The sequence below is a fragment of the Hahella chejuensis KCTC 2396 genome (genome assembly GCF_000012985.1).
Taxonomy (GTDB): domain Bacteria; phylum Pseudomonadota; class Gammaproteobacteria; order Pseudomonadales; family Oleiphilaceae; genus Hahella; species Hahella chejuensis.
The window spans coordinates 2,780,248-3,010,933 of the sequence record NC_007645.1; the positions used below are offsets into that span (position 1 = coordinate 2,780,248).

At 51.7% G+C, this 230,686-nt stretch carries 208 protein-coding genes, 1 tRNA gene, 2 pseudogenes and 2 CRISPR repeat arrays (2 of these 213 running past the window's edge); of the genes and pseudogenes, 128 read left to right on the top strand and 83 right to left on the bottom strand.

The features are described 5' to 3' along the window. Window positions 1-261, top strand: partial view of a bifunctional 2-methylcitrate synthase/citrate synthase gene (gene prpC / locus HCH_RS12255; protein ID WP_011396566.1) — the end only. It extends 867 nt beyond the left edge of the window; only the last 261 of its 1,128 coding nucleotides appear in the window; the start codon falls outside the window, past its left edge; it ends in the stop codon at window positions 259-261. Between the two features lie 30 nt (window positions 262-291). Beyond that, window positions 292-1,776 carry a 2-methylcitrate dehydratase gene (gene prpD / locus HCH_RS12260; RefSeq protein WP_011396567.1) on the top strand — a complete coding sequence of 495 codons (1,485 nt, stop codon included), beginning with the start codon at window positions 292-294 and terminating at the stop codon, window positions 1,774-1,776. 97 nt (window positions 1,777-1,873) lie between these two features. Here the strand turns inward: prpD and tviB are convergent, their stop codons facing one another. Beyond that, entirely contained in the window at window positions 1,874-3,151 is a 1,278-nt protein-coding gene (gene tviB, locus HCH_RS12265; protein WP_011396568.1) for a Vi polysaccharide biosynthesis UDP-N-acetylglucosamine C-6 dehydrogenase TviB, read from the bottom strand. Window positions 3,152-3,559: 408 nt separating this feature from the next. On the opposite strand from tviB, the gene HCH_RS12270 reads away from it, so the two are divergent. The 9 genes from HCH_RS12270 to HCH_RS12310 all read left to right on the top strand — a co-directional run bounded on the left by HCH_RS12270 (window position 3,560) and on the right by HCH_RS12310 (window position 17,225). After that, a complete protein-coding gene (locus HCH_RS12270; protein ID WP_011396569.1) occupies window positions 3,560-4,969 on the top strand; it encodes a TIGR03013 family XrtA/PEP-CTERM system glycosyltransferase in 1,410 nt (469 codons plus the stop codon). A gap of 136 nt (window positions 4,970-5,105) precedes the next feature. Further along, entirely contained in the window at window positions 5,106-5,744 is a 639-nt protein-coding gene (locus HCH_RS12275) for an XrtA/PEP-CTERM system exopolysaccharide export protein (protein WP_011396570.1), read from the top strand. Window positions 5,745-5,815: 71 nt separating this feature from the next. Beyond that, complete coding sequence (locus tag HCH_RS12280; RefSeq protein ID WP_011396571.1) at window positions 5,816-7,333, top strand: XrtA system polysaccharide chain length determinant; 1,518 nt, start codon at window positions 5,816-5,818, stop codon at window positions 7,331-7,333. Then, on the top strand, window positions 7,330-8,160 hold the full coding sequence (locus tag HCH_RS12285) for an XrtA-associated tyrosine autokinase (protein ID WP_011396572.1): 831 nt from the start codon (window positions 7,330-7,332) through the stop codon (window positions 8,158-8,160). Before HCH_RS12280 ends, HCH_RS12285 begins: the two co-directional genes overlap by 4 nt. Window positions 8,161-8,217: 57 nt before the next feature. After that, entirely contained in the window at window positions 8,218-9,504 is a 1,287-nt protein-coding gene (locus tag HCH_RS12290; RefSeq protein WP_011396573.1) for a hypothetical protein, read from the top strand. Window positions 9,505-9,512: 8 nt separating this feature from the next. Then, window positions 9,513-10,379 (top strand): XrtA system polysaccharide deacetylase, encoded by an 867-nt coding sequence (locus HCH_RS12295; protein WP_202945303.1) that lies wholly within the window; start codon window positions 9,513-9,515, stop codon window positions 10,377-10,379. A gap of 8 nt (window positions 10,380-10,387) precedes the next feature. Continuing rightward, a complete protein-coding gene (locus HCH_RS12300; RefSeq protein WP_011396575.1) occupies window positions 10,388-11,761 on the top strand; it encodes a FemAB family XrtA/PEP-CTERM system-associated protein in 1,374 nt (457 codons plus the stop codon). Window positions 11,762-11,849: 88 nt separating this feature from the next. After that, window positions 11,850-16,097 (top strand): non-ribosomal peptide synthetase, encoded by a 4,248-nt coding sequence (locus HCH_RS12305; RefSeq protein ID WP_158304954.1) that lies wholly within the window; start codon window positions 11,850-11,852, stop codon window positions 16,095-16,097. Window positions 16,098-16,127: 30 nt separating this feature from the next. Beyond that, window positions 16,128-17,225: a glycosyltransferase family 4 protein gene (locus HCH_RS12310; RefSeq protein ID WP_011396578.1), complete on the top strand. Its 1,098-nt coding sequence runs from the start codon at window positions 16,128-16,130 to the stop codon at window positions 17,223-17,225. 77 nt (window positions 17,226-17,302) lie between these two features. Here the strand turns inward: HCH_RS12310 and HCH_RS12315 are convergent, their stop codons facing one another. Further along, entirely contained in the window at window positions 17,303-18,397 is a 1,095-nt protein-coding gene (locus HCH_RS12315; protein WP_202945304.1) for an ATP-grasp domain-containing protein, read from the bottom strand. A 266-nt stretch (window positions 18,398-18,663) separates the two neighbouring features. Here HCH_RS12315 and HCH_RS12320 point away from each other — a divergent pair, with 266 nt between their 5' ends. Genes HCH_RS12320 through HCH_RS32295 form a run of 5 tightly spaced genes read left to right on the top strand, consistent with a single transcriptional unit; the run spans window position 18,664 to window position 24,110 of the window. Further along, a complete protein-coding gene (locus HCH_RS12320) occupies window positions 18,664-19,215 on the top strand; it encodes a hypothetical protein (protein WP_148212553.1) in 552 nt (183 codons plus the stop codon). Continuing rightward, window positions 19,215-20,540 (top strand): O-antigen ligase family protein, encoded by a 1,326-nt coding sequence (locus tag HCH_RS12325; protein ID WP_011396581.1) that lies wholly within the window; start codon window positions 19,215-19,217, stop codon window positions 20,538-20,540. Before HCH_RS12320 ends, HCH_RS12325 begins: the two co-directional genes overlap by 1 nt. Next, a complete protein-coding gene (locus tag HCH_RS12330) occupies window positions 20,537-21,793 on the top strand; it encodes a glycosyltransferase family 4 protein (protein ID WP_011396582.1) in 1,257 nt (418 codons plus the stop codon). Before HCH_RS12325 ends, HCH_RS12330 begins: the two co-directional genes overlap by 4 nt. A 7-nt stretch (window positions 21,794-21,800) precedes the next feature. Next, on the top strand, window positions 21,801-23,258 hold the full coding sequence (locus tag HCH_RS12335; RefSeq protein WP_011396583.1) for a lipopolysaccharide biosynthesis protein: 1,458 nt from the start codon (window positions 21,801-21,803) through the stop codon (window positions 23,256-23,258). A 3-nt stretch (window positions 23,259-23,261) separates the two neighbouring features. Then, complete coding sequence (locus tag HCH_RS32295; RefSeq protein WP_011396584.1) at window positions 23,262-24,110, top strand: sulfotransferase family protein; 849 nt, start codon at window positions 23,262-23,264, stop codon at window positions 24,108-24,110. Between the two features lie 50 nt (window positions 24,111-24,160). Here the strand turns inward: HCH_RS32295 and HCH_RS12345 are convergent, their stop codons facing one another. Further along, window positions 24,161-25,450 (bottom strand): polysaccharide pyruvyl transferase family protein, encoded by a 1,290-nt coding sequence (locus tag HCH_RS12345; RefSeq protein ID WP_011396585.1) that lies wholly within the window; start codon window positions 25,448-25,450, stop codon window positions 24,161-24,163. Window positions 25,451-25,496: 46 nt separating this feature from the next. Further along, on the bottom strand, window positions 25,497-27,479 hold the full coding sequence (locus tag HCH_RS12350) for an acyltransferase family protein (protein WP_011396586.1): 1,983 nt from the start codon (window positions 27,477-27,479) through the stop codon (window positions 25,497-25,499). A gap of 369 nt (window positions 27,480-27,848) precedes the next feature. On the opposite strand from HCH_RS12350, the gene HCH_RS12355 reads away from it, so the two are divergent. Together HCH_RS12355 and HCH_RS12360 are read left to right on the top strand one after the other, a co-directional pair. Further along, the gene (locus HCH_RS12355; protein ID WP_202945305.1) at window positions 27,849-29,015 is read left to right on the top strand and encodes a glycosyltransferase family 4 protein; all 1,167 of its coding nucleotides are present in this window, start codon (window positions 27,849-27,851) and stop codon (window positions 29,013-29,015) included. Window positions 29,016-29,020: 5 nt separating this feature from the next. Further along, on the top strand, window positions 29,021-30,394 hold the full coding sequence (locus HCH_RS12360; RefSeq protein WP_148212554.1) for a phenylacetate--CoA ligase family protein: 1,374 nt from the start codon (window positions 29,021-29,023) through the stop codon (window positions 30,392-30,394). Window positions 30,395-30,510: 116 nt separating this feature from the next. Here the strand turns inward: HCH_RS12360 and HCH_RS34750 are convergent, their stop codons facing one another. Next, window positions 30,511-31,116, bottom strand: coding sequence for an acyltransferase (locus HCH_RS34750; protein WP_011396589.1), 606 nt, complete (start codon window positions 31,114-31,116; stop codon window positions 30,511-30,513). Window positions 31,117-31,322: 206 nt separating this feature from the next. On the opposite strand from HCH_RS34750, the gene HCH_RS12370 reads away from it, so the two are divergent. Then, window positions 31,323-32,231: a hypothetical protein gene (locus tag HCH_RS12370; RefSeq protein ID WP_041598607.1), complete on the top strand. Its 909-nt coding sequence runs from the start codon at window positions 31,323-31,325 to the stop codon at window positions 32,229-32,231. 45 nt (window positions 32,232-32,276) lie between these two features. On the opposite strand, the gene HCH_RS12375 is transcribed toward HCH_RS12370, so the two are convergent. From HCH_RS12375 to xrtA, 5 genes are read right to left on the bottom strand one after another with little or no spacing between them, the layout of a single operon-like run. Next, window positions 32,277-33,410, bottom strand: coding sequence for a glycosyltransferase family 4 protein (locus tag HCH_RS12375; protein ID WP_041598608.1), 1,134 nt, complete (start codon window positions 33,408-33,410; stop codon window positions 32,277-32,279). Continuing rightward, complete coding sequence (cysC, locus tag HCH_RS12380; RefSeq protein ID WP_011396592.1) at window positions 33,403-34,026, bottom strand: adenylyl-sulfate kinase; 624 nt, start codon at window positions 34,024-34,026, stop codon at window positions 33,403-33,405. The genes HCH_RS12375 and cysC overlap by 8 nt, the downstream gene beginning before the upstream one ends. After that, complete coding sequence (locus HCH_RS12385; protein WP_041598609.1) at window positions 34,019-35,158, bottom strand: glycosyltransferase family 4 protein; 1,140 nt, start codon at window positions 35,156-35,158, stop codon at window positions 34,019-34,021. The genes cysC and HCH_RS12385 overlap by 8 nt, the downstream gene beginning before the upstream one ends. An 8-nt stretch (window positions 35,159-35,166) precedes the next feature. Continuing rightward, window positions 35,167-36,195 carry a polysaccharide deacetylase family protein gene (locus HCH_RS12390; protein WP_011396594.1) on the bottom strand — a complete coding sequence of 343 codons (1,029 nt, stop codon included), beginning with the start codon at window positions 36,193-36,195 and terminating at the stop codon, window positions 35,167-35,169. A gap of 40 nt (window positions 36,196-36,235) precedes the next feature. Further along, the gene (gene xrtA, locus HCH_RS12395; RefSeq protein WP_041598610.1) at window positions 36,236-37,744 is read right to left on the bottom strand and encodes an exosortase A; all 1,509 of its coding nucleotides are present in this window, start codon (window positions 37,742-37,744) and stop codon (window positions 36,236-36,238) included. Between the two features lie 238 nt (window positions 37,745-37,982). Here xrtA and HCH_RS12400 point away from each other — a divergent pair, with 238 nt between their 5' ends. From HCH_RS12400 to HCH_RS12415, 4 genes are all read left to right on the top strand, one after another. Then, the gene (locus tag HCH_RS12400; RefSeq protein ID WP_011396596.1) at window positions 37,983-38,717 is read left to right on the top strand and encodes a PEP-CTERM sorting domain-containing protein; all 735 of its coding nucleotides are present in this window, start codon (window positions 37,983-37,985) and stop codon (window positions 38,715-38,717) included. A gap of 335 nt (window positions 38,718-39,052) precedes the next feature. Further along, window positions 39,053-40,792, top strand: a complete 1,740-nt coding sequence (locus HCH_RS12405) for an SLC13 family permease (protein WP_011396597.1) — start codon at window positions 39,053-39,055, stop codon at window positions 40,790-40,792. A 162-nt stretch (window positions 40,793-40,954) separates the two neighbouring features. Next, window positions 40,955-42,079 (top strand): glycosyltransferase family 2 protein, encoded by a 1,125-nt coding sequence (locus tag HCH_RS12410; RefSeq protein ID WP_041598611.1) that lies wholly within the window; start codon window positions 40,955-40,957, stop codon window positions 42,077-42,079. 9 nt (window positions 42,080-42,088) lie between these two features. Next, window positions 42,089-43,264: a DegT/DnrJ/EryC1/StrS family aminotransferase gene (locus tag HCH_RS12415; RefSeq protein ID WP_011396600.1), complete on the top strand. Its 1,176-nt coding sequence runs from the start codon at window positions 42,089-42,091 to the stop codon at window positions 43,262-43,264. A gap of 94 nt (window positions 43,265-43,358) precedes the next feature. Here the strand turns inward: HCH_RS12415 and HCH_RS12420 are convergent, their stop codons facing one another. From HCH_RS12420 to prsK, 3 genes are all read right to left on the bottom strand, one after another. Next, on the bottom strand, window positions 43,359-45,974 hold the full coding sequence (locus HCH_RS12420) for a tetratricopeptide repeat protein (protein ID WP_158304955.1): 2,616 nt from the start codon (window positions 45,972-45,974) through the stop codon (window positions 43,359-43,361). Window positions 45,975-46,060: 86 nt separating this feature from the next. Then, window positions 46,061-47,392 (bottom strand): PEP-CTERM-box response regulator transcription factor, encoded by a 1,332-nt coding sequence (gene prsR, locus HCH_RS12425; protein ID WP_011396602.1) that lies wholly within the window; start codon window positions 47,390-47,392, stop codon window positions 46,061-46,063. Window positions 47,393-47,521: 129 nt separating this feature from the next. Then, a complete protein-coding gene (gene prsK, locus HCH_RS12430) occupies window positions 47,522-49,624 on the bottom strand; it encodes an XrtA/PEP-CTERM system histidine kinase PrsK (protein WP_049780938.1) in 2,103 nt (700 codons plus the stop codon). 57 nt (window positions 49,625-49,681) lie between these two features. Here prsK and HCH_RS12435 point away from each other — a divergent pair, with 57 nt between their 5' ends. Then, on the top strand, window positions 49,682-49,879 hold the full coding sequence (locus tag HCH_RS12435; protein WP_041598612.1) for a hypothetical protein: 198 nt from the start codon (window positions 49,682-49,684) through the stop codon (window positions 49,877-49,879). A gap of 135 nt (window positions 49,880-50,014) precedes the next feature. Here HCH_RS12435 and HCH_RS12440 read toward each other — a convergent pair whose 3' ends face one another. The 4 genes from HCH_RS12440 to HCH_RS12455 all read right to left on the bottom strand — a co-directional run bounded on the left by HCH_RS12440 (window position 50,015) and on the right by HCH_RS12455 (window position 54,165). Beyond that, window positions 50,015-50,974: an SDR family oxidoreductase gene (locus tag HCH_RS12440; protein ID WP_011396605.1), complete on the bottom strand. Its 960-nt coding sequence runs from the start codon at window positions 50,972-50,974 to the stop codon at window positions 50,015-50,017. Then, on the bottom strand, window positions 50,974-51,789 hold the full coding sequence (locus HCH_RS12445; protein ID WP_011396606.1) for a lysophospholipid acyltransferase family protein: 816 nt from the start codon (window positions 51,787-51,789) through the stop codon (window positions 50,974-50,976). The genes HCH_RS12440 and HCH_RS12445 overlap by 1 nt, the downstream gene beginning before the upstream one ends. Window positions 51,790-52,166: 377 nt before the next feature. Next, the gene (locus tag HCH_RS12450; RefSeq protein ID WP_011396607.1) at window positions 52,167-53,021 is read right to left on the bottom strand and encodes a YiiX/YebB-like N1pC/P60 family cysteine hydrolase; all 855 of its coding nucleotides are present in this window, start codon (window positions 53,019-53,021) and stop codon (window positions 52,167-52,169) included. A 106-nt stretch (window positions 53,022-53,127) separates the two neighbouring features. Continuing rightward, window positions 53,128-54,165 (bottom strand): hypothetical protein, encoded by a 1,038-nt coding sequence (locus HCH_RS12455; protein WP_011396608.1) that lies wholly within the window; start codon window positions 54,163-54,165, stop codon window positions 53,128-53,130. 173 nt (window positions 54,166-54,338) lie between these two features. Here HCH_RS12455 and HCH_RS12460 point away from each other — a divergent pair, with 173 nt between their 5' ends. After that, window positions 54,339-54,752 carry a phasin family protein gene (locus tag HCH_RS12460; RefSeq protein ID WP_011396609.1) on the top strand — a complete coding sequence of 138 codons (414 nt, stop codon included), beginning with the start codon at window positions 54,339-54,341 and terminating at the stop codon, window positions 54,750-54,752. A gap of 35 nt (window positions 54,753-54,787) precedes the next feature. Here the strand turns inward: HCH_RS12460 and HCH_RS12465 are convergent, their stop codons facing one another. Beyond that, on the bottom strand, window positions 54,788-55,408 hold the full coding sequence (locus HCH_RS12465) for a TetR/AcrR family transcriptional regulator (RefSeq protein ID WP_011396610.1): 621 nt from the start codon (window positions 55,406-55,408) through the stop codon (window positions 54,788-54,790). Between the two features lie 141 nt (window positions 55,409-55,549). Beyond that, the gene (gene xthA / locus HCH_RS12470; protein ID WP_011396611.1) at window positions 55,550-56,362 is read right to left on the bottom strand and encodes an exodeoxyribonuclease III; all 813 of its coding nucleotides are present in this window, start codon (window positions 56,360-56,362) and stop codon (window positions 55,550-55,552) included. Between the two features lie 201 nt (window positions 56,363-56,563). Between xthA and HCH_RS12475 the strand changes: the two genes are divergently transcribed. Beyond that, entirely contained in the window at window positions 56,564-57,520 is a 957-nt protein-coding gene (locus HCH_RS12475; RefSeq protein WP_011396612.1) for a DUF523 and DUF1722 domain-containing protein, read from the top strand. A 50-nt stretch (window positions 57,521-57,570) separates the two neighbouring features. Here HCH_RS12475 and HCH_RS12480 read toward each other — a convergent pair whose 3' ends face one another. Then, on the bottom strand, window positions 57,571-58,971 hold the full coding sequence (locus tag HCH_RS12480; RefSeq protein WP_202945306.1) for an HD domain-containing protein: 1,401 nt from the start codon (window positions 58,969-58,971) through the stop codon (window positions 57,571-57,573). Window positions 58,972-59,242: 271 nt separating this feature from the next. Here HCH_RS12480 and HCH_RS12485 point away from each other — a divergent pair, with 271 nt between their 5' ends. The 4 genes from HCH_RS12485 (at window position 59,243) to sixA (ending at window position 62,713) form a co-directional block, all read left to right on the top strand. Next, window positions 59,243-60,421 (top strand): SpoIIE family protein phosphatase, encoded by a 1,179-nt coding sequence (locus HCH_RS12485; protein ID WP_011396614.1) that lies wholly within the window; start codon window positions 59,243-59,245, stop codon window positions 60,419-60,421. A gap of 3 nt (window positions 60,422-60,424) precedes the next feature. Continuing rightward, window positions 60,425-60,934, top strand: coding sequence for an STAS domain-containing protein (locus HCH_RS12490; RefSeq protein ID WP_011396615.1), 510 nt, complete (start codon window positions 60,425-60,427; stop codon window positions 60,932-60,934). Window positions 60,935-61,208: 274 nt separating this feature from the next. Next, complete coding sequence (locus HCH_RS12495; protein WP_011396616.1) at window positions 61,209-62,240, top strand: NAD(P)H-dependent glycerol-3-phosphate dehydrogenase; 1,032 nt, start codon at window positions 61,209-61,211, stop codon at window positions 62,238-62,240. A gap of 11 nt (window positions 62,241-62,251) precedes the next feature. Beyond that, the gene (sixA, locus tag HCH_RS12500) at window positions 62,252-62,713 is read left to right on the top strand and encodes a phosphohistidine phosphatase SixA (protein WP_011396617.1); all 462 of its coding nucleotides are present in this window, start codon (window positions 62,252-62,254) and stop codon (window positions 62,711-62,713) included. Here the strand turns inward: sixA and HCH_RS12505 are convergent. Further along, window positions 62,710-63,870 (bottom strand): aminotransferase class V-fold PLP-dependent enzyme, encoded by a 1,161-nt coding sequence (locus HCH_RS12505; protein ID WP_011396618.1) that lies wholly within the window; start codon window positions 63,868-63,870, stop codon window positions 62,710-62,712. The two genes, sixA and HCH_RS12505, sit on opposite strands and share 4 nt — an antisense overlap. Before the next feature lie 258 nt (window positions 63,871-64,128). Between HCH_RS12505 and HCH_RS12510 the strand changes: the two genes are divergently transcribed. Then, window positions 64,129-64,551 (top strand): CBS domain-containing protein, encoded by a 423-nt coding sequence (locus tag HCH_RS12510; protein WP_011396619.1) that lies wholly within the window; start codon window positions 64,129-64,131, stop codon window positions 64,549-64,551. 109 nt (window positions 64,552-64,660) lie between these two features. Next, window positions 64,661-65,260: an exopolysaccharide biosynthesis protein gene (locus tag HCH_RS12515; RefSeq protein ID WP_011396620.1), complete on the top strand. Its 600-nt coding sequence runs from the start codon at window positions 64,661-64,663 to the stop codon at window positions 65,258-65,260. Window positions 65,261-65,525: 265 nt separating this feature from the next. Here HCH_RS12515 and HCH_RS12520 read toward each other — a convergent pair whose 3' ends face one another. Next, the gene (locus HCH_RS12520; RefSeq protein WP_011396621.1) at window positions 65,526-65,855 is read right to left on the bottom strand and encodes a four-helix bundle copper-binding protein; all 330 of its coding nucleotides are present in this window, start codon (window positions 65,853-65,855) and stop codon (window positions 65,526-65,528) included. 178 nt (window positions 65,856-66,033) lie between these two features. On the opposite strand from HCH_RS12520, the gene HCH_RS34220 reads away from it, so the two are divergent. Together HCH_RS34220 and HCH_RS12525 are read left to right on the top strand one after the other, a co-directional pair. After that, window positions 66,034-66,174 carry a hypothetical protein gene (locus HCH_RS34220; protein WP_011396622.1) on the top strand — a complete coding sequence of 47 codons (141 nt, stop codon included), beginning with the start codon at window positions 66,034-66,036 and terminating at the stop codon, window positions 66,172-66,174. Between the two features lie 60 nt (window positions 66,175-66,234). After that, entirely contained in the window at window positions 66,235-66,474 is a 240-nt protein-coding gene (locus HCH_RS12525) for a ChaB family protein (RefSeq protein ID WP_011396623.1), read from the top strand. Between the two features lie 20 nt (window positions 66,475-66,494). On the opposite strand, the pseudogene HCH_RS34365 reads toward HCH_RS12525, so the two are convergent. Beyond that, a pseudogene (locus tag HCH_RS34365) lies at window positions 66,495-66,665 on the bottom strand (IS3 family transposase); the annotation flags it as partial. Between the two features lie 225 nt (window positions 66,666-66,890). Between HCH_RS34365 and HCH_RS12530 the strand changes: the two are divergent. The 6 genes from HCH_RS12530 (at window position 66,891) to HCH_RS12555 (ending at window position 91,261) form a co-directional block, all read left to right on the top strand. Further along, complete coding sequence (locus HCH_RS12530) at window positions 66,891-67,463, top strand: DUF1285 domain-containing protein (RefSeq protein ID WP_011396624.1); 573 nt, start codon at window positions 66,891-66,893, stop codon at window positions 67,461-67,463. Between the two features lie 315 nt (window positions 67,464-67,778). Beyond that, window positions 67,779-68,528, top strand: coding sequence for a rhodanese-like domain-containing protein (locus HCH_RS12535; protein WP_041598615.1), 750 nt, complete (start codon window positions 67,779-67,781; stop codon window positions 68,526-68,528). A gap of 22 nt (window positions 68,529-68,550) precedes the next feature. Then, window positions 68,551-69,459 carry a transglutaminase-like domain-containing protein gene (locus HCH_RS12540; protein ID WP_011396626.1) on the top strand — a complete coding sequence of 303 codons (909 nt, stop codon included), beginning with the start codon at window positions 68,551-68,553 and terminating at the stop codon, window positions 69,457-69,459. Window positions 69,460-69,554: 95 nt separating this feature from the next. Continuing rightward, a complete protein-coding gene (locus HCH_RS12545) occupies window positions 69,555-80,363 on the top strand; it encodes a LamG-like jellyroll fold domain-containing protein (protein ID WP_158304956.1) in 10,809 nt (3,602 codons plus the stop codon). Between the two features lie 3,421 nt (window positions 80,364-83,784). After that, window positions 83,785-84,651, top strand: a complete 867-nt coding sequence (locus HCH_RS35205) for an RHS repeat domain-containing protein (protein WP_420794876.1) — start codon at window positions 83,785-83,787, stop codon at window positions 84,649-84,651. A gap of 385 nt (window positions 84,652-85,036) precedes the next feature. Further along, complete coding sequence (locus tag HCH_RS12555; protein WP_011396629.1) at window positions 85,037-91,261, top strand: putative Ig domain-containing protein; 6,225 nt, start codon at window positions 85,037-85,039, stop codon at window positions 91,259-91,261. A gap of 103 nt (window positions 91,262-91,364) precedes the next feature. Here HCH_RS12555 and HCH_RS12560 read toward each other — a convergent pair whose 3' ends face one another. The 5 genes from HCH_RS12560 to HCH_RS12580 all read right to left on the bottom strand — a co-directional run bounded on the left by HCH_RS12560 (window position 91,365) and on the right by HCH_RS12580 (window position 99,612). Beyond that, window positions 91,365-93,386, bottom strand: coding sequence for a diguanylate cyclase domain-containing protein (locus tag HCH_RS12560; RefSeq protein ID WP_011396630.1), 2,022 nt, complete (start codon window positions 93,384-93,386; stop codon window positions 91,365-91,367). A gap of 113 nt (window positions 93,387-93,499) precedes the next feature. Continuing rightward, window positions 93,500-96,205, bottom strand: a complete 2,706-nt coding sequence (locus HCH_RS12565) for a bpX6 domain-containing protein (protein WP_011396631.1) — start codon at window positions 96,203-96,205, stop codon at window positions 93,500-93,502. Beyond that, the gene (locus tag HCH_RS12570; RefSeq protein WP_011396632.1) at window positions 96,202-98,073 is read right to left on the bottom strand and encodes a hypothetical protein; all 1,872 of its coding nucleotides are present in this window, start codon (window positions 98,071-98,073) and stop codon (window positions 96,202-96,204) included. Before HCH_RS12570 ends, HCH_RS12565 begins: the two co-directional genes overlap by 4 nt. After that, window positions 98,063-98,482 carry a hypothetical protein gene (locus HCH_RS32300; protein WP_011396633.1) on the bottom strand — a complete coding sequence of 140 codons (420 nt, stop codon included), beginning with the start codon at window positions 98,480-98,482 and terminating at the stop codon, window positions 98,063-98,065. Before HCH_RS32300 ends, HCH_RS12570 begins: the two co-directional genes overlap by 11 nt. Further along, entirely contained in the window at window positions 98,479-99,612 is a 1,134-nt protein-coding gene (locus HCH_RS12580; RefSeq protein WP_011396634.1) for an AAA family ATPase, read from the bottom strand. The genes HCH_RS32300 and HCH_RS12580 overlap by 4 nt, the downstream gene beginning before the upstream one ends. Window positions 99,613-99,811: 199 nt before the next feature. Here HCH_RS12580 and HCH_RS12585 point away from each other — a divergent pair, with 199 nt between their 5' ends. The 5 genes from HCH_RS12585 to HCH_RS12605 all read left to right on the top strand — a co-directional run bounded on the left by HCH_RS12585 (window position 99,812) and on the right by HCH_RS12605 (window position 105,944). Next, complete coding sequence (locus HCH_RS12585; RefSeq protein ID WP_011396635.1) at window positions 99,812-100,561, top strand: PP2C family protein-serine/threonine phosphatase; 750 nt, start codon at window positions 99,812-99,814, stop codon at window positions 100,559-100,561. Window positions 100,562-100,694: 133 nt separating this feature from the next. Continuing rightward, entirely contained in the window at window positions 100,695-103,643 is a 2,949-nt protein-coding gene (locus HCH_RS12590) for a protein kinase domain-containing protein (protein ID WP_011396636.1), read from the top strand. 25 nt (window positions 103,644-103,668) lie between these two features. Then, the gene (locus tag HCH_RS32305) at window positions 103,669-104,373 is read left to right on the top strand and encodes a glycine zipper domain-containing protein (protein WP_011396637.1); all 705 of its coding nucleotides are present in this window, start codon (window positions 103,669-103,671) and stop codon (window positions 104,371-104,373) included. Window positions 104,374-104,400: 27 nt separating this feature from the next. Continuing rightward, window positions 104,401-104,952: a hypothetical protein gene (locus HCH_RS12600; protein WP_011396638.1), complete on the top strand. Its 552-nt coding sequence runs from the start codon at window positions 104,401-104,403 to the stop codon at window positions 104,950-104,952. Then, a complete protein-coding gene (locus HCH_RS12605; RefSeq protein ID WP_011396639.1) occupies window positions 104,949-105,944 on the top strand; it encodes a S41 family peptidase in 996 nt (331 codons plus the stop codon). The genes HCH_RS12600 and HCH_RS12605 overlap by 4 nt, the downstream gene beginning before the upstream one ends. Before the next feature lie 3 nt (window positions 105,945-105,947). Here HCH_RS12605 and HCH_RS12610 read toward each other — a convergent pair whose 3' ends face one another. Beyond that, complete coding sequence (locus HCH_RS12610) at window positions 105,948-107,468, bottom strand: pyridoxal phosphate-dependent aminotransferase (protein ID WP_011396640.1); 1,521 nt, start codon at window positions 107,466-107,468, stop codon at window positions 105,948-105,950. A gap of 300 nt (window positions 107,469-107,768) precedes the next feature. On the opposite strand from HCH_RS12610, the pseudogene thrS reads away from it, so the two are divergent. Further along, window positions 107,769-109,019: pseudogene (thrS, locus tag HCH_RS12620) on the top strand (threonine--tRNA ligase); the annotation flags it as partial. 61 nt (window positions 109,020-109,080) lie between these two features. Here thrS and HCH_RS32310 read toward each other — a convergent pair. Further along, on the bottom strand, window positions 109,081-110,799 hold the full coding sequence (locus HCH_RS32310) for a discoidin domain-containing protein (protein ID WP_011396643.1): 1,719 nt from the start codon (window positions 110,797-110,799) through the stop codon (window positions 109,081-109,083). A 317-nt stretch (window positions 110,800-111,116) separates the two neighbouring features. Further along, window positions 111,117-111,584 (bottom strand): Lrp/AsnC family transcriptional regulator, encoded by a 468-nt coding sequence (locus HCH_RS12630; protein WP_011396644.1) that lies wholly within the window; start codon window positions 111,582-111,584, stop codon window positions 111,117-111,119. A 138-nt stretch (window positions 111,585-111,722) separates the two neighbouring features. Between HCH_RS12630 and HCH_RS12635 the strand changes: the two genes are divergently transcribed. Continuing rightward, window positions 111,723-112,682: a DMT family transporter gene (locus tag HCH_RS12635; protein ID WP_011396645.1), complete on the top strand. Its 960-nt coding sequence runs from the start codon at window positions 111,723-111,725 to the stop codon at window positions 112,680-112,682. A gap of 72 nt (window positions 112,683-112,754) precedes the next feature. Next, entirely contained in the window at window positions 112,755-113,939 is a 1,185-nt protein-coding gene (locus tag HCH_RS12640) for an aromatic amino acid transaminase (protein ID WP_011396646.1), read from the top strand. Between the two features lie 136 nt (window positions 113,940-114,075). Here HCH_RS12640 and zigA read toward each other — a convergent pair whose 3' ends face one another. Beyond that, window positions 114,076-115,293, bottom strand: a complete 1,218-nt coding sequence (zigA, locus tag HCH_RS12645) for a zinc metallochaperone GTPase ZigA (RefSeq protein ID WP_011396647.1) — start codon at window positions 115,291-115,293, stop codon at window positions 114,076-114,078. Between the two features lie 222 nt (window positions 115,294-115,515). On the opposite strand from zigA, the gene HCH_RS12650 reads away from it, so the two are divergent. Next, window positions 115,516-116,382, top strand: a complete 867-nt coding sequence (locus HCH_RS12650) for a substrate-binding periplasmic protein (protein WP_148212557.1) — start codon at window positions 115,516-115,518, stop codon at window positions 116,380-116,382. 214 nt (window positions 116,383-116,596) lie between these two features. After that, the gene (locus HCH_RS12655; protein ID WP_011396649.1) at window positions 116,597-117,847 is read left to right on the top strand and encodes a polyamine ABC transporter substrate-binding protein; all 1,251 of its coding nucleotides are present in this window, start codon (window positions 116,597-116,599) and stop codon (window positions 117,845-117,847) included. Between the two features lie 15 nt (window positions 117,848-117,862). Here HCH_RS12655 and HCH_RS12660 read toward each other — a convergent pair whose 3' ends face one another. Beyond that, window positions 117,863-118,969, bottom strand: a complete 1,107-nt coding sequence (locus tag HCH_RS12660) for a prohibitin family protein (protein WP_049780940.1) — start codon at window positions 118,967-118,969, stop codon at window positions 117,863-117,865. Window positions 118,970-119,079: 110 nt separating this feature from the next. Further along, complete coding sequence (locus HCH_RS12665) at window positions 119,080-120,756, bottom strand: cyclic peptide export ABC transporter (RefSeq protein WP_011396651.1); 1,677 nt, start codon at window positions 120,754-120,756, stop codon at window positions 119,080-119,082. Between the two features lie 480 nt (window positions 120,757-121,236). Here HCH_RS12665 and HCH_RS12670 point away from each other — a divergent pair, with 480 nt between their 5' ends. From HCH_RS12670 to cas2, 12 genes are all read left to right on the top strand, one after another. Then, the gene (locus tag HCH_RS12670; RefSeq protein ID WP_011396653.1) at window positions 121,237-122,136 is read left to right on the top strand and encodes a cupin-like domain-containing protein; all 900 of its coding nucleotides are present in this window, start codon (window positions 121,237-121,239) and stop codon (window positions 122,134-122,136) included. Window positions 122,137-122,247: 111 nt separating this feature from the next. Continuing rightward, window positions 122,248-123,162, top strand: coding sequence for a cupin-like domain-containing protein (locus HCH_RS32315; protein WP_011396654.1), 915 nt, complete (start codon window positions 122,248-122,250; stop codon window positions 123,160-123,162). 21 nt (window positions 123,163-123,183) lie between these two features. After that, window positions 123,184-124,968, top strand: a complete 1,785-nt coding sequence (locus HCH_RS12680; protein ID WP_011396655.1) for a carbamoyltransferase family protein — start codon at window positions 123,184-123,186, stop codon at window positions 124,966-124,968. A 299-nt stretch (window positions 124,969-125,267) separates the two neighbouring features. Then, a CRISPR array of direct repeats spans window positions 125,268-127,416; the repeat unit is 32 nt; unit sequence GTCGCCTCCCACGCGGAGGCGTGGATTGAAAC. A 334-nt stretch (window positions 127,417-127,750) separates the two neighbouring features. Continuing rightward, the gene (locus HCH_RS12690; protein WP_011396658.1) at window positions 127,751-128,518 is read left to right on the top strand and encodes a hypothetical protein; all 768 of its coding nucleotides are present in this window, start codon (window positions 127,751-127,753) and stop codon (window positions 128,516-128,518) included. 227 nt (window positions 128,519-128,745) lie between these two features. Continuing rightward, on the top strand, window positions 128,746-129,213 hold the full coding sequence (locus HCH_RS12695) for a hypothetical protein (protein ID WP_011396659.1): 468 nt from the start codon (window positions 128,746-128,748) through the stop codon (window positions 129,211-129,213). A gap of 332 nt (window positions 129,214-129,545) precedes the next feature. After that, window positions 129,546-131,771, top strand: coding sequence for a CRISPR-associated endonuclease Cas3'' (locus HCH_RS12700; RefSeq protein WP_202945307.1), 2,226 nt, complete (start codon window positions 129,546-129,548; stop codon window positions 131,769-131,771). 38 nt (window positions 131,772-131,809) lie between these two features. Next, on the top strand, window positions 131,810-132,478 hold the full coding sequence (gene cas5c, locus HCH_RS12705) for a type I-C CRISPR-associated protein Cas5c (protein ID WP_011396661.1): 669 nt from the start codon (window positions 131,810-131,812) through the stop codon (window positions 132,476-132,478). After that, window positions 132,475-134,253: a type I-C CRISPR-associated protein Cas8c/Csd1 gene (cas8c, locus tag HCH_RS12710; RefSeq protein ID WP_011396662.1), complete on the top strand. Its 1,779-nt coding sequence runs from the start codon at window positions 132,475-132,477 to the stop codon at window positions 134,251-134,253. The genes cas5c and cas8c overlap by 4 nt, the downstream gene beginning before the upstream one ends. Beyond that, on the top strand, window positions 134,250-135,143 hold the full coding sequence (cas7c, locus tag HCH_RS12715; RefSeq protein ID WP_011396663.1) for a type I-C CRISPR-associated protein Cas7/Csd2: 894 nt from the start codon (window positions 134,250-134,252) through the stop codon (window positions 135,141-135,143). The genes cas8c and cas7c overlap by 4 nt, the downstream gene beginning before the upstream one ends. Before the next feature lie 9 nt (window positions 135,144-135,152). Next, on the top strand, window positions 135,153-135,767 hold the full coding sequence (gene cas4 / locus HCH_RS12720; RefSeq protein WP_011396664.1) for a CRISPR-associated protein Cas4: 615 nt from the start codon (window positions 135,153-135,155) through the stop codon (window positions 135,765-135,767). Further along, window positions 135,764-136,780 carry a type I-C CRISPR-associated endonuclease Cas1c gene (gene cas1c / locus HCH_RS12725; protein WP_011396665.1) on the top strand — a complete coding sequence of 339 codons (1,017 nt, stop codon included), beginning with the start codon at window positions 135,764-135,766 and terminating at the stop codon, window positions 136,778-136,780. The genes cas4 and cas1c overlap by 4 nt, the downstream gene beginning before the upstream one ends. A 4-nt stretch (window positions 136,781-136,784) precedes the next feature. Next, window positions 136,785-137,078 carry a CRISPR-associated endonuclease Cas2 gene (gene cas2, locus HCH_RS12730; protein WP_011396666.1) on the top strand — a complete coding sequence of 98 codons (294 nt, stop codon included), beginning with the start codon at window positions 136,785-136,787 and terminating at the stop codon, window positions 137,076-137,078. Between the two features lie 175 nt (window positions 137,079-137,253). Further along, a CRISPR array of direct repeats spans window positions 137,254-140,924; the repeat unit is 32 nt; unit sequence GTCGCCTCCCATGCGGAGGCGTGGATTGAAAC. Between the two features lie 421 nt (window positions 140,925-141,345). Here the strand turns inward: cas2 and HCH_RS34225 are convergent. Next, on the bottom strand, window positions 141,346-141,576 hold the full coding sequence (locus tag HCH_RS34225; RefSeq protein ID WP_158304957.1) for a hypothetical protein: 231 nt from the start codon (window positions 141,574-141,576) through the stop codon (window positions 141,346-141,348). Between the two features lie 366 nt (window positions 141,577-141,942). On the opposite strand from HCH_RS34225, the gene HCH_RS12735 reads away from it, so the two are divergent. Next, on the top strand, window positions 141,943-142,689 hold the full coding sequence (locus tag HCH_RS12735; RefSeq protein ID WP_011396671.1) for a class I SAM-dependent methyltransferase: 747 nt from the start codon (window positions 141,943-141,945) through the stop codon (window positions 142,687-142,689). Here the strand turns inward: HCH_RS12735 and HCH_RS12740 are convergent. The 4 genes from HCH_RS12740 to HCH_RS12755 all read right to left on the bottom strand — a co-directional run bounded on the left by HCH_RS12740 (window position 142,686) and on the right by HCH_RS12755 (window position 146,116). Next, window positions 142,686-143,165, bottom strand: coding sequence for a YbhB/YbcL family Raf kinase inhibitor-like protein (locus HCH_RS12740; RefSeq protein WP_011396672.1), 480 nt, complete (start codon window positions 143,163-143,165; stop codon window positions 142,686-142,688). The two genes, HCH_RS12735 and HCH_RS12740, sit on opposite strands and share 4 nt — an antisense overlap. Window positions 143,166-143,205: 40 nt before the next feature. Further along, window positions 143,206-143,943 (bottom strand): dienelactone hydrolase family protein, encoded by a 738-nt coding sequence (locus HCH_RS12745; protein ID WP_011396673.1) that lies wholly within the window; start codon window positions 143,941-143,943, stop codon window positions 143,206-143,208. A 127-nt stretch (window positions 143,944-144,070) separates the two neighbouring features. Then, window positions 144,071-145,282: a chromate efflux transporter gene (gene chrA / locus HCH_RS12750; RefSeq protein WP_011396674.1), complete on the bottom strand. Its 1,212-nt coding sequence runs from the start codon at window positions 145,280-145,282 to the stop codon at window positions 144,071-144,073. 93 nt (window positions 145,283-145,375) lie between these two features. Continuing rightward, window positions 145,376-146,116 (bottom strand): hypothetical protein, encoded by a 741-nt coding sequence (locus HCH_RS12755; RefSeq protein ID WP_011396675.1) that lies wholly within the window; start codon window positions 146,114-146,116, stop codon window positions 145,376-145,378. Window positions 146,117-146,386: 270 nt separating this feature from the next. Between HCH_RS12755 and HCH_RS12760 the strand changes: the two genes are divergently transcribed. The 8 genes from HCH_RS12760 (at window position 146,387) to HCH_RS33780 (ending at window position 151,199) form a co-directional block, all read left to right on the top strand. Continuing rightward, on the top strand, window positions 146,387-146,752 hold the full coding sequence (locus tag HCH_RS12760; RefSeq protein ID WP_011396676.1) for a hypothetical protein: 366 nt from the start codon (window positions 146,387-146,389) through the stop codon (window positions 146,750-146,752). A gap of 29 nt (window positions 146,753-146,781) precedes the next feature. Next, complete coding sequence (locus HCH_RS12765; protein ID WP_011396677.1) at window positions 146,782-147,324, top strand: hypothetical protein; 543 nt, start codon at window positions 146,782-146,784, stop codon at window positions 147,322-147,324. Between the two features lie 136 nt (window positions 147,325-147,460). After that, a complete protein-coding gene (locus HCH_RS12770; RefSeq protein ID WP_011396678.1) occupies window positions 147,461-147,739 on the top strand; it encodes a hypothetical protein in 279 nt (92 codons plus the stop codon). A 64-nt stretch (window positions 147,740-147,803) separates the two neighbouring features. Further along, window positions 147,804-148,331: a hypothetical protein gene (locus HCH_RS12775; RefSeq protein ID WP_041598620.1), complete on the top strand. Its 528-nt coding sequence runs from the start codon at window positions 147,804-147,806 to the stop codon at window positions 148,329-148,331. 88 nt (window positions 148,332-148,419) lie between these two features. Next, a complete protein-coding gene (locus tag HCH_RS12780) occupies window positions 148,420-149,094 on the top strand; it encodes a hypothetical protein (RefSeq protein ID WP_011396679.1) in 675 nt (224 codons plus the stop codon). A 568-nt stretch (window positions 149,095-149,662) separates the two neighbouring features. Further along, on the top strand, window positions 149,663-150,172 hold the full coding sequence (locus HCH_RS12785; protein WP_148212558.1) for a hypothetical protein: 510 nt from the start codon (window positions 149,663-149,665) through the stop codon (window positions 150,170-150,172). A gap of 98 nt (window positions 150,173-150,270) precedes the next feature. Then, window positions 150,271-150,687: a DUF7684 family protein gene (locus HCH_RS12790; RefSeq protein ID WP_041598622.1), complete on the top strand. Its 417-nt coding sequence runs from the start codon at window positions 150,271-150,273 to the stop codon at window positions 150,685-150,687. A gap of 146 nt (window positions 150,688-150,833) precedes the next feature. Next, a complete protein-coding gene (locus tag HCH_RS33780) occupies window positions 150,834-151,199 on the top strand; it encodes a hypothetical protein (protein ID WP_148212559.1) in 366 nt (121 codons plus the stop codon). Here HCH_RS33780 and HCH_RS12795 read toward each other — a convergent pair. Beyond that, the gene (locus HCH_RS12795; protein WP_148212560.1) at window positions 151,196-151,783 is read right to left on the bottom strand and encodes an IS630 family transposase; all 588 of its coding nucleotides are present in this window, start codon (window positions 151,781-151,783) and stop codon (window positions 151,196-151,198) included. The genes HCH_RS33780 and HCH_RS12795 overlap by 4 nt on opposite strands. 22 nt (window positions 151,784-151,805) lie before the next feature. Next, on the bottom strand, window positions 151,806-152,132 hold the full coding sequence (locus HCH_RS12800) for a helix-turn-helix domain-containing protein (protein ID WP_011396684.1): 327 nt from the start codon (window positions 152,130-152,132) through the stop codon (window positions 151,806-151,808). 183 nt (window positions 152,133-152,315) lie between these two features. Here HCH_RS12800 and HCH_RS12805 point away from each other — a divergent pair, with 183 nt between their 5' ends. From HCH_RS12805 to HCH_RS12810, 3 genes are all read left to right on the top strand, one after another. After that, window positions 152,316-152,684, top strand: coding sequence for a hypothetical protein (locus HCH_RS12805; protein ID WP_148212561.1), 369 nt, complete (start codon window positions 152,316-152,318; stop codon window positions 152,682-152,684). A gap of 1,006 nt (window positions 152,685-153,690) precedes the next feature. Then, on the top strand, window positions 153,691-153,921 hold the full coding sequence (locus tag HCH_RS34615) for a hypothetical protein (protein WP_011396686.1): 231 nt from the start codon (window positions 153,691-153,693) through the stop codon (window positions 153,919-153,921). A gap of 252 nt (window positions 153,922-154,173) precedes the next feature. After that, entirely contained in the window at window positions 154,174-154,656 is a 483-nt protein-coding gene (locus HCH_RS12810; protein ID WP_011396687.1) for a hypothetical protein, read from the top strand. 54 nt (window positions 154,657-154,710) lie between these two features. Here the strand turns inward: HCH_RS12810 and HCH_RS12815 are convergent, their stop codons facing one another. The 10 genes from HCH_RS12815 to moeZ form a co-directional block, all read right to left on the bottom strand. Further along, window positions 154,711-156,624, bottom strand: coding sequence for a TonB-dependent receptor (locus HCH_RS12815; RefSeq protein WP_011396688.1), 1,914 nt, complete (start codon window positions 156,622-156,624; stop codon window positions 154,711-154,713). 39 nt (window positions 156,625-156,663) lie between these two features. Then, window positions 156,664-157,155 carry a copper uptake system-associated protein gene (locus tag HCH_RS12820; RefSeq protein ID WP_011396689.1) on the bottom strand — a complete coding sequence of 164 codons (492 nt, stop codon included), beginning with the start codon at window positions 157,153-157,155 and terminating at the stop codon, window positions 156,664-156,666. Between the two features lie 138 nt (window positions 157,156-157,293). Further along, window positions 157,294-158,457: a hypothetical protein gene (locus HCH_RS12825; RefSeq protein ID WP_011396690.1), complete on the bottom strand. Its 1,164-nt coding sequence runs from the start codon at window positions 158,455-158,457 to the stop codon at window positions 157,294-157,296. Continuing rightward, complete coding sequence (locus HCH_RS12830) at window positions 158,454-159,650, bottom strand: MFS transporter (protein ID WP_011396691.1); 1,197 nt, start codon at window positions 159,648-159,650, stop codon at window positions 158,454-158,456. The genes HCH_RS12825 and HCH_RS12830 overlap by 4 nt, the downstream gene beginning before the upstream one ends. Continuing rightward, a complete protein-coding gene (locus HCH_RS12835; protein WP_011396692.1) occupies window positions 159,647-160,882 on the bottom strand; it encodes an acyl-CoA dehydrogenase family protein in 1,236 nt (411 codons plus the stop codon). Before HCH_RS12835 ends, HCH_RS12830 begins: the two co-directional genes overlap by 4 nt. Window positions 160,883-160,902: 20 nt before the next feature. After that, window positions 160,903-162,552 carry a class I adenylate-forming enzyme family protein gene (locus tag HCH_RS12840; RefSeq protein WP_041598625.1) on the bottom strand — a complete coding sequence of 550 codons (1,650 nt, stop codon included), beginning with the start codon at window positions 162,550-162,552 and terminating at the stop codon, window positions 160,903-160,905. Continuing rightward, a complete protein-coding gene (locus tag HCH_RS12845; RefSeq protein WP_011396694.1) occupies window positions 162,549-164,468 on the bottom strand; it encodes a CoA transferase in 1,920 nt (639 codons plus the stop codon). The genes HCH_RS12840 and HCH_RS12845 overlap by 4 nt, the downstream gene beginning before the upstream one ends. A 5-nt stretch (window positions 164,469-164,473) precedes the next feature. After that, window positions 164,474-164,764, bottom strand: a complete 291-nt coding sequence (locus tag HCH_RS12850; RefSeq protein WP_011396695.1) for a MoaD/ThiS family protein — start codon at window positions 164,762-164,764, stop codon at window positions 164,474-164,476. Next, on the bottom strand, window positions 164,700-165,218 hold the full coding sequence (locus tag HCH_RS12855) for a Mov34/MPN/PAD-1 family protein (RefSeq protein ID WP_011396696.1): 519 nt from the start codon (window positions 165,216-165,218) through the stop codon (window positions 164,700-164,702). Before HCH_RS12855 ends, HCH_RS12850 begins: the two co-directional genes overlap by 65 nt. An 18-nt stretch (window positions 165,219-165,236) precedes the next feature. After that, window positions 165,237-166,409, bottom strand: a complete 1,173-nt coding sequence (gene moeZ, locus HCH_RS12860; protein ID WP_011396697.1) for an adenylyltransferase/sulfurtransferase MoeZ — start codon at window positions 166,407-166,409, stop codon at window positions 165,237-165,239. A gap of 518 nt (window positions 166,410-166,927) precedes the next feature. Here moeZ and HCH_RS12865 point away from each other — a divergent pair. Further along, the gene (locus HCH_RS12865) at window positions 166,928-168,022 is read left to right on the top strand and encodes a site-specific integrase (RefSeq protein WP_011396698.1); all 1,095 of its coding nucleotides are present in this window, start codon (window positions 166,928-166,930) and stop codon (window positions 168,020-168,022) included. Here the strand turns inward: HCH_RS12865 and HCH_RS12870 are convergent. From HCH_RS12870 to HCH_RS34240, 19 genes are all read right to left on the bottom strand, one after another. Further along, on the bottom strand, window positions 167,952-168,251 hold the full coding sequence (locus tag HCH_RS12870; protein ID WP_083769763.1) for a pyocin activator PrtN family protein: 300 nt from the start codon (window positions 168,249-168,251) through the stop codon (window positions 167,952-167,954). The two genes, HCH_RS12865 and HCH_RS12870, sit on opposite strands and share 71 nt — an antisense overlap. Then, a complete protein-coding gene (locus tag HCH_RS12875; protein WP_041598626.1) occupies window positions 168,248-168,529 on the bottom strand; it encodes a hypothetical protein in 282 nt (93 codons plus the stop codon). The genes HCH_RS12870 and HCH_RS12875 overlap by 4 nt, the downstream gene beginning before the upstream one ends. After that, window positions 168,526-168,768 carry a hypothetical protein gene (locus HCH_RS12880; RefSeq protein ID WP_011396699.1) on the bottom strand — a complete coding sequence of 81 codons (243 nt, stop codon included), beginning with the start codon at window positions 168,766-168,768 and terminating at the stop codon, window positions 168,526-168,528. Before HCH_RS12880 ends, HCH_RS12875 begins: the two co-directional genes overlap by 4 nt. A gap of 3 nt (window positions 168,769-168,771) precedes the next feature. Then, complete coding sequence (locus HCH_RS12885) at window positions 168,772-169,377, bottom strand: hypothetical protein (RefSeq protein WP_011396700.1); 606 nt, start codon at window positions 169,375-169,377, stop codon at window positions 168,772-168,774. Further along, window positions 169,374-171,041: a DNA cytosine methyltransferase gene (locus HCH_RS12890; RefSeq protein ID WP_011396701.1), complete on the bottom strand. Its 1,668-nt coding sequence runs from the start codon at window positions 171,039-171,041 to the stop codon at window positions 169,374-169,376. Before HCH_RS12890 ends, HCH_RS12885 begins: the two co-directional genes overlap by 4 nt. Window positions 171,042-171,286: 245 nt before the next feature. After that, the gene (locus HCH_RS12895; RefSeq protein WP_011396703.1) at window positions 171,287-171,688 is read right to left on the bottom strand and encodes a hypothetical protein; all 402 of its coding nucleotides are present in this window, start codon (window positions 171,686-171,688) and stop codon (window positions 171,287-171,289) included. A 10-nt stretch (window positions 171,689-171,698) separates the two neighbouring features. Then, on the bottom strand, window positions 171,699-172,142 hold the full coding sequence (locus tag HCH_RS12900) for a hypothetical protein (RefSeq protein WP_011396704.1): 444 nt from the start codon (window positions 172,140-172,142) through the stop codon (window positions 171,699-171,701). Window positions 172,143-172,155: 13 nt separating this feature from the next. Continuing rightward, a complete protein-coding gene (locus HCH_RS12905) occupies window positions 172,156-172,800 on the bottom strand; it encodes a 3'-5' exonuclease (RefSeq protein WP_083769764.1) in 645 nt (214 codons plus the stop codon). Next, window positions 172,797-172,994, bottom strand: coding sequence for a DUF7706 family protein (locus HCH_RS12910; protein WP_011396706.1), 198 nt, complete (start codon window positions 172,992-172,994; stop codon window positions 172,797-172,799). The genes HCH_RS12905 and HCH_RS12910 overlap by 4 nt, the downstream gene beginning before the upstream one ends. A 45-nt stretch (window positions 172,995-173,039) precedes the next feature. Beyond that, on the bottom strand, window positions 173,040-173,885 hold the full coding sequence (locus HCH_RS12915) for a YfdQ family protein (RefSeq protein WP_011396707.1): 846 nt from the start codon (window positions 173,883-173,885) through the stop codon (window positions 173,040-173,042). A 3-nt stretch (window positions 173,886-173,888) separates the two neighbouring features. Beyond that, on the bottom strand, window positions 173,889-174,221 hold the full coding sequence (locus HCH_RS12920) for a hypothetical protein (protein WP_011396708.1): 333 nt from the start codon (window positions 174,219-174,221) through the stop codon (window positions 173,889-173,891). Window positions 174,222-174,276: 55 nt separating this feature from the next. Beyond that, the gene (locus tag HCH_RS12925) at window positions 174,277-174,552 is read right to left on the bottom strand and encodes a hypothetical protein (RefSeq protein WP_011396709.1); all 276 of its coding nucleotides are present in this window, start codon (window positions 174,550-174,552) and stop codon (window positions 174,277-174,279) included. Further along, a complete protein-coding gene (locus tag HCH_RS34230) occupies window positions 174,549-174,719 on the bottom strand; it encodes a hypothetical protein (protein WP_011396710.1) in 171 nt (56 codons plus the stop codon). Before HCH_RS34230 ends, HCH_RS12925 begins: the two co-directional genes overlap by 4 nt. Further along, complete coding sequence (locus tag HCH_RS12930; protein WP_011396711.1) at window positions 174,716-175,042, bottom strand: hypothetical protein; 327 nt, start codon at window positions 175,040-175,042, stop codon at window positions 174,716-174,718. The genes HCH_RS34230 and HCH_RS12930 overlap by 4 nt, the downstream gene beginning before the upstream one ends. 10 nt (window positions 175,043-175,052) lie before the next feature. Next, complete coding sequence (locus HCH_RS12935; protein WP_011396712.1) at window positions 175,053-175,397, bottom strand: hypothetical protein; 345 nt, start codon at window positions 175,395-175,397, stop codon at window positions 175,053-175,055. Window positions 175,398-175,487: 90 nt separating this feature from the next. After that, window positions 175,488-175,829 carry a phage antirepressor KilAC domain-containing protein gene (locus tag HCH_RS12940; RefSeq protein WP_011396713.1) on the bottom strand — a complete coding sequence of 114 codons (342 nt, stop codon included), beginning with the start codon at window positions 175,827-175,829 and terminating at the stop codon, window positions 175,488-175,490. 3 nt (window positions 175,830-175,832) lie between these two features. Next, window positions 175,833-176,282 carry a helix-turn-helix transcriptional regulator gene (locus HCH_RS12945; protein WP_011396714.1) on the bottom strand — a complete coding sequence of 150 codons (450 nt, stop codon included), beginning with the start codon at window positions 176,280-176,282 and terminating at the stop codon, window positions 175,833-175,835. A gap of 82 nt (window positions 176,283-176,364) precedes the next feature. Next, window positions 176,365-176,523: a hypothetical protein gene (locus HCH_RS34235; RefSeq protein WP_011396715.1), complete on the bottom strand. Its 159-nt coding sequence runs from the start codon at window positions 176,521-176,523 to the stop codon at window positions 176,365-176,367. A gap of 39 nt (window positions 176,524-176,562) precedes the next feature. Next, complete coding sequence (locus HCH_RS34240) at window positions 176,563-176,724, bottom strand: hypothetical protein (protein ID WP_011396716.1); 162 nt, start codon at window positions 176,722-176,724, stop codon at window positions 176,563-176,565. Between the two features lie 138 nt (window positions 176,725-176,862). Between HCH_RS34240 and HCH_RS12950 the strand changes: the two genes are divergently transcribed. Then, window positions 176,863-177,285 (top strand): helix-turn-helix domain-containing protein, encoded by a 423-nt coding sequence (locus HCH_RS12950; RefSeq protein ID WP_011396717.1) that lies wholly within the window; start codon window positions 176,863-176,865, stop codon window positions 177,283-177,285. A gap of 44 nt (window positions 177,286-177,329) precedes the next feature. Here the strand turns inward: HCH_RS12950 and HCH_RS12955 are convergent, their stop codons facing one another. From HCH_RS12955 to HCH_RS12970, 4 genes are all read right to left on the bottom strand, one after another. Next, a complete protein-coding gene (locus tag HCH_RS12955; RefSeq protein WP_041598627.1) occupies window positions 177,330-177,599 on the bottom strand; it encodes a hypothetical protein in 270 nt (89 codons plus the stop codon). Further along, window positions 177,596-178,138 carry a hypothetical protein gene (locus HCH_RS12960; protein ID WP_011396719.1) on the bottom strand — a complete coding sequence of 181 codons (543 nt, stop codon included), beginning with the start codon at window positions 178,136-178,138 and terminating at the stop codon, window positions 177,596-177,598. The genes HCH_RS12955 and HCH_RS12960 overlap by 4 nt, the downstream gene beginning before the upstream one ends. Window positions 178,139-178,303: 165 nt before the next feature. Next, window positions 178,304-178,717 carry a response regulator gene (locus HCH_RS12965; protein ID WP_238384996.1) on the bottom strand — a complete coding sequence of 138 codons (414 nt, stop codon included), beginning with the start codon at window positions 178,715-178,717 and terminating at the stop codon, window positions 178,304-178,306. Window positions 178,718-178,861: 144 nt separating this feature from the next. Further along, window positions 178,862-179,545: a S24 family peptidase gene (locus HCH_RS12970; RefSeq protein ID WP_041598628.1), complete on the bottom strand. Its 684-nt coding sequence runs from the start codon at window positions 179,543-179,545 to the stop codon at window positions 178,862-178,864. Between the two features lie 1,065 nt (window positions 179,546-180,610). Between HCH_RS12970 and HCH_RS12980 the strand changes: the two genes are divergently transcribed. The 37 genes from HCH_RS12980 to HCH_RS33790 all read left to right on the top strand — a co-directional run bounded on the left by HCH_RS12980 (window position 180,611) and on the right by HCH_RS33790 (window position 210,030). Next, window positions 180,611-180,685 (top strand) — tRNA-Met (locus tag HCH_RS12980). A gap of 15 nt (window positions 180,686-180,700) precedes the next feature. Beyond that, a complete protein-coding gene (locus HCH_RS12985) occupies window positions 180,701-181,063 on the top strand; it encodes a hypothetical protein (protein WP_011396723.1) in 363 nt (120 codons plus the stop codon). Between the two features lie 135 nt (window positions 181,064-181,198). Next, window positions 181,199-181,348: a hypothetical protein gene (locus HCH_RS34245; protein ID WP_158304958.1), complete on the top strand. Its 150-nt coding sequence runs from the start codon at window positions 181,199-181,201 to the stop codon at window positions 181,346-181,348. A 123-nt stretch (window positions 181,349-181,471) separates the two neighbouring features. Beyond that, window positions 181,472-183,943: a DUF5906 domain-containing protein gene (locus HCH_RS32320; protein WP_011396725.1), complete on the top strand. Its 2,472-nt coding sequence runs from the start codon at window positions 181,472-181,474 to the stop codon at window positions 183,941-183,943. A 380-nt stretch (window positions 183,944-184,323) separates the two neighbouring features. Further along, window positions 184,324-184,710: an antiterminator Q family protein gene (locus HCH_RS12995; RefSeq protein ID WP_011396727.1), complete on the top strand. Its 387-nt coding sequence runs from the start codon at window positions 184,324-184,326 to the stop codon at window positions 184,708-184,710. A 266-nt stretch (window positions 184,711-184,976) separates the two neighbouring features. Beyond that, on the top strand, window positions 184,977-185,483 hold the full coding sequence (locus HCH_RS13000) for a hypothetical protein (RefSeq protein WP_011396728.1): 507 nt from the start codon (window positions 184,977-184,979) through the stop codon (window positions 185,481-185,483). 3 nt (window positions 185,484-185,486) lie between these two features. Further along, window positions 185,487-186,182 carry a phage protein gene (locus HCH_RS32325; protein WP_011396729.1) on the top strand — a complete coding sequence of 232 codons (696 nt, stop codon included), beginning with the start codon at window positions 185,487-185,489 and terminating at the stop codon, window positions 186,180-186,182. Between the two features lie 230 nt (window positions 186,183-186,412). Then, window positions 186,413-186,832, top strand: coding sequence for an N-acetylmuramoyl-L-alanine amidase (locus HCH_RS13010; protein ID WP_011396730.1), 420 nt, complete (start codon window positions 186,413-186,415; stop codon window positions 186,830-186,832). 6 nt (window positions 186,833-186,838) lie between these two features. Continuing rightward, window positions 186,839-187,168 (top strand): hypothetical protein, encoded by a 330-nt coding sequence (locus tag HCH_RS13015; protein WP_011396731.1) that lies wholly within the window; start codon window positions 186,839-186,841, stop codon window positions 187,166-187,168. Beyond that, a complete protein-coding gene (locus HCH_RS13020) occupies window positions 187,165-187,539 on the top strand; it encodes a hypothetical protein (protein ID WP_011396732.1) in 375 nt (124 codons plus the stop codon). Before HCH_RS13015 ends, HCH_RS13020 begins: the two co-directional genes overlap by 4 nt. Continuing rightward, window positions 187,481-187,693: an Rz1-like lysis system protein LysC gene (gene lysC, locus HCH_RS34760; protein ID WP_238384997.1), complete on the top strand. Its 213-nt coding sequence runs from the start codon at window positions 187,481-187,483 to the stop codon at window positions 187,691-187,693. Before HCH_RS13020 ends, lysC begins: the two co-directional genes overlap by 59 nt. Continuing rightward, on the top strand, window positions 187,693-189,057 hold the full coding sequence (locus tag HCH_RS13025; protein WP_011396734.1) for a hypothetical protein: 1,365 nt from the start codon (window positions 187,693-187,695) through the stop codon (window positions 189,055-189,057). The genes lysC and HCH_RS13025 overlap by 1 nt, the downstream gene beginning before the upstream one ends. Next, on the top strand, window positions 189,057-190,217 hold the full coding sequence (locus HCH_RS13030) for a hypothetical protein (protein ID WP_011396735.1): 1,161 nt from the start codon (window positions 189,057-189,059) through the stop codon (window positions 190,215-190,217). Before HCH_RS13025 ends, HCH_RS13030 begins: the two co-directional genes overlap by 1 nt. Then, window positions 190,214-190,567, top strand: coding sequence for a hypothetical protein (locus HCH_RS13035; RefSeq protein WP_041598633.1), 354 nt, complete (start codon window positions 190,214-190,216; stop codon window positions 190,565-190,567). Before HCH_RS13030 ends, HCH_RS13035 begins: the two co-directional genes overlap by 4 nt. A 117-nt stretch (window positions 190,568-190,684) precedes the next feature. Then, complete coding sequence (locus HCH_RS13040; protein WP_011396736.1) at window positions 190,685-191,209, top strand: terminase small subunit; 525 nt, start codon at window positions 190,685-190,687, stop codon at window positions 191,207-191,209. Beyond that, entirely contained in the window at window positions 191,184-193,118 is a 1,935-nt protein-coding gene (locus HCH_RS13045) for a phage terminase large subunit family protein (protein ID WP_083769765.1), read from the top strand. Before HCH_RS13040 ends, HCH_RS13045 begins: the two co-directional genes overlap by 26 nt. After that, entirely contained in the window at window positions 193,118-193,327 is a 210-nt protein-coding gene (gene gpW, locus HCH_RS13050; RefSeq protein ID WP_041598634.1) for a gpW family head-tail joining protein, read from the top strand. The genes HCH_RS13045 and gpW overlap by 1 nt, the downstream gene beginning before the upstream one ends. After that, the gene (locus tag HCH_RS13055) at window positions 193,324-194,892 is read left to right on the top strand and encodes a phage portal protein (protein ID WP_011396738.1); all 1,569 of its coding nucleotides are present in this window, start codon (window positions 193,324-193,326) and stop codon (window positions 194,890-194,892) included. Before gpW ends, HCH_RS13055 begins: the two co-directional genes overlap by 4 nt. A gap of 40 nt (window positions 194,893-194,932) precedes the next feature. Further along, entirely contained in the window at window positions 194,933-196,216 is a 1,284-nt protein-coding gene (locus HCH_RS13060) for a S49 family peptidase (protein ID WP_011396739.1), read from the top strand. A gap of 39 nt (window positions 196,217-196,255) precedes the next feature. Next, the gene (locus HCH_RS33120; protein ID WP_011396740.1) at window positions 196,256-196,618 is read left to right on the top strand and encodes a head decoration protein; all 363 of its coding nucleotides are present in this window, start codon (window positions 196,256-196,258) and stop codon (window positions 196,616-196,618) included. A gap of 55 nt (window positions 196,619-196,673) precedes the next feature. Next, the gene (locus tag HCH_RS13070) at window positions 196,674-197,681 is read left to right on the top strand and encodes a major capsid protein (protein WP_011396741.1); all 1,008 of its coding nucleotides are present in this window, start codon (window positions 196,674-196,676) and stop codon (window positions 197,679-197,681) included. Window positions 197,682-197,743: 62 nt separating this feature from the next. Next, a complete protein-coding gene (locus HCH_RS13075) occupies window positions 197,744-197,935 on the top strand; it encodes a hypothetical protein (protein ID WP_011396742.1) in 192 nt (63 codons plus the stop codon). Beyond that, entirely contained in the window at window positions 197,935-198,228 is a 294-nt protein-coding gene (locus HCH_RS13080; RefSeq protein ID WP_011396743.1) for a hypothetical protein, read from the top strand. The genes HCH_RS13075 and HCH_RS13080 overlap by 1 nt, the downstream gene beginning before the upstream one ends. After that, the gene (locus HCH_RS13085) at window positions 198,225-198,809 is read left to right on the top strand and encodes a phage tail protein (RefSeq protein WP_011396744.1); all 585 of its coding nucleotides are present in this window, start codon (window positions 198,225-198,227) and stop codon (window positions 198,807-198,809) included. Before HCH_RS13080 ends, HCH_RS13085 begins: the two co-directional genes overlap by 4 nt. Then, window positions 198,806-199,252 (top strand): bacteriocin immunity protein, encoded by a 447-nt coding sequence (locus HCH_RS13090; RefSeq protein ID WP_011396745.1) that lies wholly within the window; start codon window positions 198,806-198,808, stop codon window positions 199,250-199,252. The genes HCH_RS13085 and HCH_RS13090 overlap by 4 nt, the downstream gene beginning before the upstream one ends. A 14-nt stretch (window positions 199,253-199,266) precedes the next feature. Beyond that, window positions 199,267-200,010, top strand: coding sequence for a hypothetical protein (locus HCH_RS13095; RefSeq protein ID WP_011396746.1), 744 nt, complete (start codon window positions 199,267-199,269; stop codon window positions 200,008-200,010). Window positions 200,011-200,025: 15 nt separating this feature from the next. Then, window positions 200,026-200,343: a hypothetical protein gene (locus tag HCH_RS13100; protein WP_011396747.1), complete on the top strand. Its 318-nt coding sequence runs from the start codon at window positions 200,026-200,028 to the stop codon at window positions 200,341-200,343. A gap of 109 nt (window positions 200,344-200,452) precedes the next feature. Then, window positions 200,453-202,804 (top strand): hypothetical protein, encoded by a 2,352-nt coding sequence (locus HCH_RS13105; protein ID WP_011396748.1) that lies wholly within the window; start codon window positions 200,453-200,455, stop codon window positions 202,802-202,804. After that, complete coding sequence (locus HCH_RS13110; protein ID WP_011396749.1) at window positions 202,801-203,331, top strand: hypothetical protein; 531 nt, start codon at window positions 202,801-202,803, stop codon at window positions 203,329-203,331. Before HCH_RS13105 ends, HCH_RS13110 begins: the two co-directional genes overlap by 4 nt. Next, a complete protein-coding gene (locus tag HCH_RS13115) occupies window positions 203,332-205,845 on the top strand; it encodes a LamG-like jellyroll fold domain-containing protein (protein ID WP_011396750.1) in 2,514 nt (837 codons plus the stop codon). Between the two features lie 2 nt (window positions 205,846-205,847). Beyond that, entirely contained in the window at window positions 205,848-206,270 is a 423-nt protein-coding gene (locus HCH_RS13120) for a hypothetical protein (RefSeq protein WP_011396751.1), read from the top strand. Then, the gene (locus HCH_RS13125; protein ID WP_011396752.1) at window positions 206,270-207,316 is read left to right on the top strand and encodes a hypothetical protein; all 1,047 of its coding nucleotides are present in this window, start codon (window positions 206,270-206,272) and stop codon (window positions 207,314-207,316) included. The genes HCH_RS13120 and HCH_RS13125 overlap by 1 nt, the downstream gene beginning before the upstream one ends. 7 nt (window positions 207,317-207,323) lie before the next feature. After that, entirely contained in the window at window positions 207,324-207,767 is a 444-nt protein-coding gene (locus HCH_RS13130; protein WP_011396753.1) for a hypothetical protein, read from the top strand. A gap of 455 nt (window positions 207,768-208,222) precedes the next feature. Next, window positions 208,223-208,663 (top strand): hypothetical protein, encoded by a 441-nt coding sequence (locus tag HCH_RS13135; RefSeq protein WP_011396754.1) that lies wholly within the window; start codon window positions 208,223-208,225, stop codon window positions 208,661-208,663. A 68-nt stretch (window positions 208,664-208,731) separates the two neighbouring features. Further along, window positions 208,732-209,388 carry a hypothetical protein gene (locus HCH_RS13140; protein WP_011396755.1) on the top strand — a complete coding sequence of 219 codons (657 nt, stop codon included), beginning with the start codon at window positions 208,732-208,734 and terminating at the stop codon, window positions 209,386-209,388. 152 nt (window positions 209,389-209,540) lie between these two features. Beyond that, a complete protein-coding gene (locus HCH_RS13145; protein WP_011396756.1) occupies window positions 209,541-209,780 on the top strand; it encodes a hypothetical protein in 240 nt (79 codons plus the stop codon). Between the two features lie 61 nt (window positions 209,781-209,841). Next, window positions 209,842-210,030: a hypothetical protein gene (locus HCH_RS33790; protein WP_011396757.1), complete on the top strand. Its 189-nt coding sequence runs from the start codon at window positions 209,842-209,844 to the stop codon at window positions 210,028-210,030. Window positions 210,031-210,071: 41 nt separating this feature from the next. Here HCH_RS33790 and HCH_RS13150 read toward each other — a convergent pair whose 3' ends face one another. Continuing rightward, window positions 210,072-210,686, bottom strand: a complete 615-nt coding sequence (locus HCH_RS13150) for a YitT family protein (RefSeq protein ID WP_011396758.1) — start codon at window positions 210,684-210,686, stop codon at window positions 210,072-210,074. A gap of 187 nt (window positions 210,687-210,873) precedes the next feature. On the opposite strand from HCH_RS13150, the gene HCH_RS13155 reads away from it, so the two are divergent. The 4 genes from HCH_RS13155 to HCH_RS13170 all read left to right on the top strand — a co-directional run bounded on the left by HCH_RS13155 (window position 210,874) and on the right by HCH_RS13170 (window position 214,380). Further along, entirely contained in the window at window positions 210,874-211,566 is a 693-nt protein-coding gene (locus HCH_RS13155; RefSeq protein ID WP_011396759.1) for a Yip1 family protein, read from the top strand. A gap of 143 nt (window positions 211,567-211,709) precedes the next feature. Next, window positions 211,710-212,084, top strand: a complete 375-nt coding sequence (locus HCH_RS13160) for a hypothetical protein (protein ID WP_011396760.1) — start codon at window positions 211,710-211,712, stop codon at window positions 212,082-212,084. 374 nt (window positions 212,085-212,458) lie between these two features. Beyond that, window positions 212,459-213,079: a hypothetical protein gene (locus tag HCH_RS13165; protein ID WP_011396761.1), complete on the top strand. Its 621-nt coding sequence runs from the start codon at window positions 212,459-212,461 to the stop codon at window positions 213,077-213,079. A 104-nt stretch (window positions 213,080-213,183) separates the two neighbouring features. After that, window positions 213,184-214,380 (top strand): hypothetical protein, encoded by a 1,197-nt coding sequence (locus HCH_RS13170; RefSeq protein WP_011396762.1) that lies wholly within the window; start codon window positions 213,184-213,186, stop codon window positions 214,378-214,380. A gap of 296 nt (window positions 214,381-214,676) precedes the next feature. Here the strand turns inward: HCH_RS13170 and HCH_RS13175 are convergent, their stop codons facing one another. Further along, on the bottom strand, window positions 214,677-216,176 hold the full coding sequence (locus HCH_RS13175; RefSeq protein ID WP_041598635.1) for a M12 family metallo-peptidase: 1,500 nt from the start codon (window positions 216,174-216,176) through the stop codon (window positions 214,677-214,679). 281 nt (window positions 216,177-216,457) lie between these two features. Here HCH_RS13175 and HCH_RS33125 point away from each other — a divergent pair, with 281 nt between their 5' ends. Then, window positions 216,458-216,814 (top strand): hypothetical protein, encoded by a 357-nt coding sequence (locus HCH_RS33125; RefSeq protein WP_083769766.1) that lies wholly within the window; start codon window positions 216,458-216,460, stop codon window positions 216,812-216,814. On the opposite strand, the gene HCH_RS13185 is transcribed toward HCH_RS33125, so the two are convergent. Together HCH_RS13185 and HCH_RS13190 are read right to left on the bottom strand one after the other, a co-directional pair. Next, on the bottom strand, window positions 216,738-217,637 hold the full coding sequence (locus HCH_RS13185) for a phytanoyl-CoA dioxygenase family protein (protein ID WP_011396765.1): 900 nt from the start codon (window positions 217,635-217,637) through the stop codon (window positions 216,738-216,740). The two genes, HCH_RS33125 and HCH_RS13185, sit on opposite strands and share 77 nt — an antisense overlap. Before the next feature lie 46 nt (window positions 217,638-217,683). Then, complete coding sequence (locus HCH_RS13190; RefSeq protein ID WP_011396766.1) at window positions 217,684-218,748, bottom strand: substrate-binding domain-containing protein; 1,065 nt, start codon at window positions 218,746-218,748, stop codon at window positions 217,684-217,686. A 454-nt stretch (window positions 218,749-219,202) separates the two neighbouring features. On the opposite strand from HCH_RS13190, the gene HCH_RS13195 reads away from it, so the two are divergent. Next, on the top strand, window positions 219,203-219,970 hold the full coding sequence (locus HCH_RS13195) for a substrate-binding periplasmic protein (protein WP_011396767.1): 768 nt from the start codon (window positions 219,203-219,205) through the stop codon (window positions 219,968-219,970). A 36-nt stretch (window positions 219,971-220,006) separates the two neighbouring features. Beyond that, the gene (locus tag HCH_RS13200) at window positions 220,007-220,249 is read left to right on the top strand and encodes a hypothetical protein (RefSeq protein WP_011396768.1); all 243 of its coding nucleotides are present in this window, start codon (window positions 220,007-220,009) and stop codon (window positions 220,247-220,249) included. A gap of 65 nt (window positions 220,250-220,314) precedes the next feature. Here the strand turns inward: HCH_RS13200 and HCH_RS13205 are convergent, their stop codons facing one another. After that, window positions 220,315-221,472 (bottom strand): multidrug effflux MFS transporter, encoded by a 1,158-nt coding sequence (locus tag HCH_RS13205; protein ID WP_011396769.1) that lies wholly within the window; start codon window positions 221,470-221,472, stop codon window positions 220,315-220,317. 95 nt (window positions 221,473-221,567) lie between these two features. Here HCH_RS13205 and HCH_RS13210 point away from each other — a divergent pair, with 95 nt between their 5' ends. Continuing rightward, window positions 221,568-222,341, top strand: coding sequence for an AraC family transcriptional regulator (locus HCH_RS13210; RefSeq protein ID WP_011396770.1), 774 nt, complete (start codon window positions 221,568-221,570; stop codon window positions 222,339-222,341). 4 nt (window positions 222,342-222,345) lie between these two features. Here HCH_RS13210 and HCH_RS13215 read toward each other — a convergent pair whose 3' ends face one another. Both HCH_RS13215 and HCH_RS13220 read right to left on the bottom strand, forming a co-directional pair. Beyond that, window positions 222,346-222,921 (bottom strand): TetR/AcrR family transcriptional regulator, encoded by a 576-nt coding sequence (locus HCH_RS13215; protein ID WP_011396771.1) that lies wholly within the window; start codon window positions 222,919-222,921, stop codon window positions 222,346-222,348. A 2-nt stretch (window positions 222,922-222,923) separates the two neighbouring features. Further along, on the bottom strand, window positions 222,924-223,451 hold the full coding sequence (locus tag HCH_RS13220) for a DUF2867 domain-containing protein (protein ID WP_011396772.1): 528 nt from the start codon (window positions 223,449-223,451) through the stop codon (window positions 222,924-222,926). Window positions 223,452-224,074: 623 nt separating this feature from the next. Between HCH_RS13220 and HCH_RS32335 the strand changes: the two genes are divergently transcribed. The 5 genes from HCH_RS32335 to HCH_RS13245 all read left to right on the top strand — a co-directional run bounded on the left by HCH_RS32335 (window position 224,075) and on the right by HCH_RS13245 (window position 227,511). Further along, window positions 224,075-224,557, top strand: coding sequence for a DUF6714 family protein (locus tag HCH_RS32335; RefSeq protein ID WP_049780943.1), 483 nt, complete (start codon window positions 224,075-224,077; stop codon window positions 224,555-224,557). Between the two features lie 136 nt (window positions 224,558-224,693). Then, complete coding sequence (locus HCH_RS13230) at window positions 224,694-225,221, top strand: DUF1772 domain-containing protein (RefSeq protein WP_011396776.1); 528 nt, start codon at window positions 224,694-224,696, stop codon at window positions 225,219-225,221. Window positions 225,222-225,260: 39 nt separating this feature from the next. Then, the gene (locus tag HCH_RS13235; RefSeq protein ID WP_011396777.1) at window positions 225,261-225,905 is read left to right on the top strand and encodes a hypothetical protein; all 645 of its coding nucleotides are present in this window, start codon (window positions 225,261-225,263) and stop codon (window positions 225,903-225,905) included. Between the two features lie 255 nt (window positions 225,906-226,160). Continuing rightward, the gene (locus tag HCH_RS13240) at window positions 226,161-226,766 is read left to right on the top strand and encodes a YdeI/OmpD-associated family protein (RefSeq protein WP_011396778.1); all 606 of its coding nucleotides are present in this window, start codon (window positions 226,161-226,163) and stop codon (window positions 226,764-226,766) included. 214 nt (window positions 226,767-226,980) lie between these two features. Then, a complete protein-coding gene (locus tag HCH_RS13245) occupies window positions 226,981-227,511 on the top strand; it encodes a GNAT family N-acetyltransferase (protein ID WP_011396779.1) in 531 nt (176 codons plus the stop codon). Between the two features lie 6 nt (window positions 227,512-227,517). On the opposite strand, the gene HCH_RS13250 is transcribed toward HCH_RS13245, so the two are convergent. After that, entirely contained in the window at window positions 227,518-228,339 is an 822-nt protein-coding gene (locus tag HCH_RS13250; protein WP_202945308.1) for a metal ABC transporter permease, read from the bottom strand. Next, window positions 228,314-229,048, bottom strand: a complete 735-nt coding sequence (locus HCH_RS13255; RefSeq protein ID WP_011396781.1) for an ATP-binding cassette domain-containing protein — start codon at window positions 229,046-229,048, stop codon at window positions 228,314-228,316. Before HCH_RS13255 ends, HCH_RS13250 begins: the two co-directional genes overlap by 26 nt. A 390-nt stretch (window positions 229,049-229,438) precedes the next feature. Here HCH_RS13255 and HCH_RS13260 point away from each other — a divergent pair, with 390 nt between their 5' ends. Together HCH_RS13260 and HCH_RS13265 are read left to right on the top strand one after the other, a co-directional pair. Continuing rightward, window positions 229,439-230,398 (top strand): zinc ABC transporter substrate-binding protein, encoded by a 960-nt coding sequence (locus HCH_RS13260; RefSeq protein WP_011396783.1) that lies wholly within the window; start codon window positions 229,439-229,441, stop codon window positions 230,396-230,398. Window positions 230,399-230,550: 152 nt separating this feature from the next. Beyond that, a protein-coding gene (locus HCH_RS13265) for a hypothetical protein (protein ID WP_011396784.1) crosses the window boundary here: on the top strand, window positions 230,551-230,686 show its start. The gene runs 1,166 nt beyond the window's last position; the window shows 136 of its 1,302 coding nt (coding positions 1-136); its start codon is at window positions 230,551-230,553; its stop codon lies beyond the right edge, outside the window.

The window sequence follows — 230,686 nt, forward strand, 5'->3', positions numbered from 1 at the left end:
TATCCTGTTTCCGCGCGTTGTGAAGAAGTCATGTGGCGTGAGAAGAAACTGTTCTGCAATGCGGACTTTTTCCATGCTTCCGCCTACCACTTCATGGGCATTCCCACTGAGCTGTTTACGCCGATTTTTGTTATGTCGCGCCTGACAGGTTGGGCTGCGCATGTCAAAGAGCAACGTGAGAACAATCGCATCATTCGGCCTTCGGCGGATTATACCGGTCCGGAATCCGCGGAATGGACCCCGATTGAGCAGCGTCATTAATACGAATAACCAAGTTGAGGAAGAAAGAGAATGGGTGCGAATGTAGATCTGAATGATCGTCCTGATTATGACAAGGTCATTCAGGATATTGCCGACTATGTGCTGAATTTCAAAATCGAATCCCAGGAAGCGCTGGATACCGCAAGAAACTGCCTGATGGACACCCTTGGATGCGGTCTGTTGGCGCTGAGATTTCCGGAGTGCACCAAGCACTTGGGGCCGATTGTGGAAGGTACGGTGGTGCCCAATGGCGCCCGTGTTCCTGGCACTCAATTCCGTTTGGACCCCGTAAAGGCGGCTTGGGATATTGGTTGTATCATTCGTTGGTTGGATTACAACGATACCTGGCTGGCGGCGGAGTGGGGGCATCCCTCCGATAACCTGGGCGGCATCTTGGCGGTGGCGGACTATTTGTCTCAGAAGCGCGTCGCTGCAGGGAAAGAGCCTCTGACAATGCGTGATGTCCTGGAAGCCATGATTATGGCTCATGAAATCCAGGGCGTCATTGCTCTTGATAACAGCTTCAACCGCGTAGGGCTGTGCCACGTGTTATTGGTGCGCATTGCTTCCACCGCTGTGGTGACCAAGCTGAAAGGCGGAGATAGAGAGCAAATTATGGCGGCGGTTTCGCAAGCTTGGGTAGATGGCTCTTCCTTGCGTACATACCGTCATGCGCCGAATGCCGGCTCCCGCAAGTCATGGGCCGCGGGCGACGCGACGTCGCGGGCGGTGCGTCTGGCTGATATCAGCATGCGAGGGGAAATGGGCATCCCTGGCGTTCTGACAGCGCCGCAGTGGGGCTTTTATGACGTTTCCTTCAGCAAGACCGTAGCGGACCAGAAAGTAAAAGCGCCTGAAGATCGCGTATTCAAGTTCCAGAGAGATTACGGTTCATACGTGATGGAAAACGTGCTGTTCAAGATCTCTTTCCCTGCGGAATTCCATTCCCAAACAGCGGCGGAGGCGGCGGTTACATTGCACCCTCAGGTTAAGGACCGTTTGCAGGATATCGATAAAATCGTCATTACGACTCACGAGTCCGCTATTCGCATCATCTCCAAAGTTGGGCCTCTGGCGAACGCGGCGGATCGTGACCACTGTCTGCAGTACATGACAGCGGTGCCCCTGGCGTTCGGTAATCTGGTGGCGGAGCATTATGAGGATGATTTCCATGCGGCGAACCCGATTATCGATGAGCTGCGCAACAAAATGGAAATCGTAGAGGATAAGCGCTACAGCCAGGAGTATCACGAGCCGGACAAGCGTTCCATCGCCAATGCGTTGCAGGTGTTCTTTAAAGACGGAACTTCCACGGATAAGGTTGAAGTGGAATATCCGATTGGGCACCGCCGTCGTCGCGAGGAAGGTATTCCTTTATTGGAGAAAAAATTCCGCGCCAATCTGGCGACGCGTTTTCCTGGTAAACGTTGCGAGGATATCTTCGCCTTGTGTAAGGATCAGCAAAAACTGGAGGCGACTCCCGTTAACGAATTCATGGATCTATTCGTTATCTAGTTCTTGTGAATATGCGCCGCCCGGGTTAGAAGAGGGCGGCGTCAAAATAAAAAAGCGCGAGAATCCGCGCTTTTTTGTGTGCTGGTTTCAGCTAGCCCTACAGGCGCCCGTCCACCGCGTCTTTCGGCAGTACGTATTTGACGTCGAAGAGGACATGGTTGTCTTTGCCGAGTTTGCGGATATTTTCTATACCCATGTCTTTAAATTGCTTGTGCGCCACAGTGAGAATGATGGCGTCGTAATGATTTTCTTTTAATTCTGGAATGACGCGAATGCCATATTCGTGTTCCGCCTCCGCGGGGCTGGCCCATGGGTCGTAGACATCCACGTTGGCGTTATATGACTTAAACGCGCTGATAACGTCGACTACGCGAGTGTTGCGGATGTCTGGGCAGTTCTCTTTGAAGGTCAATCCCAATACCAGGATATTGGCTTCCGCCACATGTTGTTTGCGTTGCGTCATCATGCGGATGACGCGCTCCGCTACATGCTGGCCCATGCCGTCGTTAATGCGACGGCCGGATAGTATGATTTCGGGGTGGTGGCCGACCGCCTGGGCTTTGTAGGTCAGGTAGTAAGGATCGACGCCAATGCAATGACCTCCTACCAAACCGGGACGGAAGGGGAGAAAGTTCCACTTGGTGCCGGCGGCTTCCAATACTTCTAAAGTGTCGATGCCAAGCTTTTCGAAAATCAATGACAGCTCATTGATCAGCGCAATATTGACGTCGCGCTGCGTGTTCTCGATGACCTTGGCCGCTTCCGCCACTTTGATGCTGCTTGCTTTGTGGGTGCCGGCGATAATAATGGATGCGTAGAGTTCGTCTATGTACTGTGCAACCTCGGGAGTAGAGCCGGAGGTAACCTTCAAGATGTTAATGACCCTGTGCTCTTTATCCCCGGGGTTGATGCGCTCGGGGCTGTAGCCGGCGAAAAAGTCCTGGTTGAACGTCAATCCAGAAACTTCTTCAAGTATGGGAACGCAGACTTCTTCTGTTGCGCCAGGATAAACGGTGGATTCGTAAATGACGACGTCATCTTTTTTCAGCACTTTGCCGATTGCGCGGCTGGCTGATTGTAATGGTCTTAGATCGGGTGTTTTGAAGTCGTCGATAGGGGTTGGGACGGTGACAATGTAAACATTACAGGATTGTATATCTTCAAGTTTGCTGCTGTAGGAAAGTTTGTTTGCTTCAGCAAGCAGTTCGGGTTCCACTTCCAATGTGCTGTCTTTACCGGATTTCAGCTCCTCAATACGGGCGGCGTTGATGTCAAAGCCTACGGTGGAGAACTTCTTGCCGAACTCGACGGCCAGTGGCAGGCCAACATAACCCAGGCCCACAACTGCAATTTTTGCGTTCCTCAAATCTGTCATTGGAAACCCTTTAAGCGAGATAGTAGTAGTATTTTATTTAATAAATCGAACTATAATGAGCGTCCGTCGTTAGACGGTCTCCCCGGAAGCCCTTGGCGGTTCCGGGGAAACTCAGGAAACAGCCCGCGCATTCGTTATCGGATCATGCGCTTAAGGCTAAATCATTCAAGACTTCGTTTGAGCTGATTCGCGCATATCGACCATGGCGACAATATCAAGCGAACTCTTGAGAAATTTAGCCGAAGCGCGTCGCCGCGCAAGTATATCGGAAAATACGCGCCAAGATATTTGAATTTAGTTTAACAATACTCTTTTGTATTTGCTTAACTTAAGTTGTCCGAAAAAATTTGATAGCATGAGCGGCCCTCAAGTCTAGGCTGCAAGTCCGTGTTGGTAAGGAGAAAAGGCTTGGCCCACGTACGTATATTCCGGCATTACATACATTTGCCCTACATTATTATGGGCGTCGCGGACCTGGTGGTCTTAGGCGCAGTATTTTACTGTGGCGTTTTCTTTCGTTATTTCGGCGAAATCAATTTTTTCCTCGATAACTATCAGGTCGCTATTCCCGAGGCGCTGACCTTTGCGTTGGTTAACCTTATCATCATGATCGCAATGGGGGTCTATCCCGCCAAAACCCAAGAGGGTATGTCCGGCATGATGTTGAGAACGATATTTTCGATTCTCATGTCCGCCGCAGGTTTGTCCTTTTTATTTTACGTAACTGAATCCTGGTTATGGTATTTCGGCAAGGGCGTTTTGGCGCTTTCCTCGGTCCTGGCGATTTTTATCCTGGGCATCTCCCGCAGTCTGTTCCTGTTTTTCGCTAATGAACAAAGCTTCAAGCGCAATGTTTTAGTGCTCGGCGCAGGAAACCGCGCGAGCAATCTTTACGAGGACTTAAAGGAGCCCCTGGATCGCCGAGGCGTTGAGTTAATGGGGTTTGTGCCGGGGCTGGACGAAGAGCTCAAGGTGCCTGAGCCGAAAGTGTTGAGAATTCCTGGAACTCTGAAGGATTATATTTTGAATCATCCGGTCGATGAGATTGTTATCGCCCTGGATGACCGCAGAAAGAAGCTGCCGCTGGATGACTTGCTTGAATGCAAGATGGAAGGCGTGCATATCGTGGACGCCCCTACGTTTCTGGAGCGCGAAGGCCGTAAGGTGGCGCTTGATCTGATTCAGCCAAGCTGGATGATCTTTGCTGATGGATTCGGGGCGGTTTCCACTCGCAGCATCACCAAGCGCGGCTTTGATATTTTATCCAGCCTGAGCCTGTTGCTCGTGACTTGGCCTATTATGTTACTGACGGTGCTCGCTATTAAGCTTGAGGAAGGCTGGTCTGCTCCAGTGTTGTATAAGCAAGAGCGGGTTGGGCTAAACGGTCGTCCGTTCCCAGTCATGAAGTTTCGTAGCATGAGGGTTGATGCGGAGAAGCATGGCGCCGTCTGGGCGCAGAAAAACGACACTCGCGTGACCCGTGTTGGCGGTTTTATTCGTAAAGTGCGTATCGACGAGCTGCCGCAAATTTTTAATGTTTTGTTAGGAGATATGGCTGTGGTTGGGCCGCGTCCAGAGAGGCCCATTTTTGTGGAAAAGCTTTCGGAAAAGATTCCTTACTATAACGAAAGGCATAGAGTGAAGCCCGGTATCACCGGTTGGGCGCAACTCTGTTTCGCTTACGCCGATAGTGAGGAGGACACCAAGGAGAAGCTGCGGTATGATTTATACTACATTAAGAATCAGAGTCTACTGCTTGATTTAATTGTATTAATTCAGACCGTTGAGGTTATTTTGTTTAAGAAAGGCTCCCGGTAAGCGGGCGCTCGGGTTTTTAACATTGGCATCATTGTTTTGAAGTATTTAGCAGGGCGTAATGTTGGAAAACTATCCGGAAAACCCTGGCTGCTGAAGAGCCGCATTGGATTCAACTGCTGATTAACTTGGGATACTAATGATGAATATTAACGCCTTGAAAATATGCGTTCTGGCATTACTGGCTGTGCTGTTCAGCGCCTGCAGCACGGTTAAGCCTTCCGATAATGCTCTGGTTAGCGCCGCTCTGAAAGATCGGCCTAAGATGCTGGAGTCGTATATTCTGGGGCCTGGCGATGTGGTTAACATTAATGTTTGGCGTAACCCTGAGCTATCAGGAAGCGTGCCAATTAGGCCGGATGGCAAATTGTCTACGACGCTGGTTGGCGATATCGTAGCGTCCGGAAAAACTCCGGCTCAGTTGGCTGAGGAAATCAAGCAAAAGCTGTCGGTATATATCCGTGAGCCTCAAGTCAGCGTTGTCGTCACTGGAATGCAGAGCTATGAGTTTTCCAGTCGCGTACGTGTGACCGGCGCGGTGAAGTCGCCCATTTCCATTCCTTATCGTCATGGAATGACCGTCATGGATGTTGTGCTGACGGCTGGCGGGCTGAATGATTTCGCAAATGGAGACAGCAGCGTGCTGTATAGACAGTACCAAGGGAAGAGCGTGATCATTCCTGTAAAATTAAATGAAATCTTTCAGGAAGGCGACGTGACCACCAACTACGAGTTGAACCCTGGGGATATAATTACTGTTCCTGAGAAGGTGTTGTAATACGACGCGGTTGGGGGCGAAATTGAGTTTGAGACTGAACTTTTCTCTTATGACTATGCTGGTGCAATGATATGGCGGTTCCAATAGATCAGCTACCAAAAGAAGCCTTCAGGGAGATTCGTTCCCGGAAATGGCTGTCGTTCTTTGTTTTTCTTGCTGTCAGCTTCGGAACGCTTGTCGTGGGCGCATTTTGGCCGCAGCAGTTTACTTCGCGCGGAGTTATTTATGTGGACGATCAGAATATAATTCGACCACTGATGGAAGGCTCTGCTCTGACCACCAAAGTCAAAGATCACGTGGCTTCTGTAGAAGAAGTTATGCTATCGAGAAGAGTTCTAACGCGGCTCGCCGAAATGGAAGAAATTTGGGGGACGGTTAAAAGCGAAGCGGCGAAAGAAGGGATTATCAGCAAAATAAGGAATAATGTCGCTGTTAAGAAAACGGGCGCTCCCAACTTTATTGAGATTGAATATAAAGACTCAACTGCCCAAAGAGTGTTTGATGTAACTCGGGAGTTGAGTCAGCTATTTATAGATGAGACTGAAAGTAGCAAGCGGGAAGAAAGCCGCAACGCATACGAGTTCGTTGACAAGCAGGTTAAGGCTTATCAAACCCAACTGCAGGCCTCTGAAGAACGGCTGAAAAATTTCTTACAAGAAAACGTCGATGGTACGGCGGACACGGTTGGCTCCAGAATTTCCTCGCTTGAGCGTCAGCTTGAAGAGGCTGAGTTGGGAATTAAGGAGGCTATTGCGCAAAGGGACGCGTTACAGTCTCAACTGTCTGGTCAATCCAAAATCGTACGCAGGGAAGTTGCTGGAGACGCCTACGAGACGCGGATCGAGGAGCTGAATAAGAAGTTGGATTCTCTTAGGTTAATATACCTGGACAGCTATCCTGATATCATTGCGCTTAAGCAGCAAATCGCGGAGCTGGAAAGGCAGCGTACAGAGGCTCTGTCCAGTGGAAGCGCGTCTGGTTCGCGCTCTGAATCCTCTTTTAACCCAATTTATCAAGAGTTGCAGAGTGAGCTGTCCAAAGCTCTGGCGAATATTGACACGCTGCGAACTAGACAGGCCTCCCTCACCGCATTGTTGGAGAGAGAGCGTACCCGTATGCAGCGTATTCAGGAGAATGAAGCAAAAATCTCTGAGCTTACTCGGGATTATGAAGTCAACAAGAGCATATATGACGATTTGCTTAAAAGACGTGAGAAAGCGCGTGTATCAATGAGGCTCGACGTTGAAGGGCATGGTCTTAGCTATAAGATCCATGAGGCCCCTGCGTATCCCTTGAAACCATCTGGCTTTACATTCCGGCACTTTGCAGTTGCTGGCCTGTTTTTAGGCATGTTGGCTCCTTTTGGTTTGGCTATTGCGTTTTGCCAAGTTGATCCGAGAGTGCGTACAGGATCTATTTTGCAGGAAAATACGGGTATCCCTGTGTTGGCGACCATCCCCTATATTTCCACTCCACTGGAACGGAGAATTGACCGACGCCGTACGAAAGTCATTTTATTCTTGGCTGTGTTGAGTATTGGCGTTTATTTATTGTACGGGTGGATGCGTTATACGGGAGTCGTCTTGTGAGTGATAAGCAAGAGAACACCAAAAATATCTATGATATCGACAAGGGCGTGGCTCGAACCCAGGATCAGTCTCAGAGTACATCTGCGGACAGAGTCTTAGTCCCGAGCTCTCTGGAAATCAAATCAGGTAGCGTAGAGCGCTATGTGATTAGCAAGCAAATCGCCAAAATGAGAGAGCCCTCTCTTTTGTCAGTGGATGACCTGAATCAAAAGAGGATAATTCATCCAGAGTCCCCTGACCGCGCTATTATCGACAAGTTTAGAGAGCTTCGTACGCGTCTGTTGGAAATCAGTAAGGGAAATAACTTTACCTTGGCTGTTACAGGCGTAACTGAAGGATGTGGGGCTTCTTTTGCGGCTGTAAACTTAGCTGCCGCATTTGCGCTGGATAGCAGTAAGACGGCTTTGATTATAGATTGCAATTTGAGGGAGCCCTCGCTTCATAATATTCTCGATCTCATGCCTGACCTGGGCGTTACGGACTTTATCGAGGACCCCGATATGGATATAGCATCAGTTATATATCCAACGGGCATTAAAAGATTGCGCCTGATTCCAGCGGGTAGCAGGAGGGAATCTTCTGGGGAGTTTTTTACTTCTTTTCGTATGAGGCAGTTTCTGCACTCGCTAAGAAAGCGATATCCTGATCGCTTTATTATTCTGGACACACCTTCAATTGCAGTGTCGCCAGATGCGCGGATTATTTCCGAGCTGTGTGATTTGACATTGGTTGTCGTACCTCATGGAAGGGTTACAGAAAGTCAGATTGTATCCGCTGTGTCGTCGATTCCTTCGCAGAAATGCGCTGGAGTCCTAGTAAATGGCTAATTTTAGTTCAAAAAATCTGTCTTATTTCATGTAACCACCATAAGGATCTGTCCCTTCATGGATTACCTTATTCCATTTAAAAAAAAGCCGACGCTCTTCGCTCTGGTTGGCGTAAATCTATTGTGTGCGCCATTGGCCTTACGTGCAGATCCGCTGGAGGTTCGCCTCAGCGCTACGCATGAGTATTCAGATAATGTTACGAAGACGAAAGAAAAGAAAGATGACACCCTAACCAAAGTGGGCATCAACTTAGGCCAAACTCTTTCAAAAGGAGCGTATGCAAGCTCATTATCGGCGGACTTCGGTTTTGAGCACTATTGGGGAGACACCTTTGGCGATGAAGTCACCACAGAGGTTACTTATAGTGGAAAGTATAATTTCTCCCCCGCATTATCATGGTCTCTCAAGGACGAGCTTACCGAAGATGTACTAAATAGCAGTACGCCAACTACTCCGGATTCAAGGGTGCGTAAGAATGTCCTTACTACCGGTCCAAGTTATCGAGTCGCGATGACCTCCGAGGACGATCTGGTTTTAGGGGCGAATTACAAACAGATTGACTTTGAAAGCAATACTGCCGTTGACAGTAAAAGGCAATCGGCTACGGCTGATTATATGCACCGCTTTGCCAGTGCTTTGACATTTACTTGGAGTAACAGTGGTGAATGGGCAAAGTTAGATAATGAGACGGATCTTGAAACATTGGAGTCAGAGTTACGCTTTAGCAAGAAATATAATGACCTTACTACCAGTTTAGGGGTCGGTTTTACTAAGCTAAAAAGTGAGCGGGCTAACGTTACCAATGAGTCAGAGGATGTTACAGGCTCATTTAATGCAAATTACCAGGCTTCAGCGGCTTTAGGGCTTTTCTATTCTTACAAGCGTACATTGACTGACAGTGCTTCAGAAACGGTGTTTCAGCTTTTCGAACGACCTATTTCGTTTGGTTCCAGTGATAGCGTTCTCTTGCAAGAGCATGTTGCTGGAGCAAGTTACACTCCAAATGTCAGAGATACTTTTCAGTTAACAGGTGTTAGCAGCACTGAGGAAAACGAGGGTGCTAGTACTAAAGATAAAGAGCACTCTTTGTCTATTAGTTGGTCACATAACGTCAACTCCACTTGGAGTTGGTTTGCTTCATCAGAGTATACGAATAAAGAGGTTGGCGTCCGTAATGCGGACGAAGACTCGTACGATCATACGCTGAGGCTTAATCATAAATGGTTTAAGAACTTCAGCTCTCGTTACTACGCTGAGTATGAAGTTAAAGATTCTTCTGATGGAGCAAATGAGTACGATGCGCTGACCGTTGGAATCGGCGTGGACTACGTCCCCAATTTTTAATCATATAGGTGGTTGTCTTGCAGAACGCCTTAACTATAGATGTAGAGGATTATTTCCACGTTGCGGCGCTAGCGGAATCAATTAGCGTTGATGAGTGGTCGAATCGAGAGTGTCGCGTGGAAAAGAACACGCGAAATTTACTTGAGTTATTTGACAAGAAAGGTGTGAAAGGCACTTTTTTTGTTTTGGGGTGGGTGGCGGAAAGATATCCTCATATTGTCACTGATATTCATCAGGCGGGCCACGAAGTGGCCTCACACGGCTACAGCCACCAATTGGTTTACTCGCAGACTCCAGAAGTATTCAGGGAAGAAACCGCCAAATCCAAAGATATTCTGGAAAATATCATTCAGCAGCCAGTAGAGGGATATCGGGCGGCGAGTTATTCAATAACCGCCAAGTCCAAGTGGGCGCTGGATATTTTGTGTGACTTGGGGTTTAAGTGGGATTCAAGTATTTTTCCGGTAAGGCACGATCGGTATGGGATGCCAAATACGCCGGAAGATCCCTACATACTGCAAGCGCCAAATGGCAAGCAGATTGTTGAGTTTCCCTTAACTACTTGCCCGATTGGTAAATATAGACTGCCTATTGCTGGCGGCGGCTACTTCAGGTTGTTTCCTTATTGGCTTACGCGTTGGGGACTAGGGCGGGTAAATAGTTTGGGACGAAGTTTTATCTTTTACTTGCATCCATGGGAAATTGATCCGAAACAGCCGCGAGTCAAGGCCAGTATGTTGTCTACGTTTAGGCACTACAATAACCTGGATGTGTGCTTTTCCAGGTTGGAGGCGTTGCTGGATGACTTTTCTTTTACTACGGTTTCAGAAGTACTTAAGGCCCAGTCTATCGACTCAGTTCCAGTTGCGGTTTAACGCCTGTTATGAATGATACATATAACTTAGACAGCCTGAAGTCGAGAGAAGATCAACTTAAGGCGCGCAAAGGCGAGCTGTCGCGTTTAATTGGCGAAGCTAAGAAAAATGGCTCCGATGCGAATGAACTCATTGTTGAAATGGGGGCAATATCAGCCGAATTTAAAGAAGTAGCGGCTCATATCAAGACGCTTAAAAAAGCGCAACGCCAGCAGGGTGACTGGTCGAATGATGAAATGCTTACGGATGGCCAGCAAGATAAGGCTAAGCAGGCAGAGAAGCTACAACAGGTTATTGAAGAGGTTTCCTCTGCGCCACAGATCCTAAGTCTTGCAACAAAAGCATTTCGCGTCGTGGAAATAGACGCTGAACCGGGCTTGCGTGCATCTTGGGATGATTACGTTGACCAGCATCCGCAGTCTTCCCCGTATCACAAGATATGGGTGAAATCGTTCGTTGAGTCAGTGTACGGTCACCCATGCCGCTTTATTTGTGCGCTTGACGAGACAGACAGGATCGTCGGTGTTCTGCCGCTTACTCAATTGAACAGTCGTCTATTTGGAAATTTTATTGTCTCTGCACCGTATTTTAACTATGGCGGTATTCTCGCGGACAGCAGGCAAGTCGCTCAAATACTGCTCGCTGATGCTGTGCGCTGGCGTGACCAAGTTGGAGCAGGGCATATTGAATTACGGCATTTGACGCCATCCAGCCTGAGGTTGCCGCAACGAACAGAAAAGCTGACATTCTGGCTTGCGTTACCACAGCAGGAAGATGATTTGTGGTTGAGCTTTAAACCAAAGGTTCGAGCACAGATTAAGCGGCCGCAAAAGGAAGGCGCTGAAGTTACCATTGGTGGCGCCGAGTTACTAGACGACTTTTATGCGGTGTTCTCAAGGAATATGAGAGATCTTGGTACGCCGGTTTATGGCAGAAACTTTTTTTATGGTTTCCTTAGTTCATACGGAGAATCTGCTAGAGTTGTCATAGGCAGGTTAAACAAGACTGTAGTCGCATGCGCAATTGTTATTGGACATGGGCGACGCATGGAAATTCCCTGGGCTTCTACGCTTCAGGAGGCTAATAGCTCTGGAATTAATATGCTGATGTACTGGGAAATACTTAAGTTCAGTATTCATCAGAAGTATCAAATATTTGATTTTGGGCGCTGCACTGAAGGCAGTGGCACCTATAAGTTTAAACAGCAGTGGGGGGCGACTCCCGTCAGGTTGCATTGGGACTATTGCCTGGCGGAAGGTAGGGACGCGCCCAAATTGAACCCGGATAATCCAAAGTTCAAGTTGGTTATAGCAGTTTGGAAGAGGCTTCCTGTTTGGCTCACTAATATGGTGGGCCCTTTGCTGGTCAAGTACTTGCCATAGGCGGTTGAGAAACTTTTACCGCGTCGAACCTAAACTGCAGAGTAAAGTAATGAGTAGCACTCTTGGGAATAGAGGGCGGAGGCGAGAGTTGTTCGCTATCGCCAAGCAAGAAGAGTGGGGGTTGCCGGAGGCTCTAATTGCTGCAGCCCAGCGCTTTCCTGACTGTCATGCAGTCAAATCGGAAGATGGTCAATTCACTTATCTAGAGTTATTAAGTCAGTCTATATCCGTGGCTGAGCGGCTCAATATCTTGGGCGTAAAGCCTGGCGATAGGGTGGCTGTATGCGTTAACAGAGACCATCATCTTCCTGCTTTGCTCCTGGGTGTTGGAATGTCGGGCGCCGCTTATGTCCCTGTGGACCCAGCTTTTCCTGCCGAGAGAATTGCAATTATCCTTGAAGATGCGGATGTGTCAGCCGCGATTTATGAGCCTTCTACGCTTTCTTTGGTTGAAAGTACGCAAAACCTTCTTTTGCTTGATAGGTTTGAGTTGGATGCAGTGGGCGTTACGTTGCGTTCTTTCGATGCGCTCAGAGATGAGTATGTGCGCCTTTCCGAACGCAGGACCAATACGGCGGAGTTACTGGCTTATATCATTTTTACTTCAGGATCTACTGGAAGGCCTAAAGGCGTCCCAATTACGCATCGTGCGGCGATAAACTTTTTATATGGCGTTGATGAAAAGATAGGAACGCAAGAGGGTGACCGGTTTCTTGGTCTAACCACTATTTCTTTTGACATCTCCGTGCTAGAGCTGTTTCTACCAATAGTTTTGGGGGGGTGCGTATATGTTTGTAAAAAAGGGGATGCGCTTTCTCCAGATCGACTGGCTGCAATTATCGAAGATAATGGCATCAACGTCTTACAGGCCACGCCAGCTACTTGGCGGTTGATGCTGGAGCTAGGCTGGAAGCCGAATCAATATCAGAAAATCTTATGTGGAGGCGAAGCCTTTCCATCGGACTTGGCTGCCAAGCTGCTCTGTAGTGCTGGTGAAGTATGGAATATGTATGGGCCAACTGAAGCCACTGTTTGGGTAACTAGTCATAAGGTTGGCGCAGAAGATATTGAGGCTGGCTTCATTCCTTTAGGCGAGCCATACGCTAATATTGAACTCCGTGTGGTCAATGAGGCTTTGCAGTCGGTTGGCGCTGGCGGTTCTGGAGAGCTTTTAATCGGCGGAGAGTGCCTGTCGCCCGGTTACTTTAGGCGTCCTGAATTAAATTCTGATCGATTTATATCGCTGGTTGAAAATGGTCAAACCAAAACGTTCTATCGTACGGGAGACCTTGTCGAGCAGAGGCAAGATGGGAGTTTGCGTTATCTGGACCGTCTCGATAACCAAGTAAAGATACGCGGCTTTCGGATTGAGCTGGGAGAAGTTGAAGCAGTATTGCGGCAGGTTCCAGGCATCGCAGACGCAGCTGTTGTCGCTGTTTCTAATGCGGCGGGTGATAACGTTCTGGTAGGTTGTGTTCGGTTTGTCGGTGAGAAACTGGCCTTTCCTGCAATTGAGAATGATCTACGGAAAGTTCTGCCGTTTTATATGGCGCCAGGATTGTGGCGGGCCTATGAATGTTTTCCGCAGACACCAAATAAAAAGATAGATAAAAAGGCGCTAAAAAAAGATGTTGAAGCCAGTCTTGAGTCGACTGACGACACTGAGTCAGGCTTCGCTACAGATACGGAGCTGAGGCTTGCGAAAGTGTGGGGGGGGGTATTAGGTAGTGCGCCTAAAACCCCCTATGATCATTTTAATGAATTGGGAGGGCATTCCCTGGCCTCTGCTCGCCTCTCGGTAGAGATCCAAAAAGAGTTTGGCAAATTCGTAAGCATTAATCTTTTGATTGCCCATCCGCTCTTTATGGAGCAGTGTGACCTGATAACCTCTTTTTCCGAAGAAAGGAGTCTATCGGACGCACCTGCAAAAAATGATAGAAGCTTGACCGATGGGCAGAAGCGAATTTGGTTTATATGCCAGCTGGCGGGCTCCAGTAGTGTCTTCAACGAGTCTGAAGCTTTTATGCTGGAGGGGGGTTGTGAGCTTGACCTGTTAAAAGTGGCTATAGACGCTTTAATGAAAGCCACTCCAGCGATACGGCTACATTTAAACGCTGAAGATTTAAGCTGGGAGTTGCGAGAAGAGCCTGAAACGCCGCTGGAGGTTAGAGATCTGTATCTGGATTCCGGCTCCCTTGATAGCTATCTCCATCAGGAAGCGAAAAGAGAGTTTGATTTTGGCGAGGAGTTGTTAGTCCGCTTCGTAGCCTATGAAGCGGATGGAAAGTTGATCGCCCTGCAAATGATTACTCATCATATTTTGCTGGATGGTATCTCTCAATTGTTGGTATGGAACCGTTTATTCGATTTGTACGAGCAATTGATGGAAGGTGCGGATTTGAGAGCGCAGACTTCGCTAGGTTGGGACAGTGTCAATTTAGTGAGAGAAAGCGATGGCTTGCGAGAATGTGCGGATTTCTGGGGTCAAAATCTAAAAGGGCCGTTGCCTGCCTTAAATCTTCCAACGGACTATCCGCGCCCAGACTACTTTGATTTTAAAGGGCGACAATACTCAGCTTTTCTTGGCGAAGATATCACTGGACGTTTGCTCAGCGTTGCTCACTTAGTCCGTACCAGACCATTTGTCATATTGGTTTGCGCTTATGCGGCATGGTTGAGAAGAGTATCAGATAGCGAAGACCTAGTATTGGGCACTGCTACAAGCGGTAGAGACTCCAAAGAGGGCCTTCAAGACTCTATAGGTATGTTCTTTAATACGATACCGCTTAGGTTGAATAGAGAGGAAAAGAACCTTTTTGAGCAAATTAAGTATGTAGAGCAAACTTTAAACCAAGCGCTTCTGCATGGAGGGTTGTCATTCGATAAAATAGTGTCCGCGGCGCACGCTGACCGGGATCCATCCAGGCCGACCTTAGCGCAGGCCTATATTACCTTTAATGATTTTTCTAGGCGAAAAAAAACAGTAAAAAGCATTGGAAAGCTACGGCCGATTCATGTCGATGCCGGCTACACACAAGGAGAGATATTTCTATTTGTGGACTTCGATGGAAGTGACCTTACGTTCAGGTTCCAAACCAGCTCAGCGCTTTTCACTGAGCAAACCTCAAGAGCCATGATGTCTGACTTCACTCGTACTCTTACTAACCTGATAGAGAGTCTGGAAGTGGGTAAGTCTAAACTGGAGTTAGAAGGACAGGCTGGGTATTGGATTAATAAGGCTTCTCCGAAAGAAGGTTATGACCCAGATAAGATGGCGACTGACCTTATGGTGAACGAAGCTCTATTGGAAAAGGTCATTGGTGTATGGAAAGATGTTTTAGGACTAAGCAGTCTTGATGTGGACGCTAACTTTTTTGAAGTTGGCGGCCACTCTATAAAAGCCTTGCAGATTTTTGACCAGTTACACCGACAGTGTGGAATAAACGCACCGCTAGCACTGCTATTTAAAGCGCCAACGCCAAGATCTTTAGCAAAAGAATTGGGATGTATTTTGGCGGCCAATGATAATGTTCAAGAGACTGATGAAGACACATCTTCACAAGAAGGGGGCGACTCTCACTGGCGTAATATTGTTTCGCTGTCGCCAGGGGGAGCGAAAACGCCACTTATATGCGTTCACCCTATTGGTGGAAATGTGCTGGCCTACAAAGCTTTGATTGATTTTGAGGGGTTGAACCGGCCTGTATATGGAATCCAGTCCACGGGATTGGATGGCGTGAGTAAACCCTTCGAATCCATTCTGGAGATGGCTGCGCATTATGCGGTCCAGGTCGAGCGAACGCTTGCTAAAAAGCACGTTTGTCTCTTAGGAGGCTCTATGGGGGGAACTATCGCCATAGAGTTGGCCAATGAACTTTTGGCTAAAGGTTTTAAAGTTGATTGGGTAATCTTACTTGATACGATAGGTCCCTTTGCAAAAAGTGAACGTGAAAGTGCGGAGATAGATAGACGAGGCATTTGGGAAAAAGTGGTGCAAAGCTTTTCTGCTCGCTCCAAGTATTATCTTCAGGTGGCTAGAGTGAGTTTTTATCGCTCCTTTGGTCTTCGTTTACCCCAAACATTGAGAGTTTTCGAAGTCCGTAGGGCTAATAGAATTGCAATGGAGAGGCATCGTGAGCGGACCTATGGCGGCAGCGTTATATTGTTGCGTTTGCCAATAGAAAAAGCGGGGGCCTACAGTTTTCCATGGTTGGGTTGGGAGAAGCATCTGACGGGTAGAGTTGAAGTGGAGACGGTCGATGCGGAGCACGCGCAGTTTCTAGAGTCTGATGAAGCAAAACGGGTGCTTGCCGGTTTTCTTCGTGAACAAGAGTAGAGTGTCGAGAGGGGTGGTTATAACTAGTTTATGAAGAAGGTATTGCATTTAATCGACACCACTGGTCCTGGCGGTGCAGAGACTGTTTTTATCCAATTATTAAGGAACTTGTCCAAAGACAAATATCAACACCACGTTATTCTGCGTGGAGAGGGATGGGTTGCGGATCAAGTTCGTGAGTCTGGCCTGGAACCTGTATTCATTGACTCTAAGGGGAGCTTTAATCTTGGCTATGCTTGGGCGCTGGTGCAATTTGTCCGATCAAAGAAGATAGATGTGATTCATGCTCACTTAATGGGCTCCAATGTATATGGCGCTCTTGTCGCCATGCTAACGCGCAAGCCGATGATAGCCACATTTCATGGTGGTGTGGACGTAGCAAGACAGGAAAGATTGCTACGCATCAAGTTTAAGCTAATAAGTCTTGGAGCGGACTCAATCGTTTGTGTATCTAGAAAGCTGGAAGAGGAGTTAAAGCAAAGAGGGGAGCTTGAGAGTTGTAAGTTAAAGCTTATCTACAATGGCGTTGACCCTGGGCTCTTTTCGAGGCGAAGTGGGACATTAAAGAGTGAGCTTGGTTTATCTGACGACGCCATTGTTGTGCTTTCTGTGGGTAATATACGCCCTGCAAAAGGCTATGAATATCTGGTGGACGCAGCGGCCAAAATGAAGACTGCCCAAGAGTACCACTTTGTTGTTGTAGGGGATCAGAAAAAGAGCCTCTATGCGGAATTATTGAAACGAGTTGAAACTCATGGTGGATTGCCTAATCTACACTTTCTTGGCTTTCGTTCAGATGTAAAGGAAATATTGGGGCAAGCGGATGTCTTTCTTTTAACCTCCATTAGTGAGGGGTTTTCTATCGCAACGGTCGAAGCCATGATGGCGGGTGTGACGGTGGTGGCGACGCGTAGTGGAGGGCCGGAAGAGATCGTCGAAGACGAGATTACGGGCCAGTTGATTCCCGTTGGGGATCCAGAAGCTGTTAAAACGGCCTTATTCAAACTTAGGGATAGAGCGTATGCTGAGAGGTTGCGCCAGGCGGCGCTAGACTCAGCAAGAGAGAGGTTTTCACTGGTAAACATGGTGCAAGCCTACGAAGGCCTATACGACAATCTCACTGTATAGTCCCCTAGCTTAAAGGGGGGGGCATGCTCAGTCCTCTGTAAGATTCACTGGTGCGTTCTGAGTGTTTCGACGAGGCTCTAGCTGCGTAAATCGCGCAGGTATTTTTTTAGTTCGAATATAAATGGCTTGAAGTCGGATAGTCTGTTGACTTCATGCTTGGTTTTGCCATTTGGAAGAAAGAAGCGAAGTAATTCAACCAACTTTCGCCCTGCTGAATATTGATGAGCCGGGGACTTCAATACTAGGTACAAGCGATCTAGGTCGCCCAGTAACCAGCGCATTTTTTGTCCGACCACGAATGAGTTGACAGGAGTTGTTTCGCCGTTAACAAAGGATGTTAGAAGTAGATAAGGAAAATCTACGCCTGAGTCGATAGCGAGTTGGAGTGAGCCCCAGAATCGAGGGTTGATTTCCATCAGGTACGGTGTGCCGTCATCTGCTACCTTGAATTCCACCATAGCTACTCCGTTCCAATTTGCGTGGTGGAGTAGAGTGTCAGAAATTTGCTTCATGCGAGTGTCGACCTCTTTTGATTCGCACAGCACGCTGACGCCTCCCGATGGCGGTTTTTCTCTGAGTCTGCGGTGGGAAAAGTGGCAAACAGGACTCCCTTGGGAATAAAGGGCGAATAAACCCTGTCCCTCTCCTTTGATATATGACTGAATCATGAAGGGATAGTCACGGAAATAGCGCCTTTTAAGAGCCTCCTCAGCCTCTGCCCGGGAGTGAGCGATGATCACGGTAGTGCTGATGATTTCTCGGTCTGTAAGAATGCGCGATTTAAAAGGCTTTAATACGATAGGGTATTCAGTAATGTCGGATAACGCCTTCTGCGCCTGCTCTATACTTTCAATATACTGAGTATGTGGAGTTGGCAGTCCCAGAGACTGGGCGAGTTGAAACAGGCGATTTTTGTTAGCCAAATGCTCTATCGACTCTGCTTTGGAAAATGGCAGAATTAAGCCTTTTGGCAGCTTATCCCTGTTCTCCAGGATGACATAGGTTGAGGCTTCCGTAACGGGCAGAAGGAAGTTGATCTGCTTCTCGGATACTATTTTCAATATATCGTCAAAGAAGTTGGATGGCTTGGTGTAAGGGGATGCGTATACCCCCTTGTCAAGAGAGAAACGGGAAGCTCCCGCCAGCGTTTCGAGGCTTTCGTCTGCGGTCATGACCCAAATGCCTTGAGCGCCCAAAGAGCGAGTAGCGGCGAGAGCTGAGCGTTGATTGGCGTCTAGTACTAGGGCGCGAATGTTGGTCATTGTGAATCAGTCACTTAGAAATTGAGTAGGGTTTCGTTGCTGAAATGCCAGTGATAGTAATTGTGTATGTGTTGAACTGTCAAAAGTTGTCCACTGCGGTTTGAATAGCTTCGCGCAGTCTCTATAATCGCGCTCCTAGAGCTAAATGCGCCAAGCGTTAGAATAAGGTGATTCATTTGGGTAAGCTAAAAAAAATATTGAAGTTTATGACTGAATATCTTTGTATGGTGGTGGGATTATATAAAAGATACTCAATTCTTCCCTTAGGATTTTCTCCAAAACGAGTAATTTTTATCTGTAAAGGGAATGTATGCCGTAGCGTATATGCAGAAGCTTATTTGAAAAACGTCTTATCAAAAGATGACTCTTCTGGCAAGGTTGAAATTATAAGCTGTGGTCTAGCTACTGACGGAAACACTCCTGCCAATCCGACCGCTAAAGATGTGGCTGCCGGCAGAAGGCTGGATCTTCAAGGCCACAAAAGCACCCGGATACAAGATGTGGCGCTGAGAGAAAGTGATTTACTGGTGGTGATGGAGCCTTACATGGTGAAAGCTCTACAGCCCTACCAAAAAAACGGAAGTGGAACTCACATTCTGATTCTAGGGATGCTAGGGGAAAATAAAACTCCCAACATTCCAGATCCATACGGTAAGGAAGTGGCTGTTTTTAACGAGGTCTTCGACACTATTGAGTTGAAGCTCGATATCCTGCAGAAAAGCCTGTAATGAATTTCCCTCAACTTGAAAGCCCGGGTGGCGCTTTCCCTAAAAAGAAAGCAGAGACTTCCATAGACTCGGATATGGAAAGGCTTTACTCAATGGATTTGAAGTACTATTACCACACTATTCGTGCGGAAGGGATTGCCTTTATTGGTATTTGCGGATATCTATTTTTTGAGTATGTCCGCCCTCAGTCTATATATAACTGGTTAGATGTCCTTCCTTGGGTTCCTGTGTGTCTCCTAACTGCTATCATGGGGATTCTTTTTTTTGAGAAAAAGAAAATAAAAACGGCGCACCCTCTAAATAAATTGATGGTTGCATATTTTCTTGTTGTATTGTTGTCATCGGCTTTTTCTCAATACTCTTCTGTTTCTTTTGATAACTTATGGAAGTTTAGTGATTGGTTTATTATATATTTTCTTATTGTTAAAATAGTCAATACGCCAAAAAGATTTTTTATATTCTTTCTGTCGTTTCTTATATACTCACTGAAAATGTCGCAACACGGTTTTATAAGTTGGGCTTCCAGAGGGTTTGGCTTTGCAAGTTGGGGAGTTACTGGCGCTCCTGGCTGGTTCCATAATAGCGGTGAAGTAGGTATACAGATGGCAATCTACGTCCCACTTGCCGTTGCATTTGTTATGGCGTTGAAGAGCTATTGGAATAAAATCTGGAAGTACATATTCTTTTTTATGCCCTTTAGTGGAACTGGGACCATTATTGCCTCATCTTCCCGTGGTGCATTGGTTGGTTTAGCCGCTAGCGGGCTAATGGCTTTAAGTAAAACAAAGTATCTCATTCGGACACTGCTGGCAGTTACGATTATAGGTAGTATTATCTGGTATTTCGTTCCTGATGAGTCAAAGGCAAGGTTTCAGTCTTCTGGCGAAGACAAAACTTCTTTGCACCGAATGGAGCGCTGGCAGCACGGTTGGGAGACATTGAATAACTATCCCCTTTTGGGAGTTGGTCATGATGCATGGACAACTTTCTACCCAAGAAACTTTACCCCTGAAGAAAAGGGAAGCAAGCTAGTCCATAATATATTTGTTCAATGCGGAAGCGAGCTAGGATACTCAGGCCTTTTCGTCTTGTTTTTACTGCTTTTTGTTTCCTTTAAAACAAATAGGACTGTCAGGAAGCAAGCAGAGAAGTACGATGATAAATTTTATTACTATCTAAGCTATGGTATGGATTTAGGTTTGATCGGTTTGCTGATAAGCGCCTCGTTTGTGACGGTCCTTTACTATCCTTTTCTTTGGATTCATTTTGCCCTCACGACAACAATGCATAACTCATGGAATGTTAAGGTGAAATTAAAACAATGAGCACAACTGATGTTAACCATTCTCGCGCTTCAGGAGGAAAAAATATCCTTTTAGTTGACCAGGGAGTATCATTTGGCGGTGCTTTAGTAGTCTTGGTTTCCATCGCGAAGAATTTAAAAGCGGGGTATAACCCAACAATTGTGTCGGCAATTGAGGGGGATGTATCTAAATGGATTGATATTGGTGGTGATTTTGATGTTTTGTCACTCCGGCCCGCATATACTTATGTGGACAGGTTTAACGCGTATGAAAAAATACGCCGAGTCAGGTGGGGAGTTGTTAGAAAGTTAATAGTATATTTCCTCTCTCTTTATGAGTTGGTTGTGAATCTAAGATATGTCTTGGATCTGTGTAAGATAATAAAAAAGAGAAAAATAGATGTTGTACATGTTAATAATAGCATTTATGTCTTGATGGCGGCTGCAATCACCGGCACCCCGTGTGTTTGGCATATTCATGGAGTGGTTGAAGAAAGAAGATCATTTTTGCACAGGATTTTTGAGTCAAGCGTCGCATGCTATTTGGCCATTTCTAATTATGTTAGCGATTCGGCGGCTAAGCATGGATACCCTAAAAGTAAACTGGTTACTGTTTGGAATCCGGTTAGTGACCAGTTTGTTAGGGACGAGGGAAAACATGATAAAGAAAAAAACTCGGGTCTACGCGACCAGTATGGCTTAGTTAGCAATTCTTTTTTAATAGCTGTATTCGGCCGAATTATAGCGTGGAAAGGGCAGCTGGAAGCGGTTAAAGCGTTTGCTGAGGCTGAGCTGGGTAAAGATGTATACTTAGTCTTGGTGGGAGGCTCAACAGAGGGCTTTGGTAATGTCTATATTGAAGAAATAAAGAAACAGGCGGAGTTGCTTGGTGTTGAGAAAAATATAATTTGGGCCGGATTTATTCGTGATGTGCATGAGGTATACAGGGATGTAGACTTGGTTCTTCACTCGTCAATAGAGCCGGAGCCTTTTGGACTTGTAGTTACAGAGGCGATGGCGTCTGACGTACCTATTATTGCTTCTAAATTAGGGGCTCCAAAGGAATTGATCAACAATGGTGTCACAGGGCTCTTGGTTGATCCTAGAAACCCAAAAGAGTTTTCTATGGCGATTAAGAAGGTGGTGATGGATGCTGCATTCAGGGAGCTTGTAACCCAGAACGCAAAGGCGAGCGTCAAAGAACACTTTCTTCCAACACAATACGCTGATCGTATATGCGAAATATATGAGTCAACTATTTCACCTGAGAAATAAGTAACAGATGTCATCTTCTAAAGTTAAGAAGTTGTTTAGCGACTCCTTGATATATGGTGTTGCAATAATTGCTCGCTCTTTATCTAGCATTATCTTACTGCCACTATATACAAGATATTTATCCACAGAAGGGTATGGAGTTATAGAACTTCTATCGATGATGGTGGATTTTACGGCTATATTTTTCGGCGCAAGGGTTGGGCAGTCGTTTCTTAGGTACTATGGGCTTGCTAATAACGAAAAAGAGAAAAGTGAAGTATTTTCAACTTCTTTTTCGCTGTTGAGCTTTACACATTTGGTTGGCGCCCTTTTGCTTATATTGTTTTCTTCTTCAATTGGAATGTTGCTATTTGGTGGGCAGGAGTATAAAGCAGTTTTAATTGTCTTCTCTTTGAATTTGCTTTTTGGAGGTATGTCTGAAATACCTCTTGCTTGGTTGCGCGCCAACGGTAAGGCAGCGAGCGTCTTATTCTTTTCCTTGACTAAACTAGTATTGCAAATCTCTCTTTGTGTTGGGTTTCTGGTATATCTCGAATGGGGCGTCATGGGGGCTGCGCTAGCTTCCGTTTTGGCGCAAGGAACTATTGCGATTCTTCTAATGATATATTGCGTTAAGAGTAACAAAATTATCCTATCGAAGGAGATCGCAAAGAAGCTGGTAGGGTTCAGTTGGCCAATTATACTCGCTGCAGTCAGTATGTTTTTTATTACATATGGCGATAGGTTCTTCATAAGAACCTATTTAACTTTATCCGATGTTGGTATATATGCGTTAGCCTACAAATTTGGCTTCATTTTGTATGCAATTGGTTGGCAGCCGTTTCAGTCGATGTGGGAGGCGGAGCGGTATCGAATATATAGAGAAGAAAGCCAACATTATTTATTTCCTGCAATATTTAGCTTTATGTCGGTACTTTTGGTGTTTATGGCTTTTGGTTTGTCTGTATGGATAGGTTACTTTCTGCAAATTATGTCTGATAAGGAGTTCTGGCCTGCTGCTGAGTATGTGCCTATTATCATTCTAGGCTATGTTTTTCTGTCTTGGACCGGATATTGTAACTTGGGAATATTTACTTCAGGCAATACCAAGGTGTTTGGCGTTAGTTCTATGTTTACTGCATTATTTTGCTTAGTGGCCTATTGGTTTTCGATTCCACAGTATGGCTTGATGGGGGCAGCTGTAGTTACAGCTCTTGCTTTTTTTGTTCGCTTCTTTGTTATACATAGGTTGGCGAAAGCGAGATTTGATATGAAACTAAATTGGTACCCTGCAATAAGCTCATTGTGTTTGGCTTCTGCTCTTTTTGGAGTTAATGAGGCTGGAGTGATTAAAATTGATAATTTATTTTTATCCAACATGATCATTTGCCTTTTCTTTTTGGTAATGCTTTTTGTTCTGAAAATTGTGAAAGTCTCGGATTTAAAAACTGTATATTCAACTTTGGCGAAGAAAGCGGGCGCGTAAGTTATGGTTAAAGCAAATTTGTTCCTAATTGGCGCTATGAAATCGGGATCTACTACCCTGCACGACTATTTGGCGCAACACCCTCAAATATTTATGTCAGAGGAAAAGGAGCCAGGTTTTTTTGTGCCTGAGCTTTGGGGACAGCGTGATGATGGCGAATATCCTGCATTATTCGCGGAGGCGCGAGAAGAAAAGTATATCGGAGAGTCGAGTACGCATTATACAAAGCTTCCCAGATTTAAAGGAGTTGTAGAAAGAATAAAAGAATATAATCCTGATTCCAAGTTTATATACATAATGCGAAATCCTATTGAGAGAACCATTAGCCACTACTTTCACTCGATAAGAAACTTAAAAGGGGCTGGTGAGACTAGAGATATTTTTTCGGCGATTAAGGAAGATCCAAACTATATAGCTTATTCGGATTATGCATATCAACTGGAGCCGTATTATGCTGCCTTTGGTAAAGGTAATATCTATACGGTTGTTTTTGAAGAGTTTAAGGAAGACGTTCATGCCGGATTAAGGGATCTATACCAATGGCTTGACGTCGATATGATGGCTCCAAAGGAAAACCTGGTTTCTAATAAGGCCCCGGAAGTTTATGTGAGGGCTAAAGGCAAAGGGTATCTAAACAGATTAAGGCATAGCGAAATGTGGGATAAGGTATCTCCCTTGATACCTAAGGCTCTTAAAAAGTTTGGGAATCAACTGTCGGAAGAAATTAGCGCTGAAAAGCTATCAGATCAGGAGCGTGCTGACGTTTATAGAGAACTGACACCTATCTTTAAAGAGAGGCTTTTGAAGCTGAAGGAAATTACTGGTCGGGATTATTCTACTTGGTCATTATGATATGTTTTGCACTAACACAAATAGGTTGCTCTGTGTTAGTGCATTCATTGCTATTTTCTTTTAAGAAGCCTGATAAGTTTAATTAGTATAGGATTTTTACTGTTGACAAGCCAAAAATACAAAGAGTTAATTAGCAGGAATGGTATGGCTAGTGCGTAACTAGCTATAGTTGCTCTTTTTCTTGGGGCGTTTTTGATAATATCTTTTATGATGTCAGCATTCTTCAAAGCTTCACTATTTAGGCTGGACAACGAGGATTTGAGCTTCTCAGAGTTCAGAGTAGGAAGCTTTGAAATAGTTGTTTCGACTTTTTCTAATGAATCTAAGGCGCTTATTGGTATTACTTGGTCGCCCACGCCTAACTCAGTCATTACTCTCGCTATCTTATCGGCATAATTTACGGCTATAAATTGAGTGCCAGCAAGTCCTGATAGAATTAGCGCATGTAGTCTCATCGAAATTATATAATTAAGCTGAGCAAGCTTCTCAATAATCTCCTCAGGGTGTTCTAATGGTGCGTTCATCACAACCCTTTCTTTGTTGGGAAGAAGCTCGTATAGTTTATCCATGATAGCTTGGTCTGAATAAGGAAGCCCAAACTTAAACTCGTCATCAATTTCCAATTTACTACCGCTTGCGTCTGTGGCGTAGGGAATGAAGGGAAACAAGTGTATATCGCAATTCAATTCCTCAGATTGCTTGGTTATGTATTGTGCGAGTACTTCTAATCTTTCACGCGTCAGGGCTCTATCGTCTCTCTGTGTTGAGCGCAAGCAAACTCCAATACCTGACTTTGTCGGCTCGATAGGACGATCTTTGTATAGCGCAAATACAACGTCAGCCGTCACGTTAATTTTTTCAGATGGTGTATTGAACGACTTTATAACTTCGTAGGCGGAGTTATCTCTAACCAGTATTTTGTCTGCGAGTTTTAAAGTATGGCGAGTGTAGTTCTCTGTTAAAAAAGACATGCCATGTCGGTCAGCTCCGACACCTAAGAACACTATGGGGATTCTAAATATCTTTGCTAATGGAAGTAGCATTAAATACTCCAACGCACCGCAGATTAGCTCCCCACCACCAATAACAACAAGATCTGCATTCTTGTACTCTTGAAGTAAGTTGATCCACTTTGAAGGGGAGTGAACTGTATACAGGTGCATGTAGTTCGTAACAAACTTTTCTCTACTTCTGTTGTCAGAGCAAAGAGTGGTGTAACTCAGGCTTTGGTCTGGATTTGCTCGCTGTAATATTTTTTGTATGGCGATAACGATCGCATCATCGCCAACATTTTCTCTTGAGGCATGAGCATGAAGTACGTGAAAATTCTTCTTTTCCATATTTTTTCTCATGGGTGCTAAAATTTAACAGGGCTGGCTAGGTTCATTAATTAATTCTTTCTAGTATTGAAAGTGGTTGAATGAATATGTGAGCAATTTCTTCAGACATTGTACGAGTTATGTGATTCCCGTCTCTATAAATGGGTTTTTCGTCTTTTGCTATAGCACAGTTTGTCTCACTGCAAAAAACTGATTGTACGGATATAAGTCTGGCTAGATTGCTGTCTTCTGCTTCTTTGAATATCTCTCTTACCAGCTTTTGGCGCTCATTATATTCATTGACATTGGGTTCTATGTTTACGTTTTGATTAAGTAGTTTTGAGCGAGCCATATGTTCGGGGACGTCAAATCCAACTTCTGGCACCTGTTCCACAACGTAAACGGTTAATCCAAGTTCCTTTAGTTGACTTAGAGTCTTTAAAAATGATTCTTTGAAAATGACTTTATTGAGTTCAAGGGATGTTTGGATTGTGTCAGAAGTCCGAAGGTATACAGGTGAGCCATGCTCATGTTCGTAACGAAGACCGTTTGCGTATAAGCTCCAACGCGAAGCAAGTATGACTGTCTTAAGATGAGGCATCTCGCTGATATAATTGAAAATTGCGTCGTTGATTTGGGGGCATTCAGAAAACCCTTCGGCTGCTTGATAGGCGTCAAGCAGGGGAATGCATCCGCCTCTGCCAACAAACTCTCCTTTGAGAGACAGTTTGGTTAAAGCTTTATCTAGCGCGGGCATTAAAGCTTCTCCGTGAGAGTCTCCCCACATTAAGACTGATGTCTGCTTATTGTTGTCGCCCCCTAGACTGCATTGATGAGAGTATGGGCCAAAGGCTTTTTCATCTTTGAGGCACTCCGATAAGTTTGGCTTATCATTGGCGGCTTCGGCTATGAATGAAATATTCTCATTAATACGGAACGGAAGTCCTTGGGAGGCTATGGTAATAAATGAAATGGCGCTAAACAGACATAGAGTCATGACGCTTGAGATTAGAATGTTTTTTCGATTTCCAAGAATTGTCTTCTTTCTAAATGGAGTTTCGATATATTTCCAGTTTAGGTATGAAAGTGCAAATGTTGTTATAAAATATATGCCAAAATGAAAATGGGTGATTGGGGTCATTACGTAAAGTTTTAGAAAGACTATAACTGGCCAATGAAATAGATATAGGGAATACGAGAGCTTTCCAATGAAGTTAATCGGGGATAATGACAGTAAGTTAGACACGTAGACATCTTTGTATTGCCCTGCATAAATAATCAAAGCGGTGCCGATGCAGGGGGCCAGTGCGGCGTAACCGGGGAACGGCGTTGCCGGAGTATAAGCGAAAATGCTGAAGGCTATTAAGCTAAATCCCGTCAGTGATAGCGCATTTGCGATAAGCCGAGAAAAATTTGCTCTGGGAATAAACACTAGGATAGCTCCTATCATTAATTCCCAAATGCGTATGGGGGTGAAGAAAAAGGATGACTCTGGGTGACTCTTTGTTAGATATACGCTAAGTACAAGAGAGCATAGGGAAATTGCTGCTAGTAGAGTAAGTATTTTTCTTCGACCGAGGCTGCATATGGCCATTAAAAAAGGGGGAAAGAAAATATAGAATTGTTCCTCTACAGCAAGAGACCAAGTGTGCAGCAATGCGTTGGTTTCTGCGGGAGCTGCAAAGTAGCCTATTTCAGTCATTAGATAGAGGTTTGAAGAAAAAAGCGTAGCTGATAAGGCGTTTTTACCCAAGTTCTCATATTCATTGGGTAATAAAATCAGGTATCCTGCCAACAAGGTTAAAGCAATAACTGTAAATAACGCTGGAAAGATTCGTCTAACTCTGCGCTCATAAAAAGTAAGTATGGAAAACTCCCCTTTCTCCATTTCGGCATAGATTATGCTTGTTATGAGGAAGCCTGAAATGACAAAAAATATATCTACACCAACGTACCCGCCAGAAAATCCTTGTACTGAACTGTGGAATAGAATTACGGGAACAACGGCAAGCGCCCGAAGGCCATCAATGTCTGGTCTATAGCGAAGCACAGTAACCTCTGGAAAGGGGTGAGAAGGTTGAAGGTGAAAAATGGCGCTATTTTACACCGTTATCTACGATTTTTTAACTGTTGTGCTATGGTTCAGCTATCTTACTTGTGTGTAGTGAGCTGCTATGTGGAGAGACTAATTTTACCGTGGTAGGTCTTAAGGACTAGGTCTTTGTAATTCTAAAAACTAGAATTCCAAGTGTTACAGTGATTTAAAATAGGTGCTTTATCATTCGGATAGAGAGCTGTGAATATTTAATGTAGGAATAATATGGGGAACAGGTTGTCTTCAGAAAAACCAAGATTGCTATGGCTGTCTCATTTCATACCGTATCCACCGAAAGGCGGAGCGTTACAGCGAAGCTTTAATTTGTTGAAGGAAGCAAGTCGATATTTTGATATTGACTTATTTTCACTGGTTCAAAAGTTTCCGGTCGAAGAGAACTTTGGAAGCCTCGAAAAGGGGCTTGAAATCTGCAGGAAAGAGCTTTCAAAGTATACTAGTTCAATTGAGTTCTTTCCTATCAACGCAGAGAAAAAAGGCCCAAATAAAGCGTTAACTGCGATAAAGGCTGGCTTATCTTTATCGCCTTATATTGAGTATTGGCTGAGCTCCGACGAGCTATCAACTAGGTTGCTGGAAGTTGGCTCCGGCGGGAAGTATGCATTGGTTCACTGTGATACTGTCGGAATTGCACGCTATGCAAGTAAGTTAGTTTCCGCTAAAAAGATTTTAAATCACCATAATATCGAGTCTCATATGCAATATCGCAGAGCGAAAGGAGAAAGTAATATAGCCAAGAAGCTATATTTTCTTCTTGACGCGATGAAGATTTCATATTTGGAAAAGCGATATTGCCATGAGTTTGATCTAAATATCGTTTGCTCAGATTTGGATGGAGAAAGGCTCTCTAAGAGGTTGCACGTCAATACGCATGTGGTTCCTAACGGCGTGGATACAGAATACTTCGTGTCGTCAGATGGAGAAAGTGAGGTCAAGGATTCTCTTATTTTTGCGGGAGGAATGACTTGGTATCCTAATTATCAGGCCATGGAGTTCTTTATTAAGGAAGTTTGGCCCATATTAAAGGTTAAAAGGCCTACTGCAAGTATCACCATTGTTGGTAGGGGAGGGGAGAAACTGCGTCCAGTAGTTGGCGCCGACTCGACAATTAGCTTAACCGGCTTTGTCGATGATGTAAGGCCGTATATAGAGAGGGCAAGCGTCTACATATGCCCGATCTTTGTTGGTGGTGGCACAAAATTGAAGGTTCTTGATGCGTTATCTATGAGTAAAGCCATGGTGGCCCACCCTATCGCCTGCGAAGGGATTGAGGTCGAGCAGGGTAAGAATGTTGAACTCGCGCAAACTCCAGAAGCCATGGCTGATAAGATATTGTATTTGCTCGACAATCCTGAGGTTAGAGGGAGACTTGGCAGAGCAGGCAGAGAGCTTATCGAAAATTGCTATTCTTTCAGGGCGGTGGGTGATGATATGGCTGAAAGATACATAGGTTTACTGGGTGAGAGAGGGTAGTTTTGGTGGATAGAATTTATCAGATTATGCCCCCGTTTTTGCAGAACCTGGCGTTAAGTTTGTATGGGGTTCGACTAAGAGCAAATAGGTATGGAGGAGCCTACTCTGGTTACAAGAAAGAGTTAGACGGCTATATGGACGGTATGGGAGATGCGGATAGGGTTAAGGAGTTTCAGTGTTCCAGCATAAGGCAGATAATGGGTTATGCTAGGAAGAATGTTCCTTACTATGCTGAGCAATACAGAGAACTCCCAAGTGAGAGTAAAATATCGCTTGAGAGTTTTTCATCAATAGTTCCAGTTCTCGACAAAGCGACACTAAAGAGTAGGAGTTCTGAATTTGTCTCTCGAGCGAGAAATGAAAGAGTTGTAGTTATAAATACAAGCGGCTCGACAGGATCTCCTTTGAGCATTGCATGTACGAAATCCTCGCTGCAGAAAAATTATGCACATTTTGAGTACTTCTTAAACTCAAATGGCATAACCAGCTTTGATCGTAGCGCAACTTTTGCTGGACGAAAAATCTTAAACCCCAACTCTGGAGCGCCTTTCTGCCGTAAAAATTTTGCGATGAATACTTTGCTGTGTTCATCTTACCATTTGAGCGAAAAAAATATTGTCAGCTATATAAACGAGTTAAATGCTTGGGCTCCACTATATATTGACTCGTACCCCTCCGCCGTCTATGACCTGGTTTGCTTGGCCAAAGCAAATGGATTAGCTTTTGGCAAGAGTCCCAAATGTATAGTGACGTCTAGTGAAACATTGTTCTCGTATCAGAGGCGGGAAATTGAAGATTTTTTTGGCTGCAAGGTGTATGACCAATACGGCCAAGCAGAAATGGCCGGAACATTAGCACAATACAACTCTGAGTCTCTATATACGGCCAATCCCTTTTATGGCCTGGTGGAAGTTCTTGATGATGAGGGGGAGCAGGTTAAGCCTGGCGAGTCAGGAGCATTAGTGCTTACGGGTTTTATAAATTCCTACATGCCTTTGATAAGATACAAGATAGGCGACAATGTAACAGTAGCAAATTCTGAAGGTGCGTTTATAGGAAATCACGCTTTAAAGATCAGTGAGATAATTGGTAGAGAGGATGATGTTGTCGTAACTCCCGAGGGTAAAAAGGTCGGTAGGCTGGACCCTGCATTTAAAGGTGTGGTCGGTATTGGTGGGTGCCAGATTGTACAGCACGCCCTTGATAGAATTGAGCTTAGGGTTGTGCCTCAAGGGGAAGCTACGGATAACGGCGTTGCTGAGTTAATTCGGAATCTGAAAGAACGATTAGGGGAGTCTATTGCATTTCAGGTAACAAAAGTCCAAGAGCTGGAAAAAACGAAAAGTGGCAAGGTAAAGGGAGTAATATCAAAGCTTTGACTCGTTAATCGTGTGCATCTGATTAGGTCTGCGGCGTACCTGCCGGTTAAGGCCGCTTTCATAGTTAATTAGGATGGCGGCCATGTTTGAAAAATGGTCTTTAAGGCTTGCAAGTTTTACTTGCCTGGCGACTCTTCCTGTCGGACAAGTACTTGGGCGGGGTTACCGGCGGCGATGCAGCCGGCGGGAATGTCGTTTCTAACAACGCTTCCTGCACCAATCACGCTGCCGTTGCCAATGGTGACGCCTGGCAAAATGATAGTGTTTGCGCCAACCCATACATGATTGCCGATCACAATTGGTTTAGGTGTTCCTTTGGAATCAAGGCGCTCGTGGGGGGCGGTTAAGCAAATGTTATGTCCGCTGCAGTCCATAATTTGGCAGTTTGCTGCTATGAGACATCCTTCCCCTATTTCTATTGATTGATAGGCATGTAAGCAAGATCCGTGAATTCTCGTGTCTTTTCCTATACTTATGGTTGCGCCAGGCATATCGGCCATAAGTTTTACAGAAGAATGCATATTGATATGGTAACCTCTGTTCAAAGAGTTAACCGTGACGTTGTCATGGAGGACAACTTTTGCTGAGGGGTGAAGCATGATGCTTGGAAGCCCTTTAAAGGTTACGTTTTCTCCGATTATCAAGCCTTTTTTGCGGCTTAGGATAAGCTTGGTGAGTCGAGTGTAAGCCTTTTTCAAGATTTTTTGAAAATTGTATTTCATTGACTGATTCCCAAGTTTTCCGGTCGTTAGACGGGTATCTTTATCAAAGACGGCCGATCCTTAAAAGGAGTGGCTTAAAGATGTTGGCAAAAACTGCACTTGTACACCAAAACCTTGCTATTCTTAAAGAAGGCGTATTTGGTAGTTACGTTGTAGTGGGCAGTTGTCTGCATTGATTTTAAGAGTTTTTTGAGGGTTTTACAGACATGAAACTTAAAAGCATGCGAAAAATTCCAGGGTTTATGGCTGGGCTTATGCTTTCTTGTTCGATGCTCACTACATCCGCGTTGGCGGAAGCAGAAGAATATGTTTATAAGGAGAATTTTACTGGGAGTGGCCTGTTGTATGATGAGTTTTTAGCTGCTGATGGTCAGGCGATCTTCAAGTGGTGGGGGCTTGGTACTACCGTTGGTGGCGAAGCTGAAAATTATGAGTACATGAATACTGATATCGATACCACTATTGGAAAGACGGACCAGAAAAAAAGCCTTAGGTTTCTGTTTAAGGGAGTCGAAGATGGCAAGGACTCTTCTGCAGAGCAACGTTTTCGTATTCTTAAATCGAATGTTTCGGTCATAAGTGTACAGTTTGACCTATATATACCTAGCAATTATTACCATAGAACTCAGTCGTCTACAGCGAATAATAAGTTTTTTGTCCTGTGGTCTGGTAATTACGGTACAAGGGCTTCTCTTAACTCGGTAGCCTTTGAGTACTGGCCCGCTACTGTCAAAGGCGGTGCGGTAGGGGACTCGGTGCTATCATACCATTTGGGGCCAGGAGATCAGGATTGGGGGCATAAAATCCCTACTGCCACCCCAATATTTGGTTTAGCTGACCGTGGCAAGTGGGTTAATTATCGAATCGAAATCAAGCTATCTGAGAAGGATAAGAATAATGGCTTTATTAAGGTTTATAAAAATAGTGCAGAGCACTTTATTATAGAGAACTTGGCTAATTACTCTAGTACGGGTAATTATTTGGATCAAGGGTACTTTTTAGGCTGGGCCAACAGTGGCTATTCCCAAGATACGGCCTTCTACATGGATAACCTGAAAATCACACTGGATGAGATAGCTAGTCGTCCAAACCCCCCATCGGTAGAGCTGCAATAGCTAATTTAGACAAAGAGTGTGGAGAGAACCCTCCACACTCTTTGCTTACAGAGTTTTATTAACGAGGTGTGTCAAATTTGTCACTTGGGCCTCATCGGAAAACATCTCAACGATTCTTTTTCTTGCGTAATCCGACATTGTATCCCTTTGACTTTTAGAAGCTAGTAGGTCATTGACTTTAAGTGAGAGTTGTTCCACGGAACCGGGCGGAAATAAATAGCCACTTTTACCGTCAATAATTGTTTCACTTAACCCTTGAAGGTCGGAAACAAGTAAGGGCAGCCCTGAAGCCTGCATCTCAATGGATGACATTGTAAATGAGTCCCAGCCAACTGATGCGATTATGCCTGCGAAACAGCTTCTATGTATCTTTTCAAGATCATTGCGATACCCTCCAAATATGACTTGGTTTTTTGCCTTTTCTGTCAAGACAGCTTCATAAGGTACTGCTTCATCACGTTTGTTTCCGAACAGCAAGAATGTCACATCGCTTCTCTGTTCCGCTATGATATTGGCTGCTTCTGCGATAACTCTGACGCCCTTTCTTTCTTCAAAATGGCCTGAATAGAAGAAAAGCTTGTTCTCTCGTGGAAGATTGTAAAGGTCGTGTGCGTAAAAGCGGTCTTTGTTATCGGGGCGATATTTGTCTATGTCAACTCCGAGATAGCACACGGCAGTCTTGTTCTTGTTTATGCCGCGACCTAGGTAGCCTGACTTTTGCATCGCAACCGATTCGAAAATATATAGGTTTGGCCCTTGCCGGTATCTAGAAGCGTCAAGTTTCTTTAGCAATAGCTTTACTCCTGAGTTGAGGCTGCTCATAGGGGCGCCCCAGTAGGATATAAATGCTTTTATGCCTGCGGCTCTGGCTGCTTTGTAGTAGGGAAGCGATAGAGGCTGATCAAAGCCAAATAAGATAGTGATGTCATTATCTTGTATATACTTGGCGAGTTTCGCTATGCTGCCGGCGTCTGTCTCTCTATCTGAAAACTCAAAATAGTTGTTGTAGCCCTCAGGAGGATAAGATGGCATACCTTTTGAGAAGCTAGGGTAACAAAGATGGATGTTGTTGGGAGAGTTGACTAGGTTCAACCCCATCTTCCAAAATGCTCGCTCTAAAGAGCTAATTGCATATCCCGTATTGCTTTCGCAATGATACAAAATCAGTATATTACTCATCTTCAAGGTTTCTGAGCGGGTTAATAATCTTCCTTTCTTCAAGATAAGAAATTATTTTTGCAATTGACTCTTCTGTAGTTTCATTACTTGTATCTACCATTATGTCAGGGGATTCGGGTGGCTCGTATGGTGAGTCTATCCCTGTAAAATTCTTGATGTCGCCTCTTCTCGCTTTCTGGTACAGGCCTTTAGGGTCGCGCTGTTCGCAGATGTGTAGTGGGGTGTTGACGAAGACTTCCGTGAATTCTCCCTCTCCAAATAAGGCTTTCACCATCTCGCGATCTGCTTTGAAAGGGGAGATAAATGCCGTCATCACTATAATTCCCGCGTCAACAAGAAGCTTACTGGCTTCGGCAACTCGGCGAATGTTTTCTATTCTATCGCTATCTGAAAAGCTTAAGTCCTTGTTTAGGCCATGTCGTATATTGTCGCCATCGAGCACATAGGTATGGTAATGCCTTTTATGAAGCTCTATGTCCAGGGCGTTTGACAGTGTTGATTTTCCTGACCCGCTCAGACCAGTAAACCATATAAGACAAGGTTTCTGTCCTTTAATTTGAGCACGATCCTGTCGTTGCAGTTTAAAATCCTGCCATACAATATTGGCGTCAACCATTCAGAATTCCTCCTGGCTTTATTAATTCAAAATAGAGTTTCAAGTATTTGGGGATGGTCGCGGATGCGTCAAAGTTCTTTATCAGATGGCTGTAGCCATGCTCAGCTATAGATGATAGTTGTTCCGGCTCTGAAACTAACTCGGCTAAAGCGTTGGCGTAACCTTGCTCTGAATGGTTGGCGACTAATACGCCTGCTTTCCCATGATCTAGTACTTCTGGTATTCCCCCTACGTCGTGGGCGACGATAGGTACGTGAAGAGCTAGCGCTTCAAGTAGGGTCATTGGGAGACCTTCATGGTCAGAAGGCATAAGTAAAATATCAAGCTTTCCAATTTCCAGTGTGGATGGGTCAATGAAACCTGTGAACTCGATAATACTCTGGAGCGCCTCATCAGCGACGAGTTTTTCCGCTGTTGATCTAAGCGGGCCGTCGCCAATAATCTTGGCTTTAATATTTAACTCTGGTAGGTGCTGAGTCAGAAGCTTTATAGCTTTAATAAAAAGGTCTATTCTTTTGACGCTGACGAGCCGTCCGACGAAACCTATTGTATATAAGTTTGTCTGCTGCTTGATTTCTTCTCTTTGAAGTTTTTGGATTTCAGTGCTGTTGATGAAATTAGAGATCTTAATAACTTTGGCTGAATATAGTGCTCGCAGAGATTGTTCCAGCTGTGTCGAAACTGCTATTACTCTGTTCTGATAGAACTTGGTAAGTAATCTGTCCAAGTAGTGAATTGCTGCCTTGTGAGGCTTGGCCCATGATAGTTGGGTTTCCTGGTTTCCATGGATTGTAGTGACTGACTTTCCAGTATTGCTGGCGATGCGAGCAAAAGAGCCTATGATGTTTTCTTTGAATCCATGAGTGTGTATGAGGTCTGTCTTTTGGGATAAAAGATGTAGTCTGGTTTGAGAGATTAAACGAGTAAAAGAAAGCTGGCTTTCGGGGGCAACAGTAACTGTTATTCCCAGATCTTTCAGTTTGCATGCAAGGACGCCCTCATTGAAGACTATAGCTGAGACTTCGACTTGGTTGGTGGCAATTAAGGCCTTGCATAATTCATACAGTTGCTTCTCGGCGCCAGCCCATATATCGCCAGAAGCAATATGGGTTATATGAGGCGGTGTTTTCATAGACAAAATTAGCCCTTGCTGAGAGTAGAGAAAAAGCTAAGCTTTGAGCTGGAATTTCCGTCATGGAGATTATGTCTTCGTAGGCGTAATAATGGAGTTGTCGCCTGATTATTGCCAACAACGGTTGTGCATGCTATTGCGTAACTTGCGTCTACAACAGCCTGTGACTCTGTAGACATGCTTCCATTTGGATAACAGAATATCTCTGTGGGCATGTTCGTTAGGTTAGATATCTTTCTTTTAGATTCTTCTATCTCGTACCTTAATTCTTGTATTGAATGAAGTTTGTCCAATCGGGAGTGGCGGCAGGTATGGGACCCGAAGTGGATAAAGCCAGTGCTCAGCATTTGCGCAATGTCATTTGCATCAACTAATTGAGTTGGGCTGGATATGGCGGGGGAGCTTCCAAAAGTCGCGGAAAGCGTTGCATCTACATTTTGATGTATGGTGGCGTCATCTAGACTTTTGCATAAATTAACTACAGGGTCCAACTCTTCGGTGTCTGGCAGGCCTGCTGGCCATTCAAGCTTGGCCCCTAGCTCCTTTAACCAGTTAAACTGCGGCAGGGTAAAGGCTTCTGGCTTGCTAATGGCGGTTTCTTTTAGAAGGTATAAAAGTTTTTCTGGCCAGAATAAGAGGTCAGTGCCGATATAGTCCGCCACAAGAAATACAGTGCTGTGTATTTTCTGGCCGACTAAGAACTCAGTAATAAATTCATGATTGTCTTTCCAGCCATCATCAAATGTAACCGCAAAATAAAGGCCTGGCTTTAGATTGGACTTCATTTGTCTCCATTCAGTTAAAGATATGGGCTCGCCTCCAATCTCTTTCAGCCAGCGTATATGACTTTTTAGATGCTCAGGCGCAATCATCATACCAGGTTGCTCAAAATCTCGACGAGGGTCGCCTGACGGAAGTGTTCTATGGTAGGTCAGGACATATAGAGTTGGAGCGTTAAAAGACTTTGCTTTTAGCCTAAACTGTGCGTACTTGACGGATTGTACTGCGTATTTGATGATGTTTTTTAATGCTTTCATTGCTTTGGGAGATATATGATTCTATCAGCGCTTGGTCGGTCTACTTAAAAAAACTGTGAACGTTCGCTGACAATGATAGAAGACTCTTTTTGTACTCTTGGCAGTTGCCAATAGATTTGCAGTATTTTGCTGTGGCTAACAATCCGCCAGAATCACTACCTGTTAGTCTAGCGAGTGCACCAAATAACTTGGCCTTTAGGTTGGTGTTGGCTGTAAATTCGCCAATTTGGTACCAGTGATAAATAACTACATAGGAATCCTGAATAGACTTGCTTTTTAATATCGTTTCTTTGGCGTCGAATGTTCCTGTACCAGCGGGTATGGCTATTTTTTCTGAGCTAACGAGGATCCACTCCTTTTCGTCGAATAAATGATTGTCGTAATAAACCAACTCTTTCCCTTGATGTTGTTCGTAGTACCAGCTAACGCTTAGCTGTAGACTTTCCCCTTCTGAGTTAATATAAACGCCAGAAGCATCTAAGTCCGCATTGTGGAAGTTTGGTTTCCATGCGTTTTCCTTTAGAAGAGGCCCCTTCCAGTCTCCTTCGCCAGCAGGCAATTCTCTATTAACTAAAACGCCGTTGCTTGAGGAGGCGGAAAGTAGGCTGGTCCAAATAGGAGATATGAGCATTATAGCCAGCGTCACGCAAAGGCCTGTATAGGCGCGTTTGAACGAGTTTTGTGTTGAAGGCGGCGGCGGTATCGTGGCGGGTTCACTATTTGCCACAGGGGCGCCTTTTTCGATGCAGTGCGCAGCAACAAATACTGGCAATAGACATACAACCGCAAAAATAATCCAGCCATAAACCTCGTGATCGTTAACAAGGGAGCTTTGCATATCTGTTTGGTATCCGGCATAAATAATGCCAAAAACACGTATCCAGTTTGCAAGCATCGAAAAAAAGATGCTAAAGAAGAATAGCAATAAACTTCGTTTAATGTCTTTGAGATAAAGAATTCCATAGACATTAGAAATGAACATGGCGACAAGCAAGTAGCGGGAGCCGCTGCAGCCTCCAGCGACAAAAAAGGTCCCTTGAGGGATCGTTATATATAGATCTCTTATTATAGCAGGTATATCGAAAGCGCTAAGGAACAGCTGATTGGTGAATACAGTTATGTATTGCAGCAGTGGAGCAATGTCGTCCCATACAGGGAGAGCGAAAAATAACAGTGATAGCGTTGGTGCGACTTTTATAAAAAACTGCTTTCCATACAAGAATATACCTGTGAACAGCAGGAAGCACGGAAGGCTGAGGGTGGCGACAGTTTTAACATCGGCGGCTTTCGCTAATAAGTGGGCTGCTGCGGTTAGCATTAGGGCCGGTAAAAACATCCACCAACCATCTAGTTGAAGAGATAGGATTTCATTGCGCTTTGTGTAAAGAAGCCAAAGTGTAACAAAAAACACTAGAAAGCCATGTGTATAGTCGTAAGAGTCGTTCCACAACTGGAAAAGCGACAGCCATTCCTGCCAATAGCCTAAGGATATGGTCGCTAAAACAAGGAGAATTGTGACTAGATTGACTCTCTTTAACTCTGACCGCATTGCTCGCACAACTAAAATTCAGTGATTGCGCACTATAAAGAAGAATAAAAACTGAGATCAACAGGTTTTGTGTTCATGTGGCCATCTTGTCAGATTTTTTTACATTCCAATAGGGTTTCTGAGATCGGTGTTGTTTTACGTGTTTGAAAAATAAAGATATTTTATTTTTGGCATATATTGTGCTTTTTTTGCTCCGGGTTTATCATCACTTTCTTTCAAAAGAAAAAAGGAATCGGTTATGAGTTCTTTTACTAAGTCAACTTTGGCGGCGCTGGCTATCGGTGTTGCTGCGGCTTCTGCAAATGCTGCTACTATCAATGACGGCTACAACGGTGCTGGTCTTTCCTATAACGGCGACGTCTATGGAAATGCAGACATTTACCAAGTGGACCGTATGGAAGTTTCCTACGACGCAAACAACCTTTACGTCAACGTATACACCAACTTCTTTGAAGGCGCGGATAGCTTGGGTCATAAGTTTGGCGATCTTTTCATCAGCACTAACGGCTGGAATCCAAACGGCACTGCAGCAAACCGCTACGGCACCGACGATGTTAGCAATGGCGAGCATTGGGAATACGCATTAGATTCAACAACTGGCGATTTGTACAGCTTGTCAGAAGTGGACTACGCGTCTCAGTTGGTTCTTTCTGGTCCTGGATCTGTGCGTGTAAATCAAGAAGTTGGCGTTAGAACAGATGCTGCTAGCCTGGTAGCTGGCGAAACTTCCAGTACTGATCTGAGTGGCGCAAGCAACACCATTGGTAACTTGGGTGTGCTGTCCTTCACCATTACTCTGGCTGACTTAGGTATCACTGACCTGAGCAAATCTACCGCTCTAGGTTTGCGTTGGACTATGACCTGCGCTAACGACGTTATCGAAGGCGGTTACAACGTTCCTGAACCAGGCACTCTGGCTATGCTGGGTCTAGGCTTGGTTGGTTTGGGTCTTTCTCGTCGTAAGAAAGCCTAATTCAAACAGTCTGAAAGCTGAAGCAATTGGGGTGTAAAGTTTTCTTTACGCCCCTTTTGTTTGTTTGGTCCCCCTTATGCTCCTGTGAGCGCTATAATTAAACTCGCTGTTATCATTTCGGCTTGACTCTAATGTCTCATATATAAGTGGGATGGTTCTCTTTATGTCTTCATTAGTTAGGAGAGTCTCTCCTTAAAACGTGTCAAAGATCTCTCTTGGTTTTCCTGCCTATCAAAAATTAAGCGCTAAGCCTAAGCTAACTGCCGGTAATTGCAGGGGCTTAAAAGGTGTGGTGGAATGTGTTCTTTGATGGCTTATCTTAAATAGGAGATAGCGTGTTCGGCGAATTGGATCTTTGGCTATCCGCGCTGGTGGTTTTGTCTATCCTTGTCGCGCTAGCGGCTACATCCCTGCGTCCTGCGATGGTTTTCATTTTTGGTCTGGTTGTCCTGTATGCCTTGGGGCTAGTGGATCGTGAAAAAATGCTGGCGAATTTTACCAATACATCACTAGCTTCTTTGGTTTTATTACTTCTTTGCTCAGTTGCATTGGAAAAAACGCTGTTACTGCCACGAGTGGCAGGTTGGATAGTTGGAGAAACAGAGCGTAGCAGCTTGTTGAAGACTATCGGAGTTGCAGGGATTGTAAGTAGTTTTGCAAATAATACAGCAGTTGTTAGTTCGCTGATCGCTCCGCTGAAGAATAATAACTTTATTTCCCCTTCACGCTTATTGATTCCTCTTTCCTATGCTTCGATTCTAGGGGGCGTTCTCACTCTCGTCGGCACTTCCACCAACCTTATCGTCGACGGATTTGTTCGAGAGGCAGGCTATCCTCCATTAGCATTACTTGATTTTGCGTGGGTTGGGTTGCCTGTATTTTTATGCGGCTGTGTATGTATTGTGTTTTTAAGCGTCCGCTCTTTGCCTAAGAATGGGAAAGCAAAGTCTGCGCTGCAGTCGGAGTACTTCCTTGAGTATACGGTGTTGCCGCAATCTTCTTTGATTGGTAAGACTGTGTCTGAGAATGGCTTCAGAAACCTGGAGCAGCTTTTTCTTGTTGAGATTATTCGGCGTGGTCACCTCATTACTCCGGTTACGCCTTCTGAATTGATTGAGCCGAACGATGTGCTCATTTTTGCCGGCGATATTTCCCAAGTCCAACTGCTAAGTCATTTTCCGGGCCTGGAGCCGTTTGACGATAAGCAAGATCTCGTCGAAAGAAATTTGGTTGAAGTTGTAGTGACTCAATCATCGCAGCTGAAGGGGAAAACTCTGAAAGAGGTGAACTTCCGGGCGATGTTTGATGCTGGTGTTGTAGCAATTCGTCGGGGGGATGAGCGCTTAAAGGGCGGCTTGGGGAAAATCCGGATATTCCCGGGTGATGCGCTGGTTCTGGCTGTTGGCGACGACTTTATGAATATGCCGAATCTGGCTTCAAATTTACTTGTCGTCAGGGGGTTGCGTACAAATCAGAAGTTTTCTGGATTGAATAGCGCGCTTATTGTCATTGGCTTTCTCGGGATGTTGCTGGGAAGTGCGATGGGGATATATTCGCTTTTTGACGGCACATTGTTTTTGCTGCTTTTCTACATACTGATGCGCTTCATTAGTTTGAACGAGTTATTCAGGAAGTTGCCTGTAGAGCTTATTTTGATAATTGGCGCTGCGTTGGGTATTGCTCAGGCAATGACTCAGAGTGGGCTTGCTGCGGTTGTCGCCACTGGGATTATGTCGGTTTTTGGTGGGTTGGGCCCATGGGGGGCTCTGGCTGGAATATACTTGGTGACGTGGCTATTGACGGAGCTGATTACCAATAATGCCGCTGCAGCGCTGGCGTTCCCGATTGCGCTGGCGGCGGCCGAGAGTATGAATGTCGATCCAAAGCCTTTTTTCATGGTGGTGGCCTACGCTGCGAGTGCGAGCTTTCTCTCACCTTATGGCTACCAAACAAACTTGATGGTGTATTCTGCTGGCAACTATCGGTTTTTAGATTACATCCGGGCGGGGGCTCCTCTGGCATTAGTTTATGGTGTGCTGGTGGTTCTGCTTACGCCGTTGTTTTTCCCTTTTTAATGGTTGAATCCACAGCTAAAATCTCCCAACTTGCAGTTGGCGATATGCTAACATCCCGCGCCAAATATAGTGTTGACGGCAAGCTTCAGGATCAATGGGCGTCGTTAACTTCTATGGACGGGGATCGAGAAGAATTTCTGCTTAAATTTTAATAGGTGACCCATGCTCAAGATACTATTCTGGGTGGCGTTGTTTGGCGCAGTGTATAGCTACTTTTTATATCCTTTTATTTTGAAATTGCTGCCAAAGAGAAGAATGAGTAGGGCGCAGGGAGTGGCCACAAGAAAAGTCTCGCTCATCATAACTGCGCATAATGAGAAAGATCGTATCCGGGAGAAGATAGAAAACAGCTTGGAGTTGGATTACCCGGACATGGAGATCATTGTCGCCTCAGATTGCTCTACTGATGAAACCGACGATATCGTCAGGGAGTATGCTGATAAAGGGGTCAGGTTGGCTCGGGCGGAAGAGCGTAAAGGTAAAGAGTATGCTCAGCTGCAGGCGATCAACATTGCTGCTGGTGAGATACTGGTTTTTTCGGATGTGGCGACTAAGATTCCGGCGGATGCAATCAAAAAGCTGGAAAGCTACTTTGCTGATGAGCGGGTTGGGGCTGTATCCAGTGAGGACCGGTTTATCACCAATGATGATCAGGTTGCGGGAGAGGGCGCTTACGTCAAGTATGAAATGTGGTTGCGTCGTCTAGAGTCTGAGCGTTACGGGTTGGTGGGATTGAGCGGCTCTTTCTTTGCTGCTCGCAAGAAAGTGTGTGAGGAATGGGATATCTATTCTCCCAGCGACTTTAATACTGCGCTTAACTGTGTAAAAAAGGACCTGGTTGCAGTAACCGCTCCAGATGTGCTCGGGTTTTATAAGGATGTTGCTGATCCGCAGAAAGAATATCAGCGTAAGGTTCGGACAATTATCCGGGGGATTACTGCATTGTCGCGGCATCCTCAGGTATTAAGTCCCGTGCAGTTTGGTTGGTTCGCGGTGCAGGTATTGAGCCATAAAGTGATGCGTTGGGCTGTACCTTGGTTTTTGGCGGTATTATTGGCCCTGAGTTTATTGCTGAATTATCAGGGTGGGGTTTACTCTTTGATATTGCTGGGACAGATTGCGTTCTACTTGCTGGTCTTGGCTGGTCACTTTAAACCAGGCTTGCGCGACAAGGTTTATGTGAAGATTCCTTACTTTTTTGTCCAGGTGAATTTGGCTATCGCCAAGGCCACCATTGATTTTTTCCAAGGGACAAGAATGACAGTTTGGACGCCATCCAAGAGATAGGAAGCAGACGTGTTAGCTAAAATCAGGCCTGTAGGCGCAAAAGTCTATCAATCGCAAGATGTTCCGGCTGATATCTCATGGAAGACTAATTATCAGTATATCTATACGAATAGTGGTACTGCGGCTTTGTCTCTGGCTGTTGCTGCGGCGATGAGAGAGAAGGCGGCGTCAATAATTGACGTCCCGGAAGTTATTCTGCCTGCTTACGCATGCCCTGATTTGGTGGCGGCGTTGATGGCGCAAGGAGCGTCTCCTGTGTTGGTTGACTTGGAGGCGGATTCTTTTTTCCTGGATCTCGAAAAGTTACAGGCTGCTATATCCGCTAATACAGTCGCTATAGTGGCAGTTAACTTTCTTGGTATGTATGAGCGCTTGCTTCAGTTAAGAAAAGTAGCTGACGCCAGAGGCGTGCTACTAATAGAAGACTCAGCACAAGCTCCGCTGCCTATCTCTGCTAATGAGGGATGTGCGGACTTTGCTATCTTAAGCTATGGTCGAGGAAAGCCCGTAAACTTGATGGGTGGAGGCGCGTTATTGTTCAAGCCAACTTATGCGGCGAGCGTTTCAGACATAGTGGCGAATCTGCGAAGCTCCCGCATTGTTGTCGATTGGGTGTGGAAGTTAAAGGCGTTTGTCGTAAACACTCTGATTATGCGTTATCCGTACGGCTTGCTGGAACGTCTGCCTTTTTTAAACATTGGCGCCACTCAGTATCATCCCCTGCAAAGCATTGAGCTCAGGGAGGGGCTTGACCCGTTGGTGTCGGAGGGAATTAAACACTTCTATATGTTGCGGGCAGATAAAGCGGCTGCTTACAGGCAAGGTTTGGCGGGAATAGAGGATATTGGTTGGACGTTGTTGGCGAGTGGCGATGGTTGCGTCGATGAAGGAAGCGCGCAAAGGGGGTTGTTAAGATTTCCTATCTTGGCGCCTTCGCGAGCAGCTCGCGACCATCTGGAAATAGAGTTGAACAGGCGTGGATATGGCGCCAATGCATTTTATCGGTTTCCTCTGCATCGAATTGAGGGGGTTAAATCAAGGGTTAAAAATGGCGATGCCGATTTCCCTATCGCCAGTACGTTTGCGGATCGGTTGTTAACGTTGCCTTGTCATGAAGGGATTACAGACGATGAGGTTGCTGACGTTATCGCTATAGTGAAAGCGGCGGCGAAGTTAGATTGCTAGGTAATTTCGTCTTTGCAAATAAAAAGGGGCGCTTTTGAGCGCCCTTATTTTTGTGTGGCGACTTGGTATTCCCAGAGTCGCCTCTAAGCTTGGTTTATTGACCGGCGGCTTTTGCAACCTCGTCGTAATGAGCTTTAATCTCTTCAGACTTGCTATCTAACTCGATCGCTTTTTTCAGGATGGGAAGCGCGCTTTTCGCGTCGCCATTCTTGTATACGATCCAGCCATAAGTATCGGCGATAGCAGCGCTTTCCGGCTGTAATTTATAGGCGTTCTCCGCCAGTTCCAGCGCCCTGGCGTCGCCTTTTTCAAAGTAGAGCCAGGATAGGTTGTTAAGCGCCACGGCATCATTGGGGCGGATCTGACGCAGTCTTTCATACTGCTCGATCGCTTTGTCAGGCATATTGTTGGCCTGATAGCCCATGGCAAGCAATGTGATGGTTTGTGGACTGTTTGGTTCAATGGAAACCCACTCTTCAAGTGGTTTCAAAGATTTTGCGCCAGCCTGAGCTTTTTTCAGCGTTTCGTGCATCTTGATGGCCAGAGACTGGCTTTGCTTCTGATACCAAGCTAGTTGGAATGCATTGATCGCTTTTTCGTACTCGCCTTTGCTGTAGTAATGGTCCCCTTCCACTTCATAGGGCAGGGAAGAGTCGCTAAACTCCTTTTTGATTTCGTTGAGGAGTTTTACGCCTGCGGCCTCATTGTCCGTTAGAAACTCAGTTTTAACGGGTAGCAGTCTTGCTTCTATGCGGTCAGGCAAAGTCTTGGCGACTTCTGTGGCTAGTTTGCGAGCGTCCTCATTCTTTTGCGCCTTAATTAGGCTGGGAATTTCCAGAGTGGCGACCAGAAGAGTTGTGCTTTCCAGCTGGGAGCCAGCTGAGTCCAGGCCTTTCGCTTTGTTCAGGAACTGACGGGCTTTATCGAACTCGCCAGTGCGAGCGTAGAACTCGGCCAGAGTAAGGCTGGGCGCTGCTGTAGTCGTAACATTATTGGCGATTTCCTCTAAGTAAGAGGTGGCTTCCCCTAGCTTGTCCAGCTTGTTGGCGGCTTCAAATAATGCGCGGATAAGCGCTAAGTCTTCTGGGAACTGTTTAACTGCGCTTTTGGTTTCATCGAGCAATTTATTCCAACTCTGTGTTTTGGCGAACAACAGAATGGAGTTGCGATAAGGTGTTTTCAGGTCAGGAGAAATCTTCTTGGCCTGCTCGAACGCCTTCTCTGCTTTGTCAAACTGATCAAGACTGGAGTAGTAGGCTCCTTCCGCATTAAACGCTAATGCGCTGTTTGGAATAGCTTTCTTCCAATCTTCGATTTCCGTTTTGGCTTGATCGCCTTTCCCCGCTTTGGCGTAAGCGGAAACCAGAAGCGCGCGAATACCCTCGCTCTTAGGATTTTTATCCTTGCTGTCAGAGAGTAGGGTGATGGCCTTGTCGGCTTGGCCATTGGCCAGATAGGCTTTGCCTAGTTTGTCGACCAACACCGCATTGGAAGAGTCCAGCGCCAACGCTTTCTCAAGCGCCTCTACGCCACTTGCCAAATTGCCTGACTCAAGTTCCGCTACGCCGTAAATCGATAGTGAGTCGGGATCTTCCTTCGGTAGTTTTTCTACCAATCGGGCTGCGGCTTCGGGCTGTTGCAGTTTGAGTTTGGTGGCCGCGAGCGCTTTGGTGACGGCGCTATTGACATCTTCTGTAGCGAATTGGCTCAGGTATTTATCCGCTGCTTCCCAGTCGCCCTGCTGATATTTCACCATGCCCAAAAGAACACCGGCTTCTCTGTGTCCAGGCGCTTTTTCAAGAATACCTTTCAAGTATTCTTCAGCTTTTGCGTAGTCTTTGTTCTTAACTGCTTCGAGTGCAGAAACATAGCTATTCTTAATGCTGCCTGGGCCAGATTTATCCAGTACTTCCTGATAGGTAAAAGCCTCGGCATGCTTGCCCTGGGCGCGTAACACTTCAATTAGCTCTGAGATGGTTTGATATTTTTGCAGGGTCATCAGGTCATATTGACCAATGTCCTCCAGCGCGCGCACATATGCGTCTTCGGCTGCAGGGAAATTCTTTTCCAGTGCCGCCATTTTTGCTTTCCAGAGCCAGACGTCGGAGTCATTCGGCGCAAGCTCCTCTGCTTTTTTCAGTTCCGCCGCCGCTCCGTCTTTGTCATTCTGAAGGAATGAGGCTTTGGAGAGGCCAAGTAAAGCCTGAAATGACTTTGGGTCGGATTGTAATGCTTTGTTGTATAAGGTGCGGGCGACGTCGGTGTTGCGTTTGGAAAGTTCTATGTCGCCTCTCACGTTATCCGCCCGAGCGGACAGGGTCGCATTTGGCTCCTCAATTTTGTTCAGCTCAGTCATGGCCTCGTCAACTTTGCCGAGCAACAACAGAGATTTCGCCAATCCGACGTGGGCTTCGTTAAGCTCGCCTTTTGTCGCTGTTTCTGGCTGAACTTTAAGCATTTGTTCATAGGCGTCTTTTGCTTTGACGGCGTCGCCGGTAATCAACAATGTTTCAGCAATGATCAGAAAAGGCTTTCTGCTGGAAGGGTTGAGATTGATAGCGTTTTGAGCTTCACGAATACTTGCTTTTAGCTGCCCTTGTTTCTGAAAAAAGCGAGCCTGATCCAAATGACTCTTGAACTGAATTTCTTCCTTGGTGGGGGCGCTGTTGTCTTGGCCGCTGCATGCAACCAAGAGGCTGAATGCGGCCATAATTATAATTTTAAGGGATACTGCTTTTCGAAGTAGCATGATTGTTTCCTTGATTCACCCTGTATCAGGAGGACGAAATATTGTACTTATCGGTCAGGGTTATACAGCGTCGGTCGGGTTATGCCAAGCAACCTGGCCGCTTTAGCCATATTGTTTTGAGTAGATTGCAGTGCTTGAATTATAGCCTGCTTTTCCGCCTCTTCGCGGACTTGGCGAAGATTCAGAATATCCCCGGCGAATTGAGGTTGTTCGCCGAGCTCCAGATCCTTGGCTGTTATTTTCTTTTCGTCGCACATGATGGTTGCGCGTTTTATTTTGTTGATCAGTTCACGAACGTTACCCGGCCACTCATAACATTGAATGGCGCGGATGGCGTCGTCACTGAACCCAATGACGCCCTTATCAAGCGTTTTCGTAAAGTTCTCCAGCAGCGATCTGGCGATCACGATAGAGTCGCCCATACGCTCGCGCAAAGGAGGAACTTTCAAGGTGATTTCGCTGACCCGATAGTACAAGTCTTCCCGGAAATTACCTTCGGCGATAAGCTGGGTGACTTCTCTGTGCGTTGCGCAAATGACGCGAACATCGACAGGGATTTCTTTCATCCCGCCCACGCGTTCAATGACGCGTTCCTGTAGGAAGCGCAGCAACTTGGCTTGCAGAGACATTGGCATGTCGCCGATTTCATCCAAAAATAGAGTGCCGCCGTGAGCTAACTCTATTTTTCCTTTTTTCATTTGAGTGGCGCCGGTGAATGCGCCTTTTTCATAGCCGAACAACTCGCTTTCCAGTAGGTTTTCAGGAATAGCGGCGCAGTTGATGGCGGCGAAATTGTGGTCTGCGCGAGGACTCAAATCATGAATCGCCCGTGCGAGGACTTCCTTACCTGTGCCTGTTTCACCAAGAATGAGAGTGGTGACGTCGGCGGGGGCGATTTTCTCCACCGTTCGACATACCTCCAACATTTGTGTGCTGGAGGCGATGATGCCTTTCAGGCGGGAGGTGGATTTGCTTTGTTGGAGCTCGCGGTTTTCATGCTCCAGTTCGTACAAGCGGAAGGCGCGATTAACGACGAATGACAGAATATCCGCGTCAAGAGGCTTCTGATAAAAGTCGCTAGCGCCCATACCGATAGCCTTCACCGCATTTTCGCGTTCTTCGCGGCCGGTCACGACGATGATTTTGGTCATCGGCGCAAGTGTGAGAATTTCCTGAAGCAACGCAAAACCTTCACTGGCTCCGCCAGGATCGGGAGGTAGACCCAGGTCAAGAGTAACGACCTGTGGTTCGACGCGTCGAAGATGCGACAGGGCTGATTCACGGTCGTCGGCGACGAAGACTTCTGTGTCCTCAAAACACCAACGCATCTGGCTTTGAAGACCCGGGTCGTCTTCAACAATGAGTAGTTTTTTTTTCACAGACTGATCGAACCTTAAATATCCATGAACGGAGGTATGTAGTTTTTGGCGGTACATGTTAACAGGGAAATCCCCAAAGACAACAGAGGAAGAATGGCCTGTCAGGATATTTTACTACTTTGCTTGTCTTTACTGGTTAACCGCCTTCATATTGCTGAATCCGGGGGCGGGAACGGCGGCGCCGACGATGGGAATTTTGATCGTAAAACAGGTCCCTACGCCAACTTGGCTAGTCACATCGACCGACCCTCCGAGTTTGCGAATATATTCTCTGCTTTGGTATACGCCGATACCCATACCAGTTAATCCTTTAGTGCTTTCGAAGGGTTTGAACAACTGGCCTTTGATAAACTCATCCGTCATGCCGCAGCCGGTATCTTGTACGAACACGACGACCCAGCCTGCGCTACGCTTCACGGAAACACTGACGTCGCCCGTTTTGTCTGTGGCGTCTTGTGCGTTTTGGATCAAGTGCACGAAGACGCTCTTCAGTTTGTCCCGGTCTGCGGTGATGGAAATGGCTGAGCTTTCACCGCTGAAGGACGGATGAGGCTCACGCTTGGACTCGTTGGCGATGACCTCCTTGATCAGGGCGACCAGATCAAACTGGGTAATTTCGTCTTTGGTGACGGGGTTTCTTATTTGCACCAGCAGATGGTTCATTTTTTTCAGGGCGTGCTCGGTGGTGCGAATCATGTCGTCAATGAAGACAGGGTTGGTTTTATGCCTTTCTGCATTGTTTACCAGCAACGACAGCTGGGCGATGATCGTTTTTAAATCATGCACCATGAAGGCGGAAGTTCTATTTACCGCTTCAAACTGTTTTGATTCGGAGAGTCTGTCCTGAGTCTGCAGTAGCGCCAGGTAGCCGCCAGCCTGACGGGCGACGATTTTCAGTAAATCGTAGTTCTCCCAGTTAAGCTCTATTTTGGCGATAGGTTCCGCGATCAGGACAAAACCAAACAGGCTTTCTCGAACGAACAACGGAACGACAAGCCAGGGTTTTTTGGTGTTCCAGATGCAGTCCGGTATTTCCATAAGATGATATCGGGTAGGGTCGATCTGATATTCCTTCAAATTAACGACCCAGTCGCCCTGGCTCAGAAACTCTATCAGCTCAGAGCTGACATCAATTTTATCGAACTTGATCTCACCCATATTCCAGAAGGCTTTCGCCGAGAAGCTGTTGTCCTCGTCTCTTAGCCACAAGGCGCCGGCATGGCTCTCGACCAGGTTGGACATAACCCGGATGATTCTTTTTTCCAGCGCTTCATCGGAATCTAGCGCGGTGAGTAAGCGGGTGATGCTCAGCCACTCTTCCCGGTAATCATATTTGTAGTTAAAGAAATGTTGACTGATGAAAACCATAAGTCGGGCGCGTAACCAGGCGGAGCTGCCCAGCAGGACCAGAATGATGGTGGAGGAAAAGAAGAAAATAATCAGTAGCGCCTCGGACCATGATCCTCCCGCGGTGTTGATGTAGTAGCCGCCAGCGGACATGATGAGGAGATACAGGCCGGCGAACACGAGGGCGCTGGTATGGAAGACGAACTGCCTTGATATTTGTACGTCTATCGGCTGCTTACGCGTGTTGACCATGGTGAGCGCCACCAGCGGCGCGCAGATAGTGTTCACTGCGCCTCGAGCGTCCCAGAACGGCGCGGAGATCTTGTTGAACAACAGCGCGTCGGAGTACAAAAAGAAGTCGTAGATATAAAAAGCGCCAATGCCCAAACAGAGGTAGCGGATGTTGGAGCGCTTATAGCCGGTGGCGTTGCGCCATACCTGCTCCAGCATGACCAGTCCCGCCAGCGAAACGCTGATTTGCCCGAGCAATAGCCATTGTCCTGAAATGAGCGGTTCATCAGTGAAACTGCGAGTAAAGCCCGCCACCAGCATAACCGCCAGTACGGCGATAATGGACATGCCAAGCCAGTATTGTGTTGGCGTGTTGCTTTTTTTGGGGCTGAGATTGATGCCCAGAATAATGAAAAGAACGCCGATCCAGGCCGCGTTGCGAACAACTTCAAGGCAGTAACGGGTGACGAAAGAGGGGGCTCCGATAGCCTGCTGTGCGGCAAGAGCTCCCAGCCAGATAGATGTGACCAGACAAGCGGTCAACAACGCTCTGTCCACAAGGCGGCGCATATAACCCCTTGCGAGCAGAAGCGTAATAAGAAAGTAAACCAGGGCGCCAGTTGCGTGACTGATGGCTCCGAAATTAATAACCATACTGCGATACTAGGCCCGTCAAAGATGTCAAAGTCAGATCAGATGGATTCGTCAAGTATGCTGAAGGAAATGAAGGCTGTAAATATCGCTGTGGCGACGATGACCGGCAAGGATGGATTAGCCAACATGAACAAGCCAGATATTAACCAGACATTTCTTACTATTTTCTTCTTCCATCTATATAGCCCTGTCGTTCGGCGCAGGCTCGGATGCCTGCTCGCTTCCTCTTCTGTAATGACTGCGCCTGGGTGGTAATACCGCTTCAGTGCGTAGTCCATCAAATCGAAGTGTCCCATGTCGACTTCTCCGCGTATGCGTTCGTCTTAAATAAAAAGTCTAGTACATACGTGAAGAAGCCGCACAGGGCAAGTATGGGTCTACCGAAGTCTCTCAGCGTCGCCTTTTTAAGTTACGGTAATAACTGAAAATTTCATCCAGTGAATATTTCGGAGTGAACCCGAAAGTTGATCTGAAAAGCTGGCCGTCGATGATCACTGGATATTTGAAATAATTCAGCAAATAGGGAGGGAACGATTTAAGTTGCAGCATGTTGCTTATTAGTCTTGGCGCAATCGGAGGAACCGACCAAATTGGGATTTTTACACAGTCGCAGCGATCCAACGCCTCCTGGTAGGCGACCCAGTCCTCTGTCGCCACATTATAGATGCCCCGATGATCGCGGCTGTTGATGACTGCGACAATCGCCTCCGCCATGTCTTCAATATGGATGAACTGCATCATCGGGGAAAAGCCCGCCAGCACTGGGCAGTACTTGCTAGAGAGCAGCAGAGACATGGTGTTCCTGACCTCTGGGCCTACGATATTGCACGGGCGCAGAACAGTGATGTTCAAATCCGGATACTTCCAGAGATAAATATTGGCCAGATTCTCCAGTTCCACTGAGTCGATCAAATCCATGGTCAATTCCGCCGCTTTGAGAGGGGCTCCTTCATCAATCAGAGCGGGATTGTAGGCGTTGGCTCCATACACGTGGTAGGTGGAGAGAATAATCACCTTCTGGATGTGGTATTTATGACACAGGTCCAAAAGACGGTGAGATCCAAGCACGTTGGAGTTGTAACGGCGCATTCTGTTTTCTTCACTGGCGATCATTCTGCCAAGGTGGATAACGCCGGTGATGTTGTGTTTACGGAAGATGTCCTCGAAGCCGCGCTTGTTAACGTCAATCCGGTAGCTGGGAACGTCGTCGCCCAAATACACCTGTTCACGAAAATCCACCGCAATGACTTTGTATTTTTCCCGCAAGCGCGCAATGACCTGCTGGGCGAGGGCGCCTGCGGCGCCGGTAACAAGTAACTCAGGTTTGGTCTTTTTTCTTCTTGCAGCCATTAAAATACCCTTTTCCGTTCATGCAGTCCCTTGTCGATCAGGCGGCTGACCTCTGCCTTCACTTTATCCACGCGTTTGCTCACTTCGTCTTCCGTAATCTCCCCTGGCTCGAAATGTAGTGGTTCGCCAAAGTTCAAAATGACCTTCGCCGGGAAAATAAAGGGAATGGCGATGGGGGCGTAAGGAATCCCGAGCATCTTCGCCAGCGGAGCGATATTGGCGATGGCGGGAATAGTCTCTTCACAGCCCACCACCCCAACTGGAACAATTGGGGCGTTATGCTGCATGGCGAGATGCATGAAGCCGTTGCCGAAGCGTTTCAGTTGATATCGGTCCCGGTATAGTTTGCCGGAGCCGCGGACGCCTTCTGGAAAAACGATGATGGCTTCCTCCCGTCCTAGCATTTTGGCGCAATTTACGGGGTCTCCCAGCACAGCTCCCATTTGGTTGAGCAGGTTGCCAATATAAGGAACTGTGGGGAAGAAGCGCTCGATCATAGCGCGAGGAATACGGGGGTTAACTTTACGGGTGGCTAGCGCATAGGCGATTAGTACGCCATCGATAGGAAGCTGGCCGCTGTGATTGGCGACGATCAGCGCAGGGCCGGATGCGGGGATGTTTTCAATGCCGTGAGTCTCAACCCGGAAATACTTTTCAAAGATGGGTTTGAAGAGGGCCATTGTGACGATATTGGTGTCTACATTGAGGCCCCAGGGATCATATCCAAGAGTGCCGACAGGTTTTGCGATGTTTGTATATTGGCGCTCCAGTTCCTCTGAGACAAAAATCCTTCTTAAAAGGGGGCGTAGTTTCATGTCATTTATCCTTGGCGACATTGCAGCGTTTTTCTTATGTCTTATGGGCCGCTAGTATATCGATAAGGATGCATTGATGAAATCTGAAGCTGCATCATAAGCTTCTGATTTTGGCGCTAAATACTTTCGTTATATGAGTTTGTGAGCGAGATCAAAAAAACCCGAAACCCAGGGAGAGGCTTCGGGCTAGAGGTGTGAGTAGTATCCATGAAAGACTTCCTACATGACTGACCAGCAGGGTTGAGCAAGTCAGTCATCTTAAGTATTGATCTTTTACACATATTTACAAATCGAAAGTGATTATTTTTTAATCATATTTTCTTATAACAATGTAAGAAGCCTTTCATGAATGATATATAGCAAGGTTGGCGGATCAGTTATTCCAATTTGTCCTGATAATCCGGCAGATCGTCGATATAAAGGTCACTCTCTTCGGGAGAAAGTTTCTCGTTGCCGCTCCATGGCAGTAACCGGTAACGGGATTTGCTGTGCGAAAAGTCAACAAATGGGTATTTGATGATGTCGAAGTAGGGGGAGTAATCAAAGTCGCTGGGGGTGCACAGTTTCGGATTGCGACGGAAAAGTTGGATGCCCTGCGCTGAAGTTTTTTTCACCAGAGGCAGAATGGGGTACTGAATAGAGTTGAAAGCTTCCGCGATCATGGTGGAGCAGACGGTTTCCGTTGGTAATCCTGGGTGAGACCGAAATAGAGAGGAGCGCCAGCGCCGGGGCAGGATAGTCCAGGGCAGTAGAAAGCGAAACAGATCAAAGATCTGGCGGATGTTGTAATTGGCGCCCAGTTGTCGGATAGCGTAATTCAGTACATTCTGCGCGTCCTGATAATTCAGTTCTCTGGGCCGGCATATGCGGACATGGTCGCGCTCATAAGAGGATAAGGGGCGCACTACTGTTCCCCGACCCAACTCACTTTCGACGATAAGCTGTATATTGGGTTGTCCGTCGTAGTACTCGGAAATTCTCCGGCGCGTATAGGGGCTTTCAACCTCATGGAGGCGGCCGATATACAATGCGGCGTGGGACCAGCGGCTTTGAGTCACAACCTTGATGACCTCGCTGACTCGTGAGCGGCCCTCCACCAGAATGACGTCACAGGGGCGAATTTCGTGACGCAGGCGGTCGAAATTACTCAAGGGGATCTCAGCGGCTGGTTTTTCTTTTACCAGCCAGTCCACAAGGGTGTCGAATACTCCGGTTTTTATGCCTGCGCCCATTTCGCTACTCTGCGCCCACCTGTGAAAATCCTTTATGTGTTGATTGCGTCGCCAGTGATTGCTCCTATCACTTTATACTAAATATATAGCACGGGCTTTATATACCTTAAGCGTCTTTATCTTCCGCGCCTGCTTTTTGGGCGGCTCGCAGTTCTCTTTTCCAGCTTTGCACCGCCACTTGCTCTTTAGACAGCTCAAGAATGTCGATAATGAGCTCTATCACTTGCTCGTCCAATTGCATTAAGGCTCCGCCGCTACGCACATTAAGCTGCTCAAAGCTGCTTTTAATCCCATCAATATGGTCGGGGATTTCCAGGTCTTCGAGCAGATTGGCGATAGTGCTGACCACAATATCGGCGATGGTGTCCTCCAATCTGCCGGTGATGTTGCCGCCAATAAATGGGATGGCGTTAACGCGCTTGAAGTTCGTATGAGACTGCATTGCGTCGGTGAGGCTGCGACGCAGTTTGGCGACGAGAGGATTGTCAGGATTGGAGCGCATATTGCCGGACAGCTGAGTCACCATGTGCGACCAGGTTTCCGCCAGCACAGGCAATCTTGGCTCAACTATTTTCTCTGCAATGCGCCGCCCGATTTCGGAGTCATGACGCAGGTCTTCCTGGATGCCGGAAATGACCTTGACCACGACCCGATCACTAAGCTCTTCCAGGAATACGTTGTAATAAAAGGCGAAAAACGTGAACAGTTTGGTGTTGGCTATATCGATAATCTTATATTTGTGCAGGCGGTAGATAATCGAGAACACGCGCAGGAAACGCAGCAGTCGGGTGGAGCCCAGCGGGATGCAGCCAATCAGGTCATACCAGTGTAGAAACGGAAAAAAGTACCAGCGCTCGAACGTTTTTTCTTTTATGGCGACGAACCAGCGCAGTAAAAACTCAGAAATAAATAACGAGACAAAGGCGAGGTCCACCAATAAAAAGTTCTCATGCATCAACATCAGGGGTTCATGCAGCCAGGGAGTGTAGTTGCGCGTCAAGAACTGCATCGCTGCTGTATCGAAGAGAGCGTCAATAATGATTAGAGACAGGTTAATAACCAGCATGAACAGCATGAACAGATCAAGGGCGATCCATATTCCCTGACGGCTTTGCCTGAGGTGCTCATAGTCGATTTTTAGCAAACAGCGCTCCTTAAAGTTGTGTTTATTTAATTAGATAACACGGCTAGCCTATTTAATAAAGGCGTTCACGCGCGTTAGTATGTCGCATTATTTGGCGCGCGGCGTTTAGAAAATCGAAGCGCGCGGATGCTGTAAAACAGTGTGGCAAATGGAATCGGCGGCGAATTGAGTGCATGACTATGACTGATCAGGACAACAACCCTAATTCCCCAAAGCAGGTATCAAAGAAAATAAAGGACTCGGCGCGTCAAATCTGGTTGGCTGGGCTGGGCGCTTACAACAAAGCGGAAGAGGATGCAGGCAAAGTATTTGAGAAATTGGTTCAGGAGGGTGAGGAGTTGGAGAAGAGAACCCGGGGCGTATTTGAAAAGCAGTTGAAGGCGGTTGAAGACCGGGTGGAAGAGGTGAAAGACAAGGCCAACACCACTTGGGATAAACTGGAGCAGGTCTTTGATCAAAGAGTCTCGCGCGCTTTGCACCGTTTGGGTATGCCCACCTATAAAGAGTTTGAGGCGCTACGTCGGGAAATTGAAGAATTGAAAGCAAAAATCGACGAGTTGGAGAACGCCAAAAAGGGCGGTAAATAAAGCCGGCGTCCTTTATAGAACTCCAATGCCGGGCGTTAAGAGAGATACTCCCGGCTCATGGCCATCAGAGCCTGCCTTTCTCCGTCGCGCAGATATGGCGCGACCAGCGACATGACCTGATATACCCCATGCGATAAATCGATATCCTGCGCGTCTGCAGGGTGGCGAATGAGGTCGAAACTTGGCCAGTAAGTAATAGTCAGGACGATATTGTTACAAAGCGCCTCCAGCTCTTCATCGCTGCCGATCAGGATGTCCTGATCGCGAAGGCTTGAGCATATCGTCAGGGACGCTTCCGTCTTTTTATGAAGGATTTTTTTAAAGCGAGGGCGGATGCGTTCATAGCGCTGCAGAATATTCACCAGATCTTTGTAGAGAAAGCGGTACTCGGCGATTCTTTCAAAGATCAGATGTAGAAACAGCCATTGATCTTCAATGCCGATTTCCACATTGGGAACGTCAAGCAACTCCAGCATCTGCTGTTCAAAGCGCGCGAAAAGCTCATGCAGGATCTCGGTTTTATTTTTGTAATGGTAGTAAAGGTTGCCAGGGCTGATATCCAGTTCGTCCGCAATCTGCAGGGTAGTGACATTGGGCTCTCCGAACCGGTTGAACAGTTCCAGGCTGATGTGGATGATGCGCTCCCTTGTTTTCATGCAACCTTTCTTAGCATCCTGTGGTTTCCAAGTCCCGATAATAATTCACTTTTCGGGCGTTCAAGGCAATTCCGGGCGGTGAAAATCGATAATTTATTACCCAAAGCCTGTGATAACCAAAGTCCCTGGAAAGGGGCGGCGTCACCCCAGATCAAAATCAGCCCAGATCGGGCAGTGGTCGGAGGCTTTCTCCATGCTCCTGATCTCGTAAGATACGCCTGCGTCAACGCAGCGCGCCGCCAACGGTTGTGTGGCCAGAATCAGGTCAATACGCAGGCCGCGCTTGGGATTGTCCTCAAAGCCGCGACTACGGTAATCGAACCAGCTGTAGCGATCTTTGACGTCAGGGAAATGCTGGCGGAATGTGTCCACAAGCCCCCAATCCAGCAGGCGGTTCAGCCACTCTCGCTCCTCGGGCAGGAAGCTGCACTTGCCGGTTCTTAGCCAGCGTTTCCGGTTTTCTTCGCCGATGCCGATGTCGCTGTCCGTATGGGAAACGTTCATGTCTCCCATCACCACTATTGGCTGATCCGGGGAGCGTTGCTGCAGGAAGTCCAGCGTTCCGGCGTAAAAACGTTGTTTGTTGGGAAATTTGTCGGGGTGGCTTCTGTTCTCACCCTGAGGAAAATAGCCGTTGCAAACTACAAGCGTTTGGCCGCCAACTGCGTACTCGCCCACAATCCACCGTTTATGCGCCTCTTCACCGTCGCCTTCAAATCCCTTGAAACAGCGCAACGCGGGCTGCTTGCTGAGCAGGGCGACGCCATAGTGGCCCTTTTGCCCATAATACTCCGCTTGATAGCCCATCTCGTTGATGGCTTCTAGTGGAAACAGCTCATCGATGACTTTGGTTTCCTGCAGGCCGATGATGTCCGGTTGATATTGGCTGATAAGTTCTTTCAGCTGATGAAGACGTGAACGTACGCCGTTTACGTTGAATGAGACGATCCGCATGATAAGTACCTACCGGAAAAGGGAAATTGTTCTACATGTTGCGGGCCAATATACCGAACAACGTTGTCTATATGAAGAACCAAATCCTTGCGGAAGTCGTATATAAATGAGTCAGGGCGTTTTACGCCTTGGCGTAGGGTAGGGAGGCTCTTATCCCGTTGTTTGCGTCACATTTGTTTATTTGGTTAATGGAGGCTGAAAGTGGACAACAGCAAGCGCCCTCAGATTGGCGTCAGTGCTTGTTTATTGGGCGAGCAGGTCAGATTTGACGGCGGTCATAAAAAGTCTTCTTTATTGACTGATCGGCTGCGGGATGTATTTGATTTTCAGGCTTTTTGTCCCGAAGTGGCGATCGGTATGGGCATACCTCGTCGCCCCATTCGTTTGATCGAGCGGGGTGGGCAAGTACGAGCCGTGGGTTCCAAGGATGCAGATCTGGACGTTACAGACAAGTTGGCTGGTTACGCTGCGTCGCTGGAAGCGAAAATTTCCCATTTGGATGGATATGTTTTCATGCAGAAGTCGCCCAGTTGCGGCGTCTTCCGGGTGAAGCTATACAACGAAAGCGGCGACGCCGTTATTGGCGTCAGAGCGGGCGTCTTTGCGGCGAAAGTGATGCAGGCGCATCCCAATATGCCGATCGAGGAGGCGGGGCGGTTAAATGAGCCAGCGTTGCTGGAAAACTTCGTTGTCCGGGTCTGTTGTTATCGAGAATGGAAAGAACAGGTTCTGGCTGCGCCTTCGCCGGATAAGCTGCAGGCCTTCCATCGCCGATATAAGTATCTACTGATGGCGCATCATCCGCAGGATCAAATTCTGTTGGGCAATATTGCCGCTCAAGCCAGAGCGGGCTCGATGAAAGGCGTATTGGAGCAATACGAGACCAGTCTGATGCGCTGTCTGGCCCATCGAGCGCAACGAAAGAATCACTTCCATGTGCTAACCAATATTTCCAAAGTGCTGCGTAAGACAATGAGCGCCTGGCAAAAGCGGGAGTGGGATGCAGTGCTAACGGATTACCGCCATGGCGTTATTCCCTTAGTGGCGCCGTTGACGCTGTTGAAACACTACTGCTCTGCAACGCAAGATGGGTTTCTTGCTGAACAGGCCTACTTGCAGCCATATCCTTCACATTTAGGGTTGAGAAACGCTATTTAAGCGACGTAAGTCGGGCGCTTCTACGGGGAGGCGTGCTCCTCCCCGCTGACTCAAGGCTTGCGGTAGAAGTGGGCGATGGTTTCGTCTTCGAACTTGTGGAAGAAGTTGCTTACTTCGCCAATGCGCACATATTGAGGAAGCGTGCGCTCTGGATTGGAGCCCTTCTGCATGACCTTAATATCCTCGTAAGCGCCTTTGATCTTGGAAAATCTCGCCTTCAGCGCGCAGCAGACGACTTGCTCCGGCTGTAAGTCATGGCGCTCAGCCAGCATCATTTTGATTGGCTCCTGATCAACGGTTCCCATGCTTTCTTCTGTATGAAGGTGATGGGGGCGAACCCTGTTTATCATCATCTGCGAGTAGCTATTCGGCTGTTTTCTGGCGAGAAGCCTGAATTGCTCCCAAAAATAGTTGTCCGTCAGATAACAGAACTCGTCAATATCAGTAAGACACGCCTTTACATACTCTCCCACGTCCGGCTGACCAATGACTTCCTCCATCGCTTGTCGCAACAGCCAGTCAAAGCCGATGGACGTTTTATGGCCATAAACTTTGCGATACATCTGGTGGCGTGAATACACAAAATCCTCCAGCGCTCCCAGGCCCTTTGGAGTTATGGCCAGGCCCATCCAGTCAGATTCCGGGTCCCAGCCCACATGCAGGTTCTTCAGCAAATGGTCCAGGTTGAAGCCGCCAATGGTCACTGATGAGTGGAATCCATCCCGCAGCATGTAATCCGCGCGGTCAGCGTCAATTTCACCGGATACGATCAGACGTAACAGGCGGACGATGTGTTTTTCCGGCTGCTTGGGCGTTTCCGTCGAACCACTGAGCAATGGCCAGATTAACTCTGCATGCCGGGAAAACTCGGGCGTCACTGCGCCGGTGGTTGTTTCCATCAGCGCGGTGACGTCAAGGGCGGAATAGGGCGTTTGTTCGGAGTTTGGAGCGAGGAGTATTTCCCACGCGCAGCGGACGGAATAGTGTTCATGCTCAAGCTTTTTCGGGCGCTGTGGGTACAGAGCCGCCATGTTCTCATCGCTGATGTTGGCTTGAGCCCATAAACGTTGAAACGGTTCACTGGTTCCCAGCATGGCGGCGATGCTGGGGACTTTTGAAAACTGATGGGAGAAACTGCTATGTCCGCAGTCGTGCAACAGGCACGCTAGCCGCGTCAACTTATTGAAAAAATCAATCGACTCCAGCGGCAGAGAAGAGGATGCTTGCGTGGTTCTGTGCCTGCGCATGCAGGATTCCATCAATCCCCTGAACATTTTATGTCCGACATGCATGACGCCGATGCTGTGAAGAAAGCGCGAGTGAGTGGCGCCCGGAAACACCAACGAAAGAATGTCGTTTTGACAAATGTGGCGTAAACGCTGGAAGAGAGGGTGATCGATGACGCGAACTTCGTGCTCAAACAGCGTAATTGCGCCGTGTACAGGGTCCATTATGAGGCGATCTCTGACGCCCATAAGATCGTATAAGAACTTATCCATGCTGAATAATTAAGAAATTGGATAGAGAGAAATGCGTATAAAATCTCATAGGGGCAATTAGTATGATAATTCTAATTTTTGACATTATGTTGCAAATGTATCTTGCAGGTCGAGCGGTTGTCCGCTAAAAACAAAGTAACGAGCTACAATAATATTCACTATGCCAGCTGTCGACCTACCCCAGTGTATAAAAATAGCTTAATAAGTAAGTGGCGCATGAGCCATGGCTGATCTAGAGGAAGCTCTTCTCATAATCGACTCCGACGAGGATGTATCCCGTCACATGAAGGAACACCTTACGTCCAGGGGATTCCATGTGGTGCATTGCGCGTCGGTCAAGTGTTTTACTGATCTCAAAGCGCAAGTCACTCCTGACATCATCATAGGCGACCTCACTTCTGACGACATTAAGTCGTTGTATTCGCTACTCAAAGACGTTCACCCCAGACCCCCCATCGTTATTCATAGCAAGCGCGCGGATGCGGAAAATATTTTAGGCGCTCTGCGATCCGGCGCATCTGACTATATCGTCAAGCCCGTGGCGGATGTCGCTGTGCTTGATGAAGCGATTCAGCGACAGATCGATCAAGTGCGCGTGTACCGTGAAAATCAGCAGTATCGATATGACCTTGAGCTGGCCAATAAAGAGTTGCGTGCGGGGCTGGAAGAGTTGCAGGCGGACCAGCGCGCAGGTCGTCATGTGCAGATGAAAATGCTGCCTGAACGGGAAGTGGAGTACGGTGGCATTCAGTTTGATCATTGCATCAAGCCGTCTCTATATCTCAGCGGCGATTTTTTTGATTATTTCCGTTTGAGCAGCGATAAGATTGCTTTCTATTTCGCGGATGTGTCCGGTCATGGCGCATCGTCAGCCTTTGTGACCGTGCTGCTTAAAAACTTGAGCAATCGACTGCAGCGTAACCTGCGCCGGCAGTCCAGCGATGACATTTTATATCCAGATCGCTTCTTAAAGCGGGTCAACGCCGAGTTGTTGGACACAGATCTTGGCAAACACCTGACGATGTTCGCTGGCGTCATTGATCTGCAAACCCGGGTATTGAGCTATTCCATGGGCGCTCATTTTCCCATGCCGGTGATGTCCGTGAATGGCGTTAGTCGATACCTTGACGGAAAAGGCCCGCCCGTGGGCTTATTTGACGATCCGGTTTATCCCTTGTACGAAGAACCGCTGGCGCCGGGATTTTCCCTTGTTATCTGCTCCGATGGACTGCTTGAAGTGATTAATGCCAAATCACTCGCAGAAAAGGAGCAAGCATTGCTTGAAACCGTGCAGGAGGCGCGTCACACTATACCTGAACTGGAAAAAGCGTTCGGGTTGAGGTGGATTACCGAATTGCCCGATGACATAGCAATCGTGTCTATTATGGAAACGACGGTGTAATTGATGTCAGGGTATAAAATACTCCAGGCGGAAAAGCAGGGTGTTTACGTACTGAAGTTTATCGGAGAGATCCGACTGAATTTGTGTTCTACATTGGACCATTTGATCGACGAGATGAAAGAAGATCAGTCTTTCATTACGGTGGTCATTGATCTTACAGAGACGAGTATTGTTGACAGTACGACGCTTGGGCTCCTCGCAAAGATTGGGATCTTCGCCAAAAAGCACCGCAAAATTTTACCCACTATCGTATCCACCAACGAGGATATTACTCGTTTAGTGTTGTCGATGGGGTTTGATCAGTTGTTTATTATCGTTGAAAAAGCCGCCACAGATATTGAGCACCTCTCAGAAATTCCTATTCTTTTGGCTTCAGAGCAAGAAGTGCGTGAGAAGGTTCTTGCCGCGCACAAAGTTCTTATGGAGCTGAATGAGAGTAATCGAACCGCTTTTAAAGACTTGGTGCAGGCATTGGAATGTGATCAAGGGCCTGCATCCTCGGTATCGTACTGATTCCACTTGAAGGCTAGTATGGGCGTTGTCCGTAAGCGCCCAAAGGTCTCCCTTTAATCTCCCGGCGCATCTTCTCAGATTGTCATATCTTTTTTGTATAAGCATCTAAGGCTAAGCTTTTAGTCATTCTTCCTGTGCGCCATGTTTTGGTGGCGGAATGAATGTTGGCGCGCAGGTGGCGGGACATGGCTTTTAAACTACCGAAAAGTGTTAGAAAACTTCCACTTGGACGCTTACACTGGCGTTAAATGACAACCTAAACACAGTTAGTTCTATGGAAAAATCACAAAAAGTCACTGTTCTCGGTGGCGGCAGCTTTGGTACTGCACTAGCGAATATTGCGGCGGGTAACGGCTACCCCACCGTTCTGTGGATGCGAGACCAAGAGCGCGCTGCGGAAATGAGCAAGACGGGGGAGAACGCCCGATATCTTCCCGGAGTAAAGCTGAACGAAAAGCTGATCTGCACGTCAGACATGCAAGAGGCGGTGGCCAACAGCGACTTGGTCCTGGTGTCCGTGCCGAGTAAATCCTTCGGCGATGTGGTGCGGGATGCGAAGCAGTACGCCAAACCTGGACAATTCTGGCTGAGTACGACCAAGGGGATTGATGAAAAAGGCTTCAAGCTGATGAGCGACATCCTGCGGGAGGAGTTGACCGAGCAGGAAATTGGCGTAATCAGCGGCCCCAATTTGGCGAAAGAGATTGGGCAGGAAAGTCTGGCCGCCACAGTGGTCGCCAGCAACAGCGAACCAGTGCGGACGCTGGTGCAAGACGTTCTTAGCTGTCGCTACTTCCGTGTTTACGCCAATGTTGACATGTATGGTGTAGAGCTGGGCGGCGCACTGAAAAACATTTATGCGATTATCGCAGGATTGGCCTCTGCCCTGGAGCTTGGCGAAAACACTAAGGCAATGCTGATTACGCGAAGTCTTGCGGAGATGAGTCGTTTTGCAGTTTTCATGGGCGCGAATCCGATGACATTTTTGGGGTTGGCTGGCGTAGGTGATTTGGTGGTGACCTGCAGCTCGCCCCTCAGTCGTAACTATCGCGTAGGCTTTGCGTTGGGCAAGGGCGAGAAGCTGGAGGATACCGTGGCGGCGTTGGGGGAAGTGGCGGAAGGCGTCAATACCACGCGCCTGGTGCGGGACAAGTCCAGGGAGTTAGGCGTAGAGATGCCTTTGGTGGAAGGGCTTTATAAAATTATTTATGAACACTTTCCCATCAAAGAAGTGGTCTCCCAGCTCATGCAGCGCGAGCAAAACAGTGATGTCGAGTTCGTATTGCCGCGCTCGGAAGCAAACTGAGGGATTCTCTCATGCGAACCTGTTTTTTTATGCGTCATGGCGAGGCGGAAATGCGGGCTCCATCTGACAGCCTGCGTGAGTTGACTGCATACGGCCGCACGCGTACGCGAGAAGTCGCAGAGCGACTGGCGAGCCATCATGAAGGCGAGTTGACGCTATTACACAGCCCTTATGTGCGCGCCACGCAGACCGCTGAAATAGTCGGCGAGATATTCTCCCGCATCAAGTCTGTTCATGTTATGGAGCTGGCTACCCCGGATGATGACCCCAGAGCCTGCCTGAATGCGCTGGAGCCATTTGCAGGCCACAATTTTATTTTGGTTACCCATATGCCTTTGGTGGCGGCGCTTGCAGCTTTGCTGGAGCATGGCGGCAGCTTTCCTTCCACAGGGTTCCAGACCAGCGAAATTCGTGAATACGAAATGCCGGTCTGGGGTCTTGGGTGCGGAATGGAAAAAAGCCGAATCTATTAAGCCAGCAGCTCTTTCAGCACCTGAGCGGCGGCTTCCAGGTCTTTCCTTCTGGTGTAAAAATGGGGAGAGAAGCGAATGCCGCCGCCTCGGGACGCGCAGATGACGTTTTTATCCATTAATTGCTGATGAAGCTCAGGCATACTGCGCCCTTTGATGGTAAAGGTAAGGATGCCGGCGCAACGATCCTCATCGCTTGGCGTAATGAATTCAATACCGTCGATGTCGGATAGCAGGGTTCTCAAGGCGGCGACATTGGCGCTGATTTTTCCGTAAACCTGCTCAATGCCCACTTCCGCTAACAGCGCCAGACTGGCTTCGAGAGCAAAGATTCCCAACATGTTGGGGCTGCCGCACTCAAAACGGGTCGCATTCGGCGCTGGCTCCCAGGTATCTTTGCTGTAATCGCCCCGGTCTTTCACCATGTGCCAGCCGTATTGGGTGAGCTGCAGACTTTCCAGGCGCTGTTTGTTGACGTAAAAAACGCCAAGCCCCTCTGGTCCCAGCATCCATTTATGGCCGTCCGCCATCAGGAAGTCGATATTGTCCCGTTGAACGTCAGTTGGGCAAACTCCCAGGCTCTGAATAGCATCGACGCAGAACAGAATATTGCGGCGCTTCAACTCGGCGCCCAGAGACGTCAGCTCCATTTTTAAGCCCGTACCGTATTGCACGGAGCTGATGGACACGAGCCGGGTTTTGTCTGAGAGCGCATCCAGCACGGCTTGCTCGGGCGTCGCGGCCTGCATGAGTTTAGCGAAGACAACGCGTACGCCGAACTTCTCTTGCAGAGACTCCCAAACGATGCGGTTGGAAGGGAATTCTTGATCGGAAATGACGACTTCATCACCCGCTTTCCAGTCCAGCCCATAAGCGACGAAAGACAGCGCTTCTGAGGTGTTTTTAACCAGGGCGATTTCGTTGATGCTTTCGGCGTTAACCAAGTCTTTGAGCAGCAACCGTAAAGAGCGTTCCTTTTTTAGCCACTCTGGATAATGGGTGGCGCCTGTCTTGAGGTTCTCTCTGGCGAAAGCTTCAATAGCGGCGACTGCGCGGGAAGGCCAGGGGGCGACTGCGGCGTGGTTGAGGTAGGTGATGGACTCGTCCAGAGGAAATTCATCGGAGACCAGACGGTCAAAAGAGACGTTGTCTAAAGGCATGGGTAATATCCGCGTTTTGTCGCCGTAGCGGCGACGGTTATTCCGTTATGGTAGGCGTCTTTAAAAGGAGGACTCTAGTATGGGGGGCATCCCTATTCAATACGTAGAACCTGTTTTCAGGGCGCCCGCGCGCGCCAAACAAAAACTGGTGCGGTGCTTGCTCCGTTTTAATGGGCTACTACTAAGCAGCGATGTCTCAGTAGTCCTGAACAACGGTCCTGTGACAGGACCCGACTAACTAAACAAGGAGATAGAACCATGCAGGTAAGAGAAGTGATGAGTGCGAAACCCGAATTTCTGAGCGCTGATGCGACGATTCGCGATGCTGCGGTGCGTATGAAGGAAAAAGGTTGCGGTTGCGTGCCGGTGGCCCGCAACGATCGTCTGATAGGCATGTTGACGGACCGCGATATCACCATTCGCGCGGTGGCCGAGGGCAAGGGAATGGATGAAAAAGTGGGCGATCTCGTGCAGGAAAAAGTGTTGTACTGTTATCAGGAGGATGATGTGAAAGACGTATTGAAAAACATGAAAGAGCAGAAAGTGCAGCGCCTGGTGGTGCTGAAGGGTAAGGACGACAAGGACTTCGTGGGAATGGTCACGGTGGGCGATATCGCCGACAAGTGCGCTGACAGCGACATCTCCCAGTCTATCGCCAACTGTTGTAAGCATTACCACTAAGACGGTCGGCGGGGAAGACGACAGGGGATTGCCTCCGCTTATAGGCGGTAAAAGAGACTGAAGGGGTAAAAGTTACAGATGCATTGCATAACTTACACACCATACGCCGATGGCGGAAGACGATAAGCCTCACAACCTTACCCAAATGCTGGATCGGCTGGAGGAGCGGAGCCTTTCCTGTGAAAGGGTGTCCATTGAAACCGTGCTGGAAGTGACGGGGCGGCGCTCCTTCGGGCCCATCCTGCTGTTGGCGGGGCTGATTCCGGCTTCGCCGCTGAGCGGCGTGCCGGGTCTTCCCACGTTGACCGCGCTCGTCGTCCTCCCCGTCATCATCCAGCTGCTGCTGGGGCGCAGGTACTTCTGGCAGCCCAGCTGGGTGTTACGACGCAGCATAGACAAAGACAGATTCATGCAGGCGCTGAACGTCTTACGCAAGCCAGCTCTATGGGTTGACCGCTACGTCCACCCGAGGCTGCAAGTTCTCACTAAAGGGGCGGCGGTGTATCTTGTCGCGATTGTCTGTCTGGGCATCATAGCGCTGATGCCTCCGTTGGAGCTCGCGCCATTCGCCAACTCACTCAGCGGCGCCGCCTTGTCCCTGTTCGGATTGGCGTTGATTTCCCACGACGGATTGCTGGTTTTGATCGGATTGATTCTTTGCGGCGTCACTGTAGCCCTGATGATGTACACTTTTAGTATGGGTATGTAACGCTGGTATGGGTATGTAAAGCCGCGTTATTTCCCGTAGTCTCCACTTTTATAAACCCCTTCATCTTCTTCGTGCGTCATCTATCATTCGGTTTTATTAATCAGGCAGACAAATAGAAGGAAGCTATTTGTCTGCCTGGTGACCCCAGGCGGTGTGCGGTGCGTAAACGGTTTGGTTTTGTGGGGGGGGGCTTCCGTCCCTGAAGCCATCTGTTCGCAGCTTATCGCCCGCAGCTTTCCCTCTCCCACAGGATTTCATGATGCTGTCAGGCCGCCATTTTTTGGCATTTCTCGGCGCATTCCCGACAAGTTTGCGCGCACTCCTCGCAATGAGACGCGCTGAACTTGGCGCATTCTTTTCCGCAATCTTCGCAGATATCCGCGCAAGCTTTACATATTTGGCTTGAATGCGCGCTGCTGCGCGCCATAAAGGCGGCGGCGACGCGGCAGATGACCGAGCAGTTGATGGTGAGTCGGATACAGTCGGCCATCTTGTGGACATCCTCTTCCTGCAGGCAACTGTCGGAGCAATGATCGCAGATATTGGCGCATTGCTGACAAGCTTTGATACATGATTCATAGAGTTGGTGGCCCATTGGTTTTCTCCTTTCCTCTGTGGTTAGGCCATGCGAATGCCGCAAGTATGGGGCCAATGTCATGATGAGGCGCGAAGAAATTAAGAGGCCGTCATGAGCGCTTAGCCGGGCCTTCGGCTATCGGCACAGGCTTTGCAGTCGACCAGTTAAAGGGCGTGAGTGCAGAAAGGAGAAGCCAATGAAGATGCAAGTAATCGCGGCGGCGCTGTGGCTGATGGGTGGTGTATCCGCCGTTGCTCAGGAAGACGTCGACCTGGAGAAAATCGATGCGACCTTCGCCAGTCTGGACTACGTATCCCAACACGGCGTAAAGCGCTGATGCGTGTCTTGCCGCCGTACGCCTTGAAGGATAACCCGCCTCAACAAAGGAGAATTCGCCATGCCTTACGACAGCATCAGCAACCTGCCCGACAATGTCAGAGGGGTATTGCCCAAGCACGCCCAGGAAATTTATCAGTCCGCTTTCAATAACGCCTGGGAGCATTATAAAGATCCGGAAGAGCGCCGCGGCTCCGCCTCCAGGGAAGAAACCGCGCACCGGGTGGCCTGGTCGGCAGTGAAGGAGAAGTATGAGAAAAAAGGCGACGAGTGGCGTCCTATTAACCAGACAAACAAATAGTGTTCTGGCCAAACCCCACCGGACACTTTTCTTCGAGAATTTTCATAATTAATCGGCGACATATCATTGTTCGCCGTATGCAGTCTTTCGAGATCGTAATATCTCATGTAGGCTGCGACATCCTGCTTCATGTGTTCCCGGGTAGGCTGGGGGATTTTTAATATCCAGTCATGCTTAAGGCGTGCTCGGAAAAGACAAAGAGAAATTGCTGCAGAAGGTGGATATGGACATACCTCATCCTGAGCAAATTTATCCGCGGCGACAAGCCATAGGATACAGGGCCTGACATGTGTAGGCCCTGCCGTTTCAAACAAATAGAAGGAAGCTATTTGTCTGCCGGATTAATAGGAATGGCGACGTGGTCTTTAGTTTCCGGTTTTATGCCGCGTTAGCGGATTTTGAGAAGGAGCCTGGTTTTGAGTGAGAAATATCCTCTTATACGTTCTGCTACAGAATTGTCTGAACAGTTAACAACGATCGCCAACGCCAAACGGCCGCCTGTCGAAACTTGGAACCCGACAGTGGAAGTGAGCGTTGATATCAGAATTCAACGTGACGGCAAATGGTTCTACCAGGGCAATCCGATAGAGCGCATGGCTTTAGTCAAACTATTCGCCAGCGTCCTCAAGAAAGAGGGGAGAGATTACTTTCTGGTGACCCCGGTGGAAAAAGCCAAAATAGAAGTGGAAGACGCTCCCTTTGTCATCACCGCTATGGAGCGATACCAAAACGACGCCGGCCAGCCATGCATCATACTCACGACTAATCTGGACGAGAGCGCCCTGGTTTCCGAGAAACACCCAATCAGAGTACAGATTGACCCCATCACCGAAGAACCGTCCCCCTATGTCGGAATGCGCTCAGGAATGGAAGCACTGATCGGACGTAACGTGTTTTACCAACTGGCGGATTTGGCGGAGGAGCGGGTTATTGGGGGAGAGAGCGTGTATGGGGTGGAGAGTGTTGGGGTGTTTTTTAGGCTTGGGTAAGGGAATGTAAGCAAATGTAGAATTTTGAAAAATTAAACCTTACGGAAATCTTAACGAATTTTAATTTCTGTTAGCTTCTGTTATATTTCGCGCCGGTTAGATGTCTGGGGTAAATTCCGCTAAAGGGAGTTAGCCATCAAGACTGCATTTGTTATTGCTGTCAGCGGTGTCTTTACAGGGGACGTAATGTCTAAATTCTACTCATTTCTTTCGGTGACGCCTTTCACTCGTCTGGTCCTCGTCTTCCTATTTCCCCTAAATCTTGTTCTTGCCCCGATTGCGTATGCAGAAGAAGAACGCTCTGGCGCATGTCGTATGGAGCAAGAATATTTGGATAACGTTCCGCTCTATGATGTATCAGAGATACCGGAAGACTACTCGTGCTTTGTCGATGTGGATGCGGTGGATCTGGGTAGGGTTACCGTTGTAGATACCCGCAGCGCTAATGATTTCGAGAAAGCTTTCGTGCCAGGCTCCATTAACCTCCCCGGTAACTTCATTTTTCATCAACGTACTCTGAAAAGCAGGTCGCTGCTGCTTGTCAATAAGGGAGTATTGACCCGCCAGAATGCGCAGCTGTGCGCCCGTCTTAAAGAAGCTGGCTTTATTGACGTCAAAATCGTGCGTGGAGGCCTGCATGCCTGGCGGTTATCGGGGAATAAACTTGCTGGGCTCCCGGAAGATGTCGCTGCGTTGTCCAGGCTAACAGAGATTGAGTTTGTTGTAGCCCTAACTGGCGGCGACGCCAAGTTGATAGTGGGACAGTCGTGGTACGACCGCGTACGTCGCTATGTGCCTGAAAATATCCCCGTGCTGCCTATTGCGGGAGATAAGAGTTTTGCTATGGCTCTGGTTAAAGCGCTTGGCGGCGATGAGGTGTCGCGCAATCTGCCTGTAATTATGCTGGAAGGGACATTGGAAGAATACGCGGAAAGCCAATATCGCAATCTGTATAGGTATGAAGCCAGTCCGGAAGCCATTGAACGACACTTTGAAAGTCTGGCGACAGTTCAGGAAAAGCGGCGCTCAATCCCTGACCGGTATCGTTGCCGAGGCGGAGAGTAGTCACAAAGGAAGCATTAGATATATGACGCAAACACGATTTATAGCCGTTGTAATACTTCCTGTCGCGTTGGCCCTGTGCTTAGGGTTGGGCGCCTGGAATGGGGTAACTCTATACAGGCAAGTAACCGCGCACATGGCGAGTCTTTCTTCGCCTACTAAAAAGTTGATTCGATTTCAGTTTGTGGTCAAGAACAAAGGTCAGGCTTTCGCCAAGGATCTATCTATTCATTTATTTGCGCCAGTTAGTGATTACCCAATGCAACGTTTGGTCGCACTGGATGGTCTGAAAGAATATAAAAAAGAAGTTGATGCTATTTCCAACCAAACACTCATCTACAAAATAGATCAACTGGCTTCATATGAAACCAGAAATATTACTGTTAACGCAGAAATAACTATGCTGCCTCTAGCGCCTATCATAATAGACCCTAAGTTGTGGCTAAAGAATGAGAAGTATATAGAGGTCGATAGTCCTGAAGTTCGTGAGGTCGCGAAACTTTTTGAGGGGCTACCCCTGGAGCGTCAACCTAAAGCGGCTTTTGATTGGCTGGCGCAACACCTGAAACAATCGGATTACATAAAAGAAGAGAAGGGAGCGGTATGGGCGCTGGAGAATAAGACCGGCGATTGTACCGAATACACATTCGCCTATGTCGCTATTCTGCGCAAGTTAGGCATCCCTGCTATTCCGTTGGGCGGTTTCATCGCCTCCCGACCCGCTACAGTCATTTCCGGCGTTGACTATCACAATTGGGCTTTATTCCACGATGGTCGCCGCTGGCGTCTTGCAGACCCACTCAATGGCGTATTTAACCAACAGGAAGAAGATTATGTCGCTTTCAGGGTTTTAAGTGAAAGCGCAGATGGTGAGCCATTAGGACGAAGCCGCTTTTCAGTAGATGACGAGAATGTCGTTATTGAAATGCAATGAGTAGACGGCGGCCAAGTTAACTAAGTCTTGTTTATATAAAAGAGTTTTTGAGCTTTCAAATCATGCATCCAAGTAGTAGAGCTGTAGAGGATAAGATGGGAATTGGTACGGAAATCCTACTAAATGTAATTAAAAGAAGTCTATCGGCAGTACTAATTTTGGGGGCTTCTATCATTTACGCTGCCCCATCTTCTGACTCGCCTCAAAGCGCTTCATATGAAGCTGCGGTGTTGGCTGATTCTCCTATTGCATATTGGAGGCTGAATGAAACATCAGAGCAAAATGTCGCCGAAGACAAAAGCGGCAATGGACATCTGGCGAAGGTTGAAGGAAACCTGCTTGTAGAATTAGGCGTTCTCTCAAGCGACTCTGCTAAGTCATTTGCAAACGGTGGACTGTCCGTTCCAGATCATTCCTCCTTTGCAATGGAACAGCTTACTTTAGAAGCTTGGTTGAAACCATATAAGGCTGGAACGGATGGGAGTTCTTCATTTCTATTTTCACACGGCGGCAGCAACTATAACTGGGGGCTGTATGAAAGCAAAAACAGAAGCTATTGCCTGTATGTGCGTATAGGCGTTGTTAAGTCTGTATGTGTTGGTCAAGAGGATGTGCCGGCAAACGCGTGGAGCCATTTGGTTGGTACTTATAATGGCTCGTCCTTAATTTTATATCTAAACGGTCAGGAACGGTCTCGGCTAGAAATTGCTGGAATGCCTACGAAAAATCCAGGCGTCATTCAGTTCAGTAACTGGTCTGGATATCGCTTCGAGGGCGTTATCGATGAAGTTGCAATATATGATCATGCGCTTAATGAGGGGGAGATTAACAAACATTACCAGCTCATTAGCTTTCCGACACGAAAAGAGGAGATATATAGAAAAGTAGTCTCTGATAGTGATCCTATAAGTTTTTGGGAGCTTCCTGAGAATGAAGGGAAATTAATTGACTCCATCGGAAATATAAACGGAAACATCACTCAGCCTACTCAATTGACTCAAGGAATTTCTGGCGCTGATCATACGGCCTCGTATTTTGATTATCAAAAGGGGCAAAGAGCTATTGTCCCTCATAATTCAAGCCATAACCTAAAAGAGTTCTCTGTTGAAGCCTGGGTTAAGCCGGAAATGATCGGCGCATACCGAGGCATCATTACAAAAATGATGAATGGAAACGGTTATCCAGGAATGGCGCTGAGGCTGGATGGTGAAACGGGAAGAAAGTTTCAATTCGCTATAAATGCGCCTAGAGCCCTAATTTGGGCGACTTCACCTAAAGAGTTTGAATTAGGTAACTGGTATCACCTTGTTGGTAGTTACAAAGATGGAGTGGGCGCAAGTCTATATGTCAATGGGGAACTTGTTCATAGTGTTCCTGCAAACGAAAATACACTTATAACTACGCCATCTGTTCCGTTGGTTATTGGTGCGCACTATGACTATAACTATACGCATCTCAACTTCGACGGGCTTATTGATAGCGCAGTATTTTATTCTCATATTCTTTCTGAAAGAGAAATAAAAGCGCATTACGATGCGGCCTTGACCGGAATCGAGCCTCAGTCCAAGCCCGCAAAAATAGTGGGCGCGTCTATATCAGACAAATCTACGCTGACAGAAAGCTCTGAAATAGAAATATATTTCGAGTCGCCAATCGATGAATCATCATTTACACAAGATGACGTTCGGCTGATGAAGGATGGTAGCGAGCAGAGTATCAAGGTTAAGAAGCTTGATGATGTGAAGTATGCTGTAGAGGTGGTTGGTGGAATAACGAATCGGGCTCACTACGTTTTGGAAGTTGGGCCAAATATTTCTTCTGGAGATGTCATAGGCCTGGATCAGGATGGCGATGCTCTGTACGGAGAAGTAGGTGATGACGTATTTAAATTGTCATTCGATTCTTTCTTTGCGGATTTTGTTATAACTGATGAAGCAACTATCGGGGATGACGCCTCCACATACGAAAACAAAAATATACTAATTGACAGTGGATTGCTAACGATCTCAGGCAATCATACTTTTGGCGATATTTTACTCGTGAATGGAGGGAAAATTGTAACTTCAGATAGAGCTAAAGCGACGCTTACTTTGAGTCATTTATCGATTGATGAAAGTTCATCCATTGATGTAAGTGGTAAGGGCGCGACGCCAGATTCTGAGGTGCGAGCATACTGTGGCGGTAGCTATGGTGGGGAAGGCGGAAGTCATGACTGGCTGCCAAATAAAAATGTGTTTGGAGATTATCGTCGCCCACATGACCTGGGAATTGGAGGGGCTGGAAACAACGATGCAAGCTTTTCAACAGGTGGTGGAGCGATAAAGGTAATTGTCGATCGTTTGGAGCTGGATGGGAAGATTCTGGCGAATGGTTCTGGTGGCGCAAACCGCATGGGGGCCGGAAGCGGCGGCTCTGTGTGGATTGAAGCTGGTGTTATTGTTGGGAGTGGCTCTATCGCCGCAAATGGTGGTAATAGAGTTAATACTACTGAGGGCGGTGGCGGTGGCGGTGGTCGCGTAGCTATATACTACGACGAACTCGAATCCTTTGATGTTTCCACTCAAGTTAAGGCCCTTGGCGGTAGGCGTGTACACGGAAACTACGAAAGTGGCGCTGCGGGAACTATTTTTATACGAAATAAGGTTAGTGGTGAAGAGAAGCTAATCATCGACAATAGAGGCTTGGATGACGCTAATGTCGCCAGGACTGGCCTGAGTGGCTCGTACCCAATGCCCGTTGAGATTTATAACGCCAGAATAAAAGTAATTGATGCAAACTTTCTAAAGCTTGTTGCCTTCAATGTCCATGTCGCCCAAAAAGGCGATGCTAAAATTGGAAGCCTCTTCTTTACTAATAGTGTATGGCAGCAGTCAGGAAATAAACTCAATATTACTGATGAATATAGTTTCATAGGTGGAGGCTTTGACACTAAAGGAGACTTATCACTTCCTAATAATGAGCTGGTCGTTGATAATTTTACTTACACTGTTTTTAGCGATCAGAACTGGAAAACGATCACGCTGAAAAATGGGGGGGTGCTGACCACAGGCGTTCCCTCTGGATCGCTCACGCAAGCGTTGATAGTTAAGGCGTCTTCTATCAATGTCGAGGCTGGTTCCAGGATTGATGTAAGCGGAAAGGGAGGGCTCCCTGACGCTGAAGTATGCGCACATTGTGGTGGAAGTTATGGTGGTGTGGGCGGAACGCCGGTCAACGGCCAAGAGAATAAATCCACTTATGGAGACTATCGTCAGCCGGTTCTACCTGGGACCGGGGGCGCTGGGGGGAATGGCAGTTCTGGTGTGCGAGGAGCCGGCGCCGTAAAAATTATTGCGGATCGGCTGAATCTTGACGGAGAAGTGAAAGCGGATGGCGACTATGCTAAATCACAGTCCGAATCTGGAGCAGGAGGGGGAAGTGGCGGCTCCATTTGGCTTGATATCGGCATTTTGTCAGGGAGTGGGCGGATTCTGGCTAACGGCGGGGCTGGTGATTATGCTGGCGGCGGCGCCGGTGGGCGGGTTGCTGTTTATTACTCTGTACTGAACGCGTTTGATTTCGCATCGCAAGTAGAAGTAAACGGCGGAAAGGCCAGACATTCAGGGTTTACGCCTGGACAAGATGGCTCCGTATACACTGAACAAAAGCATATAAATACCTATGTTACTGGCTTGTCTGTGACTGAATATGTCGCTGATAAAGTGCAGGAAATTACGCTGTCGTTTGTCAATGAGATTGATCCTGCTTCGTTTTCTATCGACGACATTTTGCTTGTTGGTGACAGCTCTTCTGTTTCCATCACTGCTTTAGAGCAAATAGATGGGGTGCAATACCGCATTCGTTTTTCCGCCCCCTTGGAAGATGGAACATATCGCTTAACAGTCGGCCCTGATATCAAGACAAAAGATGGTCTTGGAATGGACCAGAACCATAATGGCGCGCCCAATGAAGCCGATGATGCTTTCGTTGCTTCCTTTGTCGTGGATACCGAAAAGCCTGCTGCGCCTACTGTAACGTCGCACAATGTTTCAACGCCTGTATTGATAAATGCCAGAGTCATTAATCTCAGTGGTGTGAAAGAACCTGGGACGCTCTTGTGGCTCAACGGTAAAAGAGTATCAGGGCAAGAAGACGTAAACTGGAGCGTCTCCAATATTGCGTTGCAGGAAGGTGACAACCAACTGTCATTGAAAGTTGGCGATCTGGCAGGCAACTTTTCAGAAGAAGTCATACTGGCTATCAATGTAGACAGCCAAGCGCCTGAGGTACTGCTGATGGCGCCTTCGGGAATCATCAACAGTAGTGACAATTCCATTCGCGCCAAGGCGGAGGATGTTGGCGCCAGTGGGCTCTCATTGAAAGGAGCGTCAGTCGCTGTTTATAGAAATGGCTTGGCGGTAACAGGTGAACTCGCCTTAGCGTCAGGTGAATACATTTTTACAGCAACTGCGCCTTTGCTCGAAGGGAGCTATAAAGTTGTCGTCAAGGTAGCTGATACTCATGGGAACATCTCCGCTCCTAAGGAGTATACGTTCATCCTTGATTCGACCAAGCCAGCATCACCACAGCTTGAGGCTTTCCCTGATGTCAATGATGTCAATGCGTACCGCTTTAAAGGCACAAGAGAGAAAAACTCAAGCGTATGGGTAAATGGCGTTCAGAAGCTCTCCAGCGAAGACAAAACTACCTTTGATCTGCTCTTGGACCTTCAGCGTGGCGATAATAGATTTGAGTTTGTCGTTATTGACGCTGCCGGCAACGCCAGCGTCCCCACCATCGCCAACATTCGTTTTGATGATACTGCCCCAGGGCAGGTGACGTTCACTGTAGACGGAACGGGCGACGGAACGGAGGCGATGCTGGATTGGAGCGCTTACGATGAGTTCTCTAACGGTAACGACATTGCCGCTTACCATATTTATGTATCAGGTTCGAACTTCTCTGATATCGCAGGAATGACCCCGGTGGCGTCAACCCCATCTGGCTCCAAGTCATTCAAGCTCGCCGGTCTGATGCGAGGCGCGACAGTGTATGCGGCTGTTGTGGCGGAGGATACTGCTGGCCTGAAACGGACGACTGTAACTGCGCAGCCGGTTACTCCTGAAGATATTGTTAAACCAGAGCCTATCGTTGATTTGCGAGCGCTTTCCGCATCGACTTCCATAGATTTGTCCTGGGCGCAACATGCGAACACGGCTGGCGATTTAGCAGGCTACAGAATCTATGTGAGCAAGGCGGGAGACGAAGAGGTCAATGATATTCCGCTGGCCTCGGCGAATATCTCCGATGGGCGCGTGAACGTTAAAGTGGAAGGGTTGCAAGCTGCTACTGCGAACCCGATTCGCATTACAGCCTATGATCTGGCTGGCAATGAGTCCGATGCTGTCTCCAATCCTGGCGTGACGTTGTTGGCTAACCCTGCTGGCGTGACCACAGATCCGTTAAGTGGCCAGTTGAAGGTAAGCTGGCAAGCCTCCCAGCCTGCCAATCTGGTAAAGGAATACCGTATCTATGCGCAAGACGCCGCCTTCTCCAGCGTTGCTGGCATGGCTCCCAAAACTACCGTCAGCGGCAGCGCGCTCACACGCAACATTGCAGGCCTGTCTAACGGTGTGACCTATTACGTGGCCGTGACGGCGGTGAATCTCTCTGGCGGTGAAGAAACGCAAGTGGCTGCTGTGACAGGCAAGCCGGAAGAAGATAACGTCGGACCTGAAATCGTATCCATCGAGTTCATCAGCGCGAATGGCCCAGCGCAACTGAGCGGTTCCACACTGACTATGGACGGTAAGGTCGTTGTAAAAGCAAACGACCCTGCTGGCGTCAGTCGAGTTGAGTTTGAGAAAGATGGCGAAAGCTGGGGAATGGACCTGAACGCAGATCCTGATTTCGAGCGCGCCTGGTTGCTGGCGGGAGAGACTGACGGCGCTCACACGATCAGTGTGTCCGTCTATGACAATCTCAATAACGTCACTCAGATTAAGAGCATTCCTGTCAGCGTTGATTTGGCCGCGCCGTCTGCCCCGCAGTTGACTGCGCCGCTCAATGGCGTCACTACCAACAGGGTTGAAGTTGATGTGGCGGGAGCAGCGACTGCGAATACCTTGGTGCAACTGTTCGTCAACGGTGAAGCGCAAGGCGATGCATATCCAGTTGCTGAAGCCGGCGTGTTCTCCGGCTTGGTAACTCTGCAGGATGGCGTGAATGAAATCACCGCCAAGGCGACCTATGCAGGGCGCACTAAAGTCAGCGCCGCCAGTGCGGCCCTGTCAGTAACTTTGGATAACACTCTGCCGAACGCGCCGCAAAGTTTGTCTGCAGTCGGAAAGGCGCTGGGTAAAGTGGCGCTGGGCTGGATGCCGGTCAACGACCCTAGAGTGAAAGGGTATAACCTGTATCGCTCCACTGAACCATTCAGCGCCATTGCAGAAGCTGGCGCGCCGGTGAATCAGAAGCTGATTACTGGAACCAGTTATACAGATGTGCCTTTTACTGATGGAACCTATTTCTATCGTGTCGCCAGCGTTAATGAGCTAGGCAGCTTGAGTGAGCTATCAGATGTTGTTGACGCGAAGGCTGACAGCGAGGCGCCAAAGGCGGTGAAAGTCGAGTATGCGGCATACGGCGCCAAGGATGAAGCGAGTGGTCGTTACGGGCCTGGGTTGATTGATGTCGCCGTAACTTTTGATGAGCCACTGCGCAATACACCCTATTTTGCCTTGGCGACAGAAAATGCTCTGCCGCTCACCGTAGAGTTAGAGCGCGACTTTGATGATGAGCTGTTGTACCGCGGTCAGTTCGAGATCGAGGCGACTACGCCCGCTGGCGTTGTGACCCCCGTGCTGGCGGCGTTTGACAGTGTTGGTAATCGTGGATCTGTTGTGGTAAGCGGTGGCGATCTGCGCATTGATACGCAAGGGCCGGATGTCCGTACTTTGACAGTCAACCCCGCTGCGCCGATTCGTAACGATGATCCGGCTGGCAAAGAAGTTGAAGTTGTCCTGACCCTGGCGGATGACGTCAATTCAGGCGAAGAACCGAAGCTGGTTCCGTTTATTGAGGAAAATGGCGCTCCTACGGTTATTGCTGCTTATCAGGACGGTATTGCGCTGAACAAAGACGGATCTTCCCAGGCGGGGCGGCCGGTTTACGTTGGACGCATGCGATTGCCGTTGACGGCGGGACAAGACCAGGATGGACAGCCCAACGCGGAACAGCTCGGCTTTTTGCTTTCCGCCCAGGACGATCTTGGTAACGCCGCCAAGCCTGTGCCTGCGCACATACGCTTTCAGGTTTATCAGGGAGAGTTGCCTCCGTTAGGCGCGCCGGATCAGTTGATGGGCAAAGCCTTACCTGGTGGACGCATTGCCTTGAACTGGAGTCTGGTGGGCAGCGCGGCGGGGTATGCGTTGTATCGTAAAGCGCCCGGTGAAACCGAGTTGTCAGAATGGAAGCGATTCGACGACGTGTTGATGGATAGCTACATCGACGGTGAGTCAACGCCTTTGGCTGATGGCGAATATCAGTACGCCATTGCCTCTCTGCGTAGTGAAAACGGGCAGACGACTGTCAGTGCGCCTGGCGTGTCTGTGACGATCAGTTCTGATGCTACTGCGCCGATGGCTCCTGCCGGCCTGCAAGCCAGGCTGAGCGGTTCCGGCGTGCACCTGCAATGGCAAGCGCCAGCGGGCGATGATTTACGTTACAACGTCTATCGACTGAATCTGCCGGAAACGGCGGAGGATATTGATCTCTCTGACGTTGCAGCGCTTCAGGAAAATCTCCCGAAAGAGGTCGCGCTGGATAGCAAGCCTTCAGAAACTGAACACCTGTATGTGGTGACGGCGGTGGATAGCGCAGGTAATGAGTCTGCTCCTTCCAACACCCAGTATGTAAATGCAGATTTGCTGCCTGTTAATCAATTGAGCGTGTTGCTGGAAAACGACAGCCGTCCGGTGGTCAACTGGAGCCACAATGGCGCCAGTATCGCTGGATACGATATTTACGTTGGCGATGACGCAGATCGCGTCAAGCTCAATGCTGATCTGCTGACTAACGCGGATTATGAAGATCTGGGTTACAACGCGGGTGAGTTCAGCTCCGGCTCGGTGGAAGAGCGCTTCTACACTGTCGTGGCGAAAGACAACCAAGGCAAGGAAAGCATTGGCCACAGTCTTTTGCTGCCCGCGCTGAGCGTTGATTTGAAGCCTGCTGACGAGTCTGAAAGCGGCATTGAGCCAATCAAACGTGGCGTCATGAACCGAGTGTTGTTCCGCGTCGCCAATAGCGGCGTGACCAAGATTGAACGTGTGCGTTTGAAAGTGACGGTGAACGTCGCGGGAGCGGCCAAGTCTCACTACTCGGACTACTTCGCTGTTGAACCGGGAAGCTTCTCCGACGTAGGCGTTGTCATCGGCGGATATCAGTCTCTGGATGCGTTTGCGGATCTCGATATCAGCATTCTCTGGTCGCCGCAGGCGGGTGAGAACGTAGAGATTCGTCAGTGGCGTCAGGTAGCCGTTGGCCAGTCCGCGCTGGTGGCGACTCTGGAGACACTGAACTTCGTTCGCGGCGCAACAGGAAAAGCGCGATTCCGATTGGAAAACGTCAGCGATGTGGAGTCTGAGATTCTCATGGCGGCGAACAGCGGTAAGCACGACTCACCAGACATTCGCTTTATCCTTGAGGACTTCGCTGGCAACGTGTATGGCGCGACCTCTATCAAGCAAGTGACTGGAGATGTCGTCACCACCACGGACCGCTCCACAGTAGCGCGTATTCCAGCGGGCGGCGAGTACGTCACAGAATACTTTGACGTGCCTGTGCCGTCTTCTGTCCCGGAGTCAGCGTTGCTGCGTTTGGAGATTGACAAGCTGCACTACCAGGTTGGCCGCGATGCGCATGTTGCGATCGCTGGTACACGCGCGTCACAAGTAGTGACGTTACAGGAGACGCCTTATTACGGTGAGCTGACGTCTGTAGAGCCCGCCAAAGCGTTCGCTGGTGAAACCGTGACAATCAAGGGACGTGCGATTGATCGCGCCAGCAATGAACCGATGGCCAACGCCATATTGACGGTGGCGATGAAGGTGCGCGGGTTTGAGCGCCAATACGCTGCCTTTACTGATGTGGAGGGCCAGTTCGAGTTCACCTACACGCCGACCATCAATGACACTGGAGAGTATGTCGTTTCCATTGTCCATCCAGACAAATTGGACCGTCCGGAACACGGCCGTTTCATTGTAGAAGGCGCATCTGTGGCCCCTGCCATATACAAGGTGTCTGTGCCCAGAAACTATGAATATGGCATGGACGTGCGCGTCAAAGCCGGTTTCAGTACGCAGTTGACCAATGTGCGTCTGGAGTGGGCGGCGGAGCTGGATGAAGACGGTCAGTCAAAACCAATGGCGGATGGACTGCAAGTCAGCAGCTCAACGCTGGAGGCTATCGCGCCGAATACTACGGGTTATCTCAAACTGAAGCTGACGGGCGATAATCTGGCTCCAGAAAATGGACGTCTTTACTTCAAGGTTATGACGGACAACCAGGAGCAGCCTTTGGCGTTGCTGACCGTGCAATATTATCTGTCAGCGGCGGCGCCGTTGGCGAAGGTATCGCCAAGCTACATCACCTCTGGCGTCAAGCTGGGAGATGAGCAAGGGGAAACCTTTAAGGTAACCAACGGCGGCCTGGAAACATTGACCAATGCACGCCTGTCTCTGGTGGATCAATACGATGCGCCAGCTCCTGAGTGGGTGCGTATCGTTGGCGATCGCAGTCTGGGGAATATTGCGGTGAATGAATCGCGCACTATCCAGTTGGCGTTCCGTCCCGATGCGACTGTGCCTAAAGGCGACTACCGCTTTAAGGTGTTGATCCAGGGCGATAATTTGCCAACCCAGCCTTACATTGTAGATGTGGCGGTGACGGACTCCACCATCGGCGGCGTGCATTTCCATACTTCGGATATATACACCGCCACCAAGGCTGAAAACGGCGGCCTGATTCCAGGTTTGGCGAAAGTACGCATCTCGCTGCAAAACGAAGACGTGCTCAGCGAAACCTATGAAATCACTACGGATGAATTCGGTGATGGCTTCCTGGAAAACCTCTCCACTGGCTCTTATACCTACCGAGCCAGCGCGTTTGACCATGACAGCGTGAGCGGACGTATCTGGGTGCGCTCGGGTGCGGTGACCAGTGAAGAAGTGTTCCTGATGAACAAACTGATCTCGGTGGAGTTCTCCGTACGTGAAATCACCCTGGAAGACCGTTACGAGGTGGTGTTGAACGCCACCTACGAAACTAACGTCCCGGCCCCAGTTGTCCTGTTCGAACCCATGTCGGTCAACCTGCCGATGATGAAGAAAGGCGAGGTGTTCCAGGGTGAGTTCAGTTTGACGAACTATGGCTTGGTAAAAGCTGAAAATGTCATCACAACACTGCCTGCTGGCGATGAATTCGCGCGCTTTGAATATATGGCGGAGGTGCCCGAAACCTTGTGGCCTGGTCAGGTGGTTGTGGTGCCTTATCGTGTCGTCGCCATTCAGGACTTTAACCCCAGCGCCCAAGGTGACGCTTCTGGCGCAGGGTGTGCGCAACATAACTATGAGGCTATCTGTAACTACTCCGCCATGTGCGCCGTTGGGAGCATTATTAACAATGCGGCGAAGATGATGATGAACGCGATGGGAGGCTCCTGTGGGGGCGGTGATGGAACAGATGGCGGAATTGGTGGGGGCGGAGTATCGATCGGGGGCTATTTCCCAGGTGGCCCAGGCACTACGGTTACCCCTGAATCACCGGTGGAAAATGCGGCGGGCGGAGGTTTCTGCCCTGGACCGGATGCCGGTGGCGGAGGCCAGTGTTCTTCAGGTGGCGCAGGTCAAGGCAGTGGTAATTAGAAGGATGTTTGAAGTGAATTCAGTAGTAAAAGCGGTGTTTATGAGATTGTTTAATTATGCTGCCTTTGTTGTTTGTCTGGCGGTTGTTTGCCTCCAAACCGCCTCGGCGGAGCCAGGCGTATTCCTTCTAAAACAGGAGCCGGACTATAAGGCGGACTTCGTATTGGAAGAGCAAGACTTGTACGTAAAGACGCTAGGTGACGGTGTGCGTCTGACACGCACTTATCGTCCTGGTAAAGGGTGGACCTGGAATGCGCGCTGGGCGGATCTGGAGTTTATCAAGCAGGAAGTAAAAGTGAAGTTCGCCAACAACAGCTCTGGGGGAGGCGGCTCAATTGACTTTGATCCTAAGCCGCTGGAGTTGGAAGGAGAAGCCGCTGGGTTATCGGGCTATAAAAAATGGGGGAAAATACGCCGGTTTGATACTGATTATGAGCGGGTAGCAGGCATGGCCCGATTTGGCGGCGACAGCGCTCACATTGTGCCTGTAACTGGCGGCTATGAATGGCGTAATCGTAAGGGGGACTGGATTAAATATAATGAAGAAGGTAAGACACTTTCCTATGGCGATATTGCTAACCAATACACGCTAAATCGGGACGGACAGGGACGAATAGAGTCTGTCGTAGATAAGTTCAATCAGACGCTTTACCACATTAAGTACTCCGGCGACTCCAGGGCGCCAAGTTCCGTCACGGATTACTCCGGCCGTGAGGTGTATTACGACTATGTTGATGGAGAGTTACAGTCCGTCAAGGATGTGCGCGGTTATGAATGGCGTTATGTCTATCACTCAGGCAAGTTGTCCCAGCGTATAGATCCTAATGGCAACGCTACTTCATATGAGTTTGACGATAATCGACTTGAGAAAATAATACTCGCCAACGGAGACGCTACTTCTTACAAATACGAATATCTGAAAAATATTTCCATTAACCAAAAAGAAAATGCCGAGTTCTATAAAATAACAAAGAAATTACCCGATGGAACGGTTGAGGAAGTTAAAGTCCGTAATGCGCCGAAACCAACGGGCATTGGGTTTCTTTCAACGGATAAAGGATCTTCCGCGCCTGTTAGTAGTGGGCAAGGGGTTTTATTGACTTCTGCGACTGATCAATTACTTGAAAAGAAGCGAAATGAAAAGCTCCTGTATGAAAGAGAAGTCAACGGAGAGCTAGTTAACAAGATAGTTTACGACACAAAAAATAAAATTCGCACGGTTACCCGCTATGGTGAAACGACCGAATACGTTGAAGACGTTTGGGGTAACAAAACTGAAATCCGCTATCAAGATGGGCGCAAGGAAACCGCCAAGTACCATGCTGCTTTCAATCTGCCGTTAGAGCGTATTGACCCCAAGGGCGTCAAGCATAGTTATAGCTATGATGGGGGCGCGCGCTTGACCAGCTACACCCAGTCTGGTGAAACAGAAAGTCGCTCCTTCACTTATAGCTACAGTGATACTAAGCGTACGGCAAGCATCGGTGGGGCGACTTATACCGAAAACCTTGATACCTATGGCAATGCTAAATCAGTTGTAAACCCGGAAGGCAATGTCTCTACATATACATATAATGCTTTGGGCCAAGCGATAACGGAAACACGTCCTGAAGGCGGCGTTTATACATATAGCTATGATGACGCGGGTAATCTTCTGTCTATAGAAGATCCTCTGAAACGCGTAACAAGCTTTGAATATGATCCTGCCGGAAACCTTATTAAAACTACTCTTCCGAATACTGGTGAAGTGCGCTATGGCTATAACAAGCTAAATGAGCAGACTAGCGTTACTAGCCATTATGGATCTGTATTTAAATCTGAATATAACCATAACAATAGAGTGTTAACTTTCACAGATGCTCTAGGTAATCAGTCTCTGATTCGAAAGACGCCACATGGTCAGATTGACTATCAAAGAGATGCTAATGGAAACGAAACCGTTTATTTCTTTGACGACTTCTTGGTTAAAGAAGCCGAATATCCTACTTTTACGCAACAAATTGATTACGATAAGTCCCGCTGGGCTGCTGCTGTCACTAATAAGTTTGATGGGCAGGAGCAACGCTCGAATTTTGAGAGAGATTCAATTGGGCGGGTGAGTAACCTGACGGACGCAGAGTCCAATAGCACCCAGTTTGAGTATGATGTTTTTGGGCGTGTCGTTAAGTCTACGGATGCGGAACAGGGCGTCACGCAACTAGCCTATGACGGCTGGGACAACCTGATCAAACTCATTGACCCGGAAAATCGAGTCACTGGGTTTACCTATGACAAGAATAATCAGGTTAAAAGTGAAAGGCGCTTTCCTGATGGCGTCAATGCAGTGACTCGCTTTTACTTCTATGATGAAAATGGAAACCTGATTAAAGAGATTACTCCGAATGGCCAGAAGATTTTTTATCATTATGATTTGGCGGATCAATTAGAAAAAATAGAATATTTTGCGACGGAGATTGCCGTAGCGCCGGAGCAAGTAACAACATTTACCTATAACAGTCTAGGTCAGATAGAAACCTATGGCGATGGTGATACATCCGGGCAATATCGTTATAACTTAATGGGACAGTTGATCGAGTCCACGATTAATTATGGTCCGTTCAGCAAAACTATTAAATATAGCTATGACAAAAACGGAAGGGTCAGAACCTACACTAATCCTGAGAATGTTACATACTCCTATGGTTATGATCCTAAAGGGCAGATCCAGACAATTAATATCCCTGGCGAAGGATTATTAACCTTTAACCGCTACAGTTGGAACCAGCCGACACAGATTACACTTCCGGGAGGGATGACGATCAACCGCGTCTATGACGGCCTACAGAGAGTCAAAGAAAACCAACTGGACGATCCGGCTAACAACCCTATCGCGAGAGTGACTTTGGGGTATGACAGTGTCGGCAATATTACCAGTCAGTCCACTGAGCACGGAGACTATCAGTATAGTTACGATAAGCTCTATCGTCTAATTGATGCGGATTACCCTGAAAGCGATGCTTTTAATCTTCAAGATGAGTCGTTTGAGTACGACGGTGTGAGCAATAGAGTGGCGCATACCATTTTGGCGCGGCCAGAGAGAGAAGAGCTAGAATATAATGAAGCGAACCAACTGATTCGCCAAGGCGATACCTATTACCATTATGACCATAATGGCCACCTGATTAGTAAAAGTATTGATAAGAATGGAGATCATCCAACCTATAAATATATCTATAACAACAAAGAGCGCTTGATTCGAGTTGAGGCGGGTGGCGATGGTATTGTAGCAAGCTACGGCTACAATCCGTTTGGCCATCGCATGTGGAAGGAGGTCGATGGGCTCAAAACTTATTTTCTATACAACCATTCCGGAATGGTTGGAGAGTATGATTCGTTCGGTGCTCTGATTAAGGAATATCACTACACCCCGGGCAATACGTGGATGACAAGCCCATTATTTCAGCGTGCCGGAGAAAATACCTATTACTACCAGAATGACCACTTGGGCGCTCCTCGCCAGATGGCGAGCAGAAACGGCCAGATTGTATGGAAGGCTGCTTATGAGGTGTTTGGAAGAGTAAAAATATTTGTCGATAAGGCTGAGAATAATCTGCGGTTTCCAGGCCAATATTTTGATCAAGAAAGTGGAATGCATCACAATTATTTTAGAGATTATAATCCTGGTTATGGGAGGTACATTCAAAGGGATCCGATAAGTGTCTATGGTGGGATTAATGTTTATGCATACGCGAATGGAAATCCTGTTGTTTATATGGATCCACTTGGTCTGGCTAAAATGAATGTCGGTGTGGGGGGGAGCGTCCCTATTTTAGGAGGTTTTTCATTAGGTTTATTCGGAACTGATGGTGACGGGGATGGTGGGTGTCATATGGATGTAGGTTTATTTTTCCAAGCAAACAAACCTATGGATGGCTACTCAAAAAAAGGAGGGAAAGTAATGAGTGGAAAGGGACTTCCAGGTTGGTTTGTTGGAAAGTTTAAAATTGGTGAGCAGATCGGTATTAGCCGAGGTGGTCGGGGTTCGGTTGTTCAGCTAGGAGCTGAAGTAAGCGTTGGAATTGCTGGTATTGGTGGCAATATTGGTATAAATGCAGATAATAAAACTAATACCCCAGATAGTATTGCAATTGAGGGAGGGGTTCTCTTCGCCATTGGAGCTGAAGAAACTGTTAATTTCAGTGTTTCTGTAGCAGATATGGCGCGACTAGCAGCTGCAATTATTTCCTGGGATTTTGACCAACAAATTTTCGGTGTCCCTAAAGGTGGCAGTTGCGAGTGTAGTAATTAGAGTTAATAGGAGAGACTTTGTATGTGTAAGCAAAGAAGAAGGTTTTTTTTAATCCTTTTTACTCTGGTTTTTATTGTATTTTTGAATAATATAATCGATGGGTTTTTAGGTGGTGGATTGTTTTTTAGTTGGCATTATTTATTATCTATGGCTTACTTTGTTTTTTTTGTTATCTATGTGGTAAGACTGAAGTGTCCAAATCCTAGTTGCAAGGCGCGCCAGATATGCAGAAGTAAAGCGATAATGCATTGGAGACTTCCTGGAGATAGATGCCATAAATGCGGAATAGAACTAAATTAGTACAGAGATTTTATAATGCGCTGCACTTCAACAGGTGCGTTTTTATAAATTCAAGTCAGATTATGTATACTAGGATTGTCAAATAATGACAGCGATTCGAAGTAAGTCGTGGATCGTGACGGCGGGGTTGGTTTTGTTCGTGGCGGGGCTGCTGGGTGGCGTTGCGCGGGCGGAGGAATCGCTGTGTGCGGTGGTGAAGATGGAGCTCTCCCAGGAATTGACGGTGGAGCGGCAGGCCTTTGAGGCGACGATGCGGGTGACCAATAGCCTGGATGCGTTCGCTTTGGAGAATATCAAGATTGCGATTCAGTTCAGCGATGACGCGGGTAATTCGGTCATCGCATCCTCTGATCCGAATCACAGCTCGGCGAAGTTTTTCATCAAGCTGGATCAGCATCAGGGCATCAACTCCGTCTTGTCAGGGGCGAACGGCGCCATTACCGATGGTAAGATTGACCCCGCTCAAGTCGGCGAGCTGCGCTGGCTGATCATCCCCACCAAAAGCTCCGGCGGCGCTGACGGGCAGGGCAAGCTCTATTATGTTGGCGCAACCCTCAATCTGACATACGGCGGTAAATCCGAGACCCTGCAGGTGGCGCCGGATACGATCGTTGTCAAACCACAGCCCGACATACTGCTCGACTACTTCCTGACCCGGGAAGTGAATGGCGACAACCCATTCACGACGCCAATTGAACCGGCGGAGCCATACACCCTTGGCGTGCGTATCTCCAACCGGGGCGGCGGCGCGGCGCATAAAGTCAAAATCGAATCGGCGCAGCCCAAAATTATCGACAACCAGCATCAGTTGCTGGTGGACTTCAAAATCACTGGCAGCTATCTGGATGACAAGCCAGCGGATAAAACCCTGCTGATTGACTTTGGCGATATTCCCGCCAAGAGCAATCGTGTCGGGCGCTGGATCATGGAGTCTTCCCTGACGGGCACTTTTACAGAACTGACCGCCAAGATGACCCATGCCGACGAACTGGGCGGCGCCCTGACGTCTTTGCTGCAGGCCCCGGTCACACATCTATTGGTGCACGACGTTAAAGTTGATTTGCCTGGGCGCGACAAGATTACGGATTTTCTTGCGCATGAAGGCGCTGGCTACAAAGTGTATGAATCTGAGTCATTGGGCGTCGAGAATCCGGTGTGTAACGACTGCACAGACGTCAAGACTTTGAGTGGCGCTCTTGGCGGCGAGCAGAGCGGTGGCGGTTCCGTCAGACGCGTGTTGACCGTTGGCGCGATGGAAGGGCTGGCGTACATCAAGATCAGTGATCCCTACCTGGGCGACAAGGCCTTGACGCGAGTAGTGCGCGGCGATGGCAAAGCGCTGCCAGCGAATAACTTCTGGCTGTCCAAAACCCTGAAAGAAGACAAGATCAACTACGACTATTACTTGAACCTGTTTGATAGCCTGTCCTCGTCCAGCGACACCAAATATACGCTGGAATTTGGCGGCGTCGCGCAGGTAAATCTGCCGCCGGTTATTCAACATATCAGCGATCGTACGACCTATGAAACCGGTCAGGTCGGCTTTCTGGTGCAATCCAGCGACCCCAATAAAACCACACCGACGTTAACTGTTCTGAATCCTCCCAGCGGCGCCACCTTTAATGCCAAAGGCGACGGTACGGGGACATTCAATTGGTTCCCACAGCGTGGGCAAGCTGGCGCCTACGTGGTTAATTTTGAAGCCACCGATGGCGCCTTGAAAGCGGCCAAATCCGTGAAAATCGTGGTGAACCCTGAAAATGATCGCGATGGCGACGGCATGGACGACGCCTGGGAGATAGAGCATTTCGGTGATCTTTCCCGCGATGGGACCGATGACTATGACCACGACGGCATATTGGATCTGGCGGAGTTTCTGAATGGCGGCGATCCCAAGAATCCCCCCACGGGACCGCAGCCTCCAGAGCTGGACACCCCCGCCTATGACGCGGAAGTAGCTACCGCCGCTCCTGTATTGAAGGTCAAAAACGGCGCGCATCAGGATGGCGCCTATAGCTATCGATTCGAGGTATACCGCGATAAGGCCCTGAAGCAAAAAGTAGCGACGATGGCTGGCGTAGCTGAGGGCGGCGCAACCACTGAGGCGGTTATCGCCGATGACAAACTGGAGCCGGGCGTCACGCTCAGCGATAACGCGGAATACTACTGGCGCGCCCGCCTGGAAGGCGCTGAAGCCAACAGCGACTGGGTGAATGGACGCTTCTTCCTGAACTCCGCCAACGATGCGCCGGGCGAATTCGCCATTGCCTTTCCCGCCAGTGAGTCTGTGGTCGCCTCCGTAAGGCCTACCTTGGTTGTTAATAACAGCGTTGACGTGGACCGGGATGCGTTGAACTACAGCTTTTATGTGTATGCGGAATCCGACGCGAGCTTCTCCAGTCCGGTGGCGCAGGTGACAGGCTTGAATCCCGGCATCGGCGGCAAGACTTCCTGGCAGGTCTCTGAATTACTGGAAGAGAATGGCGTCTATCTATGGATCGCCAAGGTCACTGACGAGCATGGCGCTGTCGCCACCAGCGAAGCCGCCAGCTTTATCGTTAGCACCTTGAACGAAACGCCGGCGGCCCCGCGTATCGCAGCGCCAGAGAACGGCGCGGTGACGGCGGATGTCGTCCTGGACTTGCAAGTGCACAACGCGGTTGATCCCGAGCGTAACGAGCTGAGCTACTTCTTTGAACTGGATACGGTTGAGACATTCGACAGCGCGGAGAAGAAAGCGTCTGGCGCGATAACGGAAACGCAGCAAACCACTTCCTGGCGGGTAGAAGGTCTGGTGGAGGACAAGGTCTATTACTGGCGTGTGAAAGCCTATGACGGGCTGTCATTCAGTCCTTGGATCAGCGCCTCTTTCACCGTTGACGCTGAGAATCTCGCGCCGCCTGCGCCAACCTTGAACAATCCGGCGGATGGCGTCTGGGTCGAAGTCGCCAGACCGGCGCTGTCTGTGCATCCGGTTAATGATCCGGACGGCGATGCGGTGACCTATCATTTCGAGCTGTACGCCGATGCTGAACTGAAGAACAGAGTCATGGAGCGTCAGAGCGCGGAAGCTATCTGGACGCCGGATGCTGATCTGTCTGATAACGCAACCTACTGGTGGCGGGCGCAGGCGATTGACGCCAAAGACATGGCGGGTCCATGGAGCGCAGCGCAAAGCTTTTTTGTGAATGTGGATGGCGTCAATGACGAGCCGACTTTCGCTTTCGTTCTGCCGAAGGAGAATCAGGTCCTGTCCGGCGGCGCAGTCGCGATTCAATGGACGGACGCCGACCCGGACAGCGCGGCGAAGATTTCTCTGCTTGCGAATGGTGTCGTTATTGCTGACAACATAGAGGAAGATCTGGATGGGGACGGTGATAAATACACCTGGAGTCTGGATGGTCTGGCGGACGGGGTTTATACCCTCAGCGCGTTGATTAAAGACGAGGCGAATCAGGTCTCCGTAGCCGCCTGTTGTACGGTGACCAAACAGTCCAACTCTGCGCCGGTTATCGTCTCACTGCCGCCTTCGCTGGAAACGGAAGAAGGCAGCGCGAAAACGGTTGATATCCAGATTTCTCTGGGGCGGAAGCCGGAAGCGGGTAAAAGCGTGCTGATCAATCTTAGCCTGTCCGACGCCAGCGAAGGCCTGTTATTAACGGAGAACTATCTGCAATTCACCGAGACCAGCTGGAACTTGCCGCAGACCGTCAGCGTCAGAGGCGTGGACGACTGTGAACCGGACGGTGAGATCGCCTACAAATTGATCCTGGCTCCAGCGGTCAGTGACGACTCAGTGTACAGCGGTTATGACGTGGACGACGTGACCCTCTACAACCTGGACGATGAACAGCCTGGGCAGAAGCTGGTGGTCTGCTCTGTTGAAGTGACCGATCAAGTCGTCAATGGCGGTAGGGTGCAGGCGCGGGTCTGGCCCATTGTGACTAATTATGGTGCGGCGATGCAGGACGTTAAGGCGACAGCCTCGGTCAAAGCTGGCGCTGATCTGAGTATCCTGGATACGGCGTCCGTCACATTCCCGGTGATATACCAAGGGCTGAATGCGCAAAGTAACCAGGGCGTGTTGGTGGATGCTCCCGCCAGCGCCAATGGTCTGGTCGATTACAGCGCCCTGCAATGGTCGCTGACGCCAGGAACGCCCTACACGCAGACGGACGGCGACGATGGCGACAACAACCTGCAAGGCACGGATGGCGATGATGAATTGCAGGGGCGCGGCGGCAACGACTTAATCGTCGGCGGCGGCGGTGCGGACACAATTGTTGGCGGCGTTGGCGCCGACATCATGTTGGGTGGCAAAGGCGATGACCGCTTCTTGATCGAAGGAAGAGACATCTACGCTGACCTGTTCATCGGCGGTGAGGGATATGACCGTATTCTTGGCGGTTCCGGCGACGATGTGGTGAGGCTATCCATTTATGGGGTCTTTGCGCCTGAGTATGGCGATGAAGCTTCCGTGGAGGAAATCGACGGCGGCGCCGGCTATAACCTGATAGAAGGAACGGAAGGCGCGGATCGTATCGTGCTGACGCATACGTTGTTGAAGAATATCGCCAGAATCGATGGTCTGGGCGGCGACGACCTGATTGAAGGCAGCGCAGGCGCTGACCTGATTGTAGGCGGGCCGGGCGCGGACATTCTGAAAGGCGGCAAGGGTGACGATAGCTTTATGATTACCGCAGGCGATGCGGACGCTGACTCCATTGACGGAGGCGAAGGGATCGATCAGATCCTGGGCACGCCGGAGAATGATCTGATCCGACTGACGTCTGTCGCCAACATTGAGATGGTCGACGGACGCGGCGGGCAGGACAAGATCGTAGGCACGTATCAGAATGACCTGCTCGACTTCCGGGGCGCGACTTTGCTGGGGATCACTGAAATCAACGCGGGCTCTGGTGATGACGTGGTATACGGAACTGCGGGCGCTGATGTGTTGGTTGGCGAAATCGGAGATGACCGTCTCTACGGCGGCGCTGGAGATGATCGGTTTATTGTGCGCGGAGCCAGTCAGGCGGGGGACAGGTTTGATGGCGGCGAAGGCTTCGACGTTCTGGAAGGCGGCGCTGGAGACGACGAGTTTAATTTTGCTCTGGTCAAACCCGGTGACCCGGCCAGCCAGCTTGTCTCTATTGAGCGTATCGATGGCGGTGGCGGGCGTAACTTGATAATAGGGAGTGCGGGCTATAGCACGACTGATTATTTAGACTTCAGCCAGATTGAGTTGGTCAGTGTGGCCGCCATTAATACGGTAGGCGGCGATGATGTAGTAATCGGTTCCCAGTCAGCGGATGTCATAAACGGAGGTACTGGAGAGGACATCCTGCGTGGCCAAGCCGGCAATGATGAATTGATAGGCGGACAAGGTAATGATGAGCTATATGGAGAGGAAGGCAATGACCGCTTGATTGGCGGGAGTGGAGACGACCTCATGAGCGGCGACGCCGGCGATGATGTATTTATTTTACTTGGCGGAGACGAGGGCGCTGACCGTTTCATGGGGGGCGCAGGGTTTGATGCAATCATTGGCTCCACTGAAAATAACGTTGTTCGCTTGCCTATAATGAAAGACGGCGATCCCAAATCAGTACTGGATGTTGAGCAGATTAACCTGGGCGCCGGGACGAACTTGATCCTTGGCGCGGATGGATACAATGGGAATGATGTGCTCGATTTTAGTTCGGTAGAACTGATTGGCGTCGCTCGTATTGAGTTGCGTAACGGAGCGGACACTGTTATTGGCTCTTTAGGCGACGACTACATTGACGGCGGCTTTCGGGATGATAATCTCCGTGGAAACGATGGGAATGACACCCTTATCGGCGGGAGAGACAATGACCGCTTATACGGCGACAATGGCGTTGATACTCTGGACGGTGGTTCAGGCGATGATTATCTTGATGGCGGGGCGGGTGCAGATGTATATCTCTACGCGCCCTCCGGTGATGTCGACACTATTGCTGACTCTGATGACTCCGGCCAAAATAATCTGGTTATCTCCGGCGGCGTCAGCAAAGAGCAGCTGTGGTTCCGGCGCTCCGGCGTTAAGCTGGTGATTGACCTGATTGGGTATGGAGCGAGAGACAAGGTCGTGATCAACGGCTGGTATGAATCAGATACGAAGTCGCTGAGCCAGATTACGCTGAATGACTCCGTCATTTCTGAAGAGGATATCACTGCATTGGCGGATTTAATGTCAGGCTACTCCGCCCCCAGTTCCGGCCAGCTGACTGTGTCGGACTCTGAGTGGGAGACCATCAAAGCCAGCATTAACGCGAAGTGGCGATAGCCGTTCGCTAACGAAAGAAGTAAAGCCGGCTAGCAATAGTCGGCTTTTTTCGTTGGGTATCCCCCATTTGGCAATACCATTAACACTCGGAACGCACACTTCCTCAAGCCACAGAATCCGACCCACCCTTAGCCTCCAGCAATCCTGGCTTGATCAGCGAGTAGTAGCGATATTGGCCGGGGCCGGATTTTTTGGCTTCGTACATGGCTTCGTCGGCGTAGCGGAGGAGGGTGGTTTCGTCGTCGGCGTCGTCTGGGTAAACGGCGATGCCGATGCTGGGGGAGGTATGAATGTGGGCGCCGCCCAGTATGTACGGCCGCGACAGGCTGATGACGACGCTTTTGGCGAGGCGGGCGGAGTTGTTGAGGTTCTTGTGGTCAAGGGCGACGATGACGAATTCGTCTCCGCCCAGGCGTGAAATCAGATCGGACTCACGGCAAACGTTTTTCAGGCGAAATGCGACTTCCCGCAGCAGGGCGTCTCCCGCGTCGTGGCCATAAGTGTCGTTAACGGCTTTGAAGCGGTCCATGTCCAGATACAGCAGCGCCAGCTTGCGTTTGCGGCGGCGGGCCATGGCCAGCTCTTGAAACAGGTAGGCGGTCAGAAAGCGTCGGTTGGCGAGCCCGGTAAGGGAGTCGTGAGTGGCGAAGTATTCCGCCTGACGTTGCGCGGTCATCTCGGAAATGAGCAGCGCCGCGCCGACAGGGCCGCTTTGCCCGTCCTCGAAGAGCGGCAGGCAGGCGGCCAGAAAGTGTCTTTCCAGTTCATTCGACGTGTCCTCTATGACGGCTTCTGCATTGTAGGAAGGCGTTCCTGACAACAGCGTTTGTGAAAGCGGCGTTTCAAATTGCGTCAGAAGTTCAGAAGGCAGTTCAGTGATCATGCGCCCATTCACTACACTGTTTTGTAGTCCGCTCCACTCGGCCAGTCTCCCATTCATGCGCAAGCAGCGCATGTTCTGGTCGACAATGACGATGCCGATAGGAGCGCCTTCATAAAGCATATCCAATTCCGCATATTGACGTTGTAACGCGGTCTCCCTGGACTCCAATTGCCGCATCATGTCGCCCAGCGCGTCGCTCAGGAGATGGATTTCCTGAGGCGCGGACTGTCTCATGCGAAAGGCGACCAGACGGGCGCCGTCTTTGATTTCCCGCGCTGCGGCGGCGAGAGACTTCAATGGCCGGGAAATTTGCTTAGCAATACCCCATCCCAACAGAGCGAATACGGCGGCGATAAATGCTCCCCAGCGCCAGATAGCGGTTCGCAACTGACGAACCGGCGCCAGCGCTGTTTCAGCCTGTTGGCGCGCCACGACAGTCCAACCCAAGCCTTTATAGCTGCGGAAGCCTTTGGTGTCGGCGAATCCCGTCAGGTAGCGCTCGCCGTCTGGCCATTGGGTCAGGCCTATCGCATTGGCCTTGAGCGAATCCGGCAAATAGATGTCCATGGCGAGCAGGGCGTCGGGCCCCAGAATAACGCGGTGCTGTTGGGATAGCACCAAGAACTCGAGCTTTTGACTTTGGTGGCGCAGAACATTCGCCGCCAGCTCCGACGCCCAGTCCCAACTCACATAAGCGCCCAGTATCCCGATAACAAGACCTTGCGAGTTACGGACAGGGGTGGCCATCTCAATGAAATTTGAAAGCTTTGTGGTAAAGCCGGGACTATCGACGCCATCCTGGCGCAGGCTGCGAATATCGCCCACATAAGGGCCAGCTTTGCCGTTGAGCCACCAAGTCTGGTCTGAGACATTCATTCCCTCCATCAAACCGCCGGTGGCTTGCAGCACAAGACCGTTCTCATCAGTGAAGCCGATCCAGGCGTAATATTCCTGGGTTTTCTTCAGCGCTTCCAGGATATTACGGCGCTCCTCCTCCTGGCCATCACGCAAATAGCGGATGGTGGGAAGGCTGGAGACGTTGATGATGTCCCGCAATCTTGCGTAGATGCCCCGATCGAGATCTTCGGCCAATTGCGACGCTGCGCCGATGAACTGGCGATCCAGTTCTTTCTGAAGGCGGAGGGAGGCTTCGTAATCGACAATAGCGCTCACCACGGCGGTCGTCGCGATGACCACACCGGCGAAGCTGAGAGAAAGCAGGGTCCTTAACCTTAAGTTCATTGCGGACGTCCCGGCCACAAGGGGAGGGTTCTTTAGGTGTAGATGAGCGGACCCAAAACTGCAAGAGGTAAGCGATGGCGGAAGAAAATATATTTTCTCCCGCCTGTGTGGGTCTAAAGACTCCAATCCGCGACCAGACGACCCTCGGCAAGCTCTATCACCATGACTTTGCCGTCGTCGCTATACAGCGCGAGTCGTCCGGGAAAGAACTTGGCGCGCACCGGCGCAAAGCCTTCCACATTGATGGACAGACAGAGCTGGCGGATAAGCCGCCCCTGTCTTGCATACAGCCTAAACTTGCGGCCGCCGCCGGGACTCTGGGTTGCCACCGCCAGCCAGTCGTCCTCCAGCAGAACATGCGCGATTTTGTCCGTTGGCGGCAGCGCGAGGGGGTCTCCGCGATGATCGCCCTCAATCAGCGACAAATACTCCACGCCGGTGTCGCGAGGATCTTTGAAGATGCCGGCGATGACGCCATCCGACCCCATCGCCAGGGGGCGACACTGGCGAATCATCGTTTTGCTGATTGGGTCGCGGGCGCGCAGGAAAAAATGCGGCAACCGATAGCGCCATAATTCGAAGGCGTCTTCGGAGCTTTGCACCAGTAATGTCAGGCTTCGGGGTGTCCGATTGAGGGCGACGACCTGGCCAGGCAAGTCGGAGATGCTCCACAAAGCGGTTCTCTGTGGGTTCAGTACATCCAGCGACCACAGACTGACGCCTTCTGCGGCGATCCATTGCCCGCCGTCGAAGCTGTCGGCGATGCGGTCGGCTTTAAGCTCCAGCCAGCGGCGCACGCTGCGTCCGGCGAGATCAAAATATTGCGCTTTGATAAAGCTTTCGTTGCGGTCCAGCACCAGGGCGCGATTACCGTGATCCGAACCCACCAGCGCGCGGGCGCCGACAGACCAGCTGTGAATGCATTGGCCCAGGGCGTTATGCATGAACAGACCCGCATCGCCCCGAGCGATAAGGAAACCGCCATTGTGCAGCGGGCAGATATCCAGGATGGCGGCGCCGGCGCCTTTGGTGAGGCCGTATTCCAGAGGCTGGACGCGGGTATATAGCGCTTCACCTTGGCTGCGACCAGCAGCGCCCAGACTGAGGGCGGTTATTTCATGACTCAATAATGGATCAGCCGCCACGCCAAGGAGTCGCTGCAGCAAACGTTTATCATACTGCGCGTGTCCGGCGCTTAGCTCGTTGAGCAGGGCGCGCACCGCCGTTCTCGCCGCCAGACGCACCGCCTCCTGCTTGGCGTCTGCGCCGCTGCTCGTGCTCAGCTCCTGAATGAGCGTGTAGCGAACATTGACGTATTCAGCTTGATCCGTCGACAGTATGCGCAGCACTTCCGTTAGATAGGTTTGCGCATTGGCGGGATGTCCGCTCTTCAGATAGTAGACCAACAATTTGGCGGCGTTGTCGCCGCCTTCGGAAACCGCTTTGCTGATCCAGTCGATCACTTCGGCGCGCTTATCCTCCAGCGGCCAGGCAAGCGTCACCGCTGCATGAAAGTCGCCTTCCGCCGCTTGTAGGCTGGCGAATTCCCAGCGCATGCGGTCGGCTTCTTCCGGGGCGTGTCGTTGCAGCAGATCAAGGACGTTTTTGTGGCAGCCAGTCTGTCTGACGATAGCAATGGCGCGCTCTATATCACCAGCCAGGAGCCATTGTCGCACGACTCGGGCGGGGAAAAGTTGCTGTCCTTCCGCCAGCTCAGCCGCCAGTTTGAAGCGGCCGTGCTTTTCCAGATAGTCCACCGCTCTCTCGTATTTGCGCAATAGATCCGCCAGCACGAAGGCGGCTTCTTCGACTTTTCCGGCGGCGTCCAGCCGTTTGAACGCCTGCTCATACGTCCGCTCCAGCAGCGACATGGACTCATCCTGCACGTACACGGAGCCGCCGCTGTTTTGCCTTTGAGTGCTCAGGGATAGACTCTGGCGAGAGTCGGGCGCGCCAAAGGCCGGGCGGCCGGGGCCGCGCTCAAAAGCGTCTCTTATATCCTGCAGGGGAATGGCGTTTTTCAGCGCCTCTTCCAGCAACCCCTGCTCAAACAGCTCCATCATCTTGTGCAGATGCTGAGCCTGTTTCCTGCCCAGGAAGGCGCCCATGCGCGTAGTCATGAGATACATCGACACTGCATCGCGCATTCTCGACCAGGGCGAGCCTGAGGGACGGGACGGACCTGACGCGGTTGCAGGGCGGTTACCTCCCGATTGTCCGAATAAACCGGATAGCGCAGCCCGAACCAGACCGGAAAGCGTAGGGCCGCTGCTGGCGCCTGACTGACTCTGCTTCAGCGCCTCAAGGGTTTCCTGTTGCGCTTGCGATGCTTGCAAACCGGCCCCTTTGAATACCTGACGGACATTACTGTCGACATGTTGGATGGCCACTTCCGGCGGGTTGATTTCCCCCAGCGGCTCCACCGTCAAGACCCGGTAGCGGTTGATGGCGATAAACTCGGACGGGGCGCGCAGTTTCTCCTTGTGTAAGGATAGCCGCGCCAGGTCTCCGGCGTGCTGGCGCAGCAGCCACTGTAAAGGCGCATTTGCAGTAAACTGGCCTTCCTGCAAGGGCGTGGTCGACAACGTATCGCCATAGCGCACCAGTGCGTAAGCGCTGATCTGCTGGCAGTTCAGCTCTCGCGGCTGCGGCCAGACCAGCGCCCAGCATCCGTCCAGCTCATATAAAAACGCGCCTGGAATCCAGTTTTCCAGAATTTGACGCTTCAGTCCGTCGAGATTCGCGTTACCGCTCCCCGGCTCCAGCAAGAGTCCCTGGCAATCCAGAACGCCTTGATGTAACAGTTTTTTGGCTTTCATGGACGTTCTCCGACCGGAGCGGAAACGGTCTCGGATACGCCTTGGATCGGCAGGCGCAGCAGCTCTTCCTGCTTCAGGATGGCGTAGACGACGTAATCCCCATTTTCTTCGATGTAGTGCAGATAGGGCAGGTGCGGATTGATCATCATATGCGACATCCTGCGCGTATTTTTCATTACCAGAAAAGCATGGGAATCCTGACGGGCGGTGACTTTTGTCGCGCAGGGCTCCAGCACAATCAGACTGGGTCTTGACTGACGCACATACCCTCCCAGCTCTTCCGCTGCTGGCGCGAATGAGACGATACCGACCACGGTCCCATCCGTCGCGGCGATGTCAATGGTTTCGTTCACCGAGGCGGCCGAGATCTTCCAGGTATTCTCAGCATATTGATACGCCATGGCGGGCACGCCCTGTACAGAACCATGAGATCCGGTATGGAAGAAAACACTGGGCTCTGTTTGCAGCTCAGTAGGAAACTGCTTCTCTTTCAGGGGCGCGCTATCGCCACTCATGGAGCCATAGACGATCAAGTTCGGCTTGCGCCAGACTGCTCGGAACAAGCGTTTGCCATAAGCGCCGAGATGTAGAACGTCTCCGTCTTTACTCTCAAACTCCGCGTCTTCAGCGTTCCAGTTCATATACAGCAACCTTCCTCTGGCGTCTTTCACCCAAAGTTGGCGCTGCTCCTTGGCGGTAGGCGTGAAAAACAAGGGGTTTGGCGGCGTCCCTGGCGGCTGGGGGGAGCGAGGGTTGGCGCCAGGACGGGCCAGGGTTTCCTGGCAGCCTGGAAAACGGTGGAGATAGGTCTTTTGTCCCGAGACGAGAATTGCGCTGAGACGTTTTTTGCTGAGAGACAAAGCCAGCAACTGCTGGCTCTTTGGCCAAGCCAGCGTTTTCACCCCTCCCGGGTTTTCGCGGGAGGAGCCTGGAATGGACATGGCGACAATTCTATTGGGGCCCTGGAAGAACGCCAGCTTGCGGCCGTTCTGGCTGAACGCCGCGAACCCGGTGATAGCTTCTTGCTGAGTCGATGTGGGCGTCGCTTTGTTCCGGCTGAATGGGTTGCGCAGCAGACGCAGACCGATGTCCTGCTCCGGCAGGGCGAGGGTGAGCGTTTTAGCGGAGGTGGACGGGCCGCCTGACGGCTTCTCTGAATGGGAACGCGCTGGCGGCAGGCTGACTCGCAGCGCCGGCGCGGAGCCGATCGCCACGCTTTCCTCGATCAGAATGGAGCGGGAATGGGGAAGGGGGGCGGTGTCTGGGGTATGGCCGCCTACCAGCCACAACTCTGAATACTCCAGTTCCTGCAAGCGTCGTTTCCAGGCGGACATATGTGCTGTGGTTGCCGGCTGCGAGTGGCGAGAGCGCAGCATTTTCATGACGGCGCCTTCGTCCGCCTGCTCGCTCAGTTGCAAACTGTCGTCCTGCAACACGCCCCAGCGCAGTATGCGCTTTTGCTGAGCCGTGCGACGCAGGAACAGGATAAACAGCGCCAGATGCGCGAGTCGGGGCGCGCCTAACTGCATGGGGCCGCTGTCAAAAAGCAGGATGGCGCTTTGATCGTTGCGTGACGTTTTCTGCGCCTGCGCCAAAAACAGGTGTTCGCCCATGGCCGCTCTGCGCATGAATTCCTGCGGGAAACGTTTGGCGACCGTCCACTCGCTAAGCAGTAAGCGTTGATAGTCCGCTTCTCTTGATACGCCTGCGTAGCCGTCCGGTTCGCGCTCGCCTGACAGCGCGCTGAGTCGCGCCGGGCCAAACAGCGTCGCCAGTTTTTGCTGCGCTGCGTTCAGATAATCTCCCAGGTCATCCTGAAACAACTGCAACAGAACGGACCATTTTTCGGCGCCTTTATTAAGCTGCATGACGTTTCAGTATGTCCTGAATAGTATGCGGGTCCAGAGGCAGGGCCTCCCGCAGGGGAATCAAGGTTTGCCGCTCCGGGTCGATGGCGAAATCGCCGGAACCGGCGTGACGATGCACGGCGTGTTGCAACAGGTCTGGCGGCGTCGTCGGTTGTAAATAAGTCGGCCACCACAGATGCGGACTGGATGCCGCGCGCCCCAGATAAATAACGCCGGGAATCCAGGGGAGATCTTGCTCCCGGCCCAGGATGACGATGCAGGACGCAGCGGCGACGCCAAGCAGCGCGGTCTGGCGATCCGGCTGCAATTGCAGGAGGCTGCGCAGACAGTCGACTTTGTGTTCTTCGCGCGCGAGCAGTCCGCCGGGTTGCGTCGGCCGCTCACAGCGAACCCATTCGATCTCGATCATTCCGCTTGCGGCGCCTCATGCTGCGTCAATGCGTCCTGCAGGCGCTGGCGCAGGGCGATGAGGCGGTCAGGCAGGGCGTCTGGCGCAAACCCCGCGTCGATTTCCCTGCCCAGCGCTTCCAAACGGCTGCGGCGTTCATCGGAGGGCGCTTCCTGTAACAGCGTCTCCGCTGACTCAGCCAGTCGCGCGGCGCGGGAGGCGGGACTGTTGGCGGCGGCTTCCGCAGCGGCGGATAGCGCGTCATTTTCACAATGGCGCAATGCGTCACTCAGAATCTCACGGGCGCTTTCCTGATTCTCCCGGGTGGGGACGGCGTACAGCAGCGGCCACAGGTCCGCCTCAGTGGGCTGGTTGCGACCCGCCAAGGTCGCGGCGGCGCTGATCAGGCCTTGCGCTTTCACCACTCTGCGGTCGGACAGTTGAATGCCTTCCTTGCGCAGCAGACGCACGCACTTCGCCAGCATGGGCTGGACCCGCGACATGTCCGCCTGTCGCGCCTGATCCGCCAGGGTATCCAATAGCTTGATCTCGCAGCTCTTGATGGGAGGATGAGTCGCCGCCCACCAGCCCTGGCGTAACAGCTCTTCCAGCTGCGCGTCCGCTACCGGCTCCACGAAGCAGTGCACCAGGAAACGGTCAGCGAAGGCGGCGAGGGTTTCGTCTTCAGGCAGGTGGTTGGAGGCGGCGACGCAAATACGCAACGGACAATCGATTTGCGTATGTCCGCGTTTAAAACGCCTTTCATTGAGAACCCCAAGCAAGGTGTTTAGAATTGCCGTCGATCCGAGGAAGACCTCGTCCAGAAAGGCGATTTCCGCCTCTGGCAACATACCGTCGGTGGCGGTTTCCACCACCCCTTCGGACAGCTTGCGGATATCCACGGGCCCGAAAATTTCGCTGGGTTCAGTGAAGCGTCCCAGCAGGTATTCAAAGTACCGTCCTCCCAGCGCCTGCGCGATTCGCCTGACTGCGGCGCTTTTCGCGGTGCCGGGAGGTCCGATGATCAGCAGGTGCTCCCGCGCGACGGCGGAAAGCAGAATGAGGTCGACGATCGTTTCGCGCTCAACCAGCCCTTGGGTGGCTTCTTTTACGGCTTGGCGCACTGCCGAGAGGGCGTTTGATACTTCCATAGTAATAAGTTGCTTGCCAATGTGAGGGGGCTTCTGAAGAATAACGGGGTGGCCGCGCAACTCGTTGTGACAACGAGGATTTGTAACAAAATGACGCGTTGCGGCCCGCTACTGAATGATAGTCGGCGCGTCGATGAAGTCAAACGATAATATGACAGGGCGCATTAGGGTTCGATAGTAAAGTCAGGGATCGCAAAGAGTGAAATTAAAGGTAACTTTTCAAACCAATACCGGATTGCAGCGAGAGCACAATGAAGACACTGTGTTGATCTGTGGTCAGGTGATTAACCAATCCATGCCGGAGCCCGTCACCCGGTATTTTGAAACCGCAGGATCGGAAAGCTGGGCCGTTTCCGACGGCCTTGGCGGTCACGCCTGCGGCGCACTGGCCAGCTATACGCTGTGCTCCACACTGGCGGCGTGCAATCTTAGCGTCGCGCCGGATCTGCAAAGCGTGCTGGACCGTTGCCAGTCCCGTCTGGCGGAGTTGATGCATAATCGCCCCGAGACCCACGGGCTGGGCGCCACCCTCGCCGGCGTCTACGAGCAAGAGGGCGCGCTGCATGCGTTCAACATTGGCGACTCGCGCATTTATCACTGGCAATTCGGGTACTTACGTCAGGTCAGTATTGACGATGTGTTCGGATATGACGATGATGACCCACCAGAACTAACCGGGCTGGACGGTCACAAACTGATCGCCGCCCTGGGAGTAGAGCCAATCAATAATGCTCCCTACGCCCACTACCGCCCGATTCGATTCGGCGTCACCGACAGATTGCTGATCTGCACCGATGGGGTGACGGATATCGTTTCCGCCTCTGAATTCGAGGCTAACATGATGTCCGGCGCCACGGAGCAGGTCGGCGAATGGTTGAGCGCTCGAATCAGAGCGGGCGGAGCGCATGACAATTTTTCGTTTATTCTTATAGAAAGACTGGATGATTGAGTCTGGTGTGGATGACGGGTCCCGAATGACGTTGAGACGTTATGGTCGGGACTCTATTTTGGTGTTCATGCGGCTGCATCGTTGTTGCGGCCGTTGATGTACGTTTTACTCAGAGGTCTGACGGAGTGGTGCAGTGACTGAGGATTCTCGCCCTTCACAGGATAGCTTGGACGAAGTGGTGGATCCCACTCAACCGCAACAGGTCTGTGAACCTACTGAAATAGCGCCGGGGATGGAGCCGACGCAACTTGCGCAGGCGTCGCCTCCCGAGGAAGGCGCCCCGGAGGGGGATGAACCCACCGAACCGCAACTGCGTACTGAGCCCCAGGAGCGTACTGAACCACAGCAGCAACCGGCGCCGCAAACCAAAGTGGTGCCGCAGCCCGCCACGGCTGTATCTTCACCCAGCACCTCTCGGCGCACCGATAATACCGCTACCGGTAAAGCCTCTACCTGGGGCGTGATTCCCCCCGCCATTCTGCAAAACTATGACTTGGTTGAGTGGCTGACCACCATCGGCGCGGAGGCCACCGTCGGCATCGTCACCCGTCACGATACGGGCGAAGACTGCATTCTCAAACTGTATAACCCGAATATGCGCCCTAAAGATGAAGTAGTGCGCTATCTGCTGGGGAATCAGGGCAAGCATCATATTGTTAACCTGATAGAAGCTCAGTTTTGTATGAGTACTCATCGCTTCTTCGAAGTGATGGAGTACGTGCAGGCGGGAACCTTAAAAACCTACCTGAAATCCCTTAGCGGCCCCATGTCGCTGACCATGGTGCACAAGCTGCTGGCGCAATTGCATGACGCACTGAGCCGTCTGCATGATCACGCCATCGTGCACCGGGACTTAAAGCCGGACAATATCCTGTTGCGCAGCACTTCGCCGTTGGATATCTGTCTGGTGGACTTCGGTATTTCCTCCCTGATGAATACCGAAAGCAACCGCACCTCGATCTCCCGCACCGAACGCTATGCGGCGCCGGAGGCCAGCACAGGCCTCAAATCCGCGGCGTTGGACTGGTGGTCCGTGGGTATGATCATTATGGAGTGTCTGCGCGGCAAGGGCGTTTTCGAGCAGATCGACCACGAAACTGTGGTGGACCATAAGATTCTGCATGACATCGATGTGAGCGGCGTCGCTGACGTGCGCTGGCGCTTGTTGTGCGCAGGCCTGTTGACCCGCAACAACGAGCTGCGCTGGGGGACGGAGCAGATCGCCCGCTGGCTGGCCGGTGATAATGATATTCCCGTTTATCGGGATCTGGAGCCAGTGAAAGCGCGCAGGGTGTCCGCGCGCGGCAAAGTGCCGGAAGGGGCCTTCCGCATAGGGTTGCACGACTGCATGACCCTGGAGGAGGTCGGCAAGGCGCTGCAATCGGAGTGGGACGTCAATCCCCTGGTGGACAAGGTGCTGGCCAAGCAGCTGGAGAACTGGTTTTCCTCACAGGACAACCTGGAGGCGGCGCAACGGGTGCGTCACTTTGCTCAGGAAAGCAGCGATCCCAACCTGCGTTTGTTCAAGTTCATCAGTTATCTGAATCCCAACCTCAAAGCCAAGTTTAAGGAACTGGAGTTGACCCGGGAGGGGCTGCAGGCGTTTCTCGGCCAGGGCGCCAAGAACCTGACCCGCAGCAATCTGGAAACTCTGACCGGGGTCTATCGCCACAATTTATTGGAGCAGGCAGGCAAGACGCAACGTGATGTTACCCTGCGCCAGTACGCCCACAACTGGCAGCGTGAGGTTATCGCCTATCTGACCTCTCTGAAGGGACTGCGTCAGCAAAGCGGAACCGAAACGCTGATGCCGAGGGTGGAAGCCAATCCACTACTGAATATCCCGCTTAAATTCGCCGAAATGGGATCGTTCACCCAGCCCGGCGCGTTCGAAAAGATGCCGGGCATGGCCTTTATGGCCCATGTGCTGGAAGCGATTCTTAAACACCAGTCTCCCGCTGAGCTGATCGCGCAGATTCCTGTTGAGCGTTTCCGCGAAGCCTCCCAGGTCAAATGGTTCGGACGCATTTATCGAGCGGAGCCGACCAGCATCGCCGAGGCCAGATTTATTCTCGATCTGCTGCCCATGGCGGAAGCGCAGCTGGCGGACGAGCGGGAAGAGAAACGGCGTTATAAGCGCGCTTTAATTGAACGAATTATTTTCGGCTCGCTGTGGGCCGCCATGTCCACAGGCTTTATCCTGTTCACCTTGCGCAACCACGTCTCCTACCTGCAGGCGGAAAAAGGGCTGGTGTTCGGCCTGATGTTCAGCGTATTGGTGGGCTGCATTCCGTTCCGCCCGAAATATCTTTTGCTGCACGGACTGAGTCTGAGCGCACTGGTGTGCGGCTTGGCGTTGGTGGAAGGATCGCCCGTGGATCTCTCGTCGGTGGGGGATATGTTGTCCTCCATCAAGCGTTTGGGGACAAATCTTGCCGGACCAATGCAGTATCTTATTACCTTGGCGTTGGGCGGCTTCGTGGCGGGCATCGGCATTCGACAGGTGTTCGCCAAAGCGCCGGACGGGCGCATGGGGCAACGTCTGGCGAGAGTGGCCGGGTTAGCTTCGGCGGGAGGAATTTTAGCTGTAATAGTGCTAATTCCTTCTCCAATCGCTACAATAACCGGCCTTGGCGGCCCGGCGCCCGCCAACGGAACAGTAACGCAGGACCTCGGTCCCAGCCACAGTCTGTTCCTTTACCAGCATTACAGTAGTTGGGTGAAGGCCGAAAGCAATACATTCACTCTGCAAAAACGCCTCAAAGTGAACGAAGATTTACGCGAGCGTTTTGGTAGCCGTTACGAGCAGGATGTTCAGAAGACGCGTGCGCAGCTCAATGTTGCGCAGGATCAGGCGGCGCAGAGTTTAGGGGAATACAAAACAGCTTTGGCGAACGCGTGCGATCAGAATCTGAGCGCAGAGAAGTTTACCCGTCATTTAAAGGACAACGGAGTGACAACCGCAAATCTATCCGATCAGCCTGTTACCCGCCTGCTGCTGGATCATCTCGGCCAATGCATTTCTGCTGCGGAGGCTGGAGACGACGAGCTGAAAGATCAATTAAACGCAATCTTGAATTAAACGACTAGCTATAAGGATTAGTAAGATGAAGAAATTAAGCCTCCTTATCCTCGCAGGCGCACTGGCCACTACCGGTTGTCAGCAGCAAAACGCCAAGCCGCAGAATGCGGACCAGAAAGCCGATCAGCAATCCGCACAATCCACCAAAGATCAACGCACGCAAACCGTGACCGAAGGCGCGGTTGTCGGCGCCACTCTGGGTGCAGTGACCGGCGCACTGGTGGATAAGGACAAACGCGGACGCGGCGCACTGGTCGGCGCAGCGGCGGGCGGCCTGATGGGCGGTCTGTTAGGCAGCCACGTGCAGGACAAGCGCGAAGAAGCCATCTCCCAGGAAGACACTCTGGACGTGATGATCGCCAAGTCCACGGCGCAGCGTGAATACGCGCTGGACACCAGAAACAACCTGCAGAAAGAAATCGAGTCCATCGAAAAAGAAATCGCTCAAGTCAAAAAGACCAAAGTGTCCAACCAGAACAAAAAGCTGGTGTACGCCAAGCAGAATGAGCGTCTGCAAAAAGTATCCGCAGAAAACGCCGGCCAGATCGAAGTGCTGGAAGACTATCATCAGCACCTGGTGACCAAGTTCGACGCCATGCTGGCGGAAAACCCGGCCCCGACTCCTGAAAAGGACGCGCTGCAGAAAGAAATCGTCGCCCTGACTGACGCTATCCGCTCCATGCGCGTGCAGGAAGAGCAGTTGGCGGCCATCCAGCAGAACCTGATCTAATCTCAGGCCGTACAAGGAGAAGCGCGTATGACTTTGCGAACTCTGTCAGCCGGCCTGATCGCCGCGTCCTTCCTGTTGGGAGGATGCGCGCATCAGCCGAATACGGACAACAATCCCCGCAAAGGCGGCTTCTTTGAAGGCCTGTACGGGGTCTACGGCGGCGACTATGAAGCGCGTAAGGTCGGCAAGGAACGTGAGCTGGGCGAGGTGAATGCGGAGACGGCGGAAGTCGAAGCCGGCAACCGTAAACTTGAAATGACCAAAGCCGAGCGCACGGCGGCGCTTAAGATTCAGCGCGCAGAGTTGAACAAACTGAGAAAGCAATTGGACAAGGCTTCCAACAACCTGTCCGCGCTCAAGCAAAAGGTGAACGCGCAGGAATCCAGCAAGCAGGAGCTGCAGGACAAAGTCGCCGAGCTGGAGTACGCCATGAACAACCTGAAGGTGAAGCTTGGCCGCGCCGAAGTCGGCAGCGAAGTGATGTCGGCGGAGGACATGGGCGCGTTGGAGAGACAGCGCGACAATCTGCTGGATGAATATCAGCTGCTGCAGGAACGCGCGGACCTTCAATTGCAATGATCCCGGGAAGACGCACTGCGCTTCCATGCCTGATGTTAGCGGCCGCCTGCGCTTCTGCGGCGGCCGCTTCTCTCGACACTATCGTCAAAGAAAACTGGTATGCAAGCGACGCCGCTAAGGCGCTCTTATTACAGGAGCGCAAAGACCTGGCGCGGCTGCTGCCATTGCTGGACCCCTATGGACTGGTGATTCCCCCGGAGCGGGCGCGACGCGGACTGGGCGGCGTGGAATTCGCCCTCGGACGCCAGCGTCTGGTGTATCCGCTTCCTGGCGGCGGACTGGAACAGGCGGGCGTTGAACAACCTTTTTTTTTGCTTAACCCTGACGCCGCCAGGTCTGACAGCAAAGTTGTCACGGTCGAAGGGCGCTGGCCCGACAGCTCCGAGAGCTGGACGCGTCAAGTGCGGGTAGAGCCAATCACCGCGCCGGATATGATCCTGGACGCCGGGCAAAGAACTCTAACCCTGTTTCGCATTGACGCACGCTCCACCCGAGCGGTGATCAATCGCCTCAGCGCCAGACTGGCGGACGGGTTCACTCTGGACTTGCGTTATTGTCAGGGCGGCGATTTATACGAGACCATCGACATCCTGTCTGATTGGCTGCCTGAAGATAACAAAGTGGCGGAGTTGATCGCCGCCAATGGCGAAGAGTACGAGTACTTCACGCAAAAAACCGGAAACAGACTTCCCGCTCCCGGCGTTATTCTGCAAAGCGAATTGACCGCCAGCGCATGCGAAGTCCTGGCCGGAGCGCTGACCGCCTATCTTGAGGTTCCAGTCGCCGGCGCGCCTTCCTATGGCAAATGCTGGTCCCAGCAGGAATTCATGCTGGATGACGGCAACCGTTTGCATTTGACCACCCACTATTACTCCTACGCGCCGGACTTTGAATGTCGCGGCGCGGGAATCCCGGTAAACAAGATCATTCCTGCATCACAACGTTTTCTTCCTGCTGCGGCGCTCAAGGAATTGCCGCAGCGGGAAGACTGACGCTCAGTTTTCAGCCAGGGTTCGAAATTGTTGCTGAGGCAGGGGCGTTTTCAGCGCGTCCTGGCCTGCAAATGAGCGTTTCTGCCGATAGTGCAATCCGGCGGCTCGCCAACGTCGCAGGAATTCGTCAATGATGTCGGGATGACTTCCCAGGTGAAGTCGCACATAAGGAGCCGGGGCCTGTTGATTGAATAGCGACGCGCATAACATCGTGCCGGTGGCGTAGAACAGGTCGTCGCGGAAACGATCAATGCCGTCGGCTTCCTTTTGGTAGACCTCCGGCACGGCGAATATCATGTAAGAGGTGGACGGACCGATGCAGACCTCATCTTGCGGCCAGCCCAAATGCGTCGTCAGATACTGTTTTACGCGCTCTTTCTGTCGTGCGTACTGCAGCCCGGTCTCTACGGTCCAATCGGCGGCGTCTTGCGTCGCCAACCAGGCGCACATGACTTCCGCGTTGTGGGTGTTGCAGTGATAGCGATTGATCCAGGATTCGCGGGCCAACTGACGCAGTAGCAGAGGAGAGGTGGTGATCGCCGCCACGCCCATGGTGTTGCAGCTGAATTGCTTGCCGAAGGGGCGGGTGGCGACCCAGCGTTCGAACATGCCGGAGCGGACCAGTGCATTTTCTCCTCCCTTGAAATCAAAAGCTTTCAGTAGCGACTTCAAGTGATTCACTACAGGCGTTCTGGGGTCGTGTACGTTGAAGTAGGCGTCGTCCAGCAGCAGGTAAGCGGATTCCTCTGCGCACACTTGCAACAGATGTTCCGTCACATCTGTCGGCCACTGCATGCCGGTAGGGTTGTGTTGCGGGTTGCTCACGATGAGCGAGATGCGTCGGCTTTGCCGTCCGCGCAGGTCGCTGATAATGTCTTTCCACTCTGACAGATCAGGCAGCCAACCATGTTGTGGCCGGATGGGCAGATAAACCACCTCAAAACCCACGTCTTTGAAAATCCCCCTGTAGTCCCAGCTGGGAGTGGGGACCAGCGCTACTGGCGTCGCTTCGGGCCAGCGGGATTTGAATTGCCGATGCGCGACTTTCGCCAGATCGTACATGGCCATGCGTGTCGTCATCGCCAGACAGCCTACATCGATACGTCCCGCAAAGCCGTGTTGCAGCGAATGCAGATCATGCTCCGCGACAATCAGGCGATGCAGAAAGTCGCGGTGCCGTTGAATGCCGTAACCGCACTCTGCATAGCCCATATCCTCCGGCCTGAAGGTGAATTGATTAATAAAATCCAGGAAGGCCGGGCAGACCCCGTTCCAATGCTCTCCCTTCACGGCGTACAGCGGCGGGCCGTGAGGCTCTCCGGCGTCAAGATACCGGTGATACAGCTGTTGCTCAGGAGAGCATTGCCGTAATTGCACGGAATCATTGCGCAGGTGATCCGCCGCAGCGCGAATGTGCCGGCGCATAAACGGCGTGTGTAAGGGGGGAGCGGGAATTTCGGAATGGTCGGAAGTAGAATGATCGGACGTGAAAGGGGTGTCTTGCCGCTCAAATGTGCGTGACATATCGAACCTCCATTTCTAACAACTGCATAGTAAAGTTTAGTTTTTCGCCGCAGGGCGTCCATTGGGCGGTCAAATTATTCCTCATTGGAATTGCCGCTGCATTGATTTCAGTGTTATGTTTTCCCCCATGAACCACATCAATCTTTTTTCGACCACCCGCACCACCACCAACTGGCTTGGAGGGTAGTGCGCGTCTAAAGAAAAAGGACCCTCCGAGCGAGAGCCGGAGGGTTTTTTTTCGCCTTCTTGTTTTCGTTTCGGGGCCTGAATCTGTACTGAAAACGAAGCCGTAGGAGGCGACACATGAAAAACCATCGCGATATCGCAGAAGAACTCGACTTATTTCATTCAGAAGCGCAGGGGCCAGGCATGGCGTTCTGGCATCCCCGGGGCTGGCGCATGTTCCGTACTGTAAAAAACCATATTCGCGCCGCTTATGAAGCCGAAAGCTTTCAGGAAGTGGCCACGCCGCAGTTTCTGAAAAGGGAGTTGTGGGAAACTTCCGGGCATTGGGAAAAATACGCCGATGACATGTTCGTCGGCGCCGGGTTTGGCGAAGAGCCGGAGTACGCGCTAAAGCCCATGTCCTGTCCGGCGCATATTCTGCTCTATAAACGGGGCGTGCGCAGTTACAAGTCTCTGCCATTGCGTTTGTTCGAATTTGGCTTGGTGCACCGTAATGAACGCTCCGGCGCGTTGAACGGTTTGATGCGTCTGCGTCAATTCACTCAGGATGACGCTCACGTTTTCTGTCGCTGGGATCAAGTAAGTCAGGAAATTCAGGCGTTCTTGCGCAGAGCGGAGCGCGTGTATGCGGATTACGGATATGGACGCCCTCAAGTGTTCATATCCACGCGTCCGCAGCGGGACTATTTCGGCGCGCCTGAAGACTGGGAGCGGGCGGAACTCATGCTGGCGGAAGCGTGCGCGGCGGCCAGCGCGGAGTTTGTCCGGCAGGAAGGCGAGGGCGCATTCTACGGTCCCAAAATTGAGCTGGCGCTGAAAGACGGGCAGGGGCGTCAATGGCAGATGGGCACTATCCAGCTGGACTTCAATATGCCGGAGCGCTTTGATCTGCATTATATCGACGCAGCAGGCGAGCGGCGCAGGCCGGTGATTCTGCATCAGGCGGTGTATGGCTCCATTGAGCGCTGGATCGGTGTGCTGCTGGAGACTTATCAGGCGGCCCTGCCGGCCTGGGTGCATCCGCAGCCGGTGGTATTAGCCTCAGTGGGGCAAGACGCTGTCGCCTATTGCGAAAGCGTTGGCGAATTATTAAGGCGTCACGGCGTTCCAGTGGAGATGGATCTGGCCAATGACTCTCTGGCGAAAAAAATGAAAGTGCTGAGACGTTATAAAACGCCTCTGGTGCTGATCGCCGGCGCACAGGAAATGGCGAACGACTCCATTGTGGTGCGTCGACGTGGCGGTGAGCAGGCGCTGGCGTCTCGGGATGAGCTCGTTGCAATAGTGAGGGAGGCGCTGTCAGTCGCTGACTGTGGGGATGTTTCTGTAAGCGAGTCCACTATAGAGGCTGCGTATGCAGAGTAGTGAGAGAATGAGACGGCTCACGCCGTCCCATTACTTTGAGGTATAGCGTCTGGACTCTGGACTACTGTGGGACGCCGAATACGCGGAACTCCAGCAAACTGGTCCAGTCGCCCTCATAGACATTGGCGTCGTTGACGCGGATGCGCACATAGCGCCCCTCTGCATCGACTTCATCGCGGTTGGGCGCGTCGATGCTTCCCGGCGTGACGTTATCGTTGCGGTCCACGATTTGCGTCCAGGGCCCCGCCGCGGCGTTGCTGACTTCCACGACATAGTGGTAAGCGCGATCTTTGTAGGCGACCAGTTCTAACGCGTCGATTCGCGCGTCAGAACCCAGGTCCACGGTCAGCGTCTGTGGAAAATACTTCGCTGACCAACGTGTTTCCACATCGCCGTCTACGGCGCGGCTGCAGCCGTTGCCGTCTTCCTGATCGGTGCAGGAAACCGGCTTGCCCTGGGCGAGGTTAATCGCGGTTGTCGCGCCGCCGTCGGTAGGCGGTTCGCCCCCGGCGGGCGCGCCGAATTCAATTTTATCCAGATCCGGCGCCCAGGCGCTGGCGTTATAGAAGCGTATGACATTGTCCCCCGCGTTGAGGAACAGGCTGTCCTCGTAGGTCTTGATCTTACTCCAGCCGCCGGAATTCAGGGCGGCGGAATCCTCTCCTGCATGATTGACGCTCCAATATAAAGTCCGGGTATCGCCGGAGGTGAAGTGCAGCGTCATAGGATAGTAATCGGCGCTTTTGGCGTTGATATTGAACTCCGCCCAGTTGTCGCCGTTACCGATGTAGCCCAGGCCTTTACCGCCGGACATAAAGGATTTCGACAGGACTTTGGTCTGGCCATGCAGCCCGGCGGTCTCCGCTTCTATGGCGGTGACGTCGGGCTCGCCGTCGCCAGGTCCATCCCCTGGGCATTGGTCGTCGCCCTCGGCGATGCAGAAGTCGTTAAACAGCACCTTCTCGTCACGCAGGGAGGACTTGTTGGTGAGGCTGCGATAAATGCCCCACTTGGGGCGGACGAAAGGTTTGTCGTTGAGCCACATATCGATGTCATTGGAACTCCAGGACATCAGCTCAAGACCATCGCGCAGGCGCGTGATGCGGATATTGTATGTTCCATGATCGTCGAAGCGGGAGGTTTCGATGACCTCCACCCATTCGCCCATAAAAGGCTCCAGGTCCACGGTTTTAACCTTGCCAAGACTGACGCTGTCCGAGTTATGTATGAGCTCCATTTTATTGGGGCTGCCGGCGCGGGGCGTGAGCGTCATCAACGGCATGCCGCCGCCGTCCCCTTTGATCTGGTGAACGTGAGTGAAACTTTTAGACGGCTGAAAGCCTGAGTCCAGCTTGAAATTCCATCTGTAAGTATGTGTTTCTCCTAGAGTTCCTTTGAGATTGTCAGGCGAAGAGGAAGCGGTTTTCACCTCTGTGCGCTGACGGTCGCTGTTGATGCAGCGATCGTCGTCTTCGTCGACATGAGCCAGAAAGGCGAAGACGTGGGTGTTCAGCTCGGCATTCCACTCCTCTGCGATATGCCTGCCGGCATGGCCGCAGTCCGGGGTTTCAGGATCGGCGCCGAGTTGTTCGGAGAAGAGTTCATAAGTATCGCCGGGACCGTTCGCGGATACCGTGACGGAGGCCTCGGCGATGGATACGGCGCTGGCCAGAGCCGTCAAGGCGAAGGACGCCGCCAGGGCGGAGGCGGATGAGCGCCACGGTTTGCGAACGACGGCGCAGGGCGGCGTCGGGATAGGGGGGACGGTGGAGGTGTTCATAGGTAGTTCCTTCCTGCTGTTCTTATATCCGGGCGGTTTAGGCGGCAGTACGGATGAGTTCCGTCATCAATGAAAATCATGGCGCACTGCGGCGAAACAACAAGAGTGTAAAAAGATGACGGCTGCTCCAATACCCTGGATGGCCTAAGGAGTAGGTGATACTTCGTTTGGAATAAGCCTTATCTGTTTGCTTAATATATTTTAAAACAATCTATTACGATTGTTTCTTAATGTGATTTGGTGAAGTTGGGAGGGCTATCGTCCTCTCCCAAAGTGTTCCCAAATGCAAGTCGGCGGATCAGGGCGCTGACCTGAATTCAGTCGATGGGCAGAGGTCCATGTTCTTTCACCGAGCGAATGGCGAAACTGCTGTCGATGTTGTTGACAGCGGGCAAGCTTTGCAGCCGGCGCACCCAGCGTTCGTAACCCGGCAGATCGGCGCTGACCACTTGCAGCAAATAGTCGAAAGGGCCTGATACGGTATGGCAATTCACCACCTCGTCCATGTTGCGCACCTTTTCTTCGAAATCGGCTACTACGGACTCAGTATGCCGGCTCAAACGGACATGCACGAAGATGGTGACGCCCAGGCCCAATTTGATCCTGTCTAACTGCGCCCGATAGGTTTGTATCAGGCCGCTTTCCTCCAGGTGTCTCACGCGTCGGGCGCAAGGGGAGGCGGACAGGCCGACTTTATCCGCCAGTTGCGCGGTGGTCAGGCGGGCGTCCTGTTGCAGCAGGTCCAATAACTGTCGGTCTATCCGGTCAAGATTTGCTCTTTGCATGAAAAATGGCTCTAAACGCTAAGAAATGAATATATATTAGCTGAATCAGCTAAATGTGCGCTATCTGCCCGTGAAAGTTGCCAGTTTTCGCCTCTTAATTTCAATGATAATGGGGAAAACAACTAACGAGGCATCCCTATGTCCGCCAGTGCGTCCATTAACGCTCACTCAGAAGCGTCCCTGACCCGAGTCACCCCGATACTGTCCGATTCGAAGCAAAAATTGCTGGGTTATGGAGCCGCTTGTCTTACTGTGTTGATCTGGTCCAGTTATTTCCTGTCCCTGAAGTTTGGCGCGCTGTCGCCCCTGGGCATTTTCGATCTCGCCTTATTCCGCTTCTGTATTCCCGGTCTTATCCTGACGCCTTTGTTGATCAAGCGCCGACATCGCATTCTGGCGGCGCCCAAACTTTATCTGCTGGGCGTCATGTTGGGGGCGGGGCTGCCGTTCTTTCTGTTGAGCGCCGCCGCCATGGGCTGGGCCCCGGTGGCGGACGGCAGCACATTGATTCCGGGCGCTGCGCCGCTGTTCGTGACCGGTATGGCGGTGTTGATCTTCAAAGAGCCTCTGTCTGTCTGGCGCCGCTATGGGCTGCTGGCGGTGGCGGTGGGCGCCTCCTGTTTTCTCTATTCCTCTTTATCCAATCCTTCCGGCGACCTGTGGCGCGGCCATGTTCTGTTCTTATTCTGTAGCGCCATGTGGGCGGTATTTACGATTTCCGTACGTCAAAGCGGCTTGAAGCCCTTGGAGGCGGCGGCGGTGGTAACGACGCCGAATGCGGCGCTGCTGTTGATCTGGGCGCTGTGGAGCCAGCCGGAGTTGGCCTGGAGCAGCTTGCCCGTCATGGAGTTAACGGCGCAGATGCTGGTGCAAGGCATTGGAGTAGGGCTGGGAGCGGGCTTTCTGTATAGCTTTGCGATCTCGCGACTGGGCGCTGAAATTACCTCCGCCATTGGCTCTATGACCCCTGTTTGCGCCACGTTGCTGGCCGCGGTTTTGTTACAGGAAAGCGTCGAATTTGCTTCCCTGTTGGGACTGGGCTTGGTAACCTCAGGCGTCATTTGCGCCAGCGGCCTGCTGAACCGGGAGAAAGCCTGAGCAGGCTAAGCGGCGGCGCCGAAAATCACTGGATTTCCAACGTCAATCACTCTGTCAGATGGAGTAAAAAACATGTTCGAGCGTTTAAGCGCCCCCAAACAGGACCCGATCCTGTCCATCAGCGTTGCATTCAAGGAAGACCCCCGACCCAACAAGATCGATCTGGGCATCGGCGTATACCGCAACAGCGAGGGGCAAACGCCGATCATGGCCGCCGTGCGCGAAGCGCAACTGGTGTTGGCGAACACGCAACAATCGAAGAGCTACGTCGGTCTGGCGGGGGACGAAGTCTTTAACAAGGCGATGGTCGACCTGCTGTTGCAGGGAACCAAATTGCACAGCCGCGCTGCGGGCGTGCAGACGCCAGGCGCCAGCGGCGCGTTGCGTATGCTGGCGGATCTGCTGAAACAGGCGCGCCCGGACGCCACCGTGTGGATCAGCTCGCCCAGTTACGTGAATCACCGCCCGGTGATGGAAGCGGCGGGTCTGACTGTCAAAGAGTACCCGTACTTTATCGCCGAAACCAAAGCGGTGGACGAAGCCGCTATGCTGGCCCAGGTCGAGCAACTGGGCGAAAGCGATGTGTTGCTGCTGCATGGTTGCTGTCACAACCCCACCGGCGCGGATATTTCCCTGGACGCCTGGAAACGCATTGCGGAACTGGCCAACTCAAAAGGATTCCTGCCGTTTGTGGATATCGCCTATCAGGGCTTCGGCGACGGCCTGATGGAAGACGCCGCTGGTTTGCGCATATTGGCGGACAGCGTGGAAGAGATGATTATCGCCACCTCCTGCTCGAAAAACTTCGGCCTCTATCGCGAGCGCACCGGCGCGGCCATCGTTATCGGCAAAACCATGGAAGAAACCATGAAGGCGCGGGGACGCATTCTGGAGATGGCGCGTTCCACTTACACGATGCCGCCGGATCACGGCGCGGCGATTGTGGCCATGATTTTGAATAATCCGCAGTTGAAGGAAACCTGGCTGACCGAACTGCAGGACATGAACGCGCGCATCAAGCGTCTGCGTGAGCAGTTGGCGTCAGCATTCCAGGCCGCCACCGGCAGTGATCGGTTCGACTATTTCAAACGCCATAAAGGCATGTTCTCCGTCACCAGTCTCAGCGATGAGCAGATCGCTACGCTGCGCCAGGAACATGGCGTGTATCTGGTCGGCGGTGGTCGCTTGAATGTGGCGGGGCTGAAAGAAAGCGACATCGACGCGGTGGTGAAAGCCTTTATCGCCGTCGGCGCTTGAGAGTCAGACTTAGCGTCACTTCATAAAACTTAGCGTTACTTCCTGAAAAAGCCCCGCGTGGATGGGCGCGCGGGGCTTTAAGGCATCCTGCCGGTCTAACGTAGTTAAGGCCGCCTTTGATCGGCTGATCCTGTCACTACGCCGATTCCCTTTCATCTTGAAACGAACGCCAGATCGGGAGCGGGTCAGGGTAGTTCACCCAGACTTTTTCCCCTTGCGCCAGTTCCTCATCCGTCAGCAGACAAGCATCGAGTTCGCTGCGCAGTCGGTCCCAGTCGATTCCCTGACCGATAAACACCAGTTCCTGGCGGCGATCGCCATAAGGCTCCAGCCAGTTGTTGCGAATCAGGCGCAGAGACTCTTCATCCTGTGGCCAGTACTCTTGCGGCGCGCCCGCCCAAAACAGACCTGCATAGCTGTAGCGCATCACGCCGCCGGCTTGAGACCAGCCGCCTGCTTCATAAGGGCGACTGGCGAGCCAGAAGTATCCTTTGGAACGCAACAGGCGGCCATTATTCCACTCCCGCTCCAAAAACTGATGGAAGCGCTGGGGATGGAAAGGACGGCGCGCCCGATAACTGATGCTGCCGATACCGTACTCTTCGGTTTCCGGCGTATGCTCGCCGCGCAGTTCCTGCAGCCAGCCCGGCGCGCGGGCGGCTCTTTCGAAATCGAATCTGCCAGTGTTTAAAACTTTAGACAGCGGCGTCTGTCCCATCAAGGCGGGAACGATATCCGCTTCGGGATTGAGCTTGCGCAGTACGGAAAACAGCTCTTCCCGCTCCGCCTGACTGATCAGGTCAAGCTTGCTTACTACCAGCACGTCGCTGAACTCGATCTGGTCCACCAGCAGTTCGGCGACATTGCGTTCGTCCTCGGCGCCCAGGGACTCGCCGACTTCCTGCAATGTCTCGGCGTTTTCATAGTCACGCATGAAATTGACGCCATCCACTACCGTAACCAGAGTGTCCAGACGGGCGATGTCCGCCAGGCTCACGCCATGCTCATCCCGAAACGTAAATGTCTCGGCCACCGGCAGAGGTTCAGATACGCCTGTGGATTCGATGACCAGGTAATCGAAACGGTTTTCCCTGGCCAGGCGGGAAACCTCCTGCAACAAATCTTCACGCAGAGTGCAGCAGATACAGCCATTGCTCATTTCCACCAGTTTCTCCTCCGCGCGATTCAGATTCACTTCGCGATTGACCTGGCTGGCGTCAATGTTGATTTCACTCATGTCGTTAACGATGACCGCGACTTTGAGGCCGTCCCGGTTTTGCAGAATATGGTTGAGCAGGGTGGTTTTTCCTGCGCCGAGAAATCCCGACAGCACGGTCACAGGCAATTTACGCATGGTATGGCTCCTAGAAGAATGAATGGCGTATTTTTTAAAATGTTATAACATAACAAAACGGCTAGTTTGTCAACAAAGATAAAACTCACAAAGAGAAACAAGAATGTCGGTCAAAATTTGTGCTTGTGTTTTATAATTATCAGCAGGACTGGCGTTATGAGAGGAACGCCTCTCCTGCAATCCAGCCCACCTTCTCTCCATGGCTATGTCGGAGCTTCAACAATGTCCCCTGTGAAAGTTTTCAAGCTCGTTGCGGCGCTTATGTTGAGCCTGCTGTTTTTGGCTGCGCCTGCTCATTCCGCTTGCTCCAAGTCGCTCGTCATCAATCAGGCGAATTGGAAGCCTTATATGTACGTGAAGGAAAACGGAGAACTTGCCGGTTTGGACTATGAACTGGTCAAAGCCATATTGGATCTCGCCGGCTGCGAATATACGTTCGTGCGCATCCCCTCCAAGCGGGCGTTGCTGGAGCTGGAGAAGGGGCGCGTGGACATGGTGGCGGGCGCTTCCATTACGCCGGAAAGGGAGATGTATGGGCGTTTCACCGTCAGCTACCGGGATGAAACCATGGTGATATTCGTCCGCAAGGAACAGCAGAATTACTTTCCCGCCTCTACCCTGAATGATTTGCTGAATAATCATCAACTGATCTTCGGCGCGGTGATCGGCGCCTATTATGGGGCGGAGTACGAGCTGCTGGATCACGCCTCGCTGGCGAAGAACAACCGCCTGATTCTGATGAAAGACAACGAACGGCTGCTGGATTTACTGGTGTTGAACCGCCTTGACGCAATCGCCGGAGACCGGGTCAGCTTAAGCGTGATGGCGAAAGCGCTGGGGATAGCGGATAAGGTAGCCATCCATGATCATCTGTTGAATCAGGATTTCGTACACTTTCTGCTCAGCAAAAAATCCACCACGCCTCAGGATCGGGAGGTGGTCAATACCGCGATTCAGACCTTTGTGAAGTCAGACGAGTACAAGTACATTCTCAGCCGCTACGGGCTGGAGCCATACACCCGTCCTGGCTCGGATAAAGTACTGCACGAGTTTTATCTGGATCAGCTAGAGAAGGTCGAACAGAACTAAAGCGGCGTTGCGGCGACTCCGCGCAGAGACGCGGAGTCTGTCGTTTCAGGCGGCGATGCGAATTTGACGACTTCTTCGCCGCGCTTATCAACGCCGGCGGTTTATGCGTAAATTGTTCCAGAACTGAGAGGCTGGGAGCGAGTAAAATCCGCTATAATTTTCTCGTCATCCGCGCCATTATGGCGGACAAAAAAGGATATCCCGGACAGGAAATATGAAAAAACATGGAACGCTTTTTTTCTTAGTCGTCTTTACCGCCATCATGGCCTTAATGGTTGGCGTTTACTGGCAGGAAATCGAACGCGGCGTCGACGCCAACGATACGCTCGCCCTGGGCGGCACCAAGATGAAATACAGGGAAACCCTGAAGGTGCTGCTGTGGAGAGGCTATATCCCAGACTCCGTGCATAAGAAAATTCAGCAGGATCTGAATATCAACATTGAGGTCACCACCTTTGATTCCGATGCGGAGTTCAAGAAGCATCTGAATCTTCACGGCAATGACGATAAGAACCCCAGCGATCCGGAAATTCCTTTCGATATCATCATGCCCACCGACTACATGGTGTTAAGTCTGGCGGAGAAAGGGCTGATTGAGAAAATCAACTATGACGAGATTCCCAACTACCGCAATATTGCGATGAATCTGCGACGGCAGGACTTCGCCAGAAGTTTGTTCGATTACTCGGTGCCTTATATCTACGGCAGTCTGGGCATTGGCTACAACTACTGGGAAATCGGCAATATTGTGTTTAACTGGAAGATGCTGTTCGAACCAAAGTCGAATACGTCCCTGAAAGGGTTGATTTCGATTTCCCCGGACGCCCGCATCAGTCTCGGCATCGCGTTGCTGGCGATGGGCAAGTCGCCCAACTCCCGCGATGAGGACGACGTAAAACAGGCGGGAGAGTATCTGAAAGAAGCCATCGCCAAGTATGACATCCGCATGATGAACTCCGGGATGGGGGATATGCTGGCGAGTCAGGATTTATTGCTGACCATGGCCTGGAGCGGCGAGATTGCGGAAGCCCTCAACGAAGATCCTGACGCGAGCGGCGTTAACAGTCTGGCGGCGAAGATTGTACGCTTTTCTTTGCCGGATGAAGGCGCACTGGTGTATTTCGACGCGCTGGCGATTCCCAATACCTCCACCAAGCAAGCGTTGGCGTTGAAATATATCAACAGCCTGCTTGATCCTTTTATATCGGCGGACGTCACCAATCATTCTTACTTCGCCACCGTCAATGAGCAGGCGGAGCCTTATGTGAAGACTGAAATCGTCAATGGCCCGGCTTATTTCCTGCCCACTAGCAGCGGCCCGGTGTTTATCCGGCAGTATCTGGGAGATGATGAAAAAATCTACGACACGGTATGGCGGGACGTCACGCGCTTTTACTTCGAGCATCTGCGCAAACAGAATTACTACAAGACCGAACGCAGTCAGCATCAACTCTGGAAATTCTGAAGCGGCGGGCGACCGTCAGTCGACGGCCACCCCGATCGCTTCCTGGCGCTGTTCTATGCCTTCCCCGAGATTCTTGGCGCTGGGCTTGGCGGATGAGGTAGAAGACAGGATCGCATTGGTGGGCGCGGACGGATCGCTGGTTCTGGTTTTGGGCGCAGGCGTTGTAAGAGGCGTCGAAATGTCTGACTGATCGACGCCAGCCCCTACCGATTTCACACTGGAGGCGAATACGGACGACAGATTCGAAATACCTACGGGTGCGTTTGTCGCCGCGGCGGTGGAGGCTTCGCCGCCGGTGTTTAGAATCAATGGCAGGCCGTCGGTGCCGCTGCCGCCTATCACCACCAGCTTGGCGTTGTTGGACTTGGCCAGCTCCAAGGTGGCGCGAATGCCCTGATAGCGCAGATATTCCGGCGTCAGACCTTCGTTGACGTTTTTCTGAAACTGCTGAATTCCCAGTGACTCAAACTGTTTACGCTGAATCTCCAACTGCTCGCGTTCCAGAATATAGGTGTACGCCAGGGCTTTTTGCTCTTCTTCCAGTTTGGTTTCTATGGCGGAGGCGACAGTATCCGGCAGATGAATTTCCTTGATCAGCAGGTCGTCCAGCACGATATGCCTTTGCTGCAGCTCGGTCAGCGCCATCAGCACAATGTTCTGAATGATGTTGCCCTGGGTGGCGTAAATGTCGTCCGGTTCATACTCGCCCAGCACGCGCCGGATAATCGCCTGGGTTTCCGGAATCACCACCCGGTCGATGTATTCCGGCCCCACGTATTCATGCAGCAGATACAGCGTCTTGCGATTGGGGGAGAAACGCACCGAGGCGCGCACCCGGATCAACAGGCCGTTTTTGCTGAGCACGGTGAAGATGGTTTCCCGCTGCTGCACCCGCACTTCGTATTTGTACATGATGTTGAACGGGTTGATGATATGCAGGCCGCCGCCGTAGACCCGCTGCTCCACGCCGTCATCGAAGCGCTTCCAGAGCACGCCTGCCTCACCGGGATAAATGTTGATGAAGATGCGGTGAAACAAATAGGCGACAAGAAACAGGATGATAAAAAACAACACGATGAGGGGGACCTTGGCGCGCCGCCAGAATGGCCGCCAGCGCGTCATAAATCTCTCTCTCCAGCGTTTATTTCCCTTACTGCTCATGGATGCCGTCGCATTCATACCCAAAAGTCCCTTCTTGAACCAAACGTCCGCTCTCTCCTGACGCTGGAGAGTTAGATGTGCAGACCAGGATTTGTGATTATTTTGCCCGCGTCGAGTTTGATCACCCGGTCGGCGACATCGAAATAATGATCGTCGTGGGTGGCCGCAATAATGGTTTTACCCTGCGCCTTCATCTCTGGAAGGATGGTCTCATAGAAATAGCGGCGGAAATCCGGGTCCTGGTCCGCCGCCCATTCATCGAAAACATAGATTTGCTTGTCTTCCAGCAGGGACACAATCAGCGCCATACGCTTTTTCTGCCCGGTGGACAGCTTGATGTCGCTGATTTCGTTATCCTTGATCTGACAACGCTCCGACAGCTTCATCAGCTCCAGCAGACGGCTCACCTTGCTGCGGTCTTTTACGTCCACGCCGTACAGATGTTTGAACAAATGGAAGTCGGAAAAGATAACGGAATACAGACTGCGGTACTGCAGCATGTTGTTGGCGTGCAGAGGCTGACCGTCCATCTGAATGCCGCCTTCGTCCGGTTTATACAGCGCTGTCAGCAACTTGAGGAAAGTGGACTTGCCGCTGCCGTTGCCGCCGACCATGAAGATGATCTCGCCGCGTTTGATCGTAAGATCGATAGGTCCGACGGTAAAGCCTTTGGCCTGTCCCGGACCAGGTAGTCCGTTTTCGTTGTAGCTGAACTTAAGGTGGTCGCAGCGGATTTCCTGGAACGGCGCTTCCTGATTCTGTGCGAGGGACTCCGCGTCGGAGAAGTGCTCCAGTTGGTCCGATTCGATGCTGCGCAAACCATCCAGTTCCGTTTCCAGACGTTGAATATTGACGATGGCCACGTTGCTTTTGGCGATCAGCGGCGCCACGCCGACGATTTCGCTCAAGGGACCAATGACGAACAACATGATGGCGGCCAGCTTGGGAATGCTCTCCGTGGAAGAGGCGCTGATCATCGGAATCAGAAAGATGACGGACGCCATCAGAATAAAAGTGAAGCTCTGAGTAAATACGTTGAGATTGTTGTACGCCAGGCCGGTTTCTATTTTCAGCGTTTCCATACTGTTGGAGAGCGGCAGTAAACGCTCCTGATAGAAACAGTTGCTTTTGGACGGGTTGATTTTCAGCTCCTTGAAGCCATCCAACAGTTCGCCGAGGGCGTCGAAATATTCATTCTGCTTTTCTGACGCCATATGCAGCTTGCGGTTCAGTACGCGCTGGCGGGCGAAGAAGTAAAACAGACAGAGCGAGGTGGTCAGCACGGTGAGGAGCAGGGCGGTGGTGGATACGTAGGCGATGAACATCAACGCAAATATCACCATTACAAAAGAGCCGATGGCGTTGATGATGAAAGGCGTATATTGGGATAGCGTCAGTGTCTCTGTATTCAGCACCGAATACATACGACCGCGGCCGACTTTTTCAAACGCGCGCAGATCCGTTTTGCGGATCTTATCGGCGATGCGGGTGCGGATGCGCTCCAGGACATGCTCCACCTGGGTGGTGTTGTAATTGAGGGTATAGCGCTTGCTGAGCCAGAATGCGGCCAGGGCCACGGCGAACATCAGCAGGTAGCGGAAGTTCAGTTCATGGGGGGCGGCGTGTTGTGCGGCGTGGATGACAATGACGGCGATGACGCCGTTGAGCATACCGCTGACCACCACCATCGCCAGCGCATAATAATTAAAGTCCGCGTGTTCCCGTTTAATAAAGTTCAAAAATTCCATATAACGCAGCGACCGCCCATGTCCGGGTGATAAGGGATTCTTTTTTTATTTCTGTCAGGCGGGTGCGGGGGGAAGAATAGATAGAGAGCGGACAAAGCCCTGTAAATACAGCATTTTTCCTGTTTATCGTTCACCCTTCCGTAGTGTGCGAAATCATTCTAGGAGCTTTGCGCCGATATTTCTAATATTTCCTGCACTTGCGGGCGCGGAAAAATATTTTATGAGATACCGCTACCGATTTTTTCCCGCTTAACTATACTTATCGCTGCCTTGCTCGCGCAGGGGGGCGTTCCGTCTGGTCCAAAATTTATGGAATGGACTGATTTACAAGGGGAAATTAATTCCTCCGGGGAAGCCCGTCCAGAGCAAGACGCAGCCCATCAGGGAGTACGACAAGGGCTGTCGCAGCCGCACGTAAGGGCGCCAAAAAACGTGCGGAGATAACCTCATATAACAACAAGATAAAAGTTGATAAGCGACATGGAAAAACTTGCTGACGTCGAGGCGTGTCCCGTTGATCGTCTGGATATCTCTCAAATCACCCCCCAACTGTTTCACTCTGAATACCGACGCAAAAGCCGTCCCCTGATCATTACCGGCGCCTTGAGCGACGCCAAAAACTGGTCCCTGGAGTTTATGTGTCGCGAAGTGGGCGATCGTAAATTTCCCGTGCGCTGCTACGGTCCCGGGCACTTCAATAAGCCCAAATCGGAATGGAGCAAGTACTGCGATTATCAGGAGATGAAACTTTCTGATTATGCGTTGCAACTGACCAGCGATTACGCGCGCAAGAACAATCATTATATGGGCCAGGTCGCCATCGGCGATACGCCGCTGGCCAATGTGCTGCGAGGGGCGCTGGGCAATATTTCCGAACGTTGCGATATGCAGAAAGCCACGGATATGTTCCTCTGGTTAGGCCCCAGCGGTCACACCGAACCGCTGCATTGGGATTGCGGGGAGGGCACGGTGCTGATGCTGCACGGCGCCAAGAAAGTGGTGCTGTTTCCGCCGGAGCAAAGTGAAAACCTGTATCCCTTTTCTCTCTATGGCAGTCCCGCTGCGCCCTGGTTCAGCAAAGTCTATGTGGCGAAGCCGGATTACGACGCTTACCCGAAACTGCGGGAAGCCATGAAACACAAAATCGAACTGGTGCTGCGCAAAGGCGAAGTGCTGTTCATTCCTGTGTACTGGTGGCATGAGCTGTCCAGCATCGGCAAGGATTTCTATACCTGCTCGGTCAATCGCTTCTGGCGGGTCAAGCCGTTCTCCCGTCTGACCAGCAATAAACTGGGACTGGCGCTGTACCTGTCCCAATTGGGTTTGATGACGGTCAATGGCGTGATTGACGGTCTGCGCAGACCCGCTGATGTGGTTTAGAGATAAGAGAGCGACGGATTTATCAGGACGATAGCCCCCGCGCATCGTCCCGCTTCGTCATATCTCCCGCCACACCCCCCAATAAAATCTCTTTCCAAGGAGATGCCTGTCATGAACAAGGAAAAGAGTTACGGCTTACAGTCCGAGATTGAGCGTCTGGATGCAGGGGACAGTGAAAGGTTCGCCGCGTTATGTCAGGAGTCATCGAAACCGGTGATTCTGACCGGAGGCGCGCTGGCGTGGCCGGCGTTGCAGAAATGGTCGCCGGATTACTTCCGACGACGCTTCGCCTCGCAACGAGTGCGTCCCTCCTTGCAGTTACCCGCATACGGCGCCCCTTATTTCAGCACCGAAAAGCATCACCGTCGGGAGATGTATCTGAGCGAGTTTGTCGACATTCTGGAATCGGGCGACGCCTGCTATGTCGACCAGACCGACGTACATTCTTTTATCGGTCTGGAGGAGGATTATCGCTATCAACAATTCATCCCGCCGGGGTTGAATTTCATCAGTCTCTGGATCGGCTCCAAGACTCGCTCGGGTCTGCACTACGACAATATGGACAACCTGTTCGTGCAGGTGTATGGGGAGAAAAAAGCGATCCTGCTGGCCCCCCGGGAAGCGCGTAACTTATACCCATTCGGCGACTGCATCTCCAAGAGTCGGGTGGACCCGGAACGTCCTGATCTGATGCATTATCCGCGCTTCGCCAAGGCGCAGACTCTGACGGCCCGCCTGCAGCCCGGCGATATTCTGTTTTTCCCCCGCGGCTGGTGGCATCACTTTTCGTCCGCCGGGCCGTCGATTTCATTGTCGTGCTGGTATGGCGCGCCGCTCACCATTGCAGAGCAGGCGCGGGGCGTGAATCTGGCGGGACGGCATTTATGGTTTCGCATCCTGCGCGATTTCCTCTGGCACGGCGTGTTAGGCCGCGCCTATAACCAGCGATTATTCAGTACGCCTCCTACCGGCAAGTTGTTGTATGACCTGCTGTTCGCACCCAAACGACTGACAAAAACCGAATAAAAACCGAATAAAGGAATGCTTATGTCTAAACCTATTTATGTGCTGGGAACCGGACTCTCCCATGACGGTTCAGCGTGCCTGTTGAAAGATGGCGAGGTGTGCGTGGCCATTGAGAAAGAGCGGATCACCCGCATCAAGCATGACGGTTTTTGCGACAGCGAGGCGATGCAATATTGTCTGGATGCCGAAGGCATCGGCTTCGACGATGTGGCGGTGGTGGTGCAGAACGCCAATTTCAGTAACTTTGATCGCGGTAACAAGATCTTTCACGGGCAGCCGCGAATCATCCCGGATCATGTCAAAACCGTCACCATTTCTCATCACATGGCGCATGCCTACAGTGTGGTGGGAACCAGCCCCTTTGACGACATGGCGGTACTGGTGATCGATGGTTGCGGCAGCAGTTGGGACGACTGTCTGGATCTCGACGGCGCCCAGGTGCCTGAGGTTCAACCCGGTGCTGATTTTAATCATCTGTTTTTCGAAAAGGACAGTTATTACCTGTATGAAAAGGGAAAACTGCGTCCGGTTTATAAAGATTTTTCTCCTTTTGGTTACTTTCTCAAGGGCTATTCCATGTGCCCGCCGACCACCAAACACTCCATCGGCGGGTTGTACTCCGGGGTAAGTCAGTATGTGTTTCAGGGCATGGAGGACCCGGGCAAACTGATGGGACTGGCGCCCTATGGACGTCCCGACGTCTATGATTTTCAGGCGTTCGACTGTCGCAACGGACGCGTGTTCGTCAACTATGACTGGATGAAGCATTTCGACCGGCCGCGGGTGCGCTATGAAGATCTGGCGGAGAATTTCGATTATTACGCGGATATCGCCTATTGGATGCAGCGGGAGATTGAACGCGCGCTCTTGTATCTGGTAAATCACCGCTTCGAACATCAACCCCACAAAAACCTGGGGTACGCTGGCGGCGTGGCGTTGAATGCGGTCGCCAACGCCAAGCTTCTGAAGCAAACAGGTTTTGAGGATTTCTATTTTCAACCGGCGGCGGCGGACAATGGACTGGCCATTGGCTGCGCCTATTACGGCTGGCTGGAAGTGTTGGGGCAGGAGCGGATCAAACACGACGCCTCGCCTTATTTCGGTAAGTCGTACGATGCGGAGCAACTGTATCCTGCGATGCAGGCGTATGCCGGAAAAATCAGCTATCGACGCCTGCCGGAGGACGAAGCAATCAACCGCACCGCGGAATTGCTGGCCGCCGGCAAAGTGGTCGCCTGGTTTGAAAAAGGCTCCGAATTCGGCCCGCGCGCTCTAGGGCATCGCAGTATCCTGGCGGACCCGCGCAATCCAGACATTCGCGAACACATTAATCGCAACGTTAAATTCCGCGAGGACTTCCGGCCGTTTGCGCCTTCCGTGCCGCTGGAAAAAGCCGGCGTCTATTTCGACTGCGACTATCCCAGCCCCTACATGATTCTGGTGGCGCCGACCCGGGAAGAGTGGAAAAAAGAAATCCCCGCCGTCGTCCACGCGGACGGCTCCGCCAGAGTGCAGACGGTGACTGAATCTGTATCCCCCAACTACTATCGACTGTTAAACAAATTTGGCGAACTGACCGGCGTCTCCGTCCTGCTCAACACCTCGTTCAACAAGAAAGGCATGCCCATCGTAGAAACCCCCAAAGAAGCCCTCGACTTCTTCATGGAATGCGCCCTCGACGCACTAGTCATCGACGGCTGCCTGATCGAAAAAACCGCCGTCGCCCAACAGACCCGCAAAGTGGACGAGAAAAAAGAGTGGGAAAAAGGCCTGGGCAGCCTGTACCCGGAAAATGTGGGGATTTGATCTAATAAACCGCTATTGAGCCTCGACAAAAATCCCCTGCGTAAGCGGGGGATTGCTATCTATGCTGTTAAGCTATTTCCCCACAAGCGCAGACTCATTTCTTTCCTATACTTAAACCACACAGCGCTAACCTCAGGCTCCCATAAAATCCCTGGGAGGTTAGCGATCATGCAACACACTGAAAAGAAAAAGCTTTTCACCGCAGTCAGAAAAAAGCCGCTCTTTAACATCACAAAACCCCCCAGGTTAGCGCAAACACGCCATTAACACCTTTGGAATCATTGGATTATAGTTAGACAGTCGCCTCCCACGCGGAGGCGTGGATTGAAACCACCGTACAAGCAACATGCCGTGGACTGAGCACAGGTCGCCTCCCACGCGGAGGCGTGGATTGAAACGTCGCCCCACCACGGCCAGCCGAAAAGGTTAGCCGGTCGCCTCCCACGCGGAGGCGTGGATTGAAACTTCAACGTCTCGCTGGTTAGCGCAATGAATACGGTCGCCTCCCACGCGGAGGCGTGGATTGAAACGACCGATATCACACAAATCACTGCACCTAACGTAGTCGCCTCCCACGCGGAGGCGTGGATTGAAACGGGCGACTCGCATGTGTGGTACTACAGAGGCAAGGGTCGCCTCCCACGCGGAGGCGTGGATTGAAACTCGATAACCTATAGCGGAGTGTGCGATGAGCGCAGGTCGCCTCCCACGCGGAGGCGTGGATTGAAACTGAACGTGATATGCGGACTCAGAGATGATCCGTGTCGCCTCCCACGCGGAGGCGTGGATTGAAACCAGCTTTGCGTTGTGGTATTTGATGATATTTTCAGGTCGCCTCCCACGCGGAGGCGTGGATTGAAACTTGCTACAACAGCTGGCTGGTCCATTCTTGTTGGGTCGCCTCCCACGCGGAGGCGTGGATTGAAACGTGAGGATAGACAACCTGATAGACGGTTTTTTACGTCGCCTCCCACGCGGAGGCGTGGATTGAAACGCGAAAAAATACCGGCGATACTTGGGGCCGGCCGTCGCCTCCCACGCGGAGGCGTGGATTGAAACTCATCCGGCGACAGCTCCCACACCGAGAACGGCATGTCGCCTCCCACGCGGAGGCGTGGATTGAAACTGGTCGCCGCTGTTGACGTTCAGGGTGGGGACTAGTCGCCTCCCACGCGGAGGCGTGGATTGAAACTTAGGTCGCCACCCTTGCGCTTACCCCACGGACAGTCGCCTCCCACGCGGAGGCGTGGATTGAAACCAAATCAGCGCGGCGGCACCATCAGGGCGAAAATGTCGCCTCCCACGCGGAGGCGTGGATTGAAACTCCGTCCAGCGCTGATTCTCGTTTCCATTTTGGCGTCGCCTCCCACGCGGAGGCGTGGATTGAAACTCGGTAGACAACATCCCCAAACTATCCAATACGCGTCGCCTCCCACGCGGAGGCGTGGATTGAAACTGCTATCGGGTTGTTGATAATCCTGATGTTATGAGTCGCCTCCCACGCGGAGGCGTGGATTGAAACATACAAACTCTCCGCTTGTTGCTGTAGCGCTGCCGTCGCCTCCCACGCGGAGGCGTGGATTGAAACAACATGGCTTATGGCCAAGGCCTGGATGATTATTGTCGCCTCCCACGCGGAGGCGTGGATTGAAACAGATTCCCCGTTGGCTTTGGACAAATAACCCGCCGTCGCCTCCCACGCGGAGGCGTGGATTGAAACGGTAGTGTAAACGTCCTTGCCACCTTTCTAGGTATGTCGCCTCCCACGCGGAGGCGTGGATTGAAACACTGAGAGCGACATAGCGGACATGCTCGGTTACAGTCGCCTCCCACGCGGAGGCGTGGATTGAAACACGGTTACGGATGTAAGCTCACCTGCAATTCTCGTCGCCTCCCACGCGGAGGCGTGGATTGAAACATATCGCCGGACTGCTCGCCCAGCGTCAGGTGCGTCGCCTCCCACGCGGAGGCGTGGATTGAAACAATAAATGACGCGTAAAGTTTGTCAGGCACCTGAGTCGCCTCCCACGCGGAGGCGTGGATTGAAACGTAACCTGTCATCGTCACCGATCCGTCACAGCGAGTCGCCTCCCACGCGGAGGCGTGGATTGAAACGCCGCGCAAGTAGTTCCCATATTGGCCCGTCATGGGTCGCCTCCCACGCGGAGGCGTGGATTGAAACTCGGCCTCGCTCATGTCAGGCGGGAAATAGTCCGTCGCCTCCCACGCGGAGGCGTGGATTGAAACGGCAAGTTTTCGTCTATCCAGTCCTGATCAAACTGTCGCCTCCCACGCGGAGGCGTGGATTGAAACCGGCCTTCCGGAGGATTACGAGGGGCGAGGATGATGTCGCCTCCCACGCGGAGGCGTGGATTGAAACGTAACGTAAGCCCGCACCCATAGAGCTAGGCAACGGGTCGCCTCACACGCGGAGGCGGGGATTGAAACCCAGAGGGTAGTGCAATGAAATACGAATTCGATGGTTCAAGCGCGCTGAAAATGCTTTTACAAAAGCAGGAATGACCATAGACGAAATCAGACGGGATCACCCCGATGATTTCGTGCCCAACCTTTTAGGTTTTAACGATCTGTCTCCGGGTTCGTTTATTCGTTGCATTCGTAGCGCGAGACTGGTAACGGGTGACAAGCGTCCTGTTGAAGCCAGCCCGCATACATTACCCTACATCAGTAGAGAGTCAGCTATACGTCACTTGCAGATGAATGGTTATCACAAGAAAGCGGAGAGGCTCGCCAAGCTAACCATGAAGGAATTTGACTTATTATGATCAAACAATTGGTGAGGCCAGTATTAACAGGCAAAGGACCGAACTTTTCTGATCTGACCGCAAAGGAATGCGGTATTGGTGACTTCAGGTTGCAGTATAAGCTACCAGGCAACTCTATTTATACAGGGAGACCTAGGAAGCCCACGCCTGAGAGAGTTAACTTGCAGCGCGACCTGTTTGACACATATAGAGTTCAGCAGAAATTTAACCGTACTTTTGTTCAAATGGAATTCGAATGGTGGGCTTATCGGGGATTATTTTTGCAAGGCTATTTTGGCAAGCTTAGCGAATTGATTATGGACATAGACGTAAATCGCGGGGAGTCCCATACGCCATTCGTTGCGGGTGACCTCGACAGTCTGGAATCGTATCTGAAAAAGGACTATTGGGAATACTACGAAACCGAGAAAAACAGGGATGGAGAGCCAGGGGCTAACTGGCAGGCGCGATACAACTTTGATAACCCCGATGAAGTTAGAGCTAAGGGATATATTCCTTTTGACACATTGGTTCTGGTTCGCTTACCTGAAAATTACGACAGAGTTTCTATCAATGGCGAAGAGTGGCTTCACTATGCCATTCGAGGTGAGGGAATTCCGGGACCGAGAATTACCTACTATTGGGCTTATCCGTTGACCGAAAGCTACTACTTAACATTCAGCTTTTGGTTAACAACAGAAATCGGCAACAGAGACATGAGAGCCCAGCGTATGTACGAAGACGCCAAACGCATCATGTCCATGGTTGAGCTTATGAAGGGATAGGAGTTTTAATTTTCATTGCTTCTATTTGGTGTAATAACGGCGTTCACTTTTGTTCCATCGTCTAGTCATCCCCACATACTACGAGTCGAATGGGAGGGGAGCCGCAGATCCATAGGTAAGTCAAAACGACCGTGGCGTTAAAACTGGATCAAGGTTCCCCGATCGCTTTTTGAGCCATATATCCCCACTTATTCAAAGCAATATGAAACACAATACCAAGGAAACCAATGAACGAGCGTCAGTTTGAGGAGCTGAATGAGCATCTGCAGCGGGTGATGCCTTGTATGGATCGGTTCTGTGAGATTGCCGGGTATGAGTATGTTAATCGCCGCGCGCTGGGACGCTATCCGCGGATCAGGATTCAGCAGCCAGGGGAGATCTGTCGTTGGATTGAGTTGTGGATGGAGCTTGATGAAAACGGGGATCGCTACGAACGCTTCTTTGAAGACATTCCTTACGAGCTTTCCGCTGGCGCTAAAGTCGAGATTACAGATGGAACTCCCTATGGACATCGGTATTTTAAAACCTTCGTGTTGTTCTCGCGTAAGCCATTCAGAGAGGTTCCCCTGGCGCTTGAAGCGCAGTTGCGAAAGGCGCATGTGTTATTAAGCGGTTGGGACAAAGCCTTCGTCATGGCTCAGGGCCGGAAAGTGGTGCTGGGCGGAGCCCCGGGGAGCAATGTGTCGCAGTTTTGATTGCTCAATGCGGAATGACTGATCCAAATAGAATTCTCTTGTCTGGGTTGATGTAGATCATCAAGAAACGAAGCGGAAGCGGTTAATTTTTTCTACAGGAAGCAGACAGATTTTAAAAACTCATTACACGCCGTAAAGGCATTCTCTGCATGCTCTCCTATACTTCTTAGTCGTTGCTGTTGTCCGTCGGAGCCACATGTCGCCTGACGGTGCAATTATTGTTGCGAAGGAATCAGGATGATAAAGCCGACTCTTCAGCTAATGACATACGCCACTGCGATACATATCGGAATGCGTCGCGGCGTTAATGCTGTTCACACGGGCGCATGAAAATGTTCTATGCGCACTCCACTCCGGATACGAGTAAACAAGACTGGCAACTGCTATCAGAGCACCTTTCCGAGGTTGGACGTCTGGCGAAAAAGTTCGCCGCCGTCTTTGGTTGTGGTGTTGAAAATCTGGCGGACATATCCGGGCTGTTGCATGACCTGGGCAAGTATACGGATGAATTTCAGCGTCGCTTAACTGGCGAAACGCTGCGTGTCGATCACGCTACAGCCGGGGCCAAGCTGGTTGTCGAAAAATACCAGAGTTTGGGATATCTGCTCGCTTACGCCATTGCAGGGCATCATGCTGGCCTGGCTAACGGCGTCAATGGCGTTAATCGAACGTCATTGGAAGATCGCTTGAAATCGGAGACCTATAAACTATCGGAGGTCTGGCGCTCTGAGCTGAACATACCAGAGCAACTACCGCTGCCCACTCGATTTCACGCCAGACAGAATCGTAACTTTTTCCAGTTGGCGTTTCTGACCCGTATGTTGTTTTCCTGTCTGGTGGATGCGGACTTTCTCGATACGGAAGCCTTTTATCTTCAAGCAGAAGGAGAATCAAACTCTCGGGGGGAATATCCTTCTCTCGCTGACCTTAAGCCTGAATTGGATAGCTTTCTCAGCGGGTTTAAAGATGAGGGCAAGCCCGTCAATCGGAGGCGGAGAGAGATTCTGCAAACGGTTCGCTGCAATGCGGAGCTTGATCCAGGATTGTTTTCACTGACCGTACCCACTGGCGGCGGCAAGACCCTGGCGTCACTCGCTTTCGCGCTGGACCACGCCCTGATGCACAAGCTGGAGCGTGTCATCTATGTCATTCCGTTCACCAGTATCGTGGAGCAGAACGCAGCAGTATTTCGTCAGGCGTTGGGGAAACGGGGCGAAGGCGCAGTATTGGAACACCATAGTGCGTTTATTGAGGATAGAAGTAAGGACCCGGAAGCCCGTGAAAAACTCAAGTTGGCGATGGAAAACTGGGACGCGCCGATCGTTGTGACCACCGCCGTTCAATTCTTTGAAAGCCTGTTTGCCGACCGGCCGTCGCGATGCCGGAAGCTGCACAACATCGCTAATAGCGCCGTCATTCTGGATGAAGCGCAAACGTTGCCGCTCAAGCTGCTTAAACCCTGTGTGGCGGCGCTGGATGAACTGGCTCTGAACTATCGAACCAGCATCGTGCTCTGTACTGCGACTCAGCCTGCCTTGCATGAGTGCGATAACGTTGAGGATTCATTTGTTGGCGGTTTTCGTAATGTGAGAGAGCTGGCTCCGAACCCAGAGCAACTTTACCGGGATTTCAAACGCGTCTCGGTTCGCCACATTGGTGTGCTGGATGATGAGGCGCTGACCAGCATGCTGTTGGAGCGGAAGCAAGCGCTATGCATCGTCAATAATCGGCGACATGCTAAAGCAGTATTCGAAAGCATTCGCAGCGAACCTGGCGCCAGACATTTATCCACCTTGATGTGTGCGAAGCACCGTAGCCAAGTGCTGGCGCAAATTCGTAAGGATTTAAAGCAGGGAAAACCTTGTCGTTTGGTGTCTACGTCACTGATTGAAGCTGGCGTCGATATCGACTTCCCAACAGTATTGAGGGCGGAAGCGGGGCTGGACTCCATCGCGCAGGCGGCGGGGCGGTGTAATAGAGAAGGCATGCTGCCTGCGGATGAATGTGAAGTTCTGGTGTTTAATCCCGCTAATGAAGACTGGGCGCCTCCGGTAGAGCTTGAGCAATTCGCCAGCGTCAGTCGCGGCGTTATGCGCCATCATGCAGATCCCCTCAGCCTGGCCGCCATTGAAGATTATTTTCAACACTTATATTGGCGCAAAGAAAAGGAGCTGGACGCTCATGACTTGCTTGGGTTGATCGCGTCGGCAGGGATAAAAGGGCTGCCTTTTGAAACCTTGTCCAGTAAGTTTCGCTTGATAGAAAGCCAGCAAATGCCGGTGATTATCCCCTTTGATGATATTGCCCGGAAAGGGCTGGACGCCTTGGATTATGCCGAAGGCTGCGTGGGCATATCCCGGTGTTTACAGCCATATATCGTGCAAATCCCCCAAGTCGCGTATCAAGCGCTTTTTGATGCGGGAGCTATCGTGGCCAAGGCGGAAGAGCGCTTCGAGCAGCAGTTCGTTTACTTGGCGAATATGGACTTATACGACAAGGAGTGCGGACTGAGTTGGGACAATCCCACGTTTATTCGTGCGGAGAAACAGGTTTGGTAGGTGTTATCGCCACCTCATAGGCATTGAGGAGATAGGTAATGAGTTATGGAATACGTTTGTTAGTCTGGGGAGAGCGTGCCTGCTTTACCCGCCCGGAAATGAAAGTGGAGCGGGTTTCGTATGATGTCATCACTCCCTCCGCCGCCAGGGGCATAATAGAAGCCATTCACTGGAAGCCCGCGATTCGTTGGGTTATCGATCGTATACATGTTCTGAATCCCATTCGCTTTGAGTCGATCCGCCGCAATGAGGTGGGCGGAAAACTATCCGCTAGGAATGTGGCCAAGGCAATGAAAGCAGGCCGCGTCGATGGCGTCGCATTTTTCGTCGAAGAAGACCGGCAGCAACGGGCGGCGACCGTGTTGCGGGATGTGGCTTATGTCATAGACGCGCATTTTGAGCTTACAGAAAAAGCGGGCGTCGACGATTCCGAAGGAAAGCACCTGGATATCTTCAATCGGCGCGCTCGTAAAGGGCAGTATTTTCATGCGCCTTGTCTGGGCGTCAGAGAATTCCCTGCCTATTTCCGGTTGCTTGATGCCGATGAGTCTCCGCCGCAGCCCCACACATCATTAGAAGGAGAAGTCGATCTCGGATGGATGTTGCACGATATTGATTTTGTGAATGGTATGACGCCGAGATTTTTTCGCGCGCGCATGGTGAACGGCGTCATTGAGGCGCCAAGTTTTGCGGAGGCGATAGCATGATTCTCTCCGCATTGAATGAATACTATCAGAGGCTGGCGGAGTGTGATGAAGTACCGCAGTATGGATTTAGTCGGGAGAAGGTCTCGTATGTCATTGTCTTGAATGAAGAGGGCGACATTAAGGATGTTGCAGACATTCGCAGGACTTCTGGGAAGAAAGCCACTCCAGTGTCTATAGAAGTTCCATCGCCACCTAAGCGAGCTTCAAACATAGAGCCCTGTTTTTTATGGGATAAGACCAGTTATGTGCTGGGAGTAAGCGCCAAGGGTTCTGATCGAATGGCGCGGGAACACGAAGCATTTAAATCCACCCATTTTCGACTCCTTGCAGGCTCGGAAGACCCAGGCCTCAAGGCGGTGAATTTGTTCCTGAAAAACTGGTCGCCAGATCAATTTTGTCCGCCGCACTTTAAAGAAGAAATGCGGGACGCCAATTTCGCATTTCAGCTGGATGGTCATAAACAATATGTGCATGAGCGTACCGCCGCGCGCGACCTGATGTCCAAGGTGAAAAAGAATGATGACGCCACTGAAGGAAGGTGCCTGGTGACTGGCGTGTACGGTCCGCTTGCACGGCTCCATCCCGCAATCAAAGGTGTAAACGGCGCACAAAGCTCTGGAGCTTCAATCGTTTCATTCAATCTGGACGCCTTTACTTCGTACTCCAAGTCACAAGGCGAAAACGCTCCTGTGTCGGAGCAAGCAGCCTTTGCCTATACCACTGTGCTTAATCATCTGCTGCGTAGAGACGAACAAAACCGCCAACGGCTTCAGATAGGGGACGCCAGCGTTGTCTTCTGGGCGTTGTCGGAGAATGTGGGAGCTGCGATGGCGGCGGAGAACGCTTTCGCTCTGCTGTTGGACCCACCTACGGATGACGGTCAGGAAACCGCGAAGCTACATAGCATTCTGGAAAAAATCGCTCAAGGCCGCCCCTTATCGGACGTCAATCCAGATTTGGATGAGAGCACCCGGTTTTATGTGTTGGGGCTTGCGCCTAATGCTTCACGGCTTTCTATCCGGTTTTGGCATACAGGAACGCTTGGGGTGTTTGCGAGGCGTATGGCGGAACACTATCAGGATTTAGACATCCATCCTCGACCCTGGAAAACCGAACCCGCCATGTGGCGTTTGCTAAAAGCCTTGGCTGTATTGGGTAAAACCGAAAATATCCCCTCGAAATTAGCCGGAGAAATGACTCGCGCTATTTTGAATGGATCACGCTATCCACGAAGCCTGTTGACTGGCGCTCTAATGCGCATGCGTGCCGATGGCGATGTATCAGGCCTGCGTGTGGCGCTATGTAAAGCAGTCATATCACGTGAATATCGATTGAACGCAAACCGATCACAAACGGAGGAGGTTCCTGTGAGTTTAGATACAGAAAACAGCAATCCAGGTTATCGCTTGGGAAGACTCTTTGCTGTACTGGAAAAAATCCAGCGTAGTGCCTTGGGAGAAAAATTAAACGCTACGATTCGTGATAGATACTTCGGAGCAGCTTCATCGGCGCCTGGTAGTATTTTCCCACTGTTACTCCGTAACGCCCAGCATCACCTAAGTAAAATTCGTAAGGAAAAAGTTGGACTAGCGAAGGCCTTGGAGCGTGACGTGAGTGAGATCATTGATGGCCTGGGTAGTAGTTTCCCTCGTAGCTTGCGTCTGGATGATCAAGGGTGTTTCGCAATTGGGTACTACCATCAAAGTCACTCCCGCCTTAATCAAAAAGACTCAGGTGAGATTGAAGCCAGTCACAACGAAGGAGAGATAGCATGACAGCGATCGCCAATCGATATGAGTTTGTATTTCTGTTTGATGTAACCAATGGCAACCCGAATGGCGATCCTGACGCCGGAAACCTACCAAGACTTGATCCAGAAACTAACCATGGGCTAGTTACTGACGTTTGTCTGAAACGCAAGGTGCGAAACTTTGTGGCGCTTGAGAAGAGCGATATGAATGGTAGTGCGCCGGGATTTAACATCTATGTACAAGAAAAGTCAGTTTTAAATAACCAACATAAGCAGGCATGGGAAGCTTTAGGTATTCCACCAGATGCAAAAGATAAATATAAAAAGCTTCCTAAAGATGAAGCGAAAGCGCGAGAGCTAACAGCGTGGATGTGCAATAACTTCTTTGACATCAGAGCTTTTGGCGCGGTTATGACAATGGAAGTCAATTGTGGTCAAGTGCGCGGACCGGTTCAATTTGCGTTTGCAACCTCGGTTGACCCAGTGACTCCGCTTGAAATCTCTATCACGCGTATGGCGGTTACCAATGAGAGAGACTTGGAAAGTGAGCGCACCATGGGGCGCAAGCACATAGTTCCCTATGGTTTATATCGCGCCCATGGCTTTATATCCGCGAAGCTTGCGGAGCGCACGGGCTTTTCCGAGGAGGATCTGCAACTGCTGTGGCGTGCGCTGATCAACATGTTTGAGCATGATCGCTCCGCTGCCAGAGGCGAAATGGCCGCCCGCAAATTAATCGTATTCAAGCATGAGCATCCCATGGGGGATGCGCCGTCTCATGTTCTGTTCGACAAGGTCAAGGTTGAGCGGTCGGAAGGCGAAGCAGATACGCCAGCCCGCAGTTATAACGACTATCGGGTTACTGTAGACAGTGAATCGATTCCTGTTGGCGTCTGCGTGCAGGAGCTGTTGTGACGTAGCGCTATGGAAGAAGAACGGCTGATCCCATTATCTGCTTTGCAACACTACGTCTACTGCCCACGTCAATGCGCGCTCATTCATATTGAGCGGTTTTGGGCGGAGAACTATTGGACGGCGCAGGGCAGGGTGTTGCATCAGCGTACGGATGAGGGGAAGCCGGAGCAGCGCGCGAATACCCGTATTGAGCGTAGTGTGGAGGTGATCAGTCATGAGCTTGGCGTTCAGGGGGTGTTGGACGTTTTGGAGATCGACCTTCGAGACATGACTTTTACGCCAGTAGAGTACAAGCGCGGCAAGCCCAAAGTCACTAACTGCGACCGAGTGCAATTATGCGCGCAGGCGCTCTGTCTGGAGGAGATGCGAGGCGTCAAAATAGATCGGGCGGCGCTTTGGTATTGGGAGGTGCGTCAGCGTGAGTGGGTTGAGCTGGACGCCGCGCTGCGCGCAGAGACTTTGGATGTCATTAGTCAGGTCCAGGCATTGTTTTCAAGTCAACGAACGCCGCGCGCTGTGTATGGAAAGCATTGTCTGGCTTGCTCGCTGAGGGATGAGTGTCAGCCCAAAGCCATGCAGGAAGACCGGGTGGATCAATATCTGAGGGGCATGCTGGAACCATGAAGAAATTGCAGAACAGCCTTTATGTCACCCGGCAGGAAAGTTATCTGCATAAAGAGCGTGAAACGATCGTCATCAAGCAAGGCAAGGATAAGCTGGCGCAATTTCCAGCGCATGCGGTGGCGAATATTTTCTGTTTTGGGCAAATCTCGGTCTCACCGTTTTTAATGGGGTATTGTGGCGAGCAGGGTATTGGTTTGGTGTTCTTCACGGAATACGGGAAGTTTCTGGCGCGCATCCAGGGCCGGCAAAGTGGCAATGTCTTGCTGCGCCGTGAGCAATACCGCGTCAGCGATAAAGATACGCCGCGACTGGATATCGCCCGCAGCATTGTGCTGGCGAAAATCGCCAACAGTCGGCGGGTGCTGCAAAGGGAAGTGCGGAACAAGGGGGCTCACCCATCTTTGGACGAAGCCATCGCCAGATTGGCCAACTGTCTGCGCAGATGCGAGCGCCCGGATAATCTGGACATACTTCGCGGACTCGAAGGCGAGGCGGCCGCCATCTATTTTGGCGTCTTCAACCAACTACTCAAGCAAGACGGATTTGACTTCAAGGGCAGAGTGAGACGGCCTCCAACAGACCCAGTGAACGCGCTGCTTTCTTTCCTGTATACCCTGGTGGCGCAGGAAATATCCTCTGCATTACAAGGCGTCGGTTTGGACCCCTATGTGGGCTATCTGCACGTTGACCGGCCGGGACGAGTAGGGCTGGCGCTGGATATTCTGGAGGAATTTCGGGCGTGGTGGTGCGATCGTTTGGTGCTGACGTTGATTAACCGAAAGGAAGTCAAAGCCAGCGACTTTGATATTGAAGCCAGCGGGGCGGTGCGTTTGAAAGAGGACGCCCGACGTAAGGTGCTGGTCGCATATCAGGAGAAGAAGCAGGAAGAAATTTCCCATCCGTTTTTAAATGAAAAAGTTCAGGTCGGATTATTGCCGCATTGTCAGGCGCTGCTCTTGGCTCGCCATTTACGCGGCGATCTCCAGCACTATCCTCCGTTCTCCACAAGGTGAGGCCATGTTGGTGTTGATAACCTATGACGTCAGTGTAATAACCTCAGAAGGACAACGGCGGTTGCGCCATATCGCCAAGGTATGTGTGGATTACGGCATGAGAGTGCAAAACTCCGTATTCGAATGCGAAGTCGACCCGGCGCAATTCACCTTTCTCAAGCAGAAACTGCTGGATATCTATCACCCAGACGAAGACAGCCTGCGGTTTTATTTCCTCGGCAAAAAAGGCCGCCAGAAAGTCGAACACTACGGCGCCAAACCCACCCCGGACATTTTCAGAGACTCCCTGATCATCTAGCGCTAACCCCAGGCTCCCATAAAATCCCTGGGAGGTTAGCGCAGTTATAGGTATATGAAAAATAAACAGTTTAATCCCCAGAGTTAAAACCAACGCTCTTTAACAACCAGGAAACGCACAGGTTAGCGCAAAAGCGCTATTAACACGCCTGAAAACATCGAGTTATAGTAAGGCAGTCGCCTCCCATGCGGAGGCGTGGATTGAAACATGTGCGGATCTGAAGCACCGTATCGCCGTGCTGGGTCGCCTCCCATGCGGAGGCGTGGATTGAAACCAGCGAAAGTCGATCTCGGATACAATCAATGAAGGTCGCCTCCCATGCGGAGGCGTGGATTGAAACACTAATAAACTTGATGATTGGGAAACTTACACAAGGTCGCCTCCCATGCGGAGGCGTGGATTGAAACACTAGAGCACGGCTTCACTAGAGCACGGCTTCACTGTCGCCTCCCATGCGGAGGCGTGGATTGAAACCTGAGAAGCCGGTCAAGAAATCCGCCAAGAAAGAGTCGCCTCCCATGCGGAGGCGTGGATTGAAACTTCATGTACAAGCGCGGTCCGCTAGTCACCCCGACGTCGCCTCCCATGCGGAGGCGTGGATTGAAACTGGTCCATCTGTGCGGCCATGGCGAGCATCTCAGGTCGCCTCCCATGCGGAGGCGTGGATTGAAACTTCAGCTCCAAAGCCGTATTCGTTTCTCATTTATCGTCGCCTCCCATGCGGAGGCGTGGATTGAAACCGGTATTTGCGCAGAATACCAAGTCACCAACTTAGGTCGCCTCCCATGCGGAGGCGTGGATTGAAACGTGTCAGCCTGGGCAGGTCAACGCGGTGCCAGCTGTCGCCTCCCATGCGGAGGCGTGGATTGAAACATTTACAGGCCCTTTTGATACTGGGTGCGAAAAAGTCGCCTCCCATGCGGAGGCGTGGATTGAAACAGTCAGGCCGGCCCGCGATGGATGATGCTTTAAGTCGCCTCCCATGCGGAGGCGTGGATTGAAACTTGACGGCGCTATCCTGTGCGCGGCGGGCAAGGCGTCGCCTCCCATGCGGAGGCGTGGATTGAAACATCATGAAAAAGAAGATGGTAGAGGATCTCTATGTCGCCTCCCATGCGGAGGCGTGGATTGAAACAGCGAATAACCATGCAGGTCAGAGTCCTTAAGCGAGTCGCCTCCCATGCGGAGGCGTGGATTGAAACTGTGTCCGCATGAGCGAGACAGTATTCATAGACCAGGTCGCCTCCCATGCGGAGGCGTGGATTGAAACACCGCCAACCAAAGTATTAGTCGACGACATAACCGTCGCCTCCCATGCGGAGGCGTGGATTGAAACTTCTAACTTTATTTACAACAGACGTAAATTGATCGTCGCCTCCCATGCGGAGGCGTGGATTGAAACACCGCAAGCAAGCTATCAACTTTAGAAAATGTCGCCTCCCATGCGGAGGCGTGGATTGAAACCGGTGAGCCTGTCACAGATACCTTGGTTATTGCCGTCGCCTCCCATGCGGAGGCGTGGATTGAAACGCGAATGTTTATTTCGAGGCGGGAGAGATCCCTGGTCGCCTCCCATGCGGAGGCGTGGATTGAAACTAACAATCAGGGTTGTTGACAAAGTGAACAAAATGTCGCCTCCCATGCGGAGGCGTGGATTGAAACCCCTTGGCAACAAGTGGAGACGAATTACCATAACGTCGCCTCCCATGCGGAGGCGTGGATTGAAACGATCCAGCGGCGGGGAGATACACAATTGTCTCGCGTCGCCTCCCATGCGGAGGCGTGGATTGAAACAATCGTAATAGCGGCGGGTTTGGCCGCTTATATAAGTCGCCTCCCATGCGGAGGCGTGGATTGAAACGGCGACAGTGTGTGTAAGGTGGGCGTTTTGTTGTGTCGCCTCCCATGCGGAGGCGTGGATTGAAACCTTTTGGGGGTGGGAATGATCGCGCTCCCGTATGCGTCGCCTCCCATGCGGAGGCGTGGATTGAAACGACTGGTCTGCGACCATTGGCGGCATTAAGTTTGGTCGCCTCCCATGCGGAGGCGTGGATTGAAACGACTGGTCTGCGACCATTGGCGGCATTAAGTTTGGTCGCCTCCCATGCGGAGGCGTGGATTGAAACTCCGATCTTGCGATCAGTTATATGGATTAGCTCGTCGCCTCCCATGCGGAGGCGTGGATTGAAACCTGCGATTAAAGAAGGCCGGACCGTTGTTACTAAGTCGCCTCCCATGCGGAGGCGTGGATTGAAACATGATGATCCACAACCCGTCAACCATTGCGTGGGGCGTCGCCTCCCATGCGGAGGCGTGGATTGAAACCGAAGCTGGCGCGGGAGCTGATTACGGCCCATGGTCGCCTCCCATGCGGAGGCGTGGATTGAAACAGGATTTCAGGCATAAGGAAAATTCCCCCTCTCGTCGCCTCCCATGCGGAGGCGTGGATTGAAACCAAACACTGAGAAAAGCCCTAACGCAGCTAAATCGTCGCCTCCCATGCGGAGGCGTGGATTGAAACTGACCCTGATCCTTGTATTGCCGTTATCAACGAAAGGTCGCCTCCCATGCGGAGGCGTGGATTGAAACGAAGGCTCAATACGTAACCCTAGGTCAATCGTTCGTCGCCTCCCATGCGGAGGCGTGGATTGAAACAGGGGAAAAAGAAAAAACAAACAGCGGTGAAAAGTCGCCTCCCATGCGGAGGCGTGGATTGAAACATGAGACCACCTCTATCTTCGAGCCGTAGAATTTGTCGCCTCCCATGCGGAGGCGTGGATTGAAACGCCCCTTAGCTCTACACCGGGGCGATCAATCACGTCGCCTCCCATGCGGAGGCGTGGATTGAAACGAATGAAAGCTATTGACGGACTGGGTAGAGCATTGTCGCCTCCCATGCGGAGGCGTGGATTGAAACACTGCTCTGCGACCCCGGCATCAATGGATATCGGAGTCGCCTCCCATGCGGAGGCGTGGATTGAAACGACTCAGGAGGTCATAAAGACAATGCAAAAAAAGGTCGCCTCCCATGCGGAGGCGTGGATTGAAACCTGCTCTTTGTCTGTTAGTCGAACGGTAGATGGCGTCGCCTCCCATGCGGAGGCGTGGATTGAAACTTAAGCATCGAGCGAAGCGAGCTGCCGAAGCGCAGGTCGCCTCCCATGCGGAGGCGTGGATTGAAACGCGTCCGTCGATCTGGATCTACCTAACACCGAGCGTCGCCTCCCATGCGGAGGCGTGGATTGAAACTGCAAGCGCCGGAAGAGAAAACCGTCGCAGCCGGGGTCGCCTCCCATGCGGAGGCGTGGATTGAAACAGGAATTTGAACCGCGTGAAAAATGGGAACCGTAGTCGCCTCCCATGCGGAGGCGTGGATTGAAACTGCAATTGCATTAACAGCTGTTGAAAGCATTTGGTCGCCTCCCATGCGGAGGCGTGGATTGAAACCATGCATGGCATTGCGCCTCAGACGGTCCACCAGGTCGCCTCCCATGCGGAGGCGTGGATTGAAACATCCATTTAGATACGGTTGTGGTGTGAACACCCAAGTCGCCTCCCATGCGGAGGCGTGGATTGAAACGGCTCAGCGCCCTTAACCCTTTTTATTACAAGTGAGTCGCCTCCCATGCGGAGGCGTGGATTGAAACAGCATAAATTCCACCGGCATTAACATGAGTCCAGGTCGCCTCCCATGCGGAGGCGTGGATTGAAACGTAAAGTCTAATGATTTGGTCGCTTTTATTCGGGGGTCGCCTCCCATGCGGAGGCGTGGATTGAAACCATGCCAAGGATACCTCCAACATTGTCCCGATGAGTCGCCTCCCATGCGGAGATATGGGTTGAAACTGAGCCTCCCCTAAAAAATCCAAGCATTTTAAAGAGAGGCATTAATATGAAATGGCAAAAACGCCGAGAGAAGCGGCGCGGTACTTAGTAGTTATTCTCTTATAAGAATGGCGCAGAAACGTTTGAATGTGCGGACTGTTGGGAGGTGTTGAAGGATGGCAACATCATTGCCATATTTATAAATGACTTTGTTGAACATACCCGACGTCGCGAACTCAATCTTAATCAAGGAAACGGGCAGGTATCGCCCGTCATTCATTATTAACATGGCAATGATACTGGCATGTTAATAACCAGGCGCATGGACGCGCCTGCGCGGCGACAAGCCGCGGGAGACAGGGTCTGACATGTGCAGGCCCTGTCGTTGCAGACAAATAGAAGGAAGCTATTTGTCTGCCGGATTAATAGTAGCGAGAGAAGTTTATTCGTCATCATCCCAAGGATATGGTAAAGCGCTCACGGCATCTTCAAGCTTCATATAAGCGAAGATGGTTTCATTGGGGTCCTTATGAGACCATCCGTTGATGACGGAATATTCGTAACACATTATTGCCCCCATGCCTAACACCGAGTCGACAGCAACCAAATACTGTCCAGACTCGTCTGGTTTTGAGGACCTTATCCATTGCGGGTTATACTTTCGTTTAGGCATTAGTTGCTATTCCTGAAGTCTTCAGCCTCTTTGCCATATGCTCGTAATATCTCAATACTGTTGCAAGCAACATCTGCCATTGGTCATGCTACAGGATATTCCGTGAATATTGACTGTTTTGACCTGCTGATTCTGGTTTATGACGGGCTTTCTAGTGTTATTTGCTACTGTCGCCCTCCCGCGCGGAGGTATGTTTCTATGCAAGTACTGCATAAGCGACAATAAAAAAAACAGCAAGTTCTAGCGTTATTCAAAGCAGCTTTCGCTAACCGATATCCTCCCACGCGCATTTGCGATTTCCCCTCAAACAAGCAATAGTCATAAGTGAATCTTTGATGCTTTTCAAACTGTTAAGGATGGGGGGACATGGATATTCAGAAGCTTTTTGACGATAAGGCGGAGATATACGCCAAGGCGCGGCCGCATTATCCCAAGGCGTTGTATCAGTGGTTGGCGGATGCGTGCGATGGGCATGAGCGGGTGTGGGATGCGGGGTGTGGCAACGGGCAGGCGGCGGCGCATTTGCGGGAGTATTTTTCCGTGGTGGAGGCCAGTGACGTCAGCGCGGCGCAGATTGAAAACGCGCCGACTTACCATGGGGTGCATTATTCTGTGCGACCCAGTGAAGACACCGGTTATCCCGATGATTATTTCGACCCCGTCTGCGTCGCTCTGGCCTTGCACTGGTTCGATTACGAGAAGTTCTGGCCGGAAGTGAAACGAGTATTGCGTCCAGGCGGGTTGTTTGCCGCTTGGGGTTATAGTTGGCCGCATCTGGGCATGGAGCTGGACGGCGTTCTGGAGCAGAGTCTGTTGCAGGTGATCGAGCCCTATTGGGCGCCGCAAAATCTATTGCTTTGGAACGAGTATAAAGATGTGCCGTTTCCTCTCGAACCCATTCGCACGCCGCGGTTTGAATTGATCATGCCCTGGACTCTGGACGAATTCTTCTCCTATCTGCACAGCTGGTCGGCGACTCGGCGCTGTATGGAAGATCGCGGCGACAGCTTCTTCGCGGATAGTTACGCCCGAATGAAGGAAGCCTGGGGCGGGATGAAAACCCGCCCGGTGACGATGGATGTGTTTATCCTCGCCGGCCGCCACGGGGGCTAACTGCGGCTGTACACGCCAACCAACCGATTCATGCCGATGACATGGGGCTCCACTTTCTCCAGCAATTGCCAGAGCGTGAGCCCTTCCGGCAGATCCAATTGGGCGTTGAGCGCCAGAATCCAGAAATAATAGCGATGAGTCCCGTGTCCCGGCGGCGGCATGGGGCCGCCGTAGCCGGTTTTGCCGAAATCCGTTCTGCCGGTGGCGTAAGCGTTGACGCCCTCCGGCAAACTGTGCACATCGGCGGGAATGTTATACAACGCCCAATGCACGAATCCATAAGTTCCCTGGGCGCCGATCAAGGGCGCGTCCGGATCGTGACAGATGACAGCGAAGCTCTGCGTTCCCGCCGGTTCTCCCGACCAGGACAACGCAGGCGAGACATCTTCGCCTTCGCCGGTATGTTTGCTGGGGATGCGGCCGTCATTGCTGAACGCCGCGCTGGTAAGCTGCATATTGGATAAAGCAAATCCCATGAATCCTCTCCCTAAAAAGCCTGTTCCTTATTGCTCGGATTTATTGCGTCACGCTGGCGAGAAACTCGCCGAAGCGGCGCCAGGATTTTTTGTCCGCATCTTCTCTGTATCGATCCGACCCAAATACAGTAAAAGCATGAGGCGCGCCGCTATAAGTAATCATTTCGTGGCTGACGCCGCTTTTTTCAAGTTCGTTGGCCAAGGCCGCGAACTGCTCCATGGTGATGGCGGAATCGGCGCTGCCGTGCAGGACCAGGAGCTGGCCCTGAGCTTTGCTGTAGTCCTGTCCATCCGGCGTTTGCAGTCCGCCATGGAAAGACGCGAAGCCTTTCAGATCGGCGCCGGAGCGGGCCATCTCCAATACCGCCGCGCCGCCGAAGCAGTATCCCATGGCGACAGCGTTGTTGACGTTTCCGCCCTCTGACTTGGCTGTATCCAAAGACGCCTGCAACAGTTTGCGCATTTTGTTACGGTCTTTATAGAGTTCGCCGGTATGCTGGCGTTTGTCTTCGTCTTTGGTGGGGCGCACGCCGGCGCCGAACAGGTCGACGGCGAATACGGCGTAGCCCATGTCAGATAACATTTCCGCGCGTTTGACTTCATAGTCGGTCAAGCCGTCCCAATCGTGCACCAGCAGCACCAGAGGCGCGTCTTTGCCGGGGCTGACGTAATAACCTTCATAGGCGTCGCCGTCGACTTTATAAGTGACTGTTTTGCCCGCGGCGAGAGCGCCACAGGAAAAGACAAGGCTCAGCAGGGTGAGTAGTGGTTTTCTCATAACCGGTCTCCGTGTTAGTGAGTCGCTGTTTTTATTGTAGGGGCGTCGGTGTTGGACAGGCCGCCTCCGACAGTACTCAGTCTAGTACGAAGTACGTAAGAATCAGGTTTAGCGAGCAGAATCAGTTTCAGAAATAGGCGAACAGAGCGCCTGCAAGGGTGGTGGCGACAACGACTTTCCACGGCGCCAGTTTCCAGATCGTCAACAAGGTGAATGCGGTCAGGGCGATGGCGAAGTCCTGCGCAGACAGCACGGAGCTGGTCCACACCGGATGATAAAGCGCTGAGCCCAGCAGACCCACTACCGCCGCGTTGGCGCCCGCCATGGCGGCCTGGGCGCGGGCTTGTTTGCGGAAGCGGTCCCAATGAGGAAGCACGGCGATCACCAACAGCATGCCGGGCAGGAAAATGGCGATAAGACTGATGGCCGCGCCCAGCAGGCCGTTCGGCGATGAAGAGACGGACGCGCCGAGATATGCGGCGAACGTAAACAAGGGGCCGGGAACCGCCTGCGCGGCGCCATAGCCGGCGATAAAACTGTCGGCACTGATCCAGCCCGGGTCCACCACGCTGGCCTCCAATAAGGGCAGCACCACATGCCCGCCGCCAAACACCAGCGCGCCGGTGCGATAAAAGGCTTCAAACAATGCTAATGCCTGTGAGCCTGTGGCAAGGGTGAGCGCGGGCAGAATGAGCAGCAAAAGAAAGAACGTCGCCAGGGCGACATATGACTTGCCGTGGGGAAACTCGACCGGTCGGTGCTCTTCCACTTTGCGTTGCGCATGACCGCAAAGAAGCAAACCCGCCCCGGCGCCAAGCGCAATAACGCCTATTTGTCCGAAGGCTGAGGGAAGGGCGGCGGTCAGAATCACCGCGCCCACTGCGATGCCGGCGCGCTGGCGATCCGGGCACAGGCTGCGCGCCATACCCCACACCGCCTGCGCCACAACAGCGACTGCAACCAGTTTCAGTCCGTGAATGAGGCTTTGCCCGACATCTCCGGCAAATACGTCAGCGCTAAGCGCGAAGAGCAACAGAAACAACGCGGATGGCAAGGTAAAAGCAGTCCAGGCGGCCAGTGCGCCTTGCAGGCCGCCACGACGCATCCCCAACGCAAACCCCACCTGACTGCTTGCCGGCCCCGGCAGGAATTGACATAACGCCACCAGATCGGCGTAACTTTCTTCGCTCAACCAGCGCCGCCGGGTGACGAATTCATCGCGGAAATACCCCAAATGCGCCACCGGTCCGCCAAAAGACGTCAGACCCAGTTTTAAAAACGCGCGAAAGATATCGCCGGTCGTGGAGGTTTGAGCGGGAGTGTCAGTGAGGTCGTTCATAGCGGCGTTTGTGAATCAAAAAGTGCGAAATGCTAAGTCTGTTATATTGCGCTTTGATGACAAAAAAGAGTCTCTTTCAGATTAAGTGAAAAATTACTCCAAGCCTCTTTCCTGCAGGAGCTTTTGCAGAGCAGGGTATTCGCTGTAACTGCGAATGCTGGGGTCGCCATTAACTAATAAGGCCAGCTCCCGCCAGCGCTCATGGGCCGCCACATCTGGGTGAACAACGGCATCTACCATCATTCTGTAACTTGTAAGTGGCTCCACCCATTGCATTAAATCCGGGTGCGACAGGACTTGGGGCAGAGGCAGCAGGTCTCCAATAAATGTATGTGCGTCAAACTCAAGCACATGAGGGATTAACTGATCCCATTGCGGATAGTTATCCAGAATAGCCGGCAATATGGTTTCTTCGACGACTGGCGCTTGATGCTCGGAACAATCGCTAAAGTCCATCAGCGCGAGGACCAGGTCAAACCACTGTGGGTGGGCGCGGGTGGTTTTCTCGCCAAGCAGCAGGGCGACGCTGTAGGTTGTGCTGTATCCATCGAACCCCTGACATAATCCGCCTTCGTCATCTTCGAAAGAAATGCGTTCGCCGTAGACTTCCTCCGCTACGTCCTCGAAGTCGCGGGAGGCGTTGATCGCGGCCTCCACCAGTTCGGGCCAGCGTGGATGCGCGATGGCGTCGGGATGGGCGAGTATGGCGCTGCAGGCTTCATTCGCCGCCTCGACAGCGTCGTCGTCATCGGTGGTCATGTGAGCAAGTAAATCCGACGCCCAGTTGGCGTCTTGAATGGCGGAAGCGGTTAAAAGTTGCTCCAGTTCTTTCACGACGGAATATCCTCTTGGATCTCTTTGTAAATACACGGACAAATGGCCGATTCACCGTCCGCTCTACGGGTGTTATACCTTAATACGGCCGCCAACGCTAACCGGTATACGGAGTGTGCAGCGGCCTGTCGCGCCAGTGACGGCGCAGCTTCGAAAGGGTATTCGACGTATTGATTAAGGTCGCCGTTGAGACGACCTGCGCAATATGAGCCAGCAATCCGGTTTAGTCGCCTGGCGACGCCTATTCTTTTCAATCAGACAGAAGTATTCATGGTCAGAATTATTGGTCCGGCAACCCCCCGATATCGTTTTGAGAAATGTCCCGTACAGGATAAATACATCCTGGTTGAGAACGCGCCGTTCGAAACCGCCGCCGCCACCTTGGGCGAGGCCCTGACGCAATACGCCAACGCCTTCAGCGCCAGCATCCGGCCTTTTGACGGCGACGACAACATCCCATTGCCGGAAGGGGAGTCCAAGTATTTCTATTATCTGGACAAAAACTCCGTGCACGGCGAAGCTATCGTTGATATTCACATACATCGTCACAACGGCGAACACCTGTGTCCCGGCCAGGACATGAACTTTCAACTATGTTCCGGCGATGCGGTGACCATCGGCGCACTGGCGTGTTAGGGTGACCTGCATTCACTAGGGAGAGTCCGTTGTTCACCGACCAGCAAATCCACCTACTGCATAATCAGCAGCCGATCACTGACGAGCCGCCTTGGAGCGGTGGCGATGAACGCGCCATCGACGGATTCTATAAGTTTATTTTCGCCAGAGTTTCCCAGTTAACCATGGCTAAAGTTCATGCTGAGTGGGAACATTATGGCTCCGGCTACGCGTCATTTATTGACGCTTGTTTCCATAAAGACAAGGCGCACCTGCACGGACAAATAGAGCCGGAGCAACGGCGATTGCAAGTGCTGTTCAGCCGCTTGTCGCCTTACTTCGTCATGCTGGAAACCGAAGCGCCTCTATCAGGTTTCAAATTGTTGCCGTCCTTCAGCGGCCTGGATCAACTTAGTGGGCCGGACATATTGAATCTGGCGCAAGCGGTTCAACCGGTGTTGGAAGACTTTGGTTTGGTGCGTCTCTATCAGTCGGATTTGGAAACAACCTTATCTCGTAAGGTCAAAGTTCCCACTGTGCTGAACGAGGGCGCATGTAGAGAGTTCGATGCGCTGTTTTATTGGGAGGATTAGGGTGATGCTGTCCTGAAAAGTACTTCGATTCAATATATTGGGATTTTTACACTGGAATCGGTGGACTAGAGGAACTATCTTCAAAGTGTTGCAATAGGAAAATGCGCATTCTCAATATGTCTTGAGAACGTAAATTGTGAAAAATAATAAAGTACCTCTATCAGAAAAAGAAAAGTCTGATATCGCTTATTTGAAAAATCTTGTGCGGGAGCTCAGGAGCGAAAACGCGAAACTGAGCAAAAAGACGGCGCGCCTTGAAGCAAAGTGCGAAACCCTTGGAAATAGAGTTTCAGTGCTGGAAAAGTTAAAGGTTCCGAAACAAGCAAGACAATTGTCAGATTATGAATTCGCTAGACGTATTGCTTTTTTACTAAACAAAGTTGGAGTAAATATTAACGGGGAGAAGGGGGTGTAAAGCCCGCCTTAACAAGCCGTTCAAGTTGACTGCATTGCGTGTGGCGGATTAGCTGAAACGTTAAATGAAAGAGGCTCGAAAAATCTTGAAAAAATTCTATGGTTTTATTTATTTTCTATTTTTATTTCAGGGTTGTGCTTTATCTGGACTTACTCAGATGGAGATGCTGGAAGCTGAAACATCAGATATGCTGAGTGACGAGATTGCAATAGAATTTTATTGTGGACCAAAAACATACAGCGTTATGGCTTCATTGATTGTTCCTCTTCCACCAATAATTCCCGTTTTTATTGATTCAGATCCACAAATTTTCCTTACTCATCCGAGTTGGGTTACAGTTGAGTCGATGTCCCTGCAAAATCAAGATGGAAAGCAGATAGAACTCCAGTTTGTTGAGGATCGTCCTAAGCTCAAAAGCGACGATAGAATAGTAAGCTTATATATAGCGAAAGGGGGCTGCGATTGTTTAGGTGACTCGAATCTTGAATTCAAGGCTATAAATAGAGAAACTGGTGTAATCACTCATATAAAAGTAAAGATAATATACAGTGCAGGGGAGCTGACATTCGAATGGGACTATCTGAGTGCTTAAAATATTTTGACAGGGGTTGAAACCGACCGGAGCTCGGCTGCACTCAGTGCCAGAAGCTATCTCCGGCGCTAGGATTTAATGGACAGGTATGGATTTAGAAGCAGGTTTTTGGGCTAGAGATTACGAGATTGATAAACAAGATTCGGAAATCGTTCCAAAGTCAGGTGAAAATCGAATAGTTTATGTTTCTTTAGGTACTGAACTTCGGAAAGATGAAAAGTTTTATGTCCTTTGGTTTCCGCCTTATTCAGAATTCAATGGGTGGAATGATAACCCAAATGAAATTAGAGGAACTCATGTAGTTGAATGTACATTAACTTATCTTGAGAGTTATCCGTATATGGATGATCGGATCAATAACTTTGTAGCAAAGAGTATCGTCCCTAAAGCTGCAAGTAAGTATGAAGCTAGTGTCTTGATGGTTAAGCCTTTTCTAGAATTCTGCGAAAACTATAGGGGTAATGATGAGTTTTACTTTCAGCGGTGTGGTTATCCTGATGGTAGCTCCAAAATGATATGGGAAGAGTCAAAGGAATATAGAAAGGCTCAACTTGGAAATGACCTCATATACATAACCGGTAGTGTCCCTGAGCAGAGTTTCGGTGCTGTAATTGAAGTTAGTGTTAATGGTAGTTACTGCGTCAAGTTCCATGAGCATTATGACCCTGGTATAGAACAGTGCGTAGCCATCAACTATGAACTAAAGGGAAACGAACTTCAGTTTTTTAAAGAGGCAATAGAGAGTGCTATTGAGCTCGACTAGCAAAAAGTCCTAACAAGTCAATACGGCGTTGCCCTTCGCGCTGGACGCTCTCTGCTGCGAAGCATTAGGCGAAAAAGAAGTGTGTTTGCGGTGCTGTAGAAGCTGAAAGCTCGGACAGCTTCTACTATTAATCAGGCAGACAAATAGCTTCCTTCTATTTGTCTGCAACGACAGGCCCTGCCTCCCGCGGCTAGCCGCCGCGCAGGCGCATCCATGCGCCTGATTATTAACATGCCAATATCATTGCCATATTAATAATCACAAATGGTTGATGGAGTAATTAATCGTAATAGTTGAATAGATGGCGATCTTGAGGCTGCAGCGCTACACGAAGAGAAGGATGAATAGTCTGACTTCACAGATCCGCCAGAATTAACCGATGAAAACCTAAAATGCGGCAAAGAACATCTTGATGCAAAACAGATTACGCAAAATGAGTTTGAAGATTTATGGGGCTCTACACGAAACTAGCAGTAGTATCACCTGACAAGGCGCTGTTGTCGCCGCTTTCGCGTCTGAGACAACTGTCACGTTGCACTGGCTACCCGAAAGCTAGCGGTAGCCGATTATGAAAAGACGACGCCCCACAGTTCCAATTTCCGAATGGAAATTGGCTACTCACTTAGAGGCAACCCATGAAATTCAGAATCAAAAGGGTGTGCCAGCATATGGCTGTGATTGTGAGTGGTGCTTTATCTGGAAACACTGCTTAAAGGATGTGCTTCCAGAAGAGTTACAGGGGCAACTCACAAGGGTTGGAGTGGAGCTAGAGCACCCTACCGACGTATACAAATTTAGCGATAACGAAAATGGGTCTAGCATAAGGGTGGTCTATCATTCTGTGGGCAAGATTCTAGAAGGCCCTAATCACTGGAAAAGGACTGATATTGGGGCGATGCTTATGTATTCCACAATCAGGGAGAACCCATACTTATCTCTGGTCGTGTTTCCCCAAAGTCAGTCCCTTGATGAAGCGCCGGTTCTTAAAAATACATCTGCTGGTGAGCTGGTGCGGATTGATTTCCGCCTTGCAATACCAAATGAAGTGACAAAAAGTAATGTGCCAGATCTTGCCTAACAAGGCGCTAATGTCGCCATTATCGTGGCTGGGATACGCTACGCTTCAGTCGCCCCAATGCTTTGCGGTACGCGCATATTTGTTTATTGAACGTTTTCATGAAAATTGAATATTTGAACATAAAGCCAAACGCAGAGAATTTATCGGTTTTGTCTTCTGAACCATTTCGCGCCATAGTTGTGGTCGAAGAACCGGTTTCTCCCGAGTGGCGACATAACCTTAGCAGAAGCTTGGTCAAAGCTGGCTGCCTATACATGATGGCATGGGGTATCGAAGCAAGTAGTTGGGATGATTCAGTTGATCACGCTAATCTTGAAGCATTCAGCTACGGTGATATTCCAAAAGAGAAGTGTGTGATGACTACGTGGCACGATAATGAGCCCCTTGAAGCGGTTTTCACTTATTCGAAAAGGCTCGCTCATCATCCTGTTTTAGATCTGGAAAAAACGGTAATAGTCCATATTGCATCTACGAGCAAAGAGAGTGATTATTTATCGATGTATATAGACATTTAGCGTCGAGGCTGAAGTGCCTTGCACGCACAACAACCTCATACAATGGAGCAACTTGAGCTTCGCCATGTTTGCGGTACGTCGCTTTGCTCCTTTTTACTTCAAATATGTCTTCACCACGGTTTCCCTCTAATGCGGGCGATATGCTCATGAATAAAATTAATCTACTGTTAATACTTACTGTTTGCGTATTGTTAGCAGGTTGCCCTCCTGTTTATAAGGTGAATTTACGAAATGAAGCGCCGACAGATATAGCCATTTTTTATCATCACAATGATTCTGAACTTTTGCGTATTCCTGCTAATGGTGAAGGACGTGAGCATTGGAGTCATTATTGTTTTGCTATCAGTGATAATGGTTTTATTTATTATTTCGATGGTACTGAGTTGCCAAGCAGTGTTTATGAAACTCACATGTTTAGCACATCTCTAAACGCGATCTACAATCATGGTAAGTTAAGCTACCTGGATTCCAATGGTCAGGTTGCAGCTTCAGTAGAGGGGGTAAGTACCTAAACGAAATTAATCTTATATTCCTGTCCAAACTTTGACAGGATGTCGTTCACTGACTCTCTCAGCCTGTCGAAAGTCTCATACGAATCCAAAGGCAGCCAGCTGTACTTCACCTTTCGCCACAAGATCTCTATCAGGTTTAGCTCCGGTGAATATTTCGGCAAATAGATCGGCCAGATGCCTTTATCCATCCAATCCAACCTATGTCGGCGAAACTCCGCAGAGCGATGCATGGAGGCGTTGTCCAGAAGCACCACGGCAGGCTTAAGCGGATCTTTACTCTCCGCCAGCTTATTAAAAAGCGCTACGACTTTGGCGGAGTCCACCCGCTCCTCTGTGGCATGGAATATCAGCTTCTGGCGGCGACTCATAAACCCCAGAACGTTCAGTCTCTTATTGTGTGGATAGGATTTCATTTGCGTCGGCTTCCCCACAGGGCTCCAGCCATAAGGTAAGTTAGAACGTTGACTAAAGCCTGATTCATCAAAGTAGTAAAGCTCGATTTCGCCTGCATCCTCCCAGGATTGAAGATCTTTCACAAAGCCCTGAAACTGGCGGAAGGCGTCTTCATCCCGAAGCGCGCGCAGCGAAAAGCGGAATCGCTTGAAGCTATACTTTGATTTTTTTTAAGTTCCGTTTAACGGTCTCCAGACTAGCGCTTTTTCCAGTTTCTTTCTCCAGACGTATCTGGACGTCTCGTAGTTGTTGGGGCTGCTCGTCAATCCACTTACAAACCTTTTCTTGTTCCTGCTCCGTGTAAATGGGCGGTCTTCCCGGGGAGGCGTCGCTAATGTCGGCAATTTTATCGATTTTATACCCCTTATTGCTGAGCAGTATGGCGTGACAGCGAATACGGAAGCGGGAGCTCGGGCTGTAGCGAAATCCATCGGTAAGAGTCTTTATTTCAGCGGGCTTAAGATGATTGACGTACTTCACGGTGCAAAATATGATCAGATTGAGTGGTCGTAAGTCGCCTATTTTATTAGAAAATTTTTATTTGGCTACTTATCAGAGTGCAAATAGAGCATAACAAGCGCGTTAACTCGGCTTCTTCGTCGCTACATGCGGGTATTCCGTGTTATCAGGGGTATAGTAAAATTGCAGTATTATAAAAATCATATGCATGCAGATATCAAGAGTTGGTGGAACGGTCTATCGTCGGAGGAAAGATTGTTTCTTGACGAAAGTTGGACCAATGATTACAAGAAAGCTCCTATAGATAAAATGGTTGAGGCTTTAATTGAAGTGTACTCTCAATACACAAGTGCCGAACAGCTAGACTCTGCGTCAGATGATGAAGTTGATATATATGAGCACTCTGTATCTCATGAGAGGTTTGATATGGAAATTCAATGTTGGTTCGGGGCGGGAATTGGTTATTTTTGTATTTCTAACCATTATGGTATGCAGTACCATGTTTCAGTAAAAACTGACGGCAGATTGGAATTTGAATCATTCTCAGGCGGAGCGCATAAGTTCTGTACATAACAAAGGTATCAACCTGACACCCTGCGGCGAAGACTGTCCAGGTATTAAATTTAACCGATATGAAAGAATATATCTCGAACAAGCCACGGATGAGGATTTAGCTACTTAGCATAAAGGAATATTCGAAAAAATGAGCAAGAAATACGATAAGTTCGAACTTAAGAATGAAAATGAGATCTGGATCAATGGCTGTCCATTTCTAGAATGAGGCTGCAAATCTATAGGTCTAGAGGAACGATGTGAATTCTATAACCAACAAATACAAGACCGTTAACAAGGCTAAGCAGCATCGCGCAGTACTACGTGCGCTGGATCTCGCTGCGCTCGGCCTTTGTTGGCGGCGTTAAGTGCTTTTGAGAATGTGATGGGTAATGGAGAATTTGAGGATCTTGAAGGAAACGAGATTCCTAAGCATAAATCAAAAACAGACAAATTGGCTTTGCATAAAGATCCAAGGCGTTGTCCTGTTTGTACCGCTAAGCTCGAAAAAATTGGTAAGGGTACACGACGGAAGAATCAGTGTGTGTCTTGTAACGCAGTATTGGCCAAAGAACTAAAATGCCAGCGTTGTAGCGCCAGTCGAGTTTGGCGCGGCCCAAAAGGCATGTGTTGTCATAGGTGTGGTCATGCACAGTCTTAGTCAGCACTTAGCAATTAGCTGCAACGGACAGTCGATAGTCTCATACCTTATGCGCCCAAAGTCGCGCCACTTTTGACAGCCGCTGTGTTAGTCGCTATTGACCTGCCCCCCACTTTTTTAATCCACTCTGAACTTAGTAATGTTCATCACCAGAGAGGAACTGCAATATGGATCTCATTTTTGAACCCTTCGTTGGCTTGGGGCCACTAAAATTTGGTATGTCAAAGTCGGAGGTAGAATGAATCTCTACAGGCAGAGATTTGTGGCATTGGAGATTGTGATTATCAAGACGGCAAACTTAGCGCATTTTCGATCTATCCAGCTGATGTTGAACACCTGGTTATTGTTGGCGAAGATGTTCAAAAAATGGATAAGCTTTCGGCTGCACTTCATCTGGCTAACCTGAGCGCCGATTATGGGCAAGCCCAGGGCGGATCGCTCTACTTTATGGATTTAGGTTGCGCTATTCTCCAGTTTGAATCGCCTTCGCGTGAGTTCTTATTCTTCGCTCGCGAGTACGATACTGGAGAGCTATTGAGGGAAATGACGTTATCTTCCATCGAGTCTTACTACGAAGATCACACTTGGGACGCCTGATAGTTATTTGTTAAAGGGTGGCAACTATCTAACAAATGTAGCATGCTGCCTGTTCAGGGCACTGTACCCAAAACTTACAGCATTCGTTTTTCGCCAGAGCACAAGAGTGTTAAGCACACACAGATGGTCTCAACCAAGTAGCAACACCAACCCAATCCAGAATATCGTTTTTTTGCCCCACAGTCTGATTAGATACCCACTTTGGTAAGCTGTGCGCCTATATCTATCCGAATCTCAAAAGGAATCCCTGTTTTGTCTCAAAAAGGTACCCCGTCTATCGCAAAGAAAGTCGTTATTTTGGTAGTACTGACGGCTATCTCCCTTGGCGCTTTGGTGTGGTTTGGTTTTGCGGTGGCGTCAACGGTCCGGCAGGTGGCGGCGTTGCCGCCCAGTTTGTATGTTGAGCCGGCGTTATTCGGCATGCTGGGGATAGGCTTGAGTCTGCTTTCCATTTGCGTGATGGGGGGATTGGAGCTGCTGGAGAAAATAAAAAAGCCATTACGTAAAAAGACTGAAAACCGCATCTTTAAACTATTGCAGCCCGTCATGCTGGGAGGGTTGGCGATGATCTTCGTGCTCCCTGTGATGATCCATTTTCCGCTGTCGATCTATCTGAATGAGCAAGGGTATAGCGACTGTGAGGAAGCGTCTTCTTCCGGCTTGCGTTACCAGTACATTGTTTACGCCAAGTCGGAAGAAGCATGCAGACGCGCGGCTGAGCTAGAGGCGAAATAGAGCGCCTGGCTATCCTGCCTTGGCGGGTGAGACGTCCTTGTCAGGATTCCCTTTCTAAAAGCTCGCGGACAACCCTATCTGCGCCCAGCGTCCCGGCATGGGATAGCCTGGGCGATAGGCGTATTCACGGTCGAATAGATTCTCCACGGCGACAAAGACTTCGCCGTCCTGACCCAATGGGGACAGAGGATAGGACACGCGCATATTGGCCACGGTGAAGCCGCTGACTTTCTCCGCATTGACATCACTGGAATTCCGCCCGCGGGTCAGCGCCCAGACTTCGGACTGATGTTGGGCGTCCAGGGCGAGGCGGAAAGGGCCAATTTGGCCGTTCAGGCCTGCGGTAACCGCCCGTTCCGGGGTGTAGGGTAGATTGTCGATATCTGGATCGAGCAGGGTCAACCCGCCGAACAGGGACCATCCCGCCGGCAACGTCTGGCTGACTGATAGTTCGACGCCGCGCATACTGTAGTCGCCGAAGTTAATGAACTGTGGGCTGGAGACCTGCGGAGGAAAAGCGAAGACGTAGCGGTTTTTCACCTTGTCTTTGAAGACGCTGAAGTCGACCTGGGTAGTGGCTGTTAACGAGAACTTGGCGCCGGCTTCCAAATGATCCAGCTCTTCCGCTTCCAGTTGTTTCCAGCTATCGCTTAGAAATGGCATTGCGGCTGCCAGGGTTGGCGCTTCCAGACCCGGATAATTGACTCCCTGGGAGGCGTTGACGAACAGCGTCAATGAGTCCGACATCAGCGACAGGCCCGCGTATGGCGCGGTCTGGGCGTCAAACTCACTGTGATCGTAATAACGCACGCCGATGGACGGTGACAGCATCCATTCATCGTTGAGCATGAACAGATGACTCAGCCCAACGTAGGGCGACCACAGTTTGAACGTCGGCGCATCCAGGTGCGCGCGCCGGGCGGGATCGTCGCGATTGAAATGCGCTTCGCCGGAGACGCGATCGTAGTCCAGACCGGCAACCAGGGTTCCGTCCATCCAGGGCGAAAACTGCTCGCGCCAGCGCAAACCGCTCATGGTGAAATCCGACAGCGTATCGCCATCGTCGCCGCTCTGGTGATACCAGTTTCCTTCGCCGGAGCTGTGATGCAGGCTGAACTCACCGGACCAGTCGCCATGTTCATGGGACAGCGTGGTCGCCAGCATGAAGGCCTGGGTGTTGTACTCCGGCGCCACATCTGGTTCGGGGTCTCCTTCTTTGCCCGGATCGGTGCTTTCATTGTCCACGTACAGCCCGTTGAAAGAGGCAGCCCAGTGCTCATTCAGTTGCGCGCCAACCCGGCCGAAGAGATTTTTCAATTCGCCGTCGGCGTTTTTGCGGTGGCCGTCAGAAGTGGCGTAGCCTTGCGCCAGCGTAAAGTCCAGATCGCCATTGCGGCTGGTCAATTCCGCTTGCTGCACCAGGGTGTGATACGTACCGGCGGAGATACGCGCGGCGCCGTGAGTTCCGTCTTCTGTCGCCCGCTTGGTATGCAGATCGATGGACGCGAAGTTATTGCCGTTGATCTGCGGCTGCGGGCTTTTATATACGGTCATGGATTGCATGGCGTTGACGGGCAGGAGGTCCAACAGTGGGTGTCCCCATAAGCCCATGTACAGGGGCAGGCCGTCGATGTAGGTCTTTATCTCACTGCCGGGACGGGTGACGCCCATACCGCGGATGAACACCGCGCCGCCCTGATCGCCGCCAAACGCGCCGACCGGATTGTAACGGGAAATCTGTACGCCGGGCGTCCGGCGCAGGGCGGCGGTGAGGTCCACCGCGTTTTGATCGCGAATCTGCTCTTCAGTGACAACCGCGGACGTGCTGGAGAACATATCCACTTCGACTTCTTCGATGACCGGCTTAGCGGTCACCACCAATGGCTCCAGAACGGTGGTCTGCGCATGCGCGCCGCCAGCGGCGGTCAACGCGACCGCCACGGCTAGTTTCTTGGGTGAAAATTTCATAGTACTGACTTGCTTAACTGCTTATTGGGCCTGATCGGATCAGTTTTGTGGATGGTTTTGGTGGTGTGCGGACATGCCCGGATCATTCGGCGTGCCGAAAAGACCGAACTGCGCCAGCTTTTTCGGGCTAATGGACTGTTCCGCTTCAGTCAGCTCAGAAATGAGCTGGGAGGCGGTGTCCTGAGGAATCCCGGCTTTGTGCAGCAGATCCGTTTTTTTGAACTCATCGCCGCCGCAGGCCAGCACCATCCACTTATCGCCGTCCCGGCGCAGCAGGGCGCGTCCACCCCGTTCGCCCTGAATCCAGTCGGCGATGGCGTAGTTGTCCACCACGATGACGGGCGCTGTCTCCACCTTGTGGTCAGGCTGGTCATAGGTCTCGGAGATGAGTTTGACCACTTGCTGCTGTTCCTGGGTCAGACTGTCGTTTGCGAAAGCGGGCGCGGCCAGCGCCGAACTCAGCGTCACGGCGGCGAGCAGGGTGCGGAAAGGGATGGGCGGTGAATACATCTTGTTATGCCTGTTTTTCATGTTATTTCCTCAGAGGTAGTTGGCGGTGTTCTTAACATGTTAATAATCAGGCGCATGGATACGCCTGCGTGGTGATAAGCCACGGCGGACAGGGCCTGACATCCGCCGGTCCTGTCGTTGCGGACAAATAGACGAATGCTATTTGTCCGCCGGATTAACAGAACGCAACTGGGTTCCTTGTTCCGTTCCATCAATAAGGCCGGCAAGCATGCACAATGCTTGCAGCAGGAAAAAACTGCTCCAGGGCGACTCCACCAGTTCGCATCCGGCGGGGCCGGTGCGGTAACAGGCGCCTTTGAATGCGCCGGGGTGTGCGGCGCCATCGCGGCGCACGAAGTATGAACTGCGTACAAGCGCGGCGATTTGCTGCGCCGCATAGGCGCGCCAACTGTCGCCGTCGTCCAGTAACTCGGAGAGTGACAGTATGGCGATAGCGGCGATCAGCGTGGCGGACGGGTCGGACAAACTGTCGCTACGCTCCGGCCGGTCAGCGGGAAATGGCGTGCGGCGGGAGCGACGCCAATACACACAGGCCGCTCTGGCGTAATCGAGATAGGGCGAGCCCCAGTGAATGGCGGCATGGCTCAGCCCCAACATCGCCCAGGCTTGCCCACGGGACCAGCCGCCGGGACGGTCCAGCGCTTGCAAAATAGATTGCCGTGGCTCTTGTTGCAGCGTGGATTGCGCTTCCGCGCTGCAGGCGCCGCTGGCGGTGAAACAGGCGGCGACCAGGGCGTCGGTATGGGCGCGGGCCGCTTTGTCCAGAGCCTCGTCGTCGTTCACTTGCATTAGCTGAATCGTCGCCGCCAGAGAGTCCACGGACAGGCGTTGGCGTCCGTCCACGCCGCCGCCCATGTCGCAACCCAATGGCATGTAACCGAGTTCAGGATCGAAACTGGAAGCGACGGCGGTCGCGGCCTGGGAGGCGAGATGCTGGGCGTCCGGATCACTGAACCAGCGTCCACAGAGAGCAGGTCCGTACCAGAAAATCAGGCTGCGATTGAGCGTGTCCGCCTGCAATTTGTCTGAGAGCGCGGCGCATAGAGTCAGTGCTTTGTCGCGGTCTTTGGCGGATTCTGAAACAAGCGCCCGCAGTCCCCAGCAACCGGCCCAAAAGCCGCCCATCCAGGAGCCGCCGGAAGAAACTTTCCAGTGCGCGCCATCAGGGCTGAACAGGGGGAATCCAGCGCCGCATTGTGCGTCTATGACGTCCAGGCGTCGCGTCAGCAACGCAATGGCTTTGCTGATTTCCTGTTGGGAGAGCGCCGCTGCGTCCCAGTGGGAAGTTGGCAATTTGCTCATGAGGCGCTCCTGCGTCGCAGCAAGGCCAGGCCCAGCGCTGCGACAGAACCGGCTAAGGCGACCACAACCAGGGCGCTCCAGGCGCCGCTGAAGCCGTATGAAGACCCCGAGACGGCGCCAAACAGGGGCGCGCCCGCAGCGAATCCGCCGAAGAACGCGGCGGACAACAAACCTGACGCTGTCGCTGGCGTTCCGAAAACGCTGTCCCGTAGCAACATGCCCATGGCCACGGCGTTGGTGGCTACGGCGGTGAGCCCCACCACTAATACTCCGGCCCACAGACGCCAATGGCTGTCCGGGTCCGCCTGTTGGGTGACTCCAATGGCTATGGCGGTGAGCGCCATCAGCCCCAGTAACATCCAGGATTCATCCTGAAGCCTGGCGGAGAGGGAGGTGAGTGTCAGGCGCGACATGACGCCCATCAAGCCGAATGCGGCCACCATCAGTCCTGCGTCCTGTTGACTGACGCCCTGCTGGGTGGCGAACACGGGCAGAAAGGTCACGAATGCGGACAGCGTGACGCCTGCGCAAGCCTGCACGGCCATTAAGTTGAGCAACAATCCTCCCGGACGCGCAGGCAGCCAGGAACGACGCGAACCGGAAGCAGGCGTCGGCGGCGCCAGAGCCGGGGCGGTGACAGCCAAAAGCAGCGCTACAGGGATGATGGTCGCTATAGCGGCGCGCCAGCCGAAAGGAACGGCGATCAGCGGCAGTAAACCGCCGGCGATCAAGGCGCCGAGCTGCACGCCGGATTGCTTCAGCCCAACGGCGAATGCTTTGCGCGGCGGTGCGATTCGCTGAGCGATCAACAAGTTGGTGACGGGATTCGACAATGCCTGGGCGACACCGCACACCGCCACGGCGGCGATAATGCCGGCAAAACCGGGCAGGGTGATCATCAGGCCGTAGGCCAGCGCCACGCTCACAAACAACAGAAGCAAACCGCGCCGCGACCCCAGACGCTCCACCAGCGGCCCGGCCGCCAGGGACAGCACCGCCGCTACGCCGAAGGCGCTCAGGGTGACGTAACCGAGCCAGCCGGGCTCAATGCCCAGGTCCTGAATCAGCAGCGGGCCCAGGGCGCCAATGGCGTACAGGATCAGCATCGGCAGCGTCATGGACAGCAGCAACACGGCATGCAGGCTCAGGCTGTGCAAGGACGACTGACGCAACGAAGGCGCAACGGCGTTCATGATAGCGTTGTCTCCCGCCCAGCCAGGGCGTCCTGTGGCGCGGGTTGCTCCGCACTGGCGCCATAGCCGTCCAGAATGCGGCGTCCCACGGTGTTGATCAGCACTTCGTCGGCGCCGTCGAGAATACGGGTGGCGCGGGCGTAGCGAAAAATATTGGAAAGCGGCGTGGCGTCGCATAACCCCTCCGCGCCGAACACCTGAATAGCGTTGTCCGCAGCCTGATTGAGCGCGTGAGACGCGGCGATTTTCGCCATGTTGACCTCCATATCGCCGTCCAGACCCGCGTCCAGTCTGGCGGCGGCCAACTGCAATTGCCCGCGTGCGCTGACGATGCCTTGATGAGTGATAAACGCCAGGCGTCGGATAAGCTGCTTGTCCGGCAGTCGCGCCAGGCGACCGCGTTCGCTGTTGACGCGTTCGCCGAGCAGGTCCAGGCAGCGCTGCGCCAGACCGATCCAATGGGCGGCGTTGATGGATCTGCCCAGGCGTAGCCGCTGTTTCATCAACGCCATGCCGCCGTGCAGCTCGCCCAACAGATGGTCTTGAGGAAGCCGGACATTATCGAACAGCAGCTCGTGTTGGCCATTGCGGCGGCCCAGTATGTCGAGATCGCGCAGGATGCTGAATCCGGGTGCGTCCGTGGGCATGACCAGCATGGATAAAGCCTGTTGCGGCGGCGCGTCCGCCAGGGTGCGCGCCACCACTGTGATGAAATCCGCCCGTCGCGCTCTGGAGATAAACCACTTACGGCCATTCAGACGCCAGCCGTCGCCCTCCCGCTGCGCCTGCAGGTTAATGGTGGCGGGAATGGAGCCGATGCTGTCCGGTTCCGACATGCCATAGGCGGACACCGCATCACCCGCCGCCAAGGGGTGCAGGAAGCGAGAAGCGATGGCGTCGCTTCCATGCAATGAAAGCATGCGCACATCCAGCGCAGCGCGACCTCCGAAGATCTCCGGCCCGAACTCAGAGCGCCCTTCCTGTTCCGCAATGGGCAAATAGTCGCTTAACCTGGCGACTTTGCCTCCCAGGGCGGCGGGATAATACAGGCCCCACAGGCCCAGGGAGCGGGCCTCCGCGGCGAGCGCGGACTGCAGCGTCAGCGCGGCGTCATCGTCTCTGGCCAGCGTGCTTTCATGGGGAATCACCCGTTCATTGACAAAGGCGCGGATGCGTTGCGCCAGCTCGCTATGTGATGGGCTGGCGGAGGAAGCGTTGTCGTTCATGATCATGTGTGCGGCCATTCCTGTGGCTAAACTGCGCAAGCGCTGCGTTCCAGAAAAGCGACTTCAGCGGTGAGCCGCTTCTTGTCGACCTTGCCCGCCGGGGTGAGCGGAAAGTGGCGTATGAAACGCAGGTACTCCGGCAACTTGTTCACTTCCAGTCCCTGATCCCGCAGGAAGCTGGTGATTTCGGTAAGGGAAGGACGATCGGCTCCGCTGCGCATACTGAGGCACAGGCACACGCGCTGTCCCAGGTCCGGATCAGGGACCGGCACACAGGCGGCGCTGATCACGTCTGGAAAACAGGTGACCAGATTCTCGATCTGCACGGTGCTGATATTGGCGCCGCCGCGCACGATGACGTCTTTCTTGCGCCCGGAGAGGCGTAAGTAACCCTCGGGGTCCAGCAAGCCCAGGTCGCCGGTGTACACCCAGCCTTCAGCATCGCGATATCGGGCGTCCAGCTCTGGGGCGTTAACATATTGCATCGGGCTGATCGGGCCGCGGGCGAGAATTTCACCCACCTCGCCAGGACCGACTTCCTTGCCGGCGTCGTCGACGATGCGAATTGCGCAAACGTCAGGGTTGGGACGGCCGACGCTGTGGAACACCACATCCAGGGCTTCATCCAGCGTGTTATGGCAGTTCACGCCGTCCGCGGAGCCATACAGACTGATAAAACCGCAACCGAAGGCGTCCACACAGCGTTGAATGCTGGCGGGATCAATCACAGAGCCGCCGCTGACGATGGCCACCAGACTGGACTTGTCGATGTCCGCCAACAGGGGCTCGGCGGCCATGCGCTGAATCATGGTAGGCACACCGAGAATGTGGGTGGGGCGCAGGGTCGCAATGGCGCGAATAGCCTCTTCCGCATCGAAACGAGGCAGCACCGCGAGGGAGCCGCCCAGCCAGGACAATACGCCAAAGGTGGCGGTGGAGCCGAAAGACGAGCCCAGCGGCACCAGATACATGCCGCGGAAGCTGGCGCCGTCGGGATGCAGACGCTGCAAAAAACGGCCGCGACCGCCTAACAACGCGTTATGGGAATACGCCACCAGCTTGGGCTCGGATTCGGTGCCGGAGGAAACCAGCAGACGCACGGGAGAGTCCGGGCAAACATATGGCAGTTGCTCAACCGGCATGGGCTCAGCCTGAAACAGCTGCTGCAGCCGGAGCCAGTTGTCCGGCGCTTCGTCGCCGTCCGCTATCAGCAGTCGCAAGGACAGGGTGGTGGGACGCAGAGATTCGATCAGCTCGCACATGTCCACGCCGCCATATTCCGGCGTCGCGATGATGGCGCGGGCGTCGCAACGCTTCAGCAGGGACTGGATATCCAGACGGCCCCGCCCCGGTGGAAAGGGGGCGACGACCGCTCCTATCGCCGCAGCGGCCAGATCCACTGCGCAACAGCGCCAACTATTGGGCAGCTGATAGGCGATCACGTCGCCGGCGACGATGCCCATTTCACGCAAACGGGTCGCCAGTCGCAGGGCTTTATCCAGAAGATCGCCGTACGTGATGGCGGAGTCGGATGAGAGCACAGCGGCTTTCTCTGGCGACTGCTCCGCATACATTTGAAACATCTGGAACACGGTGCGGTTGGGATACAGGCCTTGCTCGGCCCATTGTTGACGCAACTCTGCAGGAACCAGGTCGATAATGCCGGAATGGTTCATTGAAATCTCCATGGTGAATTCACCCGAATATAGGCGTCCTTGTTGAGGGCGGAAGCCAGTCTGGGGTCGTGGCTGATCTCGGTCAGGTCTTCGACGATGGCTGCGGCGGGCGCGCCGGTTGTTTCGAATAGAGCGGCCCACTCCTGCGCTTTGCGGCGGTTGAGAATGCGCTGCAAGCGTTCCCGGTTCAGGCCGCCGGACTCGTTTGCCGCAGGCTCGGCTTCAGCGACGGCGCGCGCCAACCGGGACGCTGCGCGCTCGTCGAGACAGTCGATGGCGAGCAATCCCTGGGCGGTAGCGTAAACGCCGTTTAAGGAGGTTGGCGCAGAGTGGGATTCTTCTGTCGCCATAGACACGCCTTTGTCGCCTGACGGATTCAGCAGGGCGCCTAAGTCTTCTGCGCAGAGCAGGCTGGCCGCGCCCAACAGGGAGGAATCCACACGAATCGAGCGGGCGCGGCCGAGGGCGCGAGCCAACAGCGCCGCTGTGACGCCCTGGGCCGCCACGGCGCCGCCCAGTACATCCAGCACGGTAAATAGCGCGCCTCCCGGCAGCCCTGAAGCGGCGGCGATTTTGGCGGCGACGCCGGAATACGCCTGGGCCATGAAGTCGGTGCCGGGGAGGTCGTGTTCCGCCGTCTCTCCCCAGCCGCCGGCATAGGCGTAAACGAGGTCTGGATTCACCTGTTTCATATCGTCGTAATCCAGCCCCATTTCCGCCGCTTTGCCGGGCGCCCAGTTATGCAGAAAGACCTCCGCGTGTTTGATCAGCGCCATCACCTCCGCTTTGCCGGCGGCGGACTTGATGTCAATTTCCAGGATCTTCTTGTCTCGATTCAGGGCGTCAAATCGGGCGGATACGTCCTCCGCCATCGGCGGCATGCCTCTTAATGGGTCGCCTCCGGGCGGCTCAATGCGGATGACCTCGGCGCCCAGCAATGACAACAGACGCCCCGCTAACGGGCCTTGGATGCGACGACAGGACTCGACGACGGTCAGCCCGGCCAGTGGCAGGGAAGTATTGGGTGCGCAGGGTTTGATTGGCGTGGCCTGAGCGGCGTCTCCGTCGCATTGAAAACGCCAGGGGCCGTTGCGCCACATCGTCGAAGCATCCGGGTCCTGGGCGCGTTCCTGCAGCGTGCGCACCTTGCAAATGGCAACGCCGGTCTGACTGGCGATCTGCGCGATCGCTTCGAATGGCAGGGTGGCGAGCGCGTCGCAGAGCGCGGCGGGGACCGGCGCGATGGCTTTGGCGTAGCGCAGGAGGAAGCCGTTCCAGCCTTTACCGGCGCTGGCGGCGTCGACGCCCACATGGCTCCAGAACGCACGCCAGGGGCCCGCATCCAGCGTTTCCAGCTCGAACGCCACGCCGTCCGCAGAGACGAACGGCGGGCGTTCTCTCACATTGGCCCCCCCAGGAAGCAGGCGCTCAGGCATGTCCGGCGCGGTGGCCCCCGCCAGATACTGGGCGACGCTAAGCAAAGCTGCGGCGGTCATGCTGGTGGCGGTCGAGCGCATGGACGCGCCGCGCTGACGGCCGATCGCCGCGGCCATAACGCCTTGCAGTGACAGCATGGCAGTGAGGGTGGAAACGTAATCCACGCCCAAAGGCTGCGCGCCGCCGCTGGCGCGACCATGCACCGACATCAATCCAGAGGCCGCTTGAGCCAGGTTTTCCGTTATCGGACGATCAACCGCGTCAGACCAGCCTTCCAGCACACAGTCGATGGCAGTTGCGTCTGCGGTTGCGTCTGAAGAGTGCAACGCAAAGGCGGCGCCGGATTCCGTGTCCACATTTTCCCAGCCCATCCCGAGGGCGTTGGCTTGATACAGCAGGGAGGCGTACAAGGGAGCGTGAGCCGGCGTTGGGTTGCGCAATGAACCGCTGAGATAGCAGCCTTCCAGTAAAAACGCCATCGTCGTCACCCAAGCCTGTCGCCGCAGCCGCCGGCCACCGCCGGCAGAATGGTGATGGAATCGCCCGTCCGCACTGGCGTATCCAGGTTGTCGGCGAAGCGAATGTCGTCATCGTTCACGTAGATATTGAGAAAACGATGCACCTTGCCGTCCGCCATCAGACGTTCTTGAATGCCGGGATAGTGAGATTCCATGTTTTCGATCACTTCCCGCACATTCTCGCCGCCGCCTTCAATACGCTTCTGATCTCCGGTCAGCGGTCGCAGAACGGTTGGAATATGAATGGTGATTGACATGGGAACTCCTGTCTTCAGAAAGTGGTAAAGGTTTTTCTCCGGAATAGTGCTCGACGGCTTTGATGGTTTCTTCCACCACGGCGCCGTTGACGATGCGGAAGCTGCGGATGTCGCTGCCGTGTTCCGGGTCAGTGGGAATAATGACGTAATGGGCGTGCGGTTCCGCCGCGCAAAGAATGTCGTCTTTGCTGGGGTAGGCGCGGGAAGCGGTGTGAGAGTGATAAATAACCACCGGCTCTTCACCGTTGGCGTCCATTTCCCGCCATATCTGCAGCTGCTCTCGCGCATCGAACATGAACATATCAGAGGAGGCTGCGGCGTTACGCATGGGGATCAGTCGCAGCGGGCGGTCCGAGCCCTCGCGCCCGGCGATGACGCCGCAGGTTTCAATGGGATGTTCTGCTTGCGCCTGGCGGACCATGGCGTCTACGAGTTCGGAAAGAATCGTTAACATGTCTGGCTTCCTCCGGGATCAGTAGCTGGGCAAAGATGAGTCGACATCCCGAATCCAGGCGAGGATGCCGCCGTCGAGATTGTGGACATTGTCAAAACCGCGTTCGCGCAGGGACTGCAACGCCCGCTGCGAGCGCGCGCCGGACTTGCAGTGCAAAACGATGGGCGCGTCCCTGTTCAGCGTGACCAGAATCTCTTCGTCAAGGAGGCGGCTTTGCGGGATATGCCGGGCGCCTGCAATGCGCACGATGTCCCACTCTGTCGTTTCCCGTACGTCGATCAATTGGAAGTCTTTGGCGTTGTCACGCCATTGCTTGAGCTCGTGCGCGTCAATACTGGGAACTGAAGGAGCGCTGTCCTGCGTCGTTGCGGTCAGGCCACAGAAAAACTCATAGTCCGCCAGTTCGGTAATCGGCGTGCGTTGCGGGTCGCGACGCAGCGTGATGAAGCGGTAGTTCATTTCCAGTGCGTCGTACACCGCCAATCGACCCAGCAGCGACTCGCCCAGCCCGGTAATCAGCTTGACGGCTTCCGTGGCCATGATGGAGCCAATGGACGCGCACAGAATGCCCAGCACGCCGCCTTCCGAGCAGGACGGCGCCAGATGGGGCGGAGGCGGCTCCGGGTAGAGGTCGCGGTAGTTCAGGCCGGCGTCGCCGGGAGCGTTTTCCCAAAACACGGAGGCCTGGCCTTCAAAGCGATAAATCGAGCCCCACACGTAGGGTTTTCCTGCGAGTACGCAGGCGTCGTTGACCAGGTAGCGGGTGGCGAAATTGTCGGTTCCATCCACGATCAGATCGTATTGAGCGAAGAGCGACAGAGCGTTGTCCGCATCCAGCCGTTCGCTATGCAGGCGCACCTCAACATGAGGGTTGATCTCGCGGATGGCGTCTCTGGCGCTTTCGCCCTTGGGGCGACCCACATCGGACACGCCGTGGATGATCTGACGTTGCAGGTTGGATGCGTCAACCACATCAAACTCCACAACGCCCAGGGTTCCGACCCCGGCGGCGGCTAAATACAGTAAAACAGGCGAGCCCAGACCACCGGCTCCAACCGCCAGCACTTTGGCGTTCTTCAAGCGTTTTTGCCCTTCCAGCCCGACATCCGGCAGCAGCAGATGACGGCTATAGCGGGCGATTTCCGCCGCGGATAACTCCGCAGCAGGTTCTACGAGGGGGGGGAGCTTCATCGACATATGTCCTTCTATCGATTGATGCGATTTCTAGTTATTAGTTCTATATGACCGGATACAGCCGGTTCAGATTACGAGGACCGTAATCGACAGAGGGAAGGCGGAGAGAAGACAAAACTCTCAAAGCAGTCGCCGACATTGATGCGTGACGAACAACAGCTAAAGCGCGATCCATGCCGTTAATTTCTAATGTTTTTTGTAAGGTCCAACACCGCTTATTTTTATATGCGGAGGGGCAGGCGGGGGCAATGCGGCAGTTTGTCGCACCCATAGGGCGTGTGTTTAAAAAATATACCTGATAATAAGTCCTTTTATAACCAAAAGCTTACGCGGCAAATCAGCTAGTTGCGCGCTATTTCTGGCTTCTGGCGCTTTTTTTAAGCCTACATCCGATTACATTATTTTTGTCCATTTTACAGCATTTTGCTAGTATCGGTGCGTCACGGGTGCGTCAAAAGTGCGTCATTTTGAGCATTTTTTAACGTATAGCGTTTGGTTATAAGGGGTAGTATAGCATGGCGTCGTCGCGTAAGCGTGTCACCAAGTCGGGGGAGGTGCGCTGGTATCGTGAGATTCGAATCAAGCGTGATGGGAAGATCATTTACAGGGAAGGGAAGACATGGCCGTCAAAGCGCCTGGCTGACGAATGGGGTAAGCGTCGTGAATTGGAGTTGGCGCAACCTGGTGCGCTTGAAAGAATGCGTCATTCCGGCACTACTTTGTCTGATGTGTTGAGCTGGTATTACGATGAGTACAAAGACATAGCAAGGTTCGGGCGGTCCAAATCCTATCGGCTGCGCGCCATGATGCAAATGGAAGAACTACGAGTCCCAATACTGTCTCTGAACTCGTCACACCTGGTTGAATTTGTGAGGGCGCGGCGTCGGCATGCTGGGCCGTCAACTGTTCGGTCAGATCTCGCTTATCTGAAAAATGCAGTGAAGCTTGCCAGAGGGCATTTTGAGGATTTTCCGGTCGATATGAGGGTGTTTGACGATGCCGGCGCTGTCTGCTGGAAAAACAAGCTCATAGCTATGAGTGCAAGGCGCGACCGCAGGCCGACGGATGATGAGCTGCGGATGCTTACCGACTATTTTCGTAACCGTGCGATGAAACCGAAAATGGTTATACCAATGTACGATATTATTTGGTTTGCTATCCACTCGGCGCGTCGATTAAGTGAGATATTGGAAATTCGGTGGGCGGACAATGATTCGGAAACCCTAACGGGGTTGGCGCGAGACGTGAAGCATCCTACTAAGAAGCATGGTAATCATCGCAAATTCAAGTATACCCGGGAGGCGTGGGACATTGTGTCTCGTCAGGAACGCAATCCGGATGATGATAGAATCTTCCCCTACAAGGCTAACGCTGTCAGCCGGCGCTTTTGTTTGGCATGTCGAGAGCTAGGAATTAACGATTTGCGTTTTCACGATTTGAGGCATGAGGCCACAAGCCGATTGTTCGAACGTGGCTATGATATCGTCCAGGTGCAGCAGTTCACTTTGCATGAGAGCTGGAGGGAGTTGCAGCGGTACACTAACTTGCGTCCCGCTGACGTGCCATTACTCCCCGCAGCGCCGCACCATTTAGACTTTTCCAATGGGTGACGGCCGTTTCCCGTTCCTTGTCGATCCACTCCGCCAGGTCCTTTGCGTGTACGATCCACTCTGCGGCGTTGGAGTTAGAGGCGCGATAGACCGGGAACGGGAACTTTTGCAGCTTGGCGCGTTGCTGGACATCGCGACGGGTAGTTAAGTTGAAGTACTTTGCCGCGACGTCGACCAGTGGAATTTGGCTGGTTTCGAATTCGGCGAGTAGTAGAAACATCGTGTTCATTGTTGTTCCGCCATTGATGTTGCAAAGAACGCGGGCACTTGCTCCATGTCGACATTAAACTTACCGATGATTGGTCCATCTTCGGCAAGGTGTAACGTGAAGGTGAGAGGCCATGTTGATTCCCATCCATCGTGATCGTTGAAATAGTCTTCTGCGCACTCTTTTGCGATTGATCCTAAAACCCTTCCGTACTTCAGGCTTGCGGGAGAGAGGTCTGTGCTTAACTCGTATGTGCTTTCCTCGCACTCGCTTGGCACTCTGTAATAAATAGTGGTCATGCGTACTCTCCAGGCTCTATATATTCGACTTCTAAATCTGACATGTCCGTAAAATCCGGATCGCCTTCCGTGTATACGCAGTTAAGGACATTACTTTTCTGGATAACCTCATTTAGGGCTTCTACAAATTCCTCTATTGCATATTCATCGGGGGCCACGATAACTGAGAGGGACAATTTCCGAAGGCGCTCAACGTCGCCGCTGAGCTGCCGGCGAAAGCCGTTCATTGAGAATTTCATCAATCAGCCCTCCAGCTCATAGACAGTTATCGGATAAGATTTTTTAACTGTCGCCGCCATAAACTGATTGCCGGCGCGGCAAACTATGCCATTGGCGTCTAATGCAATGATGTTGTGATAGTGGACGCCGCAGTTGGCATACAAATTTTTGGCTGTGTCCGCCCAAGCCAGATAACTGTCAAACTGGAAAAGCTTGCGCTTTAAGTGGATGGGATTATAAAGCCGGACTGGCGGCGGCTCTTGCAACTGTTCGCCCAGGCCAATGCATCCCTCTTCTGGTATTTCCTCAAACCACATAATGTGCGCGTAGTGCGTGGCCTTTCCGTCATCGTCGAGGACGCCGCCTCTGGGGCCGTCAGCAATACATACAAAATGCTCGCGCTCATCTTCGCCAATGTCTGAGTAATTGATGTTGTAGCCAGAATATTCGGCCAGCTCGCCTACCTGTTGAATTGTCAGGTTGAGTTGCTGTTGTCCCTGGTTAAATGCCGACAGCGCACTTTGCGTGCGGGACAGTTCTTTTTTGATCCTGTCGTTTTCCCTCGTTGATCTGATCAGTTCGCGGCGTAGTTCCTGAATTTGCATAGAATTAATAGTGTCATGGTTCATATTGTCACCGCATTTTGTAGGTTAAATTGTTCTTGGTAGTTGGCGCTGACAATCGCCGCAGCAACAGGCGGACAAACGGAGTTTCCGCACATGCGAACCTGCGCGACCTTAGACAGCTTCGAGCCGTCAGGCAGGCGGTCATAAATGTAGTCGGCGGGGAAGCCCTGCGCAGCGTACAACTCATGTGGTTGGAGCATGCGCATTCCGATATCTACGATCTGGTAAGCCTCGCCGTGGACCATAACCAGCCCTATGCGGTCCTTTGTCGGGACTGTATGTAATGGCTCATCCAAAACAGACCATTGCCCGCCCTCTGAGTAGTACTTCATCAAAAACGCTCGGACTTCGCCCAGGTGACAGCCGGCGGCGGTTATAGTTGCAGCAGGCGCGTCAGTCGCCTGTCCGTGGGCGCAAGTGCCGCGGAGCTTGATCAGGTGGCTGGTTACTAAAGAATGATGGTCAACTGTCGTCACTGTCCGCACGTTCAAGCTGGCGCCAGTTACTCCGCTGTAGTGTTTGGCGAGGAATGCAGCGACAAGTTGCGTTTTCCCGCCACCGCCTGCTGTGGTAGTCCCTGCTGGGGTGGTTACATTATTGGCGCCGCTGTTCCCGAATTGGCGAGTTAATACGGGCACTGCAAGAGCATACCCATTCGTACTGGTTACTGTTTGGAGAGGTCCACTGACCTGCTGTCCGCGTAGATAGTTGTAACCGTGGTTAACTTTGATGATGCTCGGTGCAACAATGGCAAATGCTCCGCCTTTCGGGTTGGCTGTGACAGTGCGGAGGGGCGTGATAATGTCATGAACTGGTGTACTGCCGTTATAGTGCGCTATCGGAATAATGAACGGTTCCGGGTTGTTAATTACAAATCGCTCAATCCCTTTTGCAATCCGGCGCATAGTCGCTTCGGCCAAAGGCTTTGGCCTATCGAATATTGAAGGGCAGGGAATGGACCAGTCGATAATCTCGGCGGCCGTCTTCCATGCCTGGAGCTTGGTCTTTTTAAAGTCTGGCTTGCGTGGGTCGCCATGGGTGGGCGCTGGCCATATGATCGGCTGTCCGTCACATCGGGCAACCATAAACAGCCGCTTTCGTATTGTTGGCGCTCCGTACTCATGTGCTCGTAACTGACGCCATTCAACCTTATAGCCGTTGCGCTCCAGTGCCCGGACAAACGATTGAAAGGTTTTACCCTTTCTTTTTGGGCATGGCTGGCCGTTGACTATAGGTCCCCAGGTAGTGAATTCCTCAACGTTTTCAAGGCAGACAACTCGGGGGCGGACGGTCCCAACCCACTTGAGAACAACCCAGGCTAAGCCCCGTATGTTCTTTTCTACGGGCTTCCCGCCTTTTGCGCGGCTGAAGTGTTTGCAATCCGGCGAAAACCACGCCAAGCCTACAGGGCGACCTTTGCAAACTTCGCGGGGATCAATATTCCAGACTGATTCGCAGTAGTGTTCTGTCTGCGGGTGATTGAGCTTGTGGAGTTCAATTGCTTCGGGGTCGTGGTTAATCGCGATATCAACAGATCTACCAATAGCTTGCTCTATACCAGTGGAGGCCCCGCCGCCGCCCGCAAAGTTATCCACAACAAGTTCCCCCTGGCAATCCAGAAAGCCAAGCTGCGGCTTATGTCTGTACTGAAAATGAATAACGGACATCTAATCCTCTCTTTCGCTGTGTGGTGCGTTTGAGGATGTTTCCTGCAGTACCAGTTGGTAGGTGGCTTTTATAGAAACCTCTGAACGAAATTCAATGACAAACGCCTTGCCGCATCCGCCTTCTTCTTCGTCGCAATAGGTAAGCTTCCGCTCAGTATATGGAGACATGAGAAGGTTGTGTCTCATGCTCAAAAGGCAGTAAGGGCATGTGATATCAACTGGTCCGCGCTTAGGGTTGATATTCATCAGGCAGCCCCCTGCAGGTCATCAGCGATCGCGTCCAGCACTTGGCTAATGCCTGGGTCCAGTAGGCGGCTTAGTTGGTCCAGGACGTCAAGTTTCAGTTCCTTGTCGATGACCTGTTGTGACAGCCTGGTTTTAAGGGCTTTCAGCGCCTTATCGGCGGCCGCCTTGTTCAACGGTTTGCCAGTAGTCCGGGAGTCTTCCGGTTTTTTAACCGAGATTGAGTCTTCGCCAAAAGGGTATACCGACTTCCAAGTCTTGCCTTCTTTGATGACGGCTCCCGCAGCTTGTAGTGCTTTCAGTTCCTTCAGCAAATGCTCCTGGCTTTCGAACCAGTCGCACTTGCTGTACAGATCCGCCGTTGTGGCGCCGTTGGTGGGTATGCTTTCTAGTAATGTTTGCATAGTTTGGCTCCTACGCCGCCTCTGGGTTTCTGAGGCGGTCACGTTCAGCGTCGGTGAGGGTTTCGGCGATGAAACCCGTGTCGAATACGTGCATGTGATTGACGGATTGCAGGGCATCCTTCTTTTGCGACTTAAAAAAGTCGTCCAGCTCCGGAAGCTTGCAGCGCTCGGCGGTTATCAGTTCCCGCTCCTCGGTGTAGCGCGTTCCGTCTGGGGCTTTGCAGTAGATCAGCACGCGCACGCGCCAATTGAGCATCAGTTTTTTAATGGCCTCGATGTCAACAGACCGTAAGGGCATGCCGTGGCTTTTGTGTCGGGCTTTAAGCTCCAGCCCGCCGCCGGCGATGTCATACCAGCTTTCCCGCGTCTCCATGATGATGTTGTCGGAGACCATGCGGGCACGCTTCCAATGATTGTTATGCTTTGCGCGTTTGTTTTTGCGTGACTTCGGCATGCCTATATCGTCCTTATGCTGCGCGTAACGGCTTGATGCCGGTCGCCATGGTGTAGATGATCTCGCTTGTCATTTGTGCGTCGTAGGCGGCCCGGTGCAGGCTGGTTGCCGCAGCCGGATGTCCTATTTGCTCCAGCGCCCGCGCCTGGCTTTGGTATTTAAACTGTCCTTTCTCACTCCATTGACCATGGAACTCTGCGTAAAGCCGCATCGCGCAGAGTGGAGTGAATGGAATAGGTGGAAGCGCCCATGCATTACAGGTCTGACGCAGTATCCGCACGTCGAAATCGGCGTTAAAAATGATGACTGGGCGCTTGTAGAGCAGCTTGTACACGCGAGGGTAGGTGATCGGCCAGCTCGGCGCGCCTTTCAGCTCAAGCTCTGATATCTGGTGTACATTCTGCGCCGCTGCCGACATGGGGCCTTGTGGTTTAACCAATGTGTTTAACAGCTTGGTCCCGTGGCGGTTAGTCACGGCGATTTCGACCACTTCGGCAGTATCGTCGAGATTCGTGGTTTCGGTATCCAGAAATAGCGGGTCCATTGCCAGCCAATTCCCAGCGATTTCCCGGCAGCGCTCCCGGCGGGTTGCCTGGGTGCTGTTGCGATATGCCGTTATTCGGCATAGTTTCTGGTCGATGTGTTGTAAAAGTCTCATAGGTCACCTGGGTTGTGTTCGGCGGTGGCCAGACAGCGTTGGATTTCCAACAGGCCGTTACGCATGCGATAGGCTTGATCGTCGTCGTCAGCGAGCGATCGCAGGTCAGCGAAGCAAAAGCGGCGGCAGTAGTCGGCCAACGCTTCTGCTGTTTCCTGGTCCAGCTCTACATTCAATTGCACCTTGTTTGTCATGGCTCGCGCCTCCCTTGGCGGCCCATTCCGTGGGCGCGGCTGTTGCTATTTCCGGGTGGTGAATGTCCCCATGTGGACAGGGAAGTTCATGACTTCAGTGTTCATAGGCTCGAAAATGCGCGTGATCATGTCCGCGAATTCGGTTGCGATTTCAGTCTGGATCGCCTCGGGCCGTGATATGCGGAGGATCATTTCGACCTCGGTGCGACCTGGACAGGCGGTTAGCCGGGCGAAGATAGGGCGCTCGCCCATTTCTGAATAGGGCTCGCAGATGAAGGCGATACCCCAGAACAGCTTTCCGCCGGAGCTTTGCGCCTCGATGCGCTCCAGAGCTGTTTTTTGGCTTGCGAACTCCTTCTCCTCTTGCGTTTGTTCGCTAACGTGTTTAATCGTTACGCTGCGGATGCGCGAGATTGCTTGATGAATGGGGAGGGGTTTTTCAGCATCTTCGCCGAAGGGGGATTCCTCATACACAACGATGTTGTGGCGCCAGTCTTCCAGCCACTCCGCCATAGTTCGTTGAGATAACTTTGCTCCGTCGATCTTTTCGACCGCCTGAAACTCAGCCGTTTTTTTGAGTTGCACTACTGCGGTGTGTTCGGCGTGTCCTGGAATGTCAGGATTGCCCAGATCAAAAATGGCGACCGCGTCCATGGCGTTCCCATCAACGAAAATTTGGGCTCCGTCAAAGCTTTGGCAATACTCGCCAAAGGCATCGATGCTTTGCGTGGAAAACCGCCCACGAAAGCGGGCTGGATGGTCCATATACTGTTCCAGCGAATGGATTCTCAGGTTGTCTGGAAGAACAACCGTGGGAATGCTGGTGGCGCTCATGTCCTGAGCGGCGGCGATCGCGGTCTGTTGGATCAGTTCGATAGCGGATCTATCCATGGGTTATTTGGCCTCTTTGTCTTTAGGGTTGAACATGTCAGCCTGGTTCTCGGGGAAGACAGATAAATCGCCCCGCTTGCCGACGTGCATAATGGATTCGGTGGTGTCCTTTTGGGCGACTTCACCGCGTTCTGTTGGCCGCTTGAACGTCAGCGTGTGGCTGATTTCGACCTGGTAGCTGTTGGCGACCTGGGCGATGTTAAGCTCAATGCTGACGCGGCCTTTTTTGCCGGTGTTGACGACGCCGAGAGCGACCTCGGATAAAGCGGCGGCGACTTTCTCTTCGAATACGCCGCCGTATAGCTCGGAAATAAACTCTTGAACGTTGGTAGGCATGATTGCTCCTGATTAAAAAAGGCGTACTGCAGGGACGCCGAAGTGCTCGCTTGGGTTAACTCTCCGTCTCAGCGGCGTCGAGTTTGCGAAAGTGGTCGCTGTAGCGGTTTAGATGAATCTGATGTCTGATCCACCGCACGGTAATATCCAGGCCGCCTGGCATTGGGATGCGATACACGTCAGTGATGTAATAAATGCCGTCGACGATGTCGTGCTCGACGCGGCGCTGACATGGGGTGTCCTGCCAGTAAAGGTGGAGAACCAGTGCGGCGAGGATCAGCGCGCACACGATAAAAAAGCCAATGCTTAACACGGCTGCTGCTGCGGTCATGAGTGGGGCTCCAGTACTGGTTTAAGGCCGAGTCCGTCAGGCGTCCAGCGCACGCGCTTGCCGGCGGCATTGGCCAGTTTTATGAGATCCACCAGACGCATGTCCGGTGGCAGTTGAAGCCGGCAGCCGGAAGCTGTTGGCGGATGGCTTGGGCGTTGTCTGCTCATGATGCGGCCAACTCCCCGGCAATCTTTTCAAGGCGCAGGCGGCGCTCATGATGCGTCTTATGGAGCGCAACCAGAGTGCTGTCGATGCGGTCGCGGCGCCGGCGAGCTTCGGCAAGATCCACTTTTTCCAAGCAGTAATGCATGCTCTCCGCAGCGAATTCGCGCCAGTTGTCTGGAAAGGTGTCCAGATGGCTGGCTTTGGCGCGGCGCAGCTCCGAATGATTGTTGTGGGCAATGGCGTCGTAAATATCCCGCCATCCCGAGAGCAGGCAAACGGTGAACTGGTCGCCTTCAACTTGAAATGATGTTCTGACTCTGGGCATGGTGACCTCGTTAAATGTTGGATTTTTTGCTGTAGTCGGAACGCAGAATGGCTTCGGCTAGTTCGAGCGCTGCGCGGCGCATTTCGATGCTGACGCAAAGAGGATCTGTCTCTGAATTCCAGTCTGGAACCTGGCGAATGCCGCAGTTGCGGCTGCGCCAGCGTTTAATAATCCCCTCCAGGCGATCTATGCCTTCATCGATACTGGAAAGCAGGCAGGTGTCCATCAAGCTGGTTGCGCAGTACGGGCAAAAACAGATGTCGTCGTTGGGGTTGCGATTAACGATCTGGACGGTCTCTTTGCATCCAGGGCATTCGCCTGTATATGTGTTGCCAACTTCTACCCAGATTCCCATGTTCCTTTTCTCCGTTCTTTGCTGAGCCGGCGCTTGATGAACGCCAGCTCCACATGTTTTTTGATCAGTTCCCGCCACTCTGGCGGGGCTTCAGCCAGCAGCGCTGAACGCTCCGCGGTAGTCCGGAGTGCTGCAATTTCGAAGGCCCACTCCCGCGGGCGCTTGCTTGACGATTCCATCGAGCCACCTCAAACCTTTTTCGGTTACCAGCGGGCGGACGTACTCCTGCTCTCCCAGGTGAGAATGGGTCCAATACGTACGCTTGGTTTTGAAATATCCTTGGTGGATGTAGGTGGGGTGAGGCATGTTGCCGTCGATCAGAATGTGCTGGTCTCGCAGGTGCGCGAACAGCTTATGCGCGTTGACGTCAAGGATGCCGGCGGCTTCCTGCATGGTGTATGTGTTGCCGTTGATCAAGCTTTTGTTAACCATTTCTCACCCCACTAATTCGTTGGTGTATAGGTAGTCTTTAGGCCTGCCGCCGGAGCGCTGTATTCGGACCTGCGCAGTGCGTGTGGGCCTGGGTGCGGCGCGTTGTTGCGTCCGCATTGCGGCTGGGCTGAACAGCAAGAAAATGACAATAGAAAGGGTTATCCAGCGCTTTACGCCACGAATAGAGGGCTCGGAAGTCTCTGCGCGAGGGCGCAGATAGCCGTTAATGAATAGCTGGGCAACCAGGTCGGTGCGGTCTGTTGCACGGACATTGTGCATACTGGCCTGCAGATGTTGCTTAACGGCGGGGACACCAACGCCAAGGGCGGCAGCAATGCGCTCGGTCGAATACCGGGCGATCAAAAGCAGAATGACGATGGCTTGCTTGTGGGTGTATTTCCCGTGGCCATCGAAAACGACTTTGCTGTTTTTGATTGCGTCGTTAATATCCATGCGACATTCCAATACTGTGACTGTATTGGAATGTTACGACTGTGAGAGTATTGGAAGGTATTTAAATTTGGCTATTTATAAGTCATTTTTGATTGTCATTTTCTATAATGAAAGATGAAATGACGGCGTGATCGGGAAGAAGATTTGCGGCTATGGGATCGGTAATAGGTATGAACAAAACGTCGTCGCCGCTTTTTACGGCAACGACTTGCTGAACAAAGTCGATTTCAATCAACTCCATCTGAGCCCCCACAGGATTGTTATTTTTTTCTAGCTGGTATTAGTCCTGAGCGTCGTCCTGGTCGCGATGAAATGCGTTTACCAGCTGCTCGATTTCAAGCTGGCGTTCGCAAAGAATGTGGATTTCAGACAGGCCGATATCGGTCAGTTTGTGAAGGATGGTTGTGATTTCGTTAATCAGTTCCTTTCGGTCCTTTGGCATAAGTAAATACTCCTATTAATTCCGTAACGTTGTTATACGGTATTTCAAATTTTTGCAAAACCCGAGGATGTTCCGTGGCCTAACAATCTCGGTGGTCGTACCATAGGAATGTACTGATCTATAACATTGGGTTAAAAAATGATCCCTGAACTGTTTCATGATGACGTTCAGTTCGACAGGGAAGGGTTTAAACTGAGACTGCGCCAGGCGCAGGATTACTATGGATACACGCAACAGCAGGTCGCTGACGCTATCGGTGTGCAGCGGTCTAAATATGCAAAGTGGGTGCTGACCGAGCGGTCTGAACTGCCGGACTTAGGGGAGCTGACCCGGTTGTGTGTGTTTTACCAGCAGTGGCCGATCTGGTTTCTTGCGGGAGTCCAGGGGCCGAGCCGGCACAAGGGGCAGCAGTTACTGCAGGATGACCTGTTTGCGCGCTGGAATAGTGACGGCGATTTTCAATACCTGGTCCGCATGCTGATGATGATGGACGCGGGTTTCGTTAAGCGGCTGGCGGGGTTGGTGGATGATTTTCGACTAGGTACGGCGGGCGGAGAATAAGAAAACGGGCGATAACGCCCGTTATTCATTGGCGGTGATGGTGTCTATTCTTGGGCTTGATCGTCGTCAGCCTGCTTGCTTGGCGCGCTAGTTTTTACCAGCCTTAACTTCTTTTCTTCTGGGCGGTATTCGGTTATGTCGTCAGGGAAAAGCTCTGAATCCGATTTGTAAAGGAGGTCTACAGAACCAAACTGGATTTCAGGTTCATTCTCCATAGCCGGGCCGCTGAAAATCTCTTCAACTTCCTGGCGCATTTTGCGCACCACCTCTTCAAAATCGACAGAATCAGGATCTGGTTTCTTGCGCTGGGTCATCTCAACACCTTGTAACAAAAGTTCCCGCGTCGGTCATACTGATAACCCTGGGAGTTATAGTAACTGACTACATCGCTGTTAACGGGCTTCATGAGCCTTACTTCGTGGGCGTCAATCCGTCTTGCGTACAGTATAGCGGCAAGCTCAATGAATCTAAATATTTCCCCTTTAAGCGGGTTATCCCCTGGCGCCGCTTCCATGAAGTCTACTCTTAATCTGCTGCCGGACCATGTAGGCTGACCGAGTGCGAGAGCGCAGAGCTTCATTTCGCGCCACCACAAAGCCATTTCAAAGCGCTTAGGCTCTTGATATAGGAAGTGATTGTAACCGTAATCATCCTTTTCCCAGTCCCAGTCAACGCGGCGCCCATAAGTGCCGTGCCAAGAACGTTGCTCAAAAAGTGCCTTCCGCGTGATAAGTGAATATGTGACGGCCGGTTGAAATTGTACGGGGACCAATTTGTTGGCGGCTTCAATAACTTCTGCGCGGATTTTCGTATATTTGGATTCGGTCGAAACGTGTGAGCGGCTTTTAAACATCGGTATTCTTTAAAGTCCATATTAAGGGAGGTGACTAGGGATTAATTCCCTAACTAGGTCAGCCAATTCTAGCCGTTATTGGGGCGGCCAAATACCGTGATTAATGTCTAATCCAAAGGGTCTATTGAAGTGAGGAGGGCGGCTAAAGCTGCCCATGGAATGGGTTTATCTGGCAAGTTGGCAATGATTTACGGTCAGCCAGTACGAAAAAATTGCGTAGATTCGACCGTAAAAGTCAGTGACGTTGTTACTGGATTTATCAACAACGCTGGAGGCTCCTGCAGCCATGCACTGCTTGGCGCGATCGTCGGACACGTTGTCTGTCAGTATCACAATAGGCGTGTGCTGATTTGCGCCAGGCTTGCGCACGGCGGACATAACCTCAAAGCCGTTGGCGATGGGGAGCCCTATGTCCAATATGATCAGGTCGTATTTTGCCTGTTGCACCTGGTAAAGCGCTTTGGCGCCGTTGTCGACAAACTCAAGCTGACAGTGGATGTCCTTCCTGTCCAATACGCGCCTGATAAGCGCGATGTCGTCCGGGTTGTCTTCGACTACTAAAACCCGTTTAGATCTCACTATATTGTCCCCTCTACACCTATCAGAGGCCATGCCACGGGATCTCCGTGATTACTGACTGGATGGTATGATTTTTGACCATCTCCGAGGTGATCGACATCAGTTTCACTACTGATTTCCTGTTATTTTTTGGTAACAGTTCGATTAAAAATCCTGCTCAAGCCGCTTGAATATCCTGCCTAAGTACTTTCCCCCGGTGACTTGGTTTAAATAGATGGGGCGGTAACGGTCTTCGTTGGCAGGATGTATTTCTCCGCCATTCCGGCCTAAATACTTACCCATAACAGCGCCGCCTCCGTCCCAATATAAGCAGATCACGCCGTCTTCTAGTGGTAAAGCAGGGTCAACAGCAATGAGCTGATGCTGGTTAATGATGGGTTCCATAGACCTATCTATAGCATGAGTGATAAATGCTCTATCGCTTGCGTTGCCTAATATATGCCTGGTTTGTCCTGTCTCCTTTAGATTGCCGTTGACAACCTCCATTACGGGGAGGGTGGTGGTAATCAGAAAGGTCTCCGCAACCTTGATGATGCCTTCCTGGATGCTTTGTTCGCGGTCGGGTATGTTGTCCTTAAGATTGGATAGCCATGGCGGTGTATCCAAAGAGTGTGGTTCAAGTCCTAACGCTTTTTCAGCCTTCCGGGCAAACCCTGGTCCAATATCTTTTGTAGGATTTTCTTTAAGTATTTGAGACAAGTAGGAATGATGGCACCCTATCTTCTTGGTTAGTGCTTGATAACCTTTCCGGTCATGCCCGCTCACATGTTTTTCGGCGATCTTCCTCAAATTGATCCGCCGTATCTCGCTTATGTTCAGTGTTCCCATTGTCATGCCTTGGCCACTTTAGCGGTCGTTTGGACAAAAAATTCCTAACAACAGCTTGATAGCGGAAATACTTTCCACTACTCTGACAGTCGTTGAATGTTTCAAAAGCTGACGATGGTTAATCGGTATGAGTGATGCGCTATCTTTGAAAGACTGGCTTGCTTCGACAGATCGACAGGTTGTGAGCGATCTATGCGCCCTAACTCCGACGAGCGGAGAGTACTTGTATCAGGCAAGTATGGGCTTCAAAACGCTTGGTCCCCACAAGGCACGGCGCGTGCACTTGCTCAGTCTGAAGTTGACGCCAGAAAAATACATCTCGTTGCGCAGCCTGCGCCCCGACTTTTTTCATACCGAGAAACTACCCCCAGAGTGCATTTTAAACGTCTCAGTTCCCATTGGGAACAACTGTAGTGGTTAGCCGACGGCGTTTTAACTACCTCTGGTATATGTACGTTTGTACATAAAAATACCCCCAGCCGAGGCGGTCGCCCCATTCAGGGCCGCCAACGCTACCCGGCGCAACTGGATGGCTAACCCGCCCGCAAGGGCTCCCGGACGAAGGTAACCGGGCTCGATTTGTGTGATTCCGGCAGGATGCCGGTTTTTTCTTCACACATGAGAGCGCTCCGCCAGGGTAGGGATGCTGTGTGACTGGGTGAGAAAGGGCCTTGGCGGAACGCTCTCATGTGTGGTGAATGCGCAGCCAGACGCCCCGGAAGGAGTGGCCGCCGGTGAAAGCCCGGCAACCATCGAAAAGAGCGCGGGCATGAAAAATAGACTTCACATAGCGCGCAGTTTAGAGAACGCCCGGACTCGCGGCGCTTAAAAACGTGGTGGCGCTCTTTTCAATGGTTTTAAGGGGGAGGCTATGTCAGAAGTTACAGAGACGCTGGAGCAGAAACGAGAGTTTGTTCACGGGCAGTGGGTGCAGGCTAAAGGCAAGCAGCCAACCATAGCTTGTCACTGTGGTAACAAAGCGCCCATGCGGTTTATGTTTCGTTGCTTTTTTTGCGGTGAGTTTTATTGCCGAAAGTGCGCGCGGGAGCACTTTAGTTGAGTTAAAGCAGGGTAGATTAGTGGTAGATCGCCGGGCTCATAACCCGGAGGCCGCCGGTTCGAATCCGGCCCCTGCGTCCAAATAAGGAAAAGGGTATGAGCGATTACATTACTGATAACGCCGCCGCCTTAAGACTGTCGGCTTCCCAGGGTGAGACTGAGGCTGTCTCAGAAGACCGTAAGGATATGCGGATTAAAGAGTTGGTGTTGATCTGTAATTTGCTTCAGGACGAGGTCGAGGAATTGGAAGAACAAAGCCAACTCGATATGAAGCTGCATACAGACATGCTGGATGTAATTGAACAGTTAAATACCAGTATTGCCAAGCTCCAAGATGAAAACCTTCAGCTAAAGGCTCGTTTGGGGTTGGTGGAATCGGGGCCCTGGGTTGAAAGCCTTACCAAACGGTTTCACCTGTCTCATATCTCAAGAGATATTACTGCCGATGCAGGCTCATAGTCGGCTCTGAACGAATCCCTGCTTTGCCCCATCGGGGCCTTTTTAAAGCGTTTGACTGGCGATGGTTTATACCCCTTCGTCTACAAGTTGGAGTCAGTCAAGCGCTTTAGAAAGTCCCAGTTGACGGAGGCGTCAATGATTTTAGGTGCGTTTTATTCATCCTTCCGCACCATCCGAGGTTGGGCGGTGCAAAAAGCGTATGGCCTGCTGGGGGATCAAGATCGGAAGGTCATGCTTGCGGCCGGCGCTGATCCGGCGACGCTGAAGCGCAGAGGGTATCTGTAACAACGAAAAAACCCGCTGAGTCCGGCAAGACAGTCAGCGGGTTTTAATTTCTCACTTAAGAGGGCTTCATTGTGTGCGAAAAACGAACAGAACACAACCGCACGTTGCATAAAGGGGGTAGGGGTGCTCATTGACGAGGTGTTAGACCGGTTTCGGTCTGCCGGCCTGGTTGTTGACAGTCTGGACACGTCCGGCGACCTGGTGCGTTGTCCTGTCGACGGAGGCCGTCGAGGCAAAAAATCTGGCTGGTATATCTGCTTTAAAATCACGACTGACTCTGGCAAAGAGTCCTATCAAGGCCGCTTCGGCAATCAATCCATAGACGATAAAACCCTCTATTTCGACATCAGCGATCCCGCTATGTCCAAGGATGAGTTGCGCGAAGTACGCAAGTCCTTCCTGGAAAAGCAGCGGGCGGAAATGGATGCGAAAGAGGAAGCGAGCCGGGAAGAGGTTCGCCGTAGAGCTGCGCAGATATGGGAAGGGCTCCCACTTTCCGGCGCCTCTCCGTACCTCTCCAGTAAGGGCGTCGGCGGCTTTGGGGTAAGGTATACGCGCGGTTCGGTCGTTGTGCCTGTGCGACGTATCGCTGACGACGTATTAACCGGCCTGCAGTTCATCAACGCTGAAGGCGGTAAGAAGTTTCTCACGGGCACGTCCAAGAAAGGGGCGGGGCATTTAATTGGAAAGGTTGATCCGGGCTGTCCGCTGATAGTTTGCGAGGGGTACGCGACAGGGGCCTCATTGCATATGGCGACCGAGTGGCCGGTGCTGGTGGCGTTTGATTGTGGCAATCTGCTGCCGGCGGCGCAGGCCATACGAGAGTTGCGCCCTGACGTGCAGTTGATCATTGCCGGGGACAATGACGCCAGTTCGGAGGATAACCCGGGCAAAACAGCGGCGATCGCTGCTGCACAGGCGTTGGGAGCTATTGCAACCGTTCCTGACATTGAGAGCATGCCTGAATGCCTCCGTCCGGACTTTCCCAAGCTGGACTACAACGATGTGCATTTGGCCAGAGGTCTTGATGTTATCTCTCATCAAATGACGGCCGTTCTTAATACCCCCGAATTTAACTTGGCCGCCGCTTCCCCCGCACCCCCTTTAGATGAAGAGTCGCGCGCGAATGGTGAAGTGGTCAGCATCGATCTGGAGCAAGTGCTGAATCGCTATGCGCTCATCGCCGGCGAGACTAAGTTTTGGGACTGTCAGGAGCGCCGCGAGATCAAAAAGACGGCGTTTGTCGAGCTGATTGGGAAGTCGATTTACAACGAATGGAAAGAGCATGAGCGCCGGCGGGTGATTACCCGCGCCGACGTCGCCGCCATTCAAAACGGGGGGGAGGGGGGCGACCTCCGTATACTCCAGCGCTACGTGTACATTTACCCAACCAAGGACGCCTGGGACACGGAGCGCAAGGATCGGATACCGCTGGAAAACCTTCGCGCGGCCATGCCGAACGATTACGACTGGTGGCTGAAGCATCCGCAACGACGCCAGGTTGATTCTGATCGCCTGGTGTTTGATCCGACGATGACGGCGGACCCCAAAACACACATCAACATTTTCGAAGGGTTGCCGCATAAGCCGTCGCCCAGATCGGAATTTTGGCGCTGCGACTCTATCCGCGAGTTGATCAAGTGGCTGTGTAATGATGACGTGGACGTCGTCGACTGGGTCATGAAGTGGCTTGCCTATCCCATCCAAAATGTCGGCGCGAAGATGGACACGGCGCTGATGTTTCATTCTGATGTTCACGGCTCGGGCAAGTCGCTTCTGTTTGCCGATATCTGCCGGCAGCTCTATGGTAAATATGCCGCGGTGCTGGGTCAGCATCAGTTAGAATCCCAGTACACCGATTGGCGGGACCGGTTGTTGTTCGCGGTATTCGAAGAGGTGTTAAGCCGAGACCAGAAATATGCGCACCTTGGCACCATCAAGCACATGATTACCGGTAAGACGCAGCGCATCGAGAAAAAGTTCGTGTCGGGCTGGGAGGAAGCCAACCACATGAACTGCATATTTCTCAGTAACGAGTTTCAGCCGTTCCCCTTGGAGCCTAGCGATCGGCGTTTCCTGGTGGTGTGGCCTCGGGCGACGCTGCCGGAACACCTGCAGCAGCTTGTCAGTAATGAAATGGAAAACGGCGGTATTGAAGCCTTCTATGGCTACCTGCTGGCCTACAACACCAAGGGCTTTAATGAACACACCAAGCCACTGATGACGGATGATAAGGCCAGGCTGATTCACTTCGGTTTATCCGGGACTGAGCTGTTCTACCAGGCTTGGCGTGATGGTCTGCTGGAAGCTCCGTATATGAGCTGTATCACGACAGATCTGTATGAGGTCTATAAGCGATGGTGCAGCAGAGAGGGCGAGCGATCGCTGACGCAGACAAAGTTCTCTCTACTGCTGTCGGTTAAGGAAAAGAAATCATTGGAAAGGTTTATGTCCGGAACGTCAATAAATGTGCGAAAGCAGCATTTCTTCATTATTGATACTCCACAGAAGGGAGTTACCAAGCAGCAATGGTTGGGTGATTGTGTAGTGAAATTCAGGAATGAAGCTGATTTGAACAGAGAGGATGCATTTTAACGCCACAGGTTAATAGGTAAACGCCACAGGTTGACCGTAAAACGCCACAAGTATGCCACAGGTTTAAAAATTGGAAATATTAGTTAAATCAATAATATATGACGCTGCGCCACAAGTGCCACAGGTTTACGCGCGCGGGCGTGTACGCGTGATTAAAATTACTCAGGGAAAATTTAAAAAATATTTTTCCTTCACGTGCGCGTGTAAAGCCTGTGGCACTTGTGGCGCAGTAATTAATTGCAATAAAAACATATACATAAGAATTTATAACCTGTGGCGTTTTAACCTCAACTTGTGGCGTTTACCTATTAACCTGTGGCATTTAATAAAAAATATAAAACTTATACCAATAACGAATAAGAGTTACTGAAGAGGTAAAGATGACTGATTCAATTCTGTTAGACGTTACAAGAGACTGGTTAGTGCGTTACGGACGTTGGGTGAGGGCTGGCGGCGTTCTTCCACGTTTTGAGAGGGTGGAAACCTGTTTGGACGACTACGATGGCTCAGAGCTTCTTACAGACGATCAGGCGCTAATTGTTGATAAAGCCCTGGCGCTTCTAAGCAGGGTGCAGCCGTTTGAAGGGAAGGCGATTAAGTGGGCCTATATTGATCGGCGCGAGATCCGCGTCATAGCCAGGGACTTAGGGCGGAGCTATGGGGCGGCGAGGGAGCTGCTCCGGATGGGCGAATGCATCATGTCGGGCCTGCTGCAACCGCATTTGCCGACGCACCTGCTGGTTGACAGAGTTCGGAACGGTCGCTAGATTACAGGGTAAGAGGCGTGACAACCTTGATCTACGCGGCTATCCGCACCCGACAGTTATGCGGTTTTTTTGTGCCTGAAATACGGCTGTTGATTCTATCCAGCTATTTTTTCGGGCGCATGCCAGCCAAGTTTATGGCCGGGAGTTCTGCCGAATACAATACCCGCAAGGGGAATAGGCAAAGCGGTCTCGTAGAGCCGTTGTCACCCTCCCGGTCGCCTTCTCAAGGCGAATTTTGTGTGACAACAAAATCTACGGAGGCCATCATGGCTACTCAAGCAACTTATTCTCGTACTCCCTCTGCGTTTAATCATCCCGCCGCGGCAGCGCTTAAATTCAAGCCTCGTGAAAAATTCCCGGTTCGCCGGCTCCCATACGTGGGGTTCGCCAAACGGCGCTCTGGTTTGTGTTATTGGAACGTGCCGCCGAGTGGTGGCTACTTTGGAGGGCAGGAAACCGGCGAGGCGCTGGCGCGCATCTACCTCAAGCATGTGAATGATCAGGGCCGCGATTATGGCGGCCATCTTCAGCATGTGGTGCTGGATATGTTTGGGTGTGATCGCGATGGCACGCCGGAACGGGACGCCCTGCGCGGCCAGGTGGTTGGTTTTTTCTGTGAACTCGAAAAGTTTCTGGCGGCGGCCATGAAGGCCGTTGACGTGGGCGTCAGTGATGAAGACGCCCAGGCGCTGCTCAAACGCGCCAATGACTTCCTGCACTTCGATGAAGCGGCCTACATGGCCTCATTGCATAAACTGGATGAACAGGGGTAAGCGATGACGAATTTGGTTGAAATCACTTCTACGGGGCTCCCGGTAACCACGACGCTGCTGATCGCGGAAGCGGCGCATTGCGCGCATGCGATCGTGCTCGGGTTGGTGCGAAGACACATTCAGTTTTTGCAGGAGTTGGGAACGGTGTGGTTTGGCGTGCCGCCGGGCAAAGAGGCGTCGGAGGAATTCGCGATGCTTAACGAGCGCCATGCCATGTATGTATTGAGCTGTATGCGTAATACCGCCGAGGTGGACCAAGTCCGGAAAGACCTTTTGCGTCGATTTTATGAAATGGCCGGTGAAGGCCAGAAGGTTGCGGCGTCTGCACGCGTTCGAAGGGATAAAACCAAAACCCCAGCCGTACAGGTTCGGACTGGTGTGGAGCAGTTCTATCTTGAATGGCGTGAGGGCCTGCTTGAAGCGCCATACATGAGTTGTATCACCACCGACTTGTACGAGGTGTATGAGCGTTGGTGTAAGCGCGAGGGTGAACAAGCGGTGACGCAAACCATGTTTAGTTTGGTTATTTCTAGGAAAGAGGTGAAGTCTAAAGAGCGTTCGCTCGGTAGCGAAAAGGGCAGGGCGAGGCAGAATCAGTTTTTCGTTATTGGCGATCGCGCTCCAGGAATGAATAGGCAAGAATGGCTTGGTGAGTGCGTGGCGGCCTTCAGAGCGGCGGCGGGGCTGGTTGAAAAGTAAATAGTTTGTACTGCTACAGTTAAGGGCGCATTCAACAGTTGCGCGGCTTAAAAGGCCGTTAGTTACTCTTACGGTAATGTTTAAAAAAGTTATTTAAAAACAGTGAGTTGACGCCGTTTTGATCAAGAATTAGTATTTTTCACGTAGGCTGTCGCAACTGCGTTCAGCAATAGTGTAGATAAACCTTACATTACCCGGTTCAGCCGGGTTTTTTTATGCCCGGAGAAACCATGAAGCGACAAGCAACGCGATTTGTGGTGGTGCATTGCTCGGCCACGCCGGCATCAATGGACGTTGACGCGGAGACTATCCGCACATGGCATAAGGATAAAGGGTGGTCGGATATTGGTTACCACTTGGTTATTAAGCGGGACGGGACTGTGCAAAACGGTCGCGACCTGATGTCTGTTGGCGCACATGTGCGCGGTCATAACGGTGACTCGGTTGGTGTGTGTCTTATTGGCGGAGTAGATGACGAAGAAGTCCCGGAAGACAACTTCACAGAGGCGCAAAAGAACGCCTTGCGTACTGTTCTAGCTGGCTTGTTGGCGCGGTTCCCCGGCAGTGAGTTACGTGGTCATCGTGACTTTCCAGGTGTCCATAAAGCATGTCCGAGTTTTGACGTCCGGGCATGGTACTTCAATCGGTGATGGGAAATGAAAATGCCGGATGAACGCGAGTTAGCTCAAAGGGCTGCTGAAACCTCATCGATATGGACGAGTAAAGAATTCTGGACGGTGCTGGTGCTGTTCGTTGCGGGCTTCGTTGCGCGCACGTTGGTGTCGCAGGAGCCTTTCGACAGGAAAAAGTTTTTGGGTGAGCTGATTTTAACCGCTATTGGAGCGGTAGCGCTTTATGCAGCGGGGGCGCTGCAGGGCATGTCTGACCTGCAAATGCTTATGTTTGGGGCACTGGGGTCGTTAGGCGGCTTGCGGGCGGTTGAATGGGTTATCAAAGCGGCGGCGCAGGTCAAAGGTAAGGCATGATTTTAAAGGCAATGGTGGGTGTCATCTTGGCGATGGCGCTGGCCATTGCTTATTTCTATTTCGTGAACAGAGCACTGAAGGCGGAAAACGAGACGCTGACGGTCGCCGTTGATCAGTACGAAAGCCAGCACGTCGCCGACGTGGCGCGAATCAATGAGCTGGCGCGGGAGATGAAACGCAGGGATGACGTTATAAGCCGCCGAAACCAGGCGCAGCAATCCATAGCAAAACAATTGAGGGCTGATAGTGATGCGCTCCAAGTCACGCTTGCGAATGAAAACAATCGCGAGTGGGCTCGCGCTCGTCTGCCTGATGACATTGCAAACCGGTTGCGCGCGGACACGGCTGATCACTCAGACGCAGACAATTAAGCAGTTTCCTCCCGAGGTTTTAATGCAGCCGTGCGACATTCCCGCATTCACTGGTTCGACGAATGCGGACCTGGTTGTTTATACCGAACGGTTGATTGCGTCCTTGCGCATGTGTAACGCGGACAAGTCGGCGTTGCGGGAGTGGGCGCAATAATGGTTTGGGTGATACCGGACGCCAAGTTAGAGGCTAACCGGTCCATTACCGGTCTATTGGCGGCCGAAGCGCCGCCACCGAGTGGCGACTGGTGGTTGTTCCATGATGATTTTTCGTCTGGTGACAGCTCGCATGCTGAAAACGGAATCTATTGGGCAAACGGTAACGGAGTCGCCGCCAGTCAGAAGACTGATTATGTGGTGGAGGCCTTGCCGGCTCCGCATGCTGGCCTTAACGGTATCAAGTTAACGCAGCAGGGAACCAACTACACAAACGGCTCGCCCCAACAGGCTAACCTCTGGCTTAATGGCTTCCGGGCTCCGTTGTGGGTGCGTTGGAGTGTCCGCATTCCAAGTGATTACTATCACCGTAATTTGGCGGTGCTAATCATTGACGCAGCGCCGTCCGCGCCTAATTGGAATATTGGCGATACGGTGCAGGGCGACGCCGGAACAACAGCCACGATCTACCACATAGACGAAGGAGCAAACAGGGTTGTTATTGATCGCCCGTCAGCGCTGTATTCGTCGGCTGACTTTGGGTCAGGGCACACCCTTCAAAATTTAACTACCGCGCAGAGTGCGGGGATCACCAGCTACAGCACACCAGGCAATAATCACAAATGGTTAACCGCTTGGGAGCGCGAATACTCGCAGCACGGTTTTGGCTTGGAGGTCAACGCCGATCCATATCAGGATAACCCTGTTGCCGGGACCAGCATCGTTAAGTGTCATCAGACTGGCGGGTCATACCGCAGCATTACTTTGGATATTGCTCCAGATGCGCCTGATTGGAATCCAGGCGACACAATCCAAGGCGGCGTCGATGCGACAGCGTTTGTCCGGTATGTAGACACCGAGACGTCGACAATATGGGTCGATGTTATGCAAAGCCCAACAGATGCGGCGGAGTGGGGCGTTGGTGTCACCATTACCAATTTAGATACCGCCGCCACTGCCGACGTTGTAAGCAACAACGCGGCCGCTCAGTATGCGGGGGCTAATACAGATCAGTCTCACCGCAATAATTCGGATGGCTCGTTTGCGTACTTGATAGACCCCAGCACGGACGCCGGCAAGCTGATCGAGTATACCGCGTGTATCCAAGAGGCTTCTGCGCTTGGCGCTTCTGATGGTGTTGTGAAGGTTTGGAAAAAGAACGTTACCGACGGCGGCGCTATTGAGCTGGTCTACAGCAACGATACGCAGATTGTGTCATTTGATCCGCAGTGGCCTGGCTTGACCTCCATTTACTTTGGCGGGGCCAAAAACGGCGGCGGTGCAAAAGTAGATCAGGACTATTACCTGACAGAGGTTTTTGTGGGTATCCAAGCGCCGTCTGATATTCCGCCGGGGGATTTGTAATGCCTGAGTATGGCTATCACAACGAGTCGTTTGCATCGGTGCTGTTCATCCAGGCCGGCAAAGCTCAATCCATGGCCGTCGGCGACGTGTTTTTTCTCAATCCGGGGGATTCGGTCGACGAGATCTATGCAGCTTTAAAGGCAGCGTCAGGCACATCAAACGGCAGGATAGGCTTGTATATTTGTGCTGCTGACAAGCTTCCGCAAGTTGGCGCGAGCCCCGTCAGATATATTGATATCCCGACTATTTCAACCGCTGGCGCGGTTTATGGTGGTGCTATAACTCCCTATGTGGAGCCGGCAGGAGCAGGCAGCTTTTGTGCGATTGTTGCTGGTGCAATACCTGGGACGAGCAACACCAACCTAAACGCTGCTAAGCATCCGAGTGATGTCGTCACCTCTTCGGTTTGTAATTCGGGTGTGGGCGTGTGGGTTCGGGACTCGGAAGATCCTGACCGTTTGGCGGCTTGGGCGATCGTCACTTTAAGCTCAACGCCAAGCCCTTCTATAAGTGGCTTGGTAGGCGGTAATGCGTCAACCCAGTATGGTGATGAGACGGCCAACGTTACCGATTTCAGCGAAACTATTACAAGCGGTTATCTGACCCCGGACGCTGGATCAACACAGTACGCTTTGCTTGACGTAACTGACAATTTGGACGGCACAGTCGACTACAGATCACCTGGTGACGCTCCAACCTCGGCAGTGGATTTGGTGTTATCTGGGGCCAGTGAGTCAGCAACATTAGCGGGAGTTGCGCACACGCAGACGCACACGGCGCAGTTTCCCGCGCCGGGAACTAATGCTGATGACAATTCGTTCGCCGCTGGTCAGGGTGGCGGAAATAATCCGTGGTTTGAGCCGCCGGCGTTTCCGCTTGCTGATACCACTGCGACTTATGATCTGGTTTTTAAGGATGGTGTGTCGGCGATTACTACAGCCAACATTGTGTTGGACGTTAACGATGTGGTGGAGGCCGAGGAAGGGACGCCGGCGGGGACAACGTTTCAGGTTACATTCCAGAAAATCTATGACGACGGTACGACTGCGTCGTGGACTGTCACTCTCACCGTGGGAGAAGACGGTTCGTTGGAGGTGGACTCCATTATGGGGCCAGTGTTCAAAGACATATTCAGGCCTGTATTTCGGGAGGTCGCATGATTGAGTTGCCAGTAGATTTAAGTGATACCAATTGGGCAAAGCGCCAAGTTCGACAGCAGCGCTATTACTTCGAAGAAACGCTAACGGAAGCTGGCAATGGTGAATGGGTGTTGCTTCCCCCAGGCCATGACGGGTTTCTGGTCGGCATGGAGATAGGAGTTGGCGCGCAAGGTCGTGTTGAATACACCACTGCACCGATAAGCTGGATCGAAAGTGGAGCACCCTTTGCGCGGTCCTGGCCTCATGGTGATGTGAGCGCCACGCCGGATGATCTGGAGATCACTTCCAAGGCGACGGCCGTGCGCGGGGTGAATATCTCGGGTCAAACGCGGTTTTACGTCAGCGGCTAGCCGCCCAAGGGGCTGCGGGTCCTTCCCCGGCCGGCCCCCTATGAGGGTGCGTAGAGTCCGCGTTTTTTGCAGATTTAGGATGGCCTTAGCCTTCCTTCCTTTTATTTCGGGGGCGTTGTGAAGGTAAACAAGAAACAACTTGCTGACATTTTCGGCATCAGCGAGCGGACCTTCACCCAGTATCAAAAAGACCCCGACTTTCCGATTGTGTTGGATGCAGGGCGGGGGGCTTCGAATCAATACGACACGGTTGCCGTTTTCAATTTTCTGAAGGATCGGGCGTTATCCGGAGCGAAATTCGAATCAGCCCGAGACAGATTGGATCGCATCAGGGCGGAGCGGGAAACCCTGGCTCTAGGTCGTGACCTCGGGGAACTGGTGCCCGCAAGTGAGCTGGAGGCGCTTCTTGAACAGGTCGTCACCGCTATCAAAACAACCTTGCTTGATAGCAATCACATTTTAAAAACCGAATTGGATGCTCGTTACGATATAGATGTTGAACCAGACATACTCGACGAACATTCTAGACAGGCGCTCACTCACCTGGCGGCACTTGGTGATCAATACGCGGAGGGTGATAGCGAACGCGCTGAAGAAGTTCCAGCCGCCGGAGAAGATGACGACGAAGGATTGGGCGAATAAGTATCGTTGGCTTGCGAAAGAACAGTCAGCCCGCCCGGGGAAATATAACACCCGTCTAACGCCATGGATTGAAGGCATCATGGACGCGGTCGACGATCCTCGCGTGAAAAAGCTGGTTGTAAAGAAATCAGCTCAGGTCGCCTACACTGATGGGTTCTGGAATAACTATCTTGGGCGACGAATCCACACCGATCCTTGTCCTATTGTGTTGCTTTTTCCGAAAGAAAAAACGATCAAAAAGTACTTGGATCAAAAGTTCAACCCGATGATCACCGCTACTCCTGTGCTGCGGGATCTGGTGGACGTTACAACCAGTCGAAAGGCCGGCAACCGCCAAGATCAGAAGAACTTCCCCGGCGGGTTTTTGTCGTTGGTGGCATCGAACGCTCCGGATAACGTCAAGTCGACATCAGCCCCGGTGGTGGCGGTTGAAGAACCGGACGACTGCAACACGAATGTATTCGGCCAGGGCGACTCAATTAAGCTGCTGGAAGAAAGGGCCAAGACTTACGATCGCCGGAAAGTGATATTCGGGGGGACGCCTACGGTCAAGGGCGTTTCTCGCGTTGATGAAAGTTACAAAAACAGTGACCAGCGCAAGTTTTACATCCCTTGCCATGAGTGCGGCGAGTCTCATGTACTGTCTTGGGACAATGTCAGATGGGATGAGGACGAAAGCCGCAGCCATGAAGTCTTTGGGAAGATTATTCCCGAGTCAGCGTTTTATGTGTGTCCGCATTGCACCTGCGTCTGGAATGATAACCAGAAGAACCGGAACGTTAAAAACGGCGTATGGGTTGCTGAGGCTGATTTTTCAGGGACAGCCGGATTCTATATCAACGAGCTGTATGCGCCTTTCCCAGGCTCCCGGTTTGCAATTCTTCTGACGAAGTACTTGGAGGCGAAGCACAAGAAAGAACAGGGAGACGACGGGGACATGATTGTCTTCGTCAACTCCACTTTGGGCTTGTCTTATGAGTACGAAACCGATTCGGCCAATGAGGACGAACTAGAAGCCAAGGCGCTGGAGTATCCGGAGAAAAGCATACCTACCGGCGGACTGATTCTGACGATGGGCGTTGACGTCCAACATGATCGTCTGGCTGTCATCATTCGGGCGTGGGGCCGAGGCGAAGAAAGTTTCCTCGTTTATTGGGGCGAGCTGGCTGCGCAAACGGCTTGTACCGATAAAAACGATGCAGTTTGGAAAGAACTGGATACGTTTTTATTCGGGGTCTATGAGCATGCGTCCGGCGCTGGCCTGCGAATCTCTGCAACCGGCATTGATAGTTCAGACGGCGCCACGAATGACGCCGTTTACCACTATGTCCGGAGTCGGAAAAAGCTCGGAGCGAAGATTATGGCGATCAAGGGCGACTCGGAGAACACTAAGCAAGCCAGTGATCGCGAGATTGTCACGCCTCCCCGCAAAGTGGACGTGAACAGCCAGACAAAGGCCTCTAAATATGGCCTGCAGGTCTATATCGTCGGTACGCAAAAGGCGAAAGACCTGATATCTGCGCGCCTGAAATTGAGCGGGATTGGTCCTGGTCGAATGCACAACTATAAAGACGTGCGCTCAGACTATTACGCGCAGGTACTAAGCGAGATTAAGGCGCCCAGTCGGCGCCAACTTGGTAAAAAGGTTTGGCAAAAGAAAGCGGGTGTCCGCAACGAAGCGTTGGACTGCGAAGTTTACGCGCTTCACGCAGCCAGAGTGCTGCGAATACAGCTCAAAAAGCCAGCCGATTGGGACAATATTGAGGCGAATTTGAAGCAGGTAGACCTGCTATCACCAATAACCATACCGACCCAACCGGATGAAAAGCCGTCTGCTGGCGTGTCAGTCAAGCAAGCAGGCGAGAGTAAGTCTGGAGGGTGGGGATCATTAGGACAGAGGGCTACCTGATGGCTACGCAAGCAGATTTAGACGCCGCACGCGCAGCGTTAAACAAGCTCCTGACCGGGCAATCAGTCGTGCAGGTCCAACACGACAACTATAGTGCTACCTACAAGCCGGCGGACGCAGCAAAGCTGCGCGCATACATCGCAGATCTTGAGTCACAACTCGGGCTGACGACGCGCAGCCGGCGCGGGCCTGCGGGGGTAACTGGATGAATGATACCAGCGTGCGAATTTTAGACGCGCAAGGGCGGCCAATGTCGTCGGTATATACCGGCGCGGGCGCAGGCTTCGGCAACCAGTTGGTCAATTGGAATCCGATGGCGCAAACCGCCGACGCTGCGTTGCTACCGACTCTGAAAATGGGCAATGCGCGCGCTGATGACCTCGCCCGGAATCACGGCATTGCGTCCAACGGCGTGCAACTCCATGTTGATAACATCGTTGGTCACCTATTCCGCTTGTCATACAAGCCACGATGGCAACGGCTAGGGATGTCAGAAGAAGATGCGGCCAGCCTGGCGCGGGATGTTGAGCAGGCTTGGACGGAATACGCTGAAGATGACGTGCATTGCTACCTCGATGCGGAGCGCAAGCGCACCTTTACGATGCTGATTCGCGAAGGGATTGCGACCCATACGACCAAGGGCGAAATAATGGCCTCGGCGGAATGGGAATACCGGCCTGGCAGCCTGTTCAAGACCTGCATTAAAACCATTACGCCACATCGCGTGAGCAATCCTCATAATTTGATGGACACCAACCGACTACGCGGTGGCGTTAACGTTGATCGGTACGGCGCGGCGAGGTCGTATAACGTTCGAGACACTTCTGTGCCTGGTTATATGTTCGGCGATGGCATGGGCAGTACCTGGCGCGAGATCCCGCGCGAAACAAGCTGGGGGCGCGAACAGTTTCTCCATGTATTTGAGCCAACCGAGGACGGTCAAACCCGTGGCGCAAACCGCTTTTTGGCGGTGATGGAGCAAATGCACATGCTGGGCAAGCTCCAGCACACCAAGCTCCAAAACGCCATCGTTAACGCCATGTATGCCGCCGTCATCGAATCCGAAATGGATAGCTCGGCGGCTTTTGAAATCATCGGCGGCGATGGCGGCGAAGATGTCCTGCAGAAATGGATGATGTCCATGCTGGACTACCACGCCGGCGCGAACATCCGCATGAATGGGGTGAAAATCCCGCACTTGATGCCAGGCGAAAAGCTTAACCTGATGACGTCATCAAACGCGGACAACGGGTTTGCGGAACTGGAAGCCAGTATCTTGCGCTGGATTGCTGCGGGCTTGAACGTTCCTTTCGAGGCGTTGGCGCGCGACTATAGCAAAACCACTTATAGTTCGGCTCGCGCCTCGATGTTGGACGGGTGGCGTTACTTCATGGGGCGCCGGAAAGTGATTGCCGCTCGGTTTGCAACAAAGATATTCGCGTTGTGGCTTGAAGAAGCCTTCAGCCGTGGTGTGATCGTACCGCCGAAGGGCGCGAAATCCTTCTACGATGGGAAAGCGTCCTGGTGTAACTGTGCTTGGATCGGTTCAGGCCGTGTCGCGATTGACGGATTGAAGGAAGTGAAAGAAGCGGTCCTGCGAATCGACAGCGGTTTGTCGACCTACGAAAAAGAGCTGGCGCTGATGGGCGAAGACTATCAGGAAATATTCCAGCAACAGATCCGAGAGGTCCGCGAACGCCAAGAGGCTGGATTGCCTCCGCCGTCCTGGATGCGAGTAACCAACATGGCTCCGGACGAACGCGAAGCCGCCTAGAAACAGACCCGCCGCCGGCGGGTTTTTTTATGGAGTCACCATGCCAGCAAATACGAATTACGCGAACTTAGCCAGCCGGGTATTCAACACTCCCTTGGCGGTCGAACCTGCTTACGCAAAGACCTTCTTTTCTGCGCTGAGTAGTCGCCTGGATATCGTCGAAATCAAAGCCCCAGACGGTGAGGTGATCTTGGGCGAAAAAATGCGTTCCAAGGCCGCCAGTTATGGACCAAACCGAGCGCGTGAACGCCCATACCAAGTTGTGGATGGGGTCGCGATCGTGCCTGTGTCGGGCACCTTGGTTCATAAATTCGGCTATCTGCGCCCGACCAGCGGCATGACCGGTTACGACGGTTTGATTGCACGTATTAACGATGCGGTCGGCGACCCTGAAGTAAGGGGAATATTGCTTGATATGGATTCACCTGGCGGTGAGGTCGCTGGATGCTTTGACACAACGGCCATGATCGCCGCTTATGCGAAGCAAAAGCCTATCTGGTCGCTTACTTATGACATGGCCTGCAGCGCATGTTTCGCGATCGCAAGCGCCACCAGCCGCCGACTGATCACGCAATCAGGCGTCGCCGGTAGCGTGGGCGTGATCATGGCTCACGTCAGCCGGCAGGAAGAGCTTGCGGCCATGGGGCGTAAAGTCACGCTGATCTATTCCGGTAAGTACAAGGCAGAGGGCAATCCCTACGAAGACTTGCCGGAGGAAACGCTATCTCGTTTTCAGGCAGAGATGCACACGCTCCGCGAACAGTTCGCGGGGATAGTCGCAACCAACACCGGGCTATCGATCGAGGCGGTAATGTCTACCGAGGCCCAAGTATACCGTGGGCAGGCAGCGATCGATGTCGGCTTTGCGCACGAAATCGTCAACGGTCACGAAGCCGTCGGCATCTTCAGTGAGTACTTGAAAACCACCAACAGTAATAAAGGGGTCGTTTACATGACAACCGAACAAACGCAACCCGTCGCCGACGTTGCCAAAGAGCGCGCACAAGCTGCTACTGAGGAGCGTGGACGGATTAAATCAATCCTACAAAGCGAGGCCGCCGCAGAACGTCGCGAGCTGGCCGAATACTTCGCATTTGAAACCAGCATGCCAGCAGATCAAGCGTCAGCGGCGCTCGATAAGGCGCCGAAAACTGCGGCGTCCGGGAGTGTACCGCAAGGGCTGCTTGATGCAGCGATGGGCAATACTGAGCAGCCGAAAGTTGGCGCGGACACATCAAATCCTACAGGCGACAAGCAGGACGAAGCTGCAACCATCCTGTCTGATTTCCGAGCGGCGACAGGTAAAGCCAAGCGCAGCGCGTAACCGTAGCGAATGCAAACCATTAACGAGAGGGCATAGTACATGGATCATGCAGGATCAGAGACTGAAGTCTATACACCGGACACCCTGTTGCTTGGCGGACTGGTTTCGACCGCGTCAGGCATCCTTGCAAGCGGTGAGAATCGGACGCGCGGGACTGTTGTGGGCCGCGTAACGGCAACGGGTGAGCTAAAAATGGCCGCTGCGGCGGCCGGAGACGGCTCTGAGGTGCCTATCGGCATCCTGGGTTTTGACGTAGACGCAACTTCCGGTGCCGCAACGTGTGCTTATTACACCGGCGGCGATTTTGATCAAGCGGCTTTGACCTGGGGCGCGGGTTATACCGATCTCCAAAAAGCGGCGGCGTTTGATAAAACGCCGATCACATTGAAAACAGCCTATTAACTCGACGGCGGAAGCAACGCTGTCCTGATAGATAAACAGTTTTGGAGACAAATTAATGAGCTATGAAACTTCAACGCTCCTTTCGGTAATGCAGGAAATGGACCGGAATATTCCGTTTCTGTTGAGCTTGTTTTTCACCGAAGAAATAATGTTCGATACGGATGAGATCGACTTCGACGCCATTGATGAAGACGTCCGCATTGCTCCATTCGTCAGCCCTCTTGTAGCTGGGCAGGTGATGAAAGAGCGCGGATCAACTCTGAAAAAATTCAAGGCAGCCTACATCAAACCTAAAACACCTGTACTGCCAAACCGCCCGTTGAAGCGTCGAGCGGGAGAGCCTATTGGCGGAACTTTAACGCCAGCCCAACGAATGAACGCCATTCGAGCTGACATTTTAAATAGCCAAATGGATTCAATTGATCGGCGTATGGAGTGGATGGCGGCTTCTGCTTTGCGTACTGGTCAGATCATTGTATCAGGCGAGAAGTATCCGACATCAGTCGTTGATTTTGGACGCGACCCTAACTTGACGGTGGATGTATCCGGTGGGGCGGCTGCTTGGGATCAGAGCACGTCCACACCCAAAGAGGATCTGGAAGATATTTTTGCGCTCATGAAAGCGCCGTGCAACTACGTGATTGGTGGGCGTGGAGCTATTAACGCGTTTATGAAGCACGCAGACATCAAGGAACTCATGGAAACCCGCCGTGGTAGCTCCACTCAGCTTGAGACTGCTCCAACTGTTAATTTGGCTGATTACAAAGGCCGTTTGGGGTCTGCAGGCCCAGAAGTTTGGAGCTATCAAGGCTATTACACAGACGAGAGCGGAACGCAACAACTGTACATCCCTGACGACGAAATTATCCTGGTTTCAATGGCAGTGGAAGGTGTTCAGGCGTTTGGGGCTATTCTTGACGGTGAGGCGGGATATATGCCGGCGCGGTATTTTCCGAAGAACTGGCCTGAAAAAGATCCTCCCCTTGAATATCTCATGACACAAAGCTCTCCTCTGACTGTGCCGAAGCGCATCAACGGAACAGCAAAAATCAAAGTACTATAAGGCGGCTCCCCTCCCTTTCTCGTCGCTGAAATCCTAACCAAACTCAATTATTGGAGAACACTATGGCTGCAAAAAAGGTCAAGGTGAAGGCTAAGCATCGCATCGTCGACATCGATCAAAAAGGGCGTCATGTAATCCCCGCCGGCACCGAATTTGAGGCGAGCGAAGCGTGGGTAAGTAAACGCGAGCAGGCTCTGGAACCGGTTGTTCCTAAGCCAGCGGCGCCAGAGGTCAGCGTTGGCGACGACGACTGATGGGCTTTCCAGACGACGCCGGCCAAATGATTGCTGATGTCTTTGCGCATCGCGCGGAGCCTGGCGCTCTGGCCGGCGTTGACTGTAACGCCATCGTGAAAGAGGAAGTCGTCGAGTTGGTCGGCTATGAGTCTATCTCACACGTCCGGGAACAGGTCGCCGAGTTCCTTCTATCCGAAATTACGCCCCGAAAAGGCCAGGCGTTAGTGTTGGAATCTGGCGGTAGCTATGTTTTGGGCGATGAGGTGCGGAAAAACCGATTCGTGGCGGCATACAGGCTTAAAGAGCAATGAAGTTTAAGCTCGATATCAAGGGCGCTGATACGGCCATCAGGCAGTTAGAGGGGCTCAAGAAAGAAGCCGACCTGATGACTGTGCGGGCTCTGAACAAGGGGCTGTCAAAAGCCGCAACGTTGTCTAACCGCGAGATCCGGGGCCAAGTTAACCTGAAGCTTAACTACGTCAAAGAGCGTATGACGCTTATTAAGGCAAACCCGGATCGCTTGGCGGCGGAAATCAAGACGCCGCGCAGGGGAACGCTTATGACGCGTTACCCGCATCGGGTTTTAAAGCGTGGGGTGAAAGTGCGCGTGAAAAAGGGCGCGGCGAAGCTTATTCGCGGTGGCTTTGTTACAACGCTTAAAGCCGGTAATCGCCGGGTGGAGGCGATCGCAGTAGCGCAGCCAAAACAGGGCGGGCGCTGGCCGCGCTATAAGACGGGTAACCGGAAAATTAATGTCCGCTATGCGCCGTCAATTTCCCAGGTATACCAGAACGTGAAAGGCAATGTCGGCGAGCAGGTCGATCCCTATATCAGTGATCAGATGCAAAAAGAGATCAACCGGTATTTGAGGCAAAGCAGGGGCAGGCGATGACGGCAGAGGCAATCATAGACGCGATCGTAACTAAGCTTAGCGCTGTTGTCGCCGGCGGTGAGTATGAAAACACTATCTCTCACGTCGAAGAAGCGCCTTACAACGTCAGCAATGACGACCTCGACGACGGTGTGACGGCGGTGGTTGCCTATGCCGGGCAGACTATCGCGGATCAATCGCCACACACGCAGCTCGACGAGCTTTCTGTTCTGGTCGAAGCGCACAAACGACTGACCAGCCAGAACGCGCAGCGCGAAGCCATGAAGTTAGAGCAGGATATTCGCCGCGCAGTACTCAAAGACAAAAATTACTTAGCAGGACTTGCCAGGATAGACCGAGTTTTCGCGGAGTCGTCCGGCATTGAATCATCAGACAGCGGCGCCGTGGTAATTGCCATGGTGACATTCAGAATTCCTCATGTGCAGCGGCACAATAGTCTATAAGCGGAGTATAAACGATGGGTTATAAAGACGAGTCCTATATTGGATCTGGAAAGTTTTGGGTTCGTGAAGCAGGCACGACAGGACCCTTTTACGAGCTGGGCAACATATCCGCGGCTAACTTCGGTATTGAGTCTGAGTCGCAGTCGCTGCGTAATTATCGTGGCGGTGGTGGCGAGGCTAACAAGTTGGAACGAATTACTGCGGTAAGCCTTGCTCTGACGTTGCATGACTTTAACAGCGCCAACCTGGCGATGGTGCTTTACGGCGATACCTCTACAGAGGCAAGCGCTGCTGTTGCCGCCGAGGCAGTGACCGGAAAAGACTCAGGGTTACTGCGAACCGCGTTTATGATCGACGCGACTCAAACCGTGACGGTTACTGATACTGCAGGCCCTACGGTTTTAGTCGAAGGCACTGACTATACGGTCACTGCCGCCGGTATTGAGGTTATCGAAGGTGGAGGCATTGCTGATGCGACGGCGTTGGAGATTGATTACACCAAAGCGGCCGCCACTTATGTTGATTCCCTGAAAAACTCCGGCAAAACCTTCGAAATGATCATTGACGGCGTGAACGATGCGCAAAGCGGCCTCCCGTTTATCATCGATGTCTGGAAGTTCAAGCCGTCCCCGGCCCAAGAGGTTGGCGTAATCTCTGATGACTTCGCGTCGTTTGATATCTCCGGCTCGGTGTTGATCGACTCCAGCAAAACCACTACATCCCAATACTTCCGCCGGACACAGAAAGTAGCGGCGTAACACTATCGAGGGCTTATGACCTACTCAGTGACCGTGCGCGAAAGGGAGATAGCTGTCAGGGAGTTGACTGTCGGTGATATCCGAGAGTGGCTGAAGATGATTGCAAGCTCGAACCAAACGGATCTCGTCGACGGCCTTCTGTTTCAAGAACAGCAGATGATCACGTCCGAAATTGCGTTCATGACCTCTTTGGACGTCGCCGAGCTTAACCAGTTCACCCCGCGTGAGCTGGTCAAGGTGATTGATAAGTGTAAAGAGGCCAACCCGCATTTTTTTCAGTTCCGGGCGGCCGTGATCGGCGCGGACGTCCGCACGCAACACCCCAGCGCTTAATTCAGGATCTTGAAAACAACATTGTCCGTTTGGCGGCGCTAGGGCATGCCAATGTCCTTACTTATCCATGGTCAATTTATGTGGCCGCTGTAAAGGAGCATTCAAAACAATGAGTGACGTCAAGCTCCGGCTCGTTGGCGATAACGCTGATTTCAAACGTGAACTAGACGCAGCAACGAAAGCCCTGAGTCAGTCAGTCAACAAGATGGCTGATGCCGCCGGTAAGGGGTTTGTCCGGATAACTGGTGAGTTTGACTCAATCCCTGGGGCCGCCAAGCGGGCTGCCGGCGGAACGAAAAGCCTGGTGGTGGCGCTGCGCGGCGTTAGCGATTCCGCAGACAATTTGGCGCGGGTGCGAAGCGACATCGTTGCAATTAACGCCGCGGCAAAGCTTGCGAGTGGCAGCGCTGACAGGCTGTCGACGTCCGTGCGAAATGTAAGCGCAAAAGGCCTGACAGTTATTCGTCGCGACATGGAGGGCGTTGCTCTTTCGTCGCAGATTGCGGCCAACAAAACCGCCGGACTCATCACTACCTTGGGTGGTATCGCCCTTGGTGGCGGTGGGTTGACGGCTTTGGCTAAAAGCGCGGTATCTGCTGCTGACAACATTGCAAAAACGTCTCTGAGGCTTGGAATCACAACCGATGAATTGCAGCGTTATCGCTTTGCGGCTGAGCTTTCCGGTGTGGCTACTGCTACTTTTGACCAGGCATTTCAACGCTTTGGCCGACGTATCGGAGAAGCGGCGCAAGGAACGGGCGAGGCTAAAGACGCACTTAAAGCACTGCAAATCAATGTCACTAACCTTGACGGTAGTCTTCGCCCGGTCAATGAAGTCTTTGATGAGGCAATCACTAAGTTAGCGGACGTTGAAGATGTCACCATCCGCAACGCGCTGGCGATGAAGCTTTTCGATTCCGAGGGGGTCGCGCTGGTGCAAATCGGCGGTAAACTCCAGGAGCTGAAACAAAAAGCAGATGACCTTGGAATCATTATCCCAGAAGAAATCCTACGCAACGCGGAAAACCTGAACGATCAACTGACCATCGTCAGTAAAACTCTCCAGCTCAAACTTACGGCAGCGGTCATTCGCCTGGCGCCGCAACTCAATAAGCTGGCTGATGGCGCCCTGTTTCTCGCGGAGAACTTCGACACGATTGTCGAGGCTGCTGTGGTTATGGCTAAGGTGCTTGTCGGGATCAAGCTGGTGAGCTTCGCAAATACACTTTATACGGTTGGTGCTGCGTCGATTGTCGCTGCGCGGGGCGTTGGCGCGCTGAACTTGGCGCTGCGCGGGTTGAAAATAGCCACTATCGTCGGCGCTCTGTTGGTGGCGTTAGAGGTCATTATCTCCAACTTTATCGACTCGGTTGATACCAGTATGGACGAGATCAACAAGAAGATAGAGCAGGCGTCGAAGGACATCGCCGAGGCCACACAGGAAGCGGCGGACAGTCAGACGAAAGGGCTGTCAGCGGCAGTTCGCGCCAGGGCCTACTACAACCAGCAGATAGACCGTCTGCTGAAAAATGAACTGGCGGCTTTAAATAGCTACCTGGTCCAGCAGAAGAAGATACTTGCCGAGTCGGAAAAGTCGCTTGACCGGTCGGCCAGCAAGGTGCAGAAAGCCGGCGATGAATTTAGGGCGGCGTTCGACAAGATCCGCAACGCTGGAAAAGACAGCGGCGACCTGAATTTCATCGATTTGTTTAACCAGATCCGCAAGGCGCAAAAGGAGCTTGATAAGGGCAATTTTGAAAAAGCGATCGAGGAGTCCCTGAAGGCGAAAGACATCGTCGAGCAGATCGCTGAAGCGGGAGAAACCAGTGGGATCGCCTTAGAAGGCGCACTCAAAAAGGCGCAGGAAGTACAAACCAGCGCCGCCAACAGCTTGTTAACGTCCAACGCCAAGGCGATCGACCAAGCTAAAAAGGCCGTCCAACAAATCCAGTCGCAGATCAACCTCATCAGCTCCATTACCTTCGACTTCGATGAGGTCGGCAGCCTGGAAGGCGCGCGCGCGTTGATCGAAGACATAAAGCGGATTGTCCGCGAAAACCCGATTGTCGTGCCCGTGGTGCTCCAGCAGCCTGGCGGGATTGATCTCGATGGTGGCGACGTTAACGCGCCTGGCTTTGCGCAAGGCGGCTTTATCAGAGGGCCGGGTACAGCCACGAGCGACAGCATATTGGCGCGCCTGTCTAATGGTGAGTATGTCATGCCTGCGAATGTGGTCCGGTACTTTGGGCGCGACTTCTTCGACGAATTACGCAGGCGACGCCTGCCGGCTTTTGCGACTGGCGGACTGGTGCAGACAAAAGCGCCGACGCAATCAGGAAACCCGGTAACGCTTAACCTTGATGGACGCAGCTACAAAATGACCGCGGACAACAACACAACCAAAGATCTGCGCCGCGCGGTGCAAATCCAAGCGCTAAAAACAGGGCGTAAGCAGACATGAGTTTGATTATCGACGGAGTTGAGATCCCGATTGATGCACGGTTAGACCTGAGCGTGAGCTATCAGCGCCTTGAGCGTTCAGCGATGCACCGGATCGGGCCGGCTGCAACAGCGATCAAGCAGACGCTCTGGTCGGGCAAATACCGCGTAACTGTCAGTGGGTCGGGATGGTATCCGCCCGGCCTTCAATCCGTGGACTTTTCTGGCGCCGTGTTGCTGGCAAGCATCGCTCCGTTGTCGAAAGTGGGCGGCGTCGGCGATATCAATATTGGGGCTGATACAGATCGCAGGGGGGAGGCTGATTATACGGCTTATGCGCATGCGATCATGATCGACGGGAACCGGCAGGATGCGGAGCTTGCAGTCGCGGTAAATGGCGATTGCACTATCACGCCGGTTGCCGGTGCGTCCTTCTATCAAGTGTTCTGGTTTCCGATTATGAGTTTGATTTTCGCCGATCCGCCGGCGGAAAACACCGACATGGCAGGCATTACGACGTCATGGGAAATGGTGGGGGAACAGGTGTAAATGGGGTTTTATGATACCGCGTCGGAGGCCTTAACCGACGGAATGATCCACTATTGGAAAGTGGATGAGTATGGGGATTTAACCGACCATGTGGGTTCAGGCCTAAACGCCGAGCTTTTTAACCCAAATGATATTTACACCGAAGGTCAGCTCAATGAATCCCTTGTCGAAACGCCATTGTTTCGAGGGCGCGATGTAACCTATCACGACAATACGCGCGAGGGTGCGATAGGCTACATATTCAGGCCTGTAACAACCTCGTCGACATCCTTCACCAATTGGACCCTTCGCGTCCGCGCCTATCTCAAAGGATTGAATGACGGCGGGGAATGGCAGTATGCGCTATTAATGCGCTATATCGGCATTGGCGTTAGTGATCTTAACTATCCGTTTGGGGCCACACAGCTAGAGGAAGTTGTCGGGACAAGTGCCATATCACTAAACGAATGGCATGACTTCACGCTGGTTAAGGACGCGGCAGGACTGCACCTTTACGTTGATGGGACATTTATTGGAAATGTCGCCTCGGATAAAGTCCTTGATCCCTATTTGGCGGTGTTTGGCGGCGCGCTGGGGGTGTCAGATGACGAAACCCATAGCTCATCGGCTAATTATTACTGGAACGGGATTGTTGATGACGTTGGCGTTTGGAGTCGGGCGTTAACCAGTGTAGAAGTCGGTCAATTGGTCGGCGAGCAAATTGTAGGCGATCCTCCCGTCATTGAGCTGGGAAGTTACGACCTGCCGCTAGAAATAACTGTTGGTCCGGCGACAGGTAGCTACAGCCTGCCTGTTGAAATCGATGTGACGTTGGACACGGGCGCTTTGTCTCTGCCTGTTCGCATCGATGTTTACGACGTGGACAGCATGACACTCCCGTTGGCTGTCAACGTGTATGGCGACCTGAATTCGACAGCCTGGTCATTCTCACTGCGGATGGCGGGCGTAGATGTGTCCGAGCGGATTATCGGAACAATCTCAATCGAGGCGGAGGAAGACTCCGCGCGGGTTGCGCAGTTCACCTTTGTTCCAGAGTCCGGTGTCATCGATCCCGATCAGTACCTGGGCGCCGCTGTAGAGGTTTTCTACTTGGAGGGCGGGAGCGAATTTAGACTGTTTCGGGGTCTGGTCGATGTGTCTGAGTACAGCATGGGCGACGGCATATTTAGCCTGACTTGCACGGACAACCGCCAGGAACACATTGAGCGGCTGTCTGTGTCGATGGTTGATGCGCTGGGCGGCGCGTATAGTGACCACGTTTTTGACGGATACACCACGATTACGCAGTACTTCGAGGATGTCCTGTCCACTATCCCGGCTAGCTACGATCTGGATGTGAATGGCGTTCCTGTATTGTCATCGTGGGCTCCGCCTGCAGAGCATGAGTTAATCGATAGCCAGTATATTACCGACTCTGTTGATGTGGTGCTTGCAAGCCGTCGCGACCTGCTGAACGAAGTTAAAATATTTATCGATTACAGATATCCAGTCCTGCGCGAACGCTCTCATGCGTACCAATGGAACGCGCCTTTTACATTTCTGGAGTTTCTGACGACCAAAAACCACACGCTCCCAAACCGCGACATGATTGAGGGCGCTGTCAGTGGCACAGGATGGTCGCTTAAAGGCTCGGTCTCTTACACGCTGCAGCCGGAATCCGGCTATATCAGCCTGGGAGGCGGTAAGGGGACAAACTGGATTATTGATGAACAGCTCCGGCAGTATCTGGCGCTCGGGGCTAACTTCGTTATTGCGACCAGATGGGACCAGACCTTGACGGAGCGTTATGCGCTCACAGTCTCAGCGCCGGCGGAGATTGCCGCGATCGGGGCGATTACACAGTCCGAAAATATTGTGCTCGATTTCGACAATCCCGTCACAGAGTTTGACTCCTTTTTGGTGGACCCGCCAGGCGCAACCAGTTACGTCGGGCTTGATAAGGCATGGGTTTTGAGTGATTACGATGCGCTTCAGTCAGCCGTCAACTGCGCCTATCGGAAAGCAGTGAAGGACATTTTGGGCAGCCATCGGCAGAACTCAGTGACATTTAGCATGCCTATCAATCCCGTTGCGGAACGTAGCGACTATATGCATTTGCTGTCCATTCAGGTGGAGGCCAAAGGTAAAGTCCGCCGCGTGCGTCACGATCTTAACCTAGACACGGGCGCCGCGCTTACCGAGATAGAGCTGGCTTGTTATCGGGTAAAGGCTCAAAACGCCGATGCTCTATACGTGCTTAACGAGTTTTCGATTGGCGGGGCGGCCGCACCTATCGGCCTAACTATCCTCGGCAATCACATTGGAGGTCAGCAGTACTCGCTCGTCGAAAATGATGCTTGGACCGGCTATGTGGGCAACATGACGGCCCCTTACGTCGGAAGCAATCTGTACAACGCAAAGTTTGCAATCGCAACGCCGGAAATCCCAGCTGCGACGCGAGACCCCTTGGAGTACAGCTTCGAACTCTCTGCGACTGTCTATATCCCTCAAGATTTGTTAACCATTACGGTGTAAACATGGCGATAACTTTAAAAGCCTATGCTGATTCCGGTCTGACAACTGAGTTGCTTAAGTTGTCAGTTAATCAAAAGGTCGACGGCTCTACGGGGCCGGTCGATACAGTGATCTACATTGGAAGCGTAGAGGTCAGCAAGAAGTTCGAGGCCGCGAGCAGTCCTGGCGTTGATCAGATAGTGTTGAGCATCGCTGACGCCAACCCAGGCGATGGGCACGAAGCGACAGAGGTTAAGCTGGCTTTGTCCTCGGGCGGATTAGACTCGGCCACTGCTGGCGCCTCGTTGAACCTTGGGACGCAATTGCTTAGCGGCGTGGCCAATGCATTGCCGGTCCATGTCCGCGTGCAAGACGCCACCGCGACGCTGGGGGTGTCAACCGAACTGAGCCTGGCGACGAATAACCTGCAGGAGCTGTCTGTATAATGCCAAACCGGCTACAGCGAGACATTAACGCCCTGATACGACATCCCCGGCGGCGCGGGAGGCTGGGGGCTGCTGATGATAAGGGCGCATTGCCGTCTAAAGTCAGTGGCGCGCTCGGAGCGCCGAGCGAAGGCCAGGCAGATCCGGAGTTGACCTTTACCGCACACCTGCTTGACGGCCGGGGATCGACAGTCTTCGTACGTCCTGGGCGTATTCGCCGCTTTGATATGTCGGCGCACCTTATCGATGACCTCTATGACTTTGGCGATGGCGCAACGCTGCTTGAGACAATGAAGTATAGGGATGGCAACTTCTATTATGTGGAGCGACACGCCACCAGCGGCACGCGCATCAAGGAAAACAATGGTCAACTGGTTGGCTATGACAGCAATTTCGGCAACCGCATCGCCGTTAGTGACGAGTATCTGTTCATCCCTCATGGAACAATTCTTGATCTGCGGGTGCGGCAGTATACGTTTGGTGGAGCGCTTGTCCAAACAATAGATCCGCAACTGGTCGATAGCGGGGAGGGGATAGCGGCATTGGCGGCATCGGCCACTAAGTTCTACATCTTGACCAGTGATCTGGATGCATCGCATCCGCCTAAGCTTACTGGCCACAATTTGGGGTTTGCGACGTCGCCAGCGGTTGCAACGCTTATGACTGACGCCGCGCTGGCTTGGTCATTGGCCGTCGCTGGCGACCGTATGTATGCTTATGGCAGAGAAGGCGCGGGCACCCAAAACTATCTGTTTGTTTACGACCTGGCCACTGATACAGAGATTGCGCGGCTCATCGATCCGCTAGAGCCTGATATGGGCGATATCTCGTCAATTGCGGCCACCGAGAATTATGTGGCTTACCTTGAAGGATACGGGTTAACCGTTGCTGATCTTTATCTGCATGTCTGGCGCCGCAATGTGACGCGGGACCAGTTCGACAACGTGATAAACGAGAGCTGGGAAAAGCTGCCGATCATCCCCTACAATATGAAAGGGGATATTTATAGCGTTCAAGACGGGCTGGTGCTATTGGATTCGGCGTGAGGTTGGGATGAATAAAGGACGGCAACGGATAGAAGAGCGCAGGGCGCAGCGCCAGGCAGACCTGCAGGAAGCAAACAGCGCGTTTAAGCAGGTATTGTTTGTATTCGCATTAATCGCGCTGGTTTTGGCGGCGGTTGCCGTCTTTAAGGCATTTTTTAAACCTGACCCAAAGCGGCCTATCGCGTCAGATCTGAGCACAAAGGCGCAGGTGACTTATGCTTGTCGCGGGGCTCTCAGGGCTAACCTGAATGATCCTGATTCCGCCGAATGGCTTGACAGTCCAGATAGTACTCCCGTTGACTGGGCGACAGTTGCCGGCAAATGGAGGCTCACTGCAACGATAAGAGTGCGCGCTAAAAACGGATTCGGCGCACTCGTCGTGAATGAATACTATTGCGAGGCATTGGAAGCCGGTGATAGTTGGATGATAGTAGGCCTAAGAGAGGCTTGATCAACTAAATCCCGCCACTAAGGCCCGCCGACATCAACCCAATTTTCAGCGCAGTGGTTGCATAGTTCCCGCGATGATATTTTAGTCTCCGCCTTCGCTCCGCATGCCTCGCATTCTCCGTCAGAGCGAAATATTCCCCATAAAGTGGCCGTCAGTAAGGCCAGGATGATCCCGCCTACAAATAAACCCATCATAGATATGACCTTATTCAGCGATCCATGGGGGCGTCAAAAGTGCGTCACATAATCAGTTATGGTTGTAATTTATTGAAATATAACAACTATATGTTGATTTAGTAGGACAGTTTGTCGCACCCGGATTGGCTAAGTCTCTGAATGCGGGAAAATGCTCGGACTCTGAAGGTCCGTTGTTCCCCGCGGACAGGCTCTGTGGTTAAATAGCCGAACCCTGGCTCAGGCGCTGTTTTTTTTAAAGGATTTCAGACACTTCCACCCATGAAGACGCATCGTTCAAGAATTATTGCACCAATATTGTTTTGTTTGTTTTCCGGTCAATCCCTGGCGGAATGGCAGTGTTCGGAAGAAGACTACGAGATTCTAAAAAACACGGAGTGTTTTACCGACTCCCATACTGGTTTCGCTGGGACCGTTCCTGATCATGTCGAAGCCTATCGTTGTTTGCTAAGCCAAGTGGATGCTCAAGAGCAGCTTATCAAACTACAGTTGGAGGGCTCCAAGCCCGCGCAGTTGTATGCAATGATCGCTTTGCGTGAGCTGGTTCCGGGGTATTATCAACAGAAGTTGGAACAGTATCTCTCCGACAATACGAACATGGAAGCGATAGAAGGCTGCATCGTCGGTAATGCCACCGTCTCATCGCTTTTCAAGCAGATTGACAATGGCGAGCGCGTCTTAAAACATTACCTCGAGCGCTAACTGCTGTTTGTTGTTGGGAATGACGCAAAGAGAAAGTTTTATCTATAGATTTGTTGTAGGGAACATATTTGAATAGCTCCAAAACCGTTCAATCAAAGACGTATAAACAATGCTTGGCGGTGGCCGCCTTATTATCCGCTTTATTCACCCTCGCAGGCTGTAAGGATCTGGAATACCTGACCGCCGAGAAAGTGACTTACCAAGTGCAGGATTATCAATCGGACAATAGAACGAAAGAGGACATGGATGTTCTGGTGAAACGCTTTAATGATGTTCTCCCAAGCAAACTGTCATCGGTTCAATTCAAGGAAGTGGAAGGTCTGGGCGTGATTGAGTTTTCACGGGGAGCCCCTGACGTCGAACTGGTTGCGTTTCTGAGCCGGCATCCCGGCGAACTCGTGTTCAGAGGAACGGAGCCGGACGATATCTGGTACAGCGATAAAGATGTCGTGGAAGCCGCTTCAATCCTTGCAGGCGACAGACTTTCCGTCGAAGTCGTATTCTCGGATGAGTCCTATGCGAAAGCATCGCCAAGAATCAAACAAAGCATCGGACGCTACGCCTACACCATGCTGGACGACGAAATACTCCATAAAGCCATGGTGCAAACGGAACTGGGTAAAAAAATCCTCATGACCAGCGCCAGCGATATAGAAGCGCAAGCTTTGGCCGCTATGCTTGACAGTGGCCGGATGAGCAGTGGGTATGTGTTGGTCAAATTATAAGTAGTTTGCGGGTGGAAATAAAAAATAGCTAGGAGACTTTTAAAATGATTTTCACCTGGAAAGAGAAACGCTGGATAATACCTTGTGCGTCTATGGCTTTTCAGGTTTTTTCTTGATGTCGCAATATACGGAGTAGATTAAGAGAAGCGTATATGAATGATAAGTATTCTTTTTTTGATAAATTGACAATGGTGTTTGGCGGCGGCGTAGGAGTCTATTTTTCCTTTTTTTTCTTCGATAAAGTTCTAGGTATAGAAATGAATACCGATATTCATGCAGTGCCGTGGTGGATGCTTCTAATTGCGTTCGTTGCGCCGATCGTCTTTGTTATCCTGTTTATGTTGGGCTTTCGAGCAATTAAAATTATGTTGTTCAATGCTTTTTTTAAGTAATTGAAGGTATGCCGAATCTTTTCCCTTTAAAGTCCCTGTTTTATTCCCTTTTCAGCATCATATGAGCAACTGGGCAGATGACGCATCGGACTGGTTGTGGGATATCGAACTGACGTTCGCGGAGGCGGAGTTACTGTTCGCGGCGTCTCAAAACAAGCAGTTCAGACAAAGAACCAGACACAGGTTGAGGCGGCGGGTAAACGCCTGGGCTACTCAACGGGGATTTTGTTTCGTGCGTGAGAAGCTATGAGAGGAGCGGCGCCTGTTTCTCAAGACGCCGCCGAAACTGAATCAGCCTACCTGATAGCGTCCAGGTTTGTGGTTGACCGTCAGCAGCAGGTTTAGCGCCACGGCGCCGAGCACGGAGTAAAGCAGGATCATGGGTGTGACGATAAAGCAGGACGCCAGTACGATAATGCAATCCACCATCATCTGAAACTTCCCGGCGCGCATGATATTGCGTTTTTGCAGGTAGAGCGCGAGGATGCCGACGCCGCCCAGACTGGATTTATGGCGGAACAGAATCAGCATGCCCATGCCGATCAGAAAGCCGCCGAAAACCGCTGCGAACCAGGGTTCTATCGATTTAATGGAGACAACATCTCCGGTGTGGTCCACAACCAGCGAAACAATGGCGACGGAGATAAACGTATTGAGGCAGAACCGCCACCCCATTTGCTTGAAAGCCAGCCAATAGAAGGGCAGGTTAAGCAGGAAGAAAATCTTACCGAAGCTGATATGCAGCACATGCGTCAATAACAGCGCCAACCCCGCCGTACCGCCAGTCAGCAAGCCGGCTCCGTTGAATAGAAATACGCCGAAAGCCACAAACGCCGTGCCGCTGATCAGCGCAAACAAATCTTCAGGAAGTGAGTGCGATTGTAGGGTAAGGGAACTATTAGTCATCGTGAATCCGTCAGAAGGGGAAAATACAGCCTGGAAGTCACCCAGCGCGGCGATTTTAACGAGGCAAAAGATAAAAGTCGCGGATCTTACAAAAAATAACGGGATATTTTAGGGATTTTTACAGAAAAATTGATTTGAAGGTGTATTATTTGCGCCTGCTTGTATTTTGTTCAGAAAGCTCCAGGTAATGAAAGACGTAAATCCTTATTCCTCTCCTAACACGCCCCTCATTGAGGAAAACCGAAATCCACCAAAAAAGTATTTAAATCCCTGGTTTTCCATGTGGCTGCAGCCTAGGGCGACAATTCAGCAAATTATTGACGATGACCCGGTTCACCTTGTGATAGGGCTTACCTGCATGGCCTCGGTACTAATGAGGATAAAAGAAGCCAGTCTCTATAAAATGGCCGAATATATGGGGCTCATGTCTCTACTTGGCGTATGCATAGTAGTGGGCTGCGTCTTAGGTGTGATTTGGCTATATATCGGCGCTCCATTTATTCAATGGGTTGGTAAATGGTTTGGAGGGCGCGGCTCTCAGGATGAAATCCGTGCGGCAATAGCCTGGAGTTGTATCCCGGCTCTATGGGGATCGTTGCTTATCATGCTCGAAATGATGTTGTATGGGAGAGAAATGTTCCTTGGGGCCGAAGCCAGGGACTATAACTTGGTGGATCTTAAAATACGTGCAGCATTTTCAGTGGCGCACGGAATTATTGGTATATGGGGCGCCATAACGTTTACTAAGGCGCTAGCGCAGGTGCAGGGTTACAGCATATGGAAAGCGATGGGAAATATGACGATAGTTCTCATCGCAGGCTTTATCCCTGTGATCGCTGTTGGATACTATTTGGGGCCGATCGGCTCTCAGTTTAATTGAGGAAGGAACCTGTTGACGGAGCGCCATTCGGTAATTAGACCTTGACTGCGTCCTTTCAACAGATTGTAACGTAGCCGCCGCACACTAAGCGGCTCCCTCATGGGAGTTTAAACACTACGTTATGCTATGAAAGGATTTCTGCAATGTTAAAAGCAAAAGTATTGGCGCTGGCCGTTTCCTGCGTGGTTTCTACTGTGTCTCTGAGTCATGTCGCTAAGGCGGAGGATCACGCCGCTCAGGTGGATGTGGCGAAAATGGCGGCGGCGGAGAGAAGTTTTTATTATCCGCAGCGCATGAATCAGTATGGCCGTACTGATTACATCTTTATTGACGCCACCAACGGAACCCAATTCTGTAAAGAAGAGGGCTACAACAACTCGGTTGGCGGCTCTATCCTCTGTGGTGAGGACGAGAGTTCCTACATCACTTTTGACTGGTATCAACAGCAGTGGGTGTCTAAAAGCACTGGCAGTAAAAACCAGTGTTATCCGTTGTATAGAACTATCACCTGCCGTTAACGGCGACGCAGTCTGTATCTGAATGAAAAAAGGGTGGGACTGGCTTTCACCCTTTTTTCGCCATACCGCCCGTTTATTGAAAACTCACCCCGCTCTGTCAACTTATTATTAATATGGCAATGATATTGGCATGTTGATAATCAGGCGCATGGATGCGCCTGCGCGGCGGCCAGCCGCGGGAGACAGGGCCTGACATGCGCAGGCGCTGTCGTTGCAGACAAAATAGAAGGAAGCTATTTGTCTGCCTGATTAATAGCCCGTGAGACGTTCGTCTGTGAAACGGACTTTTGTTCTGTGCAAAAATAAACCAATTGAGCTATAACTGAATCAAGGCAGCCTTGCTGCTTGCATGGACGTAAAGGAAGGAGGGAATCGTGCCGTCACCGGAACTGTTTGCCGCGCTCGGCGCGGCGCTGATTGGATTTTCCATCGCTCTTTGGGCGTTCCGCGCCTATCGCGGAGACGTCAAGCTCGCCCAACCCAGCTATATCCTGCTTGATCAGGACACGACGTCTCAGGGCAAACGCATCAGTGAAGTGCGTTTGCGGACGGCGCTGTTCAGTACCTCCAGGCGCGGTGTGGTGATCGACTATCTGACCCTTTGGTTGCGCCGGGGCGACGAAGAAGTGAATTTCAGCATTTGGGCTTATCTCAACAAACAATGTCTGCGTGAAAGCGGCGGTTTGATGGCGCCTAATGAAGGCGTCATCCTTGAGCATCATTTCCTGACCGAAACGGAAGGTCCTGAATTTGAATTTAAGGCTGGACCCTATGAGATGGCGATATTCGCCAAACCTGCTGGCTCAATACGACTACAAAAGCTCAGCAGTTTGTACTTCGTCATTAATGACTATCAGGCTCAGCAGATGCGTAAGTCCGCTGTGGGCTTGTGCCTGAGATGGGACCCCAGGCATCGCTGTTATCAGTCTGATATTGAATCCAACCTCAAGCCCAGTGTGACGCCGTTGGTTGAGGAACACGCCGGAGGCCATTGAGTTACTCGTCGTGCGCCTCGAAACTTCAAGTAATCTAATAACTTGGAGTTCAGTCATTATCAGGCTATCCTTCATTAACGGTTGTTAATGTCGAGGAGTAGCTTATGGGGCGGGCCCCAACTTATAACGTTGTAAGCAGCGGGGAAATTAATGCAGGGTTTGACGCTCAGCAAGTGGCGAATAGCTGTGCGAAATTATTCAAGACAACCCCGGAAAAAGCGCAGGCTCTGCTTAGTAAAAAACTCGTTTTAAAGAAAGGGCTGGACCTGGAAACGGCGCGCGCTTACGTAAGCAAGCTGGATAGTATCGGCGTGGCGGCGACGGTGCAGGAGGTGATGCCGGAACCCACGTTGAAAGCGCACACTTTATCTTTGGAGCCGACGGAAGAAGAACTCCGGGCCAAAGAAGAAGCGGCTGTAAAACCCTCTGACGACCGTATTACCTGCCCGAAGTGCAATCTGGAGCAACCCAAAGCGGATCAGTGCGCCGGCTGCGGGGTATACATGCACAAAGTCGCCCCACCGGTGGCCTCTTCCGAAGCGGCGCAAACGCCGGCGACGACATCGCGCCCTGGCGGCAATATCCGCAACTCCGGCGCCAAACCCGGCAAAGAAGACGAAGTCACTTATGCGACGGACGATGTAGAAGCGTTCAACCCCAAGGCTATCGCCGCCGCTGCGGGCGCCGCCTTACTCGGCGCTTTGCTGTGGAAGGCGATCGCCATGACCACAGGGTACGAGTTCAGCTTGATCGCCTGGGGGATTGGCGGCGCTGTCGGGTTTGCCGCTCTGGCGTTGGGTGGACGAGGCCTCGTCACTGGAGTGGCCTGTGGGCTCCTGGCCTTTCTCGCCATCATGGGCGGTAAGTATATGGTTATCCAGAGCTTTCAGGAAAGTTGGTTTGAAATTCTGGCGGATTCGGGGGAGATAGAACTACAGGATTTCCGCCCGGTCTATGATTCTGTCATTCAGGCTGCGAACAGTTATCAAACCGATGTCACCGACGATGATTCGCTGCGCAATTTCATGATCGAATACGGTTACACTGAGGCGAGCGAGCCCAGTGAAGTGGTTCAGTTTGAAATTGACGACTTCAAACGAGACTTCGAACCGGAATTACGCCGAGTGGCGCTGGAAAACCCTTCCTTTGAGCAGTGGGTGAAAGTCACATTCAGTCAGGAAATCGAGGGATACTCGACCTTTCAGCTCATGCGAGAAGATTTTGGTCTTTTGGATATCCTGTTTTTATTCCTGGGTGTAGGCACGGCATTTCAGATGGGGAGCGGTCTAAGGCGTCATTAATCTGTTTGGCGCTCCTCTTCAGCATTGCTTTACTCCCCCTCCGATCTTTAGCAATCCGGCAGTCTGACCCTACTGAAACACCCAGTCAGGCTGCTTATTACACCACTTCTCGCATGTACCTTATTAATCAGGCGGACAAATAGCGTCCTGCTATTTGTCTGCAACGCCAGGGCCTGCGCATGTCAGGCCCTGTCTCCCACGGCTGGCCGCCGCGCAGGCGCATCCCTGCGCCTGGTTATTAACATGCCAATATCATTGCCATATTAGTAGAGACGACACCCAATGGGCGTGAGGAATTACATAGCCCGATCCTCAGCCACTTCCAGTGACTGCAACATAAAGCCCTTGGCTTGATCCACGCCGTAAATCACGGCTTGTACGTGGGTCAGGTCGTCCGGCATTTGTACTGCGGCTTCTAATGTGGTCCAGTCGCTGGCGGTCACCGATTGACGACTTACTTCAAACCATTCTTTGGCTCCGCTCAGGGTCTCATAGTAGAGCCAAAGCGTCGCTGCGCCATCCTCCAGGCCTTTGACTTTCGCCTGCAGGCGATAAACGTCGCCCGGCTTCAGGTCGCAGGTCAGGTTAACCCCGGCTGTAGGAAGGTTGGCGACGTTTTCCACTTGCAGCACGTTGGTCAGTTCGCCGCCAATATCCACTTCGACAACGGAGAGTACATCTTCTCCTTCAATCCAGGGATAGACCACCCCTGGCTTATTATTTGAGAAGTCAATTTCAAGGCTATCCATGTGCCAGTCCGCAGTCGGAGCGCCCACGGCGAACTGCATGGGGGTTCCCTTGGCGTTGGCGAGTTGCTGATCGTTACGACAGAAGTTGGCGACTTGTTCCGCCGCCAGATTTAACGCGAGGGCGTTGTTGGCTTGCAGGCCGGCGCCAAGATCGCCGCCGATCGCCACTTTCTCGGATTCCTGGCAAGTCGTGTCGCCATTCTGGCAGACCTTCACGTCTGGCGTGGAGAAATAGGGAACCCAGGACGCGTAACCATGATCGTGAGGGTAGGCCATGATGGTGGAAACCTCGCTACTGGTCGCGCCGCCATAACCGAAAGCAAAAGCATACTGTAAGGGGTATACCTGGGCTTCGATAGCTTCCTCAATGGTGGAAACCGTGGAGAATGGCAATGCTGGACGACTGTTATAGAAACCTACGCTATCCAGCATTTTGAATAACTCGTCCAGCATCGGCTGATTTTGAACGAACTCCTTTTGCTCTGTGGGCAAGCCGTGCCCCAATCCAAACAGGTGACCCAATTCGTGCGCAAAATGATAAGGGGTGATGTTGTCTCCAAGAATATCAATAGCGCAACTTGGGTTCACATCAACCAGCCCGTAAGCACTATCGATATTGCTTACGGAGAAGACGCCTTTATTGGCCAAAAGTACGCCTGGAGCGGTAACGCCACAGGTGTCTGACGCAGGATCATTTTGATCGTACAGCATCATTACCAGGTCGGCCTGATAGCGGCCGCGCAGTTCACGAACGTAACGGTTTTGCTGCAAGGACTCCAGAGAGTCGGTGATGCCTTGATTGTCCACGCTGAGGAGCGAATCGGGGATTGCCTCGCTATGGGCCAGATTCAGCTGAATATCCACCTTGCTGTTAACGAAAGCCTGGTTGGTGAAAGCTATATATTCAGCGATTTTTTGCTGGATTTCTTCGTTGTTCCCGGCGTACTGGCCTTGCGCTTGAGCGCTGTAGACCACCATAACGTCCACGGTGTGGGCGTGAGCCGCCAGAGTGAATTGCGACAGACAGGCGCCGACTGCGATAGCCAAAGTTTTTCTTAATAGAATCATGGAATTAAAAGTACACAAGTAATAGTTGTATTTAAGAAGGGCGGGCAATATACGCAATGGAACTAAAACGTTTAAGTCCTCACAAGTACTTACGACGAAGAGCGTATTAGGCTTAGGGGGAAAGGGCGATGCAAAGTGCTGATTTTTATGAACATTAAATGAAAAATAAGATAATTTGTTATCTTTGAGTTCTCAACCAGCACGTTAGCTCCTATGATATGGCCTGCTACACTGAATCCGCATTATGGAAAATTAGAAAAATGAACAAAGAGGACTCCTGGAGCCTGAAAGGCGATACCCCTTATGGAAAACGGGGAATCAGCATCTTCACCCTCGTCGTATGCTTCGTGTTGAGCTTCCTGACCGGCCTGGGTCTCTGGTTGGCGAAGGGCCCTGTCGAATATCCTTCTATGACGTTCTGGATCGGCGCTGCGCTGATGGGATTGCCTCTGCTTGGCGCTATCGAAACGAGTCATTGGATTTACGATAGGAAATTCGTCAGCAAACTGCCTGGCTCGTTACGCATTCTGTACGGCGTGATCATTGGCTTGGCGGAGTTGTTGATTCTGGGGGGGATTGTCTTCCTTCTTTCTTCACTGGTGGCTTTCGAAAGCTGACCTGAGCATCTGAATCGGACGCATATTCCGCTCCCTCCAGTATTTGTCTCTGTTGATAGAGGTCTTCCACCCAATCTGCTTCCGACTGGGTTAGCGTCCACTCGGTTTTCCTCTTGTCTTCCAGGCGTGCGTAGACGGCCTGGGCGATATCATTCAGACGTTGACGCTCCGCAAGCCATTCCGGGTTGGCGTTTCGCAGCAAACGCAGGGGGCGAAACTCAAAGTACAGCGTTTTGCGTATACGCCCGCTGGTAATCGGCGCGGATGCGTGGGGCAGCCTGACATCGTGAATCAATAAGTCTCCCGCACTGACGGGAAGCTTTGTCGGCGTAATCTTTTCGCCGGCTAATAATGGCGTTAAGTTGCTGATGGGAACGCCGGATAAATGATGTTCCGGCAGCACCTGCAAAGCGTCTTCCTGGGACACGGCTGCATCCAGATAGAGACCTAAAGTAAAAATTCGGCCATTTTGCTGGTGATTCATATCTCGATGCCACTCCACCCGGCTGGCGTTGGCGGCGGAGCGCACCAGCAGCGATTCATACATACAGATGGCTTCGCCTTCGCACAGGAACTGCGTCAGGCGTTGCAGCGCAGGCATCCCCAGAATGTACAGCGTGTGAGCGCCGAAATAGCGCAGAAGTTCATTAACGCGAAACAAGGCCTGAGCGCCGCAGAACGCCACATGCTGTACAGGGGCCTGCGCACAGTCTTGCATTACTTGGGTCAGTCTTGCGTTATAACGGTGGATTAAATCGGAGGATAAAAATGAGGGGATATGGCTATAACCATCGCGGTCCAGCTGGGTGCGTGCGTCCATCATCGTTGTGTCTCCCTGTCAGAACGGATATGGAAAATTAGCCAACTCTTTACTGTGTGGATGGAATCGGCGCGCCGAACCAGATTTTCTCATACCACTGCCGATAGGGAATGTCGCCGCCGAGGTTATAGATATCAGTCTTATGTACGCTCTCATAGGTGATCAGCAGCGGTTCAGTGACATAGCCGCTGGGAGGCGCTCCGGCGAAAGCGCGGTTCAATTCATCGGCCAGTTGCCAGCCTTGCACGCCGGCGGGCTCCGCTACGGTCGCCACCTGTGTGGACAAACCGCTACGAATGCGGTTGAGCGCCTGAAAGGAGCCGTCTCCAGCGGAAATATTACGAATGTCGGTGCGATTGTGTTTGCGCAGCGGGAAGTTGATGGAGTCGAAATAAAGGTCATTGATCGCCAGACTGTGGGTCCAGGCGGCGCCGAATTCCGCCACCAGTCTGTCCACGGCTTTGGGGATTTCCGTCACGGTTTGTCCGAGGCTGATGTTCTCAATGGATAACACGCGGCAGCGATCGCATTGCGAGATGATTTTGCGCATGCTTTCGGTTTTTGCGTTGGCCACCTCAAAGCGGGCGTCGTTGAATATCACCACGCCCACTTTGCCCTCGCTGTTTTGCACCACGTATTGCGCCGCCATTTGCGCGACAGCGAAGGACGGGGTGGCGATATTGTTGAACAGATCTTCGGTCGGTCCTGGTTCCGCCGCCGCATGCCAGCCCAACAGTATGATGCCCTGACGCTTGACGCGACGCGCTTCGTCCCGAAGGCTGGAGAGAGAGACTCCACCCAGCACAATGGCGTCCGCCTTGGCGCGACCCGCCTGCAATACGGCGGACTTGGCGCTCTCCAAATTGTTTCTGCTGTCGATATATTCCAACTTCCAACCCAGCTGCTGCGCTGCAAGCTGAAAATGCCGATATAGACTGGATATACCACCGTTATTGGAATCCTGAGACACGAACACAATGTTTTTGTTGCGCTGCGCAGCAGGTCCGGATACGGGGCCGCGCCACGCCACTGCCGTGGAGTCAGAGGCGTGGCTCTCCGCCTGAACGCAGCAAGCCGTCAGCAGAAAGACAATAACTGGTAGTAAGTTGCGCATGGATGTCGTGTTTGCGGATTCACTGCAAAGTATAGGTTCACCCAAGATAAACGTCTTCTTGATTAATTATATAGCAGAGGAATTGCGAAGGACTGGAATGAAATAGAGCGCAACGGCCCGCAACCCACATGTTCGGCTCCTGAGAAGGGGGCGTTCCATCAGGTTGAGTGGCGTCGTAGCCTTCGAGGCGCTCACGAGCGAGTGCCGCCACGTTGCAACCGGCAGGTTGTAAGGAGACAGGTTTCACCTTCTGACTTCATCAGTATCGATCCGGTTTTATTATTAATATGGCGATGATATTCGCATGTTAATAGATTGAGAAATTAAACAATCAGTCGCGGACTTGTTCGGCATGGGCCATGTTCCGGCGCGTTATGATCCTTCACCGGTTGAGTGCGCTATCGCCCTAAGCTACTCTTAATCAACGAATAAAACTCATGAGAAAGTCGGTTGCATGTTTAAAACGATACTGTTGTTTCTGTTTGTCTGGGTGACGGCTTGTCAAAGCGCCTGGGCTGAAGAGAGGGAGTATCGTTTTGTCACGTTGGAGTTTCCCCCGCTGGAGTTTACCGGGGAGGACGGGAAGCCCACTGGCGTTGCGGTGGAGGTGGTGCATCGTATTATGGCGGCGTTAGGCTTGCAGGTCAGTATAGACGTGCATCCCTGGAGTCGCTCTTTGGACCGGGTGCGCAAAGGGGATGCGGACGCCATATTCACCGCCTACAAAACCCCGGAGCGGGAGCTGTTTCTGGACTACTCCAACGTTGTGCTGATTCCCCAGGTTATTGCGCTATACGCTACGAAAGAATCCCCTATCAATTTCAATGGCGATTTGCTCGCGCTACAGGACAAGCAATTCGGCGTGGTTTCCACGATCAGCTACGGCGCCGTGTTTGATCAGATGCGTAATCAATTGAGAGTGCAGCGCGTCGAAGATATTGAGCAGAATTTCAAGAAACTGATGCTGGGGCGGATTGATGTCCTGATCAGCAATATTTACGTCGCGGACTGGAAGCTGAAAAAGACCGGCTTCAACAAACATATCTCCAGACTTCCCCTGGAAGTGGAGCGCTTGCCCAGTTTTATCGCCTTTTCCAAGGCCCGTGGTTTGACGGCATTGCGCGATCGTTTTGATAAGGAACTGCTGAGGCTCAAGGAAAGCGGTGAGTTTGACGCCATTGTCGCCAAGTACGATCTGACGGTGCCGCCGGATATTCAGTAGCCCAAACCCCCAACAAAGTAGAACACAGGAAGCATAATGCATAGCGCCTTTAGATTCAGATCCGCCAGGCTGAACCAATTGCTCGATAATGAAATCAGAGAGGGCAACCGCGTCTGGAATGTCTCGCGAGGCGAGCAAGCGTATCTGGTGGAGGAGTTCAAAACCAGCGCTGAAGGACTCGGCTTGAAAAGCGAGAGAATGGCGGACCGCAATATCAGCTTCCTCCGATACGTCGACCCGGATACCGGCGAATTTCTCCAGTATGACTACTCTTGGTAATCCCAGGAATAGTCTCGACTTCCGCGTTCTCCCCTTGTGTCGGCCCGTCATGGCGGTTTGAAACATCAGGCGCTGTTTTCCGCCAGATCGGTTTGGAGCGTCGCCGCCCATGCGCATAGCAGCAGGCACCCTGTAGCGGCGCTCAGTAGCGTGGCTCCAAGGTTTTGCAACCATCCCGACACGACCAAACCGATACCCAGTAACAGATAGTAAGCCAATCCAAACAGCGCCCCCGCCGCGCCGGCGTTCGCTCTATAACGCGCCAGCGCCTGACTGAGAATGTTGGGGATAGCGATGCTGTAGCTCATCAGCGTCAACGACATCGGCGCCAGAAACCAAAGGGTCTTTTGAGTGAGCATAACGCCGAAGCCGCCCAGTATCGCCATACCTGTGCCGGTGCGGATAAGTTGCGGCGGGGTCATGCCGCGCCTTAATCCCGCCTGATTCAGCAGACTGCCCGCCAGCGAACCTATGGCCAGGATGACGCCGCTGTAGCCGAATTCGACAGAGCTATATCCCAATGACTCGAATATAAACGGAGCCAGGGAGTAGTACGAAAACAGCATGAGGTTGAACAGCGCCACCAAGGCCATATGGCGCAGGACGTATCCATCCCGCGCCAACTGCGACGCCAGGGTTTTGAATGCCGCTGCGTTCAACGTTAATGGTCGGGTCTCAGGCAACTGCCTGGCGCTGAGTCCGAGCAGCGCAGCCGACATGACGAATAGCCCTGCGAACACGCTCAGATAGCCGCCGAACGCCGTTAATAACCCGCCAGCGAAAAATCCCAGCACAGGGCTGATCGCCATACCCAGTCCCATGACGGCGAACATCTTCGCCAAGTCGGTTCCACTGTAGGCGTCGCGCAACATAGTCTGCGTCACCACCGATCCAACCGCCGCGCCAAACGCGCTCAAGGCGCGCACGAACAGCAGCGTTTCGAACTGATCCACGATTAACGCTGCTCCCGCGCTGAGACTATACAGAGCCAGTCCCCACAGCATAGCGGGGCGACGGCCGATACGATCAGCCATGCCGCCCCAAAATCCCACTCCCATTGCGAAGGCGATAAAGTAAATGGAAAGCGTCTGCGCTGCGGCGCGTTCAGGCGTGGCGAAGTGGTGAGCGATATCCGTCAGCGCCGGGCTATAAATAGTTTCTGCAATCTGCGGGAACATCAACAAGGTGAACAACAGTCCTGTCGCAGGTTTGTGCGATGCCATACTTCCTCCAATGAGCGCATAAAGGCGGCTATTTTAGGAGCGGAAGTTGTGGTCCAATAACATAACCGGATCATAAAACCACAAGATAGAGACAGATGGCGCTAATAGACGGAGAAGCCAGGTTCGACGCAGACCAGCTGTATAACGCCGTCATCGGTGTGGCGGCGGAAGTCGGTCGCCATGATTCGGGTATGCATCGCCATAAAAAAGCGCAGCTGTTGTATGCGCCTAAAGGCTGTATGAACATCACGCTTGATAACATGCACTGCGTGCTGCCGCCGACCCGCGCCGCCTGGATTCCCGCCAATACGGCGCACTGCGTGAGAATGACCAATGTGGTCGCCTATCGTTCGTTGTATTTCGACTTGTCGCTTAATGGACCTTTGCCTGGTCGCATCAGTATCTTTTGTGTCAGCGGACTCATGCGCGAGCTGATAGAGCGTATGGCCTTTTGGCCTTGGGACATAGCGGAGGAGAAGCAACGCAACACGCGGGCGCTGCTTTGCGAAGAGCTCGCCCAAGCGAAAACCGAGGCGCTGCAACTGCCATTGCCGCGAGACAAACGACTGTCCGGCTGGCTCGCCACCCTGAATGAGCCGGATGTATTGCCCGAACCGCTGAACCAGCTCGCCCACCGCGTCGGCGCCAGTAGTAAAACCATCACCCGACTTTTCAACAAAGAGACGGGCATGTCTTACCAATCCTGGCGTCAGCAGTGGCGACTGCTCAAAGCCATCGAAAAACTGTCGGAAGGCCTGAGCGTCAACGACGTCGCCTACGCCCTGGAATTTTCCAGCGACAGCGCCTTCATCAGCTTCTTTCGCCAACACACCGGGCAGACGCCATATCAGTATGTGCGGCGGGGGTAGAGAACTAATAGGACACAAACTTCCCGCTAACCATCGCCGCCAGGCGTAACGCGGTTTCAATATCTGGTTTGGGGTGAATTTGTTGCAGCCCGAGGAACAGGCCGTAGGCGATTTGAGCGAGTTCCCCGGCGAGGCTGTCTTCAGCGCCCAGATCCAGGTAGCACTGTTTTAGATATTGCTGCCGTTGGTTGTCGATCTTCTCCAAGTGTTCAGCGATCTGGACGTCTTTCAACGCCCAGGCGCGGATATGCATTTCCGCTTCGATATTATGAGCGGCGATGACCTGATCGAGTTTTTTCAGCCGCTCCAGAGGCGCGCCGGCGGCGTCCGCCTGCTTGATGAACTCCATGGTCATGCGCTCGTACCAGTGACTCATCAGCGCGTCGTTAAAATCCTGCCGACTTTGGAAGTGGTGATAAAAAGAGCCTTTGGTGACTTTTAACGCCTCGCACAAAGGCATGATCTTCAGGCTGTCCGGGCCTTTGTTCACCAGTTGTTTAAGCGCAAACTCCAACCAATCCGTTTTCGATAACTGCTTGGATTTTGCGGGAAGCGGGGCTCTGACTTTCTTGTTGACCATGATTAGATGCGTCCATCTTTTACAGCGTTATGAATGACAACCCGGGCGATCAGCCAGTGAAAGGGCTTGATCATCGCCATATACAGGCGCCCCGTCAGCGTTTTCAAGTTCACCATGGTGGACACCACCACCTGCTCGTCCTGCTTAGAGACGGACAGATAAAACTGCATATGTTTGTCTTCTGTAAAGCTTACGACTTCGTTGGCGTCAGCATGGATAACGTGCATGAACGCCACGGCGTCTCCAACCTGGAGGTCGCGAGGAGGGAAGGCGCTGCGATCATCCGTGAATGTCCGCCCAACTTCAAATCCCAGAACGCCGACAATTCTGTTGCGCAACGCCATCAACGCCTGCACCCATAAAGGCATGACCGTGAAAATGGCATTCTGCAACTGTCCGGGGGTGAACGACTTGTTCGAGACCGGCGCAGCAAGCGCGTCGCGAAAGTAGGGACGAGCGGCGCGCTGACCGAGATAGTCATTGGCGGGAATGGATACAGCGGAAACGCGAAAAAGCTTAAAACCTGACATAGCGTCCTCCTGAATTTTTAAAACATACCGTAAGGTATGGTATGGATGATATTGCGAAAACCCAGTGGCGTAAAGAGGAGATTGCGCGGTTGGATAACCTGACCTCTGACCTCTGACCTCTGACCTCTGACCTCTGACCTTGACCCTATCCACCGTTTGCCCTGAGCCTGTCGAAGGGCCTCCCAGAGAGTTAACTCAAAGACGCTAGCCCCTTAAGATAGTGTTGATGGGGAAACTATGCTCCTTTCAATAGCTCTGGAAAGCCCTTCGACAGGCTCAGGGCGAACGGAGTAGAAATGGAAGTCAGGCAAAGTGACTTCGCAACGTCGTCTTCCCCCTGCTGATTATGCTGGCCGCCTCCACGCAATCTGCGCCTGTCGGTCGGCTCTCGAACGAAGTGAAAGAGAGTCTGTAATGGTCATGGATGCAACACTTGGACGATTCCAATATCATCCGCACTTGCTGGCGCCAAAATACCCGCTATTGGTGTTCGAAATTTGAATCTTGTACTGTGGATTTGAAGCGTAAGGAATATGTTTTTCGAAAACCTGACTTAGCATGGTCTTTCGCATGAGTGAGGCGGGGTTTTTATCCTGCCGGAGATATCCAGGAACTATTTATTGATGTCAAAAAGATTAAGAAAAAAGAATGCGCTCAGACGAATCAACTCAGCCTTTTCGAATGTAACGCTTGAGGACGGGATTAGTCTGCATGAAACCGTAGAGATTGATCATTACAGAGCCGTTCCTAAGAGTTCAAAAGCGAGAGACCAGGATGAAGTAAATGATTGGCGTAAGCTTCTGGGCTCTACGGTTATTCAAGAGTTATGTTGGATCGGCGGCATACATTTTTTTGACGCGAAAGGTTTCAGGTTCCATATCCCTGCCTATCTCAGCCTTGCTGTTCGTCGAACGCTGAATGGTGATATTTTTCAAAGCATGATTTCTTGTTTGGTTGAGCCGGCGGAATATAGGCGAGACGGCTTTGAGGTATTCGATGGTGCGCAGCGAAAAGCCATCTTCGAAGCCATCATGTATCTGCATGATTTTGAGATTTATCCTTTGGATGAACAGGAGATGGCTGGGGCGAAACGGTACTGGGGATAGCAGCTTTGGAATACTGGTCAGGTAAAGTGACCATGTAACGTCCTTGTCCTATCCGCGCCTTTGACGTGATCAGTTAATTGTCGCTACCTTAGGCGCTGAACAGAGTTGACCATGCTAGCTTAATTGAGCGCTTAATATGCAAAATAAACATCCCTTCACCCTCCTTGAAAACGGAACGCTGGGTCTGGCTACGCTGGTGTTTGGCGTGATGGCGGGGTTCTTCTGGACTTATACTTTCAATGTGAATCTGGCGATGATGCAGGTGGATGGCGAGACTTATGCGCGGGTGCAGTCTCTGTTTAATCAGAATGTCCGGCACCCTATGTTTTTCGCTTTCTTTTTTGGCGGTGGTCTGTTTTCAATCATTGCAATACTGGCGAATCTGCGACAACGCAAAACACTGTCGTTCTGGCTTATTGTGCTGGCGGCGGTTATATATATTGGGGGCGTCATCATATTTACCAGGCAAGTGAATCTGCCTTTGAACTATTACACCGAATCCTGGGTTCCAACTAATTTACCCGATGATTGGGTGGCCACCCGAAACAGTTGGAATGACGCCAACGCTATACGTGTGGCGACCTCTTTTCTGCCGTTCCTATTCTGTATCTCCGCACTGGTGATGAGAACCTTTAAGCAAGGTGGCGCGGCGAAGCTGTCTTAAATATGTCGTTTCAAAGGGTTAACTGAGTAGAAAGGCGCCATGACTGAAATCACCCTCATTCCGGTTATCGAAATACTGTATCCAGCGGAAGTCAAAGAGGCGGAGGGGCCTGCGCCGACTGGTTCCTGGCAGGCGGAGCCGGAAGCTTGGGATGCTTATTTAAGACGGCTCAATCGGCGAATGGGCTTTAGCGATTTACGCTCTTTTCCCCTTGGTTCGCGAAGGTTTCCCGTTGCGGATCTGACGCAGACGGATGTCGCTTTGGCGATTGATCTGCACCTCGGAGATACTCCGTTGCAGGAATCCTGTGGGCTATTCGGCGGGCTGGTTTTGGTCGAAGGCGCTACGCCGATATTGATCCCTCAGTGCTGCGGCATGCTTGCCGATATCGCCTCATGGGAGGCGCTGACTAGACCCGAAGCGTTTTCGGAACCCTTTTGCCTGGAAGGGCATCCCTGTCCCCAGGCGGTTTCAGATTCTGTCGAGGTGGAGATTCAGTGCGTAGAGGACATGGAGCCCTTCGAATTGCCCGCGCCCCTGAGCTACAAGATTTCCCGCCAGTCTCTCAGCGACGGGCTGGAAGAGGCGAAGCGTGTTCTGAACAGCTTTGCCGCCAAGGTGGATGTTTGGGGGCGTGAAAGGGGTTATCCCGAGGCGGCGGATGTATTATTAACATGGCAATGATATTGGCATGTTAATAGTCAGGCGCATGGATGCGCCTGCGCGGCGGCTAGCCGCGGGAGACAGGGCCTGACATGTGCAGGCCCTGGCGTTGCAGCCAAATAGAAGGAAGCTATTTGGCTGCCTGATTAATAGTCTACGAAAAATAACGGTCGGGTCTGTGTATCAATAGCGCGTTGACTGAAGGAAGTAAGACGGCCTCCCTGGTGAGGTGCGGTCAGCGTGCGGTTTCTCTCTCGAAGCTAACAAGGAGTTTCCATGAGTCTTAACGTTAAACAAAGCGGTAATCCCAAGGTCGATAGTTTTCTGGACAGAGCCGGGCGCTGGAGTGAGGAGTTGGCTTTGCTGCGGCGCATGGCCCTCGACTGCGAGCTGGTGGAAGAGCTGAAATGGGGCAAACCCTGTTATACCTCTCAGCAAAACAACATTGTTATCTTGCAGGGGTTCAATGACTTTTGCGCTTTGCTGTTTCCTAAAGGCGCTTTGTTGAAAGATCCTGAGTCCATCTTAGAAAAGCCGGGCGAAAACACGCAAAGCGCGCGTCGAATTCCGTTTACCACAGTACAGGATATCGCAGATAAGGAAGCCGTCATCAAGGCCTATATTAAAGAGGCGGTGGAAGTCGAAGACGCTGGCCTGAAAGTGGATTTCAAGACCACAGAAGACTACGCCATTCCAGAAGAGCTGCAGGAAAAACTGGATGAAATCCCCGCCTTTAAAGACGCCTTCAACGCACTGACGCCAGGGCGGCAGCGAGGTTATCTCCTGCATTTCTCGGCGCCCAAACAATCCAAAACCCGCGCTTCGCGAGTGGCCAGGCATATGCAGCAGATTATGGACGGCAAAGGACTTAATGACCGCTAAGTCGAGAACACTTTAAATTGGTCGCTGCGGAGACAGGCCCTGTCGTTGCAGACAAATAGAAGGAGGCTATTTGTCTGCCTGACTAACTAAGTAGTGCGGCGGCCAATGCTGAAACACGAAAAATCTCCCTACAATTCAATAGAGTAAAGCACAAAAGTCTGTATTATTAAGCGGACATCTATAGTTTGTTGAAGAATGAAAGGAGTAAAGATTCATGGCGCAGATATTTGAAACAGAAAGGCTGATTCTCAGACCCAGAGGCCTGCAGGATGTTGAGGCCTGTATCGCCATGGATAAAGACCCGGAAGTCACCCGTTACATCCCAGGCGTTTATGACGGCTCGGAAGCGCACGTTAATTTCCTTCTCTCGCGCATCAATGGCGACTTCGGCGAACGCCGCGGCTATTGGTCCATCTTCGCAAAAGATAATCCGGATGAACTGCTGGGCTGGGTTTCCTATATACCTATGGACGCAGTGGGTCCCGAGCTGGAAATGGGCTGGCGTCTGGTGCGCAGAGCCTGGGGCAAAGGCTACGCGACCGAAGCGGCGATCAGGCTTGCTCAATACGCCTTTGAAGACCCCGAATTGGACGTGCTGACGGCCATCGCCCATATCGATAATCAGGCTTCCATCAAGGTGATGGAGAAACTGGGGTTCAAATATCTTCGCGACAGCGAGTTTGAGGGCGTGGCCTGCAAATACTTTGAACTGACAAAAACCGAGTTCTTGCGCCGCTGGGGATGAGCGCGCTTACTGTCTTGCTGTCAGAGCGCCGGCGCTTCGTCGCAGCGCATCGCCCGCCAGAAATAATAAAGCGGCGACACAGACGATCGTTGGGCCTGTTGGGGTGTCCAAAACAAATGCGGCCCGGAGTCCCCCTATGCTCGCGAGGCCGCCGATAAACGCGGCCACAACCGCCATCGCCTCAGGGGTGCGACTGAAATGCCTTGCCGTCGCCGCTGGCGTGATAAGCATGGCGGCTATCAGCAATACGCCAACAACTTTGATCGCGACAGCGACGACAGTGGCCAGCGCAAGGGTGAGAATCATTTGTTCCCGTTTGGGATTGAATCCGCTGGCGAGGGCCAGATCCGGGTTAAGCGTGGAAAGCAGCAAGCCTGACCAGCGTAAGGATACCAAAGTAATAACGGCGATAGCGCCAGCCCAAATCAGCGTTAAGTCGGTTTTGCCGACGGCCAGTATGTCGCCGAAAAGATAAGACATGAGATCGATTCTGACGCCTGACAAAAAAGAGACGGCGACCAGACCAAAAGCCAGGGAGGCGTGAGCCATGACGCCCAGCAGCGTATCCATGGCGAAGCTTTTCCCGCTGAGCGCCGATACCGTTATCGCCATCAATAAGGAAACCATTAGAACGCCAGGGAAAACGGGCAGGGATAGCGTCAATGACAGGGCCACGCCCAACACCGCTGCGTGCGCGGTGGCGTCGCCAAAATACGCCATCCGTCGCCAGACGATAAAACAGCCCAAAGGCCCGGCCGCTATCGCCACCCCCAGGCTCGCCAACGTCGCTCTTACTAGAAAGTCATCCAGCACGGCTAAGACTCCCATGATGACTGCGCCCTCGACCGTGGGAATGAAGGGCGATCGCCGCCTCGTCGTCGTTGTCTATACCGAACAGCGCGAGATACTCTGGAGAGCGGCTGACGATGTCCGGTTCGCCCTCGCAACAGATATGACCGTTGAGACAAATGACCCTATCCGTTTTCCGCATCACCAAGTGGAGTTCATGACTGACCATGATAATGGCGCAGCCTAATTCGTCCCTCACTGAGGTAATTTGACGATAGAAGTCCGCCACGCCCCTTGGGTCCAGGCCCTGCGTCGCTTCATCCAGCAGCAAGAGGCGGGGACGACCCAGTAGCGCTCTGGCGAGCAATACCCGCTGCAACTGCCCGCCGGATAGCGACATGATCTGCTGTTTTTCCAGTCCTGGAACGCCCGCTTGAGAAAGGGCGGCATCTATATCAGACGCGGTCCCGAGTTTAGGCAGACTCATGAAACGTTGCACTGTCATCGGCAGGGTTTCATCAATGTGGAGCGTCTGCGGCGCGTATCCTAATGTCAGTCCAGGAGCTCTGATCAGTCGACCTGAGCGGGGCGCCACTGCGCCGATCATGGCTCGCAGTAACGTTGTTTTACCTGAGCCGTTGGGACCTATGATCGTGACGATTTCACCCGGCTCAACCCCCATCGAGATGTCTTTAAGTATGGTTCGCTTACCCAGTTGGATCGTTAGCGAGGCGCAACCAATCAGCATTTAGAAAAACTCCAGGTTATCAGGCGAATACGATTGATCCGCTGTTTGTCATTTGCGATTTGCCGTGGAATCCCTGCGTCAGGCTATTATTAATCAGGCAGACAAATAGCTTCCTTCTATTTGTCTGCAACGACAGGGCCTGCCCATGTCAGGCCCTGTCTCCCGCGGCTCTCCGGCGCATCCATGCGCCAGATATTAGCATGTCAATATCATTGCCATATTAATAACCGTCACTGTCATTGCCGTGTCAGTAAGCGGCCAACACAAAAGCAAAGAACCATTGATCGGAGCCGTCTTTTAAAATACGATATGTTACATCATAACATTTTGTATTCCTATCCCGCTCACTGCGGATGCCTGGAACGAACTTTGGCGCACAGGAGCCTTTGCATGCGTAAATTCTTTGTAGTCAGCGCAATGACGTTGCTTGTCTTTCCCTCATGGACTTTCGCCGCGCCGCCTAAGGTAGCCGTAGATATTGCGCCGCTGCATTCTCTCGTGACCCAGGTGATGAAAGGCGTCGCTACGCCTAAATTACTGATTCAATCCGGCGCGTCGCCTCATCAATATTCGATGCGTCCTTCTGAAGCCAAAGCTTTGTCGGAGGCGGATCTGGTTTTCTGGGTCAGCGAAGGGCTGACCCCCTGGTTGGAAAAATCCCTGGATAGCATCGGCGGTTCCGCAACACAAATCGAAATGCTGGAACTGGCGGGAACAGCGCGATATGAGTATCGCGAAGGGGCGACCTTTGAGGTGGATGAACATCATGATGGACGCTCTGACGATGAACACGAAGAGCAAGCCGATCACGACAGTGATCATCACGATCATGAGGGCTATGACCCCCATGCCTGGCTGGACCCTGTCAACGCCAGAGAGTGGGTGAAGCACATCGCTGGCGCCTTGTCGGAACAGGACCCGGAAAACGCGGTTGTCTATCAGCGCAACGCCATCTCAGCTGTGGCGAAACTCAACGACCTGATGGTCGCCATCGAACGGAAGGCGGAGAAGCTTAAAGGAATTAAGTTCATCGTCTTTCACGACGCCTATCAATATTTTGAACGACGGTTTGGGCTGGAAGCGTCGGGCGCCATTTCATTGGGAGACGCATCCGATCCCAGTCCGGCGCGCATCGCGGAAATAAGAGACGCCGTCGCGCAGTGGGGAGTGACCTGCGCCTTCACGGAGCCGCAGTATAACTCGGATCTGGTGTATGCCGTTTTTGAGAAAACCCCCATCCAAACGATCGGCGTCATGGACCCTTTAGGCGCCGCCTTCAATACCGGGGAAGACCACTACGCCGCCTTATTGAACTCCATGATCGCCAGCCTGAGCGAATGTAGAACCTAATCGATTTTTCTAACACGACAGGCCCTGATTCCTATTTCCTGGTTCCTTAGGCCTGTCGCCGCGCATTTGCGCAGAATCATCAACTCAAAAAGATATGATGCAACATATCAAAAACTCAATAAACATTCGGACAATTAAGAGGAAAAGCCACCATGAAACACTTTCACCTGATCACTCCTGCAAGGAGGAAACCCGTTCTCTCCGGTACGCTACTGGTTCTGTCATCGCTGCTCAGCGCCTGTGGCGGAGGAGGGTCGAGCAGTGATGATAAGCATACGGACACGGACA

Bases quoted from the DNA above. Each gene is read 5' to 3' on its own strand.
- HCH_RS12875 (WP_041598626.1), bottom strand. From the start codon at position 168,529: ATGACCACTATTTATTACAGAGTGCCAAGCGAGTGCGAGGAAAGCACA.
- HCH_RS12880 (WP_011396699.1), bottom strand. From the start codon at position 168,768: ATGAAATTCTCAATGAACGGCTTTCGCCGGCAGCTCAGCGGCGACGTT.
- HCH_RS13195 (WP_011396767.1), top strand. From the start codon at position 219,203: ATGTTTAAAACGATACTGTTGTTTCTGTTTGTCTGGGTGACGGCTTGT.
- HCH_RS34225 (WP_158304957.1), bottom strand. From the start codon at position 141,576: ATGCCTAAACGAAAGTATAACCCGCAATGGATAAGGTCCTCAAAACCA.
- HCH_RS32315 (WP_011396654.1), top strand. From the start codon at position 122,248: ATGAACAAGGAAAAGAGTTACGGCTTACAGTCCGAGATTGAGCGTCTG.
- prsK (WP_049780938.1), bottom strand. From the start codon at position 49,624: ATGGTTATTAATTTCGGAGCCATCAGTCACGCAACTGGCGCCCTGGTT.
- HCH_RS12485 (WP_011396614.1), top strand. From the start codon at position 59,243: ATGGCTGATCTAGAGGAAGCTCTTCTCATAATCGACTCCGACGAGGAT.
- HCH_RS13260 (WP_011396783.1), top strand. From the start codon at position 229,439: ATGCGTAAATTCTTTGTAGTCAGCGCAATGACGTTGCTTGTCTTTCCC.
- HCH_RS13025 (WP_011396734.1), top strand. From the start codon at position 187,693: ATGGTTTGGGTGATACCGGACGCCAAGTTAGAGGCTAACCGGTCCATT.
- sixA (WP_011396617.1), top strand. From the start codon at position 62,252: ATGCGAACCTGTTTTTTTATGCGTCATGGCGAGGCGGAAATGCGGGCT.
- cas7c (WP_011396663.1), top strand. From the start codon at position 134,250: ATGACAGCGATCGCCAATCGATATGAGTTTGTATTTCTGTTTGATGTA.
- HCH_RS12665 (WP_011396651.1), bottom strand. From the start codon at position 120,756: ATGGAATTTTTGAACTTTATTAAACGGGAACACGCGGACTTTAATTAT.
- cas4 (WP_011396664.1), top strand. From the start codon at position 135,153: ATGGAAGAAGAACGGCTGATCCCATTATCTGCTTTGCAACACTACGTC.
- HCH_RS13060 (WP_011396739.1), top strand. From the start codon at position 194,933: ATGCCAGCAAATACGAATTACGCGAACTTAGCCAGCCGGGTATTCAAC.
- HCH_RS13105 (WP_011396748.1), top strand. From the start codon at position 200,453: ATGAGTGACGTCAAGCTCCGGCTCGTTGGCGATAACGCTGATTTCAAA.
- HCH_RS13090 (WP_011396745.1), top strand. From the start codon at position 198,806: ATGACGGCAGAGGCAATCATAGACGCGATCGTAACTAAGCTTAGCGCT.
- HCH_RS13170 (WP_011396762.1), top strand. From the start codon at position 213,184: ATGGGGCGGGCCCCAACTTATAACGTTGTAAGCAGCGGGGAAATTAAT.
- HCH_RS12310 (WP_011396578.1), top strand. From the start codon at position 16,128: ATGAAGAAGGTATTGCATTTAATCGACACCACTGGTCCTGGCGGTGCA.
- HCH_RS12960 (WP_011396719.1), bottom strand. From the start codon at position 178,138: ATGTTTAAAAGCCGCTCACACGTTTCGACCGAATCCAAATATACGAAA.
- HCH_RS13205 (WP_011396769.1), bottom strand. From the start codon at position 221,472: ATGGCATCGCACAAACCTGCGACAGGACTGTTGTTCACCTTGTTGATG.
- HCH_RS12690 (WP_011396658.1), top strand. From the start codon at position 127,751: ATGATCAAACAATTGGTGAGGCCAGTATTAACAGGCAAAGGACCGAAC.
- HCH_RS12695 (WP_011396659.1), top strand. From the start codon at position 128,746: ATGAACGAGCGTCAGTTTGAGGAGCTGAATGAGCATCTGCAGCGGGTG.
- HCH_RS12760 (WP_011396676.1), top strand. From the start codon at position 146,387: ATGGTCAGAATTATTGGTCCGGCAACCCCCCGATATCGTTTTGAGAAA.
- HCH_RS12520 (WP_011396621.1), bottom strand. From the start codon at position 65,855: ATGGGCCACCAACTCTATGAATCATGTATCAAAGCTTGTCAGCAATGC.
- HCH_RS13045 (WP_083769765.1), top strand. From the start codon at position 191,184: ATGACGACGAAGGATTGGGCGAATAAGTATCGTTGGCTTGCGAAAGAA.
- HCH_RS13035 (WP_041598633.1), top strand. From the start codon at position 190,214: ATGATTGAGTTGCCAGTAGATTTAAGTGATACCAATTGGGCAAAGCGC.
- cas1c (WP_011396665.1), top strand. From the start codon at position 135,764: ATGAAGAAATTGCAGAACAGCCTTTATGTCACCCGGCAGGAAAGTTAT.
- HCH_RS12935 (WP_011396712.1), bottom strand. From the start codon at position 175,397: ATGGGAATCTGGGTAGAAGTTGGCAACACATATACAGGCGAATGCCCT.
- HCH_RS13030 (WP_011396735.1), top strand. From the start codon at position 189,057: ATGCCTGAGTATGGCTATCACAACGAGTCGTTTGCATCGGTGCTGTTC.
- HCH_RS12450 (WP_011396607.1), bottom strand. From the start codon at position 53,021: ATGGGCGCAGGCATAAAAACCGGAGTATTCGACACCCTTGTGGACTGG.
- HCH_RS12515 (WP_011396620.1), top strand. From the start codon at position 64,661: ATGGCGGAAGACGATAAGCCTCACAACCTTACCCAAATGCTGGATCGG.
- gpW (WP_041598634.1), top strand. From the start codon at position 193,118: ATGGCTACGCAAGCAGATTTAGACGCCGCACGCGCAGCGTTAAACAAG.
- HCH_RS34235 (WP_011396715.1), bottom strand. From the start codon at position 176,523: ATGGAGTTGATTGAAATCGACTTTGTTCAGCAAGTCGTTGCCGTAAAA.
- HCH_RS12490 (WP_011396615.1), top strand. From the start codon at position 60,425: ATGTCAGGGTATAAAATACTCCAGGCGGAAAAGCAGGGTGTTTACGTA.
- HCH_RS34240 (WP_011396716.1), bottom strand. From the start codon at position 176,724: ATGCCAAAGGACCGAAAGGAACTGATTAACGAAATCACAACCATCCTT.
- HCH_RS12740 (WP_011396672.1), bottom strand. From the start codon at position 143,165: ATGGGATTTGCTTTATCCAATATGCAGCTTACCAGCGCGGCGTTCAGC.
- HCH_RS12805 (WP_148212561.1), top strand. From the start codon at position 152,316: ATGCATGCAGATATCAAGAGTTGGTGGAACGGTCTATCGTCGGAGGAA.
- HCH_RS12345 (WP_011396585.1), bottom strand. From the start codon at position 25,450: ATGGAAAAGAAGAATTTTCACGTACTTCATGCTCATGCCTCAAGAGAA.
- HCH_RS12540 (WP_011396626.1), top strand. From the start codon at position 68,551: ATGACGCAAACACGATTTATAGCCGTTGTAATACTTCCTGTCGCGTTG.
- HCH_RS12955 (WP_041598627.1), bottom strand. From the start codon at position 177,599: ATGACCCAGCGCAAGAAACCAGATCCTGATTCTGTCGATTTTGAAGAG.
- HCH_RS33790 (WP_011396757.1), top strand. From the start codon at position 209,842: ATGAGCAACTGGGCAGATGACGCATCGGACTGGTTGTGGGATATCGAA.
- cas8c (WP_011396662.1), top strand. From the start codon at position 132,475: ATGATTCTCTCCGCATTGAATGAATACTATCAGAGGCTGGCGGAGTGT.
- HCH_RS12605 (WP_011396639.1), top strand. From the start codon at position 104,949: ATGATCCCGGGAAGACGCACTGCGCTTCCATGCCTGATGTTAGCGGCC.
- HCH_RS12825 (WP_011396690.1), bottom strand. From the start codon at position 158,457: ATGAGCAAATTGCCAACTTCCCACTGGGACGCAGCGGCGCTCTCCCAA.
- HCH_RS12290 (WP_011396573.1), top strand. From the start codon at position 8,218: ATGGATTACCTTATTCCATTTAAAAAAAAGCCGACGCTCTTCGCTCTG.
- HCH_RS12400 (WP_011396596.1), top strand. From the start codon at position 37,983: ATGAGTTCTTTTACTAAGTCAACTTTGGCGGCGCTGGCTATCGGTGTT.
- HCH_RS12545 (WP_158304956.1), top strand. From the start codon at position 69,555: ATGGGAATTGGTACGGAAATCCTACTAAATGTAATTAAAAGAAGTCTA.
- HCH_RS12560 (WP_011396630.1), bottom strand. From the start codon at position 93,386: ATGAACTTAAGGTTAAGGACCCTGCTTTCTCTCAGCTTCGCCGGTGTG.
- HCH_RS34615 (WP_011396686.1), top strand. From the start codon at position 153,691: ATGGATAAGCTTTCGGCTGCACTTCATCTGGCTAACCTGAGCGCCGAT.
- HCH_RS13200 (WP_011396768.1), top strand. From the start codon at position 220,007: ATGCATAGCGCCTTTAGATTCAGATCCGCCAGGCTGAACCAATTGCTC.
- HCH_RS13000 (WP_011396728.1), top strand. From the start codon at position 184,977: ATGGCTACTCAAGCAACTTATTCTCGTACTCCCTCTGCGTTTAATCAT.
- HCH_RS12910 (WP_011396706.1), bottom strand. From the start codon at position 172,994: ATGACAAACAAGGTGCAATTGAATGTAGAGCTGGACCAGGAAACAGCA.
- HCH_RS12915 (WP_011396707.1), bottom strand. From the start codon at position 173,885: ATGGATAGATCCGCTATCGAACTGATCCAACAGACCGCGATCGCCGCC.
- HCH_RS13245 (WP_011396779.1), top strand. From the start codon at position 226,981: ATGGCGCAGATATTTGAAACAGAAAGGCTGATTCTCAGACCCAGAGGC.
- HCH_RS13220 (WP_011396772.1), bottom strand. From the start codon at position 223,451: ATGTCAGGTTTTAAGCTTTTTCGCGTTTCCGCTGTATCCATTCCCGCC.
- HCH_RS12865 (WP_011396698.1), top strand. From the start codon at position 166,928: ATGGCGTCGTCGCGTAAGCGTGTCACCAAGTCGGGGGAGGTGCGCTGG.
- HCH_RS12420 (WP_158304955.1), bottom strand. From the start codon at position 45,974: ATGGCCGCATTCAGCCTCTTGGTTGCATGCAGCGGCCAAGACAACAGC.
- HCH_RS12940 (WP_011396713.1), bottom strand. From the start codon at position 175,829: ATGGTTAACAAAAGCTTGATCAACGGCAACACATACACCATGCAGGAA.
- HCH_RS12925 (WP_011396709.1), bottom strand. From the start codon at position 174,552: ATGACCGCAGCAGCAGCCGTGTTAAGCATTGGCTTTTTTATCGTGTGC.
- HCH_RS12670 (WP_011396653.1), top strand. From the start codon at position 121,237: ATGGAAAAACTTGCTGACGTCGAGGCGTGTCCCGTTGATCGTCTGGAT.
- HCH_RS13240 (WP_011396778.1), top strand. From the start codon at position 226,161: ATGAGTCTTAACGTTAAACAAAGCGGTAATCCCAAGGTCGATAGTTTT.
- cysC (WP_011396592.1), bottom strand. From the start codon at position 34,026: ATGGTTGACGCCAATATTGTATGGCAGGATTTTAAACTGCAACGACAG.
- HCH_RS12995 (WP_011396727.1), top strand. From the start codon at position 184,324: ATGACTGATTCAATTCTGTTAGACGTTACAAGAGACTGGTTAGTGCGT.
- HCH_RS13100 (WP_011396747.1), top strand. From the start codon at position 200,026: ATGACCTACTCAGTGACCGTGCGCGAAAGGGAGATAGCTGTCAGGGAG.
- HCH_RS13255 (WP_011396781.1), bottom strand. From the start codon at position 229,048: ATGCTGATTGGTTGCGCCTCGCTAACGATCCAACTGGGTAAGCGAACC.
- HCH_RS13015 (WP_011396731.1), top strand. From the start codon at position 186,839: ATGAAAATGCCGGATGAACGCGAGTTAGCTCAAAGGGCTGCTGAAACC.
- HCH_RS12905 (WP_083769764.1), bottom strand. From the start codon at position 172,800: ATGAGACTTTTACAACACATCGACCAGAAACTATGCCGAATAACGGCA.
- HCH_RS13095 (WP_011396746.1), top strand. From the start codon at position 199,267: ATGGGTTATAAAGACGAGTCCTATATTGGATCTGGAAAGTTTTGGGTT.
- tviB (WP_011396568.1), bottom strand. From the start codon at position 3,151: ATGACAGATTTGAGGAACGCAAAAATTGCAGTTGTGGGCCTGGGTTAT.
- HCH_RS13080 (WP_011396743.1), top strand. From the start codon at position 197,935: ATGGGCTTTCCAGACGACGCCGGCCAAATGATTGCTGATGTCTTTGCG.
- HCH_RS12330 (WP_011396582.1), top strand. From the start codon at position 20,537: ATGAGCACAACTGATGTTAACCATTCTCGCGCTTCAGGAGGAAAAAAT.
- HCH_RS13135 (WP_011396754.1), top strand. From the start codon at position 208,223: ATGAAGACGCATCGTTCAAGAATTATTGCACCAATATTGTTTTGTTTG.
- HCH_RS12370 (WP_041598607.1), top strand. From the start codon at position 31,323: ATGAAACTTAAAAGCATGCGAAAAATTCCAGGGTTTATGGCTGGGCTT.
- HCH_RS12510 (WP_011396619.1), top strand. From the start codon at position 64,129: ATGCAGGTAAGAGAAGTGATGAGTGCGAAACCCGAATTTCTGAGCGCT.
- xrtA (WP_041598610.1), bottom strand. From the start codon at position 37,744: ATGCGGTCAGAGTTAAAGAGAGTCAATCTAGTCACAATTCTCCTTGTT.
- HCH_RS12890 (WP_011396701.1), bottom strand. From the start codon at position 171,041: ATGTCCGTTATTCATTTTCAGTACAGACATAAGCCGCAGCTTGGCTTT.
- HCH_RS32300 (WP_011396633.1), bottom strand. From the start codon at position 98,482: ATGATCGAGATCGAATGGGTTCGCTGTGAGCGGCCGACGCAACCCGGC.
- HCH_RS12840 (WP_041598625.1), bottom strand. From the start codon at position 162,552: ATGAACCATTCCGGCATTATCGACCTGGTTCCTGCAGAGTTGCGTCAA.
- HCH_RS12655 (WP_011396649.1), top strand. From the start codon at position 116,597: ATGAAAAAACATGGAACGCTTTTTTTCTTAGTCGTCTTTACCGCCATC.
- HCH_RS12700 (WP_202945307.1), top strand. From the start codon at position 129,546: ATGTTCTATGCGCACTCCACTCCGGATACGAGTAAACAAGACTGGCAA.
- HCH_RS13055 (WP_011396738.1), top strand. From the start codon at position 193,324: ATGAATGATACCAGCGTGCGAATTTTAGACGCGCAAGGGCGGCCAATG.
- HCH_RS12505 (WP_011396618.1), bottom strand. From the start codon at position 63,870: ATGCCTTTAGACAACGTCTCTTTTGACCGTCTGGTCTCCGATGAATTT.
- HCH_RS12650 (WP_148212557.1), top strand. From the start codon at position 115,516: ATGTCCCCTGTGAAAGTTTTCAAGCTCGTTGCGGCGCTTATGTTGAGC.
- HCH_RS13075 (WP_011396742.1), top strand. From the start codon at position 197,744: ATGGCTGCAAAAAAGGTCAAGGTGAAGGCTAAGCATCGCATCGTCGAC.
- HCH_RS13250 (WP_202945308.1), bottom strand. From the start codon at position 228,339: ATGGGAGTCTTAGCCGTGCTGGATGACTTTCTAGTAAGAGCGACGTTG.
- HCH_RS34230 (WP_011396710.1), bottom strand. From the start codon at position 174,719: ATGAGCAGACAACGCCCAAGCCATCCGCCAACAGCTTCCGGCTGCCGG.
- HCH_RS13070 (WP_011396741.1), top strand. From the start codon at position 196,674: ATGAGCTATGAAACTTCAACGCTCCTTTCGGTAATGCAGGAAATGGAC.
- HCH_RS12985 (WP_011396723.1), top strand. From the start codon at position 180,701: ATGAGCGATTACATTACTGATAACGCCGCCGCCTTAAGACTGTCGGCT.
- zigA (WP_011396647.1), bottom strand. From the start codon at position 115,293: ATGCGTAAATTGCCTGTGACCGTGCTGTCGGGATTTCTCGGCGCAGGA.
- HCH_RS12535 (WP_041598615.1), top strand. From the start codon at position 67,779: ATGGAGCAAGAATATTTGGATAACGTTCCGCTCTATGATGTATCAGAG.
- HCH_RS12555 (WP_011396629.1), top strand. From the start codon at position 85,037: ATGACAGCGATTCGAAGTAAGTCGTGGATCGTGACGGCGGGGTTGGTT.
- HCH_RS12600 (WP_011396638.1), top strand. From the start codon at position 104,401: ATGACTTTGCGAACTCTGTCAGCCGGCCTGATCGCCGCGTCCTTCCTG.
- HCH_RS12845 (WP_011396694.1), bottom strand. From the start codon at position 164,468: ATGGCGTTTTTACTGGAAGGCTGCTATCTCAGCGGTTCATTGCGCAAC.
- HCH_RS12745 (WP_011396673.1), bottom strand. From the start codon at position 143,943: ATGAGAAAACCACTACTCACCCTGCTGAGCCTTGTCTTTTCCTGTGGC.
- HCH_RS12835 (WP_011396692.1), bottom strand. From the start codon at position 160,882: ATGATCATGAACGACAACGCTTCCTCCGCCAGCCCATCACATAGCGAG.
- HCH_RS13160 (WP_011396760.1), top strand. From the start codon at position 211,710: ATGTTAAAAGCAAAAGTATTGGCGCTGGCCGTTTCCTGCGTGGTTTCT.
- HCH_RS12900 (WP_011396704.1), bottom strand. From the start codon at position 172,142: ATGCCGAAGTCACGCAAAAACAAACGCGCAAAGCATAACAATCATTGG.
- HCH_RS12785 (WP_148212558.1), top strand. From the start codon at position 149,663: ATGAAAAGACGACGCCCCACAGTTCCAATTTCCGAATGGAAATTGGCT.
- HCH_RS34750 (WP_011396589.1), bottom strand. From the start codon at position 31,116: ATGAAATACAATTTTCAAAAAATCTTGAAAAAGGCTTACACTCGACTC.
- HCH_RS13145 (WP_011396756.1), top strand. From the start codon at position 209,541: ATGAATGATAAGTATTCTTTTTTTGATAAATTGACAATGGTGTTTGGC.
- HCH_RS12950 (WP_011396717.1), top strand. From the start codon at position 176,863: ATGATCCCTGAACTGTTTCATGATGACGTTCAGTTCGACAGGGAAGGG.
- HCH_RS13130 (WP_011396753.1), top strand. From the start codon at position 207,324: ATGAATAAAGGACGGCAACGGATAGAAGAGCGCAGGGCGCAGCGCCAG.
- HCH_RS12830 (WP_011396691.1), bottom strand. From the start codon at position 159,650: ATGAACGCCGTTGCGCCTTCGTTGCGTCAGTCGTCCTTGCACAGCCTG.
- HCH_RS12480 (WP_202945306.1), bottom strand. From the start codon at position 58,971: ATGGACCCTGTACACGGCGCAATTACGCTGTTTGAGCACGAAGTTCGC.
- HCH_RS12630 (WP_011396644.1), bottom strand. From the start codon at position 111,584: ATGCAAAGAGCAAATCTTGACCGGATAGACCGACAGTTATTGGACCTG.
- HCH_RS12780 (WP_011396679.1), top strand. From the start codon at position 148,420: ATGGATTTAGAAGCAGGTTTTTGGGCTAGAGATTACGAGATTGATAAA.
- xthA (WP_011396611.1), bottom strand. From the start codon at position 56,362: ATGCGGATCGTCTCATTCAACGTAAACGGCGTACGTTCACGTCTTCAT.
- HCH_RS13110 (WP_011396749.1), top strand. From the start codon at position 202,801: ATGAGTTTGATTATCGACGGAGTTGAGATCCCGATTGATGCACGGTTA.
- HCH_RS12300 (WP_011396575.1), top strand. From the start codon at position 10,388: ATGAATGATACATATAACTTAGACAGCCTGAAGTCGAGAGAAGATCAA.
- HCH_RS13210 (WP_011396770.1), top strand. From the start codon at position 221,568: ATGGCGCTAATAGACGGAGAAGCCAGGTTCGACGCAGACCAGCTGTAT.
- HCH_RS12325 (WP_011396581.1), top strand. From the start codon at position 19,215: ATGAATTTCCCTCAACTTGAAAGCCCGGGTGGCGCTTTCCCTAAAAAG.
- HCH_RS12945 (WP_011396714.1), bottom strand. From the start codon at position 176,282: ATGGATATTAACGACGCAATCAAAAACAGCAAAGTCGTTTTCGATGGC.
- HCH_RS12610 (WP_011396640.1), bottom strand. From the start codon at position 107,468: ATGTCACGCACATTTGAGCGGCAAGACACCCCTTTCACGTCCGATCAT.
- prpD (WP_011396567.1), top strand. From the start codon at position 292: ATGGGTGCGAATGTAGATCTGAATGATCGTCCTGATTATGACAAGGTC.
- HCH_RS13185 (WP_011396765.1), bottom strand. From the start codon at position 217,637: ATGATGGACGCACGCACCCAGCTGGACCGCGATGGTTATAGCCATATC.
- HCH_RS13190 (WP_011396766.1), bottom strand. From the start codon at position 218,748: ATGCGCAACTTACTACCAGTTATTGTCTTTCTGCTGACGGCTTGCTGC.
- HCH_RS32325 (WP_011396729.1), top strand. From the start codon at position 185,487: ATGACGAATTTGGTTGAAATCACTTCTACGGGGCTCCCGGTAACCACG.
- lysC (WP_238384997.1), top strand. From the start codon at position 187,481: ATGACATTGCAAACCGGTTGCGCGCGGACACGGCTGATCACTCAGACG.
- HCH_RS12855 (WP_011396696.1), bottom strand. From the start codon at position 165,218: ATGTTAACGATTCTTTCCGAACTCGTAGACGCCATGGTCCGCCAGGCG.
- chrA (WP_011396674.1), bottom strand. From the start codon at position 145,282: ATGAACGACCTCACTGACACTCCCGCTCAAACCTCCACGACCGGCGAT.
- HCH_RS12385 (WP_041598609.1), bottom strand. From the start codon at position 35,158: ATGAAAACACCGCCTCATATAACCCATATTGCTTCTGGCGATATATGG.
- HCH_RS33125 (WP_083769766.1), top strand. From the start codon at position 216,458: ATGAACAAAGAGGACTCCTGGAGCCTGAAAGGCGATACCCCTTATGGA.
- HCH_RS13215 (WP_011396771.1), bottom strand. From the start codon at position 222,921: ATGGTCAACAAGAAAGTCAGAGCCCCGCTTCCCGCAAAATCCAAGCAG.
- HCH_RS12820 (WP_011396689.1), bottom strand. From the start codon at position 157,155: ATGAAAAACAGGCATAACAAGATGTATTCACCGCCCATCCCTTTCCGC.
- cas5c (WP_011396661.1), top strand. From the start codon at position 131,810: ATGAGTTATGGAATACGTTTGTTAGTCTGGGGAGAGCGTGCCTGCTTT.
- HCH_RS32295 (WP_011396584.1), top strand. From the start codon at position 23,262: ATGGTTAAAGCAAATTTGTTCCTAATTGGCGCTATGAAATCGGGATCT.
- HCH_RS12525 (WP_011396623.1), top strand. From the start codon at position 66,235: ATGCCTTACGACAGCATCAGCAACCTGCCCGACAATGTCAGAGGGGTA.
- HCH_RS12495 (WP_011396616.1), top strand. From the start codon at position 61,209: ATGGAAAAATCACAAAAAGTCACTGTTCTCGGTGGCGGCAGCTTTGGT.
- HCH_RS12680 (WP_011396655.1), top strand. From the start codon at position 123,184: ATGTCTAAACCTATTTATGTGCTGGGAACCGGACTCTCCCATGACGGT.
- HCH_RS12390 (WP_011396594.1), bottom strand. From the start codon at position 36,195: ATGAAAGCATTAAAAAACATCATCAAATACGCAGTACAATCCGTCAAG.
- HCH_RS13085 (WP_011396744.1), top strand. From the start codon at position 198,225: ATGAAGTTTAAGCTCGATATCAAGGGCGCTGATACGGCCATCAGGCAG.
- HCH_RS12635 (WP_011396645.1), top strand. From the start codon at position 111,723: ATGTCCGCCAGTGCGTCCATTAACGCTCACTCAGAAGCGTCCCTGACC.
- HCH_RS12440 (WP_011396605.1), bottom strand. From the start codon at position 50,974: ATGGCTGCAAGAAGAAAAAAGACCAAACCTGAGTTACTTGTTACCGGC.
- HCH_RS12445 (WP_011396606.1), bottom strand. From the start codon at position 51,789: ATGAAACTACGCCCCCTTTTAAGAAGGATTTTTGTCTCAGAGGAACTG.
- HCH_RS12790 (WP_041598622.1), top strand. From the start codon at position 150,271: ATGAAAATTGAATATTTGAACATAAAGCCAAACGCAGAGAATTTATCG.
- cas2 (WP_011396666.1), top strand. From the start codon at position 136,785: ATGTTGGTGTTGATAACCTATGACGTCAGTGTAATAACCTCAGAAGGA.
- HCH_RS13115 (WP_011396750.1), top strand. From the start codon at position 203,332: ATGGGGTTTTATGATACCGCGTCGGAGGCCTTAACCGACGGAATGATC.
- HCH_RS12775 (WP_041598620.1), top strand. From the start codon at position 147,804: ATGAAAGAGGCTCGAAAAATCTTGAAAAAATTCTATGGTTTTATTTAT.
- HCH_RS12895 (WP_011396703.1), bottom strand. From the start codon at position 171,688: ATGCAAACATTACTAGAAAGCATACCCACCAACGGCGCCACAACGGCG.
- HCH_RS13150 (WP_011396758.1), bottom strand. From the start codon at position 210,686: ATGACTAATAGTTCCCTTACCCTACAATCGCACTCACTTCCTGAAGAT.
- HCH_RS13230 (WP_011396776.1), top strand. From the start codon at position 224,694: ATGCAAAATAAACATCCCTTCACCCTCCTTGAAAACGGAACGCTGGGT.
- HCH_RS12930 (WP_011396711.1), bottom strand. From the start codon at position 175,042: ATGCCCAGAGTCAGAACATCATTTCAAGTTGAAGGCGACCAGTTCACC.
- HCH_RS13235 (WP_011396777.1), top strand. From the start codon at position 225,261: ATGACTGAAATCACCCTCATTCCGGTTATCGAAATACTGTATCCAGCG.
- HCH_RS34245 (WP_158304958.1), top strand. From the start codon at position 181,199: ATGATTTTAGGTGCGTTTTATTCATCCTTCCGCACCATCCGAGGTTGG.
- HCH_RS12410 (WP_041598611.1), top strand. From the start codon at position 40,955: ATGCTCAAGATACTATTCTGGGTGGCGTTGTTTGGCGCAGTGTATAGC.
- moeZ (WP_011396697.1), bottom strand. From the start codon at position 166,409: ATGAAGCTCCCCCCCCTCGTAGAACCTGCTGCGGAGTTATCCGCGGCG.
- HCH_RS13155 (WP_011396759.1), top strand. From the start codon at position 210,874: ATGAAAGACGTAAATCCTTATTCCTCTCCTAACACGCCCCTCATTGAG.
- HCH_RS32335 (WP_049780943.1), top strand. From the start codon at position 224,075: ATGTCAAAAAGATTAAGAAAAAAGAATGCGCTCAGACGAATCAACTCA.
- HCH_RS33780 (WP_148212559.1), top strand. From the start codon at position 150,834: ATGAATAAAATTAATCTACTGTTAATACTTACTGTTTGCGTATTGTTA.
- HCH_RS12570 (WP_011396632.1), bottom strand. From the start codon at position 98,073: ATGCAGCTTAATAAAGGCGCCGAAAAATGGTCCGTTCTGTTGCAGTTG.
- HCH_RS12465 (WP_011396610.1), bottom strand. From the start codon at position 55,408: ATGAAAACAAGGGAGCGCATCATCCACATCAGCCTGGAACTGTTCAAC.
- HCH_RS13010 (WP_011396730.1), top strand. From the start codon at position 186,413: ATGAAGCGACAAGCAACGCGATTTGTGGTGGTGCATTGCTCGGCCACG.
- HCH_RS33120 (WP_011396740.1), top strand. From the start codon at position 196,256: ATGGATCATGCAGGATCAGAGACTGAAGTCTATACACCGGACACCCTG.
- HCH_RS12435 (WP_041598612.1), top strand. From the start codon at position 49,682: ATGCTGAAGGAAATGAAGGCTGTAAATATCGCTGTGGCGACGATGACC.
- HCH_RS12640 (WP_011396646.1), top strand. From the start codon at position 112,755: ATGTTCGAGCGTTTAAGCGCCCCCAAACAGGACCCGATCCTGTCCATC.
- HCH_RS12280 (WP_011396571.1), top strand. From the start codon at position 5,816: ATGGCGGTTCCAATAGATCAGCTACCAAAAGAAGCCTTCAGGGAGATT.
- HCH_RS12870 (WP_083769763.1), bottom strand. From the start codon at position 168,251: ATGAACACGATGTTTCTACTACTCGCCGAATTCGAAACCAGCCAAATT.
- HCH_RS12970 (WP_041598628.1), bottom strand. From the start codon at position 179,545: ATGGGAACACTGAACATAAGCGAGATACGGCGGATCAATTTGAGGAAG.
- HCH_RS12885 (WP_011396700.1), bottom strand. From the start codon at position 169,377: ATGAACCATGACACTATTAATTCTATGCAAATTCAGGAACTACGCCGC.
- HCH_RS13020 (WP_011396732.1), top strand. From the start codon at position 187,165: ATGATTTTAAAGGCAATGGTGGGTGTCATCTTGGCGATGGCGCTGGCC.
- HCH_RS12580 (WP_011396634.1), bottom strand. From the start codon at position 99,612: ATGGAAGTATCAAACGCCCTCTCGGCAGTGCGCCAAGCCGTAAAAGAA.
- HCH_RS32310 (WP_011396643.1), bottom strand. From the start codon at position 110,799: ATGAACACCTCCACCGTCCCCCCTATCCCGACGCCGCCCTGCGCCGTC.
- HCH_RS12315 (WP_202945304.1), bottom strand. From the start codon at position 18,397: ATGACCGCAGACGAAAGCCTCGAAACGCTGGCGGGAGCTTCCCGTTTC.
- HCH_RS12735 (WP_011396671.1), top strand. From the start codon at position 141,943: ATGGATATTCAGAAGCTTTTTGACGATAAGGCGGAGATATACGCCAAG.
- HCH_RS13125 (WP_011396752.1), top strand. From the start codon at position 206,270: ATGCCAAACCGGCTACAGCGAGACATTAACGCCCTGATACGACATCCC.
- HCH_RS12920 (WP_011396708.1), bottom strand. From the start codon at position 174,221: ATGCCTACCAACGTTCAAGAGTTTATTTCCGAGCTATACGGCGGCGTA.
- HCH_RS35205 (WP_420794876.1), top strand. From the start codon at position 83,785: ATGACAAGCCCATTATTTCAGCGTGCCGGAGAAAATACCTATTACTAC.
- HCH_RS12335 (WP_011396583.1), top strand. From the start codon at position 21,801: ATGTCATCTTCTAAAGTTAAGAAGTTGTTTAGCGACTCCTTGATATAT.
- HCH_RS12815 (WP_011396688.1), bottom strand. From the start codon at position 156,624: ATGAAATTTTCACCCAAGAAACTAGCCGTGGCGGTCGCGTTGACCGCC.
- HCH_RS12660 (WP_049780940.1), bottom strand. From the start codon at position 118,969: ATGACGCGCTGGCGGCCATTCTGGCGGCGCGCCAAGGTCCCCCTCATC.
- HCH_RS12375 (WP_041598608.1), bottom strand. From the start codon at position 33,410: ATGAGTAATATACTGATTTTGTATCATTGCGAAAGCAATACGGGATAT.
- HCH_RS32305 (WP_011396637.1), top strand. From the start codon at position 103,669: ATGAAGAAATTAAGCCTCCTTATCCTCGCAGGCGCACTGGCCACTACC.
- HCH_RS12275 (WP_011396570.1), top strand. From the start codon at position 5,106: ATGATGAATATTAACGCCTTGAAAATATGCGTTCTGGCATTACTGGCT.
- HCH_RS34220 (WP_011396622.1), top strand. From the start codon at position 66,034: ATGAAGATGCAAGTAATCGCGGCGGCGCTGTGGCTGATGGGTGGTGTA.
- HCH_RS13120 (WP_011396751.1), top strand. From the start codon at position 205,848: ATGGCGATAACTTTAAAAGCCTATGCTGATTCCGGTCTGACAACTGAG.
- HCH_RS12565 (WP_011396631.1), bottom strand. From the start codon at position 96,205: ATGAAAGCCAAAAAACTGTTACATCAAGGCGTTCTGGATTGCCAGGGA.
- HCH_RS12460 (WP_011396609.1), top strand. From the start codon at position 54,339: ATGACTATGACTGATCAGGACAACAACCCTAATTCCCCAAAGCAGGTA.
- HCH_RS12850 (WP_011396695.1), bottom strand. From the start codon at position 164,764: ATGTCAATCACCATTCATATTCCAACCGTTCTGCGACCGCTGACCGGA.